Genomic DNA, 230,686 nt, shown 5'->3' with positions numbered 1-230,686 from the left:
CGGCTGAAAACAGTCAGGATATCCGCCTGGAGCGGGATAACAATCTGAAAAAATTCAGAGATTACGACTGGCCCGCGCAACGAGAAGCTTACGGCCAGTCTATGTACTGGGAATACCAGCGATTTGACCGGTACGCTTACCAGGGACTGTTTGCTTAAACATTTACTAACCACCTGATGGCCGTACGCGGGATCAAAAAATACCGATCAGCAGATACATGATCGCGGCCAGTCCACCCGCCAGCAAAGCGTAGGGGAACTGAGTTCGGACGTGTTCAATGTGATCCGTCGCGGAAGCCATCGAGGAAAGAATGGTCGTATCCGAGATCGGAGAACAGTGATCGCCGAATACTCCCCCGCCGATAGCGGCGGCGATGGCCATGTAGATATTGGCATCCATTTGTTCGGCCATCGGCACTACGATCGGGATCATGATCCCGAAAGTCCCCCAGGAAGTCCCCGTTGAAAAAGCGATAAAACAACTGACCAGAAACGCCAGGAAAGGTACCAGGCCGGGAGACAGCCAGGACCGCGTGATATCGGCTACATAAGTACCGGTATTTAGTTGTTTACAAACTGCTCCAATGGCAAAAGCCAGCAGCATCAGCAGCGCCAGCGGCATCATGCCGGATATTCCCTTTAGCGTGAGATCAAACATTTCCCGGATGCCCATGATCCCCTGCGCTTTGTACAGGATCATTGAGGAAAATATGGAGGTCAGTACGGCCACCAGAACGGAGGTGGAACCGGAGCCCTGACCGATAGCGTAGAAAACCTGATTCAGCCATCCGGCATCCGGGCGGTTGGTCACCGCCGCTTCCCAGCCGGTGTAGGCGAGCATGATCGGCATCATAAGCACCATGATCAGTACCGGAATGATCATATTGTAGGTGCGAGGGGTGACGCCTTCGGCAACCTCTACTTCGGTCAGTTCATCAGCTACCATCGGCTGGGCACCGTCGGCCAGTAATTTCCCTTCTTCCCGTACCCGTCTTTCCGCTTCGGCCATGGGGCCGAAATCCTTCTGACGTAACACGATTACCAGGACCAGAATGAGCGCCAGAATCGGATAAAAATTGTAGCGCATGGCGCTGAACATCGTGTAGAAAGGATCGCTGAATCCCTGTGCCACCAACAGCCCCATAATAAATGCACCCCATCCGTTGAAAGGGATCAGAATACTGGAGGGTGCGGAACTGGAATCGGCAATGTAGGCCAGCTTTTCCCGGGAGATGCCCAGCTTATCGAATACCGGCCGGTACAGTGCTCCGACCGTCAATACGGAAATACTCGATTCAACGAAGATCAGCAGACCGGTCAGCCAGGCCAGTAACTGAACGATGATCCGGTTGCTTCCACTCCTTTTTGCCTCGTACCGATCCAGGAATGCCGTAACCCTGCGGATAAATCCTTCCACCCCGCCGCTACGCTGGATAAAAATGATCAGCGCGCCTACCAGAGCGGCAAACATAATGGTACGGGTATTGCCCGGATCCTGAAAGACGTCCACCAGCGCCTGCACCGTAGCCAGGGTACCCATAATGGGCTGAAAACCGCTGATGATCATCCAACCCAGCCAGATCCCGAAAAGCAGAGAGATAAAAACCTGCCGGGTAGCAATGGCCAGCACGATTGCAATGATCGGAGGTAAAAGAGAGAGGAAACCGTAACTTTCTTCCATAAGGCCTGATTCGTTTGGCTAAAAATAGCAATTTTTTTTACTGCATAGCTTTTCTTCCAGGATTCAGTAACGGTGGGGGCTGGGCGCCGTGTGGGCCATGTTTTTTGAAAATTATGTATAAGGGAAAATTGAAATTTCAAAAAAAATAATATATATTTATAATGTGTTTACTTAAATTTGTTCCTCAACTCAGAATGAATCCCCTTAGAAATTTAGAGCTTAAAAAAGACGGCACACCTACCATTTGTCCGTGATGGAAATATGGTTTAGTGGTCAAATACAAACAGACACTAACAATTAAATCTTTCGGCGGCTTGACATCGATGACTCCCTGAAATAGGTTGCTTGGTTTAATTGGTCCACACACAAAAGCTATTTAGTGCGGTACAGCTTTATGGCTGGTACCTTTTTTACCCAGACAATCGTTAATCATGGAACAAATTACACAAAACTACACCGGTAGAAGCCGTTGGCTTTTGAGGTCCTGTCTACTTATTGCCTGTTTTTTAAGCACCATTTACCTTGAAAGTCAAAATTCCGCCTCTTCACTGGGGGATAATTCCATTCTCCTAACAATTAAAAACCGTCCAAATTACAACACCTTCCGGCAACTGGTCGGCGTGAACGGCGGAACGAACTGGGATGGACACGCCTCTCCCAATCCCGTCAGCGGTGTGATCTGGAATGCCCGCAGTTTTCACCTGATGGAGATCGACTACCGCTACCAGAAGAATCCGGCTAATTACCGGATACAGCCCTGCCTGGCGGATTGTGACGAAGCCTATATGTGCTATCCGGCCAATTCCTGTGAATTACCGGGCCCCGGCAGTGAAAAGAGCACGTTGGCCTACTACAAAGCCCGGTACTGTAACAACTGGGCGAGAAACTTCCCCACCGTTTTCGCCTCCCTGGAAACGATCAACCCCTATTACAAAAACGGCTGCCCGACGCCCTCATTTACCGTGCGTCCCTGGCCGGATAAGTGGTATTCGGCAGAAGAATGGGGACACAATACGGCAGCCATTGAGGACAATGCGCGGATCTACGCCGAAGCATTTGCCGCCACTTTCTGTCCTAATGATCCTTCCAAGCAATGTGTAGTCAATGTATTGGAAGTAGGCAACGAGCCCTGGGGCATCCCCGGAAGAGAGGCTTACTGGGCCATCAGTCGCGGTATGGTGGCCGGGATGATCAACTACTATGGTAGCGATCAGCCGGAAAACTGGCGCATGAAACTGTCCACTGCGGCATTCCAGGCCCACGATCCGAAAAGCTCCAGTAATGACTATATCGGCGACATGGTGCCCGAGGACGTCCGGCCGTATTTCAGCTATGTAAATATTCACCCTTACGCTTTCTCGATCGAAGAGCGTTCGCTCACGGCACCTCCCGAGTCTCCCTACGGGCAGTTCCGCTCGGTGGAGAATCTGGAGCAGTGGCGACAAACCCACATGCCCCACGCCCGGCTCAACATCAGTGAATTTGGCTGGAACTCCCGAGATAATGGTGCCAACTTCCCCGGTGTCGGAGAAGCTACCCAGGCCATCTATACGATCCGGTCGCTGCTGATGGCCAGTCGTTACGGGGCGGACAAGGCGTTTATCTACAGCTTGTTCGACCGGCCGGAAGATGATCTGTTCAACAGCACCGGATTGATCTCCAATACCGATCTGCACGAAAAAAAGGCATTTCGTTCCGTGGCCAGGCTCATGGACCTGATGGGCGAGAAGATCTTTCTGAAGGCCTTATCGGAAGATGCGGATGAGCAGAACGGCATGTATGCCTATCTGTACGGTGATGCCAACGGCAAACCCACCCACCTGGTGGCCTGGTTGCCGGATGAGACCAACCACGAAGAAACCTTCCCGCTCGGCCGGAGTGTGCGCAGCCTGTTGTTTGCGGATCCGGCCATCCAGCCGGCCCGGACGGGTTACTTCCGTTATCTGGCCTGGACGGATGAATTTGACGCCAACATTACCAAACGCCCCATCGTAAGCGTGGATCTGAATAATCCTGATCAGCATTACCTGATCCTTTCGGCGGTGCCCGTGGTGATCCCCTTGCAGGAAACGGATGTGTACATCAATGCCCACGGGGAAGTGGTTTCCGGCGGTACTGACAGCTGTGACGGCCCGGCCATTCCCAATACGATCCTGGGCGATGAGTCCGATTGCAAGCCCTTCCAGAGTTCGGCGGTCGTGCCGGCGGAAGAGATTCCCGTCGGGCTCGGAGATATGATCTACCAGTGGCAGTATTCGGACAATCCCTGGCACTTGACCTGGAAGAATGTGGAAGGGGCTACGGGGCCGGCCTTTGCTCCGGGACTGATCAGTGAGACAGCGTGGTTCCGCCGGGGAGTGCGCCGTCCGGGATGTCCGGATTTTAGTTATTCGAATCCGGTGCTGAAAGATATCCTGCCGGATGACTGCAATGAGCCCGAAGAGGATTGCCTCTTCAACGATCCACCGGACGGTTTTCGGGCGCTGGCCCAGGATGAGGAACACGCTTATCTGCTGTCCGATAAAAAAGAGAACTGGTACGACGCACGCGAGATCTGCGAGGGCATTGGCGGACAGTTGGTCCGGATCGATAATGATACCGAGCAGCAACTCATCCTGGACGAATTGCGGCAGGCCGGCACCTCTACCGCTTTCATCGGCCTGCAGGATCAGGATCTGGATGGTCAGTTTGAATGGACGGACGGCAGTACGGCGGATTACCTCAATTGGGCGAGTGGAAATCCTTTCAGTCAGCGGCGGCCGGGCGGCGTGTACGTCGGCGCCTGGTCCAATGGGCCCTGGTACCTGACTCACTTTCTGACCGAAAAGAATTTTATCTGCGAGCAGAGCTGTAGCCCGCCGGAAAACCTGAAGATCAATATTGGCAAAACGCACCGATCGACGGGAACCCGGGTGTATCCCAACCCGACCCGGGATATGATCCATCTGTCGGTCAGTGAATATTTTTTCGATCGGGTGATCGTACTCCAGGCAAGCGGGGAGGAAATAATTGTCGAAAACTTCCCACTGCAAACTCAGACGGCGAGCATCTCTCTACAGGATCTTCCACCGGGACTTTATTTCCTGAGGATCAGGACTTCCGACGGAGACTGGATCAGTAAAAGGGTGATCCGGCAACGGTAATCATCGCTTAAAAGATGCCCAGGCAACCCGCCTGGGCGTTTAATTTAAAAGCTGAACACAATTGTTGCAGAAGCTGGCCTGACGGTAAAATTTTCGTACTTTTGTTACATGAGCACATTTGTTGTATCTGCGCGGAAATACCGTCCGAATCGATTTGAGGATGTTGTCGGTCAGGAGCATGTCTCCGGGACCCTGAAGAATGCTTTGCAAACGGATCATCTGGCCCATGCGTTCCTGTTTTGCGGTCCGCGTGGTGTCGGTAAGACCACCTGCGCCCGGATCCTGGCCAAAGTGCTCAACTGCCAGTCACCAACCTCGGATTTCGAGCCCTGCAACGATTGTGAAAGCTGTAAGGCATTCAACAAAAATGCCTCCTTTAACATCACGGAACTGGATGCGGCTTCCAACAACTCGGTGGAACACATCCGTGCCCTGATCGAACAGGTGCGATTCCAACCCCAGCAGGGGAAATATAAGGTGTTCATCATCGATGAGGTGCACATGCTCAGCCAGCAGGCTTTCAATGCCTTTCTGAAAACGCTGGAAGAGCCGCCACCCTACGCCATCTTCATCCTGGCTACAACGGAAAAGCATAAAATCATTCCGACGATCCTGTCGCGTTGTCAGATCTTTGATTTCCGTCGTATTCAGGTATCGGATATGGTGGTCCATCTGTTTAATATCTGCCAGCAGGAAGGGATCGAAGCTTCGCCCGATGCCCTGCACATTATCGGCCAGAAAGCGGACGGTGCCCTGCGTGATGCTTTGTCCATCTTCGACCGTATCGTTGCCTTTGCCGGAAAGAAGATCTCCTACGAGGATGTGATCGCTAATCTCAATATCCTCGATTACGATTATTATTTCCGCCTGGTGGATGCCATGCTGATGGAAAATATTACGGAGGTTATGCTGATCTTCGATCAGGTGCTACGTAAAGGTTTTGACCCCGAACTGTTCATCAACGGACTGGCGGAACATTTGCGGAATCTGCTGGTGTGCAAGGATCCGGAAACCCTGCAACTGCTGGAATGTGGTGACGGATTGCGCAAACGCTACCAGGATCAGGCACATCTCAGTCCTACCTCGCTGTTGCTTACCGCGCTTAATCTGGCTAATGAGTGTGATCTGAACTATAAGATGGCCCGGAATAAACGGCTGCACGTCGAGTTGAGCCTCATCAAAATGACCCACGCCGGTCGGGCTTTCAGTCTGGGTAGCGCTGCACCGCAGGCTGCACCGGCTAACGGACAGGCGCAAAAAAAAACGCCTGACCTAAGCGAATCCGCTATTCCCACGCCGACCAGCCCGGAAAAGCAGGTAAATACTGCGGAAACGGAGCAACAATCAGCCCCGGTTGCTGATCCCGAACCGGAAATCGAACCCATTGCGGCCAGTCCGGAGCATCAGAACGGATCTTCGGAAGTTCCTCACGACGCTACGGTGACCGAAGTCGTTGAAGAGGAAGTGCCGGAACCAGCCGAGCCGGCAGCTTCGGTCGATCCACCCGTTAAAAATGGTAAACCCGAGCCGGCAGCAGCCAACGGTCGCCCCGGCCTGAAGCGGTCTGCTCGTCACAGCCTGGCGCATCTGAATATGGATGCCCTTCTGGCGGAAGTTGAAGAAGACCTGGAGCAACAGCCCCAGGAGATCCCCGAACTGAAACTGGAAACGATCCAGCAGAGTTTCGATGACTATATCGAACAACACGATAAGAACAGCGTAAAAATGCTGCTTAAAAACGTGAAGCTGGATCTGGAAGATACCGAATTGGTCGTTAAGGTCGGGACGCGCCTGGCGGAAAGCTCCGTACGGGAGGAAACCGAAATGATGGACTACCTGCGCGGGCAACTCAAACATCCGGAGCTGAGCCTGCGGATCGAGATCGATCCCAGTATGGTGGTCGAGCCACCCAAACGGCAGAAACCGCTCAACGCCAAGGATAAATACCGCTTAATGAACGAGGTCAACCCACAGATCCGGGAACTGATCACGCGCTTTGGTATGCGCCCGGACGAGGAATAAACCGAAAATACGAGATTGGCAGCCGCTATTCCGTACCGACAGATCTACTGAACAATCCACTACCACATGCAGACCATCTCCCGACTTCTGGCTCTGGCCATTCTAATCTTTACGACTCAGAGCCTGGCCGGCCAGACCACCTACCGTCAGATCGATCAATATCTGGATCTGATCAATGCCGAATATTCGGGCGAAACCGCTCTTCAGACTACGGCCTACGTGTCCGAGCGCTGGCGTCTGCCGGGTAATGCCGGTTTCGATTCCAGTATCTATTACGTGCAGCGAATTTTACAAAAAGCCGGTTTTGAAGCTTCAGAGCAACCGTTAGCGGACCGAATGACCTACCGCATTGAGCGCAACCCGCTGAGATTGCCGGCGTGGGAACCGCAGGATGCCAGTCTACGGATCGTCGGCAAAAAAGAACCCCTGCTGGCCTTTTCTTCCAACCGCAATATGATCGCGATCAACTCTTTCTCTACTCCGGCGGATGGGGTAGAAGCGGAAGTGGTTTATCTGCCGGGCTGTGATCCGGAAGCATTAGAAAAAATGGACGTCAGGGGAAAGATCGTTATGGCCGATTGCCACAGTCATAGCCTGTACCGGATTGCCGTGGAAAAATTTGGGGCACTGGGCGTATTGGCCTATCGAATTCCCAACTATAATCAGCCCGAGCGATTTCCGAATTCGATCCCCTTTTCCTCCATTCCGTTCAATACCGAATTCGAATCCTGGGCCATTAACCTGTCTTACGCCGCCAGATCAAACCTTCTGCAGGCGCTGGAAGCCGGACCGGTGCGGGTCCGCGTCAATATCCAAACCCGCATCAGCCCGGGCGAAGAACTTACTCTCATCGCTGAGATCCCCGGTACCGAATTGCCGGAGGAACGTTTCGTTTACAGTGCGCACGTGCAGGAGCCGGGCGCCAATGACAATGCTTCGGGAGTTGGGGCGCTTTCGGAAATGGCCCGGGTAGCGGCCAGGCTCTTTCAGACCGGCAAGGTTCGACCCGCCCGTACGCTGACTTTTATCTGGGGAGATGAGATCCGCGCCACCCGGCGTTATATCCAGGAAGATGAGGCACGGGCCAAAGGCATCGGCTGGGGTATGAGCATGGATATGGTCGGAGAGGATACGGAAAAGACCGGTGGGACTTTTCTTATCGAAAAAATGCCGGACCCATCGGCTATCTGGACCCGCGGTACCGATAAGCATACCGAATGGGGCGCCAGTCCGGTAAGCGAAGAGAACTTCAATCCCCACTATTTTAACGATGTAGTGGAGGGGATCTGTCGCCGGCAGGCTTTGCGAACCAACTGGACAGTCAACACCAATCCTTTCGAAGGGGGAAGTGATCACCAGCCTTTCCTCGATGCCCGGATACCGGGATTGCTGTTCTGGCACTTTACGGATGTATTTTACCACACGGATGCCGACCGGATCGACAAAGTTTCGGCGCAGACCCTTAAAAATGTGGGGTGCAGTGCGCTGAGCTGCGGCTTTCTGTTGACGGCAGGAACAAAAAATGCAGCTCAATCCGTACTGGATATTACCAAAAAAGCGGCCTTAAAAAGGTTGGATGCGGAACTGGACCTGTCGATACAGGCGGTAAAAGATGGTCAGGATCGGGAAGAGGAACAACGCATTCTGCAAAGCTGGCGCAATTGGTATCGGGTGGCGCTGCCCAAAGTGAGCGACATTCTGATTTCGCAGATGCCTAAAAGCCTGCGCAAGCATATTAACGATGCAGTGGAAGCGGTGGATGAGAAAGCAGAAGCCGCGATCAGTGTTATTGGGAATTAATAGCCCGGGCTGGCTGGAGGGAAAATTGCTGTTGCCTCAGATGGCCCCAGATCAGATACTTTAATACGCTTTTTTGATCCGGGCCATGTCCCGTTTGAGGTCTTTCTGTTTGATGGATTCGCGTTTGTCGTAGCTCTTTTTACCCTGGGCCAGTGCGATCTCCAGCTTGGCAAACCCTCTTTCCGTCAGGTACAATCGGTAGGGAACAATGGTGAATCCCTTTTCCTTTACTTTCTTTTCCAGTTTGCGTAATTCGCCGCGACGTAGCAGCAGTTTTCGAGGGCGACGGGTATCGTGATTAAACTGGTTCCCGTGGGCATATTCGGCAATGAAAAGGCTGCGAATGATCAACTCCCCTTTTTTAAATACACAGTATGCATCCCGCAGGTTAGCCTGACCTTTCCGGATCGATTTAATTTCGGTACCCTGCAGCACAATGCCGGCTTCATAAGTATCAATGAAGTGGTATTCGAAGGTTGCTTTACGGTTGATTATCTCCAGTGTCGGTTTCTTCTCGCTTGCCATTCTTTGTTTATCGTATTTCGGGCTCGGTATTCATACTCCGGCCTTGCTGTGCTGTCAATGCTTTGTTCCGAAACGTTTCGGGAGGATTAAAAGTTCAAATACCTATTCTCCTGCGTTTCCAATCTCAAAAATAAGCGTAAATGTGGAATGAAACAGTCCGAATAGCGTTTCCGGCGTTATTTAGTGCGATTAAGGATCCGGTTGTCAGGTACTGATGGATCGGGTCAAAGCTCCTGCAACCGTTTTTGTATCGCTTTGAATTGCTGGCGGCGATCCGCTACGATGGGTGGCGCCGCACGTTCCTTACAATCGGTCAGAGAGCAGCGTTCACAGGTCTTATTGACCATACGGAAAGGGATCTTTTCATCGTCCAGGAAACCGATGGTCGACCGCAATTCATCGGTAACTTTAAGCCCGAGGGTAACGCTAACGTTCTTTTGGGGGTCCGGATAGGAAGGCCGGGCGATGGTGAGACACAAATATTCATCCTCGGTACCGATATACCGGGAACGCTGGATGCCGACAATGATCTTTCCGGAATCGTCTTTTCTCAGTTCCTCCAGCATGGAAAGCGCGATCCAGCGGCGGCAGTAGTGTTCGAACAGTCCGTTACTGTGGGGATGGTGGCGATGACTCAGGTGCAGTTCCCGGTCAATATCGTACTGGTCCTGTCGCAGATCGTGGGCGAAACGCAGGAAAAATAACTTGTCCAGACCAAAAAATTCGGGCAGCACATTGGTCAGGCGGTGATAGAACATTTCCGGATTGGCCAGATACTTGTTCATAATGCCCAGAAAAGCTTCCCCGTTCCAGGTTTTTCGCCGGAAAAAAGCCCGGATATCATCCACAAACATGGCCAGCGGCATGTGCAGAGCAACGGAAAAGTAGGTAGCCCGGGCGTGGTTGAGCACTTCTTCAAACTGATTGATGCGCATCAGGGAAGAGGTAAATGCCCTTTCCTCCATATTCATATACTGAAAGGCCATTTCCTTTCCGTAGGTAAAAGCCTTCTGTTTCGGACTGAGCTGACTGTTGAGCAACAATTCCCGGCGCTCGGGCACATAGACGGAGCGTAGTCCCTGGAGTTCGGGATAAGGATCCAGCCCGTTTTCCACGATCTTATAATCGAACTGATTTTCCAGTAGTCGCTGCAGGGTTTCCACGGGAATAGGCCGGCCTTTGGGGATCTGATGCTCCTGGCAGAAACGATCTACGGCTGCTTCTATCTCGGGGAAGTAATTGGAATTCAGTTCCAAAAAAGAACGTAGGGCGCCAAAGTAAAAGTTTTCCTCCTTCAACGCGTAGCTTCTGGACAATTCCAATAGGGTGGAAATGAAGGCGCCCACCCGCACCGGAGCGTTGGCAATGATCTCGACCACCTTGCTGAGTTCAATACCAAAGAGATCGAGTGGAAGTTCGTTGAGAAAGTTGGATTGGAGTAACTGGTTGACCGGTTCCAGATTGCGGCTGAGTTGCCGGGAAGTCAATTCGTTAAAGCTGACGTCCAGCGCATTCGCGATCTGGTGGATCTTATCTTCTTTAGGATATTTTTTCCCTTTTTCAATCTCGTTCAGGTAGGAAACGGACATTTTGGACTTCTTGGCCATATCGGCAAAAGAAAGGCCCTTTTCCTGCCGAAGCTGTTTGACTTTCAGGCCAAAAATAATCCGTTCGTTTTGGGTCTTGTTACTCATTGATCCAAAAATACTAGTTTCAAGCGAATATTCGCATAGGATTTTCGGAGGGTATAGCGGATTGCCGGGATTCCCCGGCTTATTGGTACAGTAGAACCGACGCAGGCCGGATCAAGATCATTTTACAGATCAGTGAGCATTTTGAGGTCCAGTTGGAGATTTTTAGCTACCCGGATAAAATTCCCCTGCTGTCCCAACGCATCGGCGAGATCCTGGAAAGCCGGCCGGAAATCTGCATGATAATCCTCCGGGATCTTTTCCAGCAGTTTAAGCAGTTTAAGTATCCGCTTGGCAACGTATTCATTCAGGGTGCGGGAGTGCCAGGGGCTGGCGAAGCGCAGTTGACTTCCCAGCAGTTCGAGGGTCCGGTTGATCATAAATAGATTGAGCTCAACCTCGCCGTATTTATCCTTGGTAATCTTAACGTGGCGGTTGATACGGCCACTGATGGCCCGGATATCCAGTAATAAATAGCCGGGCGAATAATAATTGTTGGCGGCGCGCTGCAGCGACCTCTCGATCGTATTGCGCATGTTGTCCCGTCGCAGTTCGACGGTGGCACTTTCCTCCAGCAACTGGTATTCCAGTTGAGCTACGAGTATCTCATCTTTTGGGATCAGACGGAATAACAGCCTATCCTTTTCTTTGGAGGATAGAGCACTGATTGCTTTCTTTAGTTCGGGAGTCAGCTTTACACGAGCCATAAAAAACGTTACTTTTATTGGAAGCTCAATATCCGGGCAGTTTCCAGTTCCAAAAGTAAATTAATTTCTTTTGAAGACCTTATTCTTTTTGCTAATGTCAGTTAGTTTGTCGGCTCAATCGATTGTCGAGGTCCGGGGCAACCACTTCTACCGGGATGGAAAACCCTATTATTTTTTAGGGGCCAACTTCTGGTACGGTATGCATCTGGGAGCGCCTTCCGCCCCCGGCAACCGGGAGCGTTTGCGTAAGGAACTCGACCAGCTGGAAGCGCTTTGCATCACCAATCTACGGATCATGGCCGGTAGCGAAGGTCCGGACGGAGCGCCCTGGCGGGTAGATCCCAGTCTGCAACCCGCTCCGGGGATTTACAACGAGGCACTGCTGGAAGGCCTGGATTTTCTGCTCTTGGAGATGGGGAAGCGGAAGATGACCGCCGTCGTTTGCCTGAATAATTTCTGGCCCTGGTCGGGTGGGTTCGCCCAGTATCATCGCTGGTTTGGTGGTAGCGAGATCCCTTACCCGCCACCGGCGGAAGGGGGGAGCTGGTTTACCTTTGCCCGCTACAGTTCCCGCTTTTATAAAAATCAACTGGCCATGACGGCTTTCGATGAGCATATCCGCAAGATCGTCGGTCGGGTGAATAGCCTGACGGGCAAGGCCTACCGCGATGATCCCACCATCATGAGCTGGCAACTGGCAAACGAACCCCGGGGCATATTTCGTCCCCGTGCCTACCGTCGGTGGATCAAGCGGACGGCCAAACTGATCAAATCGATCGATACCAACCACCTCGTGAGTATTGGTAGCGAAGGAAATACCGCCGGCCCGACGGGCAATCACTTCCGCCGGGACCACGCGCCGGACCTCATTGATTATACCACCATTCACATCTGGATCCAGAACTGGGGCTGGTACGATCCGGAACAACACGAGGCCACTTACGAGCGGGCGCTGGCCAAAGCCGTTGCTTACATCGACCGGCATCTGAAAAAAGCCGAAAAATTAAAAAAACCGATCGTCCTGGAGGAATTCGGGATTGCCCGCGATCTGGGAGATCACGATCCGGCGGCCACTACCCGGCAGCGGGATCAGTACTACGGGGATATCTTCCAGCACATCTACCAACTGGCCGAACGGGGAACCGCCATGGCCGGCTGCAATTTCTGGGCCTGGGGCGGGCAGGGCAGACCGGGTGCACCGGAGGTAATCTGGGCTGCAGGAGACGATCTGATTGGTGATCCACCGCACGAACATCAGGGCTGGTATTCGGTATACGACCGGGATGATTCGACTTTGCGGGTTATTAAGCGGTACGCGGAGAAATGTGCAGCGGGGGAGATCCGGCCGGCCATTTCTTCCTGGCCCTAATCTCCGGCTTGTTCCAACCAAAACACCGCCTGGATCTGACGGAAAACACTATCCCTTTCCGGTCCGATCTTTTCTACCCGGAGTAAGTTACGGCCGCTACGAAAGTTGGCGGTCGGGAGGTAAACCAAAATGCCGTGTTCATCCTGATTGGGGTGAATATATTTAATCATTTCCGGTTCGCGGTACAGGCTATCGTTGACGTAGAAACGGTGCATTTGTTGGTAACAATCGGTATAATACGCGCGCCACTGTTCGGACTTTTCCCGACTGCTGCCCACCGGATCAAAATCGCCGCAAAGTTCCTGCCTGATGTCGGATTCGGAGGAGAGCATGGGAACAAATACCCGCAGGAGATCACCCGATATGACATCGCTTTCCAGTTCCAGGGAAAGCAGGCGACGATCATCGGTGCGCAGGTTCGCGTAGTGTTCGGGGATCAAGCGGTCACTGCGATCAAAATGCTCGTATAAACGCTCGGATTTCATAAAGCTGAGAAAACGGTAGTTAAAGAACCGACTGCCGAAGAAAAAAAGCACGAAGATCATGATCAGTACGACCATGCCGGCGTAGCGCTTCATACTCAGATTGGTCTGGAAGATCATTCCCAGATAAGAAGCCGGTTTGGCAAAAAGGTGCAGATAAATACCGGAAGCCCGCTTGTAGATCGGATACTGCCATTTTTTTATAAAGGGCTTATCCCGCCATTTTTTGGTGTTGCTGATCAGGAAAAGTACCGTATAAGCCAGAAAAGTAAGCAGGAAGATCAGTCCGAAAATGCTACTCACCGTCGGACCGAAAAAACTTTCCAGCAGGTACCAAATGCCACCGACCACGACTATGTCCAGGTTGATCGCCATAAAGATCATTACCAGCTGGGCACCAAAACCAAAAAGTATACTGCAGACGTCATCGAGTTGACGAATACGGGATTTTTCACCCGAATGATCCGTCTTGAACTGTTGGAGGAAATTTTTGGAATAGGTTTCGGAATTTTCATTAATACCCATCGGGAAAACCGAATTCAGGCCGAGCAGGCCGATCCAGACCGTACGCAGTACCAGGTGAGCGATGAAAATAAAAATGAGCATATAAGCGCCCAGGCCCAGATAGGTGAAGAAAAGGTAAAGCAGCAAAAAATAGCTCTGTTCCAGCGAAGCGAGGCTCCAATCCATAAGCCATTCTACCAGATCGGGCAATTGCATGGTGCCGTAAATGGCCAGTCCGGAAATGATCAGTTCTGCCTGCCAGCTTTCTTCTTCCAGTTTTTTGAGCCATTCCGGGGTATTGGGAGCAGCGGATGGTTGGTTGTCCATAAAGCGGTTTCTTAGCTTCGAAGATAAGAATCAAATTCATAAATTGAAATTGGGGTTTGATCCTTTCGCAAATGAAATTAATCGATCTTTGCCCAAATTCATTTTGCCCCCTCTCGGGGATAGCCTACCTTTGAAACCGTGCAACAACTATTAGATCTATACGAAAAGCGCCGACTTGAATTTGAAAAAGAAGCCGGCCAGCTGAAAGCAAGATACGACCGGCTCTCATTGGTGCGTCTGGCACTTTTTATTGGAGCCATATTGCTTACCATTTTCCTCTGGAGCCTGGCCTGGTGGTGGGGGATCCTGTTCATTGCGGCCTTTATCGCCGGATTTTATCGTTTTGTGCTTTGGCACCAGCGCATCCAGGAAGAAGCGCAACACCTGGAATCTCTGGCCCGGATCAACGGCTACGAAGGCGATGCCGTGCAACACAAGTATCAGGTATTTCCAACCGGAAAGGCTTTTCTGAGTATGGATCATCCCTACGCACTGGATCTCGATATCTTTGGAGAGTATTCCTTCTTCCAGTATACCTGCCGCGCCAATACGGCCATCGGACAGGCCCGTCTGGCGGATTACCTCCTGGAACCGCTGATTGACGGCAACGCCATCCGTGCCCGACAGGAGGCCATTCTCGAACTGCGCGACAGCCTCGACTGGCGGCAGCATTTTCAGGCCTACGGGGCCAACGCACAGGATGACCCCGAGCACCTGCACCTGCTGCAACAATGGCTGGAGGATCCGCCCTTCGTAATGAACAACCGGTGGCTGCGTCTGGCGCTCTATCTGGCTCCGGTCTGGTTTGCTATCGGCATTGCGCTCTGGTGGACGGTTCTACCCTGGCAGATCATGCTGGTATTCCTGATCCCGCCGGCCCTCGTCATACGCAAAACCATCGAGCAGGTGAATTTTACCCACCGCCGTACCACCCACGCCGGTGAAACCCTGGCGGTTTACGGAAAGCTGATCCGCCAGATCGAGCGTCATACCTTTCAGTCACCCTTGCTACGGGCATTGCACGATCGTCTGGGGCGGGAGGAACAGCCCGCTTCCAAACACATCGAACGCCTGGCGTATATTATCAGCCAGCTCAATGTCCGGTTTAATGTGTTTGCCATTTTTCTCAACATCATCGGTCTCTGGGACCTGCAGTGGGTCTACCGACTGGAAAAATGGAAAGCCGGACTGCAGCATTCCCTCCCCGAATGGTTTGTGGTGTTGAGTGAGATCGAGGCGCTGAGCAGCTTCGGCAATGTTTGGTACAATAATCCGGTGTGGATTCTGCCGGAATGGAATGAAGAAGCAAGACTGGCGGTACAGAATATCGGGCACCCCCTACTGGATCGGAACGTGCGCGTCGGTAACGATCTCCGGATGCCTACCCGGGGTCACATAAAACTCATCACGGGGTCCAATATGGCTGGCAAAAGTACCTTCCTGCGTACCATTGGTCTGAACCTGGTCATGGCCCAGGCCGGCGCTCCGGTATGTGCCGAAGCGATGGAATTCCCCACGCTGCAGGTGTATACCAGCATGCGCACCCAGGATGCACTGCACGAGAGTACGTCTTCTTTTTTCGCCGAATTGAAACGACTGAAGGTGATCATCGAAGCGGTGGATGCCGCGAATCAGCCCGATAACGAACAGCTCCCGGTTTTCTTCCTGCTGGACGAGATACTGAAAGGCACCAATTCCGTAGACCGGCACACGGGGTCAGCAGCTTTGATCCGGCAACTGATCCGGCAAAGGGGTGGCGGGCTTATCGCTACCCACGATCTGGAACTGGGCGGCCTGGAAGCCGAAGCGGGAGGTGCGATCGAAAACCTACGCATCGAGGTAGAGATCAAGGACGGTCAGTTGGATTTCGACTACAAACTCAAAAAAGGCGTCAGCGAGAGTTTTAATGCTACCCTGCTGATGAAACGGATGGGGATCAGGATCGATGAATAGGAGGTTATCAGGACGTTCGTTTTTCTAAAAGAAGAACAGTGCCCGATATTTTCTATCCAAAGGTCATGAGCCATAAAAGAGCCGGCCTTTACTGCGGGTGCGGTAGTACCCGCTCGTCGATCAACGCACCGACGCCATCGGCTCGCCATACTTTCAGCGTTTCATCGAAACCTCCGGTCACGATCAGCGAATCACCCCGTAGAAAAGCCGTGACGGTTACTTCGTCCAGATGACGGATGAGACTGGGGCGTTCGTGCAAACTCCCATCTTTGGTGAGTTCCCAGATCTTACCCACTTTATCCGCACCGGCAGTGGTAAAGCGGTAAGTGCCGTCGTGCAGCTCATTGGCGAAAGCCACCGCATTGATATCCGAGGTATGCCCGCGGTAAGACGCGCTGATCCCTTCCAGTTCGAAAGTAGGATTGAGGTTCCCTTTACGGTTTTCCTGCAATTCAAAAAGCAGGGCCGTATTATCGTAACTGCCCGTGAGCAGATAGCGTCCGTCCGGAGAGAAATCCACCGCAACGACCTTGGAGGTATGTCCCTCCAAACGACGACTCAGCGAATCCGCCCGCAGATCCCAGAGGTAGCCGTCTCCATCTTCACAACCGCTGAGTACATAGTGGTTATCCGGCGAAAACTTAGCCGCATGCACCCGGTTCGGATGGTCCAGTACCTTGAATTTCGCCGGATCTTTCCGATCGCGGAGCAGTACCTTTCCACTTTTTCTATCCACGATCAGTACATAATCATCGTTGACGTCCACGGCCGCAATGGAGGAAGTAGAGGGAACACGGGCGTACCCGCCGCCCCGGTAATCTTCATTTTGATTACGGCCCGACCGATCGATAAACGTGGTCAGGGTATTTTCCGAAGCAGCCACGATGCCTTTGCCGTCCGAAGCGTAGGCCAGGGCTACAATATCTCCCGGCCGGTCGAAGCGCTTGATCGGTTGCCAGACCGTATCCCGCTGATCGCTGGGCCAGTGCCAGAGATGGAAAAAGCCTTTATCTCCGTATAGGCTGAAAGCAATGGTATCGTGCATGGGACTCACCGCCAGGGCGCGGACGCTGTCTTCAAAGATCAGATCGCGTTCCGCGAGCGGGGCGAGGAACCAGGTTTTGATATCTCCGTCTTCACTGCAGGTGACGGCGTAATTATTCGCGGTATAGGCTACCGAATGGATACGCTGTTCGTGGCCGACCAGTCGTTTGATGATCTCTCCCTTATACGTCCAGAGGATAGCGGACTGGTCCCAGCTGCCCGTCAGGATCTTACGCCCGTCGGGAGAAAACGCAATGGTGGAGATAAGGGCGCGGTGGCCCTTAAATTCAGTGATCAGTTGAGGGTAACGCAGATCCCACAGCTTGGCCACATCCCCCTCTTCAAAGGCCGCGATCATTTTCCGGCCGTTCGGGGAGAAGGCCATACTGGTAACCGTACTCAGACCTACTTCCACAGTTTGCGTAATGGATTTACTGTTGCGGTCGCAAATAAAGATTTTATTGGAGTTCTCTTTTACAACGGCATACTGGGCCCTATTCCGCGGGTTGCCGACCAGCAATTTGATGGGGCGATTAAAACCGATCAGAAACTCTGCGTATGGTTTTTTTCGCCTCAGATTCAATTCGTAAATGATGCTGTCTACGCCGACCAGCAGGCTGTTGTCTACAACGATCATTTCCCGGACCCGGCCCTGTTTGAACTCGTAGACCATTTGGGGGGGCGTATCGTTGGTTACCTGCCATTTCCAGATCTTGCCGTCGGCGTGTCCGGATATTACGGTCTTTCCATCCTGCAACAATACCATGTCTCGGATCTTACCGTATTTGTTGAAGTCTTTGGGTGGGATAAGGAATCCTTTTTCCCGGATCGAGGTCCGCAACTGATCATCCGGAAGCTTCAGGTTTTTAAAGAATGGTACCGGAGAATCCATCGCTGCTCCCAAAATGAACTTCAGACTGTCTTCTACGATCACTTCGTCGATGGTTTCCGAGAGCCGTTCTCCCAGGTTATAGAACGGGAAAAGCGAAAACTCGGAAAGGAAGTTGTTGGTCAGTTGCCCAACCAAGGCATTATTGGCACTGTCTACCTGGGCATTTTGCTGAACATCTCTCAGTTGAAGGAAAGCCCGGGTCCGGTCGTTGCGGCTATTGCGGAGGGCTTCGGCGGTGGCCTGGGTAAGTTGTTTGTTGTTCTTCAACTGCTCCAGGTTGACCCCGATCTCTCCCAGCAAGGCCTGGTTCTCCCGCTCGGTTTGTTTTACCTGCACATAGAGCACGGACATCAGAACGGCGATACCGAGGGCCAGGAAAAATACCGCCCGCATTCTCAGGGTCCGGCGTTGTTCTTTTCTTTTACTTTTTTTGACAAACTTCCATTCCTCTTTTGTCAGCCGATTGGTGGATTGGATCGTTTCCGAGTATTTATCCAGTTGATTGAGTTCGTCTTCGGAAAGGTAACGGTTGGTTTTATCCTGGAAATAATAAGCGTCCTTGACCATTTTGACGGTCTCATCAATGGCGATGTCCGCCTGGTCGCGGGTTTGTTCGATGTGAGCGGCCAGCGTATCGTGGACCAGTTCGTAAACGCCGTCATCGGATTCCCGCAGGAGTCGGGCGTCGACCAGTTTGGTGAGAATAGTGGCAACGAGGATCTCGGATAATTCCGGGTACTGAAGTTCTTCCCGGTGGCGCGGCTGCTTGGTGCCCTCGAGGGAAACGAAACCGTTCAGAATTCGTTCAACGGATTTGGGCGGGATCTTCTCGGATTTCAGTTCCTGACGGATCTCAGATTTGATCTTGCGGATCTGATTGTTCATCAATTCCACCAGTACATCTCCAATGCCGCCGGTCTTCTGTATCAGCGGCAGGTCGAAGGTTACCGTGTTATTGGAGGTATCCGAAGTAATGTCTGGGTTAGTTTTTGAGGGCATTCTGATAGAGTTTGTCCAGGTAGATCTGCAGATAGGATAACTGCACTCCTGATTTTCCTTCGGAAATATTATTGATGATCTGCTCGATCGAGTTCTCGGGCGTTTCGATCGGTATCTGGAAATGCTGGCAGGTGCGTTCGATCACCTGGTAGGCATCGGCGTATTTCATCGGTTCTACGCGCAGCCGGAAGTCAAAAAGTTCCGGGATCACCTTTTCAAATTCGTATAATTTGGCGAGATATTCTTCCCGCATCACGAAGATAACCTTGCATTTGAGGTCGGCCCGGATCAGTTCGGCAATCTGCCGGATAAACTCCTCGCGTTCCTGCGGACGCCCCATGCCACTGATGAACAGCTCTTCGAACTGATCGAAAATGAGGAAAACCGGTTTGAAATAATCCAGGAAAATGGATTCCACGGCCTGGGCTACTGTCGCACCGTCTTTGATGGGCGTGCGGGCCGCAGCGCGCAGGGATTGCCAGAGAGAAGCATTGATATCCTGATTGCGACGGATGAGAATATCATTCCAGTCGGAAATATCGAATCGACTGGCCAGGCCGCAGCGGATCAGGCTGGTTTTGCCGGTGCCGGATTCTCCGTAAACGAGGATCAGACTGGCCTCGAAAACCATATTGTAAAGCTGTTCGATCTCGTGGTCCCGCCCGAAAAAGATCTGTTTATCCTCTTTGGTATAGGGATCGAGGAATTTGAAAGGGCTGTTCGGCATGGTTAAAGATCTTTAAAATTCGTGGAGAAAAACAGCTGGCAGAATTCGTCGAGTTGCTCTTTGATCTCTTCGTACACAGGCAGGTAGGCGCCGTCCTTATGGTGGTCCGACAGGATGAGTTCGTCCTGTTCCGACTGCACGTAGGCGTACTTGTAGTGCAGTTCCATTTTGTCGCGATCGCAATAGGTGAAAAAGAAAAGTTTGGATTTCTCTTTACCCAGCAGGGCGTGTTCGTCAATAATGAAGGGGGAAAGGTTGAGGTAGCGGTCGATACTGCGCTCCTCTTTCAGCAGGATCACAGAACGATTATCGGTGAAGACACCATCGTATTCCTTGTCGACGTCTTTATAACCGGCCGTAATGGTATCGAGCTTCACCCGGTAATGGCGAAAGCGGGGCGATTTGTTGCGGGCCTTGCTGACGGCGATACTTTTGATGGTATTGAGTTTGTATTTGGCAATGAATCCCAGGAATTCGAAGATCTCAGCCAGGTGCGTTTCCGATTGTACGCAGAAACTCTCGATCTCATCCGCCGAGACGTTATCGGTATCCACCTCCCTCTTGATCTCTTTCATGAAAGCGGTGGCGTCCTTAAAGACTTCGTCCTGTTGCATGGATTCCCAGAGCACGGAAAGTTCGTCGATGAATATAGCCGAGTCGGCCTTGCCCAGCAGGGACGCTTCATCGAAAAAGCTCAGGATCCCTTTGATCGTCTCGTTGTAATCAAAGGTCGGCAGCTCCTCTTTTTTGAGACTGAGTGTTTTGCGGATCTGGTCGGACAGTTCCGGCGATAATTGTAACTGGTCGTTTTTGATCTTCGCTTCCCACATCAGCGAAAGCAGCACGTGGGTGGAGAACTCCACCAGCGTATCGTAGGTGCGCACCAGCTGTTGGAGACGGGGTTTGCCGATCCGGTCCAATTGGTCCGCCTGCAGGTCGAGCGAGAACAGTTTTCTTACCTGCTCACCGATCGGTGCGGGCAGGCTGTCCATGATGGCCCGTTGCAGCAGGCGTACATCAGGATCTTCGCCGTCATCCTCCGCTTTGGCCAGTACGTAGTCAATGTCCCGGCTAAATGGACGCAGGACGTTCAGCAGGATCTGAGTGAGATGGGTATTGACCGGTGTTTTTGAAAAGTTGAACTGCTCGCTGGCATTCCGGATAATGATCTCCTGCCGGTTATTTTTCTGATCGGGCAATTTCCAGTCGAGCACCTCATCGTTTTCGGAATACAATCCCCAGGGAAAAGTCTCGGCATCTTCCTTGAGCACAATGCCGCGATATTGCTCAGCCTCTCCTCCTTTGGCCTTGATGAGGCCCGCAGCCATGGCAAAAGCCTCCCTGATGGTGTGCCGTTTCATGAGAGCGCTGTAGAACTGTTCGGCCAGTTCGGTAGCTTTGGTATCGTTGATCGGACAGGAGGTGGCGATCACGGCCGGCACGCCCAGATCGAGTAATTGTTTTACCTGTGGTTTTGTGGAACATCCGTTAAGGAAGACCAGCTTCAACTGCTTTTGGGCGGAGATCAGTTGGGCGATACCCTCGGAGCCGGCTTTTTGATCGGTAAGCTCCAAACCGTCCCCTTCGGCGTGGCCGCCGTAGTGAAAAACGACAACGCGATCTTTGAAATCAATGAGATAATGGGCGATCTTTTCCGTGGTGGCAAAGGATTCCCGGTGGAGGATATAATGCCCTTTTCCCGAACCTTCGTTCAAACATCGATAGATGCTTTCGCCCTCCCGTTCCAGTTGGGGAAGCGGTGCATCGGAATTATTGGCAAAAGCCAGGAATATAACAGGTACATCCATGTTGTACGTGTGGTTGACGAGAAATTGGTAGAGGAATGAGTGTTGGTTGTAAGAGTAAAAGCACGCAAAAGACTAACAACACTGTAGTCTGGCTAATCAGGGCTTATTGATGAGGGACTGGATAAGGTTTACCGTTGAACTAACAGTAAATTTACAATAATCAGGAAAGGTTACCTAATGATCGCATTATTTTTTAGAATGAACTCCTGCCCGGGCTTTCGCCGGCTTATTTTTTAAACTCCTGGAGATTGGTGGAGATCGTCAGATGATTGATGCCTCCGGCCAGATGGTAGTTCGTTCTTCCGTAGTCCAGACGGAAACGGTTGATCTTGACGCCGAAACCGAAAGAAAAGCCCGCCAGACTTCGGAAATTCTCGACCGTAAGTTCTTTTCGCATATAGTGATTGTAGCCGAGGCGCAATCGAAAATTTTCCTTTTTACCCAGCAGAAATTCTCCGTTAAAGATCAGATGCCGGAAAAAGTTGTCGATCCAGATACTGGTGGGACTGCGTTCGGTATCGATGTCGCCAAAGCTGATGGTGTTGTTCTCCCGGCTGGGGTCGTCGTAGATAACATTCCAGCGATCGAGGTGATGGTAGATAACCGAAAAGCGGAAGGGTAGGTAGCGTAATTTTTTGGAAATGCCGATCTGCAGATCGAAAGGCAAGGGCTCAAAGTTGACCTCCCGGTAGGTTTGTACCTGGGAGCCTACATTGCGGAAGACCAGGCTGATATTGATGTTTTTTGCCGTATCGATATACATGGCGGCCAGATCGCTGGTGAATCCGAGAGAAGTGTAGCTCTCCAGGCGGGAACTGATCATTTTCAGGTTGGCGCCCAGGGCCAGGCGTTCGTCTACCATTCTGGCGGCTCCGAGCACAAAGGCATATTCGGAAGCTTTGAACTCACCTTCGATCTCTCCCCGGTCGTTGGTCAGATCGAAAGTGCCGTAATTGACGTACTGGATCCCGCCGTGCAGACTCATCTGCGCTTTCTCGAGATGGTGCCCGTAAGCGGCATAACCGTTACTGATGCCTCCGAAGTGAAAATTGTGGTTGAAACTCAGCTGCTGGTGTACGAGCGGATTAAGCATCGCCGGGTTGGCGTACGCCAAGTTAACGTCATCGTCCCGTACAGTGATCAGATTTCCACCCAATGCGGACACCCGTGCGGAAGGGGAGAGGTTGAGGAATTCGTAGGTTGCCTGCCCCCCGAGTTGTGCAAAAACGGGAAGTTGCCAGAATACACAAAAGACAATAGGGAGTAAAATTCGCTGCATATACATTGGGTTGGGACGATCGGTTAATGGTTTGCGTTAGTGCCGGCCGGGTTTAGTCCGTAGCGCCTTCTTTTTCCCAGACGGTCCGGCAAACGCCGTGTTGACAATTCATGGTTTTTACCAATTCGCCCGTTTCATCGTAGATCTTGAGCAGGCCGTGCTCGTTATCTCCTTCTTTATAATAACCTTCAGCTTTCAGCTTGCCGTTTTCATGGTATTCGACAAAGGGACCGTTCTCCTGGTTATCCTGAAAACTGACTTCCTCCATCAACTGACCACTGGGGTAATAACGTTTCCAGGTGCCTTCCATCGAGTTGGCGGTATAGCTCCCTTCCAGTTCGAGTTGGCCGCCTTCGTAATAAGCCTGGTAGGGGCCGGCAAAGGTGCCGCCTTCATAATGCTCAACGATCTGGGTGTCCCCGTTCTCGTAATAAATTACCCGGGCACCGTTCAGGCTGTCGTTATAGAATTCTGCCGTTTCCAGCAGATTTCCTTCGGGGCTCATTTTACTGTATTTACCTTCTTTGGCGTAATTGTCCAGGCGACGGGTAAAACGCTCGGTATTGCCGTAGGCATCCGTTTTTTCCACTACTTCCAATTCGTTTTCGGCTACTCCTTTACCGGGCGAGCTGCCCTGTCCGCTGCAAGCGGCAAATAATGTAAGTAACAGGAGCAGGCCCGCCACAATGTACCCGGATGTTTTCGAATAGGTGGATAATATTTGAAAACGCATCTGACTTTTCATGATAACACTTTGTGAGAATGGGGTGAACTGGGTCTTTACAAGTATAGCAAAAACAAATTTACCCAAACTATACCATAGCTTGGGTAAATCTATACTAGTAACGAACTTTTACTACTTTAGGTATGGACTTATGCCGGTTTTGACGAAGTGGCGACACTTACCGGGTTCCGGCCGATACTCAGGTAGTGGAATCCTTGTTCCTGCATACGTTCCAGATCGTAGAGGTTACGGCCGTCAAAGACCAGCGGTTCTTTGAGTAGCTCCCGCATTACTTTGAAACTCGGAGTGCGGAAAACCGTCCATTCCGTTACAATAGCCAGTGCGTCGGCTCCGATCAGCGCTTCGTACTGATCGTCCATGAACTGGATTTTATCTCCGTAGATCTTTTGTACGTTTTCCATTGCTTCCGGGTCGTAAGCCTTGATCTTGGCACCGGCTTCCAACAGTTCGTCAATGATATACATAGCCGGAGCTTCGCGGATGTCATCCGTATTGGGTTTGAAAGCGAGTCCCCAGATGGCGATCGTTTTGCCCTGGAGATCGTCCTGGAAATGCGTTTTGATCTTTTTGGCCAGCAGGCGGCGTTGCTCAGTATTTACTTTGAGTACCGCATCGAGGATCTGGAAATCGTATTCACTTTCGGTGGCCGTGCGCATCAGGGCCTGGACATCTTTCGGGAAGCAGCTACCGCCAAATCCCACACCGGGGAAAAGGAAGCGTTTGCCGATACGGGAGTCGCTACCCATACCGATCCGAACCATGTCTACATTGGCTTCCAGTTTTTCGCACAGGTTGGCGATCTCGTTCATAAAGGTGATCCGGGTCGCCAGGTAACTGTTGGCTGCGTATTTCGTCATTTCGGCCGAACGCTCATCCATGAACAGGATGGGGTTGCCCTGCCGGACAAAAGGCTCGTACAACTGTTTCATCACATCGCGTGCTCGGGAAGAGCTGGTACCGATCACCACGCGATCCGGTTTCATGAAATCGTCCACGGCTACACCTTCCCGCAGGAATTCGGGGTTGGATACGACATCGAACAGTTCTTCGTCCAGATGTTTGGCCAGAATATTGTGTACCTTTTCCGAAGTTCCTACCGGAACGGTACTTTTATCTACAATTACTTTATAGTCCTTGATCAGGAAAGAAAGTTTATCCGCTACGCCGAGTATGTAGGAAAGGTCGGCAGAACCATCTTCTCCGGGAGGGGTGGGGAGCGCCAGGAAAATGATCTGAGCGTCTTCGATCGCTTCATCGAGCTTAGTGGTAAAACTAAGACGCCCCTGTCGGGTATTTCTTTCGAATAGAACGTCTAGTCCGGGTTCAAAAATGGGGATCTCCCCATTTTTCATACGTTCGACTTTTTTTTCGTCAATGTCTACGCAGATAACCTTATTTCCGGTTTCTGCAAAACAGGTTCCTGTTACCAGGCCTACGTAACCCGTACCAACAACAGCAATATTCATACTTAGAATTGATTTGAAAAGATGGTTTAATGAGATTTAAAGGGTAAAGATAGACAATTTTCAACGGAGAAATTGTAATATTAAAACCCAACAAAACAATGGAACCTAGAGCGGTGAGAAGAAGTTTGGCGGATATCTGGTTTTCTTTTCCTGTGCAGCTGTTGATCCTTCATTTGCGCAGTAATCTGCTATTGATCGGTAGCTGGATCGTACTGCTGTTGATGCTCACCGGCAATATGGGCAGAAAACTGGGGCTGCAGTATCTTTTCCTGGATCCGGAATACCTGGGCGAGGTGAATTTCTGGAGTTTTTTCTTCATTGGTCTTGCGTACGGCGGATTCTTTATGAGTTGGAACTTAACAACTTATCTGCTGTCGGCCCAGTATTTTCCTTTTCTGGCTACACTGTCCCGACCCTTTACCAAGTTCTCCCTCAACAACGCACTGATCCCCCTGGGGTTTTTCGTGTATTACCTGGTCGTGATCATTAATTTTCAGGCGGGTTACGAAAAGCTTTCGCTGGATTCAGTTTTTCTCAATGGACTGGGATTATTATTTGGCGGACTCACCCTGGTGAGCTTTTATTCCATCTATTTTAACTATACCAACCGGGATATATCTTACTACAAATCGGACCGGGAGATGCCGCCCAATCTGGCCAAACCGATCGCTCCCGGCCGGAGAAGGGTGGATCTGGATTACATCAAACTGGACAATAACCGCTGGAAAGTCAAAACCTATCTCAACGAAGCTTTTCAGCCGCGACTGGTGCGCAGCGTAGCCCACTACGAAGCGCGCATGCTCATGAATATCTTCCGGCAAAATCACTTGAATGCGCTGCTCCTGCAGTTGATCACCATGGTGATCCTGCTTATTCTCGGCTATCTGATCGACGTGCCGCTGTTTCGTATACCGGCCGGTGCCAGTATCTTTATTCTGATGAGCGTGCTGATCGCCATTCTGGGAGCATTCATCTACTGGTTCGGAGAATGGATGCTGACCATTTTCGTGCTGTTGCTGGTCTTCATCAATTTTGTGACCAGCTTTGAGGTCTTCGACCACCGCAACCGGGCGTACGGGCTGGATTATCTCGCAGAGCCGGTCACTTATTCCTACGATACGCTGGAGAGCATCTGTTATTCCGACCAGGTGCAGCTGGACAAACAGGAAACAACACGTATCCTGGATAAATGGCGGCTGAAAATGGAACCGCATACGGAAGGTAAACCCAAAATGGTGATCCTTTCGGTGAGCGGCGGTGGATTGAAAGCGGCTACCTGGACGGTCCATGTGGCCCAGACGATCGACAGCCTGATGGGCGGGCAGTTCCTGGATCAGACGGTACTGGTAACGGGCGCTTCCGGCGGCATGCTGGGGATGGCCTACCTGCGGGAACTGATGCTCCGGGAAAAATCCGGAGATTCGGTCAATTTGTACGATCAGGAATACCTGGACAATATCGGTAAGGACCTGCTCAATTCGGTGGCGTTTACGATCATCACCAATGATGTCTTTCTGCCCTGGTCCCGTTTTGAGTACCGGGGTAATGTGTACACTAAAGACCGGGGCTATATCTTCGAGCAGCAACTCAATGAAAATACCGATTCCATCCTCGATAAACCGCTCTGGGCCTACCACCGGGCCGAAGCGGAAGCCCGCATTCCCATGATCTACCTGACGCCATCGATCATCAACGATGGCCGCCGGCTGATCATATCTCCCCAGGGCGTTTCCTTTATGATGGTAGCTCCGGTTGGTCTACAAAAGCCGGAATCCGTTGAGGTGGACGCCGTGGATTTCGGGTGGCTCTTCAAACACCAGGGAGCCAGCGAGCTTCGATTCCTCAGCGCCTTGCGCATGAATGCGACCTACCCCTACGTATTGCCGACGGTGCATCTACCCAGTGACCCGAGCATCGAAGTGATCGATGCCGGTCTGCGCGACAACTACGGTATCCTGTCGGCTACCCGCTTTATTCAGGTCTTTACCGACTGGATCCGGGAGAATACTAGTGGGGTAGTGCTGGTGCAGATCAGCAGCGCTCCCAAGATCGAAGAGGTTGCCCAGAATGACGGTAGCGGGGTGATCGGTTCATTGTTCAACCCGATCGGTATTGCAGGTAAAGTGTTCGATCTTCAGGAGTTCGAACACGACAATAGCCTCGGGTTCATCTACGATCTGCTCGGCCCCGAACAATTCGAAGTAGTCCGCTTCACTTACAAACCTACCGGTGAGTACGAAGCAGCCGTATCGTTTCACATTACGGACGGTGAGAAAAAAGACGTACTGAATGCCATCTCCCTCGAAGAGAACCAGGAGAGTCTGCGTACCTTATTGCGCCTGCTGGGTAAGGATGGACCGCTGGTGAGTGAGTAATGGCAGATCCCGGTAAGTGAATCGCAGGGATCCGCCATTTCTATCTAATGTTTTTAACGACTAATATCTCTGGCCCTTTGTACGAGCTCGATCATTTCGGCCCGATAAGCTTCCCTGTCCTCGCCTTTTGATGTTTTTGCCATTTCGAGTACCTGGTCAAAGTTGAGATCTCCGGCATATTGGGACTTCCGAAGCAACATTCCGAAGCCGGCAACGGCGGCGGCAAAGCGGGTGTTTTCGGAGGCTTTATCAAAAGCAATATCGTCATTTTGGGTATAGAACCGCAGCAACTTACTTTGATCCTCATTGGGCAATTTATAGCGCAGCTTCAGACTTAGCCAGTTGGGATTATCCCGGGCTTCGGGTTTGATCCGACTTTCCTGGAATTCGAGGCCATCAATTGCGGCAGTGGGAGAAGACAGGTCGGCCGGCACCAGTTCGTAAAGTGCAGTTACCGTATGGCCGGCACCGATATCACCCGCATCCTTGGTGTCATCATTGAAGTCTTCATCGGCCAGCAGGCGATTTTCGTAGCCGATTAAGCGGTACGCTTTAACGTGGGTCGGGTTGAACTCGATCTGGATCTTCACATCCTTGGCAATGGTGAAAAGCGTACTGGAAAATTCATTTACCAGTACTTTGCGGGCTTCCTGGATATTATCAATGTAGGCATAGTTCCCGTTCCCGTGGCCGGAAAGCTGTTCCATCTTGTTATCCTGATAATTGCCCCGACCGAACCCCAGGACGGAAAGGAATACGCCGTCCTGTCTTTCCCGCTCGATCATTTCCACCAGAGCAGCCTCACTGCTGGCGCCCACGTTAAAATCACCGTCGGTAGCAAGTATGACCCGATTGTTCCCACCGGGAATGAAGTGATCCCGGGCCGTCCGGTAAGCCAGTTGAATACCCGAAGCTCCGGCGGTACTGCCACCGGCTTCCAGTCTTTCGATCGCATCCAGGATCGTCAGCTTTTGATCGCCGGAAGTAGCCGGCAATACGAGACCGGAAGCGCCCGCATAGACGACAATCGCAACGCGGTCTTCCGGGCGAAGCTGCTGGGTAAGCATCGTAAATGCAATTTTAAGCAGCGGCAATTTGTTGTAGTCGTTCATGGAACCGGATACATCCAGTAGAAAAACCAGATTGCTGGGGGGGATCTGACTGGCGGGGATCTCCCGTCCTTTCAGCCCGATCCGGAGTAATTCATGCTGAGGGTTCCAGGGGCAATGCGTTATTTCCGAATGTACGGAGAATGGAGTACCGTCACGGGGTGGAGCGTAGTCATAGTCAAAGTAATTGATCATCTCCTCCAGCCGGACCGAGCCGGGTCGCGGCCAGTATCCGTCCGCCAGAAATCTCCGGACGTTGGCGTAAGAAGCCCGGTCTACATCAACCGAAAAGGTAGAGAGCGGATGGTTGAGGACTGCCTGAAAGTCATTTTCGGGGAGGTAGTCATAACCTTCAGTATTCATTTCGCCCCCCGTGCTATCCCAGTTACCCGGTAGATTGGGATTGTTTTCCGGGGTATTTGGCGGCGGCGGGGGAGGAGGAGGTGGTGGTGGAGGCGGTGCTGCCGACATATCCATAAACTCTGGTTCGGCGTCTTCCAGGATGATCTCTTCCTGTGGTGCTTCCCGAATCGCCGGACCGGGTTCGTATTGCACGCTTCCCGAATGGTGATTACAGGCGTAGCCGCCGAGTAAAAGCAGCACGTACGGCAGACTTTTGATCAGGTTAGTTTTCATAAGTATGGTTTTATTGAGTGGTTTGTCTGGAAGATGATCGTTTTTGCCGGCTTGGTGTACCGGAAAAGGGATATTTTCCTACTTTCAGGGACGTTTTAAAATCACTGTTTCGAAAAGGACTGCATAAAAATCTGCTTTGGAAAAGGATCTGAGATCATTACGACAATTTCTGGAGGCTATTCATCCGGTCAGTGATGAACTGTGGCAGGATCTCCAGGCCTGCTGGCAACCAGTGGTATTTAAGCGGAAAACTATTCTCACGGCGGCCGGCGAAACCGAACGTTACCTGTATTTCGTTACGGAAGGTATTCAGCGGGCATTTTACCTCGGTCCGGACGATCGCCGGGAAGCTACCGTGATCTTTACCTATCCGCCCTCTTTTAGCGGTGTGGCCGATTCCTTCCTCACGCAGACCCCGTCTACCTTTTACCTGGAAACCCTCACGGCCAGCCGGCTGCTGCGGATCGGTCACGACTCCTACCAGGAGCTGTTGGTGAAACATCCGGCATTTAAGGACCTGACCTTTCATTTTATGGCGCAGGTGATCAAAGGTATCCTGGTGCGTCAGGCCGAGATCCAGTGTTTCACGGCGGAAGAAAAATTCCGGAGTTTCTTAACGCGTTCTCCCCACATGCTGAACCTGGTGCCGCATAAGTACCTGGCGTCTTACCTGAGTATCGACCCCAGTACTTTCAGCCGGCTGCTGGCCACGGCGAAATTGTAGATCGGCGTTTAAAATCATTAATCTTGATCCAGCGCAAGATTTTATTTTTTCAAAGGCGGCACCTTTGTGTTATCAAAAAAATAAGAACAATGGCAAGCTTTCAATCTGAAAAATTACTCGACCGATTAGCCGCCGATGTGCGCGAGATCTTACTGAAAACGGAACCCCTGAAATCACTACCGGAAGCAGAACTGCGGGAGAAACCGACGGCGGATGCCTGGTCGGTGGTGGAGGTGATCGCTCACCTCAACTATTACGCCCGATTTTATGTGCAGGCGATGGAAGAACAGCTCGACGGGCATCAAACCCAAGCCCAAACGGAATTCCACCCGGGTTGGTTCGGCAACTATTTCACGAAGTCGATCGGACCTTCCCCGGACGGTACGGTGAAAAATAAAATGAATACCCCGAAAGATGCACGGCCCCAGGCTCCCGCAGCACTAAGCCCCCAGGAAGAGATCGCGGAGTTTGTGGCCCATCAGCACCAGATCCTGAATTTGTTGCAGATCGCCCGGACCGCTGATCTGGGAAAGATCCGGGTGCCCATTTCATTAACCCGTTTCATACGTTTGAAACTCGGAGACACGTTCCGTTTTGTGATCGCCCACGAGCAGCGCCACTTCCAACAGATCGACCGGGTATTGTCCGTGGTAGCCGAAAAGGTTAAAATAGGATAAGCTGGTCCGGGATAGGTTCTGCCGTCCTTATTCGTCTGTATCCTCAAGCAGATCGAGGATCTCATCCAGATCATCGAAAGATTTAAACCCGACTTTTTCTTCATCTCCTCCTTTCAGGTGTAAGCCTTTAAGGGGGAGTTCCTCCAGGATCTCCGTGACTTCCGCCGGCTTGAAGTTCAGGGCGAGTAGTACCGGAAATTCCCGGCAAATTTCCCGGATCGTAGCCAGCGAAAAAGGAGAACCCGCCTGAATATCCTGCCAGGTGAAGCTGTTCTTTTCCAGGTTGAGCAGAAAGTAACGGATACCTTCCGGTGCCGATTCGAAAAGTTCTTTCAGGTCTTCGGCGGAATGGTAGTAACCCGGAACGATCTCTTTGATGACGGGCAATTCCGATACCAGTTCCCGAATGACCGTATCCGCAGCTACCATGCTCAGTTGCACGGCATCCAGGCCAAGTTCCGCAGCAGCGGTACGGATCTCTTCTGCCGGTTCCAGATTGTATTCTCCGACTATTTCCACCCCATCTACCCATTCCTTGATGGCTAAGGCCTGGGCGGGAGCCATGTAATTGTCCGAACCAGGCGACAGATCAAATCCCAGCCAGTGCACTCCACGGGCGGCAAAATAACGGGCATCCGTCAGATTGGTTATACTCCCGGCTTTTATCTTCGTCTTCAGCATATGTCGTATCTTGTGACCGGCAAAGGTAGTAAGAGCTATTACTTTTTGCATAACTTCCCAAGCGCGAAAATCATTATGGACAGACCAACCTACTACGATCAGGTATTTGCCGTGACCCGGGCCGTTCCGCGGGGGCGGGTCACCACCTACGGTGCTATTGCCGATTTTTTGGCTTTGGGCTCGGCCCGTATGGTGGGCTGGGCGCTCAATAAGGTCGCTTACGATCTGAAAGTTCCGGCCCACCGGGTGGTCAACCGGAAAGGAGAACTCAGCGGCCGGGTACATTTTAATCCACCCCAGAGAATGCAGGAGTTGTTGGAGCAGGAAGGGGTGACCGTCAAAAACGATCAGGTACAGAATTTCAAAGAAATACTCTGGATACCGGCGGATCATCTGAGCCAGGAAGCTTTCGATGAATCTTTTGAATAAACTAAAATTTACCAGTTTAGCGTTTAGTCTACGTTATCCAATCATTTAAAAAACAAGGAAATGCGCATTTTATTAATTGCCTGTTTATTTTTTGTCGGTTTCAGCCTGTCCGCTCAGGCTCAGAATTCGCCGGTGGGTGTCTGGAAAACGATAGATGACAAAAGTGGAGAAGCTAAATCGCACATCGAGATCTACGAAGATGACGGGAAATATTACGGAAAGATCCTAAAGTTGCTCCGGAAAGGGCCCGAAACGATCTGCGAAAAGTGCCCGGGGGCTAAAAAGGATAAAAAACTCGTCGGTATGGTGATCATCGAAGATCTGGAAACTAAAGATGATTACTGGAAGAACGGCAGTATCCTGGATCCGGAAACCGGAAAGGAATACGGCTGTAGCATTTGGTTTGAAGATGGACAGTCCGACGAATTGCAGGTCCGGGGTAAACACTGGACCGGATTGTACCGCACCCAGACCTGGTACCGGGTAGATTGATCCAAAAAAATTACCGGATGAAAGTCCGAAAGTATAGGCTTTAAGGCTGACCGGGTGAATATTTTCACCCGGTCAGCCTTTTTTAATAAAAGATGATCTTGCTTTTGGGCTTTATACTACCTTTGCACACTGAAAACTAGCTTATTAGTAAACTTCTCGACTAATTGGATAGTTAGGAAGAAACGAAACTGGAAACTTTTTTCGAGACAATATTCTCGTAATCAACTCTTACAATTATGAAAATCGTCATTGCCGGGGCCGGCGACGTAGGCTTTCACCTGGCGGAATTATTGGCGTACGAAAATCAAGACATTGTTCTGGTAGATACAAATCTGGAAGTACTGGATTATGCCGCCACCCACCTGGATGTACTTACCCTACACGGAGATGTCACCTCGATCGATATTCTGGAACAGGCACAGGTTTACGATGCCAAAATGTTCCTGGCGGTCACCACTTCCGAAAAGACCAATCTGGTAGCGGCCATTCTGGCCAAGAAGATGGGCGCGAAACAAACCATTGCCCGGGTAGACAACTCAGAGTATCTGGAAGAGGATCAGAAAGTAATGTTCAGGGAACTGGGTGTGGATACGCTGATCTCTCCCCGTAAACTGGGCGCGGAAGAGATCTACCGACTCGTGAAACAGTGTTCCTTCACGGATATTTTTGAGTTTGAGAACGGAAAGATCAATCTGGTAGGAGTAACAGTCGACGATTACTCTCCATTGGTCAATAAGAAACTTTCGGAACTGGAACTGGCTGATTCTACCCTGACGCCGATCCCCATCGCGATCCTGCGCGGGCACCGGACCATCATTCCCCGGGGTGATACGGTTTTTCACCGCAACGACCACATTTACTTCATTGCCCGCAAGCAAAATATCAACATGGTAGAAAGCATCGTCGGCAAAAAGAAAGTAAAGGTCAAAAACGTGATGATCATCGGCGGTACGGATATGGCGGTTGCCACTGCGCAGCGATTGGAGAATGAATACAGCGTTACCCTGATCGAGAGGGAAAAAGAATGCTGCAAAGCTTTTGCCGAAGTACTGAATAATACCTTGATCATAAACGGCAACTACAGCAATATTGATCTGCTGCAGGAAGAAGGTCTGAGTGATATGGATGCCTTTATTGCCCTGACCGGCAATTCGGAAACCAATATCATCGCCAGTCTAACGGCAAAGAATCACGGGGTTTATAAGACCATCGCCCAGGTAGAAAACAAAGAGTATGTGTTCATTTCGCAGAATATCGGGGTGGACACGCTGATCAATAAAAAACTGATCGCTGCCAATAACATTTTCCGCTTCGTGCGTAAAGGACGAATTGAAGCGCTCACCAGTCTGCAGGGGGTGGATGCGGAGATCATCGAATTCCTGGTGCACAAGGAAAATCAGCTTACCCGCAAACCGCTCAAGGATTTACCTTTCCCGGATACGGCCCTGATCGGTGGGGTGATCCGTGGGGATGAAAGTCTGATCCCGAACGGAGATTTCCAATTGCAACGGGACGATAAAGTCATTGTGTTTGCCCTCCCGGAAGCTATCAACCGGGTAGAGCAACTGTTCCGTTAAACCATTCTGATACCATTAGGGGGCAGTAGCGACTGATTTCCCCTCTATTATAAACAGGACCCGGCACACGCCCCGTAGGGTGTATGCCGGTAGATATTTCTGAAATGATCAATTTTAAACCCGTCATCCGGGTCATCGGACTCCTGATCACCATCATTGGGGCCTTCATGCTTTTATCCATCGGTTTTTCCTGGTATTACCAAAGCGGAGATGCCTGGGCACTGATGATATCCGGCTTTATCTGTATCTCGGCTGGAGTACCGGCCTGGCTGCTGATCCGGAAAGACGCTGCCCGTAATATCAAGAAACGGGAAGGTTATCTGATCGTGGCCATGGGATGGTTATCCATGGTGATCTTCAGCGCACTGCCTTATCTGATCAGCGGCGTGATCCCCGGCATACCCGATGCTATTTTTGAATCAGTATCGGGCATGACCACCACCGGAGCCAGTGTCCTAACGGATATTGAATCGGTGCCCGAAGGCATACTCTTCTGGCGAAGCCTAACCCAGTGGATCGGAGGTATGGGTATCATTGTGCTGACGGTGGCTATTTTCCCCCTATTGGGGATTGGAGGGATCGAATTGTTTGTTGCCGAAGCTCCCGGACCCACTTCGGATAAATTACATCCCCGTATCCGGGAAACCGCCAAGCGGTTGTGGCTGATCTACGTATCGCTTACCGGTATACTGGTAGTGATCCTTTATCTGTTGGGGATGAATTTCTTCGATGCCTTCAACCACGGCCTGACGACTATGGCCACCGGTGGATTTTCCACCAAAAATGCGAGTATGGCGCATTTTGATCAGCCATCCATTCAGTACGTTATTGTATTCTTTATGTTTCTGGCCGGAACCAACTATACGGTGCTTTACTACACGCTGAAGCGCCGCTTTAGCAATGTCTGGCACAGTGATGAATTCCGGGCCTATTTATACATCGTTCTGGCGGCGACCCTGATCGTGACGGCCCGGGTATATTCCGTGACAAATCACTCCCTGGAGCAATCTTTTCGGGACAGTATTTTTCAGATCGTTTCTCTGATCACGACTACTGGTTTTGTTTCGGCCGATTACACGGCCTGGTCCAGTGGTCTGACGATGTTTTTCTTCATCATACTGTTCGTTGGGGCCTGTGCCGGTTCGACCAGTGGTGGGATCAAGATCATCCGCCACCTGGTATTCCTCAGAAATTCTTTCTATGAGTTTAAAAGGATACTCCATCCAAGAGCAATCGTTCCGCTAAAAGTGAATCAGAAAACGGTTAGAGGGAAAGTGATCACCCATATTATCATATTTCTGCTGCTTTATCTTTCCCTTTTCCTATTCGGCTCGATCGTCCTATCCGTTATGGGATATGACTTTATGACCTCGGTAGGTGCCGTAGCTACTTCACTGGGTAATGTCGGACCCGGAATTGGTGCAGTCGGACCGGTTGATAATTTCGCCTGGTTGTCTAATGGAGCAAAATTGTTCCTCTCCTTTCTGATGTTATTGGGACGTTTGGAGTTGTTCACGATATTGGTTTTATTTACACCGTACTTTTGGAAAACGAATTGAAACCGCCTTATTTGCAGGGCTTAGCCCCATCTGCCACGGGTGTTATTGTTTGATAAATTGCTTGATAGACAGCGTTTTTTCTATTATCTTGGCCTCATTAGAAAACTATACATTTGTTCACTCTAGGGGTGCCCAGTCACACAAAAAACCATCCAATATGTTAAGATCAATTTTTACAATTATTTTTTTAGTGGCCGTTACTGCTCTTTTCGGGCAGCGAGAAACGGAGGTGGGGCTTCATCTTGGGGTTGCTACTTACCAGGGTGATCTGGCCGTTGGTCCTTTCAATTCCAGGGAGTTTAATCCGGCGATCGGAGTTGTTTACAGAAAGCTATTCACTCCCCGCCTGGCTCTACGGGCCGGTGCAATCTGGTGCCGTCTCTCCGGGAATGATCTGGATTATGGACGATTAAGCAGAGGGGTGGAGTTCAATTCCGGTTTACTGGAATTTACGGTTAACGGTGAATGGCACCCAATGGGGCGGCCGAGATTTACCAATCAGGGATTTTTCACCCGGGCGTTTTCTCCCTATATTTCGATTGGTGCCGGACTGGCGTTCGGCGGTGCTGATGTGGATGTAGTCACTCCCGAAGGAGAATATTTGCGTGAAGATGAGGAAGTCTCTTCCTTTTTTGTTCTGCCGGTTAGTATCGGTTTGCGTTTGGATGTTTCCGAATCCTGGACCGTAACGGTGAGCGCCGGCGCGAGAGCTACTTTCTCCGACCTGTTGGATGGCATTGGTCCGGTCAACAGCCGAGGACACAGTGATGGTAACGATTGGTATATTACGAGTGGGTTAACCTTCCTGTACACCTTCGATGCCGAAAATGGTTCCTTTGACTATTAATCCGTGATCTTTTATAAACGGTTTACCCGTTAAAAAAGCCCGTTGAAATTTCAACGGGCTTTTTTTATTTTAATCCTGTTTCGGATCTTCCTCCTTGATGTCCTTTAGGGCATCCTGGACATCTTTGGTGGCCTTTTCCAGCTCCTTGATGTCTTTCTTATGCTTGGCCAGTTTCTTGACCTTTTCCTCTTCCTTCTTCGCCTTCTCCTTTGCCTTTTTCGCGGCTGCGGGCTCCGGTGTTGCTTCCGTGGCCTTGGCGGGTTCTTTGTCAAAACTCAACTTGCCCTGTTTGAGATTGACGTGGATGGTATCCCCCGCGGAGAAAGAACCTGCGATCACATGCTTGGAGAGTTCGTTGATGATCTCCCGCTGAAGCACCCGTTTCATCGGCCGGGCTCCGAATTGGGGATCATAACCGAGATCAGCCAGGTGATCCATAGCCGGCTCGCTGAGTTTCAGGACCATTCCCTGACGACCGAGCATTTTTACCACCTTCTTCAGCAATAATTTCAGGATCTGGTGGATCTCAGATCGGCTGAGCGGGGTGAACATGATCTGCTCGTCGATCCGGTTGAGGAATTCCGGGCGGAGATGTTCTTTCAGGTGATCAAAAACTTCCTCTTTGGTTGTCTCGATGATCTCGTCGCGTTTATCTTCTCCGACAACTTCGAGATCTTCAAAATTTTCCAGGATAGTTTCCGCTCCCATATTGGAAGTCATGATAATGATCGTATTCTTAAAATTGGCCACCCGACCGCGGTTGTCCGTGAGGCGCCCGTCATCCAGTACCTGCAATAAAATATTGAAGGTATCCGGATGGGCTTTTTCGATCTCATCCAGCAGGATAATGGAGTAGGGGGACCGGCGCACGGCTTCGGTCAGCTGGCCGCCCTCATCGTAACCTACATAACCCGGAGGCGCACCCACGAGTCGACTGACGGTGTGCCGCTCCTGGTATTCGCTCATATCGATCCGAATGATCGCTTTTTCATCATCGAAAAGGACTTCCGCCAGCGCTTTGGCCAATTCCGTTTTACCCACCCCGGTAGGGCCCAGGAAGATGAATGAACCGATGGGGCGGTTGGCGTCCTGTAGTCCGGCCCGACTGCGCCGTACCGCGTCACTTACGGCCCGTACGGCCTGGTCCTGACCGATAAGACGCTTGTGGATCTCCGCTTCGAGATGGATCAATTTGTCTTTTTCACTCTGCAGCATTTTGGCTACGGGGATTCCCGTCCATCGCGCTACCACTTCGGCTATATCATTGGCCGTTACGGCCTCATTGGTAAATCGCTTTTCGTCGGGCAGGTCATCCAGTTTTTCCTCCGCAGCCCGCAGCATGGCTTCCTGTTCCTGCAGCTCACCGTAGCGGATCTTGGCAACAGTTTCGAAGTCACTATCCCGTTCGGCTTTATCTGCGACCATTTCCAGGTCTTCTATCTTTTTTCGGATATTCTGAATGGTATCAACGATCTCTTTTTCGTTGTGCCAGCCGGCCCGGAGACCATCGCGTCTTTCCTTGGCGTTTGCGATCTGTTCGTTGATCGCATTCAGTTTGTTGGGATCCTTTTCCCGTTTAATGGCTTCTCTTTCGATCTCCAGCTGGCGTACCCGGCGATCCCACTCATCGACTTCCTCCGGTACGGAGTCCAGTTCCAGGCGCATTTTTGCGGAAGCTTCGTCGATCAGGTCGATCGCCTTGTCGGGCAGGTAGCGGTCCGAAATGTAGCGATGGCTCAGTTCCGCCGCCGCGATCAGCGCTTCGTCCAGGATCTCGATCTTGTGATAAACCTCGTATTTTTCCTGAATACCGCGTAGAATGGAGATCGTATCCTCTACACTCGGTTCGTCGATCAGTACGGTCTGGAACCGTCGGACCAGCGCCTTGTCCTTTTCAAAATATTTCTGGTATTCGTCGAGGGTCGTTGCTCCGATCGTCCGGAGCTCGCCGCGGGCGAGGGCTGGTTTCAGGATATTGGCGGCATCCATCGCTCCGTTGCCACCACCGGCACCGATCAGCGTATGGATCTCGTCAATAAACAGGATGATCTCACCTCCGGATTCCGTAACCTCCCGGATGAGCCCTTTCAGTCTTTCTTCAAACTCTCCCTTATACTTGGCTCCGGCGATCAGGCCGGCAATATCCAGCGTAAAGATCTTTTTGGTTTTAAGATTTTCGGGAACATCACCCTTGACGATACGCCAGGCGATCCCCTCTACGATGGCGGTTTTACCTACTCCGGATTCACCGACGAGGATGGGGTTGTTCTTTTTGCGCCGGGAAAGGATATGCAGTACCCGGCGGATCTCTTCATCCCGTCCGATGATCGGGTCGAGTTTACCCGTTTCAGCGCGTTCGTTGAGGTCGATGGCAAATTTGCGCAGGGCATTATAGCTGCCCTCGGTACTTTGCTCGGTTACCTTTTTGCCTTTTCTCAACTCCTCAATAGCGTCGCGCATACCTTTATCGTTTGCGCCCAGCTTTTTTAGCAATTTGGCCCCGGCATCGGTTCCCTGAACGATGCCCAGCAACATCAATTCAACGGAAATGTATTCATCTCCGAAATCCTTGAGCATGTTTTTTGCCCGACTGAGCGCCCGGTTGGCGTCGTTGGTGAGGTATTGTTTTTCGGCCCCCTTTACTTTGGGGTAATTTTGAATGCCAGATTCCAGATCTTCCCGCAGAGCAGCTAGGTTCACATTTACTTTTTGCAAAACAAAGGTGATAACATCTTCGTCGGTCTCCATCATTCCTTTCAGCAGGTGAATGGTATCTACCTGTTGCTGGTCAAGGCCGGCGGCGATGCGCTGTGCTTTTAAAATGGCTTCCTGGGCTTTTATCGTGAAATTGTCGTAGGTCATTAAATCACTTCTTTGTGAGATCCAAATATAAGCAATGCTTATTATAAACAACGAGTGCTAAGAAGGGGCTTATTTCCTAAAGAGCAGAAAATTTATCGGTAGACCTAGGAGGATTATCGACGAGGCAGGTTATGAAACGGGGCGCGAGAAGGTGTGGTGGAAGTGTTTATCGCGGGAATGGAAACAAAATAAGCTACAAAAGGGCATATATGCAAAGAGCAGGGTAGGGCCCCTGCTCTTTGCCATGTCCTCTCGGTGGACAACGATCAATGTACCCCATTCGGGCTACCGGTAACGGCCAGGGATGCTTCCTCATGGAATTTCAGCCCACGAACGGAGCGGTATTCCGCCAGGTGGGCAAGATACTGTTCCAGCGCGTGCCGCGTATCGGATTCGATCAGCGGATAAAGCGGCTGGTCGAGCGCTTTGACCAGTTCCAGCGCGGACTGGACTTTTTCATCCCAACTGGCGAAGTAGGTATCGAGGTCGTATTTGCCTACTTTTTGCCGGCAATTGGGTTGGGCACAGGAGAGCGGCATTTCGGCTTCCAGGTTGAACAGACCGTACTCATCGGTGATCTCTTCGTCCGGATAAATATCCCGGATGGCGATCTCAAAGCCATAACCCGTACTCATCGTATTGCAATTGCAACAGTGGTTGACGTATTTGGCATGATCCCAACTGAGGATACGGTATCCCCGTTCATCGATATAGCTGTATTTTTCGACAGCTTCCTGTAGTACAGGTGTCAGCAGTGCGTATTGATCGGCACTTACCTCCAGTTCCAGGGCGTCCTTCACGTAGACAATAGTACCCTTAGGGATGAACCGGGTCGCAAAAACCCCGCATCCTATGGCACCATTGATGAACCGCACCTGGGTGTTCGGATGCATCATGTGTTGCTAAGTTTGTAATAATGTTGGGAAATAAAGATGGGACTAATCCTCATCGTCTAACTGATCGTAGTACAGCAGATCGTCTTCATCTTCGAAATCTTCGGATAATTGGTAACGGTTAATCTTGTATTTAGTCTTGTTAACCGGTGTGAGGCGCCTGCGTCGGGGCCCTTCTGAAGTGTGGTTTTGAGCGGGAGCATTTTGCTTTTGCTTCCCGGTCTTCTTTTTATCTTTCATGATAAAAATAAAAGTGCAGCTAAATCAGCTGCGTGACTTTAGTTAGAAAAACAATATAAAATTGAGGAAAAAAATTATAAAAGTCAATACTTAATTTATCCGTTCTGCCCCTGTTGGGCTACTTCTTTTTCCGTACTCTTTGCGGGCCTTAATAAGGACGCCAATACTCCGATGAGCAGTGCTGCAAAAATAACCACCAGCGAAACCCATCCGGGCAGGTGAACGTACTCGTGCGCCAGCATTTTCAGGGCCACAAACACCAGAATAAATACCAGACTGTATTTCAGGTAGACAAAACGGTTGAGCATATTGGCCAGTACGAAATACAGTGAACGCAACCCAAGAATGGCAAAAATATTGGAGGTGAATACCAAAAACGGGTCCGTAGTGATCGCAAAGATGGCTGGTATAGAATCAAAGGCAAACATGATATCGGTGGTCTCCACCATCACCAGCGCTACAAAAAGGGGCGTACCGGCGCGAATGTGCCGGATCTTGACAAAGAATTTTTCACCGTAATAGGATTTAGTGATCGGAAAGTATTTCCGCAGCAGCCGGATCGTCGGGTTTTTGTTCGGATGGACCTCTTCGCTGGACGTCAGCATTTTATAAGCTGAATACAGCAGGAATATCCCAAAAACGTAGATCATCCACTGGAACTGTTGCAGCAGGACAATACCAAATGCGATCATTACACCCCGGAAGAACAGGGCTCCGAGAATTCCCCAGAACAAAACCCGGTGCTGGTACTGCTCCGGCACCTTGAAATAGGCAAATATCAGCGCGATCACGAAGATATTATCCATACTGAGGGACTGCTCCACCAGATAACCGGTCAGGTAGTCGATAGCGGCCTCCATACCCCCCATGGGGCTTTCGATCCAGTTCTCTTCGTATGCGAAATAGACGAAAATACTGAAGGCAAGAGACAGGCTCACCCAAAGTGTGGTCCATCCGGCAGCCTCACGGGTGCTGATCACATGGGAGCGCCGGTTGAAAACGCCCAGGTCCAGGGCCAGTAAGATGAATACCAGTATTAAAAATCCTATCCAAAACCACATTCTGACAAACTCTATAACGATGAAATCGGGTGTAACTCTTTATAGAGTAACCCTGCTGGTAATAAATAGTTTGATGCAACCAGCGGTATAAAGACTAACTTTTACCTAAAAGTCACTTCTCTCTTTCTCAATGAGAGAAAAAATCCCTAACGGCTCTCAACTGCTCACTATTCCCCAGAATAATGAAGCTACTATTGGGCAGAAAGGCCGTATCCGGCGGTGGATTGACGATGTATTTACCGTTCGGTTGCTTGTAACCGATGATGTTGGCCCCGGTTGCATGGCGTACGCCCAGTTCCCGGATGGTCTTATGCTGATATTCGGGAGAAAGCTTGTCAAAGCTGATCTCTTCAAAGCCGATATCGGAATGAAAATCATTGGTCAGGAAGGAAAAGAACTCCACCGCACTCGGTTTGCTCACCAGGGTGGCCATATAGAAACCTCCGATCTGGTCGGGCATCACAACGTGGTTGGCACCGGCTTTGAGCAATTTTTTGTTGGTGCGGGGATCCCGGGCCCGACTGATGATCTTAATCTCCGGATTGATCTGCCGGGCCGTCAGTACAATAAAGACGTTTTCGGAATCGTCGGGCAAAGCCGAGATAATGGCCGCCGCCCGGTCGATACCGGCTTTCTCCAGCGTTTCATCGGTGGTGGCATCCCCTTCGATGTAGAGAATGGGGTCTTCACTTTTCTGGATGTTCTCGATCAGTTCGGGGTCTTTGTCGATCACAATGTAGGAGAGCTTGTGGTCGTCAAAATGGGCAGCCGCTTCTCTCCCGTATTTGCCGTAGCCGCAGAGTATGATGTGATCTTCCAGTTTTGCAATTCGGTTATTGATCAAATTGAGGTGCATTTTTTTGAAAATTTCTCCCTGAATGATGAAGTAGGAAAAAACCGCCAACAAATACGCAAAAATTCCAATGTTGGCCAAAATTAAAATAGTGGTAAAGATCCGTCCGGCAATATCCAGCGGTTGTACTTCCGTGAAGCCTACCGTGGAAATGGTAATGATGGTCATGTAGATGGCCTCCTCCGCCGAATAGTTCTCCAGGATCATATACCCCAGCGTACCCAGCAGCAATTCGGCCATCAACAGGCCCAGCGCCAGTTGCAGGTTCATCAGCGAGGATGGAACGGAATAGCCCCAGCCAAGGTTAAGGAACCGATCTTTTTTTTCTTTTTTAATAGCCATAGTGCTACAATCGGGTCATTAGACGTTCAAGAGATTCTTTCAACAATCGTTCCATCTTTTCGGAGCTGAACGGCATCTGACCGTTCATGTCCAGGGCGATGAAACCGTGAACCAACGCCCACCAGTTCATAAAAGTGCTTTCGGAATCAGCGACCCCCGCCTGGGCGAGAATGCGGTAAACGACCGAAGCCGCTTTCTGTAGCCCCTTGCTTTCCTCATCGGACGGACAGTGAATGCCACCGAGATTGAACATGACCTGATAGTATTCGGGTTTTTCCCGTGCGAATTTCCAACTGGCCAGTCCCGCTTCGACTAATTGTTTCTTGGGAGGCAGGGACGGATCGAGTGCCTTTTCTACCGCCTGCTGAATTCTTTCGAACCCTTCTTCCCGCAGCAGCAGCAGGAGTTGGTCTTTATTACCGAAATGCTCGTAGATCACCGTGGTGCTGTATTCCACCTTTTCGGCCAGTTTGCGCGTCGTGACGGCTTCCCAGCCGTTCTTCCGGGCGAGACTCCGGGCGGATTTCAGGATCTTTTTTCGCAGTTCGGCTTTTTGCCTGGCTTTTCGTTCTTTTATCCCCATAGGCTGTTTTAGAAATCACTTTTTCAAAAAGTAACAATGTTATCTCTGTCGACAAATCTAAGTGTTGTGTTTGCGTAAAGCAAGGTAAACACTGGCTAATTTTAAAATAAGCACCTAAAATAGAATATCTTTAAGCTTGTAATCACCATCCTAGATTATGGCAAAGCATAAGGATCCGTTCAAAGCCAGAATTTCCTATACCTCTCCCGAAGATCCGCTTTTTCGCCGGTTGCTGATGGGGACGGTGGAATACGCTACCGGAAGAAAAAGACTGGAAAAGGTCTATTCCCGGGTGAAAAAAATACAGCCGGGCCGGGGAGAAGTCTGGCAACTCATACTGGACGAACTGGACGTCAGTATGATCTTTGATGAAGCCCAGCTGCAAAAGGTCGCTCCGGACGGGCCGGTGATCGTCATTGCCAATCATCCCTTCGGGGTGGTGGACGGCCTGATCCTGGGACATCTCCTGTCCCGGATGCGCGATCGATACTTTGTACTCGTCAACGAGGTACTTTGTCGGGAAGAACTACTTGCACCCTACTTCCTGCCGATCGATTTCCGGGAAACCAAGGACGCCTTACAGACGAATATCCAAACCCGAAAAACCGCCCTTGAACGCCTCCAGGCCGGCGAGATGATGGGCATCTTTCCTTCGGGAGGAGTCGCAACTGCTCCCAAAATGTGGAAAAAGGCGGAAGACCTGGAGTGGAAACGCTTCGTGGTTAAACTCATTCAGCAGACCCGGGCGACCGTGCTGCCGATGTATATCCACGGCCGCAACAGCCGGCTCTTTCAACTGGCCAGTCAATTTAGCCTGAGTTTACGGTTGAGCTTGTTGCTGAACGAAGTGAAAAATAAGATCGGCAAAACAGTATTGATCTCCATCGGAGAGCCGATCCCTTTTACGGAAATTGCCCACCTGAAGGACCGGCAGGAGTTGCTGGACCATTTGCGGCAAACCACCGAAATGCTATCATCAAAAATTCCCGGGGTACTATGAGTTTTTTACTAAGAGATCTGGAATCGGCCCTACCGCAGGATATTGTTGAGAAAGGATTGCAATACCTTGCTTCGGATCTGGTGGACAACTTAGCGGAGCAAGATGGACAATGGGAGGCAGATGTGCAGGGAACGCACAACTATAAAGTAAATATTGATCTGGTCGGGGATCAGGTGGAAAACTGGTTTTGTGACTGTCCCTACGATTGGGGACCGGTTTGCAAACACGTGGCGGCGGTGCTCTTTGCGATCCGTACGGATAAAGGAGAATCGGATCTGGCCAAAATGCCTTATTTCACCAAAATCAGGGCACAAACAGAAGAAGCGGACCCATCCAACGAGAATGAAGCTCACCCCGAATAAAATTATTGCTTATGAGTCAGGAACTACAGACTGTCTGTTACCGTGTTCAACTGAAAGCTGATTCGCTGGATAGTGTCTACGAATGGTCCCGGGAGCTCAACGGTCGCCAGCCGGAAGCCCTGCAAACGCTGGAAGAGGAAGGTATTTTCCTGGAAAGTGTCTTTCTGGAACGCACCGATACAGGAAATTACCTGATCTACTACATGAAAATGCGGGATCCGAAAAAGGCTGCGGAAATCTTTGCCGCGTCTAAGCACCCGATTGATGAATACCATCGAAATTTTCAGCGTGCGACCTGGGAAAAAGGAGAACGGCTGGAGTTACTGCTCGACCTGGATAGAATGAAGCTCAATCTCTAAGCAGCATCTTCCTGTCGGATCACCTCCTCCAAACTCTGCCGGTGAAATTTCACCCCGAATCCGTCGTAAGACAACTGTACATCCGCATTGATGGCCTTCGCCAGGCCGTGGGTTTTGAACGGCAGCGCAGGAAAGCGGGCCACAAAATCCTCCAACGGCTGATCGATGACAAACTCTACATGTTCAAAGCCCTCCGGATAGGGGCTGCCCGCTTTCGGAGCCGGCAGTTCCAGCACATATATCTCCCGCTCCTGGTAACGGATCGGCTCGCGCAGCCGAAAACTGGCGATCGGCCGTCCGCCGATGAGATTTTCACCGAGTAAATGGCCGATACCAGCCAAGTTGGTCTTTAGATCCTCGTAGCGTTCGTGGTCTGCTACCCGGTAGCAGATGTGATCCAGCTCATAATTGCTGACGTCGATGCCGTCATTTGCTAATACGGAAAAAAGCTGATCGAGGAAAGAGGTGGGAGCACCGAGGAGTTGATCGATGGGAGTCATGGAAAGGAGATGAAATAGATATGCCAAGGTAGATATGCCAGAAAGAGATATGCCAGATTTTTAAAATCTGGCATATCTGTTACGTTTAGACGGCTACCGCACCGTACAACTGCTCCCGCTGGGCTTTAATGCTATCCGATTCCAGATAATCATCAAAGTTCTGCAGGCTGTCGATCATGCCGCCCGGGGCGATCTCGACGATCCGGTTGGCAACGGTGCTAAGCAGTTTGTGGTCATGCGATGCGAAGATCATGTTCCCTTTGAAATCGGTCAGGGCGTTGTTGAGGGCCGTGATGGATTCCAGATCAAGGTGGTTGGTTGGTTCGTCCAGCAGTAGGAAGTTAGGCTGGTTGAGCATCATCTTGGAGAGCATGCAACGCACCTTTTCTCCTCCGGACAGTACCCCGGATTTCTTGTGCACTTCTTCTCCCGAAAAGAGCATCCGGCCCAGGAAGCCGCGGATGAACTGCTCATCTTTCTCTTCGGAGAACTGACGGAGCCAGTTGATCAGGTCCAGATTGTTTTCCGCGGAGAAATAAGCGTCATTCTCGTTCGGCAGGTAATCGAAGGTGATGGTCTGTCCCCATTCTATCGTGCCGGTCTTGGGTTTGATCTCTCCCGCCAGGATCTGGAAGAAGGCCGTGATGGCCGAACTTTCCTTGCTGAGCAGACCGATCTTTTCGTCCCGGTTCATGACGAAGCTCACCTTGCTGAACAGCAATTCACCCTGCTCGTTCTCGTAGCTGAGATTGTCTACGCGCAGGATCTGATCACCCGGCTCGCGCTCGGGCTGGAAATTGATAAAGGGATACTTCCGGGTAGAAGGTTTGATCTCTTCCAGGTTCAGCTTATCGAGTGCCTTTTTCCGGCTGGTGGCCTGCCGTGATTTCGAGGCATTGGCGCTAAACCGCTGGATGAACTCCATCATTTCCTTCCGCTTCTGCTCGGTCTTTTTGTTCCGGTCGGCCATCTGTTTGGCCATCAACTGGCTACTTTCGTACCAGAAGGTGTAGTTACCGGTATAGAGCTGGATGCGCTGAAAGTCGATGTCCACCATGTGGGTACACACCATATCGAGGAAATACCGGTCGTGAGACACCACGATCACGGTATTTTTAAAATCTGCGAGGAAATCGGCCAGCCAGGAAACGGTTTGGGCGTCCAGGTCGTTCGTAGGCTCATCGAGCAGCAGAATGTCCGGATCGCCGAACAGCGACTGTGCCAGCAGTACCTTCACTTTTTCCGGCCCGCTCAATTCCTTCATCTGCTTGTAGTGCAGACTCTCGTCGATCCCCATATTGCTGAGGAGTTCGGCGGCATCACTCTCCGCGGTCCAGCCACCCATTTCACCGAAAGTATTCTCCAGCTCAGCGGCGCGCAGGCCGTCCGCGTCCGAAGCATCCGGGTCCATGTAGATGGCGTTTTTCTCCACCATGATATCGTACAGCTCTCGGTAACCCATGATCACGGTATTGAGCACTTCTTCCTCTTCGAATTCGAAGTGGTTCTGCTTCAATACCGCCATGCGGTTGCCGGGCTCGATATTTACCTTACCGCGGTTGGGGTCGATCTCGCCGGACAGAATTTTAAGAAAAGTAGACTTACCGGCTCCGTTGGCACCGATTACACCGTAGCAGTTGCCCGGGGTGAATTTGAGATCTACCTCGTCAAACAGAATTCTTTTTCCGTATTGTAATCCTAAGTTGCTAACTGATAGCATTCAAGTGGTTTTTTTAGTATTTGATCTGTAGCGGTCAGTCATCAGGCCACCGGAAATACGGGTCGCAACTGATGACTGACCGACTAGAACTATCGATTTATTATTTCTCTACACTTACCAGCAGGTTAAGTTCACCCGGCAGCTCAATTTCCGTGCCGTTCTTCACCTCCGGGGTCAGTTCGAGACTTTCCGCCAGGGTTTCGGCCTGGATATAATTTCCGTACTGCCGGATGGCCGATGCTACCGCATCGTGTTGCTGTAGACGCACGTGAATGCGATCGGTCACTTCGAAATCCTTGTCCTTCCGGATATTCTGGATCCGGTTGACCAGATCGCGGGCCATGCCTTCGGCTTCCAGCTCGGGAGTGATGGTTACATCCAGCGCCACGGTGATGTCTCCGTCACTGGCTACCTGCCAGCCCGGGATGTCTTCCGTTACGATATCAAAATCTTCCAGCGTAAGATCGTAGGTAGTTCCATTGACCTCAAGTTGGAAGGAGTTCGTTTTTTCTACCTGGGTGATCGCGGCCTGATCGAGCTGGCTGATCACCTGTACGGCTCCTTTCATGTCCTTACCCAATCTCCGGCCCAGAGTCTTAAAGTTGGGTTTGGCCTTTTTCTTCACGATACCGTCCGTATCGGTCACGTATTCGATCTCCTTGATATTGACTTCCGCGAGGATCAGATCCTGTACAGCATCCACCCGTTTTTGGAAATCGGCATCCAATACCGGCAGCAGGATCTTCTGCAGCGGCTGTCGTACGCGGATGGAGTCTTTTTTCCGGAGGGAAAGCACCAGGGAAGAGATCCGCTGGGCGTAATCCATGCGCTGTTCCAGTTCTACATCGATCAGGCTCGTGTCCGCTTGCGGGAAATCGGTCAGGTGGACCGATTCGTGTTGTTCTTTCCCGGTTACACCGTTCAGGTTGCGGTAGAGCCAGTCGGTAAAGAAAGGTGCTACCGGCGCGGACAGTTTAGCGACCGTCAGCAGGCACTCGTACAGCGTCTGGTAGGCAGCGCGTTTGTCATCGCTGTAATCTCCTTTCCAGAAGCGGCGGCGGTTGAGCCGGACGTACCAGTTACTCAGGTGCTCATCCACAAAATTCATGATCTTGCGGGTAGCGGCGGTCGGCTCGTAGTTGGCGTAATCTTCGGTGACATCCCGGATCAGCGTGTGCAGCATCGAGATGATCCAGCGGTCGATCTCCGGACGTTTACCGGCCGGGATCACATCCTGGCTGTAGTCGAAACTATCCAGATTGGCGTAAAGCGCGAAAAAGGAGTACAGTTCAAATACCTTACGGAAATACCGCCGGCTGATATCGGCCACCCCTTCGCTGTCGAATTTCAGATTGTCCCAGGGGTCGGAGTTGGAGATCATGTACCAGCGGGTGGCATCAGCACCGTAGGTCGCCAGCGTCTCGAACGGATCCACGGCATTGCCCAGCCGTTTGGACATTTTCGCACCGTTCTTATCCAGTACCAGACCATTGGACACCACGTTCTTGAACGCTACGCTATCGAAAACCATCGTGCCGATCGCGTGCAGGGTGTAGAACCAACCCCGGGTTTGGTCAACGCCCTCGGCGATAAAGTCTGCCGGGTAATTGCGTTCAAATTTTTCTTTATTCTCAAACGGATAGTGCCACTGCGCGTAGGGCATGGAGCCGCTGTCGAACCAGACGTCGATCAGGTCCAGCTCCCGGTACATGGGTTCGCCGTCCGCACTCACCAGCACGATATCATCGATGTAGGGACGGTGCAGATCCGCGGGCACTTCCTGCTCCATGCCCAGTTTGGCGTTGGCCTTTTCGATCTGCTCCTGCAGATCGGCGATAGAACCAACACAGTGTTCCTGCTTGCCGTCCTTGGTTCTCCAGATCGGTAATGGGATGCCCCAGTAACGGGAACGGGAAAGGTTCCAGTCCTGCAGGTTTTCCAGCCATTTACCGAAACGTCCTTCGCCCGTAGCGGCGGGTTTCCAGTTGATGGTCTGGTTCAGTTCGTACATCCGCTCCTTCATACTGGAGGCACGTACAAACCAACTGTCCAGCGGGTAATACAGTACCGGCCGGTCCGTCCGCCAGCAGTGGGGATAGGAGTGCTCGTATTTTTCGGAAACGAAAAGTTTATTCTCTTCTTTCAGTTTGATCGCGATATCGGCATCTACCGGACGTTCTTCTTCCTGTCCGTAGTCCTTGACGTAGCGACCGGCAAAGTCGGTCACTTCCTTCACGAAGCGGCCCTGGCGATCCACCAGCGGCATGGGATTGTCCGCTTCATCCTTCACCATCAGGGGAGGGATGCCGTATTTCTGCGCTACCCGAAAGTCATCGGAACCGAAGGTTGGGGCGATGTGGACAATACCCGTACCGTCTTCGGTAGAGACGAAATCACCGAGCAATACTTTGAAGGCCGGTTTATCGGGTACCACGTAGGGTAGCAGTTGCTCGTATTCCATCCCTTCCAGGTCTTTACCCTTCACTTCCTCCACGATCTCGAGGTAGGGGATGGGTTTGTTGCCCGGTTTCATATCTTCCGGTTGGAGATCCGCATTTTGCTCGCTGAAGTAAGCCCCCATCCGGTCTTTCGCCAGGATCACCACAATGGGTTCCTGGGTGTAACGATTGAAGGTGCGCACTTTTACGTAAGTGATCTTTTCCCCAACCGCCAGCGCAGTATTCGAGGGGAGCGTCCAGGGAGTGGTCGTCCAGGCCAGGAAATATTCGTTATCCTTTCCTTTTATCTTGAACTGCGCTACCGCCGAGATATCCTTGATCATCTGGTAGGCATTCGGCATATTGAGCTCGTGACTACTCAGTCCCGTACCGGCAGCCGGCGAGAACGGCTGGATCGTAAAGCCTTTATACAGCAGGTCTTTATCGTACAACTGGCGCAGCAGCCACCAAACGGTTTCGATGTACTCATTTTCGTAGGTGATGTAGGGATTATCCAGGTCCACCCAGTAGCCCATCTTGCGGGTGATGTCATCCCACATATCCTTATAGCGCATTACCGTCTCGCGGCACTTCTGGTTGTACTCCTCTACGGAAATGGTCTTACCGATGTCCTCTTTGGTGATGCCCAGTTCTTTTTCTACGTTCAGTTCGATGGGAAGACCGTGGGTATCCCAGCCGCCTTTGCGTTCAACGCGCTGCCCCTGCATGGCGTGAAAACGGCAGAAAATATCTTTGATGGCCCGGGCCATAACGTGGTGAATACCCGGCTTTCCGTTTGCGGAAGGCGGTCCTTCGTAGAAGACAAAACTATTCTTGGGATCGCGTTGCTCAACACTGCGGTCAAACACGTTCTCCTGCTCCCAAAAGGCAAGGATCTCCCGATCGATCTCGGGTAGGTTGAAATTTTTAAATTCCTGGTACATCGGTCCGCTTTTTAAAAAACAGCTGCAAAGATAGACATAAAAAAAGCTCCGGCAAATCGCAATCTGCCGGAGCTTTTTTCTTAGGACAATAGCATCTCATCGCAGATTGCAGGGCAAGCTGGTAATAATAATGCTAATAATTATGTGCTGAAATGTTTTCATGTCCTGAATTGAACTGCAAATTTAGGCCCTTTTGCGAGAAGATGCAAGTAGACGCCGGTAATCTTCCGATAAAGTTACACCTACTGCACCATGGCCATTACCCTACTTTTTTTGACTAAAATGGCGCTTGAATCTTATATCTTCCGTTTGTATCCAAATCAGGGGCCTTAATACCGTTCAGGCTGCACCAGATCCGGACCACCCCGGTGGGCATAGTGCAGATAATCACCTTGGGGATGCGGGAGTTGTTCCCGGCATTCATCCGAACACAGATTGACCAGCATCGGAATGTAATCAGTGCCCACATAGAGCGTAATCCAGAACTGCCGGATCTCTGCGTAGGGCAGTTCCTGGCGGCAAATGCTGCAATGCACGGTATCTCCGCCGTATTCGAAGCGATGGTCTTCAAGCCCGGGAAAGGGCATCCTGTTTTTAAAATTTCCGTAAAGGGCCCGCGTACTGATCCGGCTATCAACTAATTTTTTACAATTGGTGATCTCGTACGGAAACCAATGCAGTTGGTAGGAAGTGTAGGGATCAAAATCCTGCAGGTTTTCCATTTCCCCGATCTGGGGAGGAATATATTTTAGCTTGCTACCGTATAGATCCATGACCTTAACCTCTTTTAGCTTTCCGATCGATTCGGGAAGGACCTGGATCTCCTTAAAATAATCGCGGCCAATCGCTGACCTGGGTTCGAACTTCGGTCTGCCGTCAGCAGCTACTTCTTCCACATAGTCCAGCAGTTTTTTCCAGGCATCTGAGTTTTTATTTTGGTGCCTCGGGCAGATGATCCTTTTCATGGCTTAGGGATTGGGTTATCGAATTAACTGATTTGGGTGGGAATTGGTTCCTGGGGGGAGTTGGAGAGGGGGAGATTTGGAGAGGGGGTGACCTGGGGATGGGGAGATTTGGAGATGGGGGGACTTGGAGAGGGGGAGCGAACTGGTGTTGCCGGATACGGTGATTATTACTTTAAACATGGGCTGTTTGAGAACTTGAGAGGATCGTGGTATTTAATCATGCGGCTATGTTTTAATTTTAAGAACAATGTTTGTATACTGTCCGTTTATACTTGTTATTATTTTTTAATGAGCCTTAACCTGCAAATTTTATGATAAATCTTTCTGTCCTGTTAGAAGATAGTGCCCGGAAATATCCGACCAAGGATGCTTTTGTATTTATGGATACCCATGTGAGTTTCGCCCAGGTCAACGGTGCGGCGAATCAGGTTGCGAACGGACTAAAAGCGGCCGGGATCCAAAAGGGTGACCGGGTTGCTTTGAGCTGCCTGAATGTACCTTACTTTCCCATGGTCTATTTTGGGATCCTGAAAGCCGGGGCTATTGTTGTGCCGATGAGCGTACTGCTCAAAAGGGAAGAAATCGCCTATCATCTGCAGGATTCGGGAGCCAAAGCTTACTTCTGCTTTGAAGGAACGCCGGAATTACCCATGGCCCGGGAAGGTTACGCCGGATTTGAAAAAACGGATGCTTGTGAACAGTTCTACGTCATTACGGCGGACCCCAAGGCAGCTTCGTCAATCGAAGGCACCAAGACGATGGGCATGCTCATGGCCAATCAGTCTCCGGTATTCGAAAATGTAGTTACCTCTGCGGACGACACGGCCGTTATCATTTACACCTCCGGGACTACCGGCAAACCCAAAGGGGCCGAATTATCCCACTCCAATCTGGTACACAACGCTATCCTTTCCGTCAATATCCTGGATCTGGATCCGGAGGATAAGCAACTGATCGTGCTGCCCCTGTTCCACATTTTTGCGATGACTGTACTGATGAATGCGGGATTGTACCGCGGTTCTACCAGTGTACTCCTTCCTCGCTTCGATGCGGAGCAGGTACTGGGGCTCATGGAAAAACATCGCATTTCCATTTTTGCGGGCGTACCCACCATGTACTGGGGACTGCTCAACTACGAGAATACCAAATTCGATCTGAAGGTGATTGCCGAAAGCCTAAAAACCTGCGTCTCGGGCGGGGCCGCGCTACCGGTGAATGTGTTGGAAAATTTTGAGAAAAAATTCAATGTCCCCATTTACGAAGGTTACGGCATGTCGGAAGGCTCGCCGGTAGTTACCTTTAATCAGAAAGCATTCGGTAAGAAGCCGGGCAGTGTGGGTACGCCGGTTTGGGGCGTAGAAGTAAAAATTGTGGATGCGGATGATAATGAGGTACCCGTCGGGGAAAAGGGCGAACTGGTGTATCGGGGCCACAATGTCATGAAAGGCTACTTCAATAAGCCGGAGGCCAATAAAAAAACACTGAAAAATGGCTGGTTACATTCCGGAGATGTAGCCATTAAGGATGAAGACGGTTTCTTCTTCATTGTCGACCGGACCAAAGAAATGATCATCCGTAAGGGACTGAACGTTTACCCCCGCGAAATTGAGGAGGTCATGATGCAACACGATGCCGTTTCCATGGTTGCGGTGATCGGGGTCCCCAATGACGAAGCCGGAGAGGAGATCAAAGCTTGTGTGGTGTTGCATAAAGGGCACGAGATCCCGGAAGAGGACCTGAAAGCCTGGACCAAAGAACACATAGCGGCCTACAAGTACCCGCGCATCATTGAATATATGGACGCTTTGCCGATGAGTGCGACGGGCAAGATCCTCAAGAAGGAATTGAGGTGATCCCGTAGCTTCGACTTCCCGGGGAAAATCATCGCTCCCGTCTTAAAAAATCTCAATCTCATAAATTCTCGAGGGCCTGGAGGCTTGTACATGTTGTGGTGTTACATCCAGACAGCCGCTGACGAATAAATGCTTACCGTCAGCGGAAAAGGCAAGCCCGATAGGCCGATTAAAATGCGCGGTGAGAGCATCTCCTTTTGGTAAGAGTTTGGTGCCGGACCCGGCAAAGACAGTTACCGTACCAATAGCGTCGATCTTATAGATACGATGGGTGGAAGTGCCGGCTATGTAGAGGTCACCGCGATGGTACGTGAGATAACCGGTCCAGGATAAGAAAGGAGGGAGATAATCCGGCGGAACAAATGTGGGGATTTGGGCAAATTTCGAGGTCTGGCCATCCGGAGTAATTTTAATTATCGCTCCGTTTTCCCGGTTCATGGAGGCAAAAAGATTGCCGGCGTCGTCTCCGGTGAGGCCCCGCACGCCGGGTTCGATAACAGCTACCAGATCTCCGGTGCCATCTGGTAAGATCCTGATCACTGCTCCGGTCTTGCGATCGGCTATAAAGATCTCATCTTTGGCATTAATGAAGATCCCGTCCGGTTCGGAAAGCTCCGGACCCGCGTATTCAAACATTTTCATGACGCCATTGTCATCAATTTTCAGGATCTGGCCCGCGAAAGTATGGGCCATGTAAAAATTACCCCGGCTGTCAAATGCACTGCCTCCCATCACGCCAAATAACTGATTGGGAGCAGTGAAAGATGCCGCTGCATCAAAAAAATGCACCGGTGAGGTTTCCGTGTTGCTTCCGCTCAGGTCAGCAACGATATCGTACGGACTCATGGCCAGCGTACCCTGATCACTTATGGCCAAATTTCCGGCTCCGGTTTCCAGTGAACTGGAATAGGGCTTCACCAGGTTATTTTGGGCCGGGACGAGGTCCACTTCACTGTACGCTAAGGACGGACGCCATAAACCAGGATCTTTAGGTGCCGATACGACTGCCGTCCGGTAAGACGCCCCCTCCATTATTTGATCCCCATCGGTATCGAGCATTTGCTGCTTGAGCAATTTTCCCTGCACTGGAAAAATATCGTCCGGGGCGACTTCCACGTAGTGCGCTTCGGAGAGAGATTCGAGAAAGGAAAGATCATGGGTGGCCAGTTGGTTCGATTTCAGGAGGTATATGCGGTACAATTCGATAGGACTGGTATTGAATTGCTTGGTGAAATTTACTTCGATGTCGGACGCATTTCCCTGGTTGTCATTATCCCTCATCGATATATCCCTAACGGGTTCGAGATCCATCTTCTGGGCATCGTTTTCCTTTTGACAGGAAGTAGAGACGATGAGTAGTAGAGCAATGGTGAGTAGATAATGAGTTTTCCCGGTTCGGGCGTGTATGAAGTGCATAGTGGCCTTTTAATTTTTAGAGTGTAAACAGCAAAACCCACGCTCACCCCACCAGCATAGCCGCACCAAAGACCCCCGCACTATCCCCCAGTTTCGGCTTTAAAAACTTCGTATCCAAACGATTGTTGAAAACAAATTCCTTCACGCTTTCTACTCCTTCCGTGTAGAGCAGGTCGATATTGCCCACGCCACCGCCGAGGACGACCACATCCGGATCCACTACATTGATGATATTGGCGATGCCTTTTCCGAAGAAGTGCAACAGCCGTTGAATGGTGCGGCTGGCGATCGGATCGGAACCCTCCTGATGGCGTTGGTAGATCTCCTTGAGCGAGCGCTTCTGACCGGCCAGCACCGCGTAAAATCTTTCCAGCGATGGGCCGGCGATCACTTTTTCGGTACAGCCGACGTTGCCGCAATAACACGGACCGCCCGAACCGTCGAGGTAAGTATGCCCCCATTCCCCGCCGATACCCTGGGCTCCGGTCAGGATCTGCCCATTGATCACCAGACCGCCGCCGACACCCGTGCCCATGATCACGCCGAAAACGACGGGTGCTCCCGGCATGACATCCTGTACGATGCCCATTTTAGCTTCCGCAATCGCGAAGCAGTTGGCATCATTGGCCATTTTTACGGGAATGCCGAGTGCTGCCTCCACATCGGCGTGGAAAGGTTTATGATTGAGGCAGGTCGTATTGCTGTTTTTCATCAACCCGGTCGGCGGATCGATCGTGCCCGGGGTGGCGATCCCGATCGTTTCCGGTTGTTGGCCTACGGCTTCTCCGATCAGGTCAACCAGCCGTTTGATCTGACGGACGATATGTTCGTAACCGTGTTCCTGTTCGGTGGGAATACGTTGCCGGTGCACGACACGCCAGTTGTCATTAGCGTCCAATACCGCTCCCTCGATCTTGGTGCCACCCAGATCAATGCCCCAGATATATGCCATCTTTTCTTCTTTTTTATGGAACGGTTTAAATTTTCCTTTCGCCGAAACGCAGTGAACGGTGTTTGCCGGAATAGCTGATCGGAAATTCGGTATCCGGGCGGTACGGGGCAAATGGCAGAAGCCGGGAGCCGCCGTGCTTTGCGCGCAGCAAAAAGAGGAAAGATTAAACAACTCCTGTGTGAAAACAAATTTAAAACTCCTATTGGGAATCCCTAATAAAGCTCACTGTTTTCTTAACTTTGCCGGATATTTTGGCTTTTCAGGCTTTTGTTGAAAAGTACGTTGCAGTTGACGGTGATCAGTAGACAGCAAAACGAGTTCCGGAGATATACCGGTAAATGATCACTCAGAATCTATCCATTACTGAATACCCGTCACTGCCGATTGACTACAAGAACGATGGGAAATTCAAAGGCCAAAACGCAGGATGAGGAAATGCGTACGGCTTCGTGCTTTTTATTTGAATTGGAGACTAGTGTGGAGGAAGGCGATCACGCCATCTATCTGGCCGGGAATTTCAACGACTGGCATATCCACGACGAACGTTTTCAACTGACCCGAACCGCACCCGGGCATTTCGAACTTTGTATCCCGCTCGAAGAACTGCCGCCGGTATTGGAATACAAATACCACCGAGGTAGCTGGGATGAAGTAGAACTGGATCAGTACGGTAATGAGGTCTCCAACCGCATGGTCACTACCGAGGAAGGACATCGTCGCGATATAGTCGTGCGCTGGAAAACTTCCGGCCGCACCTACCCGCTGGAATTCCTGCCCCGCATCCAGGTGATATCCGATGCATTTGAGATCCCGCAACTGATCAAAACCCGCCGTATCGCAGCCTTGTTGCCGTACGATTACGATACTTCCGACAAGCGTTATCCGGTGCTGTACCTGCAGGACGGGCAAAACCTGTTTGATGATTACGCACCTTTCGGTAGCTGGGGAGTGGATAAGAAGCTCGCCATAATGGCCGAACGGGGCACCCACGAACTGATCATTATTGCTATCGATCACGCTGAGGATGAACGGATCGAGGAGTTTACGCCGAGTTACCGCACGCGATTGGGCGTAGGGCAGGGGAAAAAGTACGTCAGCTTTCTGGCCGATACACTTAAACCCTACGTGGATAGTCATTTTCGTACTCTGCCGGAACGGGAAAATACCGGGATCGGAGGCAGTTCGATGGGTGGATTGATCAGCATTTATGCCGGGTTGATGTATCCGAACATCTACAGCAAACTGATGATCTTCTCTCCTTCGCTCTGGGTTGCGCCGAACATTCATTTTCACGCCATACAGTTCCAGGATGTATTGCGCACCAAGGTGTATCTCTACGGAGGTGGCGCGGAAGGAGCCAACGTGATACCCAACATACAAAAACTTAAAGCGGCGCTGGAAAAGCAAGGTCAGGACCAGCGTATGCAATTTGAACTAGCCATAGACCCCAATGGGGAGCACAATGAAAAACGATGGGGGGAGGAGTTTCCACGAGCCATAGAATGGTTATATTTCGATAAAAAAAACTGAAACTCCCGAACTCCCAAAAGCCTAGATCATGACATTCGAATTTACAGCTACACCAAACCTTTCGCAAAAGGTCTCGATCATTCCTATTGCCGCCAATGATCAGTTGGAGGCGGAATTGAAAAAGATAGCCGAGATCACCGGCCTGAGCCTGGAGAGTTTTCAACAGGATTTTAAAGCGGACTACTGCGAGATCCTTCCACTTTACACCAAGGGACAAAAAGTATTTTTACTCGGATTGGGCCGGAAGGACCGAACCGTGGATATTGTACGTGCCTTTCGCACCCTGGCCCACCGGCAGAAAGAAAAACTGCCGGCAAACGTTGGCATCAGCTTTTTCCACGTACCGGATACCCCCGCCCTGCCCGTATGGGTAGAAGCCGCCGTCAACGGTTGCTATCTGGGGGGCTACCAGATGGGACGTTATAAGTCCGAGCGGAAAAATAAACCTGCGCTTTGGTCCGAAAACGCCGGCCTCACCCTGCAGGTTGCCGAAGATCAAAAAGCAGCCTGCCGGAAAGCGGCGGAAAAAGGACTGCAAATGGCGAAGACCCAATGGGATATGATGGATCTGGTAAACGCCCCGAGCAACAAAAAGATACCGGCTGATCTGGCCAACTGGGCCATGCGCTCGGGAGATAAGAACGGATTCCGGGTAGATATCATGGACATGGGCCGGATCCGTAATATTGGACTCCACGCCCTGCTGGCCGTTAATCAGGGCAGTGCCAACCCTCCAATGTTCATCGTTATGGAGTATAAGCCGGAAGAGGAATCCGAGTCATTACCCCGTATCGGCCTGGTGGGTAAGGGCGTGACCTTCGATACCGGCGGCCTGTCCATCAAGCCCTCCACCAATCTGCATTACATGAAAAGCGATATGGGGGGAGCTGCTGCCGTTTTCGGGACCATGGAAATGGCCGCCAAACTGAAGCTGCCGATACACCTCATAGGGGTGGTGCCCGCAACGGACAACAGTGTGGATGCCAAGTCGGTCAAACCCAGTGACGTGATCGATTCCTACAGCGGCAAAACCATCGAGATCATCGATACGGACGCCGAAGGCCGGTTGATCCTGGCGGACGGTATCGCCTATATTCTGCGCCATTACCAACCGGAAGTGCTGATCGATCTGGCCACCCTTACCGGTAGTACGGTGCGTACCCTGGGTTACCACGCTGCGGCTATCTTCACCAACAACGATCAACTCTATCAGCAACTGAACACTGTAGCCGAGACGACCGGAGAAATGGTCTGGCGACTGCCGCTCTGGGATGCTTACAATGATGACATCAAATCGGATGTAGCCGACGTGCGCAACTTTAGTGGAAAACCCGTTGCCGGAGCGATCGGTGCGGCTAAATTCCTGGAATTTTTCACGGAAAACCATCCGGCCTGGGCGCATCTGGATATTGCCGGAGTTGCCTTTGGCGACTCGGAATTCAGCATGCAAAAAAGTGCAACCGCTTACGGCATCCGGCTATTGATCGAATACCTGACTAAAATAAGTCCTGCTCCTGCCGATACAGAACAGGCGTGAGTTTGTATATTGGGGGAAGGATGCCGTCCGGCGGATCCGTTCCCTGACACTTCATAAATACAACCTATGACTTTTCTTTGCATCTCCTGTTACTTCAAAGGCGTCGATTTTATGCGTGCCTGCAAGGCAGCGGGCAATACCGTTTTTCTGCTGACCAATAAAAAACTGGAAGACGCCGCCTGGCCGCGGGAAGCTATTGATGAATTCTTCTACATGGAGGACGACTCCAATACCCCGGAGAATTTCGGCAAATTGGCGGGCGGCATGGCCTGGCTGTTGCGGAGCCGGACGGTAGATCGCATCGTGGCTCTGGATGATTTTGATGTGGAAAAAGCGGCCTATTTGCGGGAAGAGTTCCGGATCCCCGGTATGGGACAAACCACCGCCCGCCTGTTTCGGGATAAACTGGCTATGCGGCAGAAGGCTGCGGAGGAAGGTATCCCCGTGCCACCGTTCTCCTCCCTTTTTAACGATGAGGCCATCAACCAGTTTGCGGCCAATGTGCCGGCGCCCTGGGTGGTCAAACCGCGGGCGGAAGCTTCGGCTACGGGTATCCGTAAAGTGCACAGTGCCGAGGAACTCTGGCGGGTGATCCACGAACTTGGAGATAAAAGACATCAGTACCTGGTGGAACAGTTTAAACCCGGCAACGTCTACCATGCCGATGCCCTTTCGGTAGACGGGAAGGTTATTTTCTGCCGGGTTTCCCGCTATCTGGATACGCCATTTGAGGTAGCCCACGGCGGAGGGATCTTCCGTTCCCATACCGTACCCTTCGGCGGGGATGATGACCGCGCGCTCAAGATCCTTAATACCAAGGTAATGGAGGCTTTCGGCATGCGCTTCAGTGCTTCCCATACCGAATACATCAAGTCAAACGAAGATGGCAAATTTTATTTTCTGGAAACGTCCTCCCGGGTAGGCGGGGCGCACCTGGCCGAAATGGTGGAGGCTTCCTCCGGGATCAACCTCTGGGCGGAATGGGCCAAGATAGAAACCGCCATGGCGACGGAATCGGCCTACCAGTTGCCGCTGGTCCGGGAGGATTATGCGGGTATCATCGTGTCTTTATCGCGGTTCGAATGGCCGGACCTTTCGGTATTCGACGATGCGGAGATCGTCTGGCGGATGAATAAAAAGCACCACGTGGGACTGATCGTGCGCGCGGAAACCCGGGAACGGGTGCTCGAACTGCTGGATAAATACGCGCAGCGGATCTTTAATGATTTCCACGCCAGCGCGCCGGCACCGGATAAACCGACGCATTAAAGTCGAACTGAGCCAAAAAAGGAACATGAATCAACCCGAATTTTATAAAAAGCGGTGTATGACCTAAGAGAGGTCGAAACCAGCATTTCGACTATTTTTCTACGAATGTTTAACCGCTACGAGGTTATTTTTGAGTCCTGAAAAAAATCAGGATGAACTCATGTTTTTTTATTCGATAAGATCGGACGTTTAGTAAGCCCGTTCGTTCTTTCCTTCCATGTAATTGACGAAGGCCTTGTTGACTACCTTATTCCCGCCGGAAGTGGGGTAGTTGCCGGAGAAATCCCATTTTATCTTCAGTGCTATGCCCTTCCCCGATCTGATCTCAATCATACAGCTACAAATATTACAGGGCTACGCCCTTATCCATGTCAGCGGCGTAGCTGCGAAGATATCTGTAGATCAGTAAGGGGTTTCATATTGAAGGGCGTAGCCCAGGCCATGTATTAATCACATAATGTCCGTTTCCCTATTCTATTTACTGGACGCAGCTTAAAATACTAAAGTCGAACTAAGGCCGGACAACGCAAAAAAGAAAGGTGCACCCTGAGCTAAATTGATTGGGATGCACCTTTTTATATTCGATAGGATCGGACTATTAGTAAGCCCGTTCGTTCTTTCCTTCCATGTAATTGACGAAGGCCTTGTTGACTACCTTATTCCCGCCGGGAGTGGGGTAGTTGCCGGAGAAATCCCATTTTATCTTCAGGGCTATGCCCTTCCCCGATCTGATCTCAATCATACAGCTACAAATATTAAAGGGCTACGCCCTTATCGATGTCAGCGGCGTAGCTGCGAAGATATCTGTAGATCAGTAAGGGGTTTCATATTGAAGGGCGTAGCCGTGGCCATGTATTAATCACAGAATGTCCGTTTTCCCATTCTATTTACTGGACGCAACATAAAATGCTAAAGTCGAACTAAGGTCGGACAACGCAAAAAAGAAAGGTGCACCCTGAGCTAAATTGATCGGTATGCACCTTTTTTATATTCGATAAGATCGGACGTTTAGTAAGCCCGTTCGTTCTTTCCTTCCATGTAATTGACGAAAGCCTTGTTGACTACCTTATTCCCGCCGGGAGTGGGGTAGTTGCCGGAGAAATACCAGTCCCCGTTGTTGTTGGGGCAAGCCTCCTGCAGGCCGTCGATGGTCTGGTAGATCACTTCTACTTTCGGTTTGATGTCGTCCGGAGAGATGATCTGGGCGATCTTCTGCGAAACACATTCGTAAGAGAACTCATTGTACAGGGAGGCTACCGCATTGGTGATCTGCTCCTTGGGCAGATTTTCCATCTGCTTACAGCGCTCGTAGGCTTCCTGCAGCAGGTTTTCTTTCCCGTTTTCCTTCAGAAGCTCGACCAGGGCCCGGAAAGCGACAAATTCTCCCATTTTCGACATGTCAATGCCGTAGCAGTCCGGAAAGCGGATCTGCGGAGCGGAAGAAACGATCACGATCTTTTTGGGGCGCAGGCGGGATACGATCCGGATGATACTGTCGCGCATGGTCGTACCGCGAACAATAGAGTCGTCCATCAGTACGAGGGTATCCCGTTCGTTTTCCACAATACCGTAGGTCACGTCGTATACGTGGGAAACCATCGCTCCCCGGGAGGTAGTATCGGCGATGAAAGTACGCTGCTTGGCGTCCTTGACCACCAGTTTTTCCACCCGTGGCTTCAGGGAAAGGATCTTTTCCAGTTTTTTGCTGTTCAGTTCCTTTTCCGTCAGATTGACGATCTTCTCTTTTTTGATGTCGTCCAGCCGGCGCTCGATGCCCTGGATCATCCCCAGAAAGGCCGTTTCCGCCGTATTGGGAATAAAGGAGAATACCGTTCTGTCGAAATCGTAATCCACGGCTTCCAGTACTTTGTCGGCCAACAGTTCCCCCAGTTTCTTTCTTTCCAGATAGATATCGCGATCGGTACCGCGGGAAAAGTAGATCCGCTCGAATGAGCAGGCGGCGCGCGGTTTGGGATCGATAAAAGGTTTTTCGGATACCTGTCCGTCCCGCTTCACGATGAAAGCGTGGCCGGGTTTGAGTTCCGAAACCTTGCTGTGGTGAACGTCCAGTACGGTCTGAATGGCCGGTCGTTCGGAGGCCACCACTGCGATCTCATCGTCGTAGTAGTAGAATGCCGGACGGATCCCGTTCGGGTCCCGCAGAACGAAAGCGTCACCGTGGCCGATCAGTCCGGCCATCACGTAACCTCCGTCGAATTTCTTACTGGCCCGTCTCAACAGACGTTGTACGTCCAGGTTTTTAAAGATCAGATCGTTGATCTCGTTATTGGTGTAGCCGTCCGGTTTGAACCAGGTGTGCAGGCGTTGTACCTCATCGTCCAGAAAGTGGCCGATCTTTTCCAGTACCGTTACCGTATCCGATTTCTCCTTCGGCGACTGACCCAGTTCCACCAGTTCGTCAAACAATTCGTCAACATTGGTCAGGTTGAAGTTCCCGGCCAGGATGAGGTTCCGGCTTACCCAGTTGTTTTGCCGCAGAAAGGGGTGGCAGGTCTCGATGACGTTTTCGCCGTGGGTGCCGTAGCGCAGGTGTCCGAGCAGCAATTCGCCGGTATAGGGCAAATTGGCTTTCAGATAGTGCGGATCGTTCAGCTTTTCGGGCGGCAGATCCTTAAAGCGACGGTACACCCCATCAAACAGGTCGGACATATAGTTGGGCGCATTGCTTCGGCGCCGGCTGATATATTTAGTACCCGGTTCGGCGCCGATCTTGATCGTTGCCATACCGGCACCGTCCTGACCGCGGTTCCGCTGCTTCTGCATCAACAGCTTCAGCTTGTTGAGTCCGTACAGGGAGGTACCGTACTTTTCCTGGTAATATTCTAATGGTTTTAGCAAGCGGATCAGTGCAATTCCGCATTCGTGCTTGATAGCATCACTCATGGATATGCTGACGTTTAATTGTTTGCGTCTAAAAATTACGCTGCCGGACAGCGCAGAATGACCGTTTTATCGGCATTTTTTCAGGTCAGTTGTACGGGAATGGAGGTGGATTCTGCAATAAAGACGCAAAGGTAAACCATTCATAACGCTTTTGCTATATTCAGGCAATAATTTTGCGGTACCGGTGGCCTGAATATCTGGTCCCGAAACCGACCTAATAAAACTTGTTGTAAATATGAATTGGATCAAAATTTGCCTATTACTGATCTTTGCCGGAACGGCTACCGGGCTTTCTGCCCAGAAAAACAAGGATGTCGAGACTGTAAAATCCATCTTGCTGCGGCAGGCGGATGACTGGAACCGAGGAGATATCGACGCCTTCATGGTCGGCTACTGGACTTCGGAAAAATTACAGTTTATCGGCGGAAATGGGGTGACTTACGGCTGGCAGAATACGCTGGAACGCTACAAGCGGGTCTATCCCGATCAGGCGGCTATGGGGAAACTTAAGTTCGATATCCTGGAGGTCCAGCAACTGAGCAAAAAAGTGATCATGCTTACCGGAAAATATACCCTCACCCGCGAAAACGACCAGCCAACCGGCCATTTTCTACTGGTGTGGCGAAAGATCAAAGGTGACTGGGTCATTGTAGCGGATCATTCCTCCTCGGCTTCGTAGCACAACATGGCTGCACCGAGAACGGCAATATTGGGATGCTGTGAGATGCGCAGTTGGAGGGATTCGATCACCTTTGGATAAGCAAAGGTCTTTAATCGATCCTGTAGGCTTTGTGCAAAAAATGGATAAGCTTTGCTCACGGAGCCGCCCATGACGATCACTTCCGGATCGTAGGTGTATAGGATAGCCATGACGGCACTGGCCAGATGGTAGCCGAAGTCTTTGAACAGGCTCAGAGCCGTGGCGTCCCCGCGCATGGCCCGCTCCGCTACCGCGGCACCGTCGGTACCGTGGATGTTGGCGAAATACTGGCCGCTGGCGTAATATTCCAGATGATGATCGAGATAGGGGAGCATGCCAAATTCTCCGGCACCGCAGTGCCGCCCGGTATACAGCCGGCCGTTGATGATGATACCGCCGGCAATGCCCGTACCTACGATGAGGCCAACCACATTGTCAAAATCTTTCGCTTCCCCGAAATGCTTTTCTCCCAGAGCGAAGCAGTTGGCGTCATTGTTGACGGCGACCGGGCACTCAAATTGAGCCTCCAGAATAGCCTTGAGCGGGACCTCTTTCCAAGACGGAATGTTTTGAACATCGTATACGATTCCCTGTTCAACATCTACGATACTGGGAACTCCGATGCCGATAGCGGAAACGTCCGGCGACCAGACCCTCTGGATGACCTCGATCATATCCTGCAGGACCTGATCGGCGGTGCCCTGCGCCTGGATCAGTTTGCGTTCACTTTGCAGGATCTCAGTGCCCCGTAGCCGGGTGGCTTCCACTTTGGTGCCGCCCAGGTCAACTCCGATTATTGTATTTTCTTTATCCATATTTTCAAGATGCGGCCAGAAGTTACTATTCTTGAAATAAATATCTAAAAGCTTCCATGCAAAAATTAATTTATTGCCTGCTGTTTGTCGCTTTTTGCCAACTGCACCTGTCTGCACAATCTAAGCTGATGCGGGTACCCGAAGTGCTCGCTTTGCCGGTTGCACCGGCCGATGCCGTGATCAGTTACGGACCCGATTCGCTGCAATTCGGTGAATTGCGCCTGCCTTCGGCCCGGAATCAGCCTTTTCCCGTGGTGGTGATCATTCACGGCGGATGCTGGCTGTCCGCTTACGACCTGCACCTGATGGATGCGATGGCCACTTCGCTGACCGAAGCGGGATATGCTACCTGGAATCTGGAATACCGCCGGGTCGGAGATCGGGAAGGCGCCTGGCCCAATACTTTTCTGGATGTGGCCAAGGGTGTCAATTACCTCCGGGAAATTGCCGATGAATACCAACTGGACCTGGATCACGTAGTGGTGACCGGACACTCCGCCGGCGGGCACCTCGCTCTCTGGCTCGGAGCGCAGGATCAGCTACCGGCCGGCAGTGAACTGAAAACTGGTGATCCGTTGCCCCTTTCCGGAGTGGTCAGTCTGGCCGGCATTGTAGACCCGGCCGGCTATCTAGTGCGCGAAGGCCAAAGCTGCGGGACCAGTGTGGACGAACTCATCGGTGGTTTACCGGAAAATATGCCGGAACGTTACCGGCAGGCATCGCCCTTGCAGATGGCTCCGCTCGGCGTCCGTCAGGTCCTGGTCAGCGGCATGGAAGATCCGATTGTCCCGCTCACCCACCTACAGCCGTATTTTGAGCAGGCCCGGGCCAAAGGTGATCGCGTTAAGATCGTCAAAGTGAAAAACGCCGGCCATTTTGAAGTGATCGCTCCGGGGAGTGTCGCCTGGCCGAAGATCGAAAAAGCGATCCGTAAGCTGAGCCGAAAAACGGCAAACTAGACCGGATCGTTTCCCGTTTGGGTAGTTGCCGGAGGCTGGTGTGGATTTGGTAATTTTCCTGCATCCATCAAAAACCGTTACCGATTGGTCTATTTATTTCGTGTGCTGATCCCCAAAAGGAGCAAGTTTGGATACCAAAACTAAAACTGTAGCGCATGAAGAACCTGTCCACATTATTACTATTACTGGTCACTGTCGGAGAATTATTTGGTCAAAGCGCAGCCGAGCGCATGGGCACTTACCTCCAATTGCTCACGGACGCAGAGCAATTCAGCGGTAGCGTGCTGGTGGCCCGCGGCGATCAGGTCCTGTTTTCCAAGGGATTCGGGGAGGCCGCCATCGAATATGGCGTACCTATAACGCCCACTACCAAATTCAGGATCGGATCGATCACCAAGCAATTCACAGCAATGGCCGTCATGAAATTGGTGGAAGAGGGCAAAATTGACCTGGAAGCTCCCATCGTGGATTATCTGGCGGATTATCCCGAAGAAATCGGTAAAAAAGTAAGCATTCATCATCTGCTTACGCACAGTTCGGGAATTCCCAGCTATACCGGCATGGCGGAGATCATGAAACACCGGGGCAGCATGGAAGAAGCACCCGAAGATTTTATTAAAAACTTCTGGGATAAGGAACTGGAGTTCAAACCGGGTTCCGAGTTCAAATACAACAATTCGGGCTACTACCTGCTCGGCATGATCATTGAGAAAGTGAGCGGTGTACCCTACGATGAATATCTGAAGCAAAATATCTTCGATCCGCTGGGCATGAAAAATTCCGGCTTCGAACACTACCGGGACGTTATTCCCAATATGGCCGAAGGCTACGCGGCGGTGGGCGATTATCCGGAAAAAGCCGGAAACATCGTTACGGATATGGCCGGCGCGGCCGGCGCCCTCTATTCCACAACGGAGGATCTGTTGCGCTGGCACCGTGCGCTATTGGAGAAAAAGATCGTTTCCGAAGCGGCTTACGAAAAAATATTCACCCCCTTTTTGAATAACTATGGGTTCGGCTGGACCATAGAGGAACGCTCCGGTAAAACGGTGTATTCGCACAGCGGTGGGATCGACGGTTTCCGTTCTATGGGTATCCTGATGCCGGAAGAAAAACTATCCGTTATCGTACTCGCCAACCTGGAATCGGCCAACAGCACCCGGGTGGCTCAGGATATGGCCAAAATGTATCTGGGCGAAGAGGTCGAAATGCCCAAAGAGTTGGAAGTTGTAGAGGTCGGACCCGAAATACTCGAAAAGTACGCGGGTACTTACAATCTATTCCCCGGCTTTGACATTGAGATCGAACCAAACGGGGATCATTTGCTGATCCATCCGACCAACCAGAACGTTTCCCCTGTTTTTCCGGAAAGTGAGACGATCTTCTTTTCAAAGATCGTAAATGCCAAACTGGAATTTGTGGTTAATGATGAAGGGGTAGTGAATGAAGTGATCCTGCATCAGAATGGTTCCCACCCGGGCAAGCGGATAGAATAAGCAGCTGCCGCATCATTCAATAAAGCGAAAAATATTATTGACCGAATAAACGCTTAAAAGGCGCATTGCATCGTTTCTGTTTTATGCACTGTCATGGAAAATAAAACGGTAATGAAGCGATGCGCCTTTACTCTGTTTCTACTGATCATTGTTGCCGGAAAACTTTCCGCCCAACAATTTAATCCGGAATTTGCCGGTCATTATACGGACTATAATGGCATGCCGCTGACCAGTCTGGAATTGAAAACGGACGGGACGTTCAGCCTAAGCACGGTAGATCCGGTTTTCTTTTACCAATACGGGAAATATGTCACTCAGGGAAACTGGGTGAGCAATGGGGATGAAGTAATCCTCAATCCGGAACTCCGGGAGCGGAAAATTGAAACGACCTTTGAGTCTGCGGAGCTAAAAGACCAGGATTCCATTACCCTCCGGATCGATTATCTGCTGCAGACCTACGAAGCGGAAGTCTTACAATCGAGCGAATCCTTCGAGTTTGATCAACTCACCGTCTACATCAATAAAAAACGGAATTACCATCACCTGGTCAGGCATGAAAAAAGACGGAACTGTGCTTTTGCGCCGAGGATAAAAAATCAGGTAGTGGTTAAGGAGAACAACGAAGTTCGGATACCCGCCCAGGAAGTCACACAGATCGGCTTCATGACTTACGGTTTTGAGGATATCAAATGGTTCCCGGTCGAACCGGAAGGGGCCAACTATTTTTCCCTGTCTATTGTCCATCCCGTCGATACGGAGCGAATGCCGCGCAGTCGGGAAGTGATCATCAAAGGCCGCCGCGCCTATTTTTACCAGCATCGTGGAAAAGTCAACACTTCCTGGCTGGCTGCACCCCTGATAAAAAAGAAAAAGGTTGCGGACGGGACTTAGCATTATCTCATCCCAAAATCAATATGAAAATGATCATCGTGCCGCAGGATAATGCGGTTGCGGGTATAGGGCAGGTCCCGGATCTTCTTCCCCGCTTCCGTGGCGAATAGGGGCGGGCGTAGAACGGGATCAAAGATCACCTTTTCAATTGTTAGGCCGTTTTCCGCTGCCGCTTCTTTAAGCGCCAGGATGATCACGCCCAGACTTTGGTAATCGATTGCCGTATTTGCGTTCAGGTTTCCAGCATCATCGAACTCCAGGCCGTAGCCCCACAGGTTGAACAGATGGTGGGTTTGGTAAGGCCGGCCGTTCCGCAAAAGCGGAGTCAGTATATCTACACTCAGGCCGTTCCGGTGCGTGCGGTGGGGATGAAAAACCCCGCCATCCGGTAGTCCGGTTTCCCCGATCACAAAAGTCGTTTCCGGTACCTTTTCGGTACTGGCGGCAAAAGCATCCAGTACCGTTTTTCGGACCCGTTCGTGAACGTAAGTACGCCCAAACAAATATCCCGGAAAAGAGTAGGTGGTGAAATTCGCACCCCGGAAAGGCAGTCGCTTGGCACCTTCTATCCAGCCATCCCTCACGGAGCCATGCGCCAGGCTTGGCCGCGAACGCTCCGCCAGCAGCAACAGATTGGGGAACAGGTACAAGAGAACAATCAGACCCAGACCGGCCCACAGCAGGTAGCGGGAAACCGGTTGCGTTTTTTGATAGACCCAGCCGATAGCCAGGAAGATCAATAACCAGTAGGGAAATACTATAAGATCCCGCCAGGGAGACGGTATCCATTGACCGATAGGGTAGACCAGTGCCTGCTGAATGCCCTCCACAATTCTTGGGGCGTCCCGGGAAGCGTACTTGGCAAATTGCGGTTTACTGGTCAGGTAGTCTGCAAAGACCGGCAGGCCGAAATACAGCAGGGCGATTACCAGCGCCAGCAGATAGGGAAAATATTTTTTGAGTCGGGTCATATTTATTACATGGTCGTTTGGGGATCAGCAATTGACGGAGTCAGGACTCTCAGGGTGAAAAATACGCCTTTGTTCCCATTTATGCTGAGGGGCATATTACTAATCAAACTCCGGCAATTCGGGCTAACTCGATCCGATCCGGGCTAACGGCACTAGGATCTATAGAAAAATCCTGGTGCCGCCAGCTTTCGTTCGGGGATTTAGTACCTCCAGGACGTCAGATCCGCACCGCTGGGTGCCCGCTCCGCTACCGATGCGGTCCATTTTGGAATGAACATCCGGTGGTAACGTAGGCGGGAAATGGCGTTGGGTTGGGTCTGATCCCCGTTCCAGCAATGTTCCGCCCGGTCTCCGTAATCCACTTCACCGTCATAATACGGATCAGTAGTGGCTTCCAGCATGGCCTCCGTCAAATAGACGGCATTGTTGAGGTAATAGTTGTCCATATCGCCGCAGTAGATGGCGATCTTTCCTTTTAGGTCAGGACCAATCGTCGCCCAATCTCTTTTCATAATATAAGCCAGATCGTAGTTCTCCCGCCAGTATTCGGCCACCTCCGGATCGATCACTCCCGTTTTTTTATCCCAGATCCGCTGTGGGTAGCCGTCGGATCCCACCGGCGAATAAACCGCTTCCCAGATATCGAATTGCTGTCCGGAGCGACTTTTGGTACCCAGTACCAGTTCCCGGTAATTCATATCCTTGACGGTAGCGTCCACGAAACCCAGCGAGTCGCGGTGGCCGGGCCGCTCGTTGCGCTTGAACTGGCTGTCCAGGAAATAGGCATTTTTATCTTTGTACAGATTGATCAGGCAATAGGCCCGGAAATCGATCGGGTCCGGACAGGCCGCATAACAGCCGTTGTATTCTTTGGGATACTTAACCTGTACCGCCAGGGCTTCCCAGCCACCGGTAGAACCTCCGTAGGTAAACCGGGCCCAGCCCTCGCCGATACCGCGAAACTGCTCTTCAATGTAGGGGATCAGTTCGTAGGTAATTGCATCTCCGTACGGGCCCAGATTTTCGGAATTTACCGCGTAGGAATCATCGTAGAACGGATTGGCGTGCTGGACCTCAATGGCGATCACCCGGGGGAAATCGGGGCCGGTCCACATTTTATAAAAATCGTAGGCTTCCTGCTGCACAACGTGGTTGTAGCATTCGACCCCAAAGCGGGCGCTGAAAACGCAGGGCTCCGAAGTATCCGGTGGAGTGGTGCGCCAACCGCCGAAGTCAGCGGGGAAGTGTCCGTGGAAAATGGCCAATGGGTACTTCGCATCGGGATGGTAATCCCAGCCTTCGGGGAGCAGGACGTGGGCGCCCAGATACATATCGCGCCCCCAGAAATCGCTGAGCAGTTCGCTCCGGATCTTGATGTGTTTCACGTACTCGGTATCCTCGGGCGTTTTGATCGGCGGGATCTCCTGATCCAGCGTGATGGTGAAGGTCTCGTCGTCGGACGGATCAAAACTGATCTTCTGCGGGGTGCTGTACAGATTGCCCGGTGCCCGGTTCCACTGCTGGCCTTCGCCCCGGTCCATCGGCATTTTTACGGTATGGCCGTCCGCTCGTTCGAAGGTTTCGTACTTATGCAGCAGTGCCTGCACGTAATATTCCCCGGCGGGAATATCCTGCATGCTTTCGATCGGATAGCCAAAGGCTTCCGTAGCAAAATCCAGGCTCGCTCCGGCGGCCCAGCCCTCCACATCCATTCCGTAGGCAAGCTGCGTTTGCAGTCCGTCCGATATCTGGAAGCGCGGTTCGGCCTCTTCATTGGTAGAGAGCATGAGAATAAGCCGCCCGTCGTAAGTCGTATCCTGTCCGGTGTCCGGTAAGGCAATACTGAAGCCGGGGCCCGACCCCGGTTGATCCGTATTTTCCTGACAGCCCGCCAGCAATACGGAAAAGGCCAAAAGGCAAGAGAAGATTCTTTGACTGGTCATGTATAAGGGTTTGGTAAAATGAATTGTAGTATGGTCCTTATGCTTTCATGGTCTTTCACTTTTACGGTAAAGCTAGGGGCGTTCCACGCTATACCGCCGGCTATCCTTGATACTGAGGATCTTTCCCGGCAGGGTTTTTTCCTGTAGTTGGCCTTCGTCTACCAGAAAGGTCCCATTGACGATTACGGAGCGAATGCCTTCCGGATACTGATGCGGTTCGAAAAAGGTGGCTTTATCCTTGATCTGGTCCGGATCGAAAATAGTGATATCGGCCTTATAGCCTTCGCGGAGCAGGCCCCGGTCCCTGAAGCCCATGAACTGGGCCGGAAGACTGGTGGCCGATCGAATGGCGTGCTCCACGCTGATCACCCCTCTTTCTTTAGCGTACCAGGCAATTTTCCTGGGAAAGGTTCCGTAAAAGCGGGCGTGCACCGGGTTAAACGGTACCCCGAGTCCGGCGTCGGATGCGGTGATCACCCAGGGCTGGCGGGCGAAGATCTCGATATCCTGTTCGGACATGGAGAAGCCGCGGAGCCGACCGCCGCCCCGCTGTTGCGGGTCCCCCTTCATCTGGAGGTGAATAGCGGTTTCCAGGAGCGAAAGGTCCTGTTCTTTGGCGATATCAGCAATGGACTTACCGATATAGGATTCGATGGGAAATTCGAAAACGACAATATTTTCCGGTCCGCCCCGGCGTTCGATCTCCCGTAATACATCCATTTCAAATTGTTGGTACAATCCCGGATCAGCCAGGGTCTGCTCCAGCGCGTCGCGATAGGTAGTCGCGTTTTTCGCATTATCCAGGTCAACGGCCCAGCGGGGGATCAGGGTTGTCCGCCCGTCGGTACCGGAAGTGTTGTAGGGGTACTGGTCGGCCCAAACCTCCACGCCCCGTGCCCGGGCGCGTTCCACGAGGTTCACGATGGCAGTGCTGGCGCCCCAGATATCGGCGCCCTTGACCTTGATGTGGGTGGCGCAGGACGGTACGCCCGTTGCTTCCGCCACCTTGATGACTTCGGTGATGTTGTCGATGGCGTTGCCGGGGCTCTGCCCGTCGCGACTGGGGAGATACCACATCGGATCGGATCCCGAAAAGCGTTCGTGTACAATGTAGATGCCGCCGTAGGCTTTCAGTGTGCTGACCAGTTCGATCACCTCCTCCGTATTGCTCCAGCGGCCCGGCGTATATTCCAGACCGGCCGAGAGGCCATAAGCGCCGTCTTCCAGTCCTTCCCGGATCATATTTTTCATTTTTTCGATCTCCGCCGGAGTGGCGAGGCGCTCGAAGTCGCTACCCATGGCACGGGAACGGATGGAGTTGTGGCCCACCAGAAGCGCTACGTTCGGACCGATACCGCCGCTTTCCATAGCGCGTTTTTGTTCGGCGATGGAGCCCGGACTGCGACCGTCGTGATTCACCACCAGGGTGGTCACTCCCTGCATGACCATATTATGCGCAGCGCGCAGCATGGGGTCATCGGAGCGCAGATTATTGCGGCCGTGGGTATCATCGGCGTGGGAATGAATATCGATAAAGCCGGGACAGACAATCTGTCCGTCGGCATCGATGACCTTTTTGGCATCTCTGCTTTTGATGGTGCCGATCCGGACGATCCGATCGTCTTTAATGGCTACGTCCCCGTAGAACCAGGGATTGCCGGTGCCGTCAATGATCCGACCGTTAATGATCAGAATATCGAATGCTTCGTTTTGCGCGGTGGTCTTTCCCGCAGACAGAAAACTCAATAAGGCTATGAAGAGCAATAGCTTTTTCAGCATTGGTTCGTTGTTTATACTTTGGTTGATGGAAATTTTGGATGCAGGTTTATTCCGGCTGGTATAGTTCCGCTACTTTTTTGAGAATATCCAGTCGCACCTGCTGGGAATTGACCCGGCGGTACGCACTCTTCGTTTTGTAAGCAACCACAACGTCCATTTCCGGATAAACGGTAATGCTCTGACCCATGGCTCCCATGGCCGAATAGGCATTTTTCAGCCTTTCGTCCTTCACGTTTTCCCAGAGCCACCACATATAACCGTAGCCGAAATCGACGCCGGTACCGTGGAAAATAGGCACATTATTATTGACTTCCTGGTAGGTCGTACGCTGTTTCAGCATTTCGTCGATCCAGCTTTCGCTGATGATCTGCTGTCCGTCCCAGTTGCCGCGGTTCAGCATCAGCAGACCGATCCGGGCCATGTCGCGGGTAGAGAACCACATGTGGTAGGCAGGGAATCTGGAGACTTCCAGGTTGCCGGATTTGCGCTGCAGTGAGTGGTCCCAGTCCTGCATCCGGAGTGGTTCGGCCAGTTGTACGGTCACCTCATCGTGGATATCCTTACCCGTCTGGCTTTCGAAGATATAACCGGCCGAATTAAAATCCCAGTTGTTGTAAAGCCAGTAATTTCCGGGTTTTTCCACGCCCCGTTTCGGCGCAAATTCCAGGAAGTCGCCGGGATTGGATGCTTTGAGAAAAATACCCGAACGGGCGGAGATCAGATCCTGGACAGTAGCCTCCTTTTCCCGGGGCAGGAGGGGCGTGACATCATCGATGCCGAGGTCCGCCAGCGATTTGCTCAGGTCGATCTGCCCGTTTTCCACGTAGCGACCGTACAGCATGGCGAGCACACTTTTGCGGCAGGAAGCGATATAGCTGTTCTCAACGATGTCACCGTAATCAAAAACGATCTGTCCTTTATGCACGACCACCATGCCGGTGATGTGTGTACTGTCGACCAGATAGCGAAAGAGGTCACGGCCCTTGTCGCGGTCCCAGCCATCCTGTTCCGGCGTTTCGTTAAAAGTCCATTCCTCACCCGGAAAAGTCTGGGCCTGAGCTGTAGCCGTGCTCAGCAATAGCAAAAGGAAAAATCCCTGAAAAAGTGTTTTCATATTCCCGAAAAGATTATTAACAAATGAAGAACGATGCGTGGTCAGTTGCCGCCATGTGCGGGCCGGTGGCGATACCGGAGACCCCGGCATTGCCTTTGGCACCAATCAGCACGAATATCTTGGTGAATTGATGACTTGCTCCGTATTAGATCGGTGGAAATTCGTGCTAATTCGTAGCCAGGTACTGTATGCTGAACCTGCGGTTAATAATTTTCGGAAATCTTAGTGGGGCTCCTTATCCACCTAAAAATATTCAAAAAAATTCGTTGCGGCTATGATTCTCCGGACAATATCCAAAAAGTACGTTCCGCTCGCCGAAGCGCGTCGTCGCTCTGCCAAAATCATAAATTAATGGTTATTTTGTTGGCAAAACAGAAATGCAGCTAGTATGAAGAAATTGAGTTTGATCGTTTTAGGTATCGTCGCCATCGGGTTAATGAGTTGGAACGGACCCATCGTTCCCGGGGATCTGATTGAACGGGATCTCCCTTATTTGCTGGAATTTTACAAAACCCGCCACCAGCACCCGGAAATATCCCTGCAGGAGAAGGAAACCGCCGAAGCGCTGGCCAAAGAGTTGGAGCAACTGGGTTTTGAAGTGACCAGAAGTTTCGGGGGGCACGGCATTGTCGGCATTCTGAAAAACGGAGAAGGCCCTCAGATCCTGTACCGCACGGATATGGATGCGTTGCCGATGGCCGAGCGGACGGAGCTACCTTACACCAGTAAAAATGTCCCCGGAACGGATGGCCCCGGCGCCATGCATGCCTGCGGTCACGATATGCACATGACCACCTGGCTCGGTACGGCCCGCGCACTGGCCCAGATGAAAGACCAGTGGAAGGGTACGCTGATGATGATCGGTCAGCCGGCCGAGGAAATTGGCCAGGGTGCGAAGATGATGATCGATGAGGGGCTGTATCAGAAGTTCGGCGTGCCGGATTATGCCGTGGGACTGCACTGCAGCCCGACCATCCCCGCGGGCCAGGTGGGATTTGGTAAAGGATATACCATGGCCAATACGGAAAAGATCACGATCAATGTATTCGGCAAGGGCGCGCACGGAGCTTCCCCCCATATGTCGATCGACCCCGTGGTGATCGCGAGTATGATCGTGATGGACCTGCAGACGATAGTCAGCCGAAATATCAAACCAACCGATGCGGCCGTCGTGACGGTAGGAGTGTTCCAGAGCGGTACGGCCTATAATGTGATCCCCGATGGTGCCAAACTGGAACTGACGGTTCGGACCTACGCCGAAGAGACCCGACTGTTTGTGCACAAGCGGATCAAGGAAATTACCCGGGGTGTGGCCCTCGGAGCCGGCCTGCCGGAAGATATGATGCCGGAGGTAATTATCCCGGATGTATTTACGCCGGCGAATTACAACGATCCGGAACTGGTGGATCACCTGGTAGCTTCCGCTCAGAAAGCCATCGGTGCGGAGCAGGTGATCGACGCCGAACCGCTGATGATCGGAGAGGATTTCTCCCGCTACGGACTCACCCCCGAGGATGTGCCGGCAGTACTGTTCTGGCTGGGTACCGCCCCCGAAGAGCGTCTGCAATCCGGCGATCTTCCCGGTCTGCATTCTCCTTTTTACTACCCGGATCCGGAAACTTCCATTGAAACCGGTGTGAATGTAACTTCGCAGGGATTGATCGACTTGTTCAACGGAAAATCCTGATCCTTGGAGGCCGGTCGGGGCTGTTGGAACCGGGCCGGCCTCCAATGTCCAATTGCTATCGTATGAAGCGCTTTCTACTGTTCTGCTGTCTGGGTGGCAGCCTGGCTTTAAGTGCCCGGGATACTATTCCACTTTATCCCAACCGGTTTGCTCACCAGATCCGGGAAGAATTAGCCGCCGGAACCCTCCGTAAAGTGCGTGCTGCCTGGGAATATACCTATATCGGACGCCAACGGGAAGCCTTCAAAGTACACGATTATTACATCACCGACCGGATGGGGTTCGATACGCTGACCATGGAGCAGATCGCCTACTTTCGGAATTTCCATCCCATTAATGCCAAAGCCGAAATTCTGCGCCGGGCAGCGAATGAGCGGATCGTGCTGATCAATGAATCGCATATCAATCCCCGGCACCGGCATTTCACTAAAGATTTGCTGTCCGGTTTACGAGCGGTTGGCTTTCAGTATTTCGGTCTGGAAGCTTTGAGTAATTGTGCTTCCTTACCGGAGGAATTTCCCTGTGATAATGAACTGAATGAACGAGGGTATCCACTCTACTCCAAAGCATCCGGTAGTTATGTGCGGGAACCCCAAATGAGTCGCCTTATCCGCGAAGCTCATCGCCTGGGATTTCAACTGTTTGCATACGAAAATTTTGGTGATGATCGGGACTCAATGCAGGCCGTCTACATTGCCAAAGTCATTGAACAGGACCCGGACGCCCGGATCGTCGTGCTTTGCGGTTTTGATCACAATATCGAAGTGCTCGACAGCGAAGCGAGATCTCGCTACCAAAAGCGAATGGCTTACCATCTCAAACGGATGACCGGCATCGACCCGCTGACGATCAACCAGTATTTGCTGAGCGAAACCCACGATGGCATGGCTACCGGTCTATACCGGATGATCAATTTGACCCAGCCCAGCGTCTTTACAGATGAGCAGGGGAAGTTATTCAGCGGCTGGCCGGGCACGGATGATCGTTTTGATATGCTGGTTTACCATCCGCGTACCCAATACGTGCTGGAACGTCCGGTCTGGCTCGTAAATGAGCCGGGCAACCAATTGTATTTCCCCGATAAAGAAAAAATTACGATCCATTATCCGATCATCTTTAAAGTCTGGCCGGCGGGAGATCTGGAAAGCGCAGCACCCATTGAAGTGATTGAACGAAGCCGGGCGGAAGAGCGTATTCCTTTAATCCTACAGCCCGGTAAATATCGGTTGAGACTGGAAAACCCACAGGGCGAAAGCCAGGAGTGGGAAATTGAAGTTGAATGATATAAATTACGCAAAGTGGTTTGGTCCTGACGCGCTAGTCACAGTCAGGATTCCCAAACCACTTCGGTCAGTATGGCTACCTTTTTACTGAAGCCCACAAATCAGCTCCTAATTCCCTCGGCCTGAGTGGAAAAGCGGCCAAGTATAAATGTCCGATCTTCAAATAGCGAATCTCTACACCTAAACACTTTACTACCTTCCAACCTTACCACATACTTAAACCTGCGAAATATCCAGCGGCAGCAGGAATCGCCGAATGATATTGGAAACAGAATTGGCGTATTCTTCCAGGCCGGAGAGCTCCTTCCAATCCGGGTGATCGATAAAAGCCTTCCAGTTGGCATCGCGCTCTTCCATATCTTTGAACGTAAGCATGTAGGTAAGAGCGGGCATCTCCGGACCGCTGAGCAGATGACCGAAGAATACGGGATGCAGCCCGGTTTCCAGGAAAATGGGTAATTCGCCGTTGTTGAACATTTTTACTTTCCGGCGCACGGCATCTTCGCTGTAACCTTCATAAGTCCGTAATTCAAAGATGCGAGATTCCGCCTTCGGCGCTTTCATCTCGGGCATGACCGAAAAGGCCCGCATCAGCCAGGTGTCAAAGCGGGTATACACGGTATTATCCTGCGGGATCATCCGGTAGTCCTTTTCCGCCTGCTGGTAGTCTTCGTCCTCACTGAGGAATTCACCGACGCCCCCAAAATGCTCCATGGAGACATAAGGGATCAAGAGGTAGATCTTGGTAGGTTCCGGCGCTGACATTTCTTTGAACACCCCCACCGTTGGGCAGCCGTAGCGATTAAGCGCCGGGATTAAAGCGGAGGAAAGGTAACTGGTCAGCCGATTGAGAGCTCCGCCGCGTTTCAGGGTATAGACCCGCAGTTCGTAGATCTGCTGGGTGGCCACCGGTGCGGACTGATTACTCGCAGCGGCCGTTCCGATCGTAGAGGCGGTAATAGCCGTAGCCGCGGTTGTTTTTATGAAATTCCGTCTTTTCATAAGTCGTTTTGTTTTGCAGTTTTAAAATTATGCGGTTTTAGTCAACTTACTTCCTGAGTTTTCGCAATTTAGGGCCTATCCATTCATTCTTTGCAAATTCACCATCATGATACGTTTATTTACCCTGTTTTTTGTGGTTGCCGGGCTGGCGGCCTGCGGGAATTTGGAACTTACTGAGGATCGTGAAACGCTGCCTTCCAGCCTGTCGGTCGCCGAACTGGATACCTTCCCGTTCGCGTCCAGTATCCGGGCGCTGGAGGTGGTTAATGACAGTACGGTGTGGTTTGCCGGTTCCGGGGGAGTTTACGGTTATACCCAAGACGGTGGACAAAACTGGTACACTGACAGTCTGCGCTGGGATAGTCTACAACCCCATTTTCGCGCTATAGCGGTAACGGACGAAGCGGTGTTTTTACTAAGTATAGCTTCTCCGGCCCTGTTGTTTCGCTCTACGGATCGGGGCCAAAGCTGGCAGCTCGCTTACCGGGAAGACGATCCGGCAGCCTTCTATGATGCCATGACCTTTTGGGATGAGCAGCACGGAATTGCCATGGGCGATCCGACGGATGGTTGCCTCTCCGTGATCATCACCCGGGATGGCGGCCGTACCTGGCGAAAAGTAGACTGTGAAGATCTACCGGCCGCCGAGGAAGGAGAAGCGGCCTTTGCCGCCAGTAACTCCAACATTTCCGTGTACGGCGATCACGCCTGGATCGTCAGCGGCGGCGCTCGCGCCCGGGTGCTCCACACTCCCGACCGCGGGCAAAGCTGGGAAGTATTCGATACCCCGATTCGGGAAGGCGGTCAGATGACGGGAATCTACACAGTCGATTTCCTGGACGAACAGCATGGGATCATCTTCGGTGGCGACTGGAACGACAAACCCAACAACTCCAGCAACAAAGCCATGACCAGCGACGGCGGTCGCACCTGGCAGCTCATAGCGGACGGCCAGGAACCGGGCTATCGCTCCTGTGTGCGCTATGCCCCCGGTACAGACGGGCAAATGATTCTGGCGGCGGGTATTCCCGGCACTTCCTATTCCCTGAACGGAGGCGAAAGCTGGGAAAAACTGAACGATCAGAGTTTTTACACCTTTCGTTTCGGAGATAGCTGGCGGGTAGTCTGGCTGGCGGGAAATGGCAAGGTGGCACGGTTATTGATTAGTGGCAGAACCACTTGAGTGGCAGAACCACGCTATACGCGCTAGCACGATTTTTGCGTTGTATTGCTGCGAATGAAACAGCAGTACCTAAACATACTATGCATACTACTCTTGCCGGTAGCGGTCTGGGGGCAGACCGATCTGTGGCAAAATCAGCGGAGCCGGGTACTGCTGCCGACCTCCGATACTTTACTGCTAGATACCTTCACCATCATCCCCAATTCCATTCTGATCCGGGATACTTTGTCAAAAAGTCGTATCGATACGAGTACATACCGGACGGACGGGCGCTTTATCTATTGGAAAAAACGTCCTATTACCATGATCCGTATCGATTACCGGGTATTTCCCTTTGATATCGGCCGGCCCGCACAGCGGCTGGATACCAGCCGCATAGCCAACGAAGAAGGTATTCTGATGCTGGACTATAATCCCTTTGAAAAGGATGAACCGGCCATCGATTTCAAAGGATTACAGTACAATGGAAGCTTCGCCCGCGGGATTTCCTTCGGTAATAGCCAGGATCTGGTACTCAATTCGCGATTCAATCTACAAATGGCCGGCGAGATCGGAGACGGCATAGAAGTCGCTGCCGCGATCACCGATGAAAATATTCCCCTACAGGCGGAGGGAAATACCCAGCAGTTGCGGGAATTCGACAAGGTATTCATTCGTCTGCGGAAGGACAATAACCAGTTAATTGCCGGGGATTACGAATTACAGCGTCCGCAGGGGTACTTTATGAATTATTTCAAAAAACTGCAGGGGGCTACCTTCAGCAACCGACTGGATTTGACCGAAGAAGCGAGTCTTACCTCCAATGCCAGCGTCGCCGTGGCGCGTGGTCAGTTCACCCGCAACCGGATCGTAGCGCAGGAAGGTAACCAGGGGCCTTATAAACTTCGGGGCGCTCAGGGCGAACGCTTCATCATCGTACTGGCCGGTACGGAAAAGGTCTGGATCGATAACGAGCTGATGCAGCGGGGCCTGGAGCAGGATTATATCATCAATTACGACCGGGGCGAACTGACTTTTACTCACCGGCGTCTGATCACCAAGGACAGCCGGATCGTGGTGGAATTTGAATATTCGGATCGTGAATACGTCCGCTCCCTGTATGCGATCAACTCCAATTACCAGAATAAACGGGCCAGCTTTTATGTGAATATGTTTAGCCAGCAGGATAGCCGGAATGCTACCGGAGATACGCCCCTGTCGGACGCAGATAAACTCGTACTGAGCCAGGCTGGGGACGATCTGGGGCTGGCGCTGGTTTCCACGATCGACACGCTGGATCAAACGGCTGCTACCCGGGCAACTTACGAACTGATCGATACCAGCTTTCGCTGCGGGGGCGTAGATTCCGTATTCCAGTATCTCCGGTACGAAACCGATCCGGAACGGGGCCGGTATGTTGCCCGCTTTACTTTTGTGGGAGCCGGTAACGGAGCTTACGAACTGGATCCCGAAAACATAGCCAATGAAAAGGTCTATCGCTGGGTAGGTTATGATACCTTGAGCTGTCAGCCGGCGGGGAGTTATGAACCGATCCGGCAGTTGACGGCGCCCCAGCAGCAACGCATGCTTACGGCCGGAGGTGCCCTGCAGATCAAAGGCGGTAACCTGCGGGCGGAAGTCGCTTACAGCCAACTGGATCTCAACCGGTTCTCCAACCTGGATAATGCCAACGATCGGGGCGTAGCGGTATTCAGTCAACTGGAACGCAGCACGCCACTGGGTGCCGATTCGAGTAAGTGGCAATTGTACACCGACCTCAGCTATGAATACAAAGCCGCCACTTTTCAACCGCTCAACCCTTATCGTTCTCCGGATTTTTTGCGCGACTGGAACTTGGTCGATATTCAGGGGCAGGGCACCGTGGAGCAGGCGGATGAACACCTGGGGCTGGCGGGAATCGCCCTGCAAAGACGCGGACTGGGAGAGCTTGGCTATCGCCTGAGCACTTTTCTGCGGGATGAATTGTATAACGGCTGGCGACACCGGGCTAATCTGGACCTGAATACTGCCGGCTGGCAGGTAAACGGTCTGCTGGACTGGGTCAATACCGAAGAAAGCACCAAGAACACCAGTTTATCGCGCCCCCGGCTCAATATTCGCAAGACTTTTGAAAAACTCGGCGGCTGGTCGGTAGGCTGGCAGGCCGAGCGGGAAAAAAGTGAGCGCTACGGAATCGCTTCGGATACCCTACAGGCCAACAGTTTTTTTTATGATCGGCATCGGCTGTTTCTGCGCAGTCCGCAACAGGATAACTTTCAGCTCGAAATGAGCTACCGCGACCGGCAGGATTACGCTCCGGTGATCCGGGAATTCTCCCGTTCTTCCCGGGCTAAGGAAGGCAACCTCAACGGTACCTGGAACGCACGGAACGAAGTGCATCAATTCACGCTTACCGGCAACTTGTCTTACCGCCAGCTCAGTATTCAGGATCAGGAGCTCACCGATCAGGACCCGGCGGAAACTTTCCTGGGCCGGTTTGATATCAACACCAATCTCTGGAAAGGCGTACTGCGCACCAATACGACTTACGAGATCGGTTCGGGGCAGGAACCCAAGGTAGAATTTACCTACGCCCGGGTGACGCCCGGATCGGGAACCCACATCTGGTTGGATTCGCTGTATAATAATGATGGGAAAATCCAGTTTAATGAAATGGAGATCGCTCCTTTTCAGGATCTGGCGGATTATGTGCGGATCAGTGTGATCACGGATGATTTCATTCGGACGGATAATGCGGGGCTGAATCAGAGCATCAGCATCGATCCCCGGCGGATCTGGCGGAGTGCGACCGGTTTTCGGAAGTTTTTGGGGCGGTTTTCCACGCTGAGCAATTTACAGATCAACCGAAAGACCAGAGCATCGGATGCCGTCAATGCCTGGAATCCATTGCAACTGAATGTGCCGGATACGGCCCTGGTTGCCCTGAATGCGAATATGCGGAATACGTTGTTTTTTAACCGGGCGAATCCCGATTTTTCACTGCAGTTGGGACAGTCGGACAACCGCAACCGCATTGTCCAGACGACCGGTTACGAAAGTCGGCGGCTGTCGGAGTACTTTCTACAGGGACGCGCCAACTTCAGCACCGCACTGAGTAGTGAAGTGAAACTGAGCTGGGGAGAGAAGGCCAGCGATTCGGAATTTTTTAATAATCGCGATTACACCCTGGCTTTTCGGGAACTCGAGCCGGAAGTAACTTATCTACCTTCCCGAAATTTCCGGTTGATCTTTAACTATAAATTCCGGCAGGATCGCAACGTCCTGAGTGGGGGAGGTGATGAGGAAGCGGTACAGCACAATCTCGGCCTGGAGGGAACTTTTCGTCCCGGCCAGTCATCCTATGGACTGAGTTTCTCGTATATTAATGTAGATTTTACCGGAGCGACGAATTCTCCGGTAGGTTTTGCGATACTGAACGGCCTGCAGCGGGGCGAGAATTTTCTGTGGAACATCAATCTGAACCGGCAGCTCTCCAAAAATATTCAGCTTTCTCTTAGTTACGAAGGCCGGAAAACCGGTACGGCGGGGGTGGTCCATGTGGGACGGGCGCAGGTGGCAGCCACTTTTTAGCATGGCAGAACGACGGATCACTATACCAAAGAACCCTGAACTGTCCGCTTTAAAACAGAATTGAAGCGCTTTTTTTCGGGAAATTTGTAAAATATGGGTGTCTTTTAGATCAGAAGAGGAGCTCATATGTTGGAAAATTATGGCTTTGAGCAGCTACGATAGCTACTACATATATCTTATTGAACCTTCTGAAAAATGCCACACTTACCGGCAACCGGATTAAAACTGGTTACTGCCGGCAGGTGCTGCCTGTCTGCCGTGGTGTACGGTGGAGACGGCCCCTGTTCATAAGATTTACTACGTACCAAATTTAAAAATGTCAGATGATCAGTAGATTTTTACCCCTCGTTTTGTTATTGGCTCTTTCGACAAGTCTTTCGGCGCAACATATTTTCTGGCGGGATGTCAGCATCGCTCCCGGAACCGGTCGGTCGGATGACGGCACGGTCAATATTAAGCAGTTTCGCCCGGTAACGGTGGACATGTCCGCTTTTAAAAGCCTGCTGGCAAACGCTCCGGAGGAAAGTGCCGGCCAGGGCCGGAATACGCTGGAAGTCACCTTCCCGCTACCCAACGGAGAGACCGAAACCTATCTGGTGGTCCATTCTCCGTTGATGATGCCCCGTCTGGCGGCAAAATATCCCAACATTCAATCATTCCGGCTGATAGGCACCCAGCGTGCCAACAGCAGCGGCCGGATGACCTACGGTACCAACGGCTTATCCGCGATCCTGCGGACCCGTTTTGGCGAAGTGTACATTGATGCCCTTACGCTGGAGCGGGACGATCTCTATCGCGTCTATTTCGGTCGGGAGGTGACATTGGAGTCGGATGGTTCTATTGCCCTGGATTGCGGGCTGAGTCCGGAAATGACGCCGGAAACCCTGGAAGCGGATGAATGGGAGGCAGAGAGACCCGTATCCGGCGGTCGAAGTGGCGCCGCTTCCGTGGATCTCCGCGTTTACTCTCTGGCGCTGGCCTGTACGGGCGAATACGCGCAAACCCACGGCGGGACTAAAGAATCGGTACTGTCCAGCTTTAACGAGGCCGTATCCCTGCTCACGGAGATCTACGAAAGTGAATTGTCGATCCGCTTCATGCTGATCGAAGATATTGAAAAACTGATCTGGCTGGATCCCCAACTGGATCCATTTGTGAACGCCAACGGTGGTCTGGCCCTGGTCAATCAGATCAGCGATGCCTTCACCACGGATGCGAAGATCTCGCTTTCTTCCTTTGACCTGGGGCACCTGTTTACCGGCGACTGCACGGATGTGGGCGGCGTTGCCCCCGGTCGGGCCTGTAATTTCGGTCGGGAAAAAGGCGTAACCTGTCACTCCTCTTCCAACGTGAGTTTAATGGTGCGCCGGATCATGGCCCATGAGGTCGGGCACCAGTTTTCCGCTTCCCATTCCTTTACCAATTGTCCGCCCAGCCAGGGAGCTGTGGTCGGTGGGAAAGCGGTAGAACCCGGCTCAGGATCCACCATCATGTCCTACGCCGGACTCTGCGGTAACCAGAACCTCATCAACGATAACGACGGCTATTTTCACGTACAATCTCTGGAAGAGATCATGACCTACAGTCGCGAAGGAACCGGTCGTACCTGCGCCACCCAGATCAGTATTGACAATACCGAACCGGAGGCCCGGATCGACTATGCGGATGGGTTTTATATTCCCGTCAATACCCCATTCCAGTTGACGGGTAGCGGTTCCGACCTGGAAGACGAAGACCTGACCTATTGCTGGGAGCAATTCGATGTGGGGCCGTTGAGTGTGCTGGGAGATCCCAGTGGTAACACGCCATTATTTCGCTCCTACCCACCGACCTCGATCCCGACCAGGGTATTTCCCCGGATCGAGGACATCGTTACCAACACAGCCAACCGCAACGAACTGATGGCCGATTATGCCCGGGATATGACCTTCCGAATGACGGTTCGGGATAATCACCCCGGCGGAGGAACGGCCGCCTGGCAGGAAGTGGCTTTTCACACCACGGATGTAGCCGGCCCGTTCATGGTCTTGTCGCCCGATACAGACCGCCCGATGTGGGAGGCTGGTACTTATCAGAAAGTAGTCTGGGAAGTAGCGAATACCAACCGCGACCCGGTAAATTGCCAATTTGTCAATATCCGCCTATCTACCGATGGTGGCTTCAACTATCCCTATGTACTGGCCACGGGTGTCCCCAATACCGGCTCGGCCATGGTGCCGGTACCGAATATCGAAACGGTGGCGGCCCGCATTAAAGTGGAGGCCAATGACAATATCTTCTTCAATATTTCTTCACAGAATTTTCGGATCACTGCCCCCACCAGCGCGGGTTTTACAATGACTCCTTCGCAGAATAATCAGAACGTTTGCCTGCCGGATCTGGTAAGTATTGATCTGGCTACCCAAAGTTTTCTGGGATTCAATGAGGATATAACTTTCGAAGTCATGGAAGGCCTGCCGAATGACGCGGCATTTGATTTCAGCCCGGCCATTATTAAACCCGGAGAGACTTCTACTTTGCGGATCGACATACCGGACCGGAACAATACCGGTGCCTACGAGGTGAAACTGCGAGCCTACGTGCCGGGGCGCGATACGGTGGTACAAACCCTCTACCTCAACCTGACCTCGAATGATTTTAGTGACGTGAGTATCGTTGAGCCGATGGACGGAGAGAACGGCATTGGCCTGACCACCACGCTGGCCTGGACCGAATCCGCCAATGCCAGTAAATACGAAGTGGAACTGGCCAATAATCCCAGTTTCGAAGATCCGTATCTACTGGATGCTTCGGAACTGGCGGAAGGAACCACCGAATTTGAACCGGACGTTATTCTCGAAGAAAATACCCTGCACTACTGGCGACTCCGGCCGATCAACGAATGTAGTGACGGTGAATACCTGCCGGTGAATACTTTCCATACCGAAAATCTGATCTGCACCGGCTTTACTTCAAATGATACGCCCGTAGTGATCCCGGGTTCGGGCCTGCCAACCAAGACCTCGGTGATCTCCGTTGATTTTGACGGGACCATCAGCGATCTGAACATTCCTTTGGTGAAAGGGAGCTACCAGCCGGTGAGCAGTCTGCGTTTATCGCTTACCAGTCCGGCTGGAACGGAAGTCATCCTGTTCGACGGCAACTGCGGAAATACAACCGACCTATTAATCGGATTTGACGATCAGGCTCCGGACACCCTGACCTGTCCGCCGGATGACGGCATCGTTTTCCAACCGGTCAAACCCCTCGCTGATTTTATCGGCGAATCCACCCGGGGCGACTGGACCCTGAAGGTGCAGGTGATCAGCTCCGGTTTTGGTGGTGTTGGGAATATTGGGGAATGGCGACTGGAGTTTTGTGCCAGTTCTACACCCATCGATCCCGTGCTGGTGACCAACGATACGCTCTACGTGCCGCCGGGACTGGCCAATCCCGTGATGGCCGATGTACTGGAAACACTGGATGAGGATAACGGCCCGGAAGACCTGAAATATACGCTGGTACAGGCACCGGCTTCCGGTACTTTGTATTTTCTCGATCAGGCTCTTTCGGTAGGGGATACCTTCCGGCAGGCGACGATCAATGCCTTTAACCTGTACTATGCCAATGAAGATCCGGACGCCCGATTGGATCAGTTCATTTTTGTAGTGGAAGACGGTACCGGCGGCTGGATACCACCCCAGACCTTCACCATCAAGATCGATAATACGGCCATCGTGGATACGGATGATCCCGAATTGGTGCCGGAACGGATTCTGTTGTATCCGAATCCGGCGCGGTCCAGTTTCCGACTCCAACTGCCGGGACCGCTGGAACAGGCGGCTCAGGTATCGCTGTTCGACGCCAGAGGCAGTCAGGTACAACGTTCGTTGATGTCCGTTGGAGAACAGGAGCAACTGATCCAGGTTGGGGACCTGCCCCGCGGGCTTTATTTCGTCCGGTTGCAGATCGGTGCCAGCGTGTTGACCCGACGGGTGATCGTGCAGTAAATCAAGAACGAGATTACCTCGGTCTGTTCTGATATTCAAACCGGGAAAGGATGCGCAGTCCTTTCCCGGTTTGATTTTAAGCAGTATGACCGGCACTAAAAAATCCATGCTCCCGTACGCCATAATCGCGGTGCCGCACATCTATTGAATTGTACCGTCGAACTACCAAAGGGATAAGAGCTCGTTCCCAATTTCCTACATCATTTTAAAACTGAAAAATTATGGTATCGCTAGATGTAACCATCAGCGGACAGGCATTGCTATGGGTAGTAGCAGGGCTTAGCCTGTCGACTTTGCTGATCATCGCTCTGATGCGTCGTTATTTCCATTCGCGCTCCGGACGGATTATTCCTTTGGACAAAAAAACGACTGCTTCCGAACGGAACAAGTACGGTTTCGCGGACGTATTCCGACTGCGTGGAACCTTTCTACAGTACGGCCTGGTGCTCTCTCTCGGCTTAGCCGTACTTGGGTTCGCCTGGACGGAATACGACGGACAGGTAGGTTATAATACCCTGGACCTGGAGGATCTGCCGGAATTACTGGTCAGTCCGCCGACGACCACACCACCGCCACCACCTCCCCCTCCTCCGCCACCTCCCGTTCTGGAGCCCGTACCGGATGAGGAAGTGCTGGATGAAGAAGAACCGGAATTCATCGATATGAGTATCTCCGACGAAGATTCCTTTACCGCACCGGAGCCGGTCGTGGAAGAAGCACCGCCTCCGCCCCCGCCGATGCCCGCGCCGAAAGAGGAGGAGAACGTAACGGAGATCTTCAAATTTGTGGAAGAAATGCCCCTTTTCCCCGGTTGTAATGATCTGCCGACCAAGGAGGAGCGCAAAAAGTGTTCCGACCGGGAATTGATGAGCTTTCTCGGAAAAAATATCAAATATCCGGTGATCGCTCGGGAGAACGGTATCGAAGGGACGGCCTATATTTCTTTTGTCGTGGAAAGAGACGGCAGTATTACCGATCCTCAGATCGTCCGCGCTCCGGGTGGTGGACTGGGAGAAGAAGCACTCCGGGTAGTAGAACTGATGAACAAAGAAGGCCTGACCTGGACCCCCGGACAGCAACGAAAAGTACCGGTGCGGGTGATGTTCAACCTGCCGGTGAAATTTAAATTGCAGTAATGATGTGTTGGTGAACAACGGGGCGTTCCGGCGTTTTTCCGGGTGGTCGGTTCGGATAAAATTTCCGTCCGCCACCGTACGCCGGATCGCTTCGTTTTATATTTCTCAAGGCACACCCAACCCTTTTTCACCGAACATGGTCTATGGGAATAGGATTTTAAAATTAAAAAACCAATGAAAAACAACCTATTCTTAATGATGATCCTGGTGCTGTCGATCCTGACCCAATCGTCGCAGTGTGAAAAGGAAAAAGTAAGTACAGAGAAAAGTGATCTGGCCGAACTGGCCATCACCCTTGATCAGACGGCCTGGTTCTGTGCCGATAATTGCCGCTATAATTTTGTGTTCAGAGAAGGTGAGGTGGTAACCCGTAGATTCAGTAAACCAAATGATGAAACCCCACTCTGGACTTGTAACCGTACCCTGTCCGGAAAGGACTGGCAGGCGATCGTGGAAGCGCTGGATATCGATAATCTGATCGATACCGAAGAAACCATCGGCTGTCCGGGTTGTGCGGATGCGCCCATCGAGACCGTACGGGTGGAAAGTGGCGATTTTGCCAAAGAAGTCAGAATGAATCAGGGTGAAAGCGTGCCCTCCATTCAGCCCCTACTGGACGAAATACGAGCTCAGGCGGAAGAACTGAAAAACCAGGAAAATTGTCAATAAAAGGTGAGCTGGGGCCGGACTTAAGTCTATTTTTCCGACCTTAGCCGCTTATGAGACTAAGTTATCAACACTTACCGGATTGGCTGAAAAACAACTGGCTGTTTCGAAAGCTGTTTCTGCTGCGGAAATTATTTCTAACCAGAACGAGTAAACGGCATTACGGCCAATCCGGTGAGGATATCTTTATCGTCCGGCAATTCGACAAAAATTACAAAGGCTTCTTTGTCGATGTCGGCTGTTTCCATCCTACCAAGTACAACAACACCTTCCGACTCTACCAGCGAGGCTGGCGGGGTGTGAATATCGATATCGATAAGATCAAGATCGAAGGTTTCAACTTGCGCCGCCCCGGCGATACCAATATCCAGCGGGCCGTCAGCACTGAATCCGGTGAACTTACCTACTGGACCAACGGATTCTATTCCCTCGTCGTCACACTGGACGAAGATTTTACCAAAGAAAGGACCAAATACGATTACCGGCCCAGTCAGGTGAAGGCGGATACCCTCACTAATATTCTGGATCAGACTTCCTACCGGGGCCAAACCATTGATTTTCTCACCGTAGACGCAGAAGGGCACGATCTGCCGGTACTGCAGTCACTCGATTTTGATCGCTACGCTCCCAGATTGATCGCAGTGGAGATGCAGGAAACGACCCTGGAAGAGATCCTGGAGACCGAACTCTATCGCTTCCTGCAGGAGCGCGGGTACGGCGTGGTGAACTGGCTGGGACAGACCCTCATGTTCAAGTCGGTCCATTGAACGCAGCTTCAGTTCATTTCTTTGGCCGGAAAATTGCTAATGTAAGATACACACCAACTGCTAACCGCCTTATTTTTTATATATTTCCATGGTTTAGAGAAGCGGTCCCGATGGTTGTCGGATCATTGGTCGGCTCTGTTCTCCCAAAAATACTGCGCGATTTTGTGGATACGGAGCGGAGAGATGTTTCCGATGGCCGGTTATTTTTTTTAAGATCAACGGGATACCGCTTCTGATATTTACGCTTTTTTACGTCTTATAAATACACCGTAATGCCCAATTCGGAAGGCCTGTCAAAAACTACTACCAACGAGCAATTTCAGGAACTGATCAGGGATGCTAAAGCTGGTCGCCCCGAATCGCTCAATACCTTTTTGCAAGATCTGTATCAGAAAGGCAAAAGAAACCTCCTGAAACTCACCCGTTCGGAAACGGAAGCCGAAGAGCACTTCTCCGCAGCAGTGGCCCGTTTTTGGGTAGAGTTCGTCAACGGAGACCGGCCTTTGCCGAAAGCTAATATTGAGGGATACATTTATACCATGGCCCGTTTTATGTGCATTGACCAGCACCGCAAAAAGAGTAAGCTGCGGGTCGTTTCCGACGAGGAGACCCTGGCCCAAAGTGCAGACCAGGGGCCAGCACCGGATCAGTTCCCGGAAGAAGACCGGGCCGGAATAAAGAAAGAGGCATTTGAACGCGCCAGAGTCAAGCTTAGCGATAAATGCCAGCAACTATTTAATGTGATCATTGAGCAGGGAGTGGAGAAGTCCCGGGAAATTTATTCCCTCCTGGGATTGGAAGATGCACGGTCAGCTACCGTTTTGCGGTACGATTGTACCCGAAGACTTAAAGTACTGGCCGCCCTCGAACTGGAACTACTGCTCAACAAGCGTAATTAAGGACATGGATAAACTGGAAGAATACGAATACATTGGCCGGTTCTTTGCCTTTGAACTCAACGAGGAGGAACTCGCTGAGTTTGAACGCAGGTTGCGGGATGACCCTGAGTTTGCCCGCCGGGTGGAGCTTTTCCGGGAAATGGAAGACCATGTTACGGAAAGTATGCCGACGGGAGCTACTGCTACCGGTGATACTGCTGCGGATCAGCTTGAACTGATCAGTCGCTTTTTCTATTACGAGCTCGATCAGGAGGAATTGGCCGACTTCGAAAAAAGGGTTGCGGAGGATGAACAACTGGAGCGCCGGATGTCCGGGTACCTGGAAATGGAAACTCTGGTTTCCCAAACGACTCATGCAGAACCGGAAGTGCTCGAAAAAAAACAGGCCTTTCAGCGGCAACTGAGGTCCGGGACGTCCACCGTACCGCAAAAAGGAAAAATGAGGCCGCTGCGGTTCCTGATCGGAATTGCCGCTACGCTTTTGTTGCTGATCGCAGCCTGGCTGGTCCTGCCGGACCTGGGAGGTAGCTCCAACGAGGCGCTGGCCCTGGAATACTGGGAAGACAGCAATAAAATTACCTTCAGTGATCTGAGGTCGGAAAATGACCGGAGCGATACGGAAACCGCTCTGCTGGAGGCGTCCCGCCTGTTTGATGAGGGGCAATACCCCGAGGCGCTGGACCGGCTTTCAGGGATTGCTGCGGACGACAGTCTGTATGTGAACGCCGTCCTGCTACGGGCGGAAAGCCAGACCGCCATGGGGCGGTTTGAGCCGGCTGTAGCCAATTACCAAACCATACTAGATACCCCGGGCAGTGTGTTCCGGGATGCGGCCCTCTGGTTTCAGGCATTGTCCTATCTGCAGCTTAATGAAGTCGGATCCGCCCGCAGGAATTTATCCGCGATCATTGACGAAGGGTATCCGCTCGCGGGGAAAGCCACCGAACTGCTCGAGCAATTGAAGGATTGAGTGGAGTTATATTGCACAACTTTAGGTTTTTGCATTTGATATTACCTCCTCCGCCCTGCGGCACACTTCCCCCCTGAGGAGGACGTTTCTTAACTGGAATGGAACTGTGCTCATCTGGAGAACCTATCCCGATGCAGTCGGGAGGCTGCCAACGAATTGAGAAGAAATTTATCGATGGCGTATTTGCACAACCTGTCCCAACGAGTCGGGAAATCCAGGTGTTGCCGGGCATAGCCGCAATAGCTTGAGTTACGTTTTAACTACCGTCTTTTTCCTTCGTCTGAGTAAACTCGCTCCGATTAGAACGGCACAGAAACCGGCAATGGCCCAGAGCCACCGGAAATTAGAGTTGTTGCTACCGAGGCTATCGGGTTGACCCACCAAAATAAAAGAAGACCAGTAAAAAGGATGTGCCTGCTGCACCGAACTTATGTTATCCAGGTAATCTACCTGAGCCGTCCGGAGCGCTTCGGCGGTAGAGGATCCGGCATGCAGCTGGCGATAAAAATCGACCATCAGTTCGTTGGTGGACCGGTCGTTTACCTGCCAGAGGCTGGTGACCAGACTGGGGCAGCCAACGTACATAAACGCCCGTGCCAGACTGATCATTCCTTCCCCACTTTGCAGTTTACCTAAGCCGGTTTCACAGGCACTGAGCACGACGAGCCGGGCGGCCAGCGGCAAGGCGTAGATATCGCTGAGCGTGAGAAAATCATCACTAAAATAGATCTTGCTGTTCTGCGGGAACTCATCATCGATCATGGCGTGGGTAGACAGGTGCAGGATGTTAAACTGATTCACTTTATTACGCAAATTAGCGGTGCTGGCAGCGGTGCGCAGATAACCGTCTCCGGCCATGATGGATCGGATGTCGTTGACTTCCCGCTCGCTATAGGCCAACGCGCCCAGGCCAAAGGAGGGAGCCTGGTCGAATACGGGCGCAAATCCCAGAAATGATCCAGCAGCAGCTCCCTGGTCGGAGGCCTGAAAAGTATTGAGCAGGCGGGCCGAATAGGCGTAGGAGATCGTATAATCCCTGAGCAAATACGGCAGCGTATCGTAACGACTTTCCGCAACCGGTCCGACCACCGAATGGGTAAGCAGACTCTGAAAAGGTATCTGGGTAAGCTGCCCGTCCGGCATCACAATGAGTTGGGTGACCTGCGCCGGCAGCGTGCCGAGCGGTGTACGCACATAACGATCAAAGATCCGCCAGGCGGCGGTCGTATATTCCTGAAATGCCGCCGCCCCGCCATCGGGTTGGTTCATGGCCCGGCGGAGGGTTTCTATATCGATCCGGAAGTCGTCCAGCTTTGGTAATGCCAGTACTTCGAAATGATCGTTGCTGATCACCGCTACGAAAATGGAATCCTTCCCAACGAAGTACTCCAGCATAGCCGTAGAAGGGTCGAGCAATTGTTGTTGCACCTCGGATATGGTCGGTAAGGACTGATCGTATTTCAGCGCATAGTATTGCGGAAAGTCCCGCTCCAGGGTAGCGATCAGTTGTTCATATTCCTGCTGGTAAACGAAAAGCTGCTGCCGGTATTTTTGCTCACTTTCCGGGTCCTTATTTCCCAGACTGTTATTGATCTTTCGTTCCAGGAAGGCCATTTGCACTTTAATATCCTGCTCCTGCTCCAGCAGAGATTCCGGCAGGTTGGCAAATTGTCGGGCCTGCAGATGTTTGATGTTCTCCAGCAAAACGGTCGCTTTGTTGCGTTCCATTATCCGGAAGGCAAACTCTGGGTCATCGGTGTTGACGGCCAGTTGGAGTGCTCCGTCGTACACCGAATAAGAACGTTTCAGCAGGTCGTATTTGGATCCTTCCGCCTGGTAGTTGAGCCGGAGCGAATCGATCAGATTGAGGGCGAGTTGGTAGGTAGACTTGGCCAGTTCAGATTGGCCGCCGGCTTGCAAACTTTTTGCTTTACCATCCAGCGTTCGGAGCAATCGCCGCTTATCGCTGATATTATCCGTCAGACCTGGATTGGCGGCGAGGTCGGTGGTGTCATGGAAGTTCCAGGCCACGGCTTCCAGTGATCGCTGAAAATAGGGTAGAGCCTTTTGGTGCTCTCCCTGCGCGGCGTACAACTCACCGAGATTGGTATAGGAATAAACGATTTCCGGATGTTTGGCGGTATAGACCTCACGGCGCAATTGCAGTGCACGCCGGACTGCCGTTTCGGCGGCAGCGTAGTTCTTCGCGTTGAAATGAGTTTCTCCGATCAACTGGTAGTATTGGGCCAGGGGGATCTTATCGGAATCATCGATCGATGACCTGAGCAATTCCAGATAGAAGAGTGCGCTATCCGGTTGGTTGGTCATAGTGTAATAGCTGGGGAAATTTTTCAGGATCAGCTTTTTGGTGGCGGTGGTTTCCACTCCCTCGGGACTGCGCTCTACCGTTTCCATGGCTTTGCGGTAATAATTTCCCGCTTCGCTGAAATTATCCTGCATTTGGTGGGCAAAGGCCATATTGTTGAGCAAGGTTGCAGTAGCGGCACTATTTTTTGGGAAATACTGGAGTGCGTACGCAAAATACTCCAGGGCTTTGGCGTAGTCTCCGGTCTCGTTAAAACCGGCCCCCAGATTCTGGTAATCATACCCGAGATAGGAGATATCAAAATTTTCTTTATCCTGTTCGTACAGGGCCAGATCAATCTCCAGAACTTTTTGAAAGGCAGTATACGCCTGCTGATTGTCACCAATGGCATTGTAGTAAAAGCCGTAGTAATTCCAGATGACCCCGTAGATGTCATTCAGCTCGTCGATCTCATGCCGGCGTACGGTCTGCAGCGCCGAATCCAGATAAGATTCCATCGACGCAAAAGCTTCCAGATTCCAGTACAAATAGCCGATCACGCAGTAGCGGTCGGCATAATTTATCCAGTCTTCCTCCGCGGCGTAAATAGCCTGGGCCTGCCGGTGCAGATCGATGCAGGCTTCGAGGTCTCCGGCATTCGCCAGTTCGGAAATCTGTTTATCTATTTTTTCAATGGCTTCGACCTGACCGAAGGCCGTTAGCATCATCCCCTGGAATATGATCAATAAAAGAATTGATAACTGGTTCTTTTGTTGCATGGTGGACTTTAGACTTCTGAACATTGCTTCCTGTACTTGTATGCCCGGCTTAAACTGGTTTGATCCTGGCCCGTCAAAGACAGTCAGGATCAAACCAATTTCACGGCATAATGTTTATTGCGATTTCACGAGCGGTATGGTCTCCAGCCGGTTCCCGATCCTGACCTGACCGTAATACATGCCATCGGCAAGGTCATGGGCGCTGATCCGGAGGTTATGCTCACCCGGGCTGAATACCTGTTCCGGGATCGCCTGTTTGACCGCTCGCCCGAAGATGTCAAATAACACCAGACTGACCCGGCTCTCTCCGGGCAGGAACAGATCAACCGTAAAATGATCCCGAACCGGGTTTGGATAGACCTTCACGGCGGCCACTTCGATCGGTTCGCGGATCGGGGAGGCAGCGTCCGGAGGTATTTCGGGTGCTTCATTCGCCGCTAATAAGATACAATTTTCTTCGGATCGATGGGCGTAAAAGAAGGATCCGCTTTTGGCAATGGTGCCCAGGGTGCCGGGATCACACACAAATTTTTTGACATGAATAAATCCGTCCGGATCTACCTCCATCTCGACCATATCTCCGGATTCCACCGTCACATCACTGTATAGCGTAATGCTTTCCGTTGCCCGGCTATAGCGGGGCAGATGGTTAGGCCCGTACCAAAGTGTGGGCTCGGTGGTATGGTAGGAGTATTCAATTTGCTGCTCACAACCAAAACACATACTTCCCCCCGCAAATTCCATCGAGGGAGCAATGGTCGTATCTACGCAATTTAACAGATAAGGAATCTCTACGTAAATGGAATAGTCAATTAAACTTCCTACATCGGTGACACAGGTACTGGAGAGGGGAATTTCAAATTTCGCCGATCCTCCGGGTACGATATCAAAGATACCGCCGGTCGGCATGGACGTCAAAGTACCGGTAGGTCCGTAGACCTCTATATTGATACCGGCGGTGGACAGGGGAATGGGGGTGCAATCTTCGATTTTCGTGATGGGATCGGAAAAAATACTGATGTTGATATTCGGGTTACTAAATTCAGCATCGCAGAGCGGTAAATAGGAAGCGTCGAAATTATAGACGTAGAATTCCAGGATCCCGTTCTTAACTTTCCCCAAACGACAGGTGCCCGTTTTATATGGACAATCATCGGAGTTGGTCCCTCCCGATGTTGAATTACCGACCGCCAGCCGTCCTCCGCCCAGGACAATGATATCGAAAATGATCTCCTGCCCGGTCCCCATACCAAAGTCGCCGGGGTCAGTCACGACTTCCAGCGAGACCTCCACCAGATCGGAGAAATCTCGATCATTGAGCTGGGAGATCTGCAAGATCACCCCTCCGTTGGGCTCCCCTTCGGGAGGAAAGCCGCCGTAGGTGAAGATCTCCCCCGCGGTAATGCTGCCATCCCCGTCAAAATCCCCGGAAAATCGCCAGTAAACCAACTCACTTTCCGTAGTGGTTTTCACCTGGAGTAAAAAGCTATCGGTAAACACGGGTATGGTATCCTCCAGCATCACTACGGAACCCGAACTATCCGGCACCAGGGTATCCTGACCGATAAAAATAGAATCAATGATCACATCGGGCTGAGCCGAAAGCGTTATTCCAAACGCCAAAGCCAGAATGCCCATTAAAAGCAAACGTTTCATGGTCTTGTCTTTAGGGTTTGAAAAAATTACTTACTTCCGGTGCGCTGCCCGGCCAATTGAGCCTTCAGGCGGGCGTTCTCCGCTTTCAGGTCGGCATTATCTTTTTCCAGCGTATTTAGCCGCTTGTTCATGTCGATCAGATGCAGGAAGATCTCTTCGATCTTTTCCTGTTGATTAACGGTGATGTCACCCACTTTTAGCCCGGAAGATTCGATCTCTTTGGCCGAAGGGGTATTGTGCAAATGCCCTTTTTCGGCAATGTGCTCCTCCACCTCCTCCAGCGAAGTGAGCCGGTAATTCTCCTCAAACACATAATCGCACCAGGTCGCGTTGGGTACCAGCCACTCATCGGCCAGGATGCCTCCGCACACGAAGAGTTTATAATTCGAGAGGTCAAAAGGATCATTTAAGGGATCTGTCGGATTCGGGATCACAAAGTTAAATTGATCCACACCGATGGCCAGTCTGCCGTCCACATCCACGTCCCCTTTGAAATATCCGGCCCAGGTGCCATTGGTATTTTCGTCCCAGGAGGGATAGTTGACCTGATCCCAGCCCAGTACGGCCGTTCCGCCATTGTCACCGGAGAGCACTCCGTACAGGCCGTAATTATAATTACTGGTAGCATTGCCGGCCTGAGCCCAGACTCCGTAAGACCGGCCGCTGCCGGAAGGGGTAGTATTGGTGGAAATACCACGAGCTCCGATGGTATAGCCAAGGCCGGATTCTACCCGTCCGTCCAGCGCGCTGACGCGGCAGGAACCACAAGCCGGAGCGGCCGTTTCGGCTTTTAGTCCAATAGCCCCGTCGGCTCCGGAAGTCGTTTTGATAAGTGCTCCCCAACGGGTATCGCCGTTTCCATTTATGGATAGAGGAGATAAGGGACCGGCGGCATTAATACCGATATAATCCGGACCGATCGTTACCTGTGCCATCAGGGGCAGGTTGAAGAGAAGAATAAAAGTGGTTAGAATTGCTGTAAACTGCGAGCGTAGTTTCATTTTTCTAAATTTTAATATTGATCCCTACTCTGTTACATCGGGGCTTTTCGGGAACCGCCGTAAAATTGTTGATTGAATTAAAATACTATCCGTAATAGATCGTGGAAAATACTGATGGCCTCCTTCCGACAGCCCCCGGATCCACCGTCAACCATCCACCGTCAACCATCCACCGTCAACCATCCACCGTCGACCATCAACCATCGACCGTCAACCATCGACCATCGACCGTCCACGAACAAAACCAATTCGGGAAGACTTAACAAGAAAAGATGACAATGCGGGAGGAAATATTAAAGGTAAAAGTTTTATGTTAAATTTCCCAAGACCACGTTTCCGATCTTACCACCGAATGGCTAAAGGCTAGGAAACACCGGTATAATGAGCTAAACGGGAGATCGGTACCTGGTACTCAATTCCCGTTTAGTCTCAACCTTCCGGTGATTATTCCGTACAAACGACGGTTTTGCGGAATTGCTGGCTATCGGTAAGTACTTCGCAGAAGTACATGCCCGGTACCAGTCCGGAAGTATTGATCTTTGCCTGGTGTCGACCGGCGGGTAGATGTTTTTCCCGAACGATCTCCTTTACCAGTTTTCCGGTAGCGTCGTAAAGTGCGATTTCCAGTTGAGAATCCGTTTCCAGGATCAGGTCAATTTGCAGATAATCGCTGAAGGGATTCGGGTAGGCCCGCATAACGGACAGTTCCGGCGCGGTAGTTATTGCGGGGTTCCGGGTTTCGAATTGTTCTTCGGCCGGAGTCGTTTCGACTACTTCGGCTTCCGGTTGTCCTTTGTGCGCCCGGAAAAAAGCGCCCTTTTCTACCTGAAAATGTCCCATCAGACTGATCTCTCCCTGCGGGCTGGTACGGAAGGTCGCGGCACTTCCGGTATTGATGGTCACTTCACCTTCGGCTTCAATGCTTTCGGATGCGTAGGTGAGTTCGGGTAAAGCCTGCCGACCTTTTGTCGGGAGCGAGGCGTGCTCGGTGTATACGACCCATTCGACGATCTTGGGTTCCTGGGCCTGTGCGGATAAAAGAGCGAAAAAGAAAAGCGGTATAATGAAAAGTAACTTTTGCATGGTATTGAATTTTTGCTTTTTAGAAATAGTGGAGCGTGCGGTAAAGTGAAGCCGTTTCAACCGCAGTTGGATCATGGTCTTCAGTTTGCGCACGCTCCCGGTTCCGGGATTATTACTTGTTGCGGATCTGTTCCAGCTGAGTCTTCAGGGATGCATTTTCCGCTTTGAGTTCCTGCAGCTGATCGTTCATTTCGATCAGGTGTAGAAAGATCTCTTCGATCTTCTCCTGCTGATTTACTGTGATCTCGCCGATCTTCATGCCCTCGCTCTCTACTTCTTCGGCGGAAGGTGTTTTGTGCAGGTAGCCTTTGGTGGCGATGTGCTCTTTTACGTCTTCCAGCGGGGTAAGGTCATAGGTGTCTTCGAAAACGTAGTCGCACCAGCTTACACTTGGGATCAGTAATTCGTCCGCCAGGATACCGCCACATACATACAGTTTGTAATTGCTGAGGTTATATCCGTTCAGGGTAGTGGGCATCTGGTTGGTGCCGATAGCGACCTTACCATCTACTCCCACATCGCCCACAAAGTAACCGGCCCAGCTTCCGTTCGTACTGTGATCCCAGGCGGGTTTGTTGATCTCATCCCATCCCAGGATGGCGGTACCGGCGTTGGCACCCCGCAGGCGGCTGAATACGCCGTAGTTGTAATTGCTGGTCGCGTTACCGGCTGTAGCGTGCAGACCGTAAGAACGTCCCTGGTTGGAAGCCACATCGGTATAAGAGGATGTGTTCACACCAACTGCGTAGCCCGTACCGGCTTCAATTTTGGCGATGATACTGCGGTTCCAGTCAGCTCCACCGGTAATTTTCGGTAATTCAGACACCAGGCCGGCTACACCATTGCCTGCGGTATTGGAAGTTACATAAGCGCCGTAGCGGGTGTCACCGTCTCCATTGATGCTGACCTGGGATAGAGGATTCACCGTATTTACCCCCACTTTACCGTCTACTCCTACATTGCCGACAAAGTATCCGGCCCAGCTTCCATTCGTGCTGTGGTCCCAGGTGGGTTTGTTGATCTCATCCCATCCCAGGATGGCGGTACCGGCGTTGGCACCCCGCAGGCGGCTGAATACGCCGTAGTTGTAATTGCTGGTCGCGTTACCGGCCGTAGCGTGCAGACCGTAAGAACGTCCCTGATTGGAAGCCACATCGGTATAAGAGGATGTGTTCACGCCGACTGCGTAACCCGTACCGGCTTCAATTTTAGCGATGATACTGCGGTTCCAGTCAGCCCCACCGGTAATTTTCGGTAATTCAGATACCAGGCCGGCTACACCATTGCCTGCGGTGTTGGAAGTTACATAAGCGCCGTAGCGGGTGTCACCGTCTCCGTTGATGCTGACCTGGGATAGAGGATTCACCGTATTTACCCCCACTTTACCGTCTACTCCTACATTGCCGACAAAATATCCCGCCCAACTGCCGTTGGTACTGTGGTTCCAGCCAGGATTATTGATGGCATCCCAACCCAAAATGGCGGTTCCGCTATTGCTGCCGAGCAGGCGGCTAAATACCCCGTAGTTGTAGTTGCTGGTCGCGTTACCGGCCGTAGCGTACAGGCCGTAGGAGCGACCGGCACCCGGGGCCGTATTGTAGGACCGGGCATCCAGGCCGACCGCATAGCCGCGGCCGGAGGTGATCCGGGCCATGATACTGCGATTCCAGTCGGCTCCGCCGGTGATCGCCGGCAGTTCGGAAACCAGACCGGCGACGCCGTTACCGCTGGTATTGGTAGAAATATAGGCGCTGAACCGTGGATCACCGGCTCCGAAAATACTGAGTTTGGATTGGGGACTGGTTTGACTGAGGCCGATGTTATTGTTTCCGGAAGTGCCCTGGATCGCTCCGGAGGGAGTGTAGATCTGCGCGTTGGCAGAGTCGATAGCGAAGAAGCTGATGATCAGTACGATAAAGAAGGATAAATTAAAAGATTTCATGATTAGTTATTTTGTTATTTGATCCCTACTCGTTTTAAGGCTTTTCGGGAACCGCCCTTTGGAACACCTATTGTTGCCGGCAATAGCAAATCAGTCAGAACAAGTGCCCATTCATTGTTCGTGATGGCGAATGCGTCTTGAAAAACTGATGTTTTGGAAAGAAAAAGTAGAAGTAATCTGCTTTTCCGGTGCGTTCATTTACTAGACGGGACAGGCAAAAAATGTCAGATTGAAACGGGAAAAAATCCTGAAAAAACTTTTAAAAGGGCCGCTGAGGGATCAGTTTGTCCGGCCTCGTAAAAGGGGGAGGTTTGTTTTTTTAATGTTGATTTTCAGGCGTTTACGTCTTGGTGTATAAATGCAGCTGAGGGATCAGATCTATTCGGATATTTTTTTATAAAAAATTAATATTCTCTAATCGATATTTCTCAGGGAGCCCAGACTGGTAATACCGCCTATAGCTAAAAGCGGAATTGAGCAATGATCGAGGGCCAGACTTAGTAGAAGTAGTTCAGGACTTCCTTTCTATTTCCCACCCACCAAAACTCCGATTTTTCGCATCTATCTAGTAAATACGCTTTATAACGTAAAAATACGTTATGAATCTAAAAAAATAGTTGCGAATCTAAAAAATACGTTGTATGTTTGTGAAAGTTACCCAAAAGTGGGGCATTTTATTGCTGTTATTCTGGAGTCTGAGCGGTGTTGCGCAGGAAAGCGACAGCACCACCGACCTCAGTAGAAACTACCAGCAAGCCCTGGAACTAATCAATCAGTTCCAATTTGACAAAGCTCAGACCCTGTTGAGCACCTGCTACATTAAAGATCCGGAGAATGTCGATTATCTGTTGAAGATCGCTTACTGTAATCAGCAGTCGGGCCGTTATCCGGATGCGCTGATCTTTTACAATAAAGTGTTGAAGATCGATTCGCTGAATACGACCGCTCTGAGTTCGACCGGTTCGATCTACGAGCGGACCAGCAACTACCGGGAAGCGGCAAAGTATTACCGGGAGTTGATCCGGATCGATACCAGCAATGCCTATTACTACAAGCGCAACGGTTATGTGGCCCTGCGCATGAACAAGCCGCTGCAAAGTGTGATCTATTTCTTACGGGCCCACGGATTGAACGAAGCGGATATCGAAACGATCGATCAACTCTGTGATCTGTACCTCGCGCTGAATGATCTGAAATCTGCCGAATTGATGGTCAAACGCGGACGGGCGATCGATCCGAACAACCTGGCGCTGCTCTACAACAACGCCCGGCTCGAACAGAAGCGGAAAAACCACGAGGAAGTAGCCGGGGCGATTCGCCGGGCCATGGAACTGGGGGATACCAGTGATTACTACCAGATGATGCTGGGCGTGGCCTACATTTATCTGGACAGTATGGACCAGGCGATCGGGCATCTGGAAGCGATAGTGGATCGGGGGCAGGACTCCGAATATACGCACCACTACCTGGGGCTGGCTTACCGGGCCAAAGATGAGCACGCCAAAAGCATCGCTCATTTTGAACAGGCCATCGAACTCGGCGTTTCCGAAAAAATGTCGGATTTCCAGGCTGATCTGGCTTCCGTGCTGGTGGAAGAAAACAACTACCGAGCGGCGATCGATCACTACCGGGAAGCGTTGAAATACGATCCCAGCGCGGAGCACATTTTTCACCTGGCGCGTACCTGTGACCAATATTATAAGGATAAAAAGATCGCCCTGAAATATTACGAACAGTACCTAAACACCAAAAACCAAAAGTTCCGGGAATACACGGAACAGCGGATAAAACAGCTAAAAGAATTTATCCATTTCAGTAATTAAGCGGCGCAACCGGCGCAGTAAACGGAAATTGTTAAATGACGGACGCAAAACACCTTCAGATCATCGTACTACTGCTATTGTTGGCAGGAGTAGTCTCCGGACAGGCTAAAATGCTGGAGCTGGACGGTGTACAATTCCAGGTGTACCATAACGATCTTTCCGGTCGCAAACCCGGCCAACCGGCCCTGGTCTTTGAGAATGGATGGGGTGCCGATATGGGCAACTGGGAGCCGATCCTGGAAGAACTGGAGCGCACGCAGATCGTATTCACTTACGATCGCACCGGGGTGGGGGAGTCCGAATACAACGAAAAGGTGCCGAGCCTGGAAAATACGGCCGCTACCCTGCGAAGTTTACTGCAAAAAGCGGGAATACCGCCGCCCTATATCCTGATCGGGCATTCGCTTGGAGGCGTATACGTGCGGGGGTACGCCGGACTTTATCCGGAAGAAGTAGCCGGAGTGGTCTGTGTGGACCCGGCGGATTTTACCGAATCCAAAGAAGATTGGAAAATGCCTTTCCGCCGGATCGGAGTACCGGAAAAGAAGCTCGACGAAATGTTGTACGAGCGACTGTATACCGACCAGATCGATCCGGACATGCCGGTAGCCCTCCGGCAGGAACGGGAAGTGCTGAAAGGTTGGCGAAAAGTGGATTTCGCCGGATTGCGGGATATTCCCCTGCCGAAGATCCCGGTCGTCTTTTTTATCGGCGGCCGGTTTGATGTGCCGCCGCAATACCGGAGCAAAGACCTGGACCAGGAAGCGCTCTTCGAAGCCCGCAAGCAGCAATGGATGCATCACTGGTCCAAACTGATCGATGAAACCGGTGGCGGCGGCGGCCTGATCTACGTGCCGGGGGCCGGACATTTCGTCCACCGGGATGTTCCGGGGATCGTAATTGATAATATTTTGAGCCTGGTGCGATAAGCATTATTGCTGATTGACCGATACTTTTGAATATTAATCGACTGTAAGTCGGTACTACAACAAAAAGCTATGCAAAAACTGACCAAAGCCGAAGAGGAGATCATGCAGATCATCTGGACGTTGGGCCCCTGCCTGGTAGCAAATATCCGGGAATATATTCACGAACAACTGGGGCAGCCCATGCCGCCGCACAGTACGGTATCTACGCTGGTCCGGAGCCTGGAGGAAAAAGGCTTCGTCGATCACAAGGCCTACGGCCGTACCTATGAGTACTACCCCAAAGTGAAAAAAGAGGACTACAGTAAGCTGCGTCTCAATACCCTGGTCAGTAATTATTTCGACGGTTCCATGAAGCGGCTGGTGTCCTTTATCGTCAAGGAGAAGGACCTGAGCCTGAATGAATTGACGGAACTGATGGATAAGTTGGAAGAAGAATAATATTGATCATCTGATTATTTGATGATATGATGATACGGTTAGGTCCCGGGTAGCTGCGGGAAAAGACCAGGATGGAGGTGTGCTGACACCCATCAGATCATCAAATCATCATATAATTCAATCATCAAAATATGATAGCCTATTTACTCGATGTGAGCCTGTGTTGGTTGACTTTCTATCTGCTCTATTATTTCTGGTTGAGCAATGAGACCTTCTTTCACCTGAACCGATGGTATCTACTTGGTACGCTGGTGCTGGGACTGATCATCCCTTTCGTACCATCTCCGTTCGGCATGCAGGTACAGGAGAGTGAATGGGTGACTTTATACGTAGCGCCCCTCAATATGGGACTGGAGTCGCTGGAGGTCACCGTGACCGCCCCGGGAGCAGCCGAGCAGCATTTCGACTGGATGCTCCTTTTGAAATGGATCTACTGGGGTGGGGTCTTTCTGACCGCTTTCCGCTTCCTGAGTGGCATCTGGCGCATCAGCACGCTCTACCTACGGGCCGAGCACATCCGGGTCGGGCAGTACCGGGTAGCACTTACCGATGAGCCTCATTTGCCCTTTTCATTCTTCCGCGTCGTATTCAAAAGCAAACTCGGTAACCTGGATGAATTTGCGGAAGAAAAAATAACCGATCACGAGCTGGCCCACGTACGGGGCTGGCACACGATAGACGTGCTATTGGTCGAACTGGTGAGCATCTTCTTATGGTGCAGTCCGCCGGTCTACCTCTACCGTCGCTCCCTTCGGATAGTACACGAATACATCGCCGATTCGGCAGCTATCCGTACCGGAGAAAAGAAAAAATATGGCCATTTATTAATCAGGCAATCGCAGTCCGGACTACAGCTTGCCTTGGCGAATCACTTTATTCAATCACAACTGAAAAAACGAATTATGATGATGACTAAGACACGTTCTCGACGCCAGGCCTTTTTGAAATATCTGCCGGTGATCCCATTATTGGTGGTAGCGATGGTCGTCTTTTCCAATTGGGAAGCAGTGGCCAATGATTCACTGGATCTGTTGGGAAATAGTCCTTCAAACGAAAGGGTGACCGAAAATGCTACGCTGAATGAAGACTTCGATCCTAAAGTATTGGAAAAGAAGATGAGGGCCATTCTGGACAAAGCAAAAAAATTGGAAGCCGATGGTGAAGGAACCCAAGAGGAGCAATATCTGATTGATCAGTTTGCCGTTTTACACGAGAATTGGAGTCAGAAATACCCGGAACACCGGAGCAATATCCTACAGGTCACTAAAAAAGTGGCCGAAGAATTTCGTCTGTTCCTGGTCATCGAAGATGGACAGATACAGAAAGCATTTGACAGATACGGTGTTCAGTTATTTACCCGTGGCCAACGCGTAGAGATGCCGGCATCCTTTAAAGAAACCGGATCGATCAAGCTCAACGGAGATGGAAATCCGTATGTTCTTATCAACGAAAAGCCCGCACCGGCTGACTGGAAAGAAACTTTGGATAAAAGCAATATCGAAAGTGTAAATGTACTGAAGGGTGAATCGGCAATTAAAGCCTACGGCGAGAAAGCCAAAGACGGTGCCGTCCTGATCTATACAAAGGATTTTGAAAAAGAGATCCAGTTGAAAGGCGAGGGAGAACCCTACGTACTGATCAATGACCAACCCGCTCCGGCCGACTGGAAAAGCAGCATCGATAAGGAAAATATCGCAAAAGTCAATGTGCTGAAGGGAGAAGCGGCCATCGCTGCCTACGGAGAGAAAGCCAAAGACGGCGCCATTCAGATCTATACCAAAGACTTCAAGAAAGCGAACAACGAGACCGACAACCAATACAAAGAAGCGCCTTCGGCCAAAGTGATCATTTCCAAGCTGGGACACGCCCCTGTGGATCCCCTGTTCATCCTGGACGGTGAAGTGTTCGAAGGGGATATCAATGACCTGGATCCGAACGATATTGAGATGATCGATGTGCTCAAAGGTGAGTCGGCTATTAAAGAATTCGGAGAGGCCGGGGCCAATGGGGTGGTACGCATCTCTACGAAGGATCGTCCTTACGATGTCAGCCCGATCTTTCCCGGATGTGAGGATCTGGAAGGCGAGGACCAGCTGAACTGTTCCCGGAAAGGATTTCTGATGAACGTTTATAAGAATATCCGTTATCCGGCTTCCGCCAGAAATGCCCATATCGAAGGGATGATCGTCGTGAAATATACGATCGGCACGGATGGTAAAGTGAAAAACGCCATGATCCACCGCGGCATTGACGAGGCGCTGGATAATGAAGTATTGCGGGTGATCAACGAACTTCCGGACTGGAAGCCGGCCCTCAAGGACGGTAAACCCGTAGCGGTAGATATGATCCTGCCCGTACAATTCAATATTGAAGGGGACGAAGAGGAAAGTAGAGCCGCGAAAAAAGCGATCGGTAACGAAAATTACAAAGAAAGTAAAAGGGCTTACCTGGAAAAAATGGCCATTGATGGCCAGGTTGCGGAAGAGATAGTCGTAACCGGCTACGGACAGACCCGTTCTCCGCTGGAGGCCTTCAAGATCGCGGAAGAAATGCCGCGTTTCCCGGGTTGTGAAGGAGTGGATGTTGCAGAACGTCAGAATTGTGCCGATAAAAACATGATCGATTTCATCTACAAAAATGTCACCTATACCGAAGCCGCCAAAAAGGCGGGCACTTCCGGTACGGTGGTGGTGAGCTTTGTAGTCGGAAAGAACGGCAAGATCCGGGATGTACGCATCCTGAAAGGACTGGGGCACGGCCTCAACGAATCGGTCCTGAATATGATCGATAAAATGCCGGACTGGATACCGGGCCGTCAGGATGGCAAGCTGGTAGATGTGATCTTCAATTTGCCCGTCCGGTTTAAAACGACCAGTGTAGAACGCCCGGCGACCACGGTAAAAGTAAATGGTCCGGACCAGCAACCGGCCACAACAATGCTCGATCTTAAAAACTTCAAAGCCGCGCCCAACCCGACCAACGGATTGATCAATCTGCGGTTCCAGGCGGAAGCCCAACCACTGCAGGTGCGGGTGCTGACGGCCCAGGGACAGGCGGTTTACCAAAGAAACATACCGCAGTTCAACGGTAACTTTGACGAACAGATCGATCTCAGTGACGCCCCGAAAGGCACGCTCTTTATCTCCGTACAGCAGGGAGAGAAAATGTATACTTCTACGGTTATTGTGCAGTAAGACAAGCGCTGCCAGAGCCGAATTATTACCCGACTGATAAAAATATGCCCTGATGCCGAACCGGTGTCAGGGTATTTTTTATTTCCGGGTGCAGTTCATGGTTTTTGTAAAACTGGATGTATTTTTAGGAAAACAGCGCAAAAACAAATTCATGACGCCCACCTCTCGCTCCATTCTGGCTTTACTGGTCCTGATCACCTGCACCCACTGTGTACAGAAAGATCCGGTATCGACCGGCCCCGAAGTTTTACTTTCCATTAATGTACCGGAGGACTATCACCGTACCCAGGAAGGATATGCCGATCGGAGTTTTGCCTACATCACCGATGAAACGGGAACGGTGATCGATGCGGGAGAACTCCTGGACGGTACCCTCCTGAAGCTTTCCGGTAATTACGATCATGCCAACCGGCCCATGCACGCCCACATCGTCCGGGTTTATTACCGGTTCCAGGGCTCGCATCGTTCGGAAAGGTATACCGTTGACTCCTATTCGGATATTGAGCCCGATACCTGGGATCTGGAGCGTCGGCCCCTCCCGAACCGGCAGGAGTTGAACCTGAAGTTTATCAATACCGGGGGAGAGATCGAGCAGAATGAACATTTTGTCGACAGCAACACCTACGGCAGCGGAAGTGAATCGGACGGTGATAACGGCACCTATTTTCGCACGATCCTGGTCGATGAATTTCCGGAAGACGTATATATCGCATTCAAAAGAAAAAATGAGAGCGGGGTCCGGTATTTCTGGCAACGGGTAAGCGGACCGGAAAGTCAGGAGATCAATAGTCTGGACTTACCCCTGATCGAAAAACCCGTGTCCATTAGCGTACCCCCGGCGGCAGGAGGCTACGTAGCCGCTTACGGCTACAAAGCCGATGCTCCCGCTCAGGAAAAGGAAGTATTTTATCACCATCTTGAAGGTGGGGCAAACAGTGTAAGCCCGTTCGTGCCGGCCGGTGTATTTGACTATTTCCGGAATTATTGCCGGATCGGAATTTTCGGAAAGGGCTTCTACGGTATTACGGAGATCGGGCCGCTCCGGACGGATTACCAGTTGCCGGAGCTGGATCTGATGGTCCACCTTACGGATGTGAAGAATCTGGAATTTGAGGCGGGTCGCCCGTTTGACGGTTACGATATTTCCGCCCGGTATCTGGAACGGGGTCCGGATCGGGATCAGTTATTGGTATGGAGTGTACGGGGGACCTACGCCGCTAAAATCAATCCTCCGTTTCCTGAGTTACCGGATCTCATCACGGAGGCCCTACCTTTTGTGGAGTCTCACCTGCCGGATCTGGAACTGGACGAGGCGACGGTATTCACCTATCAGGATTTTCCGGTCCGGCGCACCTTTTTTCGGGAATCAGTGAAGTTTGGCGGTCTGAGCCCGGCGGATCACGGTCGAAGAGAAAGCTATACCGTTACGGAATAAACGCCTTTCTTTTTCTGGTAGCTGAAAAAATAGTTGTGGACAAAAAAATAAAGGTGGCCGGTAATGCGGATCTCCGGAAATTCTCTATCCGGTAGGTCCCTGCATTCCCGGTCACCTATTGTGACTGGAGCTGATTCGTGAGATCAGCCCACTTCTTCTTCACTGAGATTTCCCGCTCCCACGCTGTAGGCCAGAATATCGTGCGTGGTGAGAATGCCCATCAGCAGGCCATCCTCGATTACGGGAAGCGCGTGAAATTTATTGGCCAGAAAGATATCCGCCGCCAGACCGATGGTATCATCGGGATCGAGGCATAGCGGAGAGGCCGTCATCAGATCTTTGGCCCGGCGGTGTTCCAACTGCATGTGCGACCAGGTCGGTCCACTGCTCTGGGCGGATAATTGTTCGTAGAAGATCCGAAAATCCTCCCGGCTAACAATACCGACGAGCTGGCTACCGGCTTCTACTACCGGAAGGTGGTGGAAGCTGTTGGCGGCAAAGATCTTTTGTATCTCTTTTACGGGCGTATCCGGCGCGACTGTTATCAGTGCCGTCGTCATGATTTCCCTGATGGGTGTTTCCAGTTGCATGACTTTGTTTTTTGTGGTTAGTAATTGCTTTTACATGACCAGTAATGGCACCTTGGTCTTTTTGGACATGGCCTTCGTCCGGCTGCGGTGAAAAAGCCGGTCCGGAAAACTCCGGTGCGTCCGGTACATGACCAGCAGGTCAATACCGTATTGATCGGCAAAGGCGTTGATATCATCAGTCAGTTCTTCCTGAGCAAATTGATGGAACTGGATCTGCAGAGCAGGGGCATTATCCTGGAAGAAACTTTCGAGTTCTTCAAGCCGGGGCGCCGCGCCCTTCTTCTCCTGATCGCCGAAATGCACCACATGCATGATGGTATGGAAAGGGGCCAGTAATTTGGCTACTCTCCAGATCTCATAGGAATCGGCCAGTTGCAGGTCCGTAGCGTAAGCTACCCGCAGAATATCCTTCAGGCCGGCAGTTTCGGGGACAACAACTACCGGGCAGGGTGCATGACCGACAACGCCGGATGCGACGGTGCCCAGTAGTTTTTCCAAAGTGCTATGCTCACCACGGGTTCCCATGATGATCAGCGGGAACAATTCTTTCTCCGCAACGGAGTTGATTACAGCTACGGCACTGCCTACTTCCACACTGCTGGTGACCTCGGCTTCATGGGTCAGTTCTTTGCTCACTTCGGCAATGCCGGCATCGGAAAAGGTTATCATCACTTCTTTGGCTGCATCTATCTGAGCCCGGGTTGCCTGGGTGGCAATGATCGGCGCATCAAAGCTATCCACCTGTGGATAAATTACGTGCAGCAGATGTACGGATGCTTCCAGGCGGTCGGCCATTCGCAGCGCGTAGACAAATGCATGTTGGGCGGCTTGCGAAAAATCCGTAGGGACCAGTATTTTTTGGATCTTTTCCATGGCGGTCTTTTTATAATAGAACATAAATGCAGCTACAATTGTGCTCGGTCGTTAGCCAGCTTGAAGCGTACCGGAAGGGTGAATTGTACCCGTACCGGAATACCGCGCTGACGTCCCGGGATCCACTTGTTTTCCATGTTGTTCATCTTGTTGACTACCCGGAGGGCTTCTTCTCCACAGCCACCTCCGATATCGCGTAAGATCTGTGCATCGGTAATGGAACCGTCCGTATTGATCACAAATCCGACCACGACCATACCTTCGATATTGTTCTCGCGGGCGATGCCCGGATAGTGCAGTTCGGAATACAGGAACTCCATCAGTTTTCTATCCGCACAGGCCTTTTTCTCTTCTTTGCTGGTGCTGGCAGTTTCACAACCGGGGAAGCGGGGCATATCCTCCACGATCTTGAAGATCTCGGCTACTTCCGGCTCTCTTGGAGGAGGAGGCGGGGGCGGCGGGGGAGGAGGTGCTGCTTCTTCGGGTTCTTCGAAAACCGGTGCATCAATGGAAGCGTCCGCATCGATAGACTGGTCGACAAATTCAATTTCCTCTTCTTCCATGATGATATCCTTTGGGATCTCTTCAATTACCGTCGGCGGGGGCGGTGGGGGAGGAGGAGGGGCTTCCGCCGTTGCTGGAGGAGGCTCCATTTCAATATCGAAGTCGAGATCATAAGTTACGGCCTGCGCTACGCTGCCGTCATCATAATCCGTCCAGTTGAATGCGGAGATCGCTACCGCTAAGACGCCGATCAGTCCCAGGTACAAAAAGATGGACCGGAACCGGAATACGTCTACGTCCTGATACTTTCTCAGGGCTTTTGATACCCGCTTGGGGTGGTTGGCTTTTTCGGCAAGGTGTTTATCCGTTTGGCGATTCAGATACAAACGGCCACCTACAATGAACAGGATAAATAATCCCAGGCCAATTGCCGCTATAAGCATTAGGTTTGTTCCGCTGATACCATAGTCCGTCATCATGGCTTTAGCATTTAGGTGAATAAATTGATTTCTTATATGTCTCAATTTATGACCTTACTGCTGATGTTGAAATGAGGATTGGCAGAAGTGGTGGTGAGAAAAATCATCCGTCCGGGTGATCGATTGGTGATTCGGTGAGGGGGCCGGGCAAAGCCGGGTAATTTCCGCAGATTGCGGTGCTTTTTCGCATTTTAAGGGCTGCTTTTCGGCATTTTTGACCGGGAAGACTGGCCGGAACCGACTGAAGGGGCAGGCGTTCCCGGCTACCTGTAGGACAAGCGGCCGGGAGTTATACCTGTGGTGCCCGTCCATTGCAGCGTGCACAGGCACCGGATAAGGTGTTGATCAGGTCAATAGGTGAACTTTCAGATCAAAGTGAATGGTGATCACATCCTCCACTTTGATCATCCCGAACATGGGCCGGGGCGGATCGATACCGAAATCGGACATGGCCACTTCCGTGCGGCTGCGCAACTGGTAGTAGTCGTCCCCCAGCGCTTTGGCTTCTACGCTCAGGTGAAGCGGACGCCGGGTACCGGCAATGGTGATCTGGGTCTTTACGGGGATCTCGGTCCAGGCCGTAGAGCTGATTTCGCCCGCTCCTTCCGGCAGGCGGATCGTTTGTACCTCGATCCGGATAAACGGAAAGGAATCGGCCTTCAGGGCCTTACGGAGGTCATTATTGATCCCTTTGCGGCCACAATCCAGTTTGTTGGTGGCGAGGCGAAAATCCGTATTTCGCAAATTGATAATGAAAGGACGGTTATCCTGAATCAGTTCGTAGGTATCCTTAGGGAAATTGTCAGAACAATCGCAAGAGAACCGGTTGACGTTCGTTACTCCTTCCAATCTTAGTTGACTAGACGGATCTATTATGAATTCACCGGTGAGTGCGGCATATCGATTGGAAAGAAACACCAAGCTCACTATTAAGGATAAGATCCCGAGAAGCGTTAAGCGTTTCATGTTTGCTTGTTTTTGCTATTAGGTGGCGGATACGATGCGGTTGAAAACAATATAATCATTGGCGTACAGTATCCGATCATCAGAGTATCAAAAAAAAGTGGAGGAGCCACATAGTTCGAGGTTCTATGGACTCCTCCCACACCGATCAAATGACTGTTGTACTTTTGAGTTTGATGATGCGCGGTGACCTTAGAAACCGATCACTGCTTCGATCATCAGTCCATTGAATTCACCCTCTGCGTAGATGTCGTCTGCCGGGAAGTCTTTATAGTTTTGGCCGACATAGGCAGCTTTCAGCAGCAGGTTCTTGGTGGCAAACCAGCCAGCGGACAGTTCGACCCGGTCAACAGTGATGTCTTCGGTCATGCCGGAGAGTTGTCCGGTTACGGTGTTGTAGCGTGCGCCCAGGTACAGTTGTTCGCGATCCAGGAAGCGGTAGACTACTTCGCCGGCTACCTGAGTGATGTCGCGTTTGGCACTTTCGCTGTTGGATTTACCGCTACTCACTTCGTAAGTTCCGAAGAATTCCAGGCCTTTGTATTTCAAGAACGGGTTAATCATAAAGGAAGTGATCTCGTTGTTGAAACCCGGGTTGATACGACCGGTAGTAAAAGCGCTGGTTCCGTCTGGAGTTACCATTACATTGTAGAATCTGGAACCGGTACGGTCACCACTATAGAGGGTGTTTCTCGGTGTATTGCTGTTTGCGTACAGGGATCCGGATAAGCGGAATCTCAGGTCTTCGTTGAACTGGTTATCGTAAGCCAGTTTCACGTATACGGATGGGTTTTTGCCTCCGCGTCCGTCGTCATCCGGCATGTAATCTTTCACGTCCCCTTTGATCAGGCCCGCGGTCATACCAACGGCAGCCGTGATGTTATCAGTAGGGAAGAGGTAAACCTCACCGCCAATCTCGGTAGCAAATGCATCCAGGATGTAGTTGCCTACGAATGGGTTGTACAGGGCGTTACCGTTATCGGTTCTGCGGAACTGTTGGTCACCGTAGTTGATTTGCATGTGACCGATCTTTACGCGTACCAGGTCGGTGAACCACTGTGGGTTACCCAGCATGGGCAGTTTATCGATTTGGATGTATCCGCCTTTCACCCAGAATTCGGAGTGGTGGCGAGAAGACATGTAGTTCTCCAGAGATACCCGGATACCGTCGTCCAGTTGAACATCCAGGTTAAGGTTGGCAGTTGCCAGGTTGAAACCTGAACCTAATGGATACAATTCGTTATCGGGATTTGTGGAGTTATTACTGTGACTCAACATTTGATACTGTTGAGTGAAATTGGCGCCGATCTTTACGTCCAAGCCGTTAAAAGGAACCGTGCTTTCGTTGGCTGCCTCGAATACATTGATACCGTTTTGGTCATAAGGCCGGTAGTAATCAATTTTCGCTTGCTGAGCCAACATTGTATTAGCTGAAAGTAGTACGATCATGGCCAATATCCAACTGGCAAAAAATCTTAGGGTTTTCATACGATTAAATTTTATGAAGCTAGTTGATTGGGAGCAACCAAGTTGCTTCTGTGAGTTGTTGACTTTAATTTTTACTTAAGTTTCAATTTTCCTTCTCGCCTTTAGCGAGGCTCAGTTTGAAGGCAACGGTGATGTCGTCTCCGGTCTTGAGCGTGCCCAATAAGGCAGTAGGCGGATCGATGCCGAAATCGGTCATCTTGAGTGCCTTGCTTCCGCTGAACTGGAAGCCTCCTTTACCGTCAGCTTTGGCCTTAGCCTTGAGCTGGATCGTCTTGGTTTTACCGGCGATGGTCAGCTGACCTTTCGCCGTCAGTGTGATTTCAGTTCCATTCGTGTCAATGGATTGTAGATCCTCCAGTTTGAAAGTGATGTAGGGATGATCATCCGACATTAAGGCTTTATAAGTCTTGTTGTCCATGATCCTGCCTTTTTCACTGGTGATACTGGTTACCGGAATATTAACCTTGAGGGAAGGAATGTCTACCAGGGTGCCATTTTCAACTGTTAGATCACCAGAAGCAGTGAGCTTATCGGTTTTGGAGGTCCAATCGTGCAAGCTGGATGTTCCGCTTATGATAATTTCTGCAGTGCGAAGCTGGTATTTTTCCTGAGCCTGAAGGTATCCCAGACCGAGGAGGAGTAAGACTAAGATTTGGATTCGCTTTTGCATGATCTTGGTGATTTTGTTGATTCAAAGGTAGGAGCAGCGGCAAACCTAAATAATGACGAATCATAGGTGGGATGATGATCATTATCACTGAGCAACAATAACCCCGGGGGTGACCAGGATCATCACTTTGGAACGGAGAGTATATGAACTTTATAAGGATAGGAAAATGAGCGATTTAGCATTCCGGCGTATTGCAAGCTGCCCCGTTTTATTCTAATGATAGCTAATTTCCGGCCCCTGGCCGGCGCTCATTGTCAAAAGAAAAAAGCGGGAAAAAATCCAGGAACCATGATCGCGAGTAATATCGATATTGCATTGGGCGATGTAATGACCCGTCAGCCCCACAGCCTATCCCCCATGGATCCGGTAGAACGGGCCGATCAGCTGTGTCGGGAGTACCATATTCACCATTTACCGGTGGTAGATATTTACGGCAAGGTGATCGGTATGCTCAGCCACTCCGATCTGTTGAAGATCTCCTACGGTCTTTCTCTTTTCCGTAATCACGATCCCGAGCGGTTCAACCGCACCCTGTTCGCCAGTGTATTGGTGCGGGACATCATGACCCGGGATGTTACGGTACTGGACAGCGCCGATACCATCGGTGAAGCGCTGGCTATTTTCAAACTGAATAAATTTCACGCCATACCGATCGTCGAGCGGGAGTTGCTCGTAGGGATCATTACTCCCCTTGATCTGTTGGTAACGGCTTTTACCAACCCAATCTGATGAAAAATGGGTGAACACCACACGAAACCCCTGCGTACCCGCGAGGAACGCAACCGTTTTTGCCGCTCCGTACTCCGGGACATCACTGCCCTGGAAACCATGTTGCGGGAAGGACGTTTCGAACGGGGTATACAGCGCATCGGTGCCGAACAGGAACTGTGCCTGATCCAGCCGGATTTCAGTCCGGCTATGACCGGTCCGGAAGTACTCGCCGGAATAGGCGCGGATGCTTACACCAGCGAACTGGCCCGCTACAATCTGGAAATCAACCTGCCACCCAAAGAATTGGGTGAAAATAGTTTTCAGGAAATGCACCGGGAACTCGAACAACTGCTGGCCCGTGGGCAGGAGGTAGCGGATCAGTGGAACAGCCGGATCATCCTCGCCGGTATTCTGCCAACTATCGAACGGCGGCATTTGCAACCTAAATATATGACACCGGCCCAGCGCTATCAGTTGCTGAGTGAAAAGATGCTGGAAGTGCGGGGCGAGGACTTTAAGATCCAGTTGGAAGGGGTAGACGAACTCATCGCTTCCCTGGACAGTGTGCTGTTTGAAGCCTGCAACACCAGCTTTCAGCTGCATCTGCAGATAGATCCTGCGGATTTTGTGGCCCAGTACAATTGGGCCCAGCTGATCGCCGGTCCGGTATTGGCGATCGCCGCCAATTCGCCCCTGCTATTGGGGCGGGAGCTGTGGATGGAAACCCGCATCGCTCTGTTCAAGCAAAGTCTGGACACCCGCAATCCGAAGCATCAGTTGCGGGATAAGGCACCGCGGGTGAATTTCGGTAACGACTGGATCCACCACTCCGTGGCCGATCTGTTCAAGGACAATATTGCCCGGTTCCCCATGTTGCTGGGTATCGCCGGGGAGGATGAAGACGCCCTCGATCTGCTCAGTAAAGGGCAGATACCCAAATTGCGGTCTTTGCAGTTGCACAACGGCACTACCTATACCTGGAACCGGCCCTGCTACGGCCTCTCCCAGGGCGTACCGCATTTGCGGATCGAATGCCGCTACCTGCCGGCCGGTCCGAGCGTGCTGGATGAAATGGCCAACTTCGTTTTTTGGGTCGGCCTGATGAAAGGTATGCCCGAGAGCTATCGCAACCTGAAAGATACACTGGACTTCCGGGTGGCTAAGGCCAACTTCATGCGGGCGGCGCATACCGGCATGGCTACCAGTCTGGAATGGGAAGGTAAATTATGGTCCGCGCCCAATCTGGTGATGGAAGTCCTCCTGCCGATTGCCGAGGCCGGACTGGCAGCATCCGGGATCACCAGCGATTCCATTGCTCATTATCTGGGCGTGATCTACGATCGTTGCGAGCGGCAGCGGTCCGGTTCCCGCTGGATGGTGCAGAATTTCCAGCGGCTGCGGAAGGCCTACGGGCGCGGCATGGCCAGCAGCCTGATCACGGAAGCTATGGCCGAGCAGCAGGCAGGCGGGTTACCGGTCCATTTTTGGGACGATATTCATTCGACCCGTATTTATCCGCGACCGTTTCGGGAACTCTACGCCAAGGATACCATGAGTACGGACCTGTTCACCGTCAAGGAGGAAGATCCCGTCATCCTGACCGAGCGGATTATGCACTGGCGCAACATACGGCACCTACCGGTAGAAAATGCGCAGGGTGAACTGGTGGGCATACTCACCCACAGTAATTTGACGGAATGGTCGGAGCAGGGACGGGATCCCTTTGCCATGGTTCGGGAAATTATGGTGCGGGAGCCGGTCTGCGCCGCGCCCAATGCCCGTATGGAAACGATCCGGTCGGTTATGAACGAAAAATGTATCGGCTGCGTACCGATCATTGTGCACCAGCACTTGGTGGGCATGATCACGGATACCGATATAAAACGGCTGGAGGAATCGACCGAAGTAGTTGGCCCGCAACGGAGCGCTCCCTTTGAGGAGCTTTGACCCCTTCACGTATCTATAGTGTAAGGTCGGCTTTTTAAATAAAAATGGTGCCGTTGGCGGTTGCAAAACCGGCCCGAAGGCCGGGTATTGGATGATCCTTTACTTCCAATTGGATGCCGATCGATTGCAAATAGGTGTTGATCTTTTCCGCCCGGGGGTGCAGCAACTGGAATGACGTCAGTTCGCAGCCCGATTCCGGCATGCTGTCGGTTGGATGGGTTCCGTTGCCCCAATCGATCAGGAAAGGTAATACGCCACCTTCCTGTACCCGGAAAGGGTCGGTCAGGTGCCAGTTCAGTGTAGTGCCGTCGGTAGTTTTCCGACTGCCGGCCACGGCTTGCCCGATGGTCCACCCCGCTTTTTGGGCCAGTTGCCGGGCCCGGTCGAGGCCGGTAGCTTTGGCGGCCCACCAGATCAGGCCGGGGGCTTTCAGGTCCGCCAGTCCCATCCACCATCTTTCCGGAGGTAATGCAGATGCCGGATCCGGAGCGATAATCTCGAAATAGGTGCCGGTACCGATCCGGAACAGGGCATTGTGGGTGCCGAAATCGGGATGTTGCCCGCCGGAAGCCGGAACGATCCCCAGTTTTTGTTGGATAAGATCAATGCCGGTTTGCAGATCGGGTGCGCCGTAGATCAGGTGATCGATCCTGGACAGGTCATACTGATGAGCCATAGTGCCGATGTTTAGATGAGACCTCAAAGCTACGGAAAGCCGGGCGAATGAACCGGAGTTCCCTAATTCCCGGAATTCACCTTGATCACCTTTTTATAAAAGATCCCTTCCGGAGTCTTTAACATCACCACCAGCAGGCCGCTGGCGAGCGAAGTGCCGTCTACCGTGATCTCATTGTGGCCTTTTTCCAGGTATAGCTCTTGACGATAGGCCGCCCGGAAAAAACGGTTGGTGACCAGTAAGGTCGCCTCGGCGGCTTCGGTGGCCTGGAAAGCAACCGTGATGTCTCCCGCAGTCGGATTAGGGAAACAGGCAAATTTCTTCACCGTATCGTCCGGTTTGGTGCCGGTTGGTGGCGTTTCGGGCCCGTCGGTATCATCCGTCGGTGCCCCTACACTGCTTCCGTCGAGATCACCGAGTTTGATCGTCCGGAAACCTTGCTGATTCTGTGGGAGGTCACCGGCCCGGTACAACCAGTCTGCTTCGGTATACGGGGCAAAATGCTGGTAGGCTACTCCGTCGATTATCATACTGAAGGGATCCTGGTGAAAATTATCCGCGTATTGTTCCGGGATGTAGGCCGGAAGGAATTGCCAGGGAGCAGGATGTGCCTCCAGTCGGTTGATCTCAGCCCGGGTCAGTGCTTCCATCAGTTGCAGGTCCGATTGGGTCAGTTGGCCGTCCGCGTCCAGGTCGGCGGCCAGTTGTTGGTACCCGTTGAGCAATTGCGTGCCCGAAAGGTGTCTTTGTAAACGGTCGAGATCCGCCTGATCAATGCCCTGCCGCCAGTCCTCCGGGTGGTAGCTATGGGCGATGATCTCCTCCACGGAGGCCTGGACCCAGGGCGACAACTGATAATCGGGATCCAATGCGGTGCCGGCTTTCATCAAGCGGACCGTAGCGGAAGGTTCGTAAAGGATAGCCTGGAAGGCCCCGGCGGAATTAGTAGTCGCATTAGCGTACGAACTGTTCCCGGGGTGACTGACCTGAATAATAATGTCGTCCATCGGAATGCGGGAATCGGCAAAAAACACGGTATCGCTGAAGTTGAGACGGCGGTCGGCCCGGTATTGTTGTTTGCGTACCTGTTCGTGGTAGAATGCCATACGTTCGTACTGACCCGGAGTAAATTCCGTGCGGCAGTTGGTATAGGACATCAGATTGCGGATGCTGACTTCGGTATTAACCAGCGTATCTCCGTTGTAGTCTATATAATTGCCGCGGTAATCGCAATCGACCACGATGCAGCCATTACAGCGGGACGGATCATAGGGATAACGGTCGCATTGACTCGCCTGCACATCGGGATAATAGTCGGGAAAGGTATTGGTGCTCACGCAAAAAGCCGGTGTATCTTCTACGAAGTCTCCGGCCGTTTGGCCGTTGGGTACGGAAAAGACCTTTACTTCATCGGTCTTACGGATCACCAGTTCCCGCCTTCTGGAATTGCCGTCCTGTCCGTAGGGGTGATCGGAAGCGGTAGCCTGCAGGCCGGGAGTGGGATCGGCCGGATTATTGTATACCTGGGCTCCCTCAAAGGTGTGAAGCAGTCCGTAACTATGTCCCACCTCGTGGGCGAAAGAAGTAGATGTAAAATGATGACTGTTGAGAGAGATCATATTGCTACGGTCGTTCGAAGAAAGAGTGGGAGAATAATCCGCAGTCGGACCCAGGGTAGTCGGGAACTGGGCAAAGGAACCGCTTCCGCTCCGGGAATAGAGATTCAGGGCCGAACTGAGGTAAGAGAAACGGGCCAGATGATGGTGCCGGCTGAAATCAGTAAATATCGTATTGTCGATGTAGTTGATCTCTCCCAGCCGCACAAATACGATACGGATCGGCTGGAAGTACTGATTGAGGTGCTCCAGGGCCTGATCGGCAAGGGTTGCATCGATTGCCTGATCTGCAAAACTGCCGTCATCATTTCGAAAAACGGTGAAAAAAACCGGTACCGTATCAGTGGAAGCTGCCTCCCCTCTCCCCCGAACTTTATTCCCCTCGTAGTGGATAATTGGTGCCTCGCGGCGCATTTGTTCATAGGTTCGGTTTGGGAGTATGGTTTGACAAGCTTCCTGACTGATCTGTGCTTTTAGAGGAAATGAAATGCTCACTACCAGTAATAGCACGACAGCCATTCCTGGTGGAATGGAGTAAATTTGTTTCATGTGTTATATGCTGCTTTACCGCAAAGGCTTAGAAAATCGAATATGGACGTGTTGTTCGAGTTCTAAGTAAGATGGTAAGGCAGATACAAATAGACTGTAGTATGGTAGAAATAGAAAGATTCGTAAGTAAGCGAAGCTGATTCAGATATTCAAATATAGGCCCATGTGGGATGAGAAAGTTGTTTAAACGGGCATGTTTGTGACATAGTAAAAATAAAACTAATTCAAATGAAAACGGCTAACAGCTTGTATGTCAATAATGAATAACTTTTTTTGATACGATAAATGATCTGAATTGCATGATATAAGCAATAGGGAAAAATATGTTTTATTTATCTATGAATAAAAATCGGACCCGAATCTGCCGAATTTGCCGAATGAAGAAACTTTTTTAACTTCCATGCCTTTATAAGAGGTAATCATTGATATGGCTCAAGTAGACAAAAACAAATTGGATTGGTATGTACTCGGTAGAGTACTGCGTCTGGCCTGGCCGTACCGGGCTGTATTTATTGTTACCGGTATTCTTGCGGTTGTACTGGCTCCTCTGGCTACCATGCGGCCCTATCTGATCCAGGTCATGGTAGATGATTACATTTTCAACAATGACATTCCCGGACTGACGAAGATCGTTATGTTGATCTTTGGTCTGCTGATCATAGAATCCATCTGTCGGTATGTGTTTACTTATTCTTCCGGCTGGCTCGGCCAGTCGGTGATCCGCGACCTCCGGGTACGGGTCTTCAAACACATCAACAGTCTGCGTCTGAGCTATTTCGATAAGACGCCCATCGGAACCTCGACTACCCGGACGATCAACGATATCGAAACGATCAACAACGTTTTTTCCCAGGGTATGATCACTATCATTGCCGATATCCTGACCATTCTGGTGGTATTGGGGATCATGTTCATTACCAGTTGGCGACTGACCCTGATCTGTCTGACCACCATGCCTTTGCTGATCGTTGCCAGCTATATTTTTAAGGAAAAGGTGAAAAAATCCTTCCAGCGGGTACGGGCGGAGATCGCGCGGATGAATGCCTTCCTGCAGGAACGGATCACCGGTATGCGTATTCTTCAGATCTTCAACGTGGAGCGGGAGGAAATGGACAAATTCAAAAAGATCAACCGGGAATACACGCAGGCCAATCTGGACTCTATCCTGTATTACGCCATTTTCTATCCGGTAGTCGAGATCATCTCGGCCGCTTCGCTGGGGCTGATGGTCTGGTGGGGGGCCAAGAATTCGCTGGTAGAGAACGGAGTAACCCTGGGTGCGCTGGTCGCTTTTCCCATTTACCTCAACATGTTGTTCCGGCCCATCCGAATGCTGGCGGACCGCTTCAATACCCTGCAGATGGGCTTGGTGGCTTCGGAGCGGGTATTTAATGTGATCGACCGGACGGATAAGATCGAAGACAACGGTACGATCCAGGCGGACCGGCTAAAAGCCGATGTGAAATTTGAGGACGTCTGGTTTGCCTATACCGCCAGAGATTACGTGCTGAAAGATATCAACTTCTCCATCGCTCCCGGAGAGACCCTGGCCATTGTGGGCAGCACCGGATCGGGAAAAACGACCATCATCAATATCCTCAACCGGTTCTATGAGATCCAGAAGGGGCGCATCCTGATCGATGGGGTAGATATTCGCGATTACGATCTAGTTAGTCTGCGTCGGCGGGTGGCGCTGGTGCTGCAGGATGTTTTTCTTTTCTCCGGAACGGTACTGGAAAATATTACACTGCTCGATAAAGATATCAGTCGCGAACAGGTGGTGGAAGCTGCAAAAATGATCGGAGCCCATCAGTTTATTGATAAGCTGCCGGGAGGATATGACTACAAAGTAATGGAACGCGGTGCGACCCTGTCCATGGGGCAGCGGCAATTGATCTCCTTCGTAAGAGCACTGGTCTTCAATCCGGACATTCTCATTCTGGACGAAGCTACTTCATCCATCGACCCGGAATCCGAGGCGGTGATCCAGTTTGCGATTGAGACCTTGATCGCCAAGCGGACCTCGATCATTATCGCTCACCGTCTGTCTACGATTCGCCACGCCAACAATATTTTGGTGCTGGATAAGGGGGAAGTTAAGGAATTCGGCCCCCACGAAGAGTTGCTTAAGATCGATAACGGCCGGTATAAAGAATTGTACGAAATGCAGTTCCTGGAACCGGCGGAATGAACCATGTGTTGAGGTGTTAATGTGTGAAGGTTACTTCAACATCCACACATTAACACATCAGCACATCAACACTTGAAATCACTGCTTGATCAGCCGCGTGCCCTGAGTCTGACCGTTGGTGTCGACCAGTTGCAGTTCGTAAATACCCCGCGGCAGTTCTGCGATCGGCAGTTCTCGCTGATTGTTTCCTTCCAGCGTATTCCACTCCCGGTTCAGTATCAGACGACCGCTTTGATCAAAGAGGCGCAGCAGCGTGCTACCCGTCTTTTTGCCGAACCAGCGGATCTGGATCTGTTCACCCGCAGGATTCGGGAATACCTGCATGGGGCCGGCCCCGATCTGCCGGAAGTTGACCACCTGAATATCGCAGGCGAAAGCCGCAGTACCGTCGAAATCGATCTGTTTGATCCGGTAATAAGCTTCGGTGAGTCCTTCCGTACGGAGGTCGGTGAAAGTATATTTCTGCGCTTCGGAAGTTGTGCCGGCTCCGTCGACCCAGCCGATAGCCTCAAACCGGCGACCGTCCGTGCTGCGCTGTACTTCAAAACCACTGTTATTGATTTCCTGAGCGGTGATCCAGTAGAGCTCCACGCTGTTGTCCGATTTGACGGCAGCGGCGAAGTCGATGCATTCTACGGGGAGGAATTCCACACAGGACAGGTCGGTGAACGTCCAACCCGTAGCGTCCGTTACGGAAGAAGTACCTTGAATCAGCCCGAAGGTTGCGCCACCAGGGCTATTGGTAGTGGCATTGACGTCGGTGATCCGGAGATAATCCGTACAGGTTGCACCGGATGCTTTGAAAAAGCTGGCCGGGCTGCTGGTAACTGTCGACTCCACAAATGCGGGCGCATTTTCCGTTTCGGAAGTTCTCAGTATCATGGCATTATTGCCCAGGGTCTGGGTAGAACCGGATTCAAAATAGAAAAACGCCAAACCGCCCTGCACGTGAAACTGCAGCGCTTCGGTGATCTGATGACTACCGTAGACGAAGTTAGTACTAGCACCCTGGAGGAGCAGCGTTCCGAAAATCAAGTTATTGCCATTGACTGCCGGACTGGCGTCAATATCATCGGGAAGGTTGTCCAGTATGACCTGATTAAAGGTCACGCCTTCAATATCACTCTCCAGAATATTGGTAGTGATGGAAGACGTTCCGGCGTTAAAATTGAGCGGATCGATGAGGTTGATATCAAACTTATCGGTTGCCGTCAGGCTGGGGGTCAGGATATCCAACGCAGCATCCGCTCCATCGATCAGAAATTCTTCAATGTAAATGTTGGCTCCGATAGTCAGACTGCCATTCAGGAGGCTGATCGTTTTTACGAGCGCGGGATCTGTCTCTACATCATCGGGCGGGCTTATCGCTCCGGAAATAGTCCAGCCGCCACCGGGGCCGTTAAACTCGAGGTTCGGGATAGACTGACCGCCGGGAATAATGAAATTGTTGGTCGCCGTAGCATTGAAATGAAAAGTAGCAGCATCTCCATCCAGGAGGTCCAGAGACATGAAATCCGGACTGGCGAGGGTCATACCACCGTAGATATACAGTTGGTTACCCGCCGGGAGCCGCATGATCGGACCTCCCGTCACGCTTTCGGGGTCCATGGCGTTACCTTTCCACAACATCCGCAGGCAGTACTGCTCGGGGCCATCCAGCGTAACCACATCATTCGTACCGTCAAAGGAGTTGACATCGAAGGTCACATTATCATTCGGCGTGGGTACACAGTTGATCGGGTCGCCGCCCGATACATCGGACCAGTTCATTCCTTCATTCCAGTTGCCTGTACCGCCGATCCAGAAGAATTCCGTCACATCGCCACCGACCGATATCGATGAGAAGGACCATCCATCATTGTTATTGCCCAGATCCTGCGAACTGCTGGCAATAAAGCTGGGGAGTGCACCGGCGAGTTGATTAGCCGCATTATCACGGACCAGCAGGTTAGATACGGTAATCGCCGTGAGGTTCGGATTGATAAAATTGGCCTGTACTCCGCTTACGGTACTCCGCAAGAATATTTGTCCACCACAGTCGATACCCAGTGAAATAAGATCATTAATAGTCTGGGTACTACCGGCTTCAAATTCTACGATCATCCCCGGCTGGTCGAGCTGCAGTTCATTGGTATAGGTATGGTCACCATACACGCTCGACTTTTCGGAAGAGCTCAGCTTGACGTCAAAAAAGGTAATGTCGTCTCCCCGGAGTATACCTTCAGTTCCCAGCAGGATCATTTCGTGAAATGACATACCGCTTGGTGTAATATCAAAAAGCTCGGTATAAATATTGGACATACCGGCATCGAAAGTGCCATAGTCCAGTACTTCAAATGTAGTAGAAAAGATCTCGGAAGTGTTAAAGCTGACATCAATAGAGGCACCATCCAGACTTACCGTCGTAGCGTTCAGATTGTGATCGGCTCCGGTGCTGAAAGTACCGTTGTTGAATACAATATCTCCGGAAACTTTCAATTCGGTATTGAGTGTCCAACCACCCGTTCCTTCGAAAGTTACATTGCCGAGGTCGAAACCAATACCTCCGCCATTGGCCGCATCGATGGTATTGCCCATGGCAGTGGATATAAAGTGGAATTCGGTAGTTGTCGGGGAAGCCAGCGAAACCAGCATGCTTGGTGCAAGCGTGAGCGAGCCACCTACCAGAACGTCTCCCGTGGGAATGGACCAGGTAGGCACATCATTGTCGGGATCCGTCCAGGTCATATTATTGAAATAGATCGCCGGTAGGTCTACCGTCACCGTCTCATTCTGACCGGGGAAGGAGTTTGCATCGAATATAACGTTCGTGGAAATGTTTGGGATACAGTTGAATGCATTACCGCCCGAGCTGGTTGACCAGTTGCTGCCGTCGGACCAGTTGCCGGAACCTCCGATCCAGTAAAGATCAATGGTGGCAGGAGAGGTAATGTCCCAGCCGTCGGTATTGCCCAGATCAAAGGAGATAGCTGCGATAAACTGCGTCGCCGTGGCGTGGATATCCTGGATATAGAACCGTTCCACTTCTATAGGGTCTCCGTTGGGTTTGCTGAAATTAGCTTCGCTACCCGTTTCGGTCGACTTGATTGTGAAGTAGTCCAGACAGTCCGAATCCGCCAGCAGGTCGGAATTAGTAGCGAAAGTCTGCGTTGATCCGGCCTCGAACAGATAGATAGCTCCGGGGCTACCAAGAGTCACTGGTGCTTCGTAAGTAATATTTCCCAGAATGGTATTGGTTTCCGTAGCCGAAAAGTCAACCGGAGCCAGGAAGGTCAGGCTCAGGCCGGTTGCGTCCAGTAAACCGTCGGTACCGGTCAGACTCAGAAAGCCGTATTCCAGGTCATCCGGATCGCTCACCATGAACAGCGGCGTGCTGATGGAAGAAAGTCGTCCTGAATTCTGCGCGACGATCGAAGCGGCTTCGACCACTTCGAATTTTGTGGAAGCAATGATATCCATCCGGCTTAGATCTACGGAGGCGTCGGCACCGTCTACGATGAATTCTCCAACCGTAATATCTCTCCTTACACCCGTAGCTCCACTCCCGAGTGTACCGGCAGTTACTCTCAGAGTTCCTTCTACATCGAGATCGCCGGTAATTCCCCATTCTCCGCCGACCGCATCGAACTCAATGTTGGGTAGTTGATTCCCGCCGCCAAAAACGCCGGGTACTGAGGAAAGGCCGCTACCCAGCATTTTAATAAACGCGGAAGTGGTAGAACTATAAGAAACTTCAACATTGGAATTTAATGAGAAGGTGCCGTATACATTCAGGGTACTGTTAATGGGAAATACAAGATAAGTTGGGTTCCGACTTCCCGAGATCGTCCACTCAAAATTCTGGCAGTAGGCATTGCCGATCGGAAGCACAACAGTTTCTCCGGATCCGCTGGGAAAAGAACTGTTATCAAAAACTACATTATCGTCCTGGGTGGGTACGGTCATGTAGGCATTGCCTGCTCCTCCGGAACTTGAGGCCCAGTGGGAGAGATCCGTCCAGGTGCCGGAACCTCCGACCCAGTAGTAATCCGCACCATTAGCCTCCGGCACCAGACCAACGATACTGCATAAAAGTAGTAGTAGTGTTATACTATTTTTCATAGGTGTGACAAATTATGAGATTATGATTCGATACCATCATCCTGAAAGCCAACGGACTGACAGGTGATCTAAAATTATTTTCAAAGATGGTTATGGGGAAAAGGTGTAAGGGTTTAGTTCATAGAAATATGATCCGGCCCGTACAGACCGGTCCTGCCCCATTCATAGTGTGGGTATCAATTTGGGGGGAGTGTAAGGTTTGTGCGGTGGTAGGTTTCTCAGAGAAGTATCTAGTGCTCATTGAGCCCCTAAAGGTACCTCATTTTAGCGTATTTCAAAAAAAATAGACTGAGGCTTTCCGAACGTATGTATACAATTAACAATAACAAGTACCGGAATCAAACAAAAAACAAAAAAATGTTGTCACTTTTTTGATTGTATAATTTTTATTTATTCTTTTTTTGATGTTTTTTTCGGTCGGTTTTTTTAGTATAGATGTGATTTAAGTCATTGTAAATTAGATTTTTATGGGCTATATTCTGATTTATTAAAACAAAATAGTTGTTTTTGTAATAAAAAATTTTTGTTTTGAATTTGAAAAATAAAAACAAATGATGTAAATTTGTTATCGAACCAAGAGATAATAAGGATATGGAATTACAAATTCTGGTCAGCAAAAAAGGTACTAAAGTTGTTACGGCAACCAACCTGCATCAGGTCCTGGGACTTCCAAATCAGCATTTCCTCACCAATGTGAAAAAATGGCTGAATGACTGGTATGAATTCAGAGACGGTATCCGGAAACCTATCCGCCTGCGGGACTACGGTCCCCGTCGCGTGAAGGATAATCCTATCCTCGATGACTATTATCTGTCAGTGGAGTTCGCGAAAATGATCGCTCTGCGCACCAAGAGTAAGGCCAAACTGAAAGTGGCCAAACAGATGCTTGCGCTGGACGGCAACCTGAACGAAGAGGAACAACTCACCACGGATCAGTTAATGCACCTGCTGGAACTGACCAAGGCCATGAGCATTGTGTCCTGCCAGGAAGCCAGCGAACGCGAACATCTGCGTACGTACAAAGAAAGAAACGAAGGTCAGGCGGTCAACTGGTGGACTTACCGCTCCAAAATACTCGGTTATTCTGCCGCCGAACTCCGGGATAAATTGCGCCGGAGAGGGCAGAGCCCGAAAGGTAAAAATCAGCGGGAACTGATCGCCTCCGTTGATCAGTTGGAACTGATCCGGGCCGGTATCATCGACCTCTTCATGGCACTCGGCAAAACTGCCACCTACGCACGCCGTATGGGGGATCTCTCTAAAACGCTGGCCCTGGAATTGCATATTGAGATCTTCGATGATCGTAATGGTCAGTCACTTTTTGCTCCGCCGATCAATCCCCGGGGGATCCGGGAACTGGAAGCCATCCTGGCGGACGCTGCCTGATAAGCTCAAAACGAAAAGGGTGCACATTTGCGGCACCCTTCCTGTTTTTGCTCCCTGGAGTTTTTGCTATCTATCAGGATCGTATCTACTCCGGTAGCCCTACTTTTCGGTTTTAACATTCAGGTGATTGAGCAACAAACAGAGGAAAAAGGTATAGAACGCTATGCCGCCGGTAATTTCCAGATTGTGTTCCAGCATGATCAATACGGTGAATACAATAAAGGAAGCGAGGACCATTGGATGGCGATAATTTTTTTGATACCATACCGGAAATACAAATGCTGGGATGAACAGCGATAACCCCAAAATACCGGTAGTTGCCAGTACGTACAGTAATTGATTGTGTGGCATCAATGGATTGGGTAGATCGGGATATTCGCTCGCAAATTTCCGGTTTACCTCCCGTTGGATATGTCCCACACCAATGCCGAACACCGGATGTTCCCGAAAGATTTGATAGCCTACCTCCAAAGAAGTGATCCTGCCGGAATCGGCGTACAAAGCTCCCATCTCCTGCCGGTGCATCCACCGGTCGTAACTCATGTATTCAATCTTTGCCCGGAAGCTGGGCACCAGATAATAGGCCGCTACCGGCATCAGAAAAAGAATCGCCAGTCCGATCGCACCGATCGCATATCGCCGGGTCTGGTAGATATAGCGCAGACCCATAACCAAAATAACACTGTATAAGACTACCAGTCCGGAACGAACGGAAAGGAAATGCAGAAATAGGAAGAGGAAAACGGTCAATCCGGCCAGCAACTTCCTCTCCCATGGATACTTCACGTAATATTTCCGGGTATACAGATAGGCACCACAGATCACCGCGTAGGCCAGCAGAATACTGAAGCGAATATGATTGCCGGGCGTCGGCATGGGTTGCCCCTGTTTGATCAGCTCGTTGATGGTCTCGGCCTGCAGCCAGTAGTTGATCCCGGTACCCAGACTCATCAGGCTCATCCAGAGGATCAGTAGATAGTAAAGGCCATGGACTTCCTTCGCTTTAAATCGCGGAAACATGAGGAACATCAGGGGGATCACCAGCAATGGGATCTTGATGCGGAGCCGGGCGGCCCAGTAGGAGAGATCGCCTCCCATCACGCCACTAAACAGAACGATTAAAAAAAGTACACCGATCGCAGCTAGTGCCGGCTGTTTCCAGGGTTGGATCAACCGCAAGATAGCGGGGACATCCCAGGCCGGACGCCAGCTACCCTCCGGTTCGAAGCGGATAAGGGCCGCAACGGCCAGCCCCATCATACTGATGGAAAGCAGGGCCGGGGAAAAACTCATACTCACCAGGTAGAGTCCACAGAATGCCAATATGAATTTTTTCTTCGTCAATCTTTTTTCCAGTTACCCGGCACAAAAGTAGGGAATGCGGACTGAATGCTTTCCTTTAAAATAGTTATCGCGCGGACCATTTCCGTTTCCGACATGCAGGCGAATCCCATCCGAATGGCGTTTTCTTCGGGCGCGTAAAATTTTCCGTTGGATAAATAGACCTGCTGTCGGAGCATCACTTCCGATAAGGCCGGTAAGTCTATATCCGGGTGGAACTTCGCCCAAATGGCTAATCCTCCCGCCGGCTTGTCGAACTTTAGATAATCACCCAATTCCGTCTGCAGGCGATCGCAACCCGCATCCCGGCGCTGCCGGTATTGCCGGAGCGCCTTCTTGAGATAGCGGCGGATGATCCCTTCTTCCAACAGTTCGGCGATAGCCGCTTCCATCGTTACATCTCCCTGCCGGTCGATCAAACGCCGGATCTTGGGTAATTCCCGGATCAAGTCCGGTGGCCCCACCAGATAACCCATCCGGATCGCGGGAGAAATGTTCTTGGAGAAGGATCCGATATACAGCACCCGCTTCTGGTGATCGCCGCTGGCGAGAGGCAGAACGGGGCTGTTGCCGTAGTGAAAATCATAATCGTAATCATCTTCAAGAATGGCAAAATCGTAAACATCGGCCAATTGCAATAACTCCATCCGGCGTTGAGGCGACAGCATTACCGTGGTAGGGTAGTGGTGATGCGGAGTCACGTAGACCAGTTGGATGGATTGGCGTTTGCAGATCTTTTCCAGTTCGGTTACGACCAAACCTTCCTCATCTACCGGAACGGTTAAGATCCGGCCCCCGGCGTAGCGGAAGTTCAATCCGGCTGTCCGGTATCCGGGATCGGTCATGACCACCGTCGATTGCTTATCGCTCAGTACCACCCGGGCGGCCAGGAAGATCGCCATCTGACTTCCGCGGGTAATGATCAGATGATCGGGCGTTATGTTCAAGCCGCGGGTATTGTTCAATTCCCGGGCGAGTACTTCCCGCAGATGCGGATGACCGAGGGCATCGCCGTAACTCAGTCGACGGTGATCCCAAAGATTGCGCAGGTTGCGCGAGTAAGCTCGGGCAAGCTCTTCGATCGGCGCGAGCCGAATGTCGGGCAAACCGTCGTCAAAGGCCATCGGATAGGAAAAAGCCAGGGGCTGGGTCAGATAATCGGGAATCTCCCAGGAAAAGTCACCTGCGGCCCGGCGGGGAAACTCCTCACCGGACCAGGACCGGCTCTGCAAAATGGGCAGACTGTCCGCTACAAAAGTTCCCCGCGAAGCGCGGCTGATGATCCAGCCCTGTGCCAGTAGTTCATCGTAGGCGAGGAGGGCGGTTTTCCGGTTGATGTCCAGCAGCTGAGCCATTTGCCGCGAGCCGGGCAGGCGTTCCCCGGCCTGCAAATGACCGGACCGGATAACATTAATAACCCCTTCGGCAATTTGTAAAAAGACCGATTTGGGAGATTGACGATCGAGGGAGATCAGGCTTTTCCAGGGCAGCATAACCGGACCATCTAAAAGTTAAAAAATGGAGGATTGAAATACTCCGGTTAAAATATAGCTTTGTTGGGTAAAACAACACATTTAAGATGGAAGCTTTTGAAAAGACCAGCCGAAACCAGGTAAAACGCATTCCAAAAAGGGGGCATTACGATCGCCCCGCGATTTATGCGATCCTGGATGATGCCTGCGTGGGGCATGTCGGTTTTGCCCTGGACGGTCAACCCTTTGTGATCCCGACTATCTACGGCAGGGATGGGGATACGCTTTATCTGCACGGTGCCACGACCAGCCGGATGCTGGTGGCGCTCCAGAAGGGCCTGCCCGTTTGTGTCACGGTTACTCACATCGACGGATTGGTGCTGGCGCGTTCGGCCTTTCACCATTCCATGAACTATCGATCGGCCGTGATCTTCGGTACCGCCAGATTGGTGGAAGGGGCGGAAAAGAACAAAGCCCTCGAAGTGATCTCGGAACAGATCCTGCCGGGACGCTGGGAAGAAGTTCGCGGTCCCAATGCCAAAGAGCTCAAAGCCACTTCGGTGGTGGCTCTGGAGATCGAGCAGGCCAGTGCAAAGATCAGGACCGGCCCTCCGGGAGACGATAAGGAAGATTACGAACTGCCGATCTGGGCGGGAGTGCTGCCCATCAACCAAAGCTACGGAGCGCCGCAGGAAGACCCGTTGAGCCGCAAAGAACTCGACCTGCCGGCCAGTGTTTTACAGGTTTCGGAGCGCTAAAGATAAAATTAGGGGGCGTTTTTCGGACTGCATACATTCAATGCTCAGATCCATTGCGGAAGTCATCTATTCCGTTAAATTTCGTGGACTTTCATTGCGATCTGTTGCAGATTTTGTGTAGAATTAACTTTCAATCACCATAAACACTTAAGACCATGCCAGTAATCACCCGGCCGACTGAGTCTGAATACGCTCCCTATTTTCAACGCTACACTTCAAAGGTCAGCGAAACGGATGCATTTGCCGTTTTGGAGCAGGCCTTTACGGATCATCTCGAGTTTCTTGCCGGTATTCCCGCTGATCGTTGGGATTTTCGCTACGCTCCCGGCAAATGGAGCCTGAAGGAGTCCATTATCCACATGATCGATACGGAACGCATTTTTGCCTACCGGGCGCTGCGCATCGCACGAAATGATCAGACTCCGCTGCCGGGTTTTGAGCAGGACGATTATGTGCCTTTCTACCACGCAGAGAAACGCAGCCCGGCCTCCATTATAGCCGAATATAAGGCGGTAAGGATGGCTACACTGGAACTGTTCCGCTATCTGGACGAGGAGGATTTGCTGCGTACCGGTACGATGAGCGGCATGCCCATATCAGTGCGGGCTCTGGCCTACCTGATCGGCGGCCACGAACGGCACCACATTATTCTGACGAAGGAAAAGTACCTGTAAAGGGAGCTTAAAACCAATCCCAAAAGACCGGTGCGAGTCCGGCCGCCCGGGCGAAAGTGCGGAATACCAACAGGCCGATGATGAGCACCACCAGCCACATCAGGGCATTGTTCCCTTTGGCACCTTCCTGAACGGAGCGGAGGTATTCGATCTCGTCTTCATCCGCATCGTGGTAGGATTCGGCCGGAGCTTCGGCCAGTTGTTGATCTATTTCGCGGAGGATCTCATTGGCGGCCTGCCAGTCTTCCGAGCGGATGTGCAGACCGATGCCCGGTTGTTCGAGCGGCAGCATGGTTACCGAATTGGTATTGGAAACAAAACAGCGGATACCGGCATCCCGCAGGTGGGCAGCGTAGAGGCTGGCCTCGGAAGCAAAAGAAAAGTAGCGAACTGCAACAACCTGAATACCTTCTTCAAACTCGCCAAAATAGTCAAGCGGGTTTCCCATGGGTAGTACGTTTTTAGAACATTTAAGCGCGTCCGCCGGAGCCAGCGGATGCTGATTACACCACCCGCCGGCTCTCCCGGTTATCTTCCGACCGCTATTCGGCCGCACCGCCTTCGGCGGCCAACTCCGCCTGATTGATCTTATCGACCTCTTTATCGATGTAGTACAGACTCTGTGGCCCTTCTCCGATCAACTTGATCCGGTCCAGGATGTTGCGCATGAGGGTTTCCTCTTCGCGCTGCTCATCCACGTACCACTGCAAAAAATTGTAGGTCGTCGGATCTTTTTCCTGCTGACTCAGGTCTACCAGGTTGTGGATCGCTGCGGTCACTTTCTGTTCGTGCTCGTAAACTTTCTCAAACATGGACTTGATGTCCCCGAACTCGTGCGGCGGTTCGCTGACCGCCGGTACCAGTGCGTGACCATCCATCTCATTTATATAACGAAAAATGCGGAGCATATGCTCCCGCTCTTCATCCGATTGTCTTTCCATAAATTTGGTACAACCCTCCATTGCTTTTTGGTCGCACCAGGAAGCCATGGATAAGTAAAGAAAGGAGGCATAGCTCTCCAGTTCCATCTGCTTATTCAAGGCTGCTTCCATATTTTTTGATAACATAGGACTCTATTTTTGGCAAATTTAAACAATAAAATTAAACACCTTCCGAGAGCCGAAGTTCAAAGAAACGGATGCCGGGGATAGGATTTTGGTTGTACCGGCCAATTTCGGTGAAACCGAAACTACGATAGAGTTCCTGGGCCCGGAGCATACTCGGGTGGGTGTCCAGCCGCATCACCCGGTAGCCCATCTCCCGGGCCCCTCGGATCAGTTCCTGGATCAACTGTGCTCCAATGCCTAATGCCCGGTATTCCGGCAATACGAAAAGGCGTTTCATTTCGCAGATCCCTGCCTCCAGTTCCTGAAAGGCAACGCATCCGACCGGTCTTTCGTCCCGGTAAGCTAATAGGATGATCGGATAGTAAGCCGGCAGATCATCCAACTCCTTAAACAGATTGGCCAGAGCCGCGTCAAAGTTGCGGGAAGCCGCATAAGTCTCAATTAGTGCTCGTACCTGCCGGTATTGATCCGGCGTACTGACCTGGATAATCGGTGTAGCTGACATGTGTATTGGATAAGACCACCCGGCAAGTGATGGCGCTGGTCGATAAAATCAGCCGTAAAATAGAAATTTGTAAAGAGTTGAACGGAAAAAATGACAACTTAAACATCGGTTCCGCAACGGCGGAACGAGTGAGATAGGCAGAAAGGATATAGTGAAGCGTATGTCGGCCGATCAATCACTCTAATTACAACCATACATGAACACATCACAACCATTTGCTACTAAGGCAAAGGTGGGGTGAAATGAACTTTTACAGCGTCTGACCATAGTGCCGAAACGGCAGCAGTTGCGTGCAAAAGATACATTTCACCCCCATTACCGAGTCGTGACGACTCCGTGCAATTATTGATCAATCTTTTGTTTAAAATCTTTAAAAAACGAGAATGGTACCCAGAGAGATCCTAGAATCAATGTCGACAGCAAGCCTGGATCAAAAGCAAAGGTTATCCAATTTTGCCTTGAATACCGTTTGGTTCGGCGCCGCCTTCGCGATCGTCGCTACCGTCATCCAGGGCGCCGTCAGCGGCGTATTCCCGGGCATGACCCTGAATCTGGCCCTGATCGCTTTACTGGCTTCCGCTCCGGTTCATTTCGAAAGAAAAGTGATCCTCGAAATACTCGCGGAAAGACGTTAATGGGTCGCGGTCTTTATTCGATCACGACCTGTTTTCTGGCTATCTTATCCCCGATCTCCAAAAGAATTGGGAAAGTACCCTTCATCTCCGGTCCGGATTCCCATTTGAATTGATGTGGTCCGGCATTAAGTTTTTGATCCACCAGTGTTTTAACCAGCTTACCATCCAACGTATAAACGCTTAGTTTCACGCGGGCTTCCTGCTCTGTCTGGAAAGAGATGTTCACCGCTCCCTGAGCCGGATTCGGGAATACCTTTAAGTTCACCGTTTCCGGTTGGACCAGGTCCTCCGCCGAAGGAGTTGCGTTGGTATTGGGCGTAACCGTAGGGCTCACCGTATTGGCCGTCTTTTGCACCAGGATGATCTGCAAATCCTTTCCTTCACAGATATTTTCCAGCATTTTAGGTTTCATACCTACATAACTGATCACGAGCGTAGCGCAGTCGGAATCCAGTCGCAGCCGGAAGTCCCCCTGCATATCGCTAATGGTCCCCACGGTAGTTCCTTTGATGATGATACTGGCACCGATCATGGGCGCCTGATCTTCATTCAGGATGCGGCCGCTAATGATGGTGCCGGTGGGAGGAGCTGCATTGCGTTCATTTTTTCTGATGACTCCGGATCCGGACGTTTCCGAAGCGCCCAGTTTCACCAGTACTTTTTCTTCTCCGGCACATACATTTTCCAGTTCGGTTGTTTCTTTGCCAACGTAAGCAAAAACGAGCGTAACACAATCATCGGGAATCTCTAACTGAAATTCGCCGGTAAAATCGGTAATGGTGCCGGTCCTGGTGCCTTTAATCAGGATGTTAACGCCGATCAGTGGCTTGTCATTTTCGTCGGTTACGGTCCCTTTTACCGTCGTATTGGATACCTCCGTTTTGGCTCTGATGCGGATGGTCCCCTGCGGACTGGCGGGAGTTTCGGGTTTCGCGTTTTCATTGCCTTCTTCGGAAGCGTCAGCTTGTTTGGTACTGATCTCAATCACGCCGTATTGCCCGGCCTCACCGTATTTTTCGACCGCCTTATCGCCTTTCAGTACGCTGATCGATTTGATCTGATCGGGTTTTAAGTCATTAAGCGAGTTGGAGCTGCCCTTCTTTACCCCGTCGATGACGTATAGTGGCAGGGTATCCCGAACGGTTTCCGAACGAGTAGGCTCCGGGTTGATGGCGACGGCCGGCGTTGTGGCCGGAAGGGGACTGTTTTCGCGGACCGTTTCCGGGACTATCGGCTCGATGGGCTCCGGTGTAGCTTCCTGGTCTTCGACTACTGCCAGGATGGGTAGAGATTCAATTTGGACCGGTGCGGTTTCTTCCACCCAAAAAGCCTGAGCGGAGAAACTGACGGCCAGCAGGAGCAGGGCGATCAGCACACTTTTATAGCGGGAAGGTTCCCGCTCGTAGCGGCCGAATAAGCGGAATACCCGCTTGCTGAGTATACTGTTTTTTCCATTGGCGGACATAGCTAATCTGTTTTTATGATTGAAATGAGTTGATTGAATTCGAGTGAGCGCTTCTACGTACGGAAATGGGTCCTGCCTGACGGCTAAAACAGCATTATCACAACAATACTCCCGTTCTTCCCGGATCCGACCGGAAAGCCACCAGATCGCCGGGTGGAAAAAAAAGATGATCTCCACCAGACTCTGCAGCAGATTGATGGTGAAATCGTATCGGCGGATGTGGGCGAGTTCGTGCAACAGAAGTACTTCGATCTGGGCCGGCGTTAATCCGGTGAAGAAAAATACCGGCACCATGATGACCGGGCGGAATAGCTGGAAGGTAATGGGTTCGTGGACCGCGTCGGAAATGAAAAGCCGCACGGGGCTTTTCACACCCATCTGCAACTGTAATGCTTCGAGCCGAATCAACCACTGATCACTTGGCAGTGATGATCGACGGTGTTCCAGGTATTTTAAATAGAGCAGTCCGAATAACAGATACGCGGAAAAAAGCAGGAGTCCGCTCAACCAGAAAAAGGTAATGACCGGTATGTGGGCATCCAGTTTTTGTCCCAGGATATCGAATTGATCCCAGAGCGAGGGCGTCGGTTCACCGGCGGGTAAGGCGTTCGGTATGGCCGCCGGAGTATCCGGTCTGGCATTTACCATTATGTTGGCTGCGGATCGTTCCGGTTTCCATTCCTGGAAAAAAGTGATCCCGGTGCAGACCAGCCCTACCAGCATCCCGATCAGAAGCAGGCTATACCTGAATTCTGCTTTTTTTCGGGGAATGAACCGAAGGATCAGGTAGATGATCAGAGCGATCAGAGAAAGCTGCCACAGACTATGGAAGATCGTCCAGCCGATAGCACTTTTCAGAGGCGCGTCGAAAAACCAGGTAGCATTACTCATGTTGTTGGTCTTTTTGTTCTTCTATCCACTGTTCCAGTTTCTTTAATTCTTCCGGACTGGTATTACCCTGCCCGAGCGCGTGCATGACCAATTTCATGGCCGAGCCTTCGTATACATTGGAAAGAAAGCGTTGGAAAAGATTTTGCTGGATCTCCGATTGTTTGGGAATGGCGCTGTAATAATGGGTCTTACCCTTCAGTTTGCGTTTCACGACTCCCTTGTCGGCCAGTCGCTGCATTTGTTTCAGTACCGTCGTATATCCGATCTCGGTTTCCCGCTTCAGATTGATCTGTTCGTGTACAAAGCGCACGGTGGCGGGGGCATGGGCCCAAAGTATCTGCAGGATCTCCAGTTCGGAATTACTGGGCTCGTAGATCTCCTGTTCTTCCATAAAGCACAATTTTGTAAAGGGAGGTAGGACTGCCGATGAGCCAAATATTTTGGCGGATTGCTGATCTTCAGCTTCCCTTTTTCATTTATCGTATGCACAAATATATACGACACTAGACGTAGATGCAAATAAATCTACGTCTGATGTCGTATTTTAACATTTGATCATGGTGGTGATGGGCGGGCTTGCCCGGGAAAGTAGGCCCAAGACTGGTGGCGATCTCCAAAACAAATACGCCCCGCCACTCCGGGAGCAGCAGGGCGCAAACCAACTTTATAAAGGCGTTAAGAGGACAATTGAACGCTTTATTTTCCAACCAGGATTCTTTGGGCCGGTAATAACTGCCCATTTACAATAAGGTTGATATAGTAGGTGCCGGCGCTGAGGTCCGGTAACTGGATCGACTGCCGGTTGTCCCCTTGCAGCAATTGAATATTTTCGGTGCGTAACTGTTGTCCCGTACCGGTAAAAAGTACCAGTTGGGCCTCCGTGGATCTCGCCGCCCGGATATTTACATTGATCTCACTGTTGGGGCGGGATAGGGTCGGATAAACCCGAAGTCCCCAATTTTCCCGGGGCAAAAAGTCGCGGATACCTGTTACTTCACCCCGCTGAATGGTGACAAGAGAACCGGCGCCAACTTTCGTCAGGCTACCGTCGGTAGCGATTACACGGTGGTACAGGTTGATGGAAGCACCCACTTCGATCCCGGCCAGCGCCAGCAGATCATCCACGATCCCGAAGGTGGTGGAAAAAGACAGATCGGTACCGACATTCTCGCTGACCAGGATGCCGGTGAAATCAGGAATGGCGGACAGTTGCCAGGTATAGATCACGCGGTTGCTGTCTACTGCGGGCATCCAGTTGGCCGTGAAAGCCATGGCGGAATCTCCTTCCAGCACCAGCGTTTCACCGTTGGCAGGGAAAGTGATCTCGGGTGCACTGGGATAAAAATTGACTTCCGGCAGGATCTGGGAACGGATCTCTCCGTCCATATTTAGGGCTGTATGGATGTTGATATAGTACATTTCTCCGAACAGCGCTTCCACCTGTTCATCCGTCAATTCAAACGTATTGTCCTGTGGGGTAAAAAGACCACCCAGCAGATTGAGGGTTTGGGAAGCCGTTAGCGGAAATGCCACATCTCCGGTTTCTCCGGCGGCCCCCAGGTGGATGTGTGCTCCGCCGCCAAGTTCGGTAGCCAGCGTAGAGGCAAGACTGCGGAAGCTACCCGAAGCGACCAGTTGATTGCCGGTCAATTCCAGTTTTACTTCTCCCCGGCCTTCGGAAATGATGGGGGTTGGCACATTACTCCCAAGCAGAGAAGTAGTAAAGTAGGCCGTAGCCAGCGGCAGTAGTTGCCCACGGATGGCTCCGGCAGGCCGGTCTACCGTATGAATATTGACGTAATCCTTACGGGCGGACAGGTCAGATCTTTGGTTGAAATTGAGGGTGAATGTATTATCGGACGCGAAATAAGTACCGGAGCGATTGTCATCACCCAGCGTTGGCTGAAGGGCGAAGATCACATCGCTGTTCTGGCCGGCCATGCCCGTATGAATATGAGAACCGACCGCAGTTGCATAATCACTCGAAAGGCCGGAAAACGAACCTGTGAGAAACGCCCGGTCCTCCGAAACCTCTACCGCCACCGTACCGAAGGCACTGGTCTCAAAAGGCGGCGTATGGCTGGCTCCGCTCAATGGTGCAATATAAAAAGTAGTGGCTTCGTGCAGCAGCTGGGCGCGGACCTCTCCGCCGGGGGCATCCATCGTATGGACATTGACGTACATGCCGCGTTCCAGGAGTTGCTGCCGTTGATCTTCTTCCAGGTCAAAGGTATTGGAATCCGCCATTAATTGGGCACCCAGCGCGTCTTCATCCAGGAGCATGGTCAGTGGGAATTCGATCGGGCCGTTGCTACCAATCATGGCCGAATGCAGGTGAATACCTCCGGCGATTTCCGTATTGACAGCGCTGCGCAAATCGGAAAATGATCCGGAAAGCGTTAGTTGATCACCCAGCCATTCACCTACGATCAGCCCTGTCCCCGTAGATGCATGGGCCGGTGCGCTACTGTTGCCGGATACGAAACCGTGAAAATAAGCATTGCTTTCCGGCAGGTTTTGGCCTCTGAGCTCGCCGCCGGCGTGATTTACCGTATGAACGTTGAGGTAGGTAGACCGGTTGAGCAGCGCCTCGAGAGTAGCTGCATCAGCGGTATACCCATTATCGGGTGCGGTCAGGGTACCACCTTTAAGGTCTCCGTTGGGAACTACCGACAATGGAATGAGGACCGAGCCGGATTGACCGGCCAATCCCTGATGAATGTGCATGCCGCCTGCAATGCTGACATCCAGGCTAGAACTGAGTCGGTTGAAGGAGCCCGAAACGACGAGAGTACTATCCGGAAAGATCTCCGTGAGTACTATGCCGTCTCCGATGGTATTCAGCACCGGTACCTGACTACTGCCGGTGAGCCGGGACCGCAAGACTACGGATGCCTGCCCGACTACCTGCCCGCGGATCTCACCGGACGGGTGGGCCGTAGTATGGATATTGGCGTAAAGATTGCGGGAAGAAAAAGGTGTAAGTTCGGATCCGTCCACCGTTAGAGTGTTATCTTCCAGGGTGAACACCCCGCCTTTACCGTCTGGGTCTACAGTAGCTACCAGTGGGAAATAGATGGTACCGTTGGTGCCGGCGTTTGCGAGGTGCAGGTGAGCGCCTCCATTAACAGTCGCGTCGAAATCACCTTCCAGATCCGCAAAAGAACCCGATATGGCAATGGTCGTGCCTTTGATCTCGATGGACAGGGCACCGTGACCCCGCGTTATCACGGAAGGGATCTCATTGCTACCGAATAAATTGGAAGTGTAATAACTGTTAGCATCGCCGCGCAGGAACTGACCGCGAAGTTCCCCTCCCGGATGACTCAGGGAATGAACATTGACGTAAAGTCTCCTTTCGTCGATGGCAGCTTGTAGTTCGCTGGTCAGCGGAAAAGTATTATTGGCGGCTTCGAAAGTGCCACCCTTCAGATCGGCGTCCGCAGTGACCGTGAGGTTCTGTAGGATACCGCCATTCTGCCCCGCATAACCTGCGTGCAAATGAGCTCCACCGGCAATATCGGTGGCCAGTTCATCGGATAGGTTCGAAAAAGAACCACTAACGATCAGTTGATTGTTGCTGATCTGCAGCGTAACTTCTCCACTGGCCATTGTCACTACCGGAGTAGTTTGATTACGGCCCGCGAGATTGGCTACAAAAGTAGTTTGAGCCTGAAGAGAAAAGCTAATCAGGGCTATACCTAAAAAGATAAGTTTGGAAAAATTTGCCATAGGGTAATTCATGGTTTTATGTAGAGATAATGGTTATCACACGGCTCCCGGAGCCACGCAATGGAAAATCGTTTTTTGTGTTTTTAGTTGAGGCTTCTAAATCGGTATCTACTGAGAGGATCTAATGCAGAGGGTAGAATGAAGGGGGTAACTAATGGTTTTTGTTAAGTCGTGTTTACGATTCAGAAAAATTTCGGAAATATTAGCGGAGGCAGTAATGATCACAAACAGCAATTTACATTATTTCTTCGGTCTTCGCTCCGAATGTTGCTTGCCTGCAAAACGTTTACCTTCCGAAAATAAATACCAAACATCCTATAGAACGAGTACTTTTTGGATATGTTCACTTTTAAAGATTAAAAGTAACGGGACCAATGCAATCAAATCATAAAGGTCATGGTCCGCTGGCGAAATTGCCCGACGGTGTACGGATTGATCCCCAAAACAGCTACTCTGGGTTCCTATGATTGCTAACTATCGAACCATTTTAATTTGCGCCAAAAAGGGAAAGTATTCCGATCTTCCCGGCCGGTCGTGGATTGTATTTTTCCAGTATCCGCTGGTCTAATGCTTATGTCCGTGCTCGTAGTGAGCCCGCAGGATATCTTCTCCGAAGTCATTGGTCAGATCGCGCCAAACGGTATGAATATGATTATTGCCGTTCTGTACATTGTCGTACTCTACCAGGAGCGTAGGGCCGTGGATGCGGTAGTAATGCGGATCACCGGGTTCGATGCCGCCCATCCAGGCAAAATACAGCTTATCCATGCCGCTTTCCTGTAGTTTATCCCAGTGTTCCCGCGCGATCTCGGGTTTCATATTATCTAGGTAGACGGTCAGCAGTTCTTCAAGTTTGGCCCGCTGCGGTGCGGTAAAGGCCGTATAGGGCAGGCCGGAATATTCATCCAGTTCCACCTTTTGCTGCACAAAAGTGATGATGTCTCTAGGAGCGGGATCGGGCAGAATAGCCTGTGCCGCCTGCTCGGTTGTAAACATATGCACCAGTTCCCGGCCGAGGTCCTGTTCGGATTTCAGAACTTCCGTTCCTTTGTAGTTGCCGTCGCGGACGATAGCCGGATTGGAGCCCATAAAAGCCGGAGTAATGGCCAGGTGGCGGTCGACGGAGGAGAAATTCAGGGAAAGATGGTGTCCTTCAAAGCGCCAGCCCCAGGGATCTGCTCCGCCGGGTTCTCCGAAAAGCGCGAGGTAATAAAGCAGCGGATTGCGACGGTCATTTTCGTAGGGATGGTTTTCGAGTTCCTGTAGTACTCTTTCCAGTTGAATGATGCCCTGCACTTTTTCCCGGCCCTGCTCACTGAGCGCCGTTTGCAGGAGGTCCATCACCATTTTACGCTGGTCTTCGGTCATTTCCCGCATCGGGAGCCCACCTCTTACCATGGGTACAAAGTGCCAGTTCTTCCGTTCTTTATCGTCAAAACTATACAAGGCTTTTTCCTGCTGCGCCGCATCCAGGCTCTTCACGATAGCCGTGGCCGCCTGCTCCATCGGTGGTAGGGCTGCATTGGATTCGGCCGCTTGCGGCATAACTGCCTGATCGGTATCCGGACCGGAGGCCGCTGAATTGTTGGAGGAAGAACAGGCCAGGAAGAGGCTGCTGCAAAGGATGGCCACCACTATGAATGTTCTGGTTGGGCTTGTCATGGTTTTTCGATATTAGGAGTCAGTACAATCCTTACGGTTGGAAGCTACCGGTCGGCGCGTGTATGCGCCATCGGGGCTTTCAATGTTCCGTCAGGATTGCGGGTTATAAAGTGTTTTGATCACATTTCGTCCTTGAGGTTCTCCAGGCGCTTTCGTTCTTTTTGGCTTAGGCTTTCGTAGCCCTGCAGCCGGATCTTATCCAGCAGATCGTCCAATTCGGCCTGGCGACTGGCGGGTGTTTCCGTCTTATTTAAGCTGGACTGGAAATCGCGCACATTCTCTCCCCAGTATTCCCGCACCATCATCACCGCCGGATTCCTGATGATCAGCAGCAGGAACAAAGTGGTCGGTACCAGGATCATCGCCATAACCCACCAGTGAATGGTCATGCCCTCCGGTGCGAGAAAGGGCGTGAGCAATACGCCGACAATGCCGCCGCCAAGGTGGGCTTCGTGCCCGATATTATCCGACTGACTTTTAATGCCGAAAATGGAGATCACCACAAAAAGCAGGGCAAAGATCCAACTCTTGATGCTGATCGGGATCAGGATAAAACCGATATCCGAATCGGGGAAGAGCACCAGGTAGGACAATACGACACCACTAATCGCCCCGGATGCCCCCACCGCACTGTAGTCACCGTGGTTGCGATGAATGTACAACGCGAGCAAATTCCCTCCGATCAGACTGGCAAAATAGAGCAGCGTGAAAGGACCGAAACCGTACAGCACTTCCAGGGAAGAACTGAAAGATAACAGTACGATCATATTGAAACCGAAATGGAGCCAGCCGGCGTGCAAAAATCCGGAACTGAGCAGCCGGAGATATTCGCGATCTATAAGGATCGGATCGATCTTGAAGGCGTAACGATCCAAAAAATACGCATCACGCAGCCCTTTGTACGTTACAAGGCCGGCTAACATTAAAATAATGGTGCCAAAAAGGCTGGCATTATGCATATTAGAGGGATTATCGCGTTTTTATAATGCTTTTATAAATTTACAAAAAAACACCGCAATGCCTATTTTATTCAAAACGGATATCGCCTCCGACGCTGACCTCAAAGTATATGTAACGGATATCCGGTCTGATGCCGATCTGGCCATTTACGAAACCACCAGTCAGTGGGATGCTTCCAGTAGTCCTATCTGGTACTACACCAGTATTCGCAGTGAAGCTAAAAAGGCCGTCTATTTTGCCTCTTCCAAGTGGGATGCCGATCTGGTGGTTTTCCGAACCAACGTTCAATCGGACGCCGGCTGGATCAATTCCAGTAAATCGCACCTTATTTGACCACGACCGTTTCCGCTGCTTCTTCGTGATAAGGTAAACGTTCTTCCCCCTCCAGCGAAAGCCGGTCGCTGATCGCCTTCAGGTGGTGGTCAATACCGATCTCCGATCCGGGAATGAAACCCGGTACCGTAATGACCTGGGCCAACACGCCGTCCAGGCCGCGGTGCGCCACTCCGCGCGGGAGATAGACCAGATCGCCGACGTCCAGCGGTGTTTGCTGGAGCAGATCCGGCAGATCCTCCTTGGTGACCGATCCCGGCTCCGTGATCAGATCAACCTTTTCCGAAGTAATGATCTTTGCTTTGGCCTGGGCCATCTGTACGAGATAGAATTCGTCGAAACCGCCTTCCAGTGGATGGTAGTGGGTGAAGGAATTCATGATGCGTACCCGGTGAGCGTTGAGGGCGTGGTAGAGGTAAGGCCCGTTGCGTCCTTCCCAGGTGAGCAAAATACGCCGGTAAGCGTTCGTTTCCGTTGCGCACCCGCCCGGAGTGTCGGTGATATTGGGGTCCCAGTCCGGCCGGATAAAGACCGGGATCTCAGTCGGCGGGGCTTCGGGAATATCGAATACCAGTAAGTCGACCAGGCTGTCCGTTTCCATCCGGGCACCGGCGGGGATATTGATAATGTCCCCCACGGAGATCTTGGAAGATTCGTCATTGATGATCGCGGTCCCGCCGCCGGTTTGTAGGAAGGCCAGCCGGGGTACCGGGCGCTGTTCCAGTTCGGTAGTCTGTGGATGATAATGCAGATCGTACCCGGGGTTGTTGGTTACAAATGATTTTCGGATCGACTCAAAGCCGGAAGTATCCTGAGCGCTTAATTTTACGACCTTCATCTGATCTTCTTGGGTGGGAGTATTAGCTTGCGCTTCCTGTTCCTGATCGGGTTTGGAAGTTTGACAGGATACGACCAGGCAAAGTGCCAGGCAGGCACCGATCGTATAGAAAAAATGTTTTGTTCTGATTTTCATAGCTATTTAGCAATTGACAATCGGGCAACGACCGGATGGCCGTTGGCTGATAGTTCGAATGTTAAGTGGATGCTGACCTTTTGTGAATTTACTACTTTAGACGCACAATCACCACTATACGTCTGACATAAGGGCCGCAAAATAATGGTAAGTCCACGCTCATTCCCGTCTAACGCCCGACATCTTTCGGTTTATTCTTCCGCTAACCGCCCGGTTCGGGCGACAATTGATCACCGTAAAGACAGCAGGTAAGCGATCAGATCGTTCATTTCCGAAACCGATAATTGATTTTCCAGACCGTCGGGCATCAGGGAAGTAGGCGCCATGCCGTAGGATTGCGGCCGCTCGTAGGTAACGAATTCGCCGGAAGCCAGCAGTAGCTCCGCATTGTTGAGCCCCACATCAATCTGGCGGCCGTAGTGGGTCTTGCCCTCCGCATCGGTGATGTACCAGCCCTGCCATTCGGGAGAAATCTCGGCGGAGGGTTCCAGAATGGCGGTAAGTAACTGGACCTTGGATTTACTGCTGCCGATATTGGAGAGGGCCGGCCCGAAATCGCTGCCCCACTCATCCACCATATGACAATTCTGACACTGGGCTTTCCGGGAATAGAATACCCATTTTCCCCGATCGGCCCGTCCCGATCCGTCGATTGCGGCTAGCCAGGCATCGCTGCTTGCCGGGCGGGATGCATCAGAGGCCAGGCCATCGCAGGCCCGCCAGACTTCCGTGACCGCTTCCGGCTGATCCTGCAGAAAGGCCGTTATTTGGTTTTGGATCGTGGTGTTTTCCCGGCAGCGGCACAGATAGCGCAGCCCGATCTGGGCCAGCTCGGGAGTAGCCTGCGGCAGCAGATCCGCAACAAATCCACAGTGATCGCCGGACTGGTAGCTCAGGCTTAAGAGGGCCAGATTGCGCAATTCCGGATCGACGGCCGGGTTAGCTGCGATACGCTGTATACCCGCTATCGCTTCGGCTACCGGTTTCCGGGTAAAGAGTTGCAATAGCGCCATTTGGATGGAAGGAGCGCCGTTCTCCAGCAGATCTACCAGTAATGCCGGGTCAACTTCTTGGAGATCCAGCTGTGGTAGAACGGCCGCCCGGATGGGAGCGGGCAGCTCCGTATTTTGCAATATATCGAGCAGGAAGCCATCCGGTAAACGGCGTTCTAACTGCTTGGCCAGTCGCCGGGCTTTGTTTTGGTATTGCTCAATAAAATTAGGCTGCAAATGACGAACGGCGGCCAGGTAGGAGGCAAATAGGGCCGGCGTGATGTAGCCGTCCGGTAGCGCAGCATTTACCTGATCGTAAAGATCGCTACGGGATCGCAGTGCGATGTATTTCAGCGCAGTATTCCGGATATTTTCCTGATCATTCCGAAGCAGACCGGCCAGAACGGAAGCATCCACCCGTTCCCCGTTGTGAAATAGGGTCAGCAGGGCCTGTAATTTTAGATCATCATCGTTCCCGACCAGCCAGGCTGTTACCCGATCGGTGTATTCCGGCCGGCTCAAAAATTTGCGGGCAACGGCCCGGGTATACGGATCGTCGCTCTTAAGTGCGGATTCCAAACCCGACGGATCACCGGGATCGACCGAGCGGTAGATCCAGTTATTGGCTCCGCCGGCTATTGCTTCCTGCCGGCTGATTGCAGGAGTCTGTTGATCGTCAGAAGACAACTTCCAGAGCCGCCCCTGACGGTGATTGGGGTACTGACGGACCACCCAATCGGTGAAAAACAGCTCACCCCGGCTGTTGGTCGCAAAGGCCACCGGATGGAATGTGCTGTCCCCTTTTACCAGTATCTCGGTAGGACCGGCCATTTGACCGTCTTCACCGAGCGGTATTTTGACGATGCTGTTCTCTTCCCAGACTGCCGCCAGAATATGATCGCGGTAATCCGGTCCGAAATTGGTGAATCCCGCATCGATCAGGCCGCAGGGCGCTTCTCCGAGCGGCGCAGCGTAGGGTAGGGTTCCGGGTAACTCCCCGTTCCAGGCCAGAAAGGGATGGATACCGCTACCGCCATAGAGCGATTTGTAGCCGTAGTCTCCGCCGTAGACCAGATCGATGAGCCGGTTGGGACCGCGACTGTCCGGATCGTTATCGGTAAGCATCAGGTGGCCGTTAGCCGTGAACTGGATATCGAAGGGATTCCAAAAACCGGTCGCTACCTCTTCCAGGCGGCCGCCGTCGGCGGTTAGCCTTACCACATTCCCTCCGTCTCCGTAATTACTCAGGGTAGTGCCGTCGGCGGCGGTCATTTCCCAGGCGAGCCCACCGGTATTGCCCCGGGAGACGTAAAGCCAGCCGTCGGAAGATAAGGTAACGCCCATAATGCCGGCGTGATCGTAAATATCTCCTCCGGCCTTCATGTACAGCAGGGTATCCACCCGGTCGCTCTGGCCATCACCGTTTTCATCCCGGAAAGCAGCGACAAGATCTTTGCAGGCCAGATAGATCGTTCCGTCCGGGCCGGCGGCCAGGTTCATCCCATCACTGATGCTGTCGGCGTAGATCTGCCAGGATTCCGGACTCCCATCCCCGTCCTGATCCATGCCTTTTTTGATCCGGTCGAATGCCGGACCCGGATAGTCTTTGGGTGGCGTATGGGTATGGGATTCCAGCAGGAAAAGGGCATCTGCGGGATCGATGGTCAGACCGATCGGCGTCATAATGTCGGGAGCTTCGTCGATCAGTTCCAGCGTGAGGTGGTCATCGGATACGCTGAGAGAATACTGCGGGGTAGTCGTTTCGGAGCCGGATTCCCGGCAAGCGCTTAAAACGACCAGGAAGAAGAGAAAACAGGGTAGGGGGCTTATTTGCGTTCGGTGCTGCATGCCTGATTATTTTTGCTAAAATAATGCTTTCAACAGGGACAACTATCCTGCCTTTTCCGGATTTATTTAGTTTAAACGCTATTTTTACGATTTTCCAAAAAAACGTGTCCATGAATTTTTATCGCACCCTGCTGTTCGGCTGTTTCTTATTCTTGACGGTAAGCCTTGCGGCCCAACTGGCGGTACGTTACGATGTATCGCTGGATCATATCCGCCAGCACGAGGCGGTGATCACCGTGGAATTTCCCGCGCTTCCGCCGCAACCACTGGAGATCATTATGCCGAGTTCTTCTCCCGGGCGTTACGCTGTGCACCATTTTGCTAAAAATGTCTACGCCGAAAAGGCCTATGATGCCGACGGTAACCAGCTGCCCCTGCAGAAAACAGATATCGATCGTTGGGAAGTCAGCGGACATCAGGGATACGTGAAATTTCAGTATACGCTTTTTGCCAATCACGGTGACGGCACCTATTCCGGTATCGATAATCGCAAATTGCACCTCAATATGCCGTCGGCTTTTGTGTTCGCTCCCGTAGCGGAAAAGCGGCCGATAGAACTGCATTTTGACCTCAGTAAGCATCCGGACTGGTCCGTTGCCACGCAGTTGAAACCACTGAGTGAATCGGCTTTCTGGGCGCCCAACTATTACTACTTTTTCGACAGCCCGACCATGGTTGGAGCTATCGATTTCCGGCGTTGGACGTCGGATTCCAACGGTAAGACCTATACCATCGAAATTGCGGCTATGCACGAAGGAACGGATGAAGAGCTGAACGATTATACGGAATGGGTGCGCCAGGTAGTCGAAGCCCAGAAGGCTGTTTACGGTGGACTTCCCGATTTTGATTTCGGGCGCTATACGTTTCTGGTGAGTTATAATCCCTGGATTAACGGGGATGGTATGGAGCACCGGAATTCGACTGTATGTTCCAGCAAGGGCAATCTGGCGAATAATGCCAGTGGACTGATCGGGACGATCTCCCACGAATTTTTTCACGCCTGGAACGTCGAACGCATCCGTCCGAAATCCCTGGAGCCATTTGATTTTACGCGGGCCAATATGTCCGGTGAGCTGTGGTTTGCAGAAGGTTTTACTTCTTATTACGACGATCTGATCCTTCGCCGTACGGGTATCTACGATGAAGAAAGATATCGTCGCGGACTGATCGGTACCCTTAACTACGTGCTGAACAGTCCCGGCCGTCAGTCCTACAGTCCCATCGGGATGAGCCAGCGTGCTCCCTTCGTTGATGCGGCCAGCTCGATCGATGAGCACAACACGGCTAATATTTTCGTCAGCTATTACCCCTACGGAGCGGTGATCGGACTGGCCCTGGATCTCAGCCTTCGCCAGAAATTCGAAGCGGTCACCCTGGATGATCTTATGAAATATCTCTGGGAACACTACGGAAAGACCGAAGTGCCCTACCAGGTACCGGACCTGCAAAATGCCCTGGCGGAAGTTTGTGGTGACGCGGACTTCGCGGAGTCGTTTTTTGCCAACTATATCTACAAGAGCGAGCTGCCGGATTTTGGTCCGCTGTTCGCGCAAATGGGATGGAAGCTGGAATTGGCTAACCCGGACCAATCCGATCTGGCCGGTCTGAATCTGGACTTTTCGGAAGAAGGGGTGAAAATAACCGGCGGTATCGTCAAGGGGCATTCCCTTTACACTGCGGGTGTTCAATCCGGCGATTTCCTGCTGACCCTGAACGGTACAGCGGTAAGCGATGAGGAAGCCTGGAAAAAAATATTGTCGGAACTGAAGATCGGGAAGAACTACGCCATCCAGTACCGGCAGAATGGCCTGGAGGAAAGCGGAGAATTTACCCTGGTGCAGGATCCCCGGATTACGTTGGAAGTTGACGAAAAGGCCAAAAAAACGGCTGCCTCCAAACGGGCGGCCTGGCTCGGAGGCGAATAGCATATTGGGTATTCCCGGGAAAAAGGGCGAAACCGCGAAATAAAAAGAGCTCCATGGTAAAGATCATAAAATGCAGTCCGGCAGATCTGGTTCCGCTCCGGACGCTGGCTATAAAAACCTTTGTAGATACCTACGAGGCCTTCAACACTCCGGAAGTGATGGCGGGCTACCTGGAGGATGCCTTTTCGGAAGAACAACTCTCCCGGGAACTCCGGCATCCGGAAAGTGAATTTTTCGCGCTGGAAGCCAACGGACTGTGGTTGGGCTACATTAAACTCAATGAAGGCGATGCTCAGACAGATGAACGCTCCGGTCGGGTGTTGGAGATCGAACGCATTTACGTTGACGGGGCGCAGCAGGGGCGGGGATACGGTAAATTGTTACTAGAAACCGCCATAGACCGGGCCCGCGAGAAAGGTAAGGATGCGATCTGGCTGGGCGTCTGGGAACACAACCCCAAAGCGATCCGGTTTTACCAAAGCCAGGGCTTTGTAAAAGTAGGTACTCATATTTTCCGGATCGGTGGAGAAGATCAGAATGACTGGGTTATGGAAAAAAAAGTCTGATGTCCGCGCCGCTTTAGGCGGTAGCTTCTTCTTTTTCCCGCTTTTGCCCATTATCCTGCTCATCCGCCTGGGAGTCATCTTCCTGTTCTTCCGAATCCTTGGAAGACAAGAGGTGATCGGCTTTTTTACCAGGCTGGAAAATCAGGATAATTGCATTGGCGGCCTGGTAGAGCATCAACACGATACTGATCATTATTCCGCCCAGTAAAGCTCCATATACGATGAAGAAGTAATAAAGGGTACGGTACCAGGTTTGTAATTTTTCTTCGGAATTATTGAGCGGGAGCGTCATGCACATCAGCAGGATGATGGCGGCGGAAAACGCAATGGTGCAGAGCCGGGCGATCCATTTTATGCGTTCGTAGTGATCGGATTTCAGATCTTTATCGGTATTACTGCTAAAGGAAAGCAGGGTCAGCAACAGGGCAAGGATAGTGGAGGTTGCGGTCAGTACGGCCGAGCTTACAAAGCGCAGGGACGGGCGCATTTCTTTCAAAGCAACGAAGGCTTCCGATTGCCCGAGGCGGCCGACGAGGAAGGAACCTAAAAAAACCATGATCGCAGCGATCGCTCCTCCAACCAGGGCCCTGTTTAGATCAATACTTTTGTAAGAAGTCATTTTTGTAAGGGAGTTTTAGTGGTTTTTATTTTACAGGATAACGTAGAGGGCATAGAGCAGACCGGGCAGATAAAGCAGGAACGTCAGGAGTAGACAGATCCAGAACTGACTCGATAGTCCGCTTTGCATAGCCACGGCCAGAGGCGGCAGAATAACCGCAATGATGATCATAAGTAGTTTATTGGTACTGGCGGCGGTAGTCATGTTGATTGATTTTTGGGATTAACAGGTGACATAAAAAATCACTACCAATTGACGGGCAACTGGTAGTGATGATCTGAATTATTCAGGTTTATGAGGAGTAGATCTTTTTGCCGTTTTTCAGTTTATCGGCAATGGAACTACGACTCTGGATATAATTGTATTGGTTGTTGTGGTCACCTACTGGTTTGCTACCAACAATATAGTAACGTACGTCCAGGTCTTCCGGGGCATTAACTACTACCCGGTCGGATACTCTTACGGTTTCGTCCTGCAGATCCTGGTCGGTTGGGGTGAGTTCGGAGATTACATAGAGGCGATTTTCGGCGGCGTATACTTCAACGATCTCCAGGTCATGGGCGGTTTCGGCAACTTCCGCTTCTACGATTAATGTTCTTTCTTCTTTTTCTCCATCATCGGGCATATTGACATCGATCACGGGTACTTCTACTTCTTTCTCCACCATAGTTACGGTTACTTTCGGTACTTTGACCGTTTTGGTAGTGGTACTGATATCTACATCGGCCCAGTCTACATCATAGGCAGGCAATTGTCCTTCTTCGACATCTACATCAACTTCCGGCATTTCACCCTCGCGGGTCTGGTCAACATCACAGCTCACCATACCGAGGAAGCCAATGCAAAGAATAGATAGGAATAAATTTTTCATAATTAAGGTTTTTTGGGTTTCTCTAAAAATAAAAATTCGTTTGTGATTGTAATTCAATGAGTTCTGTTATTATAAAACGAAAATAGGGGTAGATGTTCGATTGGCGACCAAGAATGCGGCAGCCCGGACCCGCCCTACTCAGCAGGTGAATTAACCTAGCTTTTATCCTGTACTAACCTGGAGTTAACGCTGTGGTCCTACCTTTGGCCGGTGTTGAAATTACCTCCGTTTATTCGGTGGCTTTGCCCTGGAATATAGCTGGACCGGACGATGATCCGGCGTCTTCAGCCCGTAGGGCTGCGGCAATTATTCCCCGCAGTGACCGGTAGGCGCGGGTAGTGAAAACAACCCTAACCCATAAGATTAATTTATTCCTCAACCGGAAGCAGAATTCGCCCCGACGGCAAGCAGCCTGTCGGGGTTTTGTATTTAATTTTTATCTTGTTCGGTGAGCAAATACAAGCAATATCCAATGAACCTTCCTCCGAACCTATTCCTGAAAAAAATTGCCGGTAAACCGACTACTTACGGTATCTGGAACAACTTCCCGAACCCACTTATAATGGAATTACTGGCGGGTGCAGGCTTCGACTGGGTGCTGATCGATGCCGAGCACGGCCCCTTTGACCTGTCCGGGATACTGCCCCAGCTACAGGCCATCGCGGCCTATGATACTGCACCGGTGGTGCGGCCGCCTTCGGGAGATCCGGTTTTCATCAAACGTCTGCTGGACATCGGGGTACGGACTTTTCTGGTACCCATGGTCAATAGCGCCCGGGAGGCTGCCGATCTGGTACGCTGCCTGCGCTACCCGCCCGCCGGTAACCGGGGGATCGGAGCTGCACTGGGTCGGGCTTCGCAATGGAATCGCATCGGAGATTATATGGCTTCCGCCAACGACCAGATGTGCCTGATCGTTCAGGTGGAGACCGCAGCAGCCTACGAACAATTAGAGGAGATCCTGGCGGTAGAAGGCGTGAACGGCGTTTTTTTCGGACCGGCCGATCTTTCGGCTTCGCTGGGCTATGTCGGTCAGATGGACCACCCGGAAGTCGTACAACTGGTTGAAAAAGGACTGGAACGCACCCGGGCCGCCGGGAAGATCGCCGGCACCATCTCCCTGTCCATCGACGGGGCGCGACATTACGAAGGAGCCCGGGCCAATATGATCGGCGTAGGAGCCGATAGCCTGTTATTCGCACAGGCGGTGCGGGATCTGGCGGCGCAGTTTCGAACTTAATTCCAGGATGATGCGAAATCAATACGTACTCTGGCCGGATATGGTGCTGTTTTACGGGGCCATGCCGAAAGAGATCGCCCGACACCACCATCCGGTCATCCAGTTGATCATCGGGACCGAGAAGCCCTTCCTGAAAAAAGCTCCGGACGGTTCCTGGCAAAGCTGTCGGTCCTTACTGGTCGCGCCGAATGTAACGCACGAATGCGATGCCGCGGAGCAAAAGATATTTTCGCTCAGTATCGATCCCGAATCCGAACTGGGAGCGTTCCTCATACAGAACGATCTGGCGGACCGGGATCAACTACAATTTACGGAAACAGCGCTAGATTATTTTGATTTCGAACGGGTGGAAGAACTGATCCGGTCGGAAGCATACCACGAGCTGTATCACTACTGCCTGGCATTCTTCCAACCGGATGGGGTACCGCCGGTGCATGCGGAAAAAGAGGAGCGGATCGAAACGGTTAAGCATTACATCAAGGAACATTTGGATCAGCGGATCACTTCCAGCACCCTTTGCGAGTTGGTCTTCCTGAGCGAAAGCCGGCTGCTGCATCTTTTCAAACAGGAAATGGGTTTACCTATCCGGAATTATATCCTTTGGGTGCGGCTTACCAAAGCGCTGGAGATGATCCTGGCCGGAGAAAGCCTGACCCGGGCGGCTCACGATGCCGGTTTTTTCGACTCCTCGCACATGAGCCGGACCTTCGTCCGACAACTGGGGATCAATCCCGCCGAGATCGTGAAGAATAGCAAATTCATACAAGTATCGGTACTGGAGCAGGCATAGCTTTGTAGAAAAAAGATGATGCAGCTCAAATCAAGAACCGGCACCCGTACGATAGAAAAAATTGTGGTAAGGGAATTCGGTGCCCCCGATGTACTACAGATTGAACCGGAGATTTTTAGCCCAAACCAAGAAGAGGGCGTGCTGATCGAAACCTGGCTGATAGGGGTAGGCTACGTCGACGTCATGGCCCAACGGGGCGGTTATTTTCTGGCTCCCCGTCGTCCTTTTTCTCCGGGTTACGAGTGTATTGGCCGGGTGATCAAAGCGCCGGCATCCAGTGAATTTGCCGTCGGAGAAACGGTAGCGGCGCTTTTACCCCGCCTGGGAGCCTACCAAAGCCTGTTGGAGATCCCCGAATCACGCCTCGTAAAATTACCGGCAGGAGTGGATCCCGTCAAAGGTGCCGCGGCCATCCTGAATTATCTGACGGCACTTTGTATCCTGGACCGCAAGTCTAGCATTAAAACTGGAGACAGCATCCTGATCCACGGCGCTTCCGGAGGCGTAGGCACTGCGCTGGCCCAGATCGGCCGGCAGCGAGGGTTGAAAATGTACGGTACAGCCTCCGCGGCCAAGCACGATCTGCTGCAGGAATTGGACGTATTTCCGATCGATTACCGGCTGGAGGATTTTGTCAAGGTGATCAGACAGCAAGAAGCTGCCGGAGTAGCCGCTGCATTCGATGCCATCGGGGGGCGTAATCTCCGGCGATCCGTTGCGGCCGTCAAACGGGGAGGCGTAGTGGTCAGTTACGGTCTTTCGGGAAATAATTATGGAGGATATTGGGAAATGATCAAGGGGATATTCCATTATATTGGCTTAAATTTAGTGCCGAACGGAAAACGGGTCACCATGTGCGGCACGCCGGCCGAAACGGTGAAAGACCCCGGGTGGTACCGCCGGACCTTATCCCAGATCTTCGATCAGATCGGATCCGGGGAATTAGAACCGGTGATCGACCGGATATTTCCTTTTCACGCCGTCCGGGATGCGCACGCGTACCTGGAAAGCGGCAAAGTTAGGGGAAAGGTGTTACTGCGCACTCCGGCATTTTCGGACCAGTTGGAATAAACATTTTATCAGTTAAAAATATTTACTCTTGGATCAATTGGGAAAAGAGCAGCGGAACGGAGAACTGGCAATTTCCGCCACCGAGCTGTTTGGGGTTAGATATTTTGATGTAAAGGAGGCTCAGGTGTACGAAGCGGATCCTGAGCAGCTTTATTACTTCAAGGCTTATATCGGTCCGCAGGAGATTCGGGTAGAGGCAGGCGATTGTGTCTATTTTTTCAGCGACGAACTGGACCTGGCCCGGGTAAAAAGAGGTCCCTGCCGGATACACTCCAAACATCTGGCTACGGTAGTGAGGGGGTATATGCATCCGGAGGCTTCCATATCACTGTCGGGAGTGACCACGCTTCCCTACGTTAACGGTTGTTCGACCAAGCAATTATTTCCACCATTGCGGCAGGGCGATCCGACTTTGCAGTATCTGCGCATCCCTCCATACAGCAAAGAGCAGGAGCACCACATTCACTCGACGGTTCGGGTCGTACTGATCCTGCGGGGACGGGGGATAAGTGTGGTGGGCATGGAGGAAAAGAATTTTACCCGGGAACTACGGCCGGGCACCGTTTGTATTTTCGATCCGATGAGTCCCCATCATTTTGAAACGCCGGGTCCGGAACCGCTGGTGGCCCTTCCACTGCATGTATTTTCCTCGGTAGGGCACAGCGAGCGAAACCATCCAATGTTTAACGGAACAATCGTGATCTGATATGATGGATCTGGATGATCGATTAGATAGGGTAGTTGAGAATTTTGTTGGTGCCTTTAACGAAATGTGCCGGTCCAAAAGGAAGGATTTTCTGGTGAGACAAAAGATGGTGAACTACGAAAGCGGAAGCCGACTGGTGAGCTACCGGGTGACTTATAAGATGAAATCGACCAGCAGAGAATGGCGGATCTTTGCCGCGACGAGTGGGTTCTGGATCTTCCGATCTACCTTTCCCCTGCTCCGCATCCTTAAAAAGGAGCATAGCCTGTCTTTTTCCGGCCTGTTCACCGAAGACCTGAAATCCATATCCAGATCTCCGGAACAATTAAAGGAGCAACTGGATCATTATTTGCAAATTTGCGAAAGCCTGCCGCGAGATGCCTTTATCAATTCCTGATCACCAACTGGAATTTCTTTCCAAAAAACAACTGATGGGTAACTGGCGTATCCGTCGGAAGGCCCATCCGCTGTATTTGCAGGCATGCCGCTTCTTTTCCTGTACCCTGATCGACCGAACGGGCATGTTGGACTGTGGTTTGCCTTTCCGGATAATTGATCCGATTGGCACGCTGGAAACGGGAACAAAATCTTTTGACCGGATCTGCGAGGAAAGAGCGGCCTCGATCGTTGCCCAGTCCACCGGACGGCGGATAACCGTATTGTGGTCGGGAGGGATCGATTCCACCGTGGCCCTGATCGCCCTCAGGAACTGCCTTGGGGAACTGGGGGAAAAGCACCGGCTGCACGTTCTCCTTTCAAAAGAATCAATTACCGAATTTCCGGGATTTTTCCGGGATGAAATTGATGGCCGGCTGGACTATTCCCGGATGCAGACCAATATCTACGATGCCATCCGCCCGGAGGATATCAATGTGACCGGAGAGCATGGTGATCAGTTGTTCGGTAGTGATAAACTCAAGTACGCGGTGCAGACCGGTCAGGCGTTCCGACCGTACCCGGATGTGTTGTTCTACTATATCTCCCGCAAGTTGGGTACCACTAAGCATTCGGAATCTCTGATCCGGTACCTGCAGCCGCAGGTCGATGCGGCGCCGGTAGCGATTCGTACTTATTACGACTACCTCTGGTGGATGAATTTTTCCCTGAAGTGGCAGTATGTATCCCTCCGCCTACGCTACGGCCTGGATCCCGGGAAGTATGAACTGGGGGATAATCTGATCCACTTTTTCCGGGCGCCGGATTTTCAGGCCTGGTCTTTAGCGAATCCGGACCAAAAGATCCGCCGGGCCTGGCCGTCTTATAAATTCATAGCCAAGGAGTTTATTCACCGGCACTACCCGAATGAGGATTATTTGCTGTATAAGGAAAAGGAACAATCGCTGAAGGAAGTGATCGTCAGATCCGGATCAATGAATTGGAAAAAAATACTTTATGGACGTTGAACAAACGGTTCTCGAAACGGAAAGACTGGTCCTGGAACGCTTTACGCTGCAGCACGGGACCTTTATTCTCGAACTGGTGAACAGCCCCGGCTGGTTGCAGTATATCGGCGACAAAGGCATCCGGGAACTGGAAGCCGCCGAACAGTACATTCGGGAAGGTCCCATGACGGCCTACGCCCAGTATGGCTACGGCTTTTCGGTGGTGAGCCTGAAAGAAGACCGGACGCCGATCGGGGGCTGTGGGCTGATTCGAAGGGCCGGACTGGAATATCCCGATATTGGTTTTGCCTTATTGCCGGAATATAGCGGAAAGGGATATGCTTTTGAGATTGCTTCGGCGACCCTTGCTCACGCCAAAACCGAGCTGCTGATCCCCCGGATACTCGGTATTACTTTGCCTACCAACACCCGCTCCATCCATTTACTGAACCGGATCGGTTTGAATTTTGCCAGGATGATCCGCCTACCCGGCGATGAAGCGGAGCTCATGCTTTTCCAGACGCCCTGAACCTCCCGTTCTTGCCTTTAACTTTTCAAAACGATATCTTTGTGGCAGCTTGAATTATAATCTCAAATTAGCGCCCTATGATGAACTTCTTTACCCGAAGAACAGCTCTGTTCTTATGGACCTGTGTCTTTTCAGCACTTCCGTTTTCCGCAGTTTTTGCCTGTAGTTGTAGTTTTTCTCCGGATACTTTTTGTGAATCCATTAACGAAGACCACCAATTGGTCCTGGCGTCCTTTATTTCCTCCGACGGTGGCCCCAATGCGCACTATCGGGTAGTGGAGGGGATCAATAATGATCTTACCGGTGATACGATCCTGGTGCTGGGCCATGATGGCGCCAACTGTCTGGAAGAAGTCCTGTACGGCATGTTTAGTGATACGATCCTGCTGGCCCTGAATGGCGGCAACGCAGCTACCTACGCCTGGAGCGCCTGCGGCGTTTTTTACGCATTTTACGAACGGGATTCGCTTTCCTTTGGTGGCTGGAGTTATCCGGAGCAGGAAAAAACAGCCTACACGGATTTTTTGGCCAATCTGTCGGAATGCCAGCAGTTATCGGAATATATGCCCGGCACCGGCCGGATCGTAGATTGGCGGGATACAACGAGTGGGTTGGCTGCTTTTCGTTTTCAGATCAACGACCTTAGTTTGATTACCGATGGGGAAGGACGTTACTATTTTCAACAAATTCCTTTCCGGCCGGAATACTGGGAACCGCACGCAGGTACTCCACTGGCGCCCCGTTCGGACGCGGATATATTACAATCCGTAACTACGGCCGATCTGATAAGGATGCAAAAGCACATCCTGGGATTGACGCCCTTTTCCCATCCGGAGCAGTATCTGGCGGCCGATGTGGATAATTCCCGGCACGTCAGTGTAATGGATGTGCTGTTATTGCGCCGGATCATCCTGAACCTCACGACAAATTTTCCCGGAGGCCAGAGCTGGCGGTTTATTCCGCTGGACTACGAGTTCCCCGATCCGAATAATCCCTGGGCGGAAGATTTCCCGGAAGCGATCTGGATCAGTTACCGGACGGATTTTGACGATAACCTGGTCTACCGGAAGGATGACCTCCATTTCCGGGCGATCAAGATCGGAGATCTATAACTGACCGGCAACTCCGCGTTGATATATGTTTAACGCGATAGGACATAAAGAATTAACCGCGAAGACGCCAAGCCGCTAAGTTTTTGCGATTTTGCCTCCGGCAAGATCACAAATCTTTCAAAAGGTAGGGTCCTTAATCTTTGCGGCTTAGCGCCTTCGCGGTGAAAAATACAGTAAACGGATACCCGCGTTGCCGGTCAGCTACGGAATCCTACATCGTAGCGGGCTCCGCCAGTCCGAATAATTTCAACTCCTTCATTGCCCAGGGGGCCTTTTCTTCCTCCTGCTCAACACTACCGGTCTGCGTGATCCGGAGATATCTGGCTTTTACCGGTTGGAAAGCAATGATATTATCCGGCTCGTCGCACTGCCCGGAGGCAACGGGCTGTTTCCAGCTTTTACCATCCATGGATACCTGGATCTCGTAAGCGCGGGGGTAGGTATGAATGGGCGGAGGGGAACCCGGGCGCCAGCCCCGGCGGATGGGGGGAGCGGTGAAATGGATCTCGGTGAGGGTAGTGGCCTGGGGCAACTCTACCTGGAACCACATGCCTTCCTTTTGCTGCTCGCCGGTCGTCCAGCCTTCAAAGTTAAAAGCACTTTTGGGAGAAGCGGTGCCGCCGATACGGGCCGAAGCACTGTGACTGGCGGTCACTTTCCATCCTTCCTGCGGGATCAGCACCTGAGGCACACTGGCCAGCAGGGCATCGTATTGGTAGGGGCCTTCCTGGCCGGCCGTGGCGGATCGTACCCTGGCGACCTCTTCCGCGGTAACCAGAGAAGCTTCGTTGGTCAGGTTCAGCCGGATAAAGGAAGCGATGGAGGCGATCCATTCGTCCGTTTGCTCCGGCATGCCAACCATGATCGCCCCCGGGTAAGTTTTCCCTTCGATGGCTCCGGTCAGGCCGTGGAGCAATACCTTGATCACGTAATCCGGATGCGATTGTACCCGGGAAGAGCCGGTCAGGGGCGGAGCCATCACCATGCCCTGGCCCATGGGCGTACCCGTGCCGTCAGAGCCGTGGCACTGGGTACACAATTCATTAAAGATCTCACTGCCTTTCTCCATCATGGCGATCTCGGTCTCACTGAGATCCTGACCGGAACCTACGCCAAAACCACGGACCACGGGCGGATTAAGGATCTGATCACCGATGGTCTGTACACCTTTCGCTTTGTTGTTCGCCATGGCGGTCTTGATCTGGCTTTCCAGTCCCGGAAGTTCCAGTAGGTTGGCACTCATCATAGCCTGAATGACCACATCGGTATGCTTATCCAGGATCATCTTCTGGTAATCCTTTTCCAACGACCGGTCTCCTTTTTTGTACAGGGTTTCTCCGGCGCGCATGGCCTGAATACGGAGCCGGGGGCTGGCATCCTGCATCAACTCGCGTACGATGTCCGCGCTCAGCGCACCGAGTCCTTCCAGGCTCCAGAGCGCGTGGAAGCGGGCCAGTAAGTTTTGACTGCCACGGGCCATTTTTTCGAGTTGCGGTACCACCGACTGATCCCGGCTGAGTACGAGCAGTTGCTGGGCTTTGTCCCGCCACCAGCCATTGGGGTGCTCCAGGTGTTTCACCAGCTCAGCGGGTGTTTCGTTCAGCATATTGGGCCTGGTTTTATCGCGATCCATCCCGTCGTAGGTGATCCGCCAGATCCGCCCCAGACTAACTACTTTGTCCAATTGGTATTGTTCGATCTTGGCGCGGAGATAACTGCCCCTCTGCGCCCACTGTCCTTCCTGGATAATACCGTGGTACATATCGACTACGTACATGGTACCATCGGGTGCTGTGGCCATATCTACGGGCCGGAATAAGGGATCGGAAGAACGGAGAAATTCGGATTTTTCATCCTGGTAAACATTATGCAGGGTCGTCAGGCCTTCTTCCACCACCGGATTGATCTGACGCACGATCCGGGCAACCGGTTCGCCGTAGAAAAGCTGGCCTTTGAGATCCTCCGGAAGGCGATCGCCGCGGAAGATGTCGTTGCCGGCCGCTCCGGTCACCCGGTTAACCGAACCGTCCGGATGCCGGACGCGGTCCATGCCTTCCTGCAGATCGGCGATCTTCACGGCGGCACCCCAGGGCACCCTGAAGCCTTCTGCATATTGATCTTCAACTTCAAAATTGCCGTAGTGGATGGGAAACTGGAAATGGGAAGGAACGCCACTGGCTCCGCCCATAAACCAGAGTTTGCCGTCATCGTCGTGGCTGATGCCCCACTGGGCCCGGTTGTATCCGGTTTTTTCCCGGATCACTCCGCCCGGGCTTTCCCGTACCCGGAACGCATTGACCGTACTGTAGAGCCAGTTGTCCATACCCCAGTAGAGGAATGCCTGCTGGTGTTCCACATTGCCCGAACGCCCGTATTTGGTGGTGAATAATTCTTTTTTGTCGGCCCGGCCGTCACCATCGGTATCGGTGTATTTGTAGATGTTGTCGGCATCGGACTCCATCGTCAGTACACAATCTTTGCCGTAGGGCAGGACAAAGCGCGGGAAGATCAGGCTGTCCACAAAAGCCGTACCGGTCTCGTAAACCCCGTCCTGGTCCTTATCCTCCCAGCGGGAGATGCGGCTGACCGGATCAAGGGTACCGTCCGAATCGGCGGTAAGCATATAGGTGCGGAGTTCGAGTACATACATCCGACCGTTACCGTCAAAAGCAATGGCACCGGGCTGTTCGATCTGGGGTTCGGTCAGGATCGGTTCGATCTTATAACCCGGTGGAAGCAGGAATTTTTTAGCTTCCTCTGCGGGATAAAGCGGCAGCACCGGTGCTTTCGGTTCCAGATCAATACCTTTCCAGTCTTCGCTCTCCGGATCGGCATCCGCGGGCATAGCGATCAATGGAAAACTATCCGACATGGAGCTGATGACCCGCTGCACGGGGTCCGGATCGCTCTGTGTGGCCGAGCAGGCGGCCATCAGCATAATGAAAGCAAATGCAATGAGGGTAGTTGTGGGCCATCCATAGGGGAGTAGCCTGTGAGGTGATTTTCTAATAGTCACAGTTTTGGTTGTTTCGTTTTGATTGTTGAAAAGCTGTTCGAAGTATAATTGCCGGAGCAACTTCTGAATAAAAATAAGGAATATTTGAGAAGTGACTATTTTTGTTTTACAAAGCTCGACATTTTAGAATTTTATCCTGATCGTGATCTCCGTGCCGCCGGGAGATCCATCGGGTTCGGTCAACTCCCGGATCATCAGGTATTGCTGTTCCTGAGCCTGCTTTTGGAGGGAAAGTCTTTTGCGGGTAATGCTCATGCCGAGGGAGGTCCTGAGATGTTCTTTCCCTTCCTTATTCCGGCGGGATTGTTCGATGCCGATCCCATTGTCCCGGATGGTGATCTGAAGCAGATCATCGACGAGCTCGTAGGCCAGGAAAATATTACCTGCTCGGGACCGGTCCTCAAAATTGAACCCGTGAATGATGGCGTTTTCAACGAAGGGCTGCACCAGTAGCGGCGGCAGCATGGTATCAAAGGGATCGAGTTGGGGATCGATCCGGATCTCGTATTCAAAACGTTTGCCGAAGCGCAATTTTTCCAGTTCCAGATAATTTTCGAGTATTTGTACCTCATCCTGGAGGGAAATGGCCGGTTCGACCGAAGCATTAAGTGTTGTCCGCACCAGCGTAGCAAAGCGGGAGAGGTATTCCATGGCGCTGGTCTTATCACCGGAAGCGATGAAATTCTGAATGGAATTGAGGCAGTTGAAAATAAAGTGGGGGTTCATCTGTGCCTGCAGGGCGGATCGCTGAAGTTCGTTGATCTCCCGTTCAATGCCGGCTTCCTTTTGCAGTCGGTGCAACCGCATTCGGTACCAGTAATACACAAGGCCGATCAGGACCGCCGCACTCAGCAGAATAAACCACCAGCGCTGCCACACGGGTAAAGAAATGGAAAACGGAAGGCTCAGGGAGTCACTCCAGTTGCCATCCTCATTCTGGGCCTGTACTTCAAAGAGGTAATTGCCGGGCGAAAGCGAGGCATAATTAACGCTCCGGTTGAGGGTGTAAGACCATTCGGGGTCCGAAGTCAGCCGGTAACGATAGGGGATGTTCTCTTTAAATTTAAAATTGAGACAAACGAACTGCAGTTGGATATTCCGCTCATTGGGCGTAAGATCCTGCATTTCCGCCGGCCCCATAGATCGCCCGTTCACCAGAATACTTTCAAAGAACGGTTTGGTGAGGTCCGCCTGGGTATTGTTGCCGAGGGGCAATTTGACCAGACCGCGCGAAGTAGCCACGTACATCCGATCGTTGATGGCACACAGATCGTGGATCTCGTTGGAAGGTAAACCGTGGGCCATCGTAAACCGCTTGACCCGCCATTCGCCGCTTTGTTTGCTCAGTACGTTAAGGCCATTCAGGGTGCCCGCCCATATCTGCTGCCGGTCGTCAACCGCCAGATTCTCGATCATATTGGAGGTAAGCCCCCAATTTTCGTCAATGACGGTGATCGAATCCTTCCAGAGTACAAGGCCATTGCCTTTGGTACCCAGCACCAGGGTGCCGTCGTCCAGTTGGTCAATAGCTTCGATGCGGATGCGCAATTCATCGTGTTTAATGGAATTGCGTTCGAATTTTCCATCCCGGTATTCGAGCAATCCCCGGGTGCTGCCGATCCAGATCCGGTTTTGGGGATCCTGAAACGCGGTGATGAAACGTTCCTGATTGGGCGAATTGCCGGTCGTATAGATGACCTGCTCGCTTTGGATATCGATTATTTCCAGACCGATACTGGTCAGGCTGAAAAGGTAGGAGCTGTCCTGGGAGTAATGCAGTTTTTTGCCCGAAACCATATTTTTCACCCCGAGATCCGGCCGGTAGCTCAACTCACGCGTAGTGCCCGACTGGTAGATCCGAAAGGGGCGACCGGTGATCCAGACCGAGGAATCGTACCTGGAATGGTACAGATCGAAGATCGGGCTCTGACCGGTAGTTAGTTGCCTGATGTCGCCGGAAGGGGGCATCGCGTAAACACTCCCTTCGTCGGTGCCCATCAACAACTGACCGCCGTACCATTGCTCCAGACTGAGGACCTGCTCGTTGGCGGATTCGCCGGGTCTTTCCACTACTTCCAGGCCGAGATTGGGCGCATAGAATATGCCGCTCTGCAGACTTCCGAACCAATAGCCTCCGAGCCGGTCCCGGCAAACGGCGGAAATGGAATGATTGGTGAGATAGGTCTGGTATTTATTCTGACTGAGGTTCGAAAAGCCCCGGTAGGCGCGCACCCCGAACTTGTCATTCAGGCCCAACCAGAAGATGGAATCTTTCATGGTAAGAACGGCGGCTTTGGCCGGTAGCGGATATTTGGCCTGGAACTGATGATCCCGGAAGACGAACAGTTCCTTACGAAAATCAAAGAACTGGTACTGCTTATCGGAAAATCCGCTCGACCGGGTGGTTCCCACGGTTACTTTGATCTTGTATTCCCATTCCAGGCTGTCGCTAAAGATCGCCATGCGTAAGGTATCCTTTTGATTCTGGGTGGGCATTCCGAATTTTTCCAGACTGGCATTGCTGGCGATGGAATAAAGGGTTTGATCGTGCTCGGGACTCTCCAGCAGCATGACGGAATTGCTGTGTTTCCGGTTCATTATTTCGTGCCGGCCCTCGGGATCGATCCGCAGTAATCCCAGGTCGCTGAGCGCAAAGTAGGACCAGCCGTTCTCCGACATGATGAATCCCTGCGGAAGATAAGGGTGATACTGCTCGAAGATGTGATTAAAAGTATAGGGATAAATGCTGTCCTGACAGTAGTAGTACATTTTTCCGGACATGGTCTGCATCCAGACCCGGTCCTGCTCGTCCGCCTGCAGGTGAAAGATCACATTGTTATTCAATCCTTCCTTGGCGCTGTAATTCTTAAACTGGTATCCGTCAAAGCGGCTGACGCCATTGTCGGTTGCGATCCAGATATATCCCTTATTGTCCTGAATGATGTCGTGCACTTCGGGGCTGGCCAGACCGTCATCAGTCGTATAGTTGCGAAAATGGGGCTGGCGGCCCGTCTGGGCCGATAGCGATAGCGGCCCGATCCCCAGACCAGATAGTAAACTGAATAGAACAAGAATAGAATAGTGGTAATAATGCTTCACTTCCCCGCAATTATTTGCCAAAACTAAATTTTAATCCGGATAACTACCTCGGTTCCTGCGGTATTATTCGCTTCATCCTTCAGTTCTTCCACCTGGAGGTGATCTCCGGCCGGCGCTCCCTGTAAGGACAAACGCTTTTGGGTAATACTCATCCCCATCAATTGGTGGATAGATGTCGCATTGGCCTGGTGTTGTTGGGACCGGTCAATGCCCAGACCATTATCCCGAATACTCACCCGCAGATAACCACCCGCTTTTTGGTAACGAATACGGAGGTCGCCGATCCGCGTGGGATCCGTAAAATTAAAGCCATGGTTGATCGCATTTTCGACGAAAGGTTGTACCAATAGAGGAGGCAGCGAGATCTCAAAAGGATCGAGTTCCGGATCAATTTCAATAGTGTATTCGAACCGGTCGTGAAATCGAAGTTTTTCCAGTTCGATATAATTCTTTAGTACCTGCACTTCTTCTTCCAGAGAGATGCTGGCTTGGGTGGAAGCATTCAGGGTGGCCCGGACCAGCTTGGCAAAACGGGCCAGGTAATGCATGGCGCTGGTCTTATCCCCGGAAGCAATAAAGCTCTGGATAGAGTTCAGACAGTTGAAAATAAAATGGGGGTTCATCTGCGCCTGCAGGGCCGAGCGGTGTAGTTCATTGATCTGCTTTTCGGTAAGCGCTTCTTTTCGCAGCCGGGTCAGACGGACACGATACCAGTAATAAATCCCTCCAAACAGCAAAAAGGCGACTGCACCCAGGCGAAACCAGAGCCGTTGCCAGAAGGGGCGCGAAATGGAGAATTCAGCGATCAGTGATTCGCTCCAGGCGCCGTCTTCGTTCTGTGCCTGCAGTTCGAAGGTATAGTTTCCGGGGGTAAGTGCGGCGTAATTCACACTGCGGTCCCGGGTATAAGACCAGGCCGCATCGGCGTTCAGTTTATAGCGATAGGGGATGTTTTCCCGGAACTTGTAGTTGAGGCAAATGAAGTGCAACTGGATATTGCCTTCATTGTACTTAAGCCGGCCCAACTGGTCCTGATCCACCGGCTGACCGTTGACGAGTATGGTTTCAAAAAATGGCGCTGGGGCGTATCTCGTGATTTTTTGTTTCAGTGGAAAGCGCACGAGGCCGTTGCCCGTGGCAATGTATAGCCAGTTGCCGATATGGCACAGGTCGTGGATCTCATTGGAAGGCAAGCCGTGGGACATGGTGACCTGCCGGATGCTCCACTCCCGGGTAACACTATCTCTTCGGACTACATTCAGTCCGTTCAGGGTGGCCACCCAGATCTGTTGCTCATCGTCAATTATGATACTTTCGATCATGTTACTGGTAAGACCGGCTTTATCGTCCAGAATAGTCACCTGAGCATCTTTCCAAAGCGCTATCCCTCCACCTTTCGATCCCATCACCAGGGTGCCGTCAGCCAGTTCATTGATGGCTTCGATACGCAATTGGAAAAAGGGTTCTCTGTGGACGACCGGGCGGAGTTGATCCTCCGAAAATTCCAGTAACCCCCGGGTGCTGCCGATCCAGATGCGGCCTCCGGAGTCCTCAAATGCGTCCAGGAAACTGGTTTGGTACGTCGTACCCAGGGTGCTGAATACTACCTGCTCGGCGGAACGGTCCACCACCTCCAGCCCGATGCTCGACAAGCAATAGATCCGACTACTATCCGCACTGGGAAGGATCCTTTTGGAGGAAACCAATTCGGCCCGACTCAGAGCGTCAGCGTAGGGAACCGGCTTTCTTTTACCTCCACGAATCATCTGTAGCGGTTGTCCGGTCACCCAAAGCGTCCGGTCATTGGTCGTATACCGGAGATCGTAAACCCCACCTTCAATTTTTTGCAGTTTTTGGAAGTTACCGGTGGTGTCCAGGGCATAGATCTGTCCGGCATCCGTGCCCAGCAGAAGTTGACCGTCGCTACCTCGCTGCAGGCACAGGATATTCTCATTTGGAGACAGGATTTCGGGCCGGATCACTCGCAGGTCCAGATTTGGGGCATAGCGCAGGCCATCCTCAAGCGTACCGAACCAGTGACCGCCCAGATTATCCCGGTAGACCGCGGAAATGGAATTCCCCTTCAGGTATCTTTGATACCGGCCCTGGTGGAGATCCGAAACAGAGGGAAAAGCCCAAACGCCTTCCTTATTGTTCAGGCCTACCCAGAAAGTAGAGTCTATCCGGTCTATTTCGGCCGCCTTGGAGGGAATGGGAAACCTGGACACCAACTCGTAGTTTTGATAAATGACGAGTTCTTTACGGAAATCAAATAGCTGGTGTTGACCTTCCGAAAAGCCACTAGACCGGGTGGTGCCGGGTTTCAAATAAACGTCGTGTACTCCGTTCAGACTGTCGGAAAATACCGCCAGTTGGTGGTTGGTCGGCGAAGTATTTACGGGAAAGCCAAATTGTTGCAGCGTCGCATTGCCCACTATCGAAAAAAGCGAGCGCTTTAGCTCCGGCTTTTCCAGTAAGACCAGCATGCTGGAGGTGTTGCGATTGAGGAAATCGTGCCTGCCGGTAGAGTCTACCCGAAGAATACCCAGGTGGATCAGGGAAAAGTAATGCCACTTCCCTTCGGGGATCATAAAACCGTTCGGGAGAAAATAGCGGTATTGCCCAAAAATATCATTGTGCGCGTAGGTGTGGATACTATCCTGGTCGTAATAGTACATGTTGCCGGACATCGTCTGCATCCAGACCCGGCCATGGCTATCTTCCTCCAGGAAGAATACCACGTTGTTCATAAGGCCCTGCTTGGCGCCGTAATTGTGGAATCGGTACCCGTCAAAACGGCTCACCCCGTTATCGGTGGCGATCCATAAATACCCCTGGCGATCCTGCAGGATATCGTGGACCTCCGGACTGGGCAGTCCGTCGTCCGTAGAGTAGTTTCTGAAATAAGGCTGATGATCATTTTGGGCAGATAATACCAGGCTGGAAAGCAGAACAGACCAGAGATGAAGCGCTTTGAAATAATGTGATGAGCGGAGAAATGTCATCTTTTTTCTGAATAAGTGCCCTTGTGGTAATACCAAATAATAAATAATACCTGCCAAATTTAAAGTGGGCTCATGCCGATTTTAAAAGTAGGGAAAAAAGTGAAAACAACTGTGTAGTTTTAGGATAATTGATTGAAGATCGCGATAAGACAAAACCTGTTTTCGTACTGAAAGGCTTCTGAAAATTCGCTCTCACTTAATGTGATTAGAATTAAATATTTGTCTCTGATTAGATTAGAAGCGCTCTTATGAGTTAAATGATTTCAAACGAAATTTGCTCTCATTGGAGCAAGTTGCCGTTGTTTACAACGGCAACATTTATTTTAATGGTGCAGATAAGTGTAGTTCATATGGTGACTTAGAATAGTAGTAAAACTAAGTCTCGAAAAACTGAATGCTTTAACCCAGCGATGTTTACTGTTCTGGTTGATCTGGGTAAGTAGTCGATCGGCTACCAATAATCCCATGAACTATACTTTCTCTCCGTTTTTCTCTTCATGCTGCCTCGCCTGGCCGTTGCTTTTCTCCGTTTTTCTTTTCCTGCTGTATTCCTGCTGTGCGATGTTTCGGTAAGATCATTTACCTACTTATGTGCTAAAAAAGAGAAGGGAAATCACCCTTTAAGGTGTTTCCCTCCCTAGATTGAAGCAAGACATTATATCTTCAGCTTATGGGATTTTTTTTACTAGTCTTAAAACCCCAGGCGTTTCGGTGTGATTAATTTGGTATTATTTGGCTGAACTGTAATGACTGTTATTTCATACTAATCCAATTCCAATTGTTGATACAAAATTAGAAGGGCCCAGGCTTAAAAATGAGTCAAACTTTGTCAAATTTGCTCTCCCCAAGAATTTTGCGATCCATATATTTTTCATCGATACCATTTTTAATTTCCTTCGAATTTGAATTGCAAAATTTCCTGAAAAATAAGGTGGGGTCTTCCCAATTTTATATTTCTACCTTGTTAAAAATCGGTCTGGCCTTTGCTATGCCTAAGGCCTCTAAAATAATTACCGCTCCACTTCCGAAAGTTGCCGGATGCTGATCTTAGGCTCGGATTTTACCTCCGTTCCTTCCTTGGGCCGCAGCATGGCGTAGAGGCCAGGTACGGCGGCAATGACCAGGAATCCCAGCCCCACCAGTGCCGTATGCCAGCTGGTCAGGAAGAATTCGTTCAGGCTGAAAATGCTCAGAATGATCAGCGTGGAGAACGGCAGTGAGAGTGCCAGTGTATTCAGTGCCAGGTCCAGTTGGAAAGTGGGCTCACCCTCCTTATGCCGGGCTTTCGCCGCATCTTCGGATTCGAGTGCACTGACGGCAGACATGTGCGCAAAAGGCCAGAAACTACAGGCACTCTGCGGGAACACGATGGCCAGTAAGATGGCCGCCGGCGTCGCTGCCGGTACAAAAGTGAGGAACAGTGCACTCAGTAAAAAGGCCAAACCGGCCCGGAAACTCAATAATTTGAAGATCAGTGCCATCTCCGCTTTCTGGAATTTCACGGCCATGCCTATGAACAGGAGTACCATCGGCGTCATCAGTACGCTCATCCGCACGACAGAATCCTGCAGGAAAAGCGGTAGGGAATCGAGATTCCAGCCAAAACCTAACATGACCAGTGCGGTGACAATCACCATATTAACCGGTTCCCGCACCAGGGAAACCATCAGGTCTTTCAGCCGGCTTTTGGTACTGACGGCTTCCGTATTGTCATCTCCCTGCAGCCGGCGGCGGCGCGTGTAGTACCACTGCATGGCCAGCAGGTATAACAAGATGAGTACGAACACCTTATTTCCAACGTCCGTTAAAGCAGCCCGCGCCAGGCTTTCCTCTCCCAGATATTCAAGAATAAATGGAAAACAGGACAAACCCGGCGCTAGCGATGGTAACAACAGCATTATGGTCCGCGAGTCAGCACTATCCTTGCGGATACCGAATTGCGGCAACATAAAACGGGCTGCCAAAAGCATAATAACGTTAAAAACAAGTGCCAACAATGGTAAAAACAACAACGAAGAATCGATCTTTATCTTCAGCAAAGCCACAAAAATAGTGGCGGGGAGGGCAATGCTCAGGATGAGTATTTTCACACCTCCCAGCTGCTCTTTGTCTTTTAGCTTCTTTTTTAGTAATACGCCGATCAGGATCAATAGTATAAACGATATGGTTTTCTGTAGCGCCATTTTATCAGTATAGTAGCCAGAACAAAGCATCACGTCCGGCGGCCGGAGCCACCGAACGGATGAACCTTGCATGCCAATTACAAATATGAGTTGATCTTTTCCGCAGTCAGTAAATCAGCAGTCAGTTCCGGATCGCCATCGGCCATTTGTTGTGCAGCCGGCGAATTTACCGATCCCTGATCGCTTATTTACGCGCTACTGATTACTGATCACGTGGATAATTAAACCAGTACTTTCTTCAGGGAATCCAGGAACATCTCCATTTCTTCTTTTTTGCCCATGCTCACGCGGCAGTAGGGTTTCCCGAATACCTCAAACGCCCGTACACCCACTCCCTGCTCGTACATCTTTTTCAGGAACGGCTGCCCCTGCATATCGATCGGGAACAGGATGAAACTTGTATAAGAGGGTACAAAGTCGAAGCCCATAGTGTCCAGACCGGCGTAAACGATCTCTCTGGATTCCTTGGTCCACATCCGGGAGTTGTTCTGGAAAGTTTCATCCTCCATACTGGCCATGGCGCCGCGGATGGAAGTAACGCACAGTCCCATGTTGCTCCGCACCATGCTGGAGATCTTATCCAGCGTAGAAGGCAGGGCCACGATGTAACCGATCCGCAGTCCGGCCATGGCGTGGATCTTGGAGAACGTCCGGGAGATGATCACATTTTTACCTTCTTTCACCAGGTCGATCATACTGGATTCGATCGGTTTGTCCAGGAACTCGAGGTAGGCTTCATCCACAAAAATGGGGGCTTTATCCGCCATTTTTTTGCAGAAGCTGCGCAGTTCGTCGGCCGGCGTCAGTGTACCGGTCGGGTTATTCGGATTACAAATGTAGATCAGCTTGGTATCGCCATCTACTGCTTTTTCCATGCCTTTCAGGTCGTGGGCCCAATCGGAGGTCAGGGGCACTTTTTTCCAGTCGGCTTTAAAGGCCATTGCGGTTTTGATCAGCGACATATAAGCCGGATCGGCGGAAACGATGTTGCCCCCGTCAATGAAATGGGTGATGGCCGTTTTTTCCAACAGGTCCGTAGATCCCGGGCCGAGCATGATGTAATCTTCGGAAACGCCTTCTTTTTTGGCGATCAGGCTGATGAGTTCGGCCGCATCACCGTGCCCGTAACGGTTACCTACGGAGACGGATTCCATGATGGCCAGACGGGCCTTATCGGAAGGGCCGAAGGGGTTTTCGTTGGCGAGTAGTCTCGCTTTCAGTTCGGGACGCTCGTTCATTTGCGTTTCCCATTCCCAGCTGGGCTGGTACTCAAAAAAAGTCTCTTTCTGGCGATTTGCCGTTTTGGCCTGCAGGTTCATACCCGGGGTGAGTGCTACTCCGGTAGTGAATAAAGCCGTGCGTTTGAGCCAGTTGCGGCGGTTGATCGTTGTTGTAGTTGACATGATTAAGGATGTTTAGTGGTGTAAGAAAGTTATCGGGAGACAGAAACCGGAAGCCGGTGTAATTTTCGGCCCGCGGCCCCTGTTCTCCCTTTGCTTTTAGAAGTTTTGATAAATACGGAAGGGCGTATCTTCGTAGACGCCGACCCATTCCAGGCGGCTGGCGCCCATCAGATTGGTGATCTCCTCTTCGAAAATGACGCTTCCGTCAGAATCGGTCATCAACTCTCCGACGAGGTCGGATTCGAAGACGTACACCTTGATCTCGAGGCCGGCTACCGGCAGCGAATCAATGCCGATGTTCTGGTCGAGAATGCCACTTTTGTCCAGGTCCAGGAAGGTAGCTTTCACTTTCAGCATGCCCGGATCGGTATCGCCCAGGGCTTCAAATTGCGCCAGTACCGGCGATTCGATGATATCAAAGGCCAGGTCGTCCTTAGCGCAGGAAGCCAGGAAACAACCGACCAGTACCAACAGGAATAAATTGCGACTTAGCATAACGTTATTTTTTTGACGCACTCACCGGAGCTGGGAGCAGAGGAAATCGCCCCGGTGAGCCGTTCTTAGTTTTTTAATGATTACCTATCTGGTCATTATTCCGCCCACCAGAGTTTGGTCAGCTTATCGTCCGATCCTCCGTTCAGACTGGCACCCTGGGCTACGTTAGCCCCGTTGAGCGAGTACTCGGATTCCGGATACCGCAGTCGGGTGGGTACCTGTCCATCGTTTTCGAAAATGGCATCCGGATGGGCTTCCGGCAGTACCGGATAGCCGGTACGGCGGTATTCCGTCCAGGCTTCGATGCCCTGGCTGAACAGCGCTTTCCATTTCTCCGTCATGATGGTTTCCTTATCGGCCGTCATGCCATCCGTATAGCCGGCGGGCATTTCCAGACCATATTGTTCGAAGGAAGCTTTGATCGCCATTTCGAGGTAGGTCATTGCCGTTTCACCTCCGGTGTAATCACCGTCCAGGGCGGCTTCCGCCAGCGTGAACAGCAGTTCACTGTAGGTCATGATGAAAAACGGAGCCTTTTCCTGCGTAAACCAGCTACCCGGCCGGGAAGCGGTGTTGATGTATACACTAGCGTTGGCTTCCGGTAATCCGTTCGGGGCACCGGTGTATCCGCCGGCCATCGGACCGGCGAGCGACGGTTCGGCGTAAACGGTGATCCGGGGATCTGTCGGGCGACCTTCACCGTCCGTCATAGCGTCGATCAGGGTCTGGCTAATCGACCAGTCTTCCCGGGCGCTGATCACCATGACATCGTGCCAGGCGTTATTGTTGTTGCTGTTCAGACGCGCCTCGTGGTTCAGTGCCGCAAAGTCATCGTTGCTGGTGAAAATGGGATAAGCCGCAGGGTCGCCCATGATCTCCGTGAAAACGGCTTTGGATTCGGCGGCTTTCTTAGCCGCCTGACGGTTAGCCAGTCGCAGCCGCAGGGAGTTGGTGAATTTTTGCCAGCGCAGAATGTCCCCATCGAAGAGGATATCTCCGGGCAGCCGTTTTCCGGCGGGGTCGAGCATGTCTGCCGCCATTTTCAGATCCGCCAGCAAACCGGCGTAAATGCTTTCCTGGGAATCATAAGCCGGAGCCAGGTTGTTCTCCGTAGATCCCTTCAATGCGTCGGAGTAGGGGATCGATCCCCAGGTGTCCGTTACAATGGCGAACAGGTACGCCCGCATGGTCATCGCGATAGCGGTATAGTTCTCATTGTAATACTGTCCTTCCGGATCGCTCGTCAGATCGATCACTTTCTGGAAGTTGATGATGCTTTCATTGTAGAATCCTTCCCAGTTGTTGTTCCGCATGGAAGCATCAGGGTTGTAGGTGTCGCCCTCGTTCGTATACTGATTGCGGGCAAAGTATTGGACCCAAAGCATCCCTCCGTCGAGCCCCAGCCGTTCCAGACGGGAGCGGTGGCCGTGGATGCGGTCGATACCTTCCCGGGTGGCGTAGGGGAAGATAACTTCCGGCGGCACCAGGGTGGGCTCGTTGGGATTGGTGTTCATTTCTTCGAAATCCCCGGTGCAGGAAGGCAGGAGAAACGCCGTTCCGAACAGTCCGAGAATAGTGTATATGATGAATTTTTTCATAATTGTTGAATTTAGTCTGTAGTCATAATCAGTAGTCAGCGATCGGCCAGCTACCGCTTAGAGACTGTTTGAAGACTTCTGCTGCCGGAGAAAAACCCGGATTTTGCCGTTAATTGAAAGCTATTTTTCACTGCATAGCCCAGCTACGGAGTTAAAAATAGGTGCAAAGTGGCGGCAAAAGCCGCGTTTTGGAACCCAGTGAGAGGTTTTCAAACAGTCTCTTAGAATACCACGTTCAGGTTGACACCGACACTGCGGGTGGAAGGCAGCGTAGCGTAGTACAACGCGCCCTGCAGGTTACCGCCGAAGATGTTTAGTTCCGGATCAATCTGATGGTGACCGTTGTAGATCATGGCCAGGTTGCGACCTACCAGGGAAAGGCGGGCGCTTTTAACGAAGCCGATTTTGTTCATCAGGGTATTGGGCAGTGCGTAGGAAATGCTCACCTCGCGCAGCTTGACGTAAGTTGCATCGTAGATAGCGCCTTCGTTGACTGAGCGTACACTCAACATCCGGGTGACGGATTTGGTCGGTGCCACCACATCGTTAGGCACATACTCCGGATTTTCCTCCGAACCGATGTTCTTCACACCAATACCGATCACACCTTCCTCGCGCCCCAGGGCAGTGATGGGGTAGATACCGGTCTGCATACCGGTCGAGGAACTTTCATCGGCGATATCACCACCGATCTTGGCGTCGATCAAAGCGCTGATGCTGAAGTTTTTCCAGCTGATGCTGTTCTGGATACCGCCCAGAAAGTCGGGCGTAACGTTGCCGATGATCTGCAGGTTGGGATCCACCTGTGGGATACCGTCCTTGAAGATGATCTGACCGGCATTGGGGCCGTCGGGCACCCGCAGATAGGCGCTGCCGAACAAGGTACCGTAAGGCTGGCCTACGCGTGCTTCGAGGCTGAGGCCCCGGCGGGAGGTCAGTACGATGGTTTCCAGTTCGTTGCCATTGGCGTCGGTGTAAAGATCTACGATCTGGTTGTTGTTTTTAGCAAAGTTGATCGCTACATCCCAGGTGAAATCCTTCTGTTTGAACAGGGTGCCGTACAGTACGGCTTCAATACCTTTATTGGTGATCTCACCGGCATTGATCACTTTACTGTCGTAACCGGTAGCTTTGGATACGGCAATGTTGATGATCTGGTCGGTGGTCGTCTGATTGTAGTAGGTAACATCCAGTCCGAGGCGGGCTCCGAAGAAGCGCAGATCCGCACCGAATTCGATACCGGTGGTACGTTCCGGTTTCAGGTCATTATTGGCGATAGCCGTACTTTCGGAGAATACCGGGGTAGAGGCATTCCAGGGATCTCTCGGATTGAAGATCTGAGATAAACGGTACGGGTCAGTATCGTTACCCACCTGGGCCCAACTGGCTCTAACCTTGGCGTAGGAGAGTACCGGGCTCTGGATCTGCAACATTTCCGTCAGTACCGTACTCAGGGAGAAAGAGGGGTAGAAGTAGGAGTTGTTAGCAACCGGCAGCGTACTGGACCAGTCGTTCCGGCCCGTGATATCCAGGTAGAGGAAACTGCGGTAGCCGAAGCTCAGTGCACCAAATAAACTGTTTACTTCCTTCTCTTCGATCCGGCTGCGGTTGGTATTCGTCGTAGCGTTGTTGGCTACGTTGTACAAGCCGTTGATGGTTACGTCATTGACGGCCGTGTAGTTTCTTTTGTAATAGTTCGTCCGGTTGGCACCGCCAAACTGGGCGTTAACGGAAAGATCCTGTCCGATGTATTTATTAAAGGTGAAAATGAAATCGGAATTGCTCTCCTGTCTGCGCAATACATCCTCGTTAAAGGCTTCCGTACGCAGGGTTCCGCTTTTGATCTGAGCGTGGCGGGTAACGTTGACGCGGGTGTCCGTCCAAAGGTCGGTACCGGTACGGACCATCAGGCTCAGGGCCGGTGTGAACTCGTACGTTAAAGCGATATTACCCAGGAAACGGTCTTTATCATTACTGTGCGTCAGGAACTCCTGCTCGTAGAAGCGGTTCATGGCGAAGGAGTGCTGCCAGTTGGCGTAGGGATACTCATCCCCTTCACGGGTAATGTGTACGCCCATAAATTGTTTCCAGTCCTTGAGTTTGCCCCAGTCATCGTGGCGGTGGTGCCAGGTCTGCGGTTCCCAGAATGCAGGTTGCTGCCGGTTGTCGGAACCGGATTTGATGTATTCGGAGCTCACCTTAACGGATAGTTTGTCCGTCAGGTTATGCGTGATGTTGAAGCGATAGTTATCGCGGCGGTAATCATTATTATACAGGATCCCCTTTTGACGAAGATTGCCAAAAGCAAAGCGGAAATTCCCTTTGGAATACGTACTGGAAATACCCACACTGTTGTTGATGGTAGAGCCGGTTTCCCAGAGGTTGGACCAGCTATCGGGTACCGGTACCAAAGGCGCTACTTCCGTGCCGGACCACCAGGTGCGTACCAGGCGGCCGTCCATCGGTGCACCCCAGCTTTCGTCCACCCCGGCCGTACCGTTGAGCGGATAATCCGTGCCGTAAGCGGCCTGGAACTGTTCTACGGCCAGCGGGTCGGTAATGCCACCGTTCCGTCCGTCCGCATACCAGGTTACATAACCGTTACCACCACCGTAGGTGTCCTGGAAAGTAGGTACTACCAGGGGATCTTCCACGGTGTATCCACCGGTATAATCCACGGAGATGCCCTCCGTACCGGCACCGGTCTTGGTCGTGATCAGTACAACGCCGTTAGCGGCGCGTGAGCCGTAAAGCGCAGCCGCATTGGCTCCCTTCAGTACGGTAATGGATTCGATATTATCGGGACTGATCTCCGAGACGCCGCCACCGTAAACATTGTTGTCGTCGGCATTGGAGATCGGAGCGGCGAAATCGCCTTCCATCGGTACCCCGTCAATGACGTACAGGGGTTGGTTGTTACCCAGAATGGACGCATTCCCCCGGATGGTTACCTGGGAACCGCCTCCCGGGGCATTGGCCGCCGTGATCTGGATACCGGCTACCCTTCCGGACAGGCCGTTGACCACATTGGTGCTCCGGGCTTTGGCCAATTCGGATGCATCCACATCCTGCACGGCGTAACCCAGCGCTTTTTTCTCGCGTTCGACCCCGAGTGCGGTGACGACCACTTCGCCCAGGGTTATTTCCGTTTCTTTGAGAATGATCTCCAGGTAAGATTGAGAACCGATAGCCACTTCCATGGTCTCGTAGCCGGTATAGGAGACGATCAGCATCTCGGCATCTTCGGCTACCATCAGTTCGAATTTTCCTTCAAAATCGGTAATGGTACCTTTGGCTGTTCCTTTGACCAAAACGGTGGCACCAATTAAGGGTTCGTTACCATCTGTAATGATCCCTTCCAGGGGACGGTCGGCATAAAGGGAGATCGCTCCGCTCATGCACAAAATAAGCAGTAAGTGTAAACGTGTCATCATGGCAAATTTGATTGTAGGAGGGCCCTTTCTTATGCTTAAATAAGAACCTTCCAAAGCCAGAAAAAGAACTCTAGTTTTGTCGCAGTAGCAATTGCCGGGCTTATGTAATTGATGAAAGTAATTGTGAGGACTGTTCGAACATTTCCCCAATGAACCAAACGTTTGATGAAAGCGTGCACGACTTGTTTGAACGGGCGGTTTTCGCCACGAAATTGATGTCTAGAGAAGCACGCGCTCCCGGAGCTCAGAGTAGGACCTGGTCCGGGAGTATTTGCTTGCTAATGGTTAATTTGGTTTTACTGGTAAGGTTTCACGTTGGCTATCGGGGCTGACTTGATTTTTTCTCTATATCAATGATGAACTCAAAGGTATAGTTGGGCAGTATTAAAAAATAATCGAATTTTGCGTAACTTGCTTTAGCCAATATTATGGGCTTCACCTTTAGGGGGTGGAATTTCCATCAAAAATTTTACTAGAGCTGATATTTCCCAAATCACTATTCTGAAAAGGCTGGTTTGGCATAATTTTTTATTTCATTAAGCGGGTAGACAGAAACTAGTAATGCTATGCCTATTTCCCAAGGGGACATGTTATTTGGGCTTATTCAGTCTCTAACCAAGGCAGAAAAACGAAACTTCAAGCTTTACATCCGGCGATTGCAAAAAGAGGGTGAAGTAAAGTTTTTTCAATTATTTGCCATTTTAGAGAAGTGGGATACCTATGATGAAGCGCAACTGCGTAAACAACTGAAGATCAAAACGCCTCATCAGTTGTCCAACCTCAAACGCAATCTTTACCAACATATACTGACGAGTCTGCGATTGATCCGGATCAAGCAGGATCTGGACATTCAAATCCGCGAATTGATCAACTACGCACAGATCCTCTACGGTCGCGGACTTTACCTGCAGGCCCTGCGTATTCTGGACAAGGCCAAGACCAAAGCGCGGGACCACCACCAGGACCTGCTGCACCTGGAGATCGTCGAATTTGAAAAACGGATCGAATCCAGGCACATTACCCGCAGTACTACCAAGCGCATGTCGGGACTGATCGAAGAAGCCTCCAAACGAGCGAAGGTGAACAGCAATATTGTGGAATGGTCCAATCTGAAACTCGAACTTCAGCGCTCGTTTATCAACAACGGACACGTACGCAACCGGAAAGCCCAGGAGGAGATTGCGATCGATTACGCCTACTGCTTTTCCAGCGTGGAGGTGTCGGACCTGACTTTTTTCGAAAAGGTACACTATCACCAGTCGCAGTACTGGTTACACTATTTACTGCTGGACATGGAAAAGTGCCGGGAGGTCGCCAACGAATGGGTGGTGCTCTACCGGAAAGCTCCGAAGGAAATTGACGAAGATGTGGATAGTTATCTCCACGCGCTCCATTCCCTGATGATCGCTGCGTATTATCTTTCCGACCTGCCTACCTTCTCTGCTACGCGGGATCAACTGGAAACATTTGTTCGGCAAAGAGGAAAAAGCCTGAACGAAAATTCCCGGATCCTGGCCTTTCTCTATACGCAGCTCGCCAAGATCAATCACTGTTTTATTTCCGGTGATCTAAAAAAGAGCCTGCTGCTGTTGCCGAAGATCGATGCCGGTATTAAAAAATTCCAATCGCTGCTGGACCCGCACAAAGTCCACCTGTTGTACTATAAGATCGCAGCCATCCATTTGGCCAATGGCCAGCCGGATCTCTGCGTACACTATCTGCAGCCGATCATCAATGCGGGTTCGCACCTGCGGGACGACATCATCATCTACGCCCGGCTGCTGCTGTTCATGGCGCATTATGAAATGAATAATCTGGAAGTACTGGAATACCTGCTGGCTTCAGCGGGCCGGCTTATCCAGAAATCCAAGGAACGCAACCGACTGCAGAAGCTGTGCCTGCGGCATTTTAAAAAGCTGAGTACCGCCGGTACTTACGATCGCGAGAAAAGATTACGGGAATTCCGGGCGGAACTGCTGCCGTTGGAGTCGGCTCCCTTCCTGCGCCGGGCGTTTCTGTACCTGAATGTTCCACTGTGGGTAGAAAGCCTGCTGGCGAAAAAGACCATGGCGGAATTATCCCTGAAAAAACAGAGCGTATGAACCGGCCGGAATGGTTGCTGGATAGTGGCGGAGATCACGAACGCTACTGGTTCAGAACGCCCATGGGGCTGGAGGCTGAAGCTGCCGCCGAGATCGGTGCTGTGCTGCCCGTCGAGCGTTCGGTACAGACCCATCGCAATGTATTCGTTCGTCTCAAGGCCGGTGCCGATCTTGACCACAGGGAACTGGTCCGAAAGATCCGTCTGGTGGATGATGTCTACGCTTTCTGGGGAGGCTGTCGCGGGATGGATCGTAGCAAAGACAGCGTGCAGTCGATCATTCCCTTTCTGGAAGCAGTCCTGGACCGTAATCTTGCGGGCGATCATTCCGGCGGATACATCCGGCCGACCGTCAGTTTTGTCGGGAAGCGCAATTTCAATCGCTTTTATGTGGAGGAAATTATCGGCAGGCAGATCACCCGGCATTCCGGTCTGCAGGTACTGAACAACGAAAATAAAGACGGCAAAGTGGACGGAGAATTGCGACTGCGCTGCCACATTGAGGACGATACCGCTTTTTTTGGCCTGGGATTGTGGGATACACCTTTGCACCGACGGCCCTGGCGCAATATTCGCTACGATGGCCAGTTGCATACTACGGTCGCCGCGGCCATGGCCCGCGCATTGGCTCCACCGCCGGGCAGTCATATACTCGACCCTTTTTGTGGTTCGGGAACGATCCTGATCGAATCGGCCCTTCGCCATCCGGAATGTACCCACGAGGGCTGGGATATTAGCGAGGAGGCACTGAGCATCGCCCTTAAAAGCAGCGAACAGGCCGGCGTAAATATCGAACTGCATTCCGAAAATAGCCTCCGGCAGCTCCCCGAAAAAACGGGCTACTATCTACTGAGTAATCCACCCTGGGACGAAAAGCATCAGATCAGTGAGGGAAACATTGCCGGCTTCGTGGCCGGACTGGAGCAATGGTTGCGACACAGCAGCGTATCGGTCTTACTGTTGCCTACTGAGTTGCGGGAATTGCTGGAGGAAAAGCTGGAAAGAAAAAGCGAACGGATCGCAACGACCCGGATACGGGGTAAACTGGCGGAGATCATCCGCTTCAGGTATTGAAAGAAATTATCTGCTTATCAGCTTTAGCGATCTCCCGTCATTTTGGTTTCCGCCTGACTGACCTTACAGACCCGATCCGGAAAGACCATGGCTACCTTATCCCGGCTGTAATCGATCTGTACTTTAAGTTGACGCATCAGGTCAACGCCGATAATCCCGACAATTTGAAGTTCACTGTTCTGTTTCACTACCTGTAGATAGCGACCGCCTTCCAGTGCGGGGAACCGAATGGGGAAGAAGCAGCCTTCCGCCTCTACCCGGGCGTTGTAGGTGCGCTGGAGCGAAACACTTTTACCCTGCACGCCGGTAATGTTCTTGAGGCCGGAGGGTGCGCCATCATTGGTCTGAAAACCGAAAGAATCCTGAAATTCGGCAAACAGCAGGCTGATATCGGAACCAGTATCCACTAGAAAATAGGCATTTTGACCGTTGATGCGGGCCCGGACAAGGGGTTTGTCATCCTGTGACATCATGTCCAATTCTACAGTCGTCTGAGCTTTGCCGGCGGGGAGGGCGAGCAGGCAGAGCAGCAAAAACCCCAGGATAGACCTGGAGGCGGTTAGGTATTTCATGTTGGCGGTGTTGAGCGGAGATTATCGGAACCTCCGAACCGGTATTATGCGTACTCAAAGAACGAGAAGTTTTTGCATTTAGTTCAAACTAAAACTGTGTTTTATTTTGAAATTTTATTGTTTAACAAATTTTCTTCGCCAAAAAACGCAAAATATGAAAAGTCATAAGGAAAATGAGAGTAGGGGTCTCTGGTGAAGGCAATAGATCAGTGCCCAATTTCGGACAACTTTTCAAGCTGGCCGAATGATCAGTTCGTACTGTTGATCGGGACCGGAAAGAAGGGGCAGTTGTTACAACTGCCTGCACATTTTAGCAGGCCGTAACGGCAGTATAGTAGCAACGGGATCAGGTCAGAAATGGTTCAGTATTCGGGAATTTACTTAGAAACTATTTTAAAAATGGTGCTGCCGTCGGGAAGCTCGCATTTTGCGACTGATGGAGGCGCGAAAAAGTGAGCATAGCCCAGCTCCGTAATCTTTTTCGTAACGAAGAGCAGGTGGAAAATGCGCGCTTCCTAGACCAGTATTTATTTTAAAAAAGTTTCTTATATCCGATCTGAATCCCCGTTTAGGGATATAATTTATCCATTGATCTATTTCACAGCCGGTTCCGGGGAAATGGCTTCGGAAATCCTTATTTTAGCTTTCAAATCAATGCCACCTGCCCGTTTTGAAACGGGCTGCTTTCCTGTAATTTTCCTGCCACATCTTATTCCGTATTGATCCTAACTTTCCGCCCGGGCCCTGCTGCGGGCCGGCAAAACGATTGCATTATGGAAAAGAATCACCCGACTGTTTATTTATTCGTGGTATTGACGCTATTCACCTTCACGCTTAATGCTCAGACGGCCGATCTGGCCCGGAAGGGATCGCTCGGAGTTCGCCTGGAGGCGATGACGGAAACCAGAGCGAAGGCCGCTGGGTTGGAAGCGACCGGTGGCGCTTACATTTCGGAAGTGCTTCCCGGAGGAACGGGAGCGGCCCTTCAGTTGCGGGCGGGAGATGTGCTCCTGTCCGTCAACGGTGTACCCACCAATGAAATATCGGAAGTAGTATCGATCACCCAAACCTGGCGGGCCGGGCAGCCCCTTCGACTGAAAGTTCGCAGGGATGGGAAATCCATCTCTCTGAGTGGTAATGTGCAGGGCAAACCGATGGAGACTTCCGATCTGGCGGAGGTGATCTATGGAGCCGTACCCTTCGAGGGTGGTAAACTGCGCTCCATTATGCACGTACCCAAAGCGGATGGGCAGCTTCCTCTGGTGGTTTTCCTACAGGGTTTCAGTTGTAGTTCCATTGATTACTATTATGATCCGGGCTCGCCCATCCGGCAGTTGGTAGACGGACTGGTAGAGCGGGGCTTTGCCGTATACCGGGTGGAAAAGCCGGGGGTAGGGGATAGCGAGGGCAGCCTGGATTGCGGAGATATCGACTACGATACGGAAGTAGCTGCTTTCGATGCGGCTATTAGCGGACTTGCCGATCTCGATTTTATCGATCAGGAGCATATCTTTTACTTCGGGCACTCTCTGGGAGGGGTGACGGCACCTTTGCTGGCAGCGCGCCATCATCCACGGGGTGTGGCGGTGTACGGGACGGTTTTCGAATCCTGGTACGAATACATGCAAAAAGTATTTCGGGACCAGGCCTACGTTCGCCGGGACGACTGGATCCGGACCGAGGATGCCAGCCGGGACGCTCAGAAATTTTTGGCGGCGCTCTTTTTGTCGGACCAATCCGTGGCGGAAATGGCCGAAGACCCCACTATAAAAAATCAACTGGACAATCGCATACTGGACTATGATGGCGACAGCCGTTTCGTTGGCAGGCATTACACCTTTTGGCGGGGGCTGAACGCGGCTAATCCCGTGCAGGCCTGGCGCGATGCCGGTGTGGAGACTTTAGCCATTTACGGCGAGCACGACATTCACGCCATCAACCCGACGGGGGCACAGCTGATCGCCGAAATGGTCAATGATTATCATCCCGGTAAAGGAAAATTCGTACTGCTGGAAGGCACCGAACATGCTTTTGCCCGGGTGCCTTCCATGTCGGAGTATGTGGAAATGCGCCGCAATGGATCTTTTAACAATAGCTACATGGCGGCCAATTTTAATAAAGAACTCGTCCGCATCGTAGCCGACTGGATGGAGGCCAGTATGCGGACAGGGCATAAAAAATTAGGTAAAAATTAGGTGAGAGAGCGATCGGGTGCCGGCTATTTCTTGTCCGGCGCCCGGTCATGATCACAATTCCGGACCAATTATATTTCAATTTCGGAACAGAAACACCCGCCCCCCGTATCGGACTATTAATCATTCTAATACCAATAGTATATGGATCATAAAAGAAGAAATTTCATCCGGCAATCTTCGATGATGGGGCTTGCCGCCATGAGTCTGCCGTTGTTAAATTTTGGGGAGAAAACCGGTGAGGAGAAGCAACTGGGGATCGCCCTGGTGGGACTGGGACGCTACAGTACCCACCAACTGGCGCCGGCTCTGCAGCATACCAAACACTGCCGCCTGGCCGCCATCGTAACGGGAACTCCGGAAAAGGCCGAACAGTGGTCGAAAGATTACAATATCCCCGAAAAGAATATTTACAACTACGAGACTTTTGACCAGCTCAAGGACAACCCGGAGGTGGATATCATTTATATCGTACTGCCGAACTTCATGCACGCGGAATACACCATCCGGGCGGCCAAAGCCGGTAAACACGTCATCTGTGAAAAACCGATGGCTATGTCGGTGGCAGAGGGAAAAACCATGGTAGAGGCCTGCAAAAAGGCCGGCGTCAAACTACAGGTCGGTTACCGCCTGTACTACGAACCGCACCATCTGGAATCCCGTCGGCTCGGCGCGGAGAAAGTCTACGGAAAGGTCAATCTTGTAGAAGCCGGACTGGGTTTTTCCATGGCCGATCCCAAAAGCTGGCGCTTACATAAGGACAAAGGCGGCGGCGGGGCGCTGGTCGATCTGGGGCTATACGCTATCCAGGGGGCGCGTCGCGTATTCGGTACCGACCCCATGCGGGTAACGGCCCAGGGCTACGTTTTTCAGCCGGATATCTTCAAGGGGATCTACGAAACCATGACCTGGCAAATGCGCTTTCCGGACGGCGGCCTGAGCAATCACAGTACTTCGTATTCTACCTATCTGGATCGACTGTACGCTTCCGCCGAACGTGGATGGTGGCGACTCCAGCCGGCATTCAATGCCACCGGTGCTAAAGGAGAAACGCGGGACGGTACCATGGAGATCGAAGCCCCGACCTACCAGCAAACGGCGCAGATGGATGATTTCGCACTGGCGATCAAGGAAAAAAAGACGACCAAAGCTCCGGGAGAGGAAGGGTTGAAGGATCTGAAAATTATCGAAGCGATCTTTAAAGCGGCCAAAACCGGGAAGGAGACGGAGGTGGAGTATTAGGAGGGAGGTGTCAGGTGTCAGGTGAGCAGGAGCGAGTGGGGAGGCGAGATGTGTTGGTTGTTGAGGTGTCAGGGGGCAGGGGAAGAGGTGTCAGATATGAGTTGTTGAGAGGTTAATTGGTGGTTAATGGCGGAAATTTATATAATTGTTTGATAATCAGTAGATTGAAGACTGGTGAGTTTAGGTGTAAGATGTCAGGGGTGAGCTTGTTCTGCACCTAACCCCTGACACCTCTGACCCCTATAATCCTGACTCCTGACCCCTCTCCCCCTGACCCCTCACTAAAACTCCTGCGCCGTAAGGCCAAAAACCATCGTATCCAGCAGATCGCCGGTGGGCGTTCGAAAATCGCTGCGATAATCCCCTTCCCGGCGGAAGCCCAGTTTGCGGGCAACGCGCTGGCTGCCGTAATTATCGGTGGCGGTACGGATATAGAGCTTGGAGAAGCCCATTTTTTTGATGGCCAGCTGGACTACTGCATACATCGTCTCCGTCATGATGCCTTTTCCGCTGAAATCTTTATCCAGAAAATAGGCCAGTTCGCCCTTCGGGACATCCCAGTCGATGTGAAAGATGCGAATGAACCCGATCAGCCGGGCGGATTCGTTATCCCAGATGCCGAAAACAAAATCGCGATGGAACAGCCAGTCGCAGATACTCTGGCGAATGTATTTTTCCGCTTTTTCCTTACTGGCCAGGGCGCGTTCGGTTTTCGGGAAATTGTCGATCAGTAAATTGCGATTTGCCTGGAACAGATCGTAAAACTGGCCACCTTCATTTTCCCGGAATCGCCGAACAACGGTTCGGGCCGTGAGTAAAGCCGTATCTAATTCAAATAATTCAGGACGCATACTTTTATAAGCCGTTTTCCTCGATCTCTAGAATGGCGGCTACGTGTGCATCCGCAATTTGCTGGCGTACTTCTTCCTTCATCAGGTTGAGTGCTTCCGCCCGATTATTGTAAAATCCGTTTTCCGTCAGGACCGCCGTCATTTTAGTTTTGCGCAGTACGAAGAACTGGCTTTCCGGTCTCGACTTCAGGTGGCGGTTCTTGAGTTTCGTTTTATTGATCAGGTGACGCTGGAAGATCGAAGCCATTTTCTGGCCGCGTTTGCTTCCGTGGTAGTGCCAGGTCTCGATACCGCTGATGCTGTCGGAGGCCCAGCTCTTACTGGAACGTGCGGGCGCAGCATTGGAATGTACGGATATGAATAGCTTAGGCAGTTCGGTCTCAAAATCATTGGCCCGATCCACCCGGCCCTGCAGAAAATCATCGATATCCGTTTCCGGTACTACGTTATGGTAGGCGATACCGTGCTTGTCCAGCTCGATCATGATCCGGCGGACGATGTCCCGGTTGAATTCGTATTCGAGCAGTTGCGTTTTGCCGTCTTCAAAAAGAGGCGATCTTTTTCCCGGTGTTTTTTCACCGTGGCCGTTGTCCAGACACCATAGGTATCGGCTGTTGGGTTTGGGCGGTGCCGGTTCCTCCAGCTCTCCCGGATCCACAACCGGTTCATTCACCGGCGGTATGATGATCTCCTCGGGAGCGGGATCGACCCGAGGGTCTTCGTCAAAAACATCTTCGTCAAAATCTTTGTCCGGTTCGGTTGGAATGATCTCGATGGTCTCCATTTCGTTGGCGATCACCACCACGGTATCGGGAGTGATCTCGGAGCCGTCCTGCGGGATCAGGATATCTTCGTCGGTGGTTTTCGGGCTGGAGGTGTCGGTTTTTTCTTTGGATTTCCCTCCGCCGAAAAGGTTGCTAAAGAGGGATTTGATCGCGTCCAGTAGTTTGGATAACATATACCATATGGGTTTTGCTCGTGAATGGTGGCAGGCACTTCTGCAGTGTATACGGAGATTCGCGCTATGAGATCCTGTTTGGCGGGTTTTTTAGACAACAATTAGGTTGTTAAGTCTAAAACCCGCTACCAAAAAGCTCTAAAATTTCAAAAAAATAAGCATACTCCAGTAAGAAACCAAATATAGGTATAAGGGATAATACTTAGCGCATTTGACTACAAAAATACCTGTTGTCATTTCAAACGTAGCGGGATCGGGTAATATTAGACCGTGATCGAGAAAAAATATCCATTACAAGGGATGAAAACGGGAAATGATCCCGCCGGTGCCGGATTTGGGCCGGCCCGGGAATCGAAGGGCCCATCCGGCCCTTTTTATCACTGATCGGAGTCCAGGCGTACGGTGCGAATGGGAGCAGTGGAAAGCACGAAAAGGGAAGGACCTACGCTGCCCAAAAGGGTAGGGGGCGGGAGCCGCAAAAATAATTACCTTTGCTTTTACGATCGGGAGAACCGAATTCCCCGAACCGCTGCAATGATGTACTGAACCTCACGCTTAAAGATTTACCTTTCACTTAAACCTAAAGATTTATGAAAAGAAGACGTTTTATCACGCGCTCCGGACAGCTTGTTTTAGGAGCCGGTCTATTGCACCTGACCGCCTGCGGACCTAACACAACTGCCGAAGGTACCGAAGATACTGCCAGCGAAAGCGAAGGAATGGATGCGGGTGGTGATCTGTTCTTTAAGATCTCCCTGGCCCAGTGGTCCCTGCACAAGGCCCTCTTTGCCAAAGAGATCGATAATCTGGATTTTGCCCGGATCGCCCGGGAGGAGTTCGATATCGACGGCCTGGAATACGTGAACCAGTTCTTTAAAGATAAAGCCAAGGACAATGCCTATCTCACCGAAATGAAAAAAAGAGCGAGTGATCACGGCGTGCAGAACGTATTGATCATGATCGACGGTGAAGGTGGACTGGGCAACGGCGACGAAGCCGAGCGCATGAAAGCTGTGGAAAACCACTACAAATGGGTAGATGCCGCCAACTTCCTGGGATGTTCCTCTATCCGGGTGAATGCATACGGAGAAGGATCTTCCGAAGAGGTAGCCGGACAAGCGGTAAAAAGCCTGAGCCTGCTGGGTGATTACGCCGCCCAGGCCAACATCAACGTGATCGTGGAGAACCACGGAGGATATTCTTCCAACGGGCAGTGGCTGTCCGGAGTAATGCGGGAAGTAGGTAAGAACAATGTCGGTACGCTGCCCGATTTCGGGAACTTCTGTATCGAAAGGGGCCAGAACGATGCCGGAGAGCGGATCTGCCTGGAGGAATACGACCGTTACAAAGGGGTGAAGGAACTGATGCCGTACGCCAAGGGCGTTAGCGCCAAGACCCACGATTTTGGTCCGGACGGCATGGAGACTCACTCGGATTACATGCAATTGATGAAGATCGTCAAAGACGCCAACTATACCGGCTTTGTTGGAGTGGAATATGAGGGAAGCGGAGTTTCCGAAATGGAAGGTATCCGGCTGACCAAAGAGCTGCTGGTGAAAGTCGGCCGCGAATTGAGCTAAGACCCAACCGAAATTACGGTCGTATACCCCGTCAGATTACCGTCTGGCGGGGTATTTTTTTATGGGGTGGGTACATTTTCGGGTTTGTTTACACATTCCAGCTGTAAACATTAATTAACCCTGTTAAACCCTAAAATCAGATCATGGACCCACAAACGGTAAACCTGGTACAGACCTCCTTTCAGAAAGTAATTCCGATCGCAGATCTGGCCATGAAGATCTTTTACACCAAACTTTTTGAGATTGACCCTTCCCTGCAAAACCTGTTCCCCACCGGCGAAGAACAAATGGGTAAACAAAGAAATAAACTGCGCGATATGTTGGTCGTTGCCGTTAATAGCTTATCCAAACCGGAAGTTTTAATCCCCGCTTTGCAAAACCTCGGTCGCCGCCACGTTGGCTACGGTGTAGCGGCTGAACACTACAATACCGTAGGGCAGGCGCTGATCGATACCCTGGCAGCCGGTCTGGGAGATGATTTCACTCCGGAGGTAAAAACCGCCTGGGGCGAGGTCTACGGACTGATCGCTACCACTATGATCGAGGCCGGTAACGAAGTTGCCGCCTGATAAACCGGAGAGACCTTTATTCCGATAAATACGCTTTAATTTGATCCTCCAGATCCCTGCTGCTGAAATGCATGGGAAACACGCGGGCCGTTTCGTACAGTTTGGAGGACCAGTCCTCCCGACGAATATACAGGCTTTTCTTGAACGGAAGCTGGTGATAGATAGGGGGCTTAAGCCGGCCAGGGGGTGGTGCCGTTTCGGACATCGCTCTTTGGCTGGTAAAAGCTATCGACATACCGTTGGTCTGATTTTCCGCCAGCGGGCTCATCCACTGCAGGTCCGCGGTAATGCTTAAATTTCGCAAACCCGCTTCTCGCTTTCGAAAGGATTCGATAATGAACCTGACATGCCAGACCAGCTGCCAACCCAGATCTTCCCCCATCTGTTCCAATACATAGGCTTCCGTCGGCGCCTTTTTCAATACATTATCCTGGCTGGTAAAGATCACCGAGCGGCCGAAAGGAACGATCGGATTGGATAAAAAAGCACAAAAATTGATCCTTCCAAAACTTCCGGCCGGCTGATCCTTCCACCTGCTACCGAGCCCGTGGGTGATATCTTCTCCCAATGCCACATTAAACCGTTGGCCGATAAAGACCAGCCGGTCCATATCACACATCCCGCCCAGCAGATGAGGTACGACTATCGCCCGAATGATCCGGGAATCCTTTTTCAGGATCAGTTCGTCCCGTTCGTTCAGCATGGTGTAATTCATCAGGAACTCTTCCAGCAGATCAAGATCCATCTGCCAGTGCTCCGGATCGTGGTCCATAAGGATGCAGTCGGCACCGAGGGCCATAGCCGCCTGCGCCCAGGCTACCGGACTCAGATTGGGCAAGATCACATAGTCTCCACTCCCCACACCCAGGTTTTGCAGCATCGCTATCCGGTTCCCGAAAGCCGCGGTAATCGGTTGGGGCCAAGCCAGTTCCTGGGCTAGTTCCGAAAGGAATGGTTCATCGCGCGCAACGCCATTGACGTTGGAAACATCGATCCAGGGATGGTAGTCTTTTGGTTTTAAATAGAGGTCCATGAAAACGGAGTGATTTTAGCCGACAGTGAAAGATCTGCCTTACAATAAGTGACAATTGATTAATGCGGGAAGCTCCGGGATAGTTCAATAAGGGATAAATATCTTTCAATACCGCAACATCACATCCTAATCCAGTAATCGCCAGCTTACGCCGATCCGCAGGGCCGCGTCCGGAAATAGATAGCGGGCGGTCTGATAGTAGGCCCGACTGCGGAGTACATCACGGGTGGGGACTTTGGGATTAATCAGGCTTTTCGGTTCGTTGAAGATGGCACTGGTGGCATTCTCGTATTTCACAAAGGCCCGAAAACGGGTAACCCGCATACTGAAAAAGGCATCCGTGATGGGATAAAAGGCCACTCCCTGCTCGTCCTGTAACTGGAATTGGCCGGTAAACGGATTGTAGTAATGTGGCCGGTAAGCAGTGTTGTAACGGAGGTCGAGTCCCAGTTTAACATCCAGTACCTGAAACCATTTACCCGTATAGTAGAGGCTGTGTTTGCCGAAAACACCTGGCAGGCGGATCGTTTGTTCACTGGCCTGTTGCAGCGCTACCGTATTGTCCAGATGGAATTTCCCTACCCGGAAATCCTTACGGATAATAAGTTGAGTGATGCTGAGCGGAATGCCCGTCTGACGTACCAGACCGGTGGTATCAAAGTAGATGAAATTATTGATCAGGTGGTACCCGGCACCTACTTCCAGATCCAGCCAGGGCAGGCGATAACTGGCCGTCAGATTAGTCTCCAGAGTAGCGGTGAAATTCCTGTCCCAGACTTGTTGTTGGGACAAATAGAAACGGTCCTGCAGTACCGTCGGTCGGTACAGCTGATTGGTCGCCTCCACTTTCAGGCTACCCAATCGTTTCAGATCGATAAACAATTGTCCGTTGATGCGATAATCACCAACATTACCCAGTATGCCCAGGTGAGCGGACGTATTGAGCTGGAGCGCCGCGCCCGGCCGGAAATTCAGCTTCCCGGTCAGGAAAAGGTTATTGACTACCGAGTCGGCTACATCCAGATCCAGTACGTGGTATCGATGTAATAATCCCAGCTCCAGCAGGTCCCGCTGATTGCGCGCTTCGTTCTCCGACTGTACCTGACTGAGTTTATAGGTACTCAGCGTAAATTCATTCGAGATCTCGCGGTGATTGATATAAAAGCGAGCCCCGCGCGCGTCGGTGATCAGCGACGGGTAACGATTGTAAAAAAGTGTATCGCCGGCATTGAAGGCGTCGTAGAACTTATAGTTGCTGCGTTTGTAGCGCAAACGGTGCGATAGGGTATAGGCCCGTTTAACATTGCCGGTGGAATCGGCACGCCCCCCGAAACGGTAATAATGTTTGTAGCTAAAATCCCGGTGACTGTGCCGCGTCTGGCCGTCTTCCAGAAATACGATGGCGGAACTCGGATCGGCAAAAACACCACCCGTTGAGGGAAGCGAGTCCAGCCCACCGTTATCCTCCTGCTCGATGGTGTTGGCCATGATGCTGAAAAAGCCGTCGTAGCGATCGTTCTTACTGTGGAACCACATGCCGCCACCCAGACTGGTATTCCGGGAGTTCTGATTGGGATACTGATCGAAACGCCCCAGCTGACTGATCCGGTCGTAGTAGAGCGAAAAATTGAGCCCGTTGGCGAAATTACGGCTGAACCTCGTTTTGAGGTAGCCGTCGGCCTGTTCGGAGCCCAAAACGTATTCCAGTTTGGTAAATGCCCGTTCCAGCCGGTAAAACGGCAAGTCTCCTGCATCGGTGATGTAGAGATCATACTGATGCAGCCCTACGTCCAGCCCCTGCCGGAAGCGGGGTTGATAGACCATCGGTTCGGAAGCGGATCCGAGGTTACCCAGGGTCTTCCAGTCGAGTTCCCGCCGCCGGGCGGGATCGTATTGCTGAAAGTTGCGATGGAGAGTGGTGTCAGCGTATTCAGTTTCCTGATTGGGATTGTCCGCAAAAAAAATGAATACGCCGAAGGTATCCGGTTCTTCGGTGACCTGTTCTTCAAATTCGCTGTCGGAGCGGCCGGAAGTGCGGCTGTCAATGCCGGTGTTGTTGGTACCGGTCGGAAAACGCTGCCCGTTTGCGGTGAGTACCCACCCCATCAAGAATAGTAAAAAAAGGCCTGAAGATCGCAGTACGGACATTTATCGGCGAATTATGATCTTTTGTGTAAAGTGCTCATGACCGATCCGAAATTGTAATAAATACATTCCGGAAGGGATGGCATTGCCCAACGACAACCGGAAGTTGCCATTGAAAGCCTCTTTTTCCCAACGTTGCAGCAGGCGACCGTGTATATCCGTAATCCGGACATTAACCTTCTCTTGGCTTTTACCGTAGCCGTCGACTGAAACGGAGAGGTAATCACCGGCAGGTTGGGGAAAAATGCTGACCGAACGCTGGGGTGTATCCGGTACTCGAACCGGACTTAAAAGGCCGCAAGTTAAGGACATTTCGGTATTTGTGGTACAATTACCGTCGGGACCGCTGAGGATAAATAATCCTTCCTGCATGTCGGAAACCAAAATATTGCCCGAAGGCAGAAAGGGATACACTCCCCAGGCTCCCTCGTAGGACTTGCGGTGTTCGATGTCGGAAGTGTCGTAATAGGCGATTCGTTGCGGTTGCGCCGGATCACTGATATCGAATACCTGCAGGCCATCGTAATAGTAGGAAACGTACAGATAATCGCAGGCCACGACCTGGTTATGCGGAATGCTCAGTTCGGCCGGAGAACCGGCATCAAAAGTATCCACTACTTCAATTTCCGTCAGATCGGATACGTCGAGCACCTTGAGCGGGTGGCCGTGGGATTCGTCTGCCAGATAGTAGTAGTGCAGATCGGCGGTCGCCCAGCCGGAATGATTGTAGCCCGAAAAAGGATAATCCGTCAGCGTACTCAGGTTGACGGGATTCAGCGGATCCGAAAAATCGACGATCGCCATGCCGTCAAATCCGAGATTGAGAAAGGCAATCCCCCGGTCTACATAGCAGTCGTGTACATGGCTGACGGGGCCGCTGCCGAAGTCCCGGTAGGTAGCAATTTCCTGCGGGCGGGTGGGATCGCTGATATCCAGCAGTTTCAGTGGAGTCGTAGTGGCCTCACCGCCCCGGGCGTAACAGGCATACAGGATGGCGGCACTGGTGTCGATAAATATGTTGTGACTCCGGCCGAAAAGGGTATCCTCATCGTATACGACTTCTACCTGATCGGGTAGTCCGGAAATATCGATGATCTGCAGGCTGCCGTTGCCCTCATCACTAACCGCATAGAGGTAACAGCCATAATTATGATAATCGCGGTGGATGATATTCGGTCCGGAGGAAGCACCGGTCACAAAGGCTACCTCCCGGGCATTTTCCGGTTCGGTCACATCGATGAAATGGGTGCCGAGGGTGGAACCGATCACGGCGTATTCCCGGCCATCCAGTGCGAGTCCCCAGATTTCATTGTAGGTATTATTGTAAAGACCGGATCCGGGTAGTTCGTCATTGGACCATTGGCCAAGAAGTTCCGAGGGAACCTGGCCGAACAAAGGATAAACGAAACAGCTAAGCCATAATAAAGCCGGGCAAAAAAGCAATCTGATTCTCACTTGGTTGTGGTTCTTGAAGTTACGGTCGGGAATGGGAAGCGATAAAAAAAAGGATCGTTCTAAAAGTTCAGGTTAGGTAGGTGTTTACACGATCCGGGATCGCTGCGGACAGGAACACCCGGTAGTCGCGGACCTTTGCGGTCGGTACCCGGTCTTCCCGTCCTTGCTTACAGTATATTACAATCCCAATACGGCGGGATTCATGCCCATATTGGAGAAACCTCCGTCGTGGTACAGGTTCTGCATGGTGACCATCTTGGTCAGGTCGGAGAACAGGGAAACGCAGTAATCCGCGCAGGTTTCGGCCGGGGCATTGCCCAGTGGGGACATTTTGTCCGCGTAACCGAAAAATTCGGTAAATCCTTTCACCCCGCTACCGGCCGTCGTCATGGTCGGGGATTGAGAAATGGTATTCACCCGTACCTTATTGCGCATACCGAAGTGGTATCCGAAACTGCGGGCAAAGGATTCCAGCAGCGCTTTGCTTTCCGCCATTTCGTTGTAATCGGGGAAAGTCCGCTGGGCGGCAATGTAGGTGAGGGCCAGAATAGAACCCCAGTCATTGATGGCGTCCAGTTTCCACATCACCTGCATCATTTTATGGAAAGAGATCGCAGACACATCAAATGTCTTCTGCATCCAGTCGTGGTTGAGGTCCGTGTATTCTTTTCCTTTGCGCACGTTGATGGACATGCCGATAGAATGCAGGACGAAATCTACTTTACCACCCAGGATCTCCATGGATTTGGTGAACAGATTCTCCAGGTCTTCCATGCTTGTGGCATCAGCCGGGATGATCTCTGCATTCAGCTTTTCGGCCAGGTCCTTGATCTGACCAAAACGCATCGCAACCGGTGCATTGGTCAGGGTAATGGAGGCACCTTCCTCCACGCAGCGCTCGGCTACTTTCCAGGCAATAGAGTTCTCATCCAGGGCACCGAAGATGATCCCCTTTTTTCCAGCAAGTAAGTTATTAGGCATAGTTCAGGTTTTCATTATTTGTAATAGGCCTTATAGTTGGTCCGCAGCTGCGATCAGTTCCCGGGCGTTATTCAGTGCGGAATCACTGGGCGGGCTCTGGCTCAGCATCGTCGCGATCGCCCGGATGCGTTCGTCGTTGTTGAGCAGCCGCAATTTGGCCAGTGTTCTTTCTTCAGTATCTTTTTTGTACACAAAGTAGTGCGCATCCGCCTGTGAGGCGATCTGGGGTGAATGGGTGATGGATACGACCTGGTGCTGGCGGGAGAGCCGGCGCAGGATATGCCCCATGCGTAAACTCACATCCCCGGATATCCCGATATCGATCTCATCAAAAATGAGGGTCGGCAGCGGGATCGCACTGGCTACCAGTGATTTGATAGCAAGGGTCAGGCGCGAAAGTTCACCCCCGGAAGCGACATCCTTGATCAGTTGCAGTCGTCCGCCCTTGTTGGCGGCAAAGAGAAAATGGACCTCGTTGATCCCGGTCGGACCAACCTCTTCCTGATCCTCGATGCTGATCTGCAACCGTGCGTGGGGCATACTCAACTGACTGAGCATATCCTGCACATCCGATTCGAGGCCGGGAGCTACTTTGCGGCGGGTTTCGCTCAGGCGCGCCGCCAGTTCCCGGAGGGTCTGGTCCTGTTGCACGGTACGTTTTTCCAGCCCGGCGATCTCGGTGCCCAGGTCTTCAAAATCGTCCAGCTGACCTTCCAGGTCTCTTTTGATATCCAGTAGTTCCTGCACGGAAGCCACCGTATGTTTTTTCTGCAGGCGGTAGATCAGGTCCAGGCGGGTCTGCACTTCCATGATCCGTTCCGGATCGTATTCCGTATCCTCGGCAATTTTGTCCAGTTCGGCAGAGAGGTCCTGCAGTTCGGCGATCACGCCGTCCAGCCTTTCGGTAAGTCGGCCGACGCGCTGATCCGCTTTCGCCATGGAACGCAGGCTGCCGGCCACACTTTCGAGCTGGTCCACAACCGACTGTTCACTTTCCGCAAGGTGTTGGTAAGCCTGGCCGGTGGTGCGCTTGATCTCTTCGGCATTACTGAGGCGGTTCAGCTCCTGTTCGAGTCCTTCTTCTTCATCGGGCTGAAGGTCCGCCTGGTTGAATTCATTCAGTTGGAACTGGATGAACTCCACTTCTTTACTGGCGTTGCTGTTGCGTACTTGCAGGCTTTCCAGTTGCCGCAGATCCGCCTGTTGTTTGCGGTAGAGCTGCTGGTATTCCTTCAGGATCGGCGCGTTGTTCGCCAGCGCATCCAGCGTACGCAACTGAAAAGACACCTGGTGCAGGTCGAGCGTGTCGAACTGCTGGTGCAGGTCGATCAGGCTGGAACTCAGTTCCTGCAGGATCTTAAGATTGACGGGCGTGTCATTTACGAAGGCCCGGGTTTTACCCGAAGGAGTGATCTCCCGGCGGATAACCAGTTCTTCTTCGTAATCGAGTTCATGCCGTACAAAGAACTCCCGTATTCCGTATTTGCCAACATGGAAAACACCTTCTACCACACACTTCTGGTCCGATACGTAGAGGACTTTGGTGTCTGCCCTTTCGCCCATGATCAGGCCCAGAGCGCCCAGCAGAATGGACTTTCCAGCACCGGTTTCTCCGGTAATAATCGTGAGCTGCTCGGAAAACTTAATTTCCAGCGACTCAATGATGGCGTAATTCTTGATTTTTAGGCTGTTGATCATATCCAGTGTAAATCCGGCGCAAATTTAATTCTTTTGGTCTAAGAAGCTATTTAAATTTAACACTCAGTTTTTTAATGGCCGATATTCTGGCCGATTTCCCTTCCAAATCCCACTTTCGCGCTGCCCCGAACCCGGATCCTAACCTCCGGACGGTTCAATTACTGTGGGAAAGGAAAGAAAAAGACCGCTTAAAACTCCAAAAGCCAAATTTAAACAGCTTCAATTATTCACCGGCATTATGTTTGGAGAAGAATATCCGTAATTTTGCGGGATACTCTGTTAAAAATGAAAATGATTGAAATGAAAAAATCAGGCCTTTTTATCGCTGCTTGTATTTTTGTGTTAGCCTGTCAGAATGAACAGGTTCTAGGCTGGGAAGAAACCAATTTGCTGGCTTGCTGTCAGTTACCTATCTCTGTGCTTGCTCCCGATAGCGCCAATATCAAATCTTCCAAACTTGGAGATCTCTATAAAGATGTAACCATCAAAAGTGGTGATGATTATTTTGTACAGATCTACGCTTCCGAAGCTACTACCAATGACATTGCCAAGGTTAAGTCGGACCAGCTCAGGCAAGTTAAGGAATTCCCGTTTTTTTCAAAAATAGTTGAGGAAGATGAGAACGGGTTTCTCTACGAGAATATTATCGACTCCACCAACATCAACTACAGTTTCCGTTACGTAACGGTCCAGGGAGATATGGAATATATCTTTCAACCGGGTATGACCGGCCTGTTTACCGAAGAGCAGGCCCGCCGCATGTACGAAGCGGTACAACAATAAGATCGGTAGCGCTGAATGCGAACCTCGTATCCCTAAAAAACAAAAAAGGATTTCAATACCTGATAGAGTAATGAAATCCTTTTTTTAACTGGGCTTAGAATTACTAAGACGCTCTTTTGTTAGTTCTGTAATCCAGATTGAATAATAGGATTACCAGTAGTAAAATGCTCAAGATGATCATGGGAAAAGATTTTAATTAGAAAATTGGGATTGTATATCTTTTACTTTGATGGAAACCATCAAATATGTTCATTGTTTGCTTATTCCCTTCTCTCTTGAGTAATTACCTGCAATTTACTACTAATCGCCCGAAAAGTCAATGCTCACGGAGCATAAAAAAAGCCGATCATCAGAAATGATCGGCTTCCCGTCCGGAGCGGTTTAGATTACTTGCTCCATTCGTCGATAGACTTCTTGTTCATACGAACGTAGTCTGCATTACCGGCTTTCTCAGCCAGTTCCATAGATTTTTTAGCAGCTGCAATAGCTTCTTTTTTGCGGTTCAGATCGGCCAGGATCAGTGCTTCCAGGCGTACCTGCCAGAAAGCGGGATTTTCCCCGGCGGTTGCTTTTTGTACCCATTCCAGTGCCTTGTTCAGGTCTTTACCGGTCTGGTGATAGTAGCTGGCGGCTGCGAAGTAGTCGTTCGTAGAAGGTCCGGCCAGTACGCGTTCGATGTTGGCCATCACCTGCTTGTCTACCATAACGCTCAGCGGTACACTAGCGGCGGTGTTGTCCCAGGCAAAGATCAGATTGGCGGCATCGGTAGTGATCCCGTCGATCATGATGGTGAAGTTCTCGATCTTATGACCGGTCTTCATCGTTTTGGCTTCTACCGTTGCGGCGGGCTCCTTTTCTACGTAGCTGCCCCAGTTGCCACCTTCGTACGGGAAAAACATAACCTCCCAGGAAGCGGCATTCGGCTTGGACAGGATCGCGTAAGCACCGGCTTTCAGGTCCTTTTCTCCTACTTTTACATCATCACTGAAGGTGATCTTGGTAGCGGAGTTTGCACCGGTACGCCAGATCTCACCGAAAGGTACCAGACCGTCGGCGGCAAAGATGTTGCGCTCCTTCACAGCCGGACGGGAATATTCGACGGTAACGTCGGTCAATCCCACCGTTTGCATTAATTTACTACCCGGACTAGGGGCCGGGGTGCTGATCTGAGCACTCAGAGGTTGGCTCATCAGAGCCAGAAAGAACAATACAAAGTAATTGAGAACCAGTTTTTTCATCTGTAACTTGGTTTTTGATTTTATAATTGGCAAAATTTATACCCTAAACAAAAAAAACTCATGACGATAGCTATTATCGCACACGACGGTAAAAAAGCAGACATGGTCGGATTTATCAAAGACCACCACCAGCTTTTTAACCGCCACAATATACGCCTAATTGCCACGGGCACTACGGGCGCTCACCTGGAGCGCGCCGGCCTGGAAGTTGAAAAAATGCTCAGCGGCCCAATGGGTGGAGACGCCCAGATCGCCAGCCGGCTCGTGGAAGGGGAGGTGGATATGGTGATCTTTTTTCGGGATCCCCTGGGCAAACATCCGCACGAAGTGGATGTGAATATGCTCATGCGTCTGTGCGACGTCCACAACGTTCCCCTGGCCACCAACATGGCAGCAGCAACCAGACTCGTACAATCTTTGGAATAACCGTATTGAGCCGTCCTTTCAATGATGACCGGTAGTCATTGGGGCAAACACCGGCAGTTGCTTTCGATCCGGTCCGGACCAGGAAGCAACGATATTTTGAGGACAGACAACTTCATACTTATTGGAGCTTTGGCTCCGCGTGGCACCTATCAATCACTTTGACGATAATAACGCAAATCCGAAAACAAAGTTGTTATTGTTCCTGCGAAAAAAGTAACATTGCGGTAGATCTAACGTTATTAGCAAGTATAACAGCGAATAGGTGCGGCACAAAAAATTACTCATAAGTATACTGGCAGTAATTGGTTTGGCCCTCGCGGCCATTACCCTCTGGCTGACCGAATTGATCTGGAGAACGGGCTGGGATGAGTTCAGCTGGTTGTGGGGTTCGCAGAGCTCTATCTTCGGGATCATCGCCCTGGTTGTTATCGCTTATCTGCTGCCGGTGGGGGTGATCCGCGGGATCTCCTGGAAGAAATTGTGGTTGCCGGGCCTGGAGCTTTACTTTGTGGGGATCATCGCTTTTTTTCTGACCAAGAGTATTGTGTATTCCCTCTTTTTGCCTTTTCCCGTTTTTGATCTTTCTCCTTATCTTTTGTGGCTCATCATGGCGATGCTTGTAGTTACTACGGCCAGTTCTTTCTATTACATGACCAAAAATTACCTGTATCCGGTCAAGATCGCCTTTATTCCGCTGATGGTCGGTGCGGAGTTGCTGGCGGCCGCGTTATCCGTACTGACTGCATACCTATTCATGGAACGGGGTTCCTTTGATCAAATCCTGCTGGCGGCCGTCCGGGCGGGTTTCCCATTCTTCTTTATTACCCTTTTACTGGGACTGATGTCCGTGCTTAGCCTAAGAAAACTGACTCTGCTCCGACGGGGAGAGCCAGGGGAGCAGCAGGATGAGATCCTGGATGATATGATGATGAAATAAGACTCCGCCCGGAGTGAGTTATTCTTCTTTTCCTTTAGGCCAATATCATGCTAATGTGCGGAATGCCGTCCTCCAGATAGGATTCGCCTACGGATCGAAATCCGAAAGATTCATAAAATTCGATCAGGTAGCACTGGGCCGATATTTTGATGCCGGCGTCCGGGTATAGCTTTCGGCACTGAGCGATGGATTCCTGCATCAGCCGGCGACCGAGTCCCGTACGCCGTTCGCTGGCCCGGGTGATCACCCGTCCGATAGAGGCGTATTGATCGTAGGAAATGCCGGGAGCCAGAAGACGGGTATAGGCCACCATTTCGCGCTGTTGATTATAAGCCAGCAGATGATGGGCGGGCTGGTCCTTGCCGTCAGCATCGAGATAGGGGCAATCCTGCTCCACTACAAAAATGGCCTGTCTAAGTGCCATCAGTTCGTAAAGCTGATCGAGCGTCAGCTCGTAAAACGGAAGACACTCAAAACTTATAGCAGGGGAGTTGCCCATTGTTCCCGCCTTTTTTTCCTTTTTGTCCAAATGGGAAAAGTGTAAAGGCCGCGTAAATATCCGATCCGTACAGGTCTTTCCGGTTCATCCAGGCTCCGAGATGATCGGTGCCGATCGTGAACGGCCCGAGTCGCAGGGCTGCACCGAAGCGGACTTGCTGCCAGTTGTAAATTGAGACCGGCAAGTTAAGGGAAACCCATTTATTCTCAAAACGGGGAGCGAGGGCCAGCAGGCTGCCGCGCCGTACACCGTCGTTGCTCAGTGGAAGATAATGATGGAAAAGACCGCCGATAAATACCGTGGAAGTAATCGCGTGATCCACCTGCAGACTAACGGCCGATGGCAACATCATACTGATGGAATTGTCCTGCATGGTCGCCAGGGAATCACCGACCACATCAAAACTGAAAGCACGGGTCAGTTCCCGGAGGTCCGATTGATCCTTTACAAACTCGTAGTTTTCCGGATATAGCTTTACGTCGTTGTTATTGGACAGGATATTATGGCGCTCGGCGGTATCCTGAAAACGCACCTCACCGATATCCAGAATGGAGAAACCGATTTTCCAGATGTACTCTCCGGGCTCAAAACCATCTACCGTTACGAACATCCCGATATCAAAACCGATACCCCGACCGGTAACCTCCGGCGAGTAATCCTCGGAAACCAGGTTCTGGGAATAGCCGTATTTGAAACGACCGGAAGTGCCCGCCAGTCCGTTGCCGACGATCCGGGCCAGGTCAAAATCCCGCTTGCTGGAGAAGAACAGGGCGTCGTATCCCTGGAGGAATTTGGCGGTGATCCCCAGATTGAAACTGCCTTCCGGGGCCGGAGAACTAAGTGTATAGTTGAGTCCGATCTCGGAAAACCCCATCATACCGATCTGAAAGGGCGAGACTGTAAATAATTCGTCCGCGCGGAGCTGATTGAACTTGTAGTAGCTAAAATCATTATCGATACCCGTAGCGCTCCCGATAAAGCGAGCCCCCGTAATAAGGCCGAGGGAGTTGTAACGGTCGATCTTGTAGTAGAAGGATGGTCCGCCGATGGTGACGGAACTATAGGCAAAACGCCGACGGGCGTCGTTATAGAAATCCAGTACCAGGTGTCCGGGAGGCATCGTTTCCGGATTCGCGAGATCCGGGGCCAACAGGATGTTCTGGGTCAGTTCTTCATTCAGCAGGTCGCCGGTTCGGGCGTTGCGAAAGAAGAGGTAATTGTTCGATAGAAATGCGGAACCTTCGGCAATGCTGACCTCCCAGCGATACGGAGAAGCGGCCGGAGCTGCGGGGTTGAGTCGTACGGAACTGATGCCCGACAAAAAGTTAAGTCTTAATCCAATCTGTTCCTGTCCGATGAGGGACATGGGGATCAAGCTGAAGAGGAAAATCAGTAGACGCAAATTCATGCTTGTTGCTTATACGGTCTGGAAATTACCCAAACACCGGTATTCAATGGGAAAGAATAGATGTTAGCAGACAACTACAAGCTTATCGACAATATCCAGTAATTTTCGATATACCTGAGAACTCTTTTAACCCTTAAAATTGAACCCCTAGTTTTTGGGCATTATGTTCATGGTCGGAAAAGACAAGGCCTTTCCCTGTTAATTTTCGTTAATTCGGAGGTTTAGTGAAAAAGAGGCGCAAAAATACCTTTTTGGTTTAAAGGGACCTAATACTTGGCGATCACTTAGATCCGCTCTAGCCTTTATGGGTCATTTTTCCGGCATTAACCGGCTTTTCAAACCAGGCACACTTCGGTGCGGCGCAAAAAAAAAGGTAGAAAATGCGGGAAAAAAGACATTATCATAGCGACAGGATCAGATCCAATCAGCTACCTAAGTTCTGAATTATACGATAGAGGTTGATCTAAGGTTACAAACAGCAAGGGAGTATCTATTATTGTATATGGATAGAAAGCTTTGACAGAGCGAGTAATGTGGTGTATAACGGAGGCCTTAAATCAAAAATTGTTCCCCGTAAATGGGAATCAGAAAAAAAGCACCACTTTCCGCCAGAGCGGAGGGCCCAATACCCACAGGCCCGTCAGCGCTGCGCCCATGGCCGAAAGCAGCACGGCCGCGGCGGCTGCATCCTTCGCTTTTCCCGCCAGCACATTAAAATCCGGAGAAACCAGATCCGTCAGGTATTCGATCGCAGTATTGAAAGCTTCGGCGGCCAGTACCCAGCCGATGCAGAGGCAGATGAGGGCCCATTCGGTGGTAGTGAGTCCGAGCCAGATGCCCAGAGCGATCGCCAGCACCGCTATGGCCAGATGAATGCGGGCGTTGGGCTGGGTCCGGAAAAGATCACCGAGGCCCTGAAAGGCATATTTGAAGCTCAGCAGACGTTTCATACGGATAAATTGAATTGGGCTTTTAGAATAAGGTAATTGTTTGGATAGCGCTACAGAATTAAAATTTAATTCTGTAATTTTTTATTTGCTAGAATATTTCATAACTTTAAAGGAGTAGCAAAATCCAAACTATGAAAAAGTTGGCTTTTCGATTTGGGCTTTGGATGCTTGCCGGTTTCGTTGCATTTTTTTTACTGATGCATCTGTTCGGCCTGAGTAACAATTACAACCTACGGGTTTTAAATGGGGTCATCCATTTAGGGGTGATCTACTTTGCAATAAAAGCTTTTCGCTCGAAGTATCCTGATACGGTGAGCAATTATGTGTCGGGAACGGCGATGGGCATGTATGTCTCCGTCGTAGGCGTGCTGGGGTTCACAATCTTTATGATCCTCTTCCTTTCCTTTAATCCGGGCTTTTTACAAGAGCTTCGAGAAGCAATGCCGATGGGCGATTACCTAACGCCCATTACTGCAAGTCTCTTCATCTTAATGGAAGGCATTGTTATTAGTTTGATCGGCTCTTATATTCTTACCCGGGTGATCGATATGAATCTGGCGCGCACCTGACCGATCATTTTCAGCATGATGGTAGAGGCTCTGTCGATCCGGCAGAGCCTTTTTTATTGGGGTTCTGCGGCTTCGAGCGGTCGGGCCACAACAAAAAAAAAGTCGCACCATTTTGATGCGACTCTTTTAAATTATAATCCCATGAACATATCCAAAATTAATAAGACTTTTTCCAAAATGATCACCGTCAAATCTGCTTAACTCTAAATTTGATCATTTGGATAATTTTCGCGCCAATACAACCGAAAAAAATTTTAACCTAACAAATTGTAATCTTTCGGCCTGAAAGTCTTACGCTAAGTGACCTAGTGCTATTTACAGGGTAACCCTGATTGGTCGGGCGCGATATATTTTTTTCCAGGATTTTTTGTTGAAGAAAGAGTAGATCGTCCCGATTAACTCGGGACGACTTACCACCAACAAATTATAATCCCATGAACATATTTTCTCAAAAAGTAATGTAAATCGCTTTTGATTTACCGGCTTTCTCTCTACACTTATCTTTCATTCACGATACAAATATGCAACTGAAAACAAATTGAAACAAAGACAAAAAACTTGGATTGTGAATTTTTTTATTTCCTAAAAAATAGGAAAATTTTGCTTTTGTGCCTGATTTTCAATTATTTATTTGTTTATGAAAGCGAATTTGTGAAAAAAATAATGACAATTTTGTGTCCACTCACTTTCGACAGAAGCCATATTTTAACGCTTTCGCTACTGCAATACTAACAATTTTTTCAAAAATCTGTACCCAAAGAAATGTATAATTTGGGATCCTGAACCTGGCGGGTCTCTATGCCCCAGGCGTAATCCAGACGGATGAAATAGCCGAAAAGCATACTTCTTACACCGGCACCGTATCCCGCAACAATCGGATCGCGGAAGTAGGTTACTTTCACCTGGATGTTGTCCCCACCGGCAAATACGGTAGTGTTGAGCGGATTGTCATCGCTGTACGGTGACGGTCCGGTCCAGGCCGATCCGACGTCAAAGAAGCCGACCACCTGGAAATTCCGGAAGAAAGAGGAGCGGATGTTCTTCGACAGGTATTGGAATATCGGTACGCGCAATTCGGCATTGGCCAACAGATAGGTCGTACCGTTGCGGATATTGTAATCGAAACCCCGCAGGTTGCTGGCCAGGGTCTGATAGGCAATGCCGGCGGCAGAAGACGGCTGGGGGATGTCGTTGTTAAACATCGGGAAAAGCCAGTTGTCCACCGCACCGAGGAAATAGATGTTCCTTTCCGAGCCGAAAGAAGAGGCGCCGGCCGCCCGCAAGGCGATAATTGAGCGCCGGTCGAGCCGCTGGTAATGGCGGGCATCGAAGCCCAGCACGGTCATAAATCCTTCGGCCAGGTCCAGTTTGAAACCTTCCGTTACGTCCAGGCTGAATTTCTTCACCACCTCGGCGAATACTTTATAACGGGTACCGTTCTTGATATTGAGCGAAACGTCGAGGGTATTGTCAAATACGTATTCGAGTTTGATACCGGCCCGTTGTTCGCGGATCACCGGAGCGTTGAGCGACTGTACATCGGTGGCCAGCAGCATCGTGCGGTCGCGACGGAGCGTGGCGGTAGCCCGCAGACTGCGGAAGATGTCCAGTGGATAACGTACACCGAACTGTCCCAGCAGCACATTGGTTTCCCGGCGGTTGGGCACAAAGGTGTTGCTTTCCTCCGTAAACCGCTGATTGCGACGATAAACGGCAAAGGTCTTATCTAAACGTTTTTTCTTATTGCTGTAGGTCATGAAATATTCCGTACCGTTGAAGGTCGTCGGGATCCTTACGCCGCCTTCAAATTCGTGGTCTTCAAAGAGATCCTTGAAATTGGCCTTTAGCAGGATGCCCGGTGGCGGATAATTGTAGCCGTCCGTATTGGAGGCGTAGCTGTCCAGCCCTTCAAACAGCAGGCTGTTATCCATCTGGGTGGTCACGTAATCTGTCCGGAATTGCAGGCGGTACGGTGTGATGCGCCCCGGACGGAACCGGAATACTTCTTCTACCGGTTGACCGGACTGGGTCGGTACTTCGGTCGGTACCGGTCTGCCGGCGGCCTGCCCGGGTCTTACGCGGATGGTTTCCAGATCCGGGTTCGGGTTAGCCGGTGGTGTTTCCCGGACCGGTGCCGGCTGTTCGGTGACGACCGGTTTTTCCTTGCGCTGGGGTTCATCGTCAAATTCGCTCTGGAACAGATAATTATCCACGTCGATCTTGGCCGTATCCGGCGGGGTATCCTGCCGCTGTGGTTCTGCGATCAACGGCGGCTCCGTAATAGGAACTGCCGGATCTTTGGCCGGGTCAACTTCATCTTCCTGTACCGGTACGACATTTTCCAGTGGCCGGTTGGGAATAGCCGGACGCGATCGTCCACTTAGGCCGGTGGAACGGCGCAGACGGGTAGCGCGGAATACCGTGGGTGGCAGATCGGTCAGCGAATCCGACGGCATGCCGCCGAAAAATACTTCGTATTGATCATTCTGGTAAAACATCTCCACCAGGCGGTTGGCCCGTGGACTGGAATTTTGTTCTACCACATTTCTTTTATAGTTGGAAGTCGGATAGGTGATCGCCCGTTTTTTGATGATGGGCACCACAATAGACGTGTCTACCATGGCCAGAATGGCAGAATCCAGTTTTTCCATGCTGGAGTCCGCGTCCATGATGATCTCTTCTCCATCCGTGAGGGTAATGATCCGGTCGTAGTGATGGATGTAATCCTCCAGATAGCCTTTTTCCCGATTATAGATACCATTGCGGTCACTCAGGTAGGCAAAGTGAAAAGAGTCGATCGCTACCGGCTGGCGTTCGTCGGCCCAGGGCGTATTGGTGATACGTACCAGTTCCTGTTCCCGATCTTCCAGATCGTAATAAAAAAGATCGAACTTATTGGTCGGTAGAATGGAATCGAGGCGCTCGGTGGCGAGCAGGGTATCCTGCCGGTTGGAGGCGAAGACGATCGCCTTACGTCCGTCGATGCGCATAAAGGTAGCATCCAGATCATCCCAGTGGTCCTGGGTGATGCGCTGGGTCTGGCGCGTATTCGTGTAATAGATGAAAATATCGGAAAACCCGCGCACTCCGGCCGAAAATACGAGGGAGATCGGGTTGATATAATCCATGCTGTACACCCGCTGGTATTCGGGTGCGAGGTCCAGCGTTTTTTTCTTTTTCGTGAAAATATCGTAAGTCATCAGTTTGATGACGTCGCGTCTTTCGTAGAGTATGGAAAATTCCGTTCCGCTGGGGCTCCAGGCCAGAAGCGGGTAGTTGTAATCGGTCTCCTGGAAAGCATTGCGAAAACCTCCTTTGTGGATCACTTTGCGATCACCGGTTCCTAGGTCGTGCAGGTAAACCTTGTATTTCCCGATCTCATTGGTAGCATAAACGACCTGCTGGCCGTTGGGGCTTACCTTGAGCTCGCTGATGGGAAGTTTGCGTTTGTTCTTAATTTTCAGTTGGGTGCGGGTCGGGTCATCGTGGCGTTGATCATCCCCTTTGTAGCGTTCCTTAAAGTAATTGGTCCAGCTGGTCAGTACCATTTCGTAGGGGCTGCCCAGTACATAGAGGAAACCACTTTCCACGGAACGGTTGATGCGGGTAAGGTAAAGCAGGTTGGATACCGTGGAAGTCCCGAAATTCTCGCCGATAAAATACCAGAGTGCGTGGCCGGCCAGTTGGGGATCGTCTTCCGCCAGGTCTTCAAAATCTTTAAAGTCTTCGCTGAGAATATAGTCGCGCAACTTGTTGTCCAGTTCGGTATTCCAGGATTCTCCGATGTAACTGACGAGTCCCTCTTTGAACCAGTCCGGCAGGTTCATCATAACGGCATTCTGCACGATCTCCTGGATATTAGATCCGAAGAGCATACTTTCCAGATAGACCGAAGCGATACCTTCGCGGATCTCCCGGCGCAGATCGTAGTGGCTCCCGTTGAAGGAAACGAAGATCTTATTGCCCACGATCTTGGTTTGCCCGCCGGTATTGGTGAAAGCTTCCTCGCTCCCGATGTTACTCTGTTTGAGGTCCGTCAGGTCCGTATAGACGATGATCTGAAGGCGCTCGTTGATCCGGTGTTCGAGAATGGTCTGGATGTACTCGAAATCTTCCTCCGCCATTTGCACGGTAAACTGGCCGACGTTCCGGCCCTCTCCGTACCAGTAGGTAATGAAGTTATCGCTTTCGTATTGCATCCATTCGTCAAAATCGCGGTGATACTGTACGCGGTTTTTACCGAATTTGGTTTGCGTTCCCTGTGCGTTGGTATGTTGGGTAGTCAGGCACAGGCAGGTAATGATGATGGCGTAAATAAATTTTTGCATGGGCAACAACGATTATATAGAGGGAGCTTTTCGGACTAGTAATAAAACACTAGCTTTCGGCTTGCAGTTTTCTTTAAATTAGTACGTTTGTGCAAAAAAAGGCGAAATCACTTTCAGCGGGAATGGGAAGCGAGCCAGGAGGAATGAATTTTCGAACGGGAGGAGGTACAGACGGCGCTGTACATACATTCCTCATTTATCCTTCCACATTCCTTTAATGTAAAGTACCTATTTTCATCAACATACGGAAGTGATTTTAGTTTGGATGGGCTGGTAGAAGACAAAATTTTTCTCATACCGCGCCAAAAAATCACCAAACAATGCCTATCACATCATAAAAAACGGAAAAATAATGGCCAATGTTGTCAAATTGACCTTTAATGATTTTCAGGAAAATACGTATATCGTCTACGATGATACCGGTGAATGCATCATCTTCGACCCGGGATGTTTCCGCACCCACGAAGAGGAAGAACTCGTAAGCACTATTCAGAAGCTTGGCCTGACGCCCGTCCGGCTGATCAACACGCACTGTCATCTGGACCACGTTTTTGGCAATAAGTTCGTCGCCGAGCATTTTGGCCTCGGTCTGGAGATCCATCGCGGTGAATTACCGGTACTGGAAGCCGTTCCCCAGGTTTGTATGATGTACGGCCTGCCGCCGGCCCCGCTCTCACCCGCGCCAACCCATTTTATTGAAGAAGGGGACATCATTGAGTTCGGAGAGACCAAACTGGAGGTGCTGTTCACCCCCGGTCATTCTCCGGCCAGTATTTCCTTTTACTGCCGCGAATCCAATTTCCTGATTGCCGGTGATGTGCTATTCTACGGCAGTATCGGCCGCACGGACCTGCCCGGCGGAGATTTCGATACGCTGATCGGGAATATTAAGAATAAAATACTGGTGCTGCCGGACGATACGGTGGTGTATCCCGGCCACGGTCCGAAAACCACGGTAGCTTTCGAACGGGCGAACAATCCTTTTTTATAGGCATCATTCGCCCGGTCACCGGCCTACTTCCGATCTTGGATCACAAAGGGAATACGAGTCCGCCGCTGAATATCCTGCCCCATAAAGTTCTTGTATCTGGCCAGGGAAATGATCCTTTTGGCTTCTTCGTCACAGCCGTAACCGATACCGTCGGCTACCATGATGTCTTTGGTACTCCCGTCTTTGTCAATGGTGTATTCCACCAGTACTTTACCGCTGATATCATTTTTGAGTGCCTCCTCCGGATATTCGATCCGGGCCAGTAGTTCGTCGAAGGTGCCGATGAGTTCGGCCCTTACTTCCGGATAGTAGGCGTGGTACAGCGAATCCGTCACATAATAGGCGCTGATATCCGTTTCCTGCCGCCGGTGCATCTTGTTGAAATATTGCAATTTTTCTTCCAGAGTAGAGACTCCGAGCGCCCGGCGCTCCGCATCCGTTACCGCTGTGGTGTCGATCGGATGCAGGTAATCCAGGTCCCCCAGGGTAGTGCGCTGGGTACCGTAGTGCTGAGGGCGGTTGGTGTTCACCAGATAGCGATCCATCGATTGGGCGATCAGCGTTTTGGCATCGGCCATATCGGGGTCCAGTGCGACCGCCTTTTGGGCAAGCTCATTGGCTTTGAGAAAATCTTCCGGCTTTTCCCCGTGCTGCAGAACTATGGCTGCGTGGAAATGATCATTGGCCGTTCGTAGTTCCAGACTATCCAGTAAGTGATAAACTTCTTTCAGCCGCTGCACGTCATTGACGGACGTTCTCGGGTTGTTTTCTATTCGATCCTTTTGGTCGCTTTCGGCCAGGCTTTGCAGTTGGAGATGGTCTTTCTGGATAGTGCATTGTAGGAAAGTGCATACCATCCATAGGGTGGTCAGTAGGCTTACTGATCTTGACATGTTGTTCATTTGGTTTGTGAAAAATGTATCGTGTAGGCTAAAGACAAGGGAGGTCCCGGAAAATTGCACCGTGCGTTACCGGAAGTGCGCTCCGGGAAAATAGGAGAATACCACCCATACTTCAGTTAAGTTGCCGAATTGATGGTAGGTTGATGCGAAAAGCGCTCTTTAATTAGGGGCAAATCAGATAGTCTCGGAAATTATTCCGGAAACCACCAACCCTGAACTCAACCCGGGCAACTTACTGAAGTTATTGGGGCCCACTGCGGAGGGGGGGCTCCTTTAGACCTTTCATCTAAAAGCAGAACTAAGCGACGGCAACCCAAAATGGGTCACCGTCAATAGAGCCCCAATTGCCCGTCTATTCAGACGAGCGGCGCAATTATAGGGGTTGGGCAAAAAACGGCTAAGCAAAATTGGAAGGAAAATGACACCAAAAGGAAGATTTTGGTCCCGGTGATCCGGCCGGGATCGGGAGTTGGGAGGATGGAAAACGGTCAGACTGTAGGGCCCGGTAAACAGGAGTATTTACCGGGTAGATAAATTTTTATGTTTAATTTTTTGATTTCAAGGTGATTGTAAAGAGCCGTGGTGATGGGCGGTGCGTCAGAAATTCTGCTGCCGGTTGACCACCTGATAGACCAAGACCGTTTCGAAGGATTTTCCACTGTTTTTGTGCTGCACCCCGATTTTGACCTCTCCTCTTTTCTGTGGGACATAATTCAGCCGGAAACGTCCGTTTTTCCTTTCGAAGAATTTCCAGTTTTTTGCCGCATCGATTGCCGCTACCTTGAGCCCTTCCGGGACGAAGAGGTCAAATTCGATCGTCTGGTCCCGGGGCAGGAGTTTGTATTCGGGAGCCGAATGGACTTTGACAAAAGTTTTGGTAGAATAGACTTCCGGGAATTGCAGTTGCTGGTCCACAATCGCTTTCCGGTAAATGGCTGCACCGTCGAAACCGAGTTTGAAATAGGCTGCCGTCAGGTACGGCAGGCGTTCGTATTGAGCCAGGGTGATCACCGGCTGGACAAAACTGAACTGAGGGTCTTCGGGGAAGTGATTAAAAATGGCCTGATAGGGATCGACATTGAACCAGTAATCGTCGAATTCTTTCTTGCTGACGAGTCGTCCGCGAACGTTCGAGCCGTTCCCGGTGCCCCAGGTGGCGTCAAAAATTCTCCATTCTCCAGCTATCTTTACGGCGTTCCAGGCGTGGTTGGCCACTTTGAACCGGGTGCCGGCTTTATACCCGTAGCCCTTGGCATAGCCGGTTATCTTTTCGATCTCGAGATCCATTTCCCGGCCGAGCGCCAGGAATAGATTACTGTATCCCTCACATACCGCCTGCCTGGACCGAAGGACTTTTTCGGCGCTGTAATCACCGTAGGTGTTGGAGTTATAAGCATCGTCATCATAACGGATATTTTCCGTCAGCCAGACGTAAATCGAGCGCGCTTTATCCAGCTCGGTCGTGGTCTTTTCTTCGAGGTAAGCGGCCAGTGTGCTTACGGTTGTTTCCACCGCCGGGGGAGAATTCCTGGCGTGGCGATCTATTTGTTGAAATGGATTGCGGGGCGGAGAGAGGAGGGATTCGGAAGATTCCGGGGCGGGTCTATCCCCATTCCGGGGCGCTGTTTCTTGCTGCTCCCCGATTTCCTGCGTTTCTTCCTCCTGGGAAGACGATCCTTCCCTGAGGTACTTTTCGTAGAAGTCGGCAATAAAGTCTTGGTAATCGGCTACGGTCAGTCCCTGCTGGTGGCCCCAGATCCCAATACAGATGATCAGGATCAGTGACAACATGAAGAGTCGTTTCAGGAATTTGAACATGGCTGTTTAGTTTTATCAATACCGGAAAGCCTGTTATACGGAAAAATAGGCTTCCAGTTCCTGCAAGGTGTCTTCCTGAGTGAAAATATCTTTGATCACCTCGCCTTTTTCCAGGACAACGATGCGCTCACAGACCTCCGTGACGTGCATCAGGTCGTGACTGGAGATGAGTACGGTTTTCTGATCGTCCAGTTCGCGGATCAATTGCTTGAGCCGGATCTGGGAGGTAGGGTCCAGATTGGCAAAGGGCTCATCCAGCACCACCAGTTCGGGTGAGCCGAGCAGTGCGGCGGCGATCCCCACTTTTTTCTGGTTTCCTTTGGACAGGTCCCGGATGTACTTGCGTTTGCCGAGGATCTCTCCGTTGAACAGGACTTCGAAGCGCTCCAAAAATTGAAAAACATCGCTGCGGTTGAGACCGAAAAGGCTGCCGGTAAATTCAAAATATTCTTCCGGCGTCTGGAAACCGATCAGGAAACTTTCGTCCAGAAAGGCACCGGTAAAGTCTTTCCATTCGGAAGACTCGTTCACCCGGATATCATTGATCCTTACTTCTCCCTGGTAGGGTTGTATCAGGTCGAGCAACAAACTGAACAGCGTGGTCTTACCCGCACCGTTATTGCCGACCAGGCCGAAACTCTGCCCGGTAGGGATCTCCAGCTCGGGTACCTGTAAAACGATGTGGCCACCGTAGGCCTTACTCAAATTATGGATCTGTATCATTCGATTTAATCTTTTTTAAAGCTGCTGGTCATAATGTATTTTCTGCGCTCGAACTGTCGGGCCAGGGCATCGAGGATCGGGTCCTTTAGCAGTATCCCAATGATGCCCAAAATAGAAATGGCCGCCAGGCCGCCGTACATCCCGGCCCATAAGCTAAACAGCCAGTAGATCAGCATCGGGAGCACCATGATCGGAAGGATCAGCAGAAATTGGGAGGCGCCTACACCTTCCCAGTTCATAAATGCCCCTTTACCCAGATCGATCTTGCGCACATTATAAGTAGAGGTGAACATCAGGATAAAGGTGGACACGCCCATGTTGAAAAGTGCCCCGGCCACAAAGAAAAGTGGCAATATGGGATACACAAAGGCGTAGAGCATACTCAGGATCAGCACGATGGTGGTGGATAGCCCGAACAGGTAGAATTTACTTTCAAAGTATTCCTTGATCGATATCTGGCGGACGCGTAGGTAGTCAAAAAAACTGCTTTCCCAGGCCAGCATGAACTGTCCGTAATTGATCATGAACAATCCCGTAGTGAATACACTGACAAAAATGGCGATCCCCATCTTGTTCTCCAGGCCGTCCTGTAGAACGATCAGAGGATACAAAAGGAAAAAAATACTCATGGTCGCCATTACCCGCGGGCGTTTGTTGCGACGGATAAGCTGCAGGTCGAGTTGGATCAGCCGGCCGATCTTGCCGAAGCGGCCCAGCCAGTCAAGGCTTCCCGAATTACTGGCCTCCTCTTTGTCGCTGCGAATGAGTTTATCCAGATAGATATTGCTGTAGAACAGGCGGTATAAAAGATAAACCAGGGTCACGAATACCGACAGAGGCAATAACAGCCCCCAGGTATTCCGGGCGGTCCAGTCCATCCAGCGGCCAAAAGATTCCGAAAAGGGTAAAACGCCCTGAAAATCGAACCAGGCGATCGTCAGGATCCCCACCACAAGTCCGATCGCCGCCAGCGGACGGATCATGAATGATCGCTTCAGCAGGATGGCCAGGCAATGATTGATGAAGACCAGCAACCCGCAGAGCGCCAGCCAGGCCCAGGCGGCTAGACCCAGACTGGGAATGACTGCCTTAAACATAAAGGGCACCAGGAATAAAAAGGGCAGCAGGTTGAAAAAATTGGGAAACGACTTGGCCAGCAGGTAATAAACGAGCCGGGACCGCCGGATCGGCAGGAGCATAAAGGATTTTACGGACGTGACCGGCATATTCTGCATAAAGAAACGCATGATCAGGTCGTATACCAGATAGTACAGGAAAAAGCGGTTGAACACCTGTATGGGGTCCGCATCGGGATAAAAATGCATCAAAAATTTATCCAGGAAGAAACCCAATGCCAGAAAATTCAGCATTAGGTAAAGCGCCAGCAGGATCAGCACAACATTGATGCCGATACTTTTTTGCCAGAATGGAGAGCGGATCCTTGAAAGGATATCCAGTGAAAGTAATTTTCTAAACATAAGCAGATGATTGCGAAACAGCTTGCTCAAAATAAAGCAAAACCGTTCAATGCGACTGCATTTTCTACGGAAGTAAGGGTTTGGTCGACCGCGCGTAGCGCGAATCTGCTAATTTAGTGTTTATCTTGAGACATCAATATTTCACTCAATCTTTAGTTTATGTTCAAACAAGCTTTATGGTTTTTAGGCGCGATCTTACTCCTGGCTGCCTGCCAGCCGGAGACGCCCACGGAGGAGGCAGTGGCCACTCCGGGTCTGCAGATCAGCTACATGGATACGACCGTCAGTCCCGCCCAGGATTTCTTTAAGTTCGTGAACGGGCAATGGCTGGAAACGACCGAGATCCCGGCCGACCGGGGGAGCTGGGGCAGCTTCAACGAATTGCGGAAAGCGACCAGCGACCAGGTCCTCACCGTACTGAAGGGAGCCATGACCGGAGATACTTACTCGCCGGGTTCCGATCAGGCCAAAGCTGCTGATTTTTATCAGACGGCCATGGACACGACCCATCTGGACGGTCTGGGCATCGAGCCGCTACGCTCCGAACTGGAACAGATCGATGCCATCAAAAATAAGGAGGATCTTTCTGCCTACCTTATCGCTTCCGCTCCGCTGCAGCACAATGCGCTGTTTGGGATGGGCATCTTCTCGGACCTCAACAACAGCAGCCGCAATGCGGCCTATCTGGGGGCCGGCAGCCTCGGACTACCCGAACGGGAATACTATATGAAAAGCGATGATGAATCCAAAGCGCTGCAGCAAAAATATCGCGATCACGTAGCGCGGATGTTACAATTCCTGGACTATGATGCCGATAAGGCCGCCCGGGCGGCAGAGCAGATCTACGAATTGGAATACCAGTTGGCGGAAGCCCGGATGACCAAGGAGGAAAGTCGAAATCCTCTGCGAAGCAATAATCCGCGCTCCATCGATCAGATCGCCGAACTGAGCCCGGCTTTCGACTGGCATGCCTACCTGGAAGGTATCGGTGCCGGATCGGTGGATACCATCATCGTTTCGGACCTGGATTACTTTAATGCCCTGAGTAAGGTCATGACCGATACCGATGTGGAAACGCTGAAGGATTACGTAAAATGGACGGAATTCAAAGAGGCGGCTCCTTATCTGTCGACGGAGATCGACCAGGCCAATTTCGATTTTTACGGTAAGGAACTGAGCGGTACGGAACAAATGCGTGACCGCTCCGAACGGGTACTCGACAATGCCAACGGGGTGATCGGAGAAGCCATCGGTAAACTGTACGTAGATGCTTACTTTCCGCCGGAAGCCAAACAGGCCGCAGAGGAAATGGTCGAAAATATCAAGATCGCTTTCGGCGAACGCATCAAGCAACTGGACTGGATGAGCGAAACGACGAAGGAAAAAGCCCTGGAAAAGCTGAGTACTTTCAAAGTTAAGATCGCCTATCCGGATGAATGGAAAGATTATTCGGACCTCAACATCCAGAGTGTGGCGGAAGGCGGTTCCTACCTGGGGAATATGATCAACGCAACGCGCTGGAACTGGGAGCGGGATCTGGCCAAGATCGGGAAACCCGTAGATAAGAGCGAGTGGTTTATGTCGCCCCAGATCGTCAACGCTTATTACAATCCGCTATTTAATGAAATTGTATTTCCGGCCGCCATACTGCAGCCGCCCTTCTACAATTATAAAGCTGATGCCGCCGTCAACTACGGTGGGGTAGGGGCCGTGATCGGGCATGAGATCTCCCACGGGTTTGACGACCAGGGAAGCCGGTTTGACGCCGAAGGTAACCTGAAGAACTGGTGGACCGACGAGGACCGCGCTAATTTTGAAGCCCGGGCCAAAAAGCTGGTCGATCAATACAGCGGCTACGAACCGCTGGAAGGCGTGAATGTCAACGGCGCCTTTACGCTGGGGGAAAATATCGGTGATCTGGGTGGACTGAACGTCGCTTACGACGGTCTGCAGCGCCACCTGGAAGAACACGGAGATCCCGGTCTGATCGATGGCTTCACACCGGAACAACGCTTCTTTATTTCCTGGGGCACCATCTGGCGCGGGAAATATCGCGATGATGCCCTGAAGACGCTGATCAATACCAATCCGCATTCACCGGGTATGTACCGGGCGATCGGGCCGGTGTCGAACATGACGGCTTTTTACGAGGCTTTTGATATCGAGGATGGAGATCCGCTTTTCCGGCCGGACAGCCTGCGGGTGAAGATCTGGTAGGTGAGGTAGGTTGATCGTCAGCCGGTATTCCGATCGAATACCGGCTGACGAATACCTTATTGATTCCGTCCCCGGGCCCACTGCAATACCTGCTGGGTGGGCTGGGTAGCTACATCTGCCGGTAGATTGAGCAATTCCCGGTTGAGCATATCGATGGCGACGGCCGAGCGGTTCGCGTCGGTTTTACGCAGTACAATAAAGCGATTATTCCGGGCGTTGGCGGCAATCGTCGTATTAATGTCCTGCGGAGTAGGGTAGAGGGCATTGATGGAATACTCCTCCGTATTGCGGTTGTAGGCAGGTAGCGTTAGCTGCACCTTACCGTCGCTGGATGAAAAAGCGAATAAAGGAACGTATTCCGTTTCGGTGGTTTTGAATTCGGCGATGGGCAGAATGGCCGCGGGAGCATCCGCATTATCCAGATCAAAGGCAAAGGTGCCTTCGTCTTCGGCAAATCCGATCAGATAATTTTCCCACACTTCCAAACGGAGAATATTACCGCTCTGAGCGTCCTCGGACGCCCGCGCACTCAGGTATTGCGGCTCCAGCGGCGGGAGCAGGCGTTGGTTACCCACATCGTATATATATATGGTGCGGGCACCGCGTATGCCTACGAGGTCACTTTCGTTATTATAGGTGATCTCGGCCAGGAAATAGGGGAAATCCGGACTGACATTGACCGGGAGTACCTCCCGGGCAACTTGTTCGCAGGTTTCCGTATTGTAAATTTCCAGTACCCGGTGACTGGCGCCGAAATTATCATCAAATGTGGTGGAATCCGCCGTGATGGCAATAAGCGTATTGGCTTCCCTTACCCATAACTGATTTCCATCCAGCACTTCATTGCTAATGGTGCAATCGTGGCTGGCGGGAAGTTCCATGGAGGGCACGTTGGTGTCGGTCATGCCGGTGGTATCCGATCCGTTTGGGTCGTCACCGTTAACCGTATCGCCGGAAGTTTCGCCTCCGCAGGCAGCAAGCAGGGAGATCGAAAGGTAAACGAGAAGCATTTTTAGTGCACGCATGTTTTGCTTTTTTTGGGGAAAGGAATAAAGGTAGGAAAAATTTTCCCTCTGCTGTTTGTCCGGCAAATCTAATAATAAAATACAAGCTCCGATTTAATTACGAAATAATTCGTATTAAAACTTGCTTGTCTGAAAAATTAAACCTACGTTTGTAATACGAAACAATTCGTAATTAAATTTTAAACATGTCAGGATCTTCATTTTCCCGCCCCACCGAAGGGGAATTAGCGATACTACAGGTGCTCTGGGCGAACGGTCCGAGTACGGTGCGGTTCATCAACGACGAACTGAACCAAGAGGTGGGCGACGGGCGCGAGATCGGGTATACCACTACCCTCAAACTCATGCAGCTGATGCTGGAAAAACACCTGCTGGCCAGGGATACCAGTCAGCGGACGCATGTGTACCGGGCGCTTATTTCCGAAGAGGAAACCCGCCAGCGTCTGCTGGATAAATTTGTAAACACCACCTTTCGGGGATCTGCCATGGATCTGGTCATGCAGGCACTCGGCAATCACGATGCTTCGCAGGAAGAACTCGCTGCCATTAAAGCATTGATCCAAAAAATGGAAGACGAACAGGAGTAATGCAGTTTGCGGAGTATTACCGGAAATCCGGCACCGCCCTGCAGGATCCCACTCGCTGTAAAAAATAAAAATATGAATCTGATCGAATACGCTTTACCCGGAGAATGGATCAATGCCCTTGGCTGGACGGTCCTGCATTCCTTCTGGCAGGCCGCCGTGATCGCGCTGATCGTGGGCGTACTGCTCTACCGCATGCCGCAACAGCCGGCAGGGCGACGATACTGGGTAGCTCATCTGGGGTGGTTTTCCATCATCATCTGTGCGGTGATCACCTTTTTTACCTATTACCATCCGGAGGACAGCACAGCTCTGGCAACAATGACCCGACTGACTCCTGAGGGCGAAGTGGCAACACTGTCTTCGCCCTCACTCCTGGAGTCTTACCTTCATATACTCGATGAATATTTCAACCGCCATCTTCCCCTGATCGTCAGCCTTTGGGCTATGGGCATGGTTATTTTCCTGCTCCGATTCCTGGGAGGCCTGATCTTCCTCCAGCACCTCCGCTCGTACAAAGTACAGCCGATGTCCGCTGAGTGGGAGGCCAAAGTGAAAGCGATTAGCCGCCAGCTGGGCCTGAACCGGCCGGTGCAGCTACTCGAATCCGCTCTGGTGAAGGTCCCCATGGTGATCGGCTGGATGAAACCGGCCATCCTTTTACCGATTGGAGCTTTGAACGCGTTAAGCCCCCAACAGGTAGAAGCGATCCTGGCCCACGAACTGGCGCACATCAGGCGGCACGATTATCTGTTGAATCTCATCCGTTCGTTAGTGGAAGTGCTGTTCTATTTCAATCCGGCCGTCTGGTGGCTTTCCGCCCAGATCCGGACCGAACGTGAGCACTGCTGCGACGACATGGCACTGGAAGTATGTGGAGACTCTTTATCCTACGTCCGTGCCCTGGTGGCCCTGCAGGAGTTGAGCCGAAGACCGGGCATCGGTCTGGCGATGACCTTTGTGAGATCCAAACCGGAATTGCTGAATCGGGTACGGCGTATCTTGAAACAACCAAAAGATAAATCAGACCTGATGGAAAAACTAGTAATCACCTGCCTGTTATTAATCACGCTGTCCTTTACGCTACTGAGCGCCGGCCTGCCGGAAGAACCGACAGCGGACACCCAAACGAAGGCCACCGCAGCGGAGGCCAAAATTCATGTAGAGCTGCTATCCGACGAAACGGAGCCTATTCTGGAACTTCACCTGACGGAGGAAGATCACGTAAATGTGATCGCTGAGGGCACCCACAGAATTGTTGAACTGAAGCTGGATACCATTCCCCGGGGAACGACCCATCTGCAAATGACCAAAGGGGGAAAGGCCTACGACGTAAGGATCAAGAATAATAAGATCCAGGAACTGTCCATTGACGGAAAACAGATCCCCGAAAAAGATCTGGCCAACTACTACGATGTAGTACAGGAACTCCTGGATGATGTACCGCCGCCACCATCGCCTCCCGTGCCGGCCCCGGCCCCCGTAGCGGTTCCGGCTCCGCCCGCACCTCCGGCGCCACCGGCCCCGGTCAGCCCGGTACGTGAAGGAGATATACCCGTGCCGGCTCCACCCACTCCGCCCACACCTGCTGGCGCATCTGTGAGCCCACCAGCGCCACCCGCTCCGCCGGCACCACCGGCTCCGGTGCAACGGATCAAACTGGAAAAACCGGTGAAGGGAGAAGGAGGGACTTCCATGTTCTTCTACCGGACAGACCAGGGCAATACCGAAAAGGAAGGGAATGCATCCCACTATGTATGGCGGTCGGCCGGTGATGAAAAAGCCAGCGCTTCCGTATGGGTTTCCCAGGATCAAAACGTGCTACTGGAAGATGAGGTAGTAGTGGTACGGATCCACGAAAATGACATCGTTCCCGAGCCCGGAGAAAATGTGGTCATTGAGGTAATGGCCGATGTGGAGACGCCGGGCACCAGCGAGGTAGTCGTTGCCAACGGCTTTCAGTTCCGGGAAGAAGCGCCCAATACCTTTTACCGGCGGGCGGCTGTCCACCAGCAAAGCCTCCATAACAACTGGCAGAAAGAGCTGGAAAAGAGTATGTATTCCGAACGACTGCTGGACCCGAAAAAAGGCAATCGGGTGGAGATCTCCGGTGATCGCCTGCTGATCAATGGAAAGGAGCAATCCCCGGCCACCCACAAGAAATACCTGCGTCTGTTGCAGGAGTCGCTCGATCAGCCGCTGGACGAGGATGCGATGTATTTCTTCAACTGGCAGACGACCGGTCAACAACTGGAATAGGCGCGGCCACGGCTGCCCGCAACCGAACAATCGGAATTATTTAATTCACCTTATATTGGAGTATATTTCAAATAAAAAAGCATTTACCATATGAGATCTTTTAGACTAATTACGCTCGGAAGCCTGGTGCTTAGCTTTCTATTGGTCGCCAATTTTAGCTACGGCCAGCAAAAGCAGGACAAGCAAAAGGAGGAATCTCCCAAAAAAGTCATCATCATCAAAAAGGCGAAGGATGGCGAAATTAAAACCGAGCGGATCGTGACCGACGGAGAAGAATTACACGAGATCCGTCTGGACGGCCAGGATGGCAAAGTGATCGTGAAAGAGATCGAAGGAGATGGCGAAAAACAGATCAAAGTGATCGTCAATCCGGATGTAGACGGAGTGGAAGTAGAGCAGAATGTGGATGTCCAGATCGAAACGATCAATGGTGAAAAACACGTGAATGTAAAAGTGATGCCGCTGAACGGCGAAGCGAAGACCTTTGTATGGAAAGGAGAGGGAGAGATCCCGGCGGATGTACGCGAAAAGCTGGAAGCCGACGGCATCTTCATCCACGAATCCGGCGAAAATGAACTGGATGGCGAGAACATCTTCTTCTACCGCGGCGATGATACCGGAAACTTTGAGTGGAACAGCATCGATGACGAGGGAGGTCCCTTCCTGGGCGTGACCAGCGCCGTGGAAAGCAAAGTAACCGTTGTCGTTGATGAAAACGGAGAAACCCAGACCGTCGACACTTCCGGTGAAGAAGAAGACGTGGACGGAGTGCGGATCGGTGAAGTCATCGAGGGCAGTGCTGCCGCCGAAGCGGGACTGAAAGAAGGAGACATCCTGAAAGCTATTGACGGCCGGCAGTTGGAGGATTTCAATGATCTGGTGGACTTCATGAAGGACGCCGAGATCGGCCAGAAAGTAAACCTGAGCTACGAGCGCGACGGCCAGCTGAATACCGCGGAAGCGACCCTGCAGGAACGTCAGGCAGGAATGGGCCAAAACGTGATCATCGAAAGAATCATTGAAAATGGCGACAAGGAAGGGAATGCCTTCTTTTTCCGCACGGAAGACGGAGATGGCGCCAAACTGCACCAGCGGCACAAGATCGTTGTGATCACCCGCGGCGATTCAAGCGAAGATGCTCAGGAAGGAGAAGCAACGTTCTTCGAAGAGGATCTGCCCGAAGTGGAACTCAAAAGAGACCTGGACCTACGGAACTATAAACTATTCCCGAACCCTACGGACGGCAATCTCCAACTGCGTTTCCAGGCGGATGCCCTTCCGACCGAGATCAAGATCAGCGACCTCAACGGGAAGCAAATGTACCGCGAAAGACTGAATCAGTTTGACGGCGCTTACGATCAGCGTATTGATCTGACGGATCTGCCCGCCGGCTCGTTCATCCTCACCATCGAACAGGCCGATAAAGTTTATACCGAACAGATTATTCTGAAGTAAGAACGGACCTGTTAATTAATGCCTGGAGTACAGTATGTAGTGCTGAACATTGAAAATTAATTAAAGCTTGGATTCACCGCAAAGGCGCCAAGCCGCTAAGTTTTTGTGATCTTGCCTCAGGCAAGATCACAAATCTTGGCGTTCTCAACTGTGAAGACCGCTCCCGGCACGGGCCTGTTTGAGAAGGACTTTAGAAAATTTGCAATGCAAATTTTTCAAAGAAGACAGCCCTAAATCTTTGCGACTTAGCGCCTTTGCGGTGAAAATCCAGTCACTTCTGGTTATCGATCATTAACAATTAATGTTCTTCCCTAGAAACCGTACTCCTGGCATTATTTTTTGGCCTCCTCCTGCCTACCTATCCAGCCATTGTTTGAAATCGGGCACCCGGTCGCGGCTCACAATAGCTTCCAGATCCTGCCGGGGCAGGATATCCAGTTTCAGCCTTCCATTAAAATAAGTATGAATGCGGTGGATCGCCTCCAGATGGAGGATGATCTTGCGATTGATCCGGAAAAAATCGCGGGGTGAAAGTACCTGTTCGAGTTGGTCCAGTGAAAAATCTACCAGATGTTTTTTGTTCTCGTTCGTTATGGCGTAGACCAGGCTTTCTTCCGAAAAGAAATAACGCACGTCGGCGGTACGCAGGTAGATCAGTTGCTGGCCGACTTTGATCAGAAAACGCTCCTTATAGTCCGGTTCGGTGAGGGCATTTTTTAGCTGATGCAGTATGGCCGGTGAAAGAGCAGGGGCCTGCTGGTAGATGTTTTCGTACTTATCCAGGGCCGCCGAGAGCTCTTCGGGATCGATGGGTTTCAGGAGATAGTCGATACTGTTGACCTTAAATGCACGGAGCGTATACTGGTCAAAAGCCGTGGTGAAAATGACCGGCGTCTGCACTTCTACAGCGTTGAAAATGTCAAAACTGAGACCGTCAGCCAATTGGATATCCATAAAAATAAGGTCGGGCGGAGCCGTTCCGGATCGTAAAAAATCAACCGAAGATTCGATGCTGTCCAGCGCAGAAAGTAGTTGAGCCTGGGGCCTGATTTTCTGGATCAGTTTTGCCAGTTGCTTGGCCGCCGGCTGCTCGTCTTCTATGATCAGAATTTGCATTTTTGTGATTTGGAAAACCAGGGGAAAAATACCGAAAGCAATACTTTAACCGTACCGATCGAACCGAAATTTTCTCCAGTAAGACCGAAAAGGTAAATTTAATAAGAAAAAAAGTTTACGAAAAAATGTCACATAAAAAATAAAATACAGTTTTAATTGAATGTTCATTTCATATATGGTGATATATAATTTTTAATAAGTTGATATATAGCATCATTTGAATTTAAATATATTTAATATTAAAACTGATGATATAATTTCCTTTTGAGTAGTAAAAAGTTGATTTTTTTCTATGTCACAAATGGCGATAAAATCAAGAAAAAAACAAATGGAAAAAAATGTTTATCTTATATTTGCCCGTAACACATATCCCCCCTTACAGTAGCAAAGATGTTTTTGCATCAGATCTTGCTACCCTCAAAAGAGTTACAATATAATTTAAACAAGCCGATAAAGTACGTCAATCGATTATACCGATTGGCTTCAAAATTGCTGATTGCTCCCCCCTTATCAGCGACAATTACTATAGAGTAAACAACACACTTAATTTTTTTGGGTAACGAACACTATGAACGAGCTTTTTCCTTTTCAACTGCTTTTCCGGTCAGTGATCTGATTACTGATCAATTTAAAAAAGCCTGCCAGGGAAAGTAAGTTCCTGATTAACCCACCTCCGCAAAACACATTACTATTTGGTAATCAATCGGTTATTGGTTGCCACTAGATTGCTGTGTCTTCTACTGACGAGCTTTGCTCTCAGGCGTCAACGGTATCGTTGTCTGCCGGAGAGGCTGCACCCGTTTGTGGTATTTACAATAGAAAGTAGGCTAAATAGGTACAACACTGACAATAATCTTACGCTATATGCACCAGGTACACTCTACTACCAACGTTCTAACCAATAGTCTGTCTCTTAAACACCCATTGCGCTTCGCGCTTTATGGCGTTCTCTTCTTTGCCGGACTATTAACTTCCAATTTCTCTTATGCTGAGAATGATCCCGGGGCTTCCGAGCTCTCCTCCGAAATGGACGAAGGGGTTATTCTGATCCCGGGCAGTCGTTCCGCCGGATACGGGGGAGATGCTCAGTCGATGATCTTCCGGGAAGCCAATGTGCTGACCGGGAACTGTGTCGGTCAGGTCTCCAACTTTACCGGGCACTACGGCTACTCCGCCATCGGGAATACCGAAAATGCCGGGGAAGCCTCCAACTGTGGAGTTGCTTCCAATACCACCAGCCGGTACCTGAATATTCCCGCCGGGTCGACGATCTCGGCGGCTTATCTGTATTGGTCGGGCAGTACCTATTACAACAACGGCATCTATGTAGACCAGTCGGTAACGCTCAACGGCACTACCGTAAATGCGAACAAGACCTGGACGGAGACGATCGTCAACGGTGGACAGTATCAGGATTACTACGGTGCTTATGCCAATGTAACCAATCTGGTTTCCGGCTCGGGCAATTACTCGGTGAGTAGCCTGTACTGGTACAACCAGGGAATGGTTTGTGCCTCCTACAGTGCTTACGGCGGATGGGCCATGGTGGTGGTGTATGAGAACGGCGGCGAGCCGGAAAGAAGCATCACGGTGTACGATACCTTCAACGGGGTGTGGGGCAACGGATCGAATTTTGATCAGTACGATGATTTCTGTAGTCCGAATATTGCCGATTGCAGCGAAAACTATGAATTGACGGCCATCACCTGGGAAGGAGATAACTACAAGGGAGAGTACACCTACATCAACGGTACCTACATGGGGGATAACCGCCTGGCCGGATACAACTCCTTCGACGGTACCTCCAATTACAATCTGGATATTGATCGTTACGATCTGAACGGGATCATTTCCTCTTCCGATAACCAGTTCTCGTACCGGGTGCATTCCTACCAGACCGGCAACGCCTGGGAGTTTCACATTTCCAATGTATTTATCTTACAGTACGATATTTCTTCCTCCATTGTAGTGGATGCGGGATCTGATGTAGAGATCTGTAATCAGGACGAAGCGGTGCTGACCGCCAACGTGAGTGGAGCGGAAACCTGTGCCGCACCGGGAGAATCGGACTGTAATCACTCCCTGGAGACTTACGGTGGATACGTAGAGAATCCATCGGATGCGGCTTATTGCGGCTCCGGGGCTGGCGCTAAACTCTGGACCCGCAGTGGCCAGGGTACTTCTTTTGTGACCATCGATTTCGAAAAAGAGGTAGCTGCCGGCACGGAGATCTGTGTGAATATGAGGCTGGAGCACTGTTCGAATACTACTTCGGGTTCTTCCAGTGCCAAGATCCAGTCCGCTTCGGCCAGCGGCAGCTTCGTGAATGTTGCCAGCAATGTAGGTTTTTCATCTACCAGCTACAGCGAATACTGCTATACGCTCGGAAGCGACACGCGTTACGTCAGAGTGATCGACAATGGGCAATGTGCCTTCCGGGTGGATTATGTACGCTTCATCACGCAGGGGGCTACTACCAATGGCGTTACCTACGCCTGGTCCGGCCCCGGCATCGTTAGTGGTTCTAATGCATCTTCAATCACCGTTAACCAATCAGGCACCTATTCCGTAACGGCAACGGACTGCTACGGCTGCCAGTCGACCGATCAGGTGCAGGTGACCATCAATGCGCAACCGACGCTGGTTTGCGAAAGCTACACCAAGGACTACGGTTGGGTGATCGAGGATGACTGCCACGTAGATATCTGCGAAGGAGAGTATTTAAAACTGAGTGTAAACCCGAATATTTCCAATGTAGTTTGGTCCGGACCCAACGGCTTCTCCGTTATCGGAAATGATGCGCTGATCTCGGGCAGTATCACTACGGCTGCGTCCGGTGATTATACGGCTACCCTGACGGATGGGAACGGTTGTACGGCCTCCACGGTGATCAGTGTGAATGTAGAAGCGCTTCCGGATGTGACGGTAAGTACCACGGATGCCAACTGTAATGATAGCTTTGGTTCCATTACTTTTTCCTTTCCCGATAATCCGGATCGCACTAAGATTGAATTCAGTCTGGACGGTGGTAGTACTTATCCCTACAATGTATCGGATATAGATGGCTCCTTCACTGTCGATAATCTGACTCCCGGCGATTACGCCGTTTGGACCCGCTGGGGAAATGATGAATGCCCGTTGCACCTGGGTACCGCAACGATCGGTTCCAATCTGGACGGTTGCGAAGATTTTAATAACCCTATTTTCAATGATTGTGGTAGCGGCAAGGTAATAGACGTGCAGGCAGCGGGCCTGATCAACAGCACAACGAACTGTGTGACGATTAATAATACTTCCGGAATGCTCCGGGTACTGGCGGAAGTGTGGATCGAGGAATCCGATTGTACCAGCGGTTATCCGACCTTTATTACCATGACTGCCGACGGTTCCGATTCAAAAACCGTGCAGGGGACTAATGTCAACCAGGTTACCGGAAGCTCTACCATGGAGCGTATCTACCGGGCGGAATTCTCCGGCACCGTATCTCAGATCTGTCTGGATGGCCTGAGCGGTTGCGCTGCTTCCAGTATTGCGCTTTACATCGAACGGGTTTCCGATAACGGTTCCTCGGCATTTCAGCCTTTAAATCAGGAATTGTACCGGGGCAGCTCGGCCGATGATTGTATTACCGAAATGCTCCAGATTGGTGGCGGTGATGTTGCCCGGGACATCAAGGTCAGCGTACCCATCCACGAAAAAGATAACAGCCGGACCGTAAGTGTTTCGGTAAAAGTAAAAAACAATTCTAATCAGGTACTGGCGAGTGATTCGCAGGTGTTCAGCACCGCTAACGCCGGCTCCGAAGCAGCGCTGTACGAAATGACCCTGGCGAACGTGCCGGGAACTGGTACCAATGTAGAAGTTACGGTTTGTTCCCCTTACCCCGGAGGAGATTCCTTTGGGGTTGGTGCGGTAGTCGTTTCTTCGAATGAAGGTTGTGTAAGCTGCGATCTGGCAGCTTCCTTATCCGATCTGGAAGTCTGCGAAGGTGACCTGGTTACCCTGACGCCAACCGTTTCGGGCGGAACCGGCGCTTTGTCCTATTTATGGTCAACCGGTGCGACTACTCCTTCTATTGAAATTACCGCGAATGCGGATATGGATTACAGTGTCACGGTAACGGATAACCAAAATTGTAAGGCGATCGCCCAGTCTCATGTAGAAGTGAGAACCGGTCAGATCCTGCAGTTGGCCATTTTTGATCTTGACAATGGAGTTGTATTTGAAGAACTCATTGACGGGAAGGTCTATACGCCGAGCAACCTGCCGACCAATTTCAATATTCAGGCGGTGGTCAACGGAGAAGTAGCCAGTGTACGCTTCATGTTGAGCGGCGCCGCTACCGATACCCATATCGAAAATGCCGATCCTTATCGCTATCGGGGAGACAATAATGCCCTGAACCTGGCTGATGGGGATTACACCATCAAGGCCGAGATCTTCAGTGCAGATAATGCCGGCGGTATTTCCTGCGATTCCAGAACCGTTGACTTCACCATTCAGAACTGTGATCTGATCGTTGATGCGGGCGAAGATATCGAGATCTGTAACGGGGATGAAACGGTACTCATTGCCAGTACAACGGGAGCGGAAACCTGTAACACTTCCGGCGAGTCGGATTGTAACCACGTACTGGCCAATTATGGCGGCTGGGTGGAAAATCCGCACGATGCGGCTTACTGTGGTTCGGGCTACGGGGCTAAACTATGGACCCGGAGCGGAGAGGGCACCTCATACGTGACCATCGACCTCGGGCAAACCCTCAGTGCCGGAACGCAGATCTGCGTAAGTATGAAATTGGAGCACTGTTCCAATACCTCTTCCAATTATTCCAACGCCAAAATTCAGGCTTCCACCAGCTCCAATACCGGATTCTCTAATCTCACGGCTAGCGAAACCTTCTCTTCCACCAGTTACTCCGAATACTGCTATACACTGAGTGGGAACGCGCGCTACATCCGGGTGATCGATAACGGAAACTGTGCCTTCCGGGTGGATTATGTACGCTACGAAACGGTAGGTTCTTCCGACAATACCATCACTTATGCCTGGAGCGGCCCCGGGATCGTAGGACCAAGTGATCAAATGACGATCACCGTAAACCAATCCGGTATCTATACGGTGACGGCTACGGATTGCTCCGGCTGTACCTCTACGGATGAGGTGAATGTAACCATCAATCAGGGACCGGATCTGGTTTGTGAAAGCTATACTATTGAAACCGGTTGGGTAGTTGAAGAAGATTGCGCGGTAACGGTCTGTGAAGGGCAATACCTGATGCTGAGTGTCAACCCGCAGGTTTCCAGTGTAGTCTGGTCGGGCCCCAATGGGTACTCGGCTACCGGCAATGATGCATTGATCTCCGATAATATTACTCCTGAGTTTGCCGGAGATTATACAGCCACTTTGACGGATGAAAACGGCTGTACCGGTTCCACGGTTATTACCGTGATCGTAAATGAAACGCCCGATGTGACGGTCGCTTCCACGAATCCGCTTTGTGGCCTTATCAACGGTACCATAACCTTCACTTTTGCCAATAATCCCAATTATACCGATATACAATTTAGTCTGGACGGTGGGTTGACCTATCCGTACACCACTACGGATATCTTAGGCATTTTCACCGTGTCCAACCTGGCCACAGGTACTTATGATCTCTACGCTCGCTGGGGCAACGAAGATTGCCCGGTAGATCTGGGTACCGTGGAACTGAGCAATGTAGACGGTCCGACCCTGACGGCGGTCGCCACCAATGTAGAATGCTTCGGTGAAGCTACGGGAAGTATCGATCTGACCGTTAGCAACGGTACGGCTCCTTTCGATTTTGCCTGGAGCAACGGAGCTGTTACGGAGGATCTGGTGAACGTTCCGGCCGGAAATTATACGGTCACCGTCACGGACGATAATGGCTGTACGGCTACTCTGAATAAAACGATCACCCAACCGGATGAGATCGTTATAGAATTTACCACTACCCAGGCCGATTGCGGTTTGAGTAATGCAACCGCCACGGTTGAAGTAAACGGTGGTACGCCGGGCTACACCTATCTGTGGAGCAACGGCGAGACCAGCGATATGCTCTCCGGACTCGCGGCCGGCGAATACACCGTGACGGTTACCGACGCCAGCGGATGTACGGCGGAAAATAGCGTTGTCGTAGCTGAAGACAATGCGATCGATGTTACTGCGGCAGCCTCCCTCTTACAAATTTGCGCCGGAGAAAGCACGATTATTAGTTCGAGTGTGATCGGAGGTGTTGGTCCCTACACCTATGCCTGGAGTACAGGGCAGGATACCGAAAGCTTCACGGACAACCCAACGGTCACGACTACCTACGAAGTAACCATCACCGATCAGAACGGCTGTTTCGGAATTGACCAGGTGACCGTTACGGTTACGCCTTTACCCGAAACCAATGCCGGACCCGATGCGATCATTTGCGCCGGCGAAAGTATCCTGATCGGTGGAAATCCGGTAGGCCCTCAGAATGCGACCTATGTCTGGTCGAATGGTCAGAGCGGGACCATTAAATTGAATGGCGCCAATCTGGATTTCGGCCAGATTACCGTTAGCCCGCTGGAGGAAACAACCTACTCGGTGACGGTTACCAAAGATGGCTGTTCTAATGTAGACGAGGTGACCATCAGCGTGGACGAAGTAATTGCCGATGCCGGTGATGATGTAGAAATATGCGCATCGGAAGAGGCTGTACTGACCGCGACGGGTGGAGCTACCTATCTATGGAGCACCGGAGAGACTACTGCGGAAATTACCGTTACCCCCTTGGCCACCACTACCTACTTCGTCACCGTCACCAGCGGTGAAGGCTGTGAAGATGTGGATGAAGTAGTCGTGACGGTACTCGAACCGCCGGTAGTCGTGCTGGATGGTGGTGCTCCAATCTGTAGCGGACAGACTACCACGCTGACGCCGGATGTTTCCGGGGGCACTCCTTTCTATACTTACGAATGGAGTACCGGTGCTGTTACCTCTTCCATTGAGGTCGATCCGGAGGTTACCACGGAATACTCGGTAACCGTTACCGATAGTAAAGGATGTGTTGCCACTGCAACGGCTACCGTTACGGTAGATGGGAATGCCTGTGCTTCCTTAGGTGACTTTGTTTGGGAAGATCTGGATGGCGACGGTGTGCAGGATCCGGGCGAACCGGGAGTTCCCGGCGTGACGGTTAACCTGAAAGACGAGAATGGCAATGTGATCGATAATACGACCACCGCTGCCGATGGCTCCTATAGCTTTACGGAGCTTATTCCCGGTACGTATTCTGTACAGTTCACGGACTTGCCGGCTGGCTTCAGCTTCACCGATCTGAATGCGGGTGGAGACGAGGCCTTAGACAGTGATGCCGATCCAGCAATGAACGGCATGACCGAAACGGTCACCCTGGAATCCGGCGATAACTACCCGGACCTGGATGCGGGTATTCTGCAAGGCGCTTCTCTGGGTGACTTCGTGTGGGAAGACCTGGACGGCGACGGCGTACAAGATCCGGGCGAACCGGGCGTTGGCGGCGTGACCGTTAATCTGAAAGACGAGAACGGCAACGTGATCGACAATACGACCACGGCTGCCGATGGTTCCTATAGCTTCACGAATCTGGAGCCGGGCACGTACTCCGTACAATTTACCGACCTGCCAGCTGGCTTCAGTTTCACCGATCTGAATGTGGGTGGAGACGAAGCGCTGGATAGCGATGCCGATCCGGCAATGAACGGTATGACCGAAACGGTCACCCTGGAATCCGGCGATAACTATACCGACTTAGACGCGGGTATCCTCGAAGGCGCTTCTCTGGGCGACTTTGTCTGGGAAGACCTGGACGGCGACGGCGTACAAGATCCGGGCGAACCGGGTGTTGCCGGTGTGACCGTTAATCTGAAAGACGAAAACGGCAACGTGATCGATAATACGACCACTGCTGCCGATGGCTCCTATAGCTTCACCAACCTGGAGCCGGGTACTTATTCCGTACAATTCACGGATCTGCCGGCTGGCTTTAGCTTCACCGATCTGAATGCGGGTGGAGACGAAGCGCTGGACAGCGATGCTGATCCGGCAATGAACGGGATGACGGAGACGGTCACCCTTGAATCCGGTGATAACTACACCGACTTAGACGCCGGTATCTTGGAAGGCGCTTCTCTGGGCGACTTTGTCTGGGAAGACCTCGACGGCGACGGCGTACAGGATCCGGGCGAACCGGGCGTTGGCGGTGTCACGGTTAATCTGAAAGACGAGAACGGCAACGTGATTGATAATACGACCACTGCTGCCGATGGCTCTTATAGCTTTACCAACTTGGAACCGGGCACCTACTCCGTACAATTCACGGATCTGCCGGCTGGCTTCAGTTTCACCGATCTGAATGCGGGTGGAGATGAAGCGCTGGACAGCGATGCCGATCCGGCAATGAACGGCATGACGGAGACCGTAACCCTGGAATCCGGCAATAACTATACTGACTTAGACGCCGGAATCCTCGAAGGTGCAAGCCTGGGTGATTTTGTCTGGGAAGACCTGGACGGCGACGGCGTACAGGATCCGGGCGAACCGGGCGTTGCCGGTGTGACCGTTAATTTGAAAGACGAGAACGGCAACGTGATCGATAATACGACGACTGCTGCCGATGGTTCTTATAGCTTTACCAACTTGGAACCGGGTACGTACTCCGTGCAATTCACGGATCTGCCGGCTGGCTTCAGCTTCACCGATCTGAATGCCGGTGGAGACGAAGCCCTGGATAGTGATGCCGATCCGGCGATGAACGGCATGACGGAGACCGTAACCCTGGAATCTGGCGATAACTATCCGGACCTGGATGCGGGTATCCTGCAGGGCGCCTCTCTGGGCGACTTTGTCTGGGAAGACCTGGATGGCGACGGTGTACAGGATCCGGGCGAACCGGGAGTTGGCGGCGTTACTGTCAATCTGAAAGACGAGAACGGCAACGTGATCGATAATACGACCACCGCTGCCGATGGTTCTTATAGCTTCACGAATCTGGAGCCGGGTACCTACTCCGTACAATTTACCGACCTGCCGGCTGGCTTCAGCTTCACCGATCTGAATGCGGGTGGAGACGAAGCCCTGGACAGTGATGCCGATCCGGCGATGAATGGCATGACGGAGACCGTAACCCTGGAATCCGGCGATAACTATACCGACTTAGACGCGGGTATCCTCGAAGGTGCAAGCCTGGGTGATTTTGTCTGGGAAGACCTGGACGGCGACGGCATACAGGATCCGGGTGAACCGGGAGTTGCCGGTGTGACCGTTAATTTGAAAGACGAGAACGGCAACGTGATCGACAATACGACGACTGCTGCCGATGGTTCTTATAGCTTCACTAATCTGGAGCCGGGCACCTACTCCGTACAATTTACGGATCTGCCGGCCGGCTTTAGTTTCACCGATCTGAATGCCGGTGGAGACGAAGCACTAGACAGCGATGCTGATCCGGCGATGAACGGCATGACCGAAACGGTAACGCTGGAATCCGGTGATAACTATCCGGACCTGGATGCGGGTATTCTGCAGGGTGCTTCTCTGGGCGACTTTGTCTGGGAAGACCTGGACGGCGACGGCGTACAGGATCCGGGAGAACCGGGTGTTGCTGGCGTGATCGTTAATCTGAAAGATGAGAACGGCAACGTGATCGACAATACGACCACCGCGGCCGATGGTTCCTATAGCTTCACGAATCTGGAGCCGGGCACCTACTCCGTACAATTCACGGATCTGCCGGCTGGCTTTAGCTTCACCGATCTTAATGCGGGTGGAAACGAGGCCTTAGACAGTGATGCCGATCCGGCGATGAATGGCATGACGGAGACGGTCACCCTGGAATCCGGCGATAACTATCCGGACCTAGATGCGGGTATCCTCGAAGGTGCAAGTCTGGGTGATTTTGTCTGGGAAGACCTGGATGGCGACGGCGTACAAGATCCGGGCGAGCCGGGCGTTGGCGGCGTGACCGTCAATCTGAAAGACGAGAACGGCAACGTGATCGATAATACGACCACGGCTGCCGATGGTTCCTATAGCTTCACGAATCTGGAACCGGGTACGTACTCCGTACAATTCACGGATCTGCCGGCTGGTTTCAGCTTCACCGATCTGAATGCCGGTGGAGACGAAGCGCTGGACAGCGATGCTGATCCGGCAATGAACGGTATGACCGAAACGGTTACCCTGGAGTCCGGCGATAACTATACCGATTTAGACGCGGGTATCCTGGAAGGTGCGAGCCTGGGTGATTTTGTCTGGGAAGATCTGAACGGCGACGGCGTACAGGATCCGGGCGAGCCGGGAGTTGGCGGCGTGACCGTTAATCTGAAAGACGAGAACGGAAATGTGATCGATAATACGACCACTGCGGCCGATGGTTCTTATAGCTTCACAAATCTGGAGCCGGGCACTTATTCCGTGCAATTCACGGATCTGCCGGCCGGCTTTAGCTTCACCGATCTGAATGCCGGTGGAGACGAAGCCCTGGATAGTGATGCCGATCCGGCGATGAACGGCATGACCGAAACGGTCACCCTTGAATCCGGTGATAACTATACCGACTTAGACGCTGGTATCCTCGAAGGTGCAAGCCTGGGTGATTTTGTGTGGGAAGACCTGGACGGCGACGGCGTACAGGATCCGGGCGAACCGGGAGTTGGCGGCGTGACGGTTAATCTGAAAGACGAGAACGGCAACGTGATCGATAATACGACCACTGCGGCCGATGGTTCTTATAGCTTCACCAATCTGGAGCCAGGTACTTATTCCGTACAATTCACGGATCTGCCGGCTGGTTTCAGCTTCACCGATCTGAATGCGGGTGGAGACGAAGCCCTGGATAGTGATGCCGATCCGGCGATGAATGGCATGACCGAAACGGTTACGCTGGAATCCGGCGATAACTATACCGACTTAGATGCGGGTATCCTCGAAGGCGCTTCTCTGGGCGATTTTGTCTGGGAAGATCTGGACGGCGACGGCGTACAAGATCCGGGCGAACCGGGAGTTGGCGGCGTAACCGTTAACCTGAAAGATGAGAACGGCAACGTGATCGATAATACGACCACCGCTGCCGATGGTTCCTATAGCTTCACGAATCTGGAGCCGGGCACCTACTCCGTACAATTCACGGATCTGCCGGCCGGTTTCAGCTTCACCGATTTGAATGCGGGTGGAGACGAGGCCCTGGACAGCGATGCCGATCCGGCAATGAATGGTATGACCGAAACGGTCACCCTGGAATCCGGTGATAACAATACCGATTTAGACGCGGGTATCCTGGAAGGCGCTTCTTTGGGCGACTTTGTCTGGGAAGACCTGGACGGCGACGGCGTACAGGATCCGGGCGAACCGGGAGTTGTCGGTGTGACGGTTAATCTGAAAGACGAGAACGGCAACGTAATCGATAATACGACCACTGCTGCCGATGGTTCTTATAGCTTCACTAATCTGGAACCGGGCACCTACTCCGTACAATTCACGGATCTGCCGGCTGGCTTCAGCTTCACCGATCTAAATGCGGGTGGAGACGAAGCCCTGGATAGTGATGCCGATCCGGCGATGAATGGTATGACCGAAACGGTTACCCTGGAATCCGGCGATAACTATCCGGACCTGGATGCGGGTATCCTGCAGGGCGCTTCCTTAGGCGACTTTGTCTGGGAAGACCTGGACGGTGACGGCGTACAGGATCCGGGCGAACCGGGAGTTGGCGGCGTCACGGTTAATCTGAAAGATGAGAACGGCAATGTGATCGATAATACGACCACTGCTGCCGATGGTTCTTATAGCTTCACCAATCTGGAGCCGGGTACTTATTCCGTACAATTCACGGATCTGCCGGCCGGCTTTAGCTTCACCGATCTGAATGCCGGTGGAAACGAAGCCCTGGACAGTGATGCCGATCCGGCAATGAATGGTATGACCGAAACCGTAACCCTGGAATCCGGTGATAACTATCCGGATTTGGATGCAGGTATTCTGCAAGGCGCTTCTCTGGGCGATTTTGTCTGGGAAGACCTGGATGGCGACGGCGTACAAGATCCGGGCGAACCGGGCGTTGCCGGTGTGACCGTTAATTTGAAAGACGAGAACGGCAACGTGATTGACAATACGACCACTGCTGCCGATGGATCTTATAGCTT

General features: G+C 51.4%; 165 protein-coding genes (1 of these 165 cut by a window edge). 75 read left to right on the top strand and 90 right to left on the bottom strand.

Annotated elements, in window-relative coordinates:
* Positions 1 to 158, top strand: the 3' portion of a protein-coding gene (locus CRP01_RS07140) for a hypothetical protein (protein WP_099149331.1). 58 nt of this gene lie to the left of the window's left edge; only the last 158 of its 216 coding nucleotides appear in the window; the start codon falls outside the window, past its left edge; it ends in the stop codon at positions 156 to 158.
* A gap of 34 nt (positions 159 to 192) precedes the next feature.
* Here the strand turns inward: CRP01_RS07140 and CRP01_RS07135 are convergent, their stop codons facing one another.
* A complete protein-coding gene (locus tag CRP01_RS07135; RefSeq protein WP_099149330.1) occupies positions 193 to 1,680 on the bottom strand; it encodes a Na+/H+ antiporter NhaC family protein in 1,488 nt (495 codons plus the stop codon).
* A 431-nt stretch (positions 1,681 to 2,111) separates the two neighbouring features.
* Between CRP01_RS07135 and CRP01_RS07130 the strand changes: the two genes are divergently transcribed.
* The 3 genes from CRP01_RS07130 (at position 2,112) to CRP01_RS07120 (ending at position 8,645) form a co-directional block, all read left to right on the top strand.
* The gene (locus tag CRP01_RS07130) at positions 2,112 to 4,823 is read left to right on the top strand and encodes a lectin-like protein (protein WP_099149329.1); all 2,712 of its coding nucleotides are present in this window, start codon (positions 2,112 to 2,114) and stop codon (positions 4,821 to 4,823) included.
* Positions 4,824 to 4,931: 108 nt separating this feature from the next.
* Positions 4,932 to 6,845: a DNA polymerase III subunit gamma/tau gene (locus CRP01_RS07125; RefSeq protein ID WP_099149328.1), complete on the top strand. Its 1,914-nt coding sequence runs from the start codon at positions 4,932 to 4,934 to the stop codon at positions 6,843 to 6,845.
* Between the two features lie 66 nt (positions 6,846 to 6,911).
* Complete coding sequence (locus CRP01_RS07120) at positions 6,912 to 8,645, top strand: M28 family peptidase (protein ID WP_099149327.1); 1,734 nt, start codon at positions 6,912 to 6,914, stop codon at positions 8,643 to 8,645.
* A 60-nt stretch (positions 8,646 to 8,705) separates the two neighbouring features.
* Here CRP01_RS07120 and smpB read toward each other — a convergent pair whose 3' ends face one another.
* The 3 genes from smpB to CRP01_RS07105 form a co-directional block, all read right to left on the bottom strand.
* A complete protein-coding gene (gene smpB, locus CRP01_RS07115) occupies positions 8,706 to 9,170 on the bottom strand; it encodes an SsrA-binding protein SmpB (RefSeq protein WP_099149326.1) in 465 nt (154 codons plus the stop codon).
* 224 nt (positions 9,171 to 9,394) lie between these two features.
* Positions 9,395 to 10,864 (bottom strand): helix-turn-helix domain-containing protein, encoded by a 1,470-nt coding sequence (locus CRP01_RS07110; protein ID WP_099149325.1) that lies wholly within the window; start codon positions 10,862 to 10,864, stop codon positions 9,395 to 9,397.
* Between the two features lie 122 nt (positions 10,865 to 10,986).
* Positions 10,987 to 11,568, bottom strand: a complete 582-nt coding sequence (locus CRP01_RS07105) for a hypothetical protein (protein WP_099149324.1) — start codon at positions 11,566 to 11,568, stop codon at positions 10,987 to 10,989.
* A 94-nt stretch (positions 11,569 to 11,662) separates the two neighbouring features.
* On the opposite strand from CRP01_RS07105, the gene CRP01_RS07100 reads away from it, so the two are divergent.
* The gene (locus CRP01_RS07100) at positions 11,663 to 12,937 is read left to right on the top strand and encodes a glycoside hydrolase 5 family protein (protein WP_143473302.1); all 1,275 of its coding nucleotides are present in this window, start codon (positions 11,663 to 11,665) and stop codon (positions 12,935 to 12,937) included.
* On the opposite strand, the gene CRP01_RS07095 is transcribed toward CRP01_RS07100, so the two are convergent.
* Positions 12,934 to 14,250, bottom strand: coding sequence for a hypothetical protein (locus CRP01_RS07095; protein WP_099149322.1), 1,317 nt, complete (start codon positions 14,248 to 14,250; stop codon positions 12,934 to 12,936). The genes CRP01_RS07100 and CRP01_RS07095 overlap by 4 nt on opposite strands.
* Positions 14,251 to 14,388: 138 nt before the next feature.
* Between CRP01_RS07095 and CRP01_RS07090 the strand changes: the two genes are divergently transcribed.
* A complete protein-coding gene (locus CRP01_RS07090) occupies positions 14,389 to 16,203 on the top strand; it encodes a MutS-related protein (RefSeq protein ID WP_099149321.1) in 1,815 nt (604 codons plus the stop codon).
* A gap of 88 nt (positions 16,204 to 16,291) precedes the next feature.
* Here the strand turns inward: CRP01_RS07090 and CRP01_RS07085 are convergent, their stop codons facing one another.
* The 6 genes from CRP01_RS07085 to CRP01_RS07060 all read right to left on the bottom strand — a co-directional run bounded on the left by CRP01_RS07085 (position 16,292) and on the right by CRP01_RS07060 (position 25,163).
* Positions 16,292 to 19,138: a WD40 repeat domain-containing protein gene (locus CRP01_RS07085; protein WP_099149320.1), complete on the bottom strand. Its 2,847-nt coding sequence runs from the start codon at positions 19,136 to 19,138 to the stop codon at positions 16,292 to 16,294.
* Complete coding sequence (locus CRP01_RS07080) at positions 19,122 to 19,865, bottom strand: ATP-binding protein (RefSeq protein ID WP_099149319.1); 744 nt, start codon at positions 19,863 to 19,865, stop codon at positions 19,122 to 19,124. The genes CRP01_RS07085 and CRP01_RS07080 overlap by 17 nt, the downstream gene beginning before the upstream one ends.
* Before the next feature lie 2 nt (positions 19,866 to 19,867).
* On the bottom strand, positions 19,868 to 21,673 hold the full coding sequence (locus tag CRP01_RS07075; protein ID WP_099149318.1) for a CHAT domain-containing protein: 1,806 nt from the start codon (positions 21,671 to 21,673) through the stop codon (positions 19,868 to 19,870).
* 226 nt (positions 21,674 to 21,899) lie between these two features.
* Positions 21,900 to 22,952 (bottom strand): type IX secretion system protein PorQ, encoded by a 1,053-nt coding sequence (gene porQ, locus CRP01_RS07070; protein ID WP_099149377.1) that lies wholly within the window; start codon positions 22,950 to 22,952, stop codon positions 21,900 to 21,902.
* 52 nt (positions 22,953 to 23,004) lie between these two features.
* The gene (locus CRP01_RS07065; RefSeq protein ID WP_099149317.1) at positions 23,005 to 23,697 is read right to left on the bottom strand and encodes a toxin-antitoxin system YwqK family antitoxin; all 693 of its coding nucleotides are present in this window, start codon (positions 23,695 to 23,697) and stop codon (positions 23,005 to 23,007) included.
* Positions 23,698 to 23,825: 128 nt separating this feature from the next.
* The gene (locus tag CRP01_RS07060) at positions 23,826 to 25,163 is read right to left on the bottom strand and encodes a UDP-glucose dehydrogenase family protein (RefSeq protein WP_099149316.1); all 1,338 of its coding nucleotides are present in this window, start codon (positions 25,161 to 25,163) and stop codon (positions 23,826 to 23,828) included.
* Positions 25,164 to 25,261: 98 nt separating this feature from the next.
* Between CRP01_RS07060 and CRP01_RS07055 the strand changes: the two genes are divergently transcribed.
* A complete protein-coding gene (locus CRP01_RS07055) occupies positions 25,262 to 27,538 on the top strand; it encodes a patatin-like phospholipase family protein (RefSeq protein ID WP_143473301.1) in 2,277 nt (758 codons plus the stop codon).
* A 53-nt stretch (positions 27,539 to 27,591) separates the two neighbouring features.
* Here the strand turns inward: CRP01_RS07055 and CRP01_RS07050 are convergent, their stop codons facing one another.
* Positions 27,592 to 29,283 carry a vWA domain-containing protein gene (locus tag CRP01_RS07050; protein WP_099149314.1) on the bottom strand — a complete coding sequence of 564 codons (1,692 nt, stop codon included), beginning with the start codon at positions 29,281 to 29,283 and terminating at the stop codon, positions 27,592 to 27,594.
* A gap of 136 nt (positions 29,284 to 29,419) precedes the next feature.
* On the opposite strand from CRP01_RS07050, the gene CRP01_RS07045 reads away from it, so the two are divergent.
* Positions 29,420 to 30,007, top strand: a complete 588-nt coding sequence (locus CRP01_RS07045) for a Crp/Fnr family transcriptional regulator (RefSeq protein ID WP_099149313.1) — start codon at positions 29,420 to 29,422, stop codon at positions 30,005 to 30,007.
* An 89-nt stretch (positions 30,008 to 30,096) separates the two neighbouring features.
* On the top strand, positions 30,097 to 30,684 hold the full coding sequence (locus tag CRP01_RS07040; protein WP_099149312.1) for a DinB family protein: 588 nt from the start codon (positions 30,097 to 30,099) through the stop codon (positions 30,682 to 30,684).
* A gap of 27 nt (positions 30,685 to 30,711) precedes the next feature.
* Here CRP01_RS07040 and trpF read toward each other — a convergent pair whose 3' ends face one another.
* On the bottom strand, positions 30,712 to 31,365 hold the full coding sequence (gene trpF / locus CRP01_RS07035; protein WP_170110265.1) for a phosphoribosylanthranilate isomerase: 654 nt from the start codon (positions 31,363 to 31,365) through the stop codon (positions 30,712 to 30,714).
* A 75-nt stretch (positions 31,366 to 31,440) separates the two neighbouring features.
* Between trpF and CRP01_RS07030 the strand changes: the two genes are divergently transcribed.
* The 5 genes from CRP01_RS07030 (at position 31,441) to CRP01_RS07010 (ending at position 36,269) form a co-directional block, all read left to right on the top strand.
* Positions 31,441 to 31,794 carry an MGMT family protein gene (locus CRP01_RS07030; RefSeq protein WP_099149310.1) on the top strand — a complete coding sequence of 118 codons (354 nt, stop codon included), beginning with the start codon at positions 31,441 to 31,443 and terminating at the stop codon, positions 31,792 to 31,794.
* 60 nt (positions 31,795 to 31,854) lie between these two features.
* Positions 31,855 to 32,286, top strand: a complete 432-nt coding sequence (locus CRP01_RS07025) for a DUF2147 domain-containing protein (RefSeq protein ID WP_099149309.1) — start codon at positions 31,855 to 31,857, stop codon at positions 32,284 to 32,286.
* A 236-nt stretch (positions 32,287 to 32,522) separates the two neighbouring features.
* The gene (gene trkA / locus CRP01_RS07020) at positions 32,523 to 33,863 is read left to right on the top strand and encodes a Trk system potassium transporter TrkA (RefSeq protein ID WP_099149308.1); all 1,341 of its coding nucleotides are present in this window, start codon (positions 32,523 to 32,525) and stop codon (positions 33,861 to 33,863) included.
* 104 nt (positions 33,864 to 33,967) lie between these two features.
* Positions 33,968 to 35,422: a TrkH family potassium uptake protein gene (locus tag CRP01_RS07015; protein WP_099149376.1), complete on the top strand. Its 1,455-nt coding sequence runs from the start codon at positions 33,968 to 33,970 to the stop codon at positions 35,420 to 35,422.
* Between the two features lie 157 nt (positions 35,423 to 35,579).
* Positions 35,580 to 36,269 carry a DUF6089 family protein gene (locus CRP01_RS07010; RefSeq protein ID WP_099149307.1) on the top strand — a complete coding sequence of 230 codons (690 nt, stop codon included), beginning with the start codon at positions 35,580 to 35,582 and terminating at the stop codon, positions 36,267 to 36,269.
* A gap of 69 nt (positions 36,270 to 36,338) precedes the next feature.
* Here the strand turns inward: CRP01_RS07010 and clpB are convergent, their stop codons facing one another.
* The 6 genes from clpB to CRP01_RS06980 form a co-directional block, all read right to left on the bottom strand.
* On the bottom strand, positions 36,339 to 39,131 hold the full coding sequence (clpB, locus tag CRP01_RS07005; RefSeq protein WP_099149306.1) for an ATP-dependent chaperone ClpB: 2,793 nt from the start codon (positions 39,129 to 39,131) through the stop codon (positions 36,339 to 36,341).
* Positions 39,132 to 39,397: 266 nt separating this feature from the next.
* On the bottom strand, positions 39,398 to 40,027 hold the full coding sequence (locus CRP01_RS07000; RefSeq protein ID WP_099149305.1) for an SET domain-containing protein: 630 nt from the start codon (positions 40,025 to 40,027) through the stop codon (positions 39,398 to 39,400).
* 42 nt (positions 40,028 to 40,069) lie between these two features.
* Positions 40,070 to 40,264: a hypothetical protein gene (locus tag CRP01_RS06995; protein WP_099149304.1), complete on the bottom strand. Its 195-nt coding sequence runs from the start codon at positions 40,262 to 40,264 to the stop codon at positions 40,070 to 40,072.
* 95 nt (positions 40,265 to 40,359) lie between these two features.
* A complete protein-coding gene (locus tag CRP01_RS06990; protein WP_099149303.1) occupies positions 40,360 to 41,325 on the bottom strand; it encodes a TerC family protein in 966 nt (321 codons plus the stop codon).
* Between the two features lie 127 nt (positions 41,326 to 41,452).
* Positions 41,453 to 42,520, bottom strand: a complete 1,068-nt coding sequence (locus CRP01_RS06985; RefSeq protein ID WP_099149302.1) for a potassium channel family protein — start codon at positions 42,518 to 42,520, stop codon at positions 41,453 to 41,455.
* A gap of 4 nt (positions 42,521 to 42,524) precedes the next feature.
* Positions 42,525 to 43,103 carry a TetR/AcrR family transcriptional regulator gene (locus tag CRP01_RS06980; RefSeq protein WP_099149301.1) on the bottom strand — a complete coding sequence of 193 codons (579 nt, stop codon included), beginning with the start codon at positions 43,101 to 43,103 and terminating at the stop codon, positions 42,525 to 42,527.
* A 157-nt stretch (positions 43,104 to 43,260) separates the two neighbouring features.
* Here CRP01_RS06980 and CRP01_RS06975 point away from each other — a divergent pair, with 157 nt between their 5' ends.
* From CRP01_RS06975 to CRP01_RS06965, 3 genes are read left to right on the top strand one after another with little or no spacing between them, the layout of a single operon-like run.
* The gene (locus CRP01_RS06975; protein WP_099149300.1) at positions 43,261 to 44,103 is read left to right on the top strand and encodes a lysophospholipid acyltransferase family protein; all 843 of its coding nucleotides are present in this window, start codon (positions 43,261 to 43,263) and stop codon (positions 44,101 to 44,103) included.
* Positions 44,100 to 44,465 carry an SWIM zinc finger family protein gene (locus CRP01_RS06970; RefSeq protein ID WP_099149299.1) on the top strand — a complete coding sequence of 122 codons (366 nt, stop codon included), beginning with the start codon at positions 44,100 to 44,102 and terminating at the stop codon, positions 44,463 to 44,465. The genes CRP01_RS06975 and CRP01_RS06970 overlap by 4 nt, the downstream gene beginning before the upstream one ends.
* 11 nt (positions 44,466 to 44,476) lie before the next feature.
* On the top strand, positions 44,477 to 44,824 hold the full coding sequence (locus CRP01_RS06965; RefSeq protein WP_099149298.1) for a DUF6176 family protein: 348 nt from the start codon (positions 44,477 to 44,479) through the stop codon (positions 44,822 to 44,824).
* Here the strand turns inward: CRP01_RS06965 and CRP01_RS06960 are convergent.
* From CRP01_RS06960 to CRP01_RS06945, 4 genes are all read right to left on the bottom strand, one after another.
* The gene (locus CRP01_RS06960; protein WP_143473300.1) at positions 44,821 to 45,324 is read right to left on the bottom strand and encodes a VOC family protein; all 504 of its coding nucleotides are present in this window, start codon (positions 45,322 to 45,324) and stop codon (positions 44,821 to 44,823) included. The two genes, CRP01_RS06965 and CRP01_RS06960, sit on opposite strands and share 4 nt — an antisense overlap.
* Positions 45,325 to 45,409: 85 nt before the next feature.
* The gene (locus CRP01_RS06955) at positions 45,410 to 47,044 is read right to left on the bottom strand and encodes an ABC-F family ATP-binding cassette domain-containing protein (protein WP_099149296.1); all 1,635 of its coding nucleotides are present in this window, start codon (positions 47,042 to 47,044) and stop codon (positions 45,410 to 45,412) included.
* A 100-nt stretch (positions 47,045 to 47,144) separates the two neighbouring features.
* Complete coding sequence (gene ileS, locus CRP01_RS06950) at positions 47,145 to 50,426, bottom strand: isoleucine--tRNA ligase (protein ID WP_099149295.1); 3,282 nt, start codon at positions 50,424 to 50,426, stop codon at positions 47,145 to 47,147.
* A 329-nt stretch (positions 50,427 to 50,755) separates the two neighbouring features.
* The gene (locus tag CRP01_RS06945) at positions 50,756 to 51,391 is read right to left on the bottom strand and encodes a hypothetical protein (RefSeq protein WP_099149294.1); all 636 of its coding nucleotides are present in this window, start codon (positions 51,389 to 51,391) and stop codon (positions 50,756 to 50,758) included.
* Positions 51,392 to 51,702: 311 nt separating this feature from the next.
* Between CRP01_RS06945 and CRP01_RS06935 the strand changes: the two genes are divergently transcribed.
* On the top strand, positions 51,703 to 53,244 hold the full coding sequence (locus tag CRP01_RS06935; protein ID WP_099149292.1) for a long-chain-fatty-acid--CoA ligase: 1,542 nt from the start codon (positions 51,703 to 51,705) through the stop codon (positions 53,242 to 53,244).
* 42 nt (positions 53,245 to 53,286) lie between these two features.
* On the opposite strand, the gene CRP01_RS06930 is transcribed toward CRP01_RS06935, so the two are convergent.
* Together CRP01_RS06930 and CRP01_RS06925 are read right to left on the bottom strand one after the other, a co-directional pair.
* Positions 53,287 to 54,660, bottom strand: a complete 1,374-nt coding sequence (locus CRP01_RS06930) for an NHL repeat-containing protein (protein ID WP_099149291.1) — start codon at positions 54,658 to 54,660, stop codon at positions 53,287 to 53,289.
* Positions 54,661 to 54,703: 43 nt separating this feature from the next.
* Positions 54,704 to 55,612, bottom strand: coding sequence for an ROK family protein (locus tag CRP01_RS06925; RefSeq protein WP_099149290.1), 909 nt, complete (start codon positions 55,610 to 55,612; stop codon positions 54,704 to 54,706).
* Positions 55,613 to 56,011: 399 nt separating this feature from the next.
* Between CRP01_RS06925 and CRP01_RS06920 the strand changes: the two genes are divergently transcribed.
* The 3 genes from CRP01_RS06920 (at position 56,012) to CRP01_RS06910 (ending at position 59,948) form a co-directional block, all read left to right on the top strand.
* Positions 56,012 to 57,142 carry an alpha/beta hydrolase gene (locus CRP01_RS06920; protein ID WP_233752639.1) on the top strand — a complete coding sequence of 377 codons (1,131 nt, stop codon included), beginning with the start codon at positions 56,012 to 56,014 and terminating at the stop codon, positions 57,140 to 57,142.
* 28 nt (positions 57,143 to 57,170) lie between these two features.
* On the top strand, positions 57,171 to 58,679 hold the full coding sequence (locus tag CRP01_RS06915; RefSeq protein WP_099149289.1) for a leucyl aminopeptidase family protein: 1,509 nt from the start codon (positions 57,171 to 57,173) through the stop codon (positions 58,677 to 58,679).
* Positions 58,680 to 58,745: 66 nt separating this feature from the next.
* Positions 58,746 to 59,948 carry an ATP-grasp domain-containing protein gene (locus CRP01_RS06910; protein ID WP_099149288.1) on the top strand — a complete coding sequence of 401 codons (1,203 nt, stop codon included), beginning with the start codon at positions 58,746 to 58,748 and terminating at the stop codon, positions 59,946 to 59,948.
* Between the two features lie 189 nt (positions 59,949 to 60,137).
* Here the strand turns inward: CRP01_RS06910 and CRP01_RS42165 are convergent, their stop codons facing one another.
* The 3 genes from CRP01_RS42165 to CRP01_RS06905 all read right to left on the bottom strand — a co-directional run bounded on the left by CRP01_RS42165 (position 60,138) and on the right by CRP01_RS06905 (position 62,852).
* Complete coding sequence (locus CRP01_RS42165; RefSeq protein WP_170110264.1) at positions 60,138 to 60,281, bottom strand: hypothetical protein; 144 nt, start codon at positions 60,279 to 60,281, stop codon at positions 60,138 to 60,140.
* Between the two features lie 265 nt (positions 60,282 to 60,546).
* Positions 60,547 to 60,690, bottom strand: coding sequence for a hypothetical protein (locus tag CRP01_RS42160; RefSeq protein ID WP_170110263.1), 144 nt, complete (start codon positions 60,688 to 60,690; stop codon positions 60,547 to 60,549).
* A gap of 266 nt (positions 60,691 to 60,956) precedes the next feature.
* A complete protein-coding gene (locus CRP01_RS06905; protein WP_099149287.1) occupies positions 60,957 to 62,852 on the bottom strand; it encodes an amidophosphoribosyltransferase in 1,896 nt (631 codons plus the stop codon).
* A 235-nt stretch (positions 62,853 to 63,087) separates the two neighbouring features.
* Here CRP01_RS06905 and CRP01_RS06900 point away from each other — a divergent pair, with 235 nt between their 5' ends.
* Positions 63,088 to 63,531: a YybH family protein gene (locus CRP01_RS06900; protein WP_099149286.1), complete on the top strand. Its 444-nt coding sequence runs from the start codon at positions 63,088 to 63,090 to the stop codon at positions 63,529 to 63,531.
* Here CRP01_RS06900 and CRP01_RS06895 read toward each other — a convergent pair.
* Entirely contained in the window at positions 63,510 to 64,367 is an 858-nt protein-coding gene (locus tag CRP01_RS06895) for an ROK family protein (protein ID WP_099149285.1), read from the bottom strand. The two genes, CRP01_RS06900 and CRP01_RS06895, sit on opposite strands and share 22 nt — an antisense overlap.
* 56 nt (positions 64,368 to 64,423) lie before the next feature.
* On the opposite strand from CRP01_RS06895, the gene CRP01_RS06890 reads away from it, so the two are divergent.
* The 3 genes from CRP01_RS06890 to CRP01_RS06880 all read left to right on the top strand — a co-directional run bounded on the left by CRP01_RS06890 (position 64,424) and on the right by CRP01_RS06880 (position 67,713).
* Positions 64,424 to 65,326: an alpha/beta hydrolase family protein gene (locus CRP01_RS06890; RefSeq protein ID WP_222845669.1), complete on the top strand. Its 903-nt coding sequence runs from the start codon at positions 64,424 to 64,426 to the stop codon at positions 65,324 to 65,326.
* Positions 65,327 to 65,481: 155 nt separating this feature from the next.
* Positions 65,482 to 66,822 carry a serine hydrolase gene (locus CRP01_RS06885; protein ID WP_099149284.1) on the top strand — a complete coding sequence of 447 codons (1,341 nt, stop codon included), beginning with the start codon at positions 65,482 to 65,484 and terminating at the stop codon, positions 66,820 to 66,822.
* A gap of 111 nt (positions 66,823 to 66,933) precedes the next feature.
* Positions 66,934 to 67,713 (top strand): copper resistance protein NlpE, encoded by a 780-nt coding sequence (locus tag CRP01_RS06880; RefSeq protein WP_143473299.1) that lies wholly within the window; start codon positions 66,934 to 66,936, stop codon positions 67,711 to 67,713.
* Positions 67,714 to 67,715: 2 nt separating this feature from the next.
* On the opposite strand, the gene CRP01_RS06875 is transcribed toward CRP01_RS06880, so the two are convergent.
* The 4 genes from CRP01_RS06875 to CRP01_RS06860 form a co-directional block, all read right to left on the bottom strand.
* The gene (locus tag CRP01_RS06875; RefSeq protein WP_099149282.1) at positions 67,716 to 68,684 is read right to left on the bottom strand and encodes a penicillin-insensitive murein endopeptidase; all 969 of its coding nucleotides are present in this window, start codon (positions 68,682 to 68,684) and stop codon (positions 67,716 to 67,718) included.
* Positions 68,685 to 68,884: 200 nt separating this feature from the next.
* Entirely contained in the window at positions 68,885 to 70,627 is a 1,743-nt protein-coding gene (locus tag CRP01_RS06870; protein ID WP_099149281.1) for a hypothetical protein, read from the bottom strand.
* A gap of 72 nt (positions 70,628 to 70,699) precedes the next feature.
* Positions 70,700 to 72,406 (bottom strand): N-acyl-D-amino-acid deacylase family protein, encoded by a 1,707-nt coding sequence (locus CRP01_RS06865; RefSeq protein ID WP_099149280.1) that lies wholly within the window; start codon positions 72,404 to 72,406, stop codon positions 70,700 to 70,702.
* Positions 72,407 to 72,452: 46 nt separating this feature from the next.
* Entirely contained in the window at positions 72,453 to 73,520 is a 1,068-nt protein-coding gene (locus tag CRP01_RS06860) for a serine hydrolase domain-containing protein (protein WP_170110262.1), read from the bottom strand.
* A gap of 388 nt (positions 73,521 to 73,908) precedes the next feature.
* On the opposite strand from CRP01_RS06860, the gene CRP01_RS06855 reads away from it, so the two are divergent.
* The gene (locus tag CRP01_RS06855; protein WP_099149278.1) at positions 73,909 to 75,207 is read left to right on the top strand and encodes a M20 metallopeptidase family protein; all 1,299 of its coding nucleotides are present in this window, start codon (positions 73,909 to 73,911) and stop codon (positions 75,205 to 75,207) included.
* Positions 75,208 to 75,269: 62 nt separating this feature from the next.
* The gene (locus tag CRP01_RS06850; RefSeq protein ID WP_099149277.1) at positions 75,270 to 76,490 is read left to right on the top strand and encodes a hypothetical protein; all 1,221 of its coding nucleotides are present in this window, start codon (positions 75,270 to 75,272) and stop codon (positions 76,488 to 76,490) included.
* A 216-nt stretch (positions 76,491 to 76,706) separates the two neighbouring features.
* Here CRP01_RS06850 and CRP01_RS06845 read toward each other — a convergent pair whose 3' ends face one another.
* Positions 76,707 to 77,492, bottom strand: coding sequence for an NIPSNAP family protein (locus CRP01_RS06845; RefSeq protein WP_099149276.1), 786 nt, complete (start codon positions 77,490 to 77,492; stop codon positions 76,707 to 76,709).
* 106 nt (positions 77,493 to 77,598) lie between these two features.
* Here CRP01_RS06845 and CRP01_RS06840 point away from each other — a divergent pair, with 106 nt between their 5' ends.
* The 8 genes from CRP01_RS06840 (at position 77,599) to CRP01_RS06805 (ending at position 90,672) form a co-directional block, all read left to right on the top strand.
* On the top strand, positions 77,599 to 78,675 hold the full coding sequence (locus CRP01_RS06840; protein ID WP_099149275.1) for a WD40/YVTN/BNR-like repeat-containing protein: 1,077 nt from the start codon (positions 77,599 to 77,601) through the stop codon (positions 78,673 to 78,675).
* 54 nt (positions 78,676 to 78,729) lie between these two features.
* Complete coding sequence (locus tag CRP01_RS06835; protein WP_143473298.1) at positions 78,730 to 82,245, top strand: hypothetical protein; 3,516 nt, start codon at positions 78,730 to 78,732, stop codon at positions 82,243 to 82,245.
* Between the two features lie 323 nt (positions 82,246 to 82,568).
* Complete coding sequence (locus tag CRP01_RS06830; protein WP_099149273.1) at positions 82,569 to 86,234, top strand: reprolysin-like metallopeptidase; 3,666 nt, start codon at positions 82,569 to 82,571, stop codon at positions 86,232 to 86,234.
* 221 nt (positions 86,235 to 86,455) lie between these two features.
* Complete coding sequence (locus tag CRP01_RS06825) at positions 86,456 to 87,370, top strand: energy transducer TonB (protein ID WP_099149272.1); 915 nt, start codon at positions 86,456 to 86,458, stop codon at positions 87,368 to 87,370.
* 174 nt (positions 87,371 to 87,544) lie between these two features.
* Entirely contained in the window at positions 87,545 to 88,039 is a 495-nt protein-coding gene (locus tag CRP01_RS06820; RefSeq protein ID WP_099149271.1) for a hypothetical protein, read from the top strand.
* Between the two features lie 50 nt (positions 88,040 to 88,089).
* Positions 88,090 to 88,803, top strand: a complete 714-nt coding sequence (locus CRP01_RS06815; RefSeq protein WP_099149270.1) for an FkbM family methyltransferase — start codon at positions 88,090 to 88,092, stop codon at positions 88,801 to 88,803.
* Between the two features lie 272 nt (positions 88,804 to 89,075).
* Entirely contained in the window at positions 89,076 to 89,702 is a 627-nt protein-coding gene (locus CRP01_RS06810) for an RNA polymerase sigma factor (protein ID WP_099149269.1), read from the top strand.
* Positions 89,703 to 89,706: 4 nt separating this feature from the next.
* On the top strand, positions 89,707 to 90,672 hold the full coding sequence (locus CRP01_RS06805) for a tetratricopeptide repeat protein (RefSeq protein ID WP_099149268.1): 966 nt from the start codon (positions 89,707 to 89,709) through the stop codon (positions 90,670 to 90,672).
* A gap of 249 nt (positions 90,673 to 90,921) precedes the next feature.
* Here the strand turns inward: CRP01_RS06805 and CRP01_RS06800 are convergent, their stop codons facing one another.
* From CRP01_RS06800 to CRP01_RS06780, 5 genes are all read right to left on the bottom strand, one after another.
* On the bottom strand, positions 90,922 to 93,780 hold the full coding sequence (locus CRP01_RS06800) for a CHAT domain-containing protein (RefSeq protein ID WP_099149267.1): 2,859 nt from the start codon (positions 93,778 to 93,780) through the stop codon (positions 90,922 to 90,924).
* A 90-nt stretch (positions 93,781 to 93,870) separates the two neighbouring features.
* Positions 93,871 to 95,412 carry a T9SS type A sorting domain-containing protein gene (locus CRP01_RS06795; protein WP_143473297.1) on the bottom strand — a complete coding sequence of 514 codons (1,542 nt, stop codon included), beginning with the start codon at positions 95,410 to 95,412 and terminating at the stop codon, positions 93,871 to 93,873.
* A 26-nt stretch (positions 95,413 to 95,438) separates the two neighbouring features.
* Positions 95,439 to 96,413 carry a hypothetical protein gene (locus tag CRP01_RS06790; RefSeq protein ID WP_099149265.1) on the bottom strand — a complete coding sequence of 325 codons (975 nt, stop codon included), beginning with the start codon at positions 96,411 to 96,413 and terminating at the stop codon, positions 95,439 to 95,441.
* A 444-nt stretch (positions 96,414 to 96,857) separates the two neighbouring features.
* Positions 96,858 to 97,496, bottom strand: a complete 639-nt coding sequence (locus tag CRP01_RS06785) for a T9SS type A sorting domain-containing protein (RefSeq protein ID WP_170110261.1) — start codon at positions 97,494 to 97,496, stop codon at positions 96,858 to 96,860.
* 112 nt (positions 97,497 to 97,608) lie between these two features.
* On the bottom strand, positions 97,609 to 99,438 hold the full coding sequence (locus tag CRP01_RS06780; RefSeq protein ID WP_099149263.1) for a hypothetical protein: 1,830 nt from the start codon (positions 99,436 to 99,438) through the stop codon (positions 97,609 to 97,611).
* 641 nt (positions 99,439 to 100,079) lie between these two features.
* Here CRP01_RS06780 and CRP01_RS06775 point away from each other — a divergent pair.
* The 5 genes from CRP01_RS06775 (at position 100,080) to CRP01_RS06755 (ending at position 107,257) form a co-directional block, all read left to right on the top strand.
* Positions 100,080 to 101,261: a tetratricopeptide repeat protein gene (locus CRP01_RS06775; RefSeq protein ID WP_099149262.1), complete on the top strand. Its 1,182-nt coding sequence runs from the start codon at positions 100,080 to 100,082 to the stop codon at positions 101,259 to 101,261.
* Positions 101,262 to 101,296: 35 nt separating this feature from the next.
* Entirely contained in the window at positions 101,297 to 102,190 is an 894-nt protein-coding gene (locus CRP01_RS06770) for an alpha/beta fold hydrolase (protein WP_099149261.1), read from the top strand.
* Between the two features lie 69 nt (positions 102,191 to 102,259).
* Positions 102,260 to 102,628 (top strand): BlaI/MecI/CopY family transcriptional regulator, encoded by a 369-nt coding sequence (locus tag CRP01_RS06765; protein WP_099149260.1) that lies wholly within the window; start codon positions 102,260 to 102,262, stop codon positions 102,626 to 102,628.
* Positions 102,629 to 102,759: 131 nt separating this feature from the next.
* Entirely contained in the window at positions 102,760 to 105,822 is a 3,063-nt protein-coding gene (locus CRP01_RS06760) for a TonB family protein (RefSeq protein WP_099149259.1), read from the top strand.
* 151 nt (positions 105,823 to 105,973) lie between these two features.
* A complete protein-coding gene (locus CRP01_RS06755; protein WP_143473295.1) occupies positions 105,974 to 107,257 on the top strand; it encodes a hypothetical protein in 1,284 nt (427 codons plus the stop codon).
* Between the two features lie 143 nt (positions 107,258 to 107,400).
* Here CRP01_RS06755 and CRP01_RS06750 read toward each other — a convergent pair whose 3' ends face one another.
* The 6 genes from CRP01_RS06750 to CRP01_RS06725 form a co-directional block, all read right to left on the bottom strand.
* A complete protein-coding gene (locus tag CRP01_RS06750; RefSeq protein WP_099149257.1) occupies positions 107,401 to 107,847 on the bottom strand; it encodes a CBS domain-containing protein in 447 nt (148 codons plus the stop codon).
* Positions 107,848 to 107,877: 30 nt separating this feature from the next.
* Positions 107,878 to 108,720 carry a universal stress protein gene (locus tag CRP01_RS06745; RefSeq protein ID WP_170110260.1) on the bottom strand — a complete coding sequence of 281 codons (843 nt, stop codon included), beginning with the start codon at positions 108,718 to 108,720 and terminating at the stop codon, positions 107,878 to 107,880.
* Positions 108,721 to 108,752: 32 nt separating this feature from the next.
* Positions 108,753 to 109,703: an energy transducer TonB gene (locus CRP01_RS06740; RefSeq protein WP_233752638.1), complete on the bottom strand. Its 951-nt coding sequence runs from the start codon at positions 109,701 to 109,703 to the stop codon at positions 108,753 to 108,755.
* Positions 109,704 to 110,048: 345 nt separating this feature from the next.
* The gene (locus CRP01_RS06735; protein WP_099149255.1) at positions 110,049 to 110,669 is read right to left on the bottom strand and encodes a YceI family protein; all 621 of its coding nucleotides are present in this window, start codon (positions 110,667 to 110,669) and stop codon (positions 110,049 to 110,051) included.
* Positions 110,670 to 110,858: 189 nt separating this feature from the next.
* Positions 110,859 to 112,154, bottom strand: a complete 1,296-nt coding sequence (locus CRP01_RS06730) for a hypothetical protein (protein WP_099149254.1) — start codon at positions 112,152 to 112,154, stop codon at positions 110,859 to 110,861.
* A gap of 82 nt (positions 112,155 to 112,236) precedes the next feature.
* Positions 112,237 to 112,824 carry a YceI family protein gene (locus CRP01_RS06725; protein WP_099149253.1) on the bottom strand — a complete coding sequence of 196 codons (588 nt, stop codon included), beginning with the start codon at positions 112,822 to 112,824 and terminating at the stop codon, positions 112,237 to 112,239.
* Between the two features lie 288 nt (positions 112,825 to 113,112).
* Here CRP01_RS06725 and CRP01_RS06720 point away from each other — a divergent pair, with 288 nt between their 5' ends.
* Together CRP01_RS06720 and CRP01_RS06715 are read left to right on the top strand one after the other, a co-directional pair.
* Complete coding sequence (locus CRP01_RS06720; protein WP_170110259.1) at positions 113,113 to 113,553, top strand: CBS domain-containing protein; 441 nt, start codon at positions 113,113 to 113,115, stop codon at positions 113,551 to 113,553.
* 6 nt (positions 113,554 to 113,559) lie between these two features.
* Positions 113,560 to 115,482, top strand: coding sequence for a CBS domain-containing protein (locus CRP01_RS06715; RefSeq protein WP_099149251.1), 1,923 nt, complete (start codon positions 113,560 to 113,562; stop codon positions 115,480 to 115,482).
* Positions 115,483 to 115,516: 34 nt separating this feature from the next.
* On the opposite strand, the gene CRP01_RS06710 is transcribed toward CRP01_RS06715, so the two are convergent.
* Complete coding sequence (locus CRP01_RS06710) at positions 115,517 to 116,158, bottom strand: VOC family protein (RefSeq protein WP_099149250.1); 642 nt, start codon at positions 116,156 to 116,158, stop codon at positions 115,517 to 115,519.
* 62 nt (positions 116,159 to 116,220) lie between these two features.
* Positions 116,221 to 118,323: a hypothetical protein gene (locus CRP01_RS06705; protein ID WP_143473294.1), complete on the bottom strand. Its 2,103-nt coding sequence runs from the start codon at positions 118,321 to 118,323 to the stop codon at positions 116,221 to 116,223.
* A 427-nt stretch (positions 118,324 to 118,750) separates the two neighbouring features.
* Between CRP01_RS06705 and CRP01_RS06700 the strand changes: the two genes are divergently transcribed.
* Positions 118,751 to 120,514 carry an ABC transporter ATP-binding protein gene (locus tag CRP01_RS06700; RefSeq protein ID WP_099149248.1) on the top strand — a complete coding sequence of 588 codons (1,764 nt, stop codon included), beginning with the start codon at positions 118,751 to 118,753 and terminating at the stop codon, positions 120,512 to 120,514.
* 78 nt (positions 120,515 to 120,592) lie between these two features.
* On the opposite strand, the gene CRP01_RS06695 is transcribed toward CRP01_RS06700, so the two are convergent.
* Complete coding sequence (locus tag CRP01_RS06695; RefSeq protein ID WP_099149247.1) at positions 120,593 to 124,615, bottom strand: T9SS type A sorting domain-containing protein; 4,023 nt, start codon at positions 124,613 to 124,615, stop codon at positions 120,593 to 120,595.
* A 591-nt stretch (positions 124,616 to 125,206) separates the two neighbouring features.
* Here CRP01_RS06695 and CRP01_RS06685 point away from each other — a divergent pair.
* Positions 125,207 to 126,001 carry a hypothetical protein gene (locus CRP01_RS06685; RefSeq protein WP_099149245.1) on the top strand — a complete coding sequence of 265 codons (795 nt, stop codon included), beginning with the start codon at positions 125,207 to 125,209 and terminating at the stop codon, positions 125,999 to 126,001.
* A 99-nt stretch (positions 126,002 to 126,100) separates the two neighbouring features.
* Here CRP01_RS06685 and CRP01_RS06680 read toward each other — a convergent pair whose 3' ends face one another.
* The gene (locus CRP01_RS06680) at positions 126,101 to 127,345 is read right to left on the bottom strand and encodes an O-antigen ligase family protein (RefSeq protein WP_099149244.1); all 1,245 of its coding nucleotides are present in this window, start codon (positions 127,343 to 127,345) and stop codon (positions 126,101 to 126,103) included.
* Positions 127,342 to 128,835 carry an aminotransferase-like domain-containing protein gene (locus tag CRP01_RS06675; protein WP_099149243.1) on the bottom strand — a complete coding sequence of 498 codons (1,494 nt, stop codon included), beginning with the start codon at positions 128,833 to 128,835 and terminating at the stop codon, positions 127,342 to 127,344. Before CRP01_RS06675 ends, CRP01_RS06680 begins: the two co-directional genes overlap by 4 nt.
* Positions 128,836 to 128,921: 86 nt before the next feature.
* Between CRP01_RS06675 and CRP01_RS06670 the strand changes: the two genes are divergently transcribed.
* Complete coding sequence (locus CRP01_RS06670) at positions 128,922 to 129,572, top strand: pyridoxamine 5'-phosphate oxidase family protein (protein WP_099149242.1); 651 nt, start codon at positions 128,922 to 128,924, stop codon at positions 129,570 to 129,572.
* A gap of 155 nt (positions 129,573 to 129,727) precedes the next feature.
* A complete protein-coding gene (locus CRP01_RS06665) occupies positions 129,728 to 130,246 on the top strand; it encodes a DinB family protein (RefSeq protein ID WP_099149241.1) in 519 nt (172 codons plus the stop codon).
* A gap of 7 nt (positions 130,247 to 130,253) precedes the next feature.
* Here CRP01_RS06665 and CRP01_RS06660 read toward each other — a convergent pair whose 3' ends face one another.
* From CRP01_RS06660 to CRP01_RS06650, 3 genes are all read right to left on the bottom strand, one after another.
* The gene (locus CRP01_RS06660) at positions 130,254 to 130,694 is read right to left on the bottom strand and encodes a putative signal transducing protein (protein WP_099149240.1); all 441 of its coding nucleotides are present in this window, start codon (positions 130,692 to 130,694) and stop codon (positions 130,254 to 130,256) included.
* A gap of 94 nt (positions 130,695 to 130,788) precedes the next feature.
* A complete protein-coding gene (locus tag CRP01_RS06655; RefSeq protein WP_099149239.1) occupies positions 130,789 to 131,313 on the bottom strand; it encodes a ferritin in 525 nt (174 codons plus the stop codon).
* A 34-nt stretch (positions 131,314 to 131,347) separates the two neighbouring features.
* Positions 131,348 to 131,818 (bottom strand): GNAT family N-acetyltransferase, encoded by a 471-nt coding sequence (locus CRP01_RS06650; protein WP_099149238.1) that lies wholly within the window; start codon positions 131,816 to 131,818, stop codon positions 131,348 to 131,350.
* A 410-nt stretch (positions 131,819 to 132,228) separates the two neighbouring features.
* On the opposite strand from CRP01_RS06650, the gene CRP01_RS06645 reads away from it, so the two are divergent.
* A complete protein-coding gene (locus CRP01_RS06645) occupies positions 132,229 to 132,453 on the top strand; it encodes a hypothetical protein (RefSeq protein ID WP_099149237.1) in 225 nt (74 codons plus the stop codon).
* A 13-nt stretch (positions 132,454 to 132,466) separates the two neighbouring features.
* On the opposite strand, the gene CRP01_RS06640 is transcribed toward CRP01_RS06645, so the two are convergent.
* From CRP01_RS06640 to CRP01_RS06615, 5 genes are all read right to left on the bottom strand, one after another.
* The gene (locus tag CRP01_RS06640) at positions 132,467 to 134,809 is read right to left on the bottom strand and encodes a M56 family metallopeptidase (protein ID WP_099149236.1); all 2,343 of its coding nucleotides are present in this window, start codon (positions 134,807 to 134,809) and stop codon (positions 132,467 to 132,469) included.
* The gene (locus tag CRP01_RS06635; RefSeq protein ID WP_099149235.1) at positions 134,802 to 135,200 is read right to left on the bottom strand and encodes a BlaI/MecI/CopY family transcriptional regulator; all 399 of its coding nucleotides are present in this window, start codon (positions 135,198 to 135,200) and stop codon (positions 134,802 to 134,804) included. The genes CRP01_RS06640 and CRP01_RS06635 overlap by 8 nt, the downstream gene beginning before the upstream one ends.
* A 305-nt stretch (positions 135,201 to 135,505) precedes the next feature.
* The gene (locus CRP01_RS06625) at positions 135,506 to 138,541 is read right to left on the bottom strand and encodes a CHRD domain-containing protein (RefSeq protein WP_170110258.1); all 3,036 of its coding nucleotides are present in this window, start codon (positions 138,539 to 138,541) and stop codon (positions 135,506 to 135,508) included.
* A gap of 564 nt (positions 138,542 to 139,105) precedes the next feature.
* Entirely contained in the window at positions 139,106 to 140,203 is a 1,098-nt protein-coding gene (locus CRP01_RS06620; protein ID WP_222845668.1) for a DUF3500 domain-containing protein, read from the bottom strand.
* 119 nt (positions 140,204 to 140,322) lie between these two features.
* Entirely contained in the window at positions 140,323 to 141,162 is an 840-nt protein-coding gene (locus CRP01_RS06615; protein WP_099149232.1) for a rhomboid family protein, read from the bottom strand.
* Between the two features lie 58 nt (positions 141,163 to 141,220).
* Between CRP01_RS06615 and CRP01_RS06610 the strand changes: the two genes are divergently transcribed.
* Positions 141,221 to 141,496, top strand: a complete 276-nt coding sequence (locus CRP01_RS06610; protein ID WP_099149231.1) for a DUF6150 family protein — start codon at positions 141,221 to 141,223, stop codon at positions 141,494 to 141,496.
* Here the strand turns inward: CRP01_RS06610 and CRP01_RS06605 are convergent.
* The gene (locus CRP01_RS06605; protein WP_099149230.1) at positions 141,489 to 142,469 is read right to left on the bottom strand and encodes a hypothetical protein; all 981 of its coding nucleotides are present in this window, start codon (positions 142,467 to 142,469) and stop codon (positions 141,489 to 141,491) included. The two genes, CRP01_RS06610 and CRP01_RS06605, sit on opposite strands and share 8 nt — an antisense overlap.
* A gap of 230 nt (positions 142,470 to 142,699) precedes the next feature.
* Positions 142,700 to 145,309, bottom strand: a complete 2,610-nt coding sequence (locus tag CRP01_RS06600; RefSeq protein WP_099149229.1) for a PVC-type heme-binding CxxCH protein — start codon at positions 145,307 to 145,309, stop codon at positions 142,700 to 142,702.
* A gap of 110 nt (positions 145,310 to 145,419) precedes the next feature.
* On the opposite strand from CRP01_RS06600, the gene CRP01_RS06595 reads away from it, so the two are divergent.
* Positions 145,420 to 147,234, top strand: a complete 1,815-nt coding sequence (locus CRP01_RS06595; RefSeq protein ID WP_170110257.1) for a M61 family metallopeptidase — start codon at positions 145,420 to 145,422, stop codon at positions 147,232 to 147,234.
* A gap of 53 nt (positions 147,235 to 147,287) precedes the next feature.
* Positions 147,288 to 147,800, top strand: coding sequence for a GNAT family N-acetyltransferase (locus CRP01_RS06590; protein WP_099149227.1), 513 nt, complete (start codon positions 147,288 to 147,290; stop codon positions 147,798 to 147,800).
* A 13-nt stretch (positions 147,801 to 147,813) separates the two neighbouring features.
* Here CRP01_RS06590 and CRP01_RS06585 read toward each other — a convergent pair whose 3' ends face one another.
* The 3 genes from CRP01_RS06585 to CRP01_RS06575 form a co-directional block, all read right to left on the bottom strand.
* Positions 147,814 to 148,419, bottom strand: coding sequence for a hypothetical protein (locus CRP01_RS06585; protein WP_099149226.1), 606 nt, complete (start codon positions 148,417 to 148,419; stop codon positions 147,814 to 147,816).
* Between the two features lie 30 nt (positions 148,420 to 148,449).
* On the bottom strand, positions 148,450 to 148,623 hold the full coding sequence (locus CRP01_RS06580; RefSeq protein ID WP_099149225.1) for a YqaE/Pmp3 family membrane protein: 174 nt from the start codon (positions 148,621 to 148,623) through the stop codon (positions 148,450 to 148,452).
* Positions 148,624 to 148,711: 88 nt separating this feature from the next.
* Positions 148,712 to 149,290 carry a hypothetical protein gene (locus tag CRP01_RS06575; RefSeq protein WP_099149224.1) on the bottom strand — a complete coding sequence of 193 codons (579 nt, stop codon included), beginning with the start codon at positions 149,288 to 149,290 and terminating at the stop codon, positions 148,712 to 148,714.
* Positions 149,291 to 149,762: 472 nt separating this feature from the next.
* On the opposite strand from CRP01_RS06575, the gene CRP01_RS06570 reads away from it, so the two are divergent.
* The 8 genes from CRP01_RS06570 (at position 149,763) to CRP01_RS06535 (ending at position 156,120) form a co-directional block, all read left to right on the top strand.
* Positions 149,763 to 150,530, top strand: a complete 768-nt coding sequence (locus tag CRP01_RS06570) for an HpcH/HpaI aldolase family protein (RefSeq protein WP_099149223.1) — start codon at positions 149,763 to 149,765, stop codon at positions 150,528 to 150,530.
* A gap of 7 nt (positions 150,531 to 150,537) precedes the next feature.
* Entirely contained in the window at positions 150,538 to 151,320 is a 783-nt protein-coding gene (locus tag CRP01_RS06565; protein WP_099149222.1) for a helix-turn-helix transcriptional regulator, read from the top strand.
* A 15-nt stretch (positions 151,321 to 151,335) separates the two neighbouring features.
* Entirely contained in the window at positions 151,336 to 152,391 is a 1,056-nt protein-coding gene (locus tag CRP01_RS06560) for a zinc-binding dehydrogenase (protein WP_099149221.1), read from the top strand.
* 28 nt (positions 152,392 to 152,419) lie between these two features.
* The gene (locus tag CRP01_RS06555; RefSeq protein ID WP_099149220.1) at positions 152,420 to 153,097 is read left to right on the top strand and encodes a cupin domain-containing protein; all 678 of its coding nucleotides are present in this window, start codon (positions 152,420 to 152,422) and stop codon (positions 153,095 to 153,097) included.
* A 1-nt stretch (position 153,098) separates the two neighbouring features.
* Positions 153,099 to 153,494: a hypothetical protein gene (locus tag CRP01_RS06550; RefSeq protein ID WP_099149219.1), complete on the top strand. Its 396-nt coding sequence runs from the start codon at positions 153,099 to 153,101 to the stop codon at positions 153,492 to 153,494.
* On the top strand, positions 153,475 to 154,500 hold the full coding sequence (locus tag CRP01_RS06545) for a hypothetical protein (RefSeq protein WP_099149218.1): 1,026 nt from the start codon (positions 153,475 to 153,477) through the stop codon (positions 154,498 to 154,500). Before CRP01_RS06550 ends, CRP01_RS06545 begins: the two co-directional genes overlap by 20 nt.
* Entirely contained in the window at positions 154,490 to 155,008 is a 519-nt protein-coding gene (locus CRP01_RS06540) for a GNAT family N-acetyltransferase (RefSeq protein ID WP_099149217.1), read from the top strand. The genes CRP01_RS06545 and CRP01_RS06540 overlap by 11 nt, the downstream gene beginning before the upstream one ends.
* 77 nt (positions 155,009 to 155,085) lie before the next feature.
* Positions 155,086 to 156,120 (top strand): hypothetical protein, encoded by a 1,035-nt coding sequence (locus tag CRP01_RS06535; RefSeq protein ID WP_099149216.1) that lies wholly within the window; start codon positions 155,086 to 155,088, stop codon positions 156,118 to 156,120.
* A 211-nt stretch (positions 156,121 to 156,331) separates the two neighbouring features.
* Here CRP01_RS06535 and CRP01_RS06530 read toward each other — a convergent pair whose 3' ends face one another.
* The 8 genes from CRP01_RS06530 to CRP01_RS06495 all read right to left on the bottom strand — a co-directional run bounded on the left by CRP01_RS06530 (position 156,332) and on the right by CRP01_RS06495 (position 174,353).
* Entirely contained in the window at positions 156,332 to 159,136 is a 2,805-nt protein-coding gene (locus CRP01_RS06530; RefSeq protein ID WP_222845667.1) for a DUF7133 domain-containing protein, read from the bottom strand.
* Positions 159,137 to 159,259: 123 nt separating this feature from the next.
* Complete coding sequence (locus CRP01_RS06525; protein WP_099149214.1) at positions 159,260 to 162,256, bottom strand: sensor histidine kinase; 2,997 nt, start codon at positions 162,254 to 162,256, stop codon at positions 159,260 to 159,262.
* 2 nt (positions 162,257 to 162,258) lie between these two features.
* Complete coding sequence (locus tag CRP01_RS06520) at positions 162,259 to 165,240, bottom strand: sensor histidine kinase (protein ID WP_099149213.1); 2,982 nt, start codon at positions 165,238 to 165,240, stop codon at positions 162,259 to 162,261.
* A 1,010-nt stretch (positions 165,241 to 166,250) separates the two neighbouring features.
* A complete protein-coding gene (locus CRP01_RS06515; protein ID WP_099149212.1) occupies positions 166,251 to 167,423 on the bottom strand; it encodes an AEC family transporter in 1,173 nt (390 codons plus the stop codon).
* A gap of 221 nt (positions 167,424 to 167,644) precedes the next feature.
* The gene (locus CRP01_RS06510) at positions 167,645 to 168,826 is read right to left on the bottom strand and encodes a pyridoxal phosphate-dependent aminotransferase (protein WP_099149211.1); all 1,182 of its coding nucleotides are present in this window, start codon (positions 168,824 to 168,826) and stop codon (positions 167,645 to 167,647) included.
* A gap of 96 nt (positions 168,827 to 168,922) precedes the next feature.
* Positions 168,923 to 169,321: a hypothetical protein gene (locus CRP01_RS06505; protein ID WP_099149210.1), complete on the bottom strand. Its 399-nt coding sequence runs from the start codon at positions 169,319 to 169,321 to the stop codon at positions 168,923 to 168,925.
* Positions 169,322 to 169,416: 95 nt separating this feature from the next.
* On the bottom strand, positions 169,417 to 170,919 hold the full coding sequence (locus tag CRP01_RS06500) for a SusD/RagB family nutrient-binding outer membrane lipoprotein (protein ID WP_099149209.1): 1,503 nt from the start codon (positions 170,917 to 170,919) through the stop codon (positions 169,417 to 169,419).
* 221 nt (positions 170,920 to 171,140) lie between these two features.
* Positions 171,141 to 174,353 (bottom strand): SusC/RagA family TonB-linked outer membrane protein, encoded by a 3,213-nt coding sequence (locus tag CRP01_RS06495; protein WP_099149208.1) that lies wholly within the window; start codon positions 174,351 to 174,353, stop codon positions 171,141 to 171,143.
* A gap of 566 nt (positions 174,354 to 174,919) precedes the next feature.
* On the opposite strand from CRP01_RS06495, the gene CRP01_RS06490 reads away from it, so the two are divergent.
* Positions 174,920 to 176,455 (top strand): hypothetical protein, encoded by a 1,536-nt coding sequence (locus CRP01_RS06490; protein ID WP_143473293.1) that lies wholly within the window; start codon positions 174,920 to 174,922, stop codon positions 176,453 to 176,455.
* Entirely contained in the window at positions 176,452 to 177,528 is a 1,077-nt protein-coding gene (locus CRP01_RS06485; RefSeq protein ID WP_099149206.1) for a methyltransferase, read from the top strand. The genes CRP01_RS06490 and CRP01_RS06485 overlap by 4 nt, the downstream gene beginning before the upstream one ends.
* 23 nt (positions 177,529 to 177,551) lie before the next feature.
* Here CRP01_RS06485 and CRP01_RS06480 read toward each other — a convergent pair whose 3' ends face one another.
* Positions 177,552 to 178,100, bottom strand: coding sequence for an aspartyl protease family protein (locus CRP01_RS06480; protein ID WP_099149205.1), 549 nt, complete (start codon positions 178,098 to 178,100; stop codon positions 177,552 to 177,554).
* A 773-nt stretch (positions 178,101 to 178,873) separates the two neighbouring features.
* On the opposite strand from CRP01_RS06480, the gene CRP01_RS06475 reads away from it, so the two are divergent.
* A complete protein-coding gene (locus tag CRP01_RS06475; RefSeq protein WP_099149204.1) occupies positions 178,874 to 180,295 on the top strand; it encodes an alpha/beta fold hydrolase in 1,422 nt (473 codons plus the stop codon).
* Positions 180,296 to 180,436: 141 nt separating this feature from the next.
* A complete protein-coding gene (locus CRP01_RS06470) occupies positions 180,437 to 181,534 on the top strand; it encodes a Gfo/Idh/MocA family protein (RefSeq protein ID WP_099149203.1) in 1,098 nt (365 codons plus the stop codon).
* A gap of 281 nt (positions 181,535 to 181,815) precedes the next feature.
* On the opposite strand, the gene CRP01_RS06465 is transcribed toward CRP01_RS06470, so the two are convergent.
* Both CRP01_RS06465 and CRP01_RS06460 read right to left on the bottom strand, forming a co-directional pair.
* Positions 181,816 to 182,385 (bottom strand): GNAT family N-acetyltransferase, encoded by a 570-nt coding sequence (locus tag CRP01_RS06465; RefSeq protein WP_099149202.1) that lies wholly within the window; start codon positions 182,383 to 182,385, stop codon positions 181,816 to 181,818.
* Between the two features lie 4 nt (positions 182,386 to 182,389).
* Entirely contained in the window at positions 182,390 to 183,343 is a 954-nt protein-coding gene (locus tag CRP01_RS06460) for an N-acetylmuramoyl-L-alanine amidase (protein ID WP_099149201.1), read from the bottom strand.
* A gap of 590 nt (positions 183,344 to 183,933) precedes the next feature.
* Here CRP01_RS06460 and CRP01_RS06455 point away from each other — a divergent pair.
* Together CRP01_RS06455 and CRP01_RS06450 are read left to right on the top strand one after the other, a co-directional pair.
* On the top strand, positions 183,934 to 184,923 hold the full coding sequence (locus CRP01_RS06455) for a sugar phosphate isomerase/epimerase family protein (RefSeq protein ID WP_099149200.1): 990 nt from the start codon (positions 183,934 to 183,936) through the stop codon (positions 184,921 to 184,923).
* A 143-nt stretch (positions 184,924 to 185,066) separates the two neighbouring features.
* Positions 185,067 to 185,492 carry a globin family protein gene (locus CRP01_RS06450; protein ID WP_099149199.1) on the top strand — a complete coding sequence of 142 codons (426 nt, stop codon included), beginning with the start codon at positions 185,067 to 185,069 and terminating at the stop codon, positions 185,490 to 185,492.
* A 16-nt stretch (positions 185,493 to 185,508) separates the two neighbouring features.
* Here the strand turns inward: CRP01_RS06450 and CRP01_RS06445 are convergent, their stop codons facing one another.
* From CRP01_RS06445 to recN, 5 genes are all read right to left on the bottom strand, one after another.
* Positions 185,509 to 186,525: a DegT/DnrJ/EryC1/StrS family aminotransferase gene (locus CRP01_RS06445; RefSeq protein WP_099149198.1), complete on the bottom strand. Its 1,017-nt coding sequence runs from the start codon at positions 186,523 to 186,525 to the stop codon at positions 185,509 to 185,511.
* Between the two features lie 126 nt (positions 186,526 to 186,651).
* Positions 186,652 to 188,631, bottom strand: a complete 1,980-nt coding sequence (locus tag CRP01_RS06440; protein ID WP_170110256.1) for a putative porin — start codon at positions 188,629 to 188,631, stop codon at positions 186,652 to 186,654.
* Between the two features lie 42 nt (positions 188,632 to 188,673).
* The gene (locus CRP01_RS06435; RefSeq protein ID WP_099149196.1) at positions 188,674 to 190,125 is read right to left on the bottom strand and encodes a choice-of-anchor B family protein; all 1,452 of its coding nucleotides are present in this window, start codon (positions 190,123 to 190,125) and stop codon (positions 188,674 to 188,676) included.
* A 177-nt stretch (positions 190,126 to 190,302) separates the two neighbouring features.
* The gene (locus CRP01_RS06430) at positions 190,303 to 191,106 is read right to left on the bottom strand and encodes an enoyl-ACP reductase FabI (RefSeq protein ID WP_099149195.1); all 804 of its coding nucleotides are present in this window, start codon (positions 191,104 to 191,106) and stop codon (positions 190,303 to 190,305) included.
* Positions 191,107 to 191,136: 30 nt separating this feature from the next.
* Complete coding sequence (recN, locus tag CRP01_RS06425) at positions 191,137 to 192,804, bottom strand: DNA repair protein RecN (protein ID WP_099149194.1); 1,668 nt, start codon at positions 192,802 to 192,804, stop codon at positions 191,137 to 191,139.
* Positions 192,805 to 192,878: 74 nt separating this feature from the next.
* Between recN and CRP01_RS06420 the strand changes: the two genes are divergently transcribed.
* Positions 192,879 to 193,103, top strand: coding sequence for a hypothetical protein (locus CRP01_RS06420; RefSeq protein ID WP_099149193.1), 225 nt, complete (start codon positions 192,879 to 192,881; stop codon positions 193,101 to 193,103).
* Position 193,104: 1 nt separating this feature from the next.
* Entirely contained in the window at positions 193,105 to 193,587 is a 483-nt protein-coding gene (locus tag CRP01_RS06415) for a hypothetical protein (RefSeq protein WP_099149192.1), read from the top strand.
* Between the two features lie 386 nt (positions 193,588 to 193,973).
* Here the strand turns inward: CRP01_RS06415 and CRP01_RS06410 are convergent, their stop codons facing one another.
* Positions 193,974 to 194,825 (bottom strand): DUF2911 domain-containing protein, encoded by an 852-nt coding sequence (locus CRP01_RS06410; protein WP_099149191.1) that lies wholly within the window; start codon positions 194,823 to 194,825, stop codon positions 193,974 to 193,976.
* A 60-nt stretch (positions 194,826 to 194,885) separates the two neighbouring features.
* Between CRP01_RS06410 and CRP01_RS06405 the strand changes: the two genes are divergently transcribed.
* Positions 194,886 to 195,251 carry a methylglyoxal synthase gene (locus tag CRP01_RS06405; protein ID WP_099149190.1) on the top strand — a complete coding sequence of 122 codons (366 nt, stop codon included), beginning with the start codon at positions 194,886 to 194,888 and terminating at the stop codon, positions 195,249 to 195,251.
* A 262-nt stretch (positions 195,252 to 195,513) separates the two neighbouring features.
* Entirely contained in the window at positions 195,514 to 196,188 is a 675-nt protein-coding gene (locus CRP01_RS06400) for a hypothetical protein (RefSeq protein ID WP_143473292.1), read from the top strand.
* Between the two features lie 34 nt (positions 196,189 to 196,222).
* On the opposite strand, the gene CRP01_RS06395 is transcribed toward CRP01_RS06400, so the two are convergent.
* The 3 genes from CRP01_RS06395 to CRP01_RS06385 all read right to left on the bottom strand — a co-directional run bounded on the left by CRP01_RS06395 (position 196,223) and on the right by CRP01_RS06385 (position 199,045).
* A complete protein-coding gene (locus CRP01_RS06395; RefSeq protein WP_099149188.1) occupies positions 196,223 to 196,687 on the bottom strand; it encodes a GNAT family N-acetyltransferase in 465 nt (154 codons plus the stop codon).
* The gene (locus tag CRP01_RS06390; protein WP_099149187.1) at positions 196,659 to 198,095 is read right to left on the bottom strand and encodes a DUF5723 family protein; all 1,437 of its coding nucleotides are present in this window, start codon (positions 198,093 to 198,095) and stop codon (positions 196,659 to 196,661) included. Before CRP01_RS06390 ends, CRP01_RS06395 begins: the two co-directional genes overlap by 29 nt.
* A gap of 584 nt (positions 198,096 to 198,679) precedes the next feature.
* On the bottom strand, positions 198,680 to 199,045 hold the full coding sequence (locus tag CRP01_RS06385) for a diacylglycerol kinase family protein (RefSeq protein WP_099149186.1): 366 nt from the start codon (positions 199,043 to 199,045) through the stop codon (positions 198,680 to 198,682).
* Between the two features lie 131 nt (positions 199,046 to 199,176).
* Here CRP01_RS06385 and CRP01_RS06380 point away from each other — a divergent pair, with 131 nt between their 5' ends.
* Complete coding sequence (locus tag CRP01_RS06380; protein WP_099149185.1) at positions 199,177 to 199,614, top strand: DUF4199 domain-containing protein; 438 nt, start codon at positions 199,177 to 199,179, stop codon at positions 199,612 to 199,614.
* 740 nt (positions 199,615 to 200,354) lie between these two features.
* Here CRP01_RS06380 and CRP01_RS06375 read toward each other — a convergent pair.
* Positions 200,355 to 203,942: a hypothetical protein gene (locus CRP01_RS06375; protein WP_099149184.1), complete on the bottom strand. Its 3,588-nt coding sequence runs from the start codon at positions 203,940 to 203,942 to the stop codon at positions 200,355 to 200,357.
* Between the two features lie 352 nt (positions 203,943 to 204,294).
* On the opposite strand from CRP01_RS06375, the gene CRP01_RS06370 reads away from it, so the two are divergent.
* On the top strand, positions 204,295 to 204,933 hold the full coding sequence (locus CRP01_RS06370) for an MBL fold metallo-hydrolase (RefSeq protein ID WP_099149183.1): 639 nt from the start codon (positions 204,295 to 204,297) through the stop codon (positions 204,931 to 204,933).
* Between the two features lie 23 nt (positions 204,934 to 204,956).
* Here the strand turns inward: CRP01_RS06370 and CRP01_RS06365 are convergent, their stop codons facing one another.
* The 4 genes from CRP01_RS06365 to CRP01_RS06350 all read right to left on the bottom strand — a co-directional run bounded on the left by CRP01_RS06365 (position 204,957) and on the right by CRP01_RS06350 (position 209,854).
* A complete protein-coding gene (locus CRP01_RS06365) occupies positions 204,957 to 205,826 on the bottom strand; it encodes an energy transducer TonB (protein ID WP_170110255.1) in 870 nt (289 codons plus the stop codon).
* A 606-nt stretch (positions 205,827 to 206,432) separates the two neighbouring features.
* Positions 206,433 to 207,653 carry a transglutaminase domain-containing protein gene (locus CRP01_RS06360; RefSeq protein ID WP_099149181.1) on the bottom strand — a complete coding sequence of 407 codons (1,221 nt, stop codon included), beginning with the start codon at positions 207,651 to 207,653 and terminating at the stop codon, positions 206,433 to 206,435.
* Positions 207,654 to 207,686: 33 nt separating this feature from the next.
* Positions 207,687 to 208,376 (bottom strand): ABC transporter ATP-binding protein, encoded by a 690-nt coding sequence (locus tag CRP01_RS06355; protein ID WP_099149180.1) that lies wholly within the window; start codon positions 208,374 to 208,376, stop codon positions 207,687 to 207,689.
* Positions 208,377 to 208,381: 5 nt separating this feature from the next.
* Positions 208,382 to 209,854, bottom strand: coding sequence for a DUF5687 family protein (locus CRP01_RS06350; RefSeq protein ID WP_143473291.1), 1,473 nt, complete (start codon positions 209,852 to 209,854; stop codon positions 208,382 to 208,384).
* Positions 209,855 to 210,013: 159 nt separating this feature from the next.
* On the opposite strand from CRP01_RS06350, the gene CRP01_RS06345 reads away from it, so the two are divergent.
* Entirely contained in the window at positions 210,014 to 212,071 is a 2,058-nt protein-coding gene (locus CRP01_RS06345) for a M13 family metallopeptidase (RefSeq protein WP_099149178.1), read from the top strand.
* 56 nt (positions 212,072 to 212,127) lie between these two features.
* Here CRP01_RS06345 and CRP01_RS06340 read toward each other — a convergent pair whose 3' ends face one another.
* Positions 212,128 to 213,096 carry a hypothetical protein gene (locus CRP01_RS06340; protein ID WP_143473290.1) on the bottom strand — a complete coding sequence of 323 codons (969 nt, stop codon included), beginning with the start codon at positions 213,094 to 213,096 and terminating at the stop codon, positions 212,128 to 212,130.
* A gap of 185 nt (positions 213,097 to 213,281) precedes the next feature.
* Between CRP01_RS06340 and CRP01_RS06335 the strand changes: the two genes are divergently transcribed.
* From CRP01_RS06335 to CRP01_RS06325, 3 genes are all read left to right on the top strand, one after another.
* Entirely contained in the window at positions 213,282 to 213,683 is a 402-nt protein-coding gene (locus CRP01_RS06335) for a BlaI/MecI/CopY family transcriptional regulator (protein ID WP_099149176.1), read from the top strand.
* 72 nt (positions 213,684 to 213,755) lie between these two features.
* Positions 213,756 to 215,939: a M56 family metallopeptidase gene (locus CRP01_RS06330; RefSeq protein ID WP_099149175.1), complete on the top strand. Its 2,184-nt coding sequence runs from the start codon at positions 213,756 to 213,758 to the stop codon at positions 215,937 to 215,939.
* 90 nt (positions 215,940 to 216,029) lie between these two features.
* The gene (locus tag CRP01_RS06325) at positions 216,030 to 217,394 is read left to right on the top strand and encodes a PDZ domain-containing protein (RefSeq protein WP_099149174.1); all 1,365 of its coding nucleotides are present in this window, start codon (positions 216,030 to 216,032) and stop codon (positions 217,392 to 217,394) included.
* Between the two features lie 354 nt (positions 217,395 to 217,748).
* On the opposite strand, the gene CRP01_RS06320 is transcribed toward CRP01_RS06325, so the two are convergent.
* The gene (locus CRP01_RS06320) at positions 217,749 to 218,510 is read right to left on the bottom strand and encodes a LytR/AlgR family response regulator transcription factor (protein ID WP_099149173.1); all 762 of its coding nucleotides are present in this window, start codon (positions 218,508 to 218,510) and stop codon (positions 217,749 to 217,751) included.
* Between the two features lie 864 nt (positions 218,511 to 219,374).
* On the opposite strand from CRP01_RS06320, the gene CRP01_RS06315 reads away from it, so the two are divergent.
* The coding region (locus CRP01_RS06315; RefSeq protein ID WP_185154551.1) for an SdrD B-like domain-containing protein at positions 219,375 to 230,686 on the top strand (11,312 nt) is incomplete at its 3' end.

The organism is Flavilitoribacter nigricans DSM 23189 = NBRC 102662 (assembly GCF_002646595.1).
Classification (GTDB): Bacteria; Bacteroidota; Bacteroidia; order Chitinophagales; family Saprospiraceae; genus Flavilitoribacter; species Flavilitoribacter nigricans.
The sequence above is the reverse complement of the archived record's forward strand: the minus strand, read 5'-3'. Positions and strand labels throughout refer to the sequence as shown.

Bases quoted from the DNA above. Each gene is read 5' to 3' on its own strand.
- CRP01_RS07110 (WP_099149325.1), bottom strand. From the start codon at position 10,864: ATGAGTAACAAGACCCAAAACGAACGGATTATTTTTGGCCTGAAAGTC.
- CRP01_RS06345 (WP_099149178.1), top strand. From the start codon at position 210,014: ATGTTCAAACAAGCTTTATGGTTTTTAGGCGCGATCTTACTCCTGGCT.
- CRP01_RS06850 (WP_099149277.1), top strand. From the start codon at position 75,270: ATGAAGCGCTTTCTACTGTTCTGCTGTCTGGGTGGCAGCCTGGCTTTA.
- CRP01_RS06975 (WP_099149300.1), top strand. From the start codon at position 43,261: ATGGCAAAGCATAAGGATCCGTTCAAAGCCAGAATTTCCTATACCTCT.
- CRP01_RS06360 (WP_099149181.1), bottom strand. From the start codon at position 207,653: ATGTTCAAATTCCTGAAACGACTCTTCATGTTGTCACTGATCCTGATC.
- CRP01_RS07080 (WP_099149319.1), bottom strand. From the start codon at position 19,865: ATGCCGAACAGCCCTTTCAAATTCCTCGATCCCTATACCAAAGAGGAT.
- CRP01_RS07135 (WP_099149330.1), bottom strand. From the start codon at position 1,680: ATGGAAGAAAGTTACGGTTTCCTCTCTCTTTTACCTCCGATCATTGCA.
- CRP01_RS06550 (WP_099149219.1), top strand. From the start codon at position 153,099: ATGATGGATCTGGATGATCGATTAGATAGGGTAGTTGAGAATTTTGTT.
- CRP01_RS06860 (WP_170110262.1), bottom strand. From the start codon at position 73,520: ATGAAAACACTTTTTCAGGGATTTTTCCTTTTGCTATTGCTGAGCACG.
- CRP01_RS06490 (WP_143473293.1), top strand. From the start codon at position 174,920: ATGCCTATTTCCCAAGGGGACATGTTATTTGGGCTTATTCAGTCTCTA.
- CRP01_RS06845 (WP_099149276.1), bottom strand. From the start codon at position 77,492: ATGAAAAGACGGAATTTCATAAAAACAACCGCGGCTACGGCTATTACC.
- CRP01_RS06540 (WP_099149217.1), top strand. From the start codon at position 154,490: ATGGACGTTGAACAAACGGTTCTCGAAACGGAAAGACTGGTCCTGGAA.
- CRP01_RS06470 (WP_099149203.1), top strand. From the start codon at position 180,437: ATGGATCATAAAAGAAGAAATTTCATCCGGCAATCTTCGATGATGGGG.
- CRP01_RS06480 (WP_099149205.1), bottom strand. From the start codon at position 178,100: ATGAAATACCTAACCGCCTCCAGGTCTATCCTGGGGTTTTTGCTGCTC.
- trkA (WP_099149308.1), top strand. From the start codon at position 32,523: ATGAAAATCGTCATTGCCGGGGCCGGCGACGTAGGCTTTCACCTGGCG.
- CRP01_RS06910 (WP_099149288.1), top strand. From the start codon at position 58,746: ATGACTTTTCTTTGCATCTCCTGTTACTTCAAAGGCGTCGATTTTATG.
- CRP01_RS06740 (WP_233752638.1), bottom strand. From the start codon at position 109,703: ATGATGACGGACTATGGTATCAGCGGAACAAACCTAATGCTTATAGCG.
- CRP01_RS06395 (WP_099149188.1), bottom strand. From the start codon at position 196,687: ATGGGCAACTCCCCTGCTATAAGTTTTGAGTGTCTTCCGTTTTACGAG.
- CRP01_RS06390 (WP_099149187.1), bottom strand. From the start codon at position 198,095: ATGAATTTGCGTCTACTGATTTTCCTCTTCAGCTTGATCCCCATGTCC.
- CRP01_RS06385 (WP_099149186.1), bottom strand. From the start codon at position 199,045: ATGAAACGTCTGCTGAGCTTCAAATATGCCTTTCAGGGCCTCGGTGAT.
- CRP01_RS07125 (WP_099149328.1), top strand. From the start codon at position 4,932: ATGAGCACATTTGTTGTATCTGCGCGGAAATACCGTCCGAATCGATTT.
- CRP01_RS06925 (WP_099149290.1), bottom strand. From the start codon at position 55,612: ATGGCATATATCTGGGGCATTGATCTGGGTGGCACCAAGATCGAGGGA.
- CRP01_RS07000 (WP_099149305.1), bottom strand. From the start codon at position 40,027: ATGATGCATCCGAACACCCAGGTGCGGTTCATCAATGGTGCCATAGGA.
- CRP01_RS06815 (WP_099149270.1), top strand. From the start codon at position 88,090: ATGAGACTAAGTTATCAACACTTACCGGATTGGCTGAAAAACAACTGG.
- CRP01_RS06820 (WP_099149271.1), top strand. From the start codon at position 87,545: ATGAAAAACAACCTATTCTTAATGATGATCCTGGTGCTGTCGATCCTG.
- CRP01_RS06865 (WP_099149280.1), bottom strand. From the start codon at position 72,406: ATGCTGAAAAAGCTATTGCTCTTCATAGCCTTATTGAGTTTTCTGTCT.
- CRP01_RS06710 (WP_099149250.1), bottom strand. From the start codon at position 116,158: ATGGCTCATCAGTATGACCTGTCCAGGATCGATCACCTGATCTACGGC.
- CRP01_RS06675 (WP_099149243.1), bottom strand. From the start codon at position 128,835: ATGCTGCCCTGGAAAAGCCTGATCTCCCTCGATCGTCAATCTCCCAAA.
- CRP01_RS06730 (WP_099149254.1), bottom strand. From the start codon at position 112,154: ATGAAAACCCTAAGATTTTTTGCCAGTTGGATATTGGCCATGATCGTA.
- CRP01_RS06440 (WP_170110256.1), bottom strand. From the start codon at position 188,631: ATGGGGTGGGTACTCACCGCAAACGGGCAGCGTTTTCCGACCGGTACC.
- CRP01_RS06500 (WP_099149209.1), bottom strand. From the start codon at position 170,919: ATGAAAAAATTCATCATATACACTATTCTCGGACTGTTCGGAACGGCG.
- CRP01_RS06320 (WP_099149173.1), bottom strand. From the start codon at position 218,510: ATGCAAATTCTGATCATAGAAGACGAGCAGCCGGCGGCCAAGCAACTG.
- CRP01_RS06895 (WP_099149285.1), bottom strand. From the start codon at position 64,367: ATGGATAAAGAAAATACAATAATCGGAGTTGACCTGGGCGGCACCAAA.
- CRP01_RS06465 (WP_099149202.1), bottom strand. From the start codon at position 182,385: ATGCGTCCTGAATTATTTGAATTAGATACGGCTTTACTCACGGCCCGA.
- CRP01_RS06595 (WP_170110257.1), top strand. From the start codon at position 145,420: ATGAATTTTTATCGCACCCTGCTGTTCGGCTGTTTCTTATTCTTGACG.
- CRP01_RS06405 (WP_099149190.1), top strand. From the start codon at position 194,886: ATGACGATAGCTATTATCGCACACGACGGTAAAAAAGCAGACATGGTC.
- CRP01_RS06770 (WP_099149261.1), top strand. From the start codon at position 101,297: ATGACGGACGCAAAACACCTTCAGATCATCGTACTACTGCTATTGTTG.
- CRP01_RS06930 (WP_099149291.1), bottom strand. From the start codon at position 54,660: ATGCACTTCATACACGCCCGAACCGGGAAAACTCATTATCTACTCACC.
- CRP01_RS07075 (WP_099149318.1), bottom strand. From the start codon at position 21,673: ATGGATGTACCTGTTATATTCCTGGCTTTTGCCAATAATTCCGATGCA.
- CRP01_RS06735 (WP_099149255.1), bottom strand. From the start codon at position 110,669: ATGAAACGCTTAACGCTTCTCGGGATCTTATCCTTAATAGTGAGCTTG.
- CRP01_RS06415 (WP_099149192.1), top strand. From the start codon at position 193,105: ATGAAAAAATCAGGCCTTTTTATCGCTGCTTGTATTTTTGTGTTAGCC.
- CRP01_RS07055 (WP_143473301.1), top strand. From the start codon at position 25,262: ATGGAACCTAGAGCGGTGAGAAGAAGTTTGGCGGATATCTGGTTTTCT.
- CRP01_RS06625 (WP_170110258.1), bottom strand. From the start codon at position 138,541: ATGGCAAATTTTTCCAAACTTATCTTTTTAGGTATAGCCCTGATTAGC.
- CRP01_RS42160 (WP_170110263.1), bottom strand. From the start codon at position 60,690: ATGATTGAGATCAGATCGGGGAAGGGCATAGCCCTGAAGATAAAATGG.
- CRP01_RS06365 (WP_170110255.1), bottom strand. From the start codon at position 205,826: ATGTCAAGATCAGTAAGCCTACTGACCACCCTATGGATGGTATGCACT.
- CRP01_RS06880 (WP_143473299.1), top strand. From the start codon at position 66,934: ATGAAGCGATGCGCCTTTACTCTGTTTCTACTGATCATTGTTGCCGGA.
- CRP01_RS06755 (WP_143473295.1), top strand. From the start codon at position 105,974: ATGACGCCCACCTCTCGCTCCATTCTGGCTTTACTGGTCCTGATCACC.
- CRP01_RS06510 (WP_099149211.1), bottom strand. From the start codon at position 168,826: ATGTCAACTACAACAACGATCAACCGCCGCAACTGGCTCAAACGCACG.
- CRP01_RS06780 (WP_099149263.1), bottom strand. From the start codon at position 99,438: ATGAAATCTTTTAATTTATCCTTCTTTATCGTACTGATCATCAGCTTC.
- CRP01_RS06935 (WP_099149292.1), top strand. From the start codon at position 51,703: ATGATAAATCTTTCTGTCCTGTTAGAAGATAGTGCCCGGAAATATCCG.
- CRP01_RS06325 (WP_099149174.1), top strand. From the start codon at position 216,030: ATGAGATCTTTTAGACTAATTACGCTCGGAAGCCTGGTGCTTAGCTTT.
- CRP01_RS06610 (WP_099149231.1), top strand. From the start codon at position 141,221: ATGCCTATTTTATTCAAAACGGATATCGCCTCCGACGCTGACCTCAAA.
- CRP01_RS06920 (WP_233752639.1), top strand. From the start codon at position 56,012: ATGGGAAATTCAAAGGCCAAAACGCAGGATGAGGAAATGCGTACGGCT.
- CRP01_RS06835 (WP_143473298.1), top strand. From the start codon at position 78,730: ATGAAACAGCAGTACCTAAACATACTATGCATACTACTCTTGCCGGTA.
- CRP01_RS06335 (WP_099149176.1), top strand. From the start codon at position 213,282: ATGTCAGGATCTTCATTTTCCCGCCCCACCGAAGGGGAATTAGCGATA.
- trpF (WP_170110265.1), bottom strand. From the start codon at position 31,365: ATGCTGAAGACGAAGATAAAAGCCGGGAGTATAACCAATCTGACGGAT.
- CRP01_RS06420 (WP_099149193.1), top strand. From the start codon at position 192,879: ATGGCCGATATTCTGGCCGATTTCCCTTCCAAATCCCACTTTCGCGCT.
- CRP01_RS06605 (WP_099149230.1), bottom strand. From the start codon at position 142,469: ATGAAAATCAGAACAAAACATTTTTTCTATACGATCGGTGCCTGCCTG.
- CRP01_RS06380 (WP_099149185.1), top strand. From the start codon at position 199,177: ATGAAAAAGTTGGCTTTTCGATTTGGGCTTTGGATGCTTGCCGGTTTC.
- CRP01_RS06915 (WP_099149289.1), top strand. From the start codon at position 57,171: ATGACATTCGAATTTACAGCTACACCAAACCTTTCGCAAAAGGTCTCG.
- CRP01_RS07085 (WP_099149320.1), bottom strand. From the start codon at position 19,138: ATGCCCTCAAAAACTAACCCAGACATTACTTCGGATACCTCCAATAAC.
- CRP01_RS07025 (WP_099149309.1), top strand. From the start codon at position 31,855: ATGCGCATTTTATTAATTGCCTGTTTATTTTTTGTCGGTTTCAGCCTG.
- CRP01_RS06565 (WP_099149222.1), top strand. From the start codon at position 150,538: ATGATGCGAAATCAATACGTACTCTGGCCGGATATGGTGCTGTTTTAC.
- CRP01_RS06495 (WP_099149208.1), bottom strand. From the start codon at position 174,353: ATGATGACACGTTTACACTTACTGCTTATTTTGTGCATGAGCGGAGCG.
- CRP01_RS06330 (WP_099149175.1), top strand. From the start codon at position 213,756: ATGAATCTGATCGAATACGCTTTACCCGGAGAATGGATCAATGCCCTT.
- CRP01_RS06700 (WP_099149248.1), top strand. From the start codon at position 118,751: ATGGCTCAAGTAGACAAAAACAAATTGGATTGGTATGTACTCGGTAGA.
- CRP01_RS06685 (WP_099149245.1), top strand. From the start codon at position 125,207: ATGGAATTACAAATTCTGGTCAGCAAAAAAGGTACTAAAGTTGTTACG.
- CRP01_RS06665 (WP_099149241.1), top strand. From the start codon at position 129,728: ATGCCAGTAATCACCCGGCCGACTGAGTCTGAATACGCTCCCTATTTT.
- CRP01_RS06965 (WP_099149298.1), top strand. From the start codon at position 44,477: ATGAGTCAGGAACTACAGACTGTCTGTTACCGTGTTCAACTGAAAGCT.
- CRP01_RS06870 (WP_099149281.1), bottom strand. From the start codon at position 70,627: ATGACCAGTCAAAGAATCTTCTCTTGCCTTTTGGCCTTTTCCGTATTG.
- CRP01_RS06660 (WP_099149240.1), bottom strand. From the start codon at position 130,694: ATGGGAAACCCGCTTGACTATTTTGGCGAGTTTGAAGAAGGTATTCAG.
- CRP01_RS06785 (WP_170110261.1), bottom strand. From the start codon at position 97,496: ATGCAAAAGTTACTTTTCATTATACCGCTTTTCTTTTTCGCTCTTTTA.
- CRP01_RS06350 (WP_143473291.1), bottom strand. From the start codon at position 209,854: ATGTTTAGAAAATTACTTTCACTGGATATCCTTTCAAGGATCCGCTCT.
- CRP01_RS06570 (WP_099149223.1), top strand. From the start codon at position 149,763: ATGAACCTTCCTCCGAACCTATTCCTGAAAAAAATTGCCGGTAAACCG.
- CRP01_RS07040 (WP_099149312.1), top strand. From the start codon at position 30,097: ATGGCAAGCTTTCAATCTGAAAAATTACTCGACCGATTAGCCGCCGAT.
- CRP01_RS06775 (WP_099149262.1), top strand. From the start codon at position 100,080: ATGTTTGTGAAAGTTACCCAAAAGTGGGGCATTTTATTGCTGTTATTC.
- CRP01_RS06585 (WP_099149226.1), bottom strand. From the start codon at position 148,419: ATGACTTCTTACAAAAGTATTGATCTAAACAGGGCCCTGGTTGGAGGA.
- CRP01_RS06980 (WP_099149301.1), bottom strand. From the start codon at position 43,103: ATGGGGATAAAAGAACGAAAAGCCAGGCAAAAAGCCGAACTGCGAAAA.
- CRP01_RS06715 (WP_099149251.1), top strand. From the start codon at position 113,560: ATGGGTGAACACCACACGAAACCCCTGCGTACCCGCGAGGAACGCAAC.
- CRP01_RS06970 (WP_099149299.1), top strand. From the start codon at position 44,100: ATGAGTTTTTTACTAAGAGATCTGGAATCGGCCCTACCGCAGGATATT.
- CRP01_RS06460 (WP_099149201.1), bottom strand. From the start codon at position 183,343: ATGTTATCCAAACTACTGGACGCGATCAAATCCCTCTTTAGCAACCTT.
- CRP01_RS06790 (WP_099149265.1), bottom strand. From the start codon at position 96,413: ATGAAACTACGCTCGCAGTTTACAGCAATTCTAACCACTTTTATTCTT.
- CRP01_RS06655 (WP_099149239.1), bottom strand. From the start codon at position 131,313: ATGTTATCAAAAAATATGGAAGCAGCCTTGAATAAGCAGATGGAACTG.
- clpB (WP_099149306.1), bottom strand. From the start codon at position 39,131: ATGACCTACGACAATTTCACGATAAAAGCCCAGGAAGCCATTTTAAAA.
- CRP01_RS07100 (WP_143473302.1), top strand. From the start codon at position 11,663: ATGTCAGTTAGTTTGTCGGCTCAATCGATTGTCGAGGTCCGGGGCAAC.
- CRP01_RS06560 (WP_099149221.1), top strand. From the start codon at position 151,336: ATGATGCAGCTCAAATCAAGAACCGGCACCCGTACGATAGAAAAAATT.
- CRP01_RS06445 (WP_099149198.1), bottom strand. From the start codon at position 186,525: ATGGACCTCTATTTAAAACCAAAAGACTACCATCCCTGGATCGATGTT.
- CRP01_RS06640 (WP_099149236.1), bottom strand. From the start codon at position 134,809: ATGAGTAATGCTACCTGGTTTTTCGACGCGCCTCTGAAAAGTGCTATC.
- CRP01_RS06900 (WP_099149286.1), top strand. From the start codon at position 63,088: ATGAATTGGATCAAAATTTGCCTATTACTGATCTTTGCCGGAACGGCT.
- CRP01_RS06615 (WP_099149232.1), bottom strand. From the start codon at position 141,162: ATGCATAATGCCAGCCTTTTTGGCACCATTATTTTAATGTTAGCCGGC.
- CRP01_RS06520 (WP_099149213.1), bottom strand. From the start codon at position 165,240: ATGACATTTCTCCGCTCATCACATTATTTCAAAGCGCTTCATCTCTGG.
- CRP01_RS06760 (WP_099149259.1), top strand. From the start codon at position 102,760: ATGATAGCCTATTTACTCGATGTGAGCCTGTGTTGGTTGACTTTCTAT.
- CRP01_RS06575 (WP_099149224.1), bottom strand. From the start codon at position 149,290: ATGAAAAATTTATTCCTATCTATTCTTTGCATTGGCTTCCTCGGTATG.
- CRP01_RS06410 (WP_099149191.1), bottom strand. From the start codon at position 194,825: ATGAAAAAACTGGTTCTCAATTACTTTGTATTGTTCTTTCTGGCTCTG.
- CRP01_RS06840 (WP_099149275.1), top strand. From the start codon at position 77,599: ATGATACGTTTATTTACCCTGTTTTTTGTGGTTGCCGGGCTGGCGGCC.
- CRP01_RS06430 (WP_099149195.1), bottom strand. From the start codon at position 191,106: ATGCCTAATAACTTACTTGCTGGAAAAAAGGGGATCATCTTCGGTGCC.
- CRP01_RS06990 (WP_099149303.1), bottom strand. From the start codon at position 41,325: ATGTGGTTTTGGATAGGATTTTTAATACTGGTATTCATCTTACTGGCC.
- CRP01_RS06455 (WP_099149200.1), top strand. From the start codon at position 183,934: ATGAAAAGAAGACGTTTTATCACGCGCTCCGGACAGCTTGTTTTAGGA.
- CRP01_RS06725 (WP_099149253.1), bottom strand. From the start codon at position 112,824: ATGCAAAAGCGAATCCAAATCTTAGTCTTACTCCTCCTCGGTCTGGGA.
- smpB (WP_099149326.1), bottom strand. From the start codon at position 9,170: ATGGCAAGCGAGAAGAAACCGACACTGGAGATAATCAACCGTAAAGCA.
- CRP01_RS06505 (WP_099149210.1), bottom strand. From the start codon at position 169,321: ATGCTAAGTCGCAATTTATTCCTGTTGGTACTGGTCGGTTGTTTCCTG.
- porQ (WP_099149377.1), bottom strand. From the start codon at position 22,952: ATGCAGCGAATTTTACTCCCTATTGTCTTTTGTGTATTCTGGCAACTT.
- CRP01_RS06830 (WP_099149273.1), top strand. From the start codon at position 82,569: ATGATCAGTAGATTTTTACCCCTCGTTTTGTTATTGGCTCTTTCGACA.
- CRP01_RS07050 (WP_099149314.1), bottom strand. From the start codon at position 29,283: ATGAAAACTAACCTGATCAAAAGTCTGCCGTACGTGCTGCTTTTACTC.
- CRP01_RS06650 (WP_099149238.1), bottom strand. From the start codon at position 131,818: ATGTCAGCTACACCGATTATCCAGGTCAGTACGCCGGATCAATACCGG.
- CRP01_RS06745 (WP_170110260.1), bottom strand. From the start codon at position 108,720: ATGGAAAAGATCCAAAAAATACTGGTCCCTACGGATTTTTCGCAAGCC.
- CRP01_RS06995 (WP_099149304.1), bottom strand. From the start codon at position 40,264: ATGAAAGATAAAAAGAAGACCGGGAAGCAAAAGCAAAATGCTCCCGCT.
- recN (WP_099149194.1), bottom strand. From the start codon at position 192,804: ATGATCAACAGCCTAAAAATCAAGAATTACGCCATCATTGAGTCGCTG.
- CRP01_RS06580 (WP_099149225.1), bottom strand. From the start codon at position 148,623: ATGACTACCGCCGCCAGTACCAATAAACTACTTATGATCATCATTGCG.
- CRP01_RS06695 (WP_099149247.1), bottom strand. From the start codon at position 124,615: ATGAAAAATAGTATAACACTACTACTACTTTTATGCAGTATCGTTGGT.
- CRP01_RS06370 (WP_099149183.1), top strand. From the start codon at position 204,295: ATGGCCAATGTTGTCAAATTGACCTTTAATGATTTTCAGGAAAATACG.
- CRP01_RS07065 (WP_099149317.1), bottom strand. From the start codon at position 23,697: ATGAAAAGTCAGATGCGTTTTCAAATATTATCCACCTATTCGAAAACA.
- CRP01_RS06905 (WP_099149287.1), bottom strand. From the start codon at position 62,852: ATGAGTGATGCTATCAAGCACGAATGCGGAATTGCACTGATCCGCTTG.
- CRP01_RS06750 (WP_099149257.1), bottom strand. From the start codon at position 107,847: ATGCAACTGGAAACACCCATCAGGGAAATCATGACGACGGCACTGATA.
- CRP01_RS06645 (WP_099149237.1), top strand. From the start codon at position 132,229: ATGTCGACAGCAAGCCTGGATCAAAAGCAAAGGTTATCCAATTTTGCC.
- CRP01_RS06805 (WP_099149268.1), top strand. From the start codon at position 89,707: ATGGATAAACTGGAAGAATACGAATACATTGGCCGGTTCTTTGCCTTT.
- CRP01_RS06855 (WP_099149278.1), top strand. From the start codon at position 73,909: ATGAAGAAATTGAGTTTGATCGTTTTAGGTATCGTCGCCATCGGGTTA.
- CRP01_RS42165 (WP_170110264.1), bottom strand. From the start codon at position 60,281: ATGATTGAGATCAGATCGGGGAAGGGCATAGCACTGAAGATAAAATGG.
- CRP01_RS07015 (WP_099149376.1), top strand. From the start codon at position 33,968: ATGATCAATTTTAAACCCGTCATCCGGGTCATCGGACTCCTGATCACC.
- CRP01_RS06795 (WP_143473297.1), bottom strand. From the start codon at position 95,412: ATGAAACGTTTGCTTTTAATGGGCATTCTGGCTTTGGCGTTTGGAATA.
- CRP01_RS06810 (WP_099149269.1), top strand. From the start codon at position 89,076: ATGCCCAATTCGGAAGGCCTGTCAAAAACTACTACCAACGAGCAATTT.
- CRP01_RS06590 (WP_099149227.1), top strand. From the start codon at position 147,288: ATGGTAAAGATCATAAAATGCAGTCCGGCAGATCTGGTTCCGCTCCGG.
- CRP01_RS06450 (WP_099149199.1), top strand. From the start codon at position 185,067: ATGGACCCACAAACGGTAAACCTGGTACAGACCTCCTTTCAGAAAGTA.
- CRP01_RS07095 (WP_099149322.1), bottom strand. From the start codon at position 14,250: ATGGACAACCAACCATCCGCTGCTCCCAATACCCCGGAATGGCTCAAA.
- CRP01_RS06515 (WP_099149212.1), bottom strand. From the start codon at position 167,423: ATGGCGCTACAGAAAACCATATCGTTTATACTATTGATCCTGATCGGC.
- CRP01_RS07105 (WP_099149324.1), bottom strand. From the start codon at position 11,568: ATGGCTCGTGTAAAGCTGACTCCCGAACTAAAGAAAGCAATCAGTGCT.
- CRP01_RS06890 (WP_222845669.1), top strand. From the start codon at position 64,424: ATGCAAAAATTAATTTATTGCCTGCTGTTTGTCGCTTTTTGCCAACTG.
- CRP01_RS06340 (WP_143473290.1), bottom strand. From the start codon at position 213,096: ATGCGTGCACTAAAAATGCTTCTCGTTTACCTTTCGATCTCCCTGCTT.
- CRP01_RS06475 (WP_099149204.1), top strand. From the start codon at position 178,874: ATGGAAAAGAATCACCCGACTGTTTATTTATTCGTGGTATTGACGCTA.
- CRP01_RS06535 (WP_099149216.1), top strand. From the start codon at position 155,086: ATGATGAACTTCTTTACCCGAAGAACAGCTCTGTTCTTATGGACCTGT.
- CRP01_RS06620 (WP_222845668.1), bottom strand. From the start codon at position 140,203: ATGACAAGCCCAACCAGAACATTCATAGTGGTGGCCATCCTTTGCAGC.
- CRP01_RS06355 (WP_099149180.1), bottom strand. From the start codon at position 208,376: ATGATACAGATCCATAATTTGAGTAAGGCCTACGGTGGCCACATCGTT.
- ileS (WP_099149295.1), bottom strand. From the start codon at position 50,426: ATGTACCAGGAATTTAAAAATTTCAACCTACCCGAGATCGATCGGGAG.
- CRP01_RS07010 (WP_099149307.1), top strand. From the start codon at position 35,580: ATGTTAAGATCAATTTTTACAATTATTTTTTTAGTGGCCGTTACTGCT.
- CRP01_RS06765 (WP_099149260.1), top strand. From the start codon at position 102,260: ATGCAAAAACTGACCAAAGCCGAAGAGGAGATCATGCAGATCATCTGG.
- CRP01_RS06960 (WP_143473300.1), bottom strand. From the start codon at position 45,324: ATGACTCCCATCGATCAACTCCTCGGTGCTCCCACCTCTTTCCTCGAT.
- CRP01_RS06600 (WP_099149229.1), bottom strand. From the start codon at position 145,309: ATGCAGCACCGAACGCAAATAAGCCCCCTACCCTGTTTTCTCTTCTTC.
- CRP01_RS06945 (WP_099149294.1), bottom strand. From the start codon at position 51,391: ATGAAAAGGATCATCTGCCCGAGGCACCAAAATAAAAACTCAGATGCC.
- CRP01_RS06875 (WP_099149282.1), bottom strand. From the start codon at position 68,684: ATGACCCGACTCAAAAAATATTTTCCCTATCTGCTGGCGCTGGTAATC.
- CRP01_RS06485 (WP_099149206.1), top strand. From the start codon at position 176,452: ATGAACCGGCCGGAATGGTTGCTGGATAGTGGCGGAGATCACGAACGC.
- CRP01_RS06670 (WP_099149242.1), top strand. From the start codon at position 128,922: ATGGAAGCTTTTGAAAAGACCAGCCGAAACCAGGTAAAACGCATTCCA.
- CRP01_RS06955 (WP_099149296.1), bottom strand. From the start codon at position 47,044: ATGCTATCAGTTAGCAACTTAGGATTACAATACGGAAAAAGAATTCTG.
- CRP01_RS07030 (WP_099149310.1), top strand. From the start codon at position 31,441: ATGGACAGACCAACCTACTACGATCAGGTATTTGCCGTGACCCGGGCC.
- CRP01_RS06825 (WP_099149272.1), top strand. From the start codon at position 86,456: ATGGTATCGCTAGATGTAACCATCAGCGGACAGGCATTGCTATGGGTA.
- CRP01_RS07060 (WP_099149316.1), bottom strand. From the start codon at position 25,163: ATGAATATTGCTGTTGTTGGTACGGGTTACGTAGGCCTGGTAACAGGA.
- CRP01_RS06720 (WP_170110259.1), top strand. From the start codon at position 113,113: ATGATCGCGAGTAATATCGATATTGCATTGGGCGATGTAATGACCCGT.
- CRP01_RS06885 (WP_099149284.1), top strand. From the start codon at position 65,482: ATGAAGAACCTGTCCACATTATTACTATTACTGGTCACTGTCGGAGAA.
- CRP01_RS06800 (WP_099149267.1), bottom strand. From the start codon at position 93,780: ATGTTCAGAAGTCTAAAGTCCACCATGCAACAAAAGAACCAGTTATCA.
- CRP01_RS06635 (WP_099149235.1), bottom strand. From the start codon at position 135,200: ATGGAAGAACAGGAGATCTACGAGCCCAGTAATTCCGAACTGGAGATC.
- CRP01_RS06985 (WP_099149302.1), bottom strand. From the start codon at position 42,520: ATGGCTATTAAAAAAGAAAAAAAAGATCGGTTCCTTAACCTTGGCTGG.
- CRP01_RS07120 (WP_099149327.1), top strand. From the start codon at position 6,912: ATGCAGACCATCTCCCGACTTCTGGCTCTGGCCATTCTAATCTTTACG.
- CRP01_RS06705 (WP_143473294.1), bottom strand. From the start codon at position 118,323: ATGAAACAAATTTACTCCATTCCACCAGGAATGGCTGTCGTGCTATTA.
- CRP01_RS07130 (WP_099149329.1), top strand. From the start codon at position 2,112: ATGGAACAAATTACACAAAACTACACCGGTAGAAGCCGTTGGCTTTTG.
- CRP01_RS06375 (WP_099149184.1), bottom strand. From the start codon at position 203,942: ATGCAAAAATTTATTTACGCCATCATCATTACCTGCCTGTGCCTGACT.
- CRP01_RS06545 (WP_099149218.1), top strand. From the start codon at position 153,475: ATGCCTTTATCAATTCCTGATCACCAACTGGAATTTCTTTCCAAAAAA.